Here is a 229,404-nt window from a genome sequence, read left to right on the forward strand (position 1 = left end):
ACGAGCAGAGGCCGACCAGTTCATGAATGCACCGTTCCGCACCGCCGAGGGCGGTCGCGTCGACCGCACCACCACCCACACCTTCGTCTTCAACGACCGGGAGCTGACCGGCCACGCCGGTGACACGCTCGCATCGGCGTTGCTGGCCAACGGCGTTCACCAGGTGACCACCAGCATCAAGCTGGGGCGGCCACGGGGCTTCACCGCCGCGTGGGCCGAGGACACCGGCGGCCTCGTTCAGATGGAGCACCCGTTCCCCGAGCCCATGCTGTTGGCCACTACCGTCGAGTTGTTCGACGGGCTTGCCGCACGGGGCATTCCGGGGCAGGGGCGCCTCGCCGAGATCGCCGACACCGCGAAGTACGACGCGACGCACGTCCACACCGACGTGCTGATCGTCGGAGCGGGTCCGTCCGGCCTGGCCGCCGCACTGACCGCCGCCAGGACAGGAGCGCGGGTCGTACTGCTCGACGAACAGAGCGAAGCGGGCGGCGCACTGCTCGGCAGCACCGACACGATCGACGGCAAGCCCGCGCTGGAGTGGGTCGCCGACGCAGTGTCCGAGCTGGCCACGTTCCCGGACGTCTTGCACCTGCAGCGCACCACCGCATTCGGGCACTACGACGACGGCTTCGTGCTGGCGTTGCAACGGCGTACCGATCACCTGGGCGGCGACGCACCGGTGGCGGTGAGCCGTCAGCGGGTGTGGCGAATCCGGGCTCGCCGGATCGTGGTCGCCACGGGCGCGCACGAGCGTCCGATCGTGTTCACCGACAACGACCGGCCCGGCATCATGTTGGCCAACGGTGCCCGCACCTTCCTGCACCGCTACGGCGTCAAGGTCGGCGAGCAGGCCATGGTGTTCACCACCAACGACAGCGCCTACCTCACCGCGTTCGACCTGCAGGACGCAGGCGTGCGGATCACTGCAGTGGTCGACGCGCGGACGGATCTGTCACCAGATCTGGTCGAGGAGTGCGCGTCTCGCAACATTGCGGTGCACCTCGGTTCGGTGGTCAGCGGCACCCGAGGCGATGCGCGCATCACCCACGCCACCGTCTCGCGTCCGCCAGCAGACGACGCGGCCCCCGTCGTGGTGCCGTGCGACGTGCTCCTGGTGAGCGGCGGCTGGAATCCGGCGGTGCACCTGTACAGCCAGGCCCGCGGGAAGCTGCGCTACGACGAAACGCTCGGCGCCTTCGTGCCAGGCGAAGCCCTCGACGGAGTCGACGTCGCGGGGTCGGCGACTGGCGTCTTCGACCTGCCGGGATGCCTGCGCAGTGGTCGCGAGGCCGTCGAATCAGCCCTGGCGTCAATCGGATTCGACGCTGCGGCCGACACACATCCCGGTGAAGCCGATCCCGTTCGCACCCCGGGTGCGGGCGTGGTGCTGTGGTACGTCCGCGATCCCGCCACCGCGACCCGGCAGTTCGTCGACGTCCAGCGCGACGCCACGGTCGCCGACCTCGTCAGGGCGGTGGGTGCCGGCATGCGCTCGATGGAGCACATCAAGCGCTACACCACCATTGGAACCGCACACGACCAGGGCAAGACCTCCGGTGTCGTCGCCTCCGGCATCACCGCCGACCTGCTCGGCAGCCGGCCAGAGGACATGGGTGTCACCACCTTCCGACCGCCGTACACGCCGGTCGCGTTCGCCGCGCTGGCCGGCCGCAGCCGGGGGCACATGTTCGACCCGGAGCGGGTCACCGCGGTGCACGACTGGCACGTGGCCCGCGGTGCGGTGTTCGAGGACGTCGGGCAATGGAAGCGCCCGCGGTACTACCCCCAGGGCGACGAGGATATGGACACCGCCGTCCTACGCGAATGCGCCGCCACCCGAACGGGAGTCGGAATTCTCGACGGGTCCACCCTCGGCAAGATCGACGTCCAGGGTCCGGATGCCGGCGAGTTCCTCGACATGCTCTACACGAACCTGATGAGCAGCCTGAAGGTCGGGATGATCCGCTACGGCGTCATGTGCGGCGCCGACGGCATGGTCATCGACGACGGCACCGTGATGCGCCTCGCCGACGACCGCTTCCAGGTGTTCACCACCACCGGTGGCGCCGCCCACATCCTCGATTGGATGGAGGAGTGGCTGCAGACCGAATGGCCACACCTGCGGGTTCGGATGACCTCGGTGACCGAGCAGTGGCACACCTTCCCTGTCGTCGGCCCGAAGTCCCGGGACGTCGTCGGCGCGGTGTTCTCCGATCTCGACGTCAGCAATGACGCGTTCCCGTTCATGGCGTGGCGGGACACCACCCTCGGCGGAGCGCACGTCCGGGTCGGTCGGGTCAGCTTCTCCGGAGAGCTCGCCTACGAGGTCAACGTGATGGGTTGGTACGCAACCGCGGTGTGGGAGAAGCTGATCGACGCCGGCGAGCGCCACGGGATCACCCCCTACGGCACCGAGACGATGCACGTGCTCCGCGCCGAAAAGGGTTACCCCATCATCGGCCAGGACACCGACGGCACCATCACCCCGCAGGATCTGGGGATGAATTGGGTGGTGTCGAAGAAGAAGGTCGACTTCATCGGCAAGCGTTCCTTCTCCCGCAGCGAGAACCTCAACCCACTCCGCAAGCAATTCGTCGGGCTGCTGCCCATCGACGCCGAGACGGTGCTGCCCGAGGGTGCGCAGATCATCGAACCCACCGCGAACGGTGAGCTGCCTCCGCCACCCGTGCCGATGCTCGGACACGTCACGTCGAGCTACCGGAGCGCCGAGTTGGGGCGTCCGTTCGCCCTGGCCCTTGTCAAGGGTGGCCATGCCCGCATCGGCGACACCCTGAGTGTCCCGGTCAACGGAACCCTGGTGCCGGTGGAGGTCACCGGTTCCGTCCTCGTCGATCCCGAAGGAGCCCGCCGTGATGGCTAAGGCGAGCGAAGCGACGGGGAATGTCGCTGACAGCCTCACCCGAAGGAGCCCCCTGGAGGGCTTCGCCAGCCGGTTCGCTCAGTTGCCGGATTCCGCTGGTGTGCAAGAGGAACCGTTCGTCGCGATGGTCGACCTGTGGGTCGACCCGGCTGGTGCCGGCGCCGCCGCGGCCGCGGCAGTGCTCGGAGTCGAGGCGTTGCCCACCACCGCGTCGACGACGGCCACGGCACCGGATGTGACGGTGATCTGGTTCGGTCCCGACGAGTGGTTGGTCACCTCGACGGCTCTGGAGCCCGAGGAGTTGGAGTCGCGGTTGCGTGACGCGGTGGTCGAGCACGGCGGAGCGGCGGTCGACGTGTCGGCGCAGCGCACCACGGTTCGGCTTCGCGGAGAACACGCCCGCGACGTCCTCGCGAAGGGCTGCTCGGTCGACCTGCACCCCACGGTGTTCGGCCCCGGTGCCGCCGTCCAGACGATGCTTGGGCAGGCCGCTGTCGTACTGATGCCGTTGAGCGACAACGGGTCCGACTACCGGATCCTGGTGCGGTCGTCGTTCGCACGCTACCTCGCGGAATGGCTGGTCGACGGCGCCGAGGAGTACGGCGTCGACTGGTAACGCGGAACGCGCCGGGTCGTCAGACCCGGCGCGCGAGGTGCCGGTCAGTGCCCCCTGGCGATCCATTCGGCGAGGTGAGGCGCCTCCGCGCCGATGGTGGTGTGGTCCCCGTGGCCGGTGTGGACGCGGGTCTCGTCGGGTAACGTGAACAGGGAGTCGCGGATGGAGTCGACGATGGTGGGAAAGTCGCTGTAGGACCGACCGGTGGCGCCGGGGCCACCGTTGAACAACGTGTCACCGGAGAAGAGCGCGCCCGCCTCGGGAAGATAGAGGCAGACCGATCCCGGCGAGTGACCCGGCGTGTGAAGCACCTGAAGCTCGGTGCCCGCGACTCCGATGCGCTGCCCGGCGTCGAGGTTCCAGTACTTCTCGTCGGGATGTGTTGCCTGCCAGAGCATGTCGTCACCGGGGTGCAGCAGCACCGGAGCGTGCACGGCCTCGGCCAATTGTGGCGCGACGGTCACGTGGTCGTCGTGGCCGTGGGTGACGACGACGGCCACCACGTTGCGCCCCGCGACCGCCGCGACGATCTGGTCCGCGGTGTGCGCGGCGTCGACTATGACCACCTCGTCGTCGTCACCGATGACCCACACGTTGTTGTCGACGTCCCAGGTTCCCCCGTCGAGACTGAACGTCCCCGAGGTGACGACCCTGTCGATCCGCAGGTCGCCGCTCACAGGACGACGACCGACCGGAGTACCGCGCCGGCGTGCATGGTGTGGAAGGCGTCCTCGATCTCGTCGAGCTTGATCCGCTCGGAGACGAAGCGCTCCAGCGGCAGGCGGCCCTGCTGGTAGAGGTCCACCAGCATCGGAAAATCGCGTTCCGGCAGGCAGTCTCCGTACCACGACGACTTCAACGAGCCTCCGCGAGAAAAGAAGTCGACCAGCGGCATCTCGAGTTGCATGTCTGGGGTGGGCACGCCGACCAGGACCACGGTGCCGGCGAGGTCACGGGCATAGAAGGCCTGGCGCCACGTCTCGGGGCGACCGACGGCGTCGATGACGACGTCGGCGCCGAACCCGCCGGTGAGCGCTTGCACGGCCTCGACGGTGTCCTCCTCGGTGGCGTTGACGGTGTGGGTGGCGCCGAGTTCGCGGGCCCACTCGAGCTTGCGGGAGTCGCGGTCGACGGCGATGATCGTGCCGGCTCCCGCGAGGCGTGCGCCCATGATGGCGGCATCTCCGACGCCACCGCATCCGATGACGGCGACCGAGTCACCGCGCGAGACGTTGCCCGTGTTGACCGCGGCACCGAGGCCCGCCATCACGCCGCAGCCAAGCAGACCGACGACGGCCGGATCGGCATCGGGGTCGACCTTGGTGCACTGCCCTTCGTGGACGAGGGTCTTGTCGGCGAATGCGCCGATGCCCAGCGCCGGGGTGAGCTCGGTGCCGTCGTCCAGGGTCATCTTCTGGGCGGCGTTGTGGGTGTTGAAGCAGTACTGCGGGCGACCTCGCTTGCAGGCGCGGCATTGTCCGCAGACCGCGCGCCAGTTCAGGATGACGAAGTCGCCGACGGCGACGGATTCGACTCCGGCGCCGACTTCGTCCACGATTCCGGCGGCCTCGTGGCCGAGCAGGAATGGGAACTCGTCGTTGATGCCGCCCTCGCGGTAGGTCAGGTCGGTGTGGCATACGCCGCAGGCCTGGATCTTCACGACGACCTCGCCGGGTCCGGGGTCGGGGATGGTGATCGTCGTAACTTCGACCGGTGCACCCTTCGAGCGGGCGATCACACCTCGAGCCTGTTGCGGCATGGGGTAGCTCCTTTTTGGCGAGACGGTGGCTGACTAGCGACGATTGTGCTGTATTAGTAAGTTCGTGTCTAGTATATCAATTGCACTCTTGAGTCACGGCCAGGCTGTCCGACCACCCGCAGCCCGACTTTGAGATACTCGGGGACGTGGAAATCCTCTGGCAGCAGAGCCATACCGACCGTCTACGGGCAGTACGAGTGGGCTGGGACGGAGCCGAAGTAGGAGCGCCGTGTTTCCCGCCGGACTGGGAATCCGAACCCGACGACGTCCACCTGTTGCGCATCGCGGCGGAACACGGCACCTGCCCGTCGGGGGCGTATCCGTACCGCAGGCCCCCCGCACACTTCGAGTACTCGTCCTTCGTCGAGACGTTCGACGACGAAGGCACCTTCGACTTCACCGATCGGCATCGACGCTTGCTGGCGAAGACGAACTGGCGACTGTCCGAGCCCTACGACGACGAAGAGATTCCCGGCGCCGACCCCAAACGCCCCTACGGCGACTTCACCTTCTATCAGCTGGAGATGGCACTACACCTCGGCCTGATCCCGGCGAAGAAGCCGGCGGACTATGACCCGATGACGCCGGAGATCGTCGAGGCCATGACCTCTTTGCACGGCGAGATGCAACCGGCGCTGCAGGTGTTCCTCGAGCACTTCGAGATCCCCAACGGACGGCTGTTCACCGGAAACGACTGGGGCGGATGGGAAGCGGCCTAACCAAGCCGTCCCCTTGGCAGGTGTCCGCAAACCTGAAGATGAGCGTTGAGCAGTGGGGCGGAAGCGGCGCCAGAGCCCCAGATTGGACTAGACCGACGTAGGCGCGTCCCTTGCCGACAGCTCCGCGCCAGCACGGCCCTCGACGAGGAGGGGCACGAAGTCGCGGATCGGACTCTCGTCGAAAGATGCGTACGCACTTCGTATTACAGCCAAAATGTCTTCTGCCGCCAGCTCGGAATGTCGACTACTCAGGCGTTCGTGCACGTACAGCAACGCCTCCTGCTCGCTCCCTCCCGGACTGCCAGCCATCCTGACCGACAACGGTCGAAGCTCTCGGTCGGGGAGTGCGAGTGCCCGCCTCTGAGCGAATTGGGGACGGGTCCAATCCTCCTGTGTCACTTCGGTTTCAAGCGTCACAGATCCGGATTTCTTGTCGGCGGGTCGCACTAGTGTTCGAGTATGAGTTCGGATCGGGTCACCGCAGCAGTTGCGGCGTACCAGGCCGCCACGGCCGAACTCCTGGAGCGCTCCTTCGACGAGTTCACCCACCTCGAACTGCTGGAGCTGCTGGGTGAACTGGAAACCGTCACCTGGCAGCTGCCGGCGGTTGGGCATCGGGTGATCGCCCGGTTGCAACGTGAAGCCTCCGCCGTCGAGCTGGGCGCCAAGTCGCTGAAAAGCGTGTTATTGCAGCGGTTGCCGATCTCGGGCAAGGACGCCAAGCGCCGGTTGGCCGACGCCAAGGAGCTGGGGCCGAGGACTGCGCTCAACGGTGAACCGCTGGATCCGCTGCTGGCCCCGACCGCGACGGCACAGGGCAACGGTGCGATCGGTCCGGAGCACGTCACCGAGATCCGGTCCTTCCTGGACAAGCTCCCGGCTCGGGTCGACCCCGAGGTGCGGGAACTCTCGGAGAAGACGTTGGTGGTCGTCGGGTCCAGCACCGGGCCGGACGAGGTGCGCAAGGCCGCGGAGAAGTTGGCCGCCGCGATCGACCAGGACGGACCCGAACCCGACGACCGGGACCGGGCCCGCAAACGGGGCGTGACGATCGGGCCGCAGCAAGCCGACGGGATGAGCCGCATCACCGGACTGCTCGATCCCGAAGCACGGGCCACGCTGGAACCGGGCCTGTCCAAACTGTCCGCCCCCGGGATGTGCAACCCCGACGACTGCGAACCCTGCACCTCGGGGACACCGTCACAGGAGCAGATCGACTCCGACACCCGCAACCACGGGCAACGCACCCATGACGCGCTGATTGCGATTGCCCGTACCGCGTTGAGCTCCGGCGAGTTGGGTCAGCACAACGGCTTGCCGGTCACGGTCATCGTGACCACCACCCTGCAAGACCTGGAAGCCGCCCGCGGCAGTGGTGTCACCGGCGGAGGATCACTGCTCCCGATGGCAGACGTGATCCGGATCGCCTCCCACGCCCACCACTACCTCGCGGTGTTCGACAAGCACACCAACCAAGCCCTCTACCTCGGCCGCACCAAACGCCTCGCCTCAGTCGGTCAGCGGATCTCCACGCCCGCGACCGCGGGTGCACCAAACCCGGGTGCACCGTCCCCGGCTACGGCACCCAGGTGCATCACACCAACGGCTGGGCCAAGAACAACGGACAAACCGACATCGACGAAGTGGTGTTCGCCTGCGGCGGAGACAACCGCCTCGCCGAAGAAGGCTGGACAGTGCAGATCCGCAGTGGCGTCGTCGAATGGATCCCTCCATCACCCATCGACGTCGGCCAAGCCCGCGTCAACTACCTCCACCACCCGGAACGGTTACTCGCCGAACCGGGCCCGTGACGGTGAGGGTTCCGGGTTGGCTGTGCACCAACCACTTTCACGCGCGGTTACGCACCGTGCGGGGTGCAAGGCGGTCAGGTCACCACCGCCCGCAGAGCCCGCCTCAGCCCCCGCGCGCCGTCAACGCCCGCGTCACGGTCTCGACCCAGAAGCGCGGGTCGGTGGTCCAGATATTGTGGTCGGCGCCGGGAAGTTCCTCGAAACTGCCGCCGGGCACCAGCGCGGCGAGTTGCCGCAACGGCCACGACGGGCGAATGTCGTTCTCCGCGGCGATGAACGACATGGGAACGGTGGAGTCGGCGAGGCGCCGGAACAGGTCGGGCTGGTGGATCCACTGCACGAACGAGTCGTTGAGCGCGGCGTGAACCGCTGGCACCCAGTCGATCACGACGTCGTCCTCGAGGTGCCGCGCCGCTTCGTACACCTGCGACCACGTGCGGTCCTTGTGCAATCCATGGCCGGCGATCCCGACCACCAGTTTCACCCGGTCGGGATGATCCAGCGCATACCGCACCGCAAGGTCCGATCCCCAGGAGTGGCCGAGAACGCTCCAATCGTCAACGCCTGCATACCTTCGCACCGCCTCGAGGTCGGTGACGGCCTGTCCGAGGTCGTGCGGCCCACCCTCGGAACGTCCCACTCCCCTTGGCTCCGGGTACCACGCCCGCATCCCACGCGGCGCGAGATCGTCGTCCTCGAGGTAGTGGACACACCCTGGCCCACCGGAGAGGACCACGACGTCCGGGCCGGCTCCGGTGACGCCCACGTGCAACAGGGTTCCGTCGTCGGCCGGGACCGTCGTCGACCGCATCTCACGTGCCTCCGCCCGCCGAGTCGTCCTGCTCCGGTTCGTCGATGGTAGCCAGAGCGGACGGATGCAGCAGCTGCGACTGCAGCGAGGCTCTGCTCGCGTTCGTGAACCGTGGCAGGAAATCCACTCGATCTTCCTGCCAGAGCTCACGAACGCGGAGATGTCGGCGAGACCTACTTCGTGAGGTGGCTAGTCGTAGATGACGTCGAGCCCGCGACGCCTCAGCTCGGCCAGACCGTCGCGCATGGCGTGAAGTTGCTCCTTGGAGTGGCCCTGCCAGTCGGTCAGTTCGCCGACGATTCGCACGGGTTCGCGGGTGCGGTAGGAGAGCGTCGGGTTGCCCGGCAGCTTCTTGTCGGTCACGTTCGGGTCGTCCTCGACTGCGCCTTCGGGTTCCACAAGGTAGACGCGACACCTGCCGTCCCCCTTGGCGAATTCCGCTCCCCACACCGCGGCATCCAGCGTCTTGGTCACGTACACGTGGTTCATGACGCGCCCCTCTTCGTAATTGGAGTACCGCCCCGGAACCAGCAGATCACCGACCTCGAGGTCTGCCCTGGTGCCGTGAAGGAACGCACCAGACTCGTGTCGCTCAAAGGGTTTTGGTGAACTCGGCACGACGACTCCCCGCTCTCGGCTACGTTGCGGCAAGATTGTGCCGCCTCATGGGGGTCTTGCCGCAAGCCCCCTACCCCGCCATATAGTGAAAGGGGCAGGGGCGCTAAGTGATCGTGGCGTTGCCACCATTGCGTTTTGCATCGAACATCGCGCGGTCGGCGGACGCGATGCAGCTGTCGATCAACGCGACGCCATTCGATCCTGGCTCTGTGAAACTGGCAAGGCTGATACTCGTCACCCCCACGCTTGCGGTGATCTCGTGCGGGGCAGGTGCAGCGATGGCCTTCCTGATCCGGTCGAAGTCCCACCGATCCTCGACGCCGCGGTCGGCGAGGTCGACGACGACGAATTCTTCGCCACCCACACGGGCGACCAATGCGCTGCCGCGAACCGCCGACTTGATTCGTCGCGCACTGCGGATCAGGACCTCGTCGCCGACGTGGTGGCCGAAGGTGTCGTTGACGTCCTTGAAGCGGTCCAGGTCGACCACCACAACGACCACCTCGGTGCACCCCGGCGGGGTGTCGCGCAAGAGGTCCTCGACGTGAAGGGACAGCCCACGCCGGTTGAGCAGACCGGTCAGCGGGTCGGTGACCGACTCGTGGGCGTCCTTCCGCATCGCCCAGATTCCCAGTTGGACACCCAGCGGGCTGAAAACCAACGGCGCGATCGCTGCGACCGCACTCAGGGTGAACGACACGGTGGGGAAGGCGGTACTTTCACTGATCTGCATCGCGTACACCGCGGACGACAGAAGCACCCAGAATGCGTGTCCGGCAAGAACCTTTGGTCCGTCGAAGAACATCAGGTACACCGAGATCATCGCGAAAGCGTTGAACCCGAACAGGCCGGCTAGCCAGCTCGCGTCGACCTGCATCATCGCGGCTATCCCGATGTCCGCCGTCACGGCGAAGGCCAGGGACTTCGCGCGCGACGGCCACGCTCGGAAGCACCACGACAGTCCCCAGAAGATCTGCAAGAGCCCGAACAGCGCCACGACGATCTGAGAGGCAAGGGTCCCGACGAACGGCAGGATCAGCGTCAGGGTGACGATGCCGTGCATGCCAGTGCCGAGCCCGATCAGGGTCTGGATGGCACGCGCCATCGAACGCTTGCCGAAGTACTCGACCTGAGCGCAGTAGTCCACCGGCTCGCGCCACCACTGCTGGACAAAACCGTTGAATGCCTCGACGCTCTTCGAATACACCAGCAATCGCATACTCACCATGGCTACCCCCGCGTTGGCCCGTTTCCGGCCGCCCGTCCAGCGGCGCAGCAGTCAGCTAGTCGAGGGTAGTCGGTCAGGCCGATGCGCGAGGCGCCCCGGTGGCAAACGGGACGGGGGCCACACTCCATGTCGTCTCGTTTCGGCCGTCGCGCCTCGGGTATCTGCGCTCGATGAGTCATCTTCGCAACGACCCTCACGGGCGCGGGGTCGAGACCGCAGGTCTCCTGCCGCCGATAGTTCACGACCATCCGCTGCAGGCGACGGGTCGGCGCCTACTGGCCGTCGACCAGCTCGACGAACGGCGGGTCGCCGAGGTGAGCACTCCTGAGCACGGCGTCCTGGCCGTCGGCCTGACCCCGGACGGCGCGCCGTTCGCCCTCAGCAACCTGTGCCGCCACCAATTCGCGAAATTGGGGCGAGGTCGGGTCACCGACGACGGCTGTCTGCAATGCCCCTGGCACCGGGCTGATTACGACGTCACCGACGGCACCATGAGGTCGGGCCCGAAGGGCCGCATCTTCGGATTCAAGCCGTACTCGTGGGCCATCAAGACGTTCGGTAACGTCGCGCCGCTTCGCACGTTCACCGTCGAGGTCCGGGACGGCGCCATTTGGCTCGCGGAAGGCTTTAACTGATGCGCATCGTGATCACAGGAGCGAGCGGCAACGTCGGAACCGCTCTCCTTCGCGCGCTGCCCGCCGAACACGACGTCATCGGCGTGGTGCGTCGGCCGCCGTCGGCTCAGGGCGTCTACCAGCGGGTCGACTGGCGCAGCCTGGACCTCACCGATTCGGACGCAATCTCCAAGTTGCGCAACGTATTCGACGGAGCTGACGTCGTCGTCCACCTGGCCTGGGGTTTCCAGCCCACCCACGACGTCGACTATCTCAACCGCCTCGGCGTCGGAGGGACGTCGGCAGTGCTGCAGGCGGCTCACACCAGCGGCGTCGGTCAACTGGTCCACATGTCGTCGGTCGGCACGTATGCCGGGGGCCGCTACGGCAAGCGGGTCGACGAATCGTGGCGGACCACCGGCATCGACACCTCCCCGTACAGCCGCGACAAGTCGGCGGCCGAGACGATCCTCGACGAGTACGAGGGGCGGCTCGGCAGCGCAGCCATCCCGATCGCACGCATGCGTCCCGGCTTCATCCTCCAGCGCGCCGCCGCCAGTGGCCTCATGCGTTACGGCCTGCCGGGATACGGTCCGATGCAACTGGTTCCGTGGCTGCCGATTCTGCCGCTGGACAGGAAGCTCTGCATCCCTCTGGTCCACGCCGACGACGTCGCGGCCGCCATCGTGCTCGCCGTCGAACGCCGTGCGACGGGACCATTCAACCTGGCAGCTGAACCCCCGATGGGACGGGACGACGTCGCCGCCGTGCTGGGTGCGCGGGCGGTCCACGTTCCGTCCGGCCTGCTCGGCGCCCTGGTGAACCTGACATGGCGGACCCGGCTGCAACACGTCGACCGGGGATGGCTCGATCTGGCGTTCAGCGTCCCGCTGCTCGACTGCTCGCGTGCGCGCACGGAACTCGAATGGGCGCCGAAGTGGACCGCACAGGAGGCGCTGGCCGATCTGCTGGAGGGGATCGCGCAGCGTGCACACACCACCAGCCCATCGCTTCGGCCGCGCTCGCTAATCGACCTCCTGCGTCGCGACCTCACCGAGGGGCTGATCTCGTCGCGCCGGTTGCCTTAGAGCCCAATCGCGATCGGCGACTGAGGCGCACCTCCATGCAGGAGCGACCTCAACAGGTCCGGCAGGGCCCTTGGCGAGAATCGCACTCCGGTACCGTAGGCCGCCTCGATCTCCGACAGGGTCCACCACCGCAGGTCCACGATGCCCTCCCGTTCGGGATGGCCCGCAGCCCCCGCGGCGACGCCGCTTGCCGGCTCGAAGTGGTTGACGTGGATCAGGAAGTAGTGGTTGACGACGCCCTGGTCGCCGTCGGCGCGCATCTCGGGGAACACGGCGGTCTGTATCCAAACCGGCTGCGGGACATGGTCGGAGGTGAGGACCAGCCCGGTCTCCTCGTGCAGTTCACGCGCCAGCGCCTCGAGGCGACCCTCGCCCGCCTCAATCCCTCCGCCTGGGCCGACCCACACGGTGCCCGCGGCCCCAATCCTGTGCTCGGCCAGGAGAATCCGCTCACCGGTCAGCACGAGGCCTCGGCAGGACTGGCGGAACGGCAAGTCGGACATCGACGACGACGTTAGCGGGTCGGGATCCGTCAGCCCCTTGGCCACGCACGCTACCGTCGGCCTCTGACTACGTCTTGGCCGAGGATCGCGGCGATGTCCGCCGAACGCGGAGCGAAGACGTCGAGAAGCCCGACGGCGCGCACCGCCGGCGCCAGGGCCAGAAGCTCGTGTTCGAGCGGTTCGCGGCCGACGTCGTCCTGCTCTAGAAGCGCGAGCTTCTTGGCGTTGGCGACGAACGCGGCCACGGTGCCCTTGCGGACGTCGAGTCCGCCGAACGTCGTCGCCTCCACGCCGTCTGCGAGCACGTCCTCCGGACGGATCGGGGTGGTGTCACTCATGTTGACCTCCTCGTCTATGCGTGCATTTTGCACACATACCAAGTTAGCGTCGATGCGTGCAGAAGTCACGTAACCTTTTGAAGGTGACCGCCTCTTCGCCCGGGGACCGGGTTGCCGACCAGCTGGGCCGACTGTTGCTCCGCAGCACACGGCAGCACCTCTACCAGCGACTCGTTGACGGGGTCGACGGACTGGACGTCACGACGTACCCCGTGTTGTCCGGGCTTGGGCGTCTCGGCCCGACGACCGCCACCCATCTCGCCTCGGTCATCGGGGTGGACCGCTCTGCCACCACCCGCTACGCCAGCAAGCTCGAAGCCAGTGGGCTGGTCCACCGCACGGTCGACCCCGGCGACGCCCGTGCCACGCGGCTCGCGCTGACACCTGCCGGCACGACCGCCCTCGCGGCCACGCGACGTGCGCTGGGTTCGGCGATGGACGACGTCTTGTCCGGGTGGCCAGCCGGGGAGGCGGCGGCCTTCGCGGCAGCACTCGAGCGGTTCACCGACGGTATTGAAGGCAGGTCGGGCGCCGCGGACCGTTAACGTACGCAACACCCGCCCGACACCACGCCCCCGACCGCAGTTGGCCGTCGCGTCGCCCAGACGCCGCATGCTGGCCCGCATGGCCCCTCCCGAGCACCGACAGATTGGCCGTCGTTCCGTCCTGCGCGCCTCGTTGGCCGGGGCACTGCTCGTGCCCGCAACCGCGGCCCTGCAGGCTTGTGGCGCCGCGGGCACCGGCGGGCCGCCGACGAGTACGGGCCTGATCGCCAGTCGGCCGCGACTCACCCACGGTGTCGCCAGCGGTGATCCACGTACTGACGGCGCACTGGTGTGGGCCCGCTCCGACTCCCCTGCCCGCATGATCGTCGAAACCTCTGCCACGGAATCGTTTTCGAATGCCGTCCGCATCGACGGACCTCGGTTGACCCCGGTCTCCGACGGCACCGCGCGCATCCGCGTCACCGGCCTCGAACCGGGGCAGACGGTGCACTACCGGGTGACCCTGGAGGGTGAGGACGGTGCCAGGTCGGAGCCGGCGGTCGGTGTCTTCAAAACCGTTGCCACACAGCCACGCGCCGTCACGTTCGTGTGGTCGGGTGACGTCGTCGGCCAGGGGTGGGGAATCAGCAAGCAGGGCGGCATGGCGATCTTCGACGCCATGGCCGATCGTCGACCGGACTTCTTCATCCATTCCGGTGACGCGATCTATGCCGACGGTCCGGTGCCCGAGACACAGAAGCAGAACGACGGCGGCACGTACGCAAATGTGACGGCGCCGGCCAAGGACCACGTGGCTCAGACGCTCGACGACTTCCGCGGCAATTACGCCTACAACCTCACCGACGAGCACTACCGCCGATTCAACGCCTCAGTCCCCCAACTGATTCAGTGGGACGACCACGAAGTGCTGAACAACTGGTTCCCCGGCGAGTCGCTCGCGGGGCAGAACCGCAAGGGCTACACCACCGTCGACGTGAACGAGCTGGCCGGGTACGCGTCTCAGGCGTGGCGCGAGTGGCAGCCCGTCGAGCCCTCGGAGGCCGTGGACGGTCGACTGCACCGCAAGATCGCCTACGGACCCTTGCTCGACGTCTTCGTCCTGGACATGCGCTCCTACAAGGACCCAAACCCCAACGCGTGGGGACAATCCGACGACGGCGGAATCCTTGGGCGCCAACAGACTCAGTGGTTGATCGACGGGTTGAAGAACTCGACGGCGGCCTGGAAGGTCGTCGCCAACGACTTACCAATCAGCATCGTGGTGCCGGATGCGGCGTCGGACCCCGTCGGCGGTCCGCCGTCCATGGAGGCGGTGGCGCAGGGTGAAAATGGGCGCCCGTTGGGCCGTGAGATCGCGTTCTCGCGGATTCTGTCCGAGACCAAGGAGGTACGCAACGTCGTGTACCTCACGGCCGACGTGCACTACACCGCGGCGATCTCCTATCACCCGAAGCGCGCCGGCTTCACCGACTTCACGCCGTTCTGGGAGTTCGTGTCCGGACCGCTGAACGCGGGTGCGTTTCCGGAGAGCCCGCTCGACGGCACCTTCGGCGCGCGCTACGAGTTCGTCCATGCCCCCAAGGAGAAGAACGCCTCCCCGGCCGAGGGCTACCAACACTTCGGCGAAGTCAGTATCGATTCGGACTCCCGGGCGTTGACGGTCACGCTATGCGACGCAACGGGAAAGTCGTTGTACACCAAGACGTTGCCGTCTGCGTAGCGTCATGCCTGCGCGAGGCGGGTCCGCGTGACGTCGTCCAGCGGTGTGTAGATGACGAGTTGTAGGTCCGGATGGTCTGACGCGCGTAGTTGATGGTGCTCGAGATGCAGGGTTCCGACGGTCGGATGATGGAAGGTGCGCTCGCGCGACACGAATCCGGCAACTGGATGCCCGTCCCATCCCGCACGGAACTCGGGGCTGGCCTCGCGCAGGCGCGTGACGAGATCCTGGATGTGAGAGTCGGTCAGTCGGGACGCCGTCTCGGCGCGGAACTCCGCGAGGAATCGTTGACTGGTGACCTCCCAGTCGTCGAGCAGGTCGCGCACCGCGGGATCGGTGAACACCAACCAGAGGAGGTTGCGCTGGCCGGGTTCGGTGCGAGCCACGTTGGGATAGAGAGCTGCGTAGGCGGCGTTCCACCCGGCGATGGACCAGTCGGCGGAGAGTGCGTAGGCGGGCCTGTCACCGAGTTCGTCGAGCAACCGCTGGATGTGCGGCGGCGTTGGTGCGATGGCGAGCGGCACCGACGGTATGGGCGCGGCGTATCCGGCCAGTCCCAGCAGGTACTCGTGTTCGGCGCCGCTGAGGCGCAGCGTCTGGGCGACGGCATCGAGCACTTGGCGGGATGGCGTGATCGCCCTGCCCTGTTCGAGCCACGTGTACCAGGTGACACTTACGCCGCAAAGGTACGACACCTCCTCGCGGCGAAGGCCGTTCACACGCCCCCGAGGCAGCGGCGGCAGGTTGTGCGCAGCGCGAGGCATTTGTTCACGTCGAGATCGCAGGAACGCGCCCATCTCGGATCGACGCTCGGACTCGCCACTCACGGTGTCGATGCTAGTGCTCTCACTACTAGTAGTAGAGCCGTCTTCTCGAGAAGCCCGTGGTCGGGGAGGGTCGAGACATGCCAGAGCTTCGATCAAGAACCGTCACCCACGGCCGAAACGCCGCTGGCGCTCGCGCGCTGCTCATGGCCGCCGGGGTCGCCCGTGAGGACTTTGGCAAGCCGATAGTGGCCGTCGCCAACAGCTTCACCGAATTCGTCCCCGGCCACACCCACCTGCAGCCGGTGGGGCGCATCGTCTCCGAGGCAGTTCGGGAGGCAGGCGGGATTCCGCGCGAGTTCAACACGATCGCGGTCGACGACGGCATCGCCATGGGACACGCCGGAATGTTCTATTCGTTGCCGTCCCGAGAGCTCATCGCCGATTCGGTCGAGTACATGGTGGAGGCTCATTGCGCCGACGCGTTGGTCTGTATATCCAACTGCGACAAGATAACTCCTGGCATGTTGATGGCGGCGCTACGCCTCGACATTCCGACGGTGTTCGTCTCGGGTGGCCCGATGGAGGGCGGGCGGGCAACCCTGGTCGACGGCACGGTCCGGTCCGGGCTCCACCTCATCGACTCCATGAGCGGCGCCGCGGACACCGCGGTGAGCGACGCCGATCTGGCGCTAATCGAAGACGCGGCCTGCCCAACCTGCGGATCGTGTTCCGGCATGTTCACCGCCAATTCGATGAATTGTTTGGTCGAAGCGCTAGGGCTTGCCCTGCCGGGGAACGGCTCGACGTTGGCCACTCACACTGCGCGGCGCGGTCTCTACGAGCGAACCGGCGCTCTGGTGGTCGAGATCGCGCACCGGTGGTACGACGACGACGACGAACGGGTGCTGCCCCGACGGGTGGCGAGCCGCGCCGCGTTCGCCAATGCGATGGCGATGGACGTCGCAATGGGTGGGTCCACCAACACGGTGCTCCATCTCCTCGCGGCGGCACAGGAGGCCGAGCTCGACTTCACCCTCGACGACGTCGATGCGATTGCCCGCCGCGTGCCGTGCCTGTGCAAGGTCGCGCCCAACGGGGTCCACCTCATGGAGGACGTGCACCGCGCCGGCGGAATCCCGGCACTGCTCGGGGAATTGAGCCGCGGCGGCGTCCTCGACCAGAACGTCCATTCCGTGCATGCACCCAACCTCGTCGAATGGCTCGACAACTGGGACATCCGCGGAGCCGAGCCGTCCGCCGACGCCGTCGAACTGTTCGGCGCCGCGCCGGGTGGTCGACGATCCGCAACGGCGTTCTCACAGTCGAACCGGTGGGAGTCGCTGGACCGCGACAGCCACGGTGGCTGCATCCGCGACGTCGCTCACGCCTACTCGGTCGACGGCGGCCTTGCGGTGCTGCGCGGCAATCTCGCAGAAGACGGCTGCGTGCTAAAGACTGCGGGGATCGACGCGACCATGCAGCACTTCAGAGGGCCTGCGGTGGTCGTCGAGTCTCAGGAGGAAGCGGTCGACGCGATTCTGGGTGGACGCATCATGGCCGGAGACGTCCTGGTGGTGCGCTTCGAGGGGCCTCGAGGCGGTCCCGGAATGCAGGAGATGTTGCACCCGACGTCATTTCTCAAGGGGCGTGGGCTTGGCCGGGTATGCGCACTGGTCACCGATGGTCGCTTCTCTGGTGGGAGCTCGGGCCTCGCGATCGGACACGTGTCACCCGAAGCGGCCGCCGGTGGCGTGATTGCCCTGGTCGAGGACGGCGATGTCATCGAGATCGACGTGGCGGCTCGTCGCATCGAACTGCTGGTGCCCGGTGAGGTCTTGGACGTCCGACGCGAGCGGTGTCTCGACCATGGCGGCTATCGGCCGGCGTCGCGGAATCGCAAGGTGTCCAGCGCTCTTCGGGCCTATGCGGCCATGGCCACGTCTGCCGATCGTGGCGCTGTCAGAGACGTGTCGCGGCTCAGTTGACGCACGGTGCTGGCGCGCGCGGCGCCGGGACCTTGGCGAGGCCGGGTAGCGGACCGAACGCCCTGGCGACGAGCGGACTGACCGCGGACAGGACGGTCATGACGAGCGACACCGCGAGCGCACCGCGCGGGCCGTACGCGTCGGTGGCCACGCCTGCGACGGCGGTGCCGATGGAACCCCCCACGATCGCCGCGCTGCTGAGCCAGCCGAACGCCTCGGTGGCCATGGCCTGACCGACTTCTCGCGACACCATGAGGTACAGGGCAGACATCGCCGGAGCGAATCCGACGCCCGAGATGAACAAGGCCACGAATTGCAGTGGCAGTCCGTCGGCGAAGCCGTAGAGGCCGACTCCGACGCCAACGGTCGACAGCGCCACGACGACACCGGACAGGCCGAGGCGCCGATGCCCGAACACCAAGCCGCCCAACAGCGAACCGACACTTGCCGAGGCGATCGCCGCTCCGGCAGTGAAGCCGTCCTTGCCCAGCGCGGCGATGATGCCCACCTCGAGCGCAGTGAAGGACGCCACCAGGACCAGGCTGGACACCATCGCCACGATCACTGCCCGGTGCAGCAGCACGCGGCCGAACATGGTCTCGTTCACCGCCTTCTCCGGGTGCAGGTGGCGAGAGCCGAGGAGGAACCAGACGGTCCCTACGAGGGTGACCGCCGCACACAGGATCAACGGGAACATCGTGGAAATCGACGACGCCAGAACGGTGGCCGCGACGGGGCCCACGACCCAGATCAATTCCTGCGCCGTGGTGTCGAGCGCGAAGAGAGTGCGCACCTCGTCGTCGGGGACCATCCGGGGGTAGAGGGCCCTCACAACCGGCATCAGCGGGGGCATGGAGGCGCCCGCGACCACGCCGAGCGCCGTCAACGCCCACGCGGACGACCCGGCGAAGGCCAGCCCCAGGGTGCCGACGGCGTTGATCACCGCGGCCGTCATCAGTGTGGGAGCCACCCCGACGCGGCCGGCGAGGCGCGAGGTGAGCGGCATGGCGACGGCTTCGCCCGCGCCGACTGCCACGACCACGATGCCCGCCAGCCCGTAGGAACCGGTCAGTCGGTGCACGTGCATCAGGATCGCCAGGGACAGCATGCCCAACGGCAGGCGCGCGAAGAGCTGCGAGGCCGTCACGTTCACCACGCCGGGCACCCGCAACAGGTTCCGGTAGGTGCCCATCGTCCCGTTCCTCCACTCCGTGCCCATGCCAAGCCATGGGACTACACCGTCCAGACGGTACACTTCGGGACGGTCATCGTAAACTGAGTTCGTGACCTCTTCCCGGGACCGCATCCTGGACGCGTATGCGGACCTCCTCATCACCGGGGGTGAGCGGCAAGCCACGCTTGAAGCGGTGGCCGCCAGGGCAGACGTATCCAAGGGCGGGCTGCTCTATCACTTCCCGTCCAAAGACCAACTCGCCGTTGGGCTCTGCGACCTACTGGCGACTCTGGCGGCCAGGGATGCCGAGGCGATGCGCGCCTCGGACGAGGGTCCCGCCCGCTACTACGTCCGCTCGTCGCAGTACGCGAACACCCCCCTGGACCGCGCCCTGGTGGCGGTCTCCAGGTTGCGCCAGTCCGGTGACGGCCGAGCGCGGGCGGCAATCGAAGCAGCCTCCGACGACTGGCTGGCCATCCTGCACGACGCGCTCGGCGACCTCGACGTCGCACGTGCGGTGAAACTGATCGGCGACGGTCTCTACTACAACGCGCTCAACCGCGCGTTGGGCGGACATCCCCCGACGTCGGAGGCTGACCAGGGACTGCTCGACGTCGTCGACCGCATCACCAAGACGGCCAAGCCGCCCGGGGGCTGACCGGCGGTCAGCTCAGGCGCACTCCGGTCACCCGGTCGAACAGGTGAATCGCGTCGCTGTCGGCGGTGACGTGCACCGTGTCGCCCGTCCCGACGCGTTCGCGGTTGCCGATGCGGGCGATGACGTCGGCGTCACCGCCCTCGAGTCGCGCCGTGCCGTACAGGTATGCGTCGGCACCCAGGGTCTCGACCACCCCGACGGTGACGGGGATGCCGGCGCCGGGGGTCGTCAATCGCCAACCCTCCGGACGCACTCCCACCACGACAGGGCCGTCGTGGCCACCGGAGGGCGCCAACGCCATCGGGTGTCCGCACACCGTCACCGAGGAGCCGTCGACGTCCGCGTCGAAGAACTTCATCGCAGGCGAGCCGATGAATCCGGCCACGAAGACGTTCGCGGGGCGGTCGTAGAGTTCCATGGGAGCGCCAACCTGTTGCAGCACGCCGTCCTTCATGACGCCGACGCGATCACCCATCGTCATCGCCTCGGTCTGGTCGTGGGTGACGTAGACGGTGGTGACGCCAAGGTCGCGTTGCAGTTTGGCGACGTCGGTGCGGGTCTGCACGCGCATCTTCGCGTCCAGGTTGGACAGCGGCTCGTCCATGCAGAAGACCTGGGGGTTGCGCACGATGGCCCGCCCCATCGCCACCCGCTGGCGCTGACCACCCGACAACGCCTTGGGCTTGCGGTCGAGGTAGTCGGTAAGCCCCAACGTCTTCGCGGCCGCAGCCACCCGGCGCTTGCGTTCGTCGCGGGACATGCCGGCGTTCTTGAGGCAAAATTCCATGTTGCCTCCCACGGTCATGTGGGGGTACAGCGCGTAGTTCTGGAACACCATCGCGATGTCGCGGTCCTTGGGCGCCGTCGTCGAGATGTCCCGATCACCAAGGTAAATGGAGCCGGCGGTGAGCTCTTCGAGGCCTGCCAACATCCGCAGCGTCGTCGACTTGCCGCAGCCGGAGGGTCCGACCAGCACCATGAACTCGCCGTCGGCGATGTCCAGGTCCATGCCTGCCACCGCCGCCGTCGGCGCGTTGGGATACCAGTGCTGAGCCTTCTCGAACCGGATGGCGGCCATGGGCGCTCCTGTGAGTGGTGGTGGTGGGGACGCGGTCAGCGCGACGAGATGCCGCCGACCATGCCGTTGATGAAGCGCTTCTGCAGCGCGAAGAACAGCACGGCGATGGGCAGTGCGACCATCACCCCGGCCGCGGCCAGCAATGAGTAGTCGGTCAGGTGTTGGCCCTGGAACAGCGCCAATCCCAGAGGGGCGGTACGCCGACTGTCCGACACCACCATCACCAGGGGCAGAAGGAACTCGTTCCAGGTCCACATCGTGATGACGACGGCCATCGTCATCATGGGCGCCAAGGACGGCGGTACGACGACCCGCCACAGCACCCGTAGGTCACTGCAGCCGTCGAGGCGGGCGGCCTCGATGATCTCGCCGGGAAAGGCGCGAAACTGGTTGCGCATCCAGAATACGGCGAAGGCCAGCGACTGCGCGGTCTGCGGCAGGATCAGCGCCCAGTAGGTGTCGGTGAGTCCAATCGTCCGCAGGTTGAAGTACAGCGGGATGATGAAGGCCTCCGTCGGCAGGGTCAGCCCGATCAGAAGCAGGTAGAACAGCACCGAAGAGCCGCGAAAGCGCATGCGGGCGAACGCAAATCCGGCGAGTGTCGCCAGGACGACGCTCAGGATGACCACGGCGGCGGTGACGAGCACGCTTGACAGCAGGTAGCTGCTGAAGTTGCCACGACTCCACGCCGCACCGTAGTTGCCCAGGTCGACGGAGTCCGGAATCGAGAACCCGCCGGAGTTCTGGCTGGCCGGGGTCACCGACGACAACAGCACCCCCAGCAGCGGAACCACCGCGAACAGCGCGAAGACGGCCAGGATCAGCTGGTTGACGACCCTCTCGGTGCGGGACAGGTTCACTCGGACTCCCGCGGGGCGATGCGGCTGATCGACACCGTCAGCAGCACGATCACGACCGTCAGCACGACGGCGATGGCCGACGCCAGGCCGACCTGACCGGTGTTGAACGCACGGTTGTAGGCCTCGAAGGCCGGAACGGACGTGGCGTTGCCCGGCCCACCGCGGGTGGTGATGAAGACCAGGTCGAAGGTCTTCAGCGCGGACACCACCGTCAGCGTCAACGCGACGGCGATCTGACCTCGCAGCGACGGCAGAGTGATCGCGATGAATTCCCTTGTCCGGCCTGCCCCGTCGAGACGCGCGGCCTCGAAGAGTTCGGGGGCGATGTTGCCGATGCCGGACAGGAAGAGCACCAGGCACAGACCGATGTTGAGCCACGTGCCGACCAAGCCGATCGCGACGAGGGCGAAGGTGTGGTCGCCCAGCCAGACGCGACTGAGGGAGTCGAGTCCGACCAGGCGCAGGGTCTGGTTGAGCAGCCCGTCCTGGGAGTAGATCGAGATCCAGATGGTCGCGATCACCACGGTCGCGATGACCTGCGGCAGGAACAACACCGTCCGGAAGAACGACATGGATCTCATCGCGTGCGCCCGAGAGATCAGCGCACTGAGGAACAGCCCGATGAGAACCGGTGCGGCAGCGTAGAACAGCATCAACACCCCGGCGTGCAGGAAGGAGTCCCGCAGCCGTTCGTTGGTGAACACCGCGACGTAGTTCGACAACCCGGCGGCGGTGGACCTGCCCATGCCGTCCCAGTCGAAGAACGAGTACTGCACGGTCTGCACCACCGGCGCACCCAGGAAGGCGGCGAAGACCAGAAATGCCGGCGCCACATACAGATACGCCTTTGCCGAGCGGCGGGCCGGTCGCCTCCGAGTGGCGGCCACCGCCCCGCCGTCACTCGGTTCGGTGGTCGCCCGCTGCTCGGGTTGGTGCAGCGTCACGGGCTACTTCTTGCCCGCGAGGAAGTCCGCGTAGTCCTTCTGCAGGGTGTCGACGAACTGTTGTGGGTCGGACTGGCCGCCGATGAGTTCCTGCATCCCCGCGGTGACGGTGTCGTAGAAGGTGGGGGTGGAGTAATCCAGGTACGGCACTTCGCCGTTGGCCTTCTGGACGTCGCGGTACTGGGTCGCGATGTCGGCGGCGACGGTGCCCGGCTGTGGCTGATAGTCCGCAGGCAAGACGGTGGGCAGGTTGCCGGTGTCCAGGAGCGTCTGGGCGGCCTTGGCGTTGGTGATGAAGTCGACGTAGGCGGCCGCGACGTCGGGGTGCGCCGACTTCGACGTGATCGCCCACGCCAGTCCCTGACCGCCGGTGGTCGCCGGCTTGCCGTCGGTTGAGGTCAGCGTCGTGAAGCCGGCGTTCGGGCCGAGGTCGTCCTGCATGGTCTGCTGCAACCACGTGCCGGTCAGGGTGAACAGGGCCCCGCCCTTGCCGAATCCCGCGACGGCGTCGTCGCGCGACACCCCGTTGGTGCCAGGGGTCAGGTACCCCTGCTTGCTCCAGTCGGCGATCTGTTGGGCTGCCTTCAACGACGGATCGTCGGTCCACGCACCACCTTGGCCGCTGACCAACTCGTCGACCGCAGGAGCACCGGCCAGTGCAGCCTGCACGACGCCGAACATGTGGATTCCCGGGCTCTTGTCGAGGTTGCCGAAGGCCATCGGCAGAATGCCCTTGGCCTTGGCGGCCGCCATCGCAGAGTTCAGGTCCGACAGCGTCTTTGGCGCCTGCAGCCCCAGGGAGGACAGCAACTGCCGGTTGTAGTAGATGCCCACCACCTCACCGGTCTGGGACACCCCGAACAGCGTGTCGCCCTGCCAGGTCTTCCCGTCGCTACTAAAGCTGTTCTGCTTGAGCAACGCCTCCGGGTAGTAGCCGTCCCAACCGTAGAGCTTGGCGTAGTCGTTCATCGGACGCAGCATCCCGGCGGCGACGAAGGCACCCATGTCGGGATAGCCCTGGTTGGCCTGGACGACGTCGGGCGGGGTGTTGCTCGACAAGGCCAGCTTCAGGGTGGTCTTCAGATCGCTGAACGATTCCACGGTCCGCTTGATGGTGACGTTCGGATACTTCTCGTGAAATTGATTGTTCAGCTGGTCTTGGGCCTTGTTGATGCCGCCGTCGGTGTTCTGGTCCCAGACGGTCAGCGTCACCGGGCCTGCGGACGAGATGTCCTTGGACGCCTCGTTGGTCGGGGACGGGGCCGCCGTGTCACCGGAAGGTCCTGGGGCGCAGGCAGACATGGACAACACCACGCCGGCCGCGGCAACCGCGGCGCCAAGTCGGAACAGTCGGTTCTTCGTCATGACGTCAGTGCTCCTGGGGTTGCGGGGACGGGGTGATCACTGTGTTGTTCTGCCCACTGCCGGACCGAGGTCCAGCCGGGGTCGGAATGGTGGTCGGCGAGCAGGTGCGCGATGTCGACGGGGTGGGGTGCACTGCGTGCTCCGCCGGCGCTGCGCACCGAGCAGGTGGCGCACACGCTGGCCAGCCGCAGCCGATCATGCAGCTCCCAATCCCATGCCGTGGCGGCCATGAAGGCCGCGGCGAAGGCGTCCCCGGCGCCCGTGGGGTCGACGGCGTCCACCGCGATCGCCGGAACGTGCAGCCGGGCGGATCCCTGCGCAGCCACCGCACCGCGTGGGCCGAGGGTCACGACGGCCGTGTCGACCACCCGAGCCAGGACGTCGAGTGCGGCGTCGACGGTGCCCGCTCGGGTGTATTGGACCGCTTCGTGATCGTTGACGATGAGGACGTCGACGCCTTGGAGATGGTCCAGGAGGGTCTCCGACCACTGCCCAGACGGATCCCATCCGACCCCGCCGACGATCGTGGTTCCGTTGGCGCGCAGCCGCGTTGCCTGAGGGTGGACTGGACCGCGGCCGAGGCCGACGTGGGCGACTCGCACCAGGCTGGACGTCGGCCAGGGCGGTAGTTCGCCGGAGTGCTCGTAGGTGACGAACGAGCGCTCGTGGCCGTCGGTGATCGCCACGGAGATCGGCATCTGGAAGTCCGTCCGCTGAACGGCGAAGCGCAGATCCAGGTCGGGCTCGGCGCGCAGACTGCGCGCGACGATGGACCCGATGGGATCGTCCCCCAGCTCGGCGACCAACGCGGTGTGAGCCCCGAGGCGCGCGGAGGCAACTGCGCGGTTGGCGGCACCTCCCGGTGAGATCGCGAATCCGTCGGCGTACACCTCGGCGCCGGGTTCGGGCGCGTGCACTCCGGTGAAGACCAGGTCGGCGAAGACCCGGCCCGCCACTAGGACGTCGATGTCACGATCGGTCACTCCCGGCTACCTCCACCGTCTGACGTAGTTTGACGTTCTATGCGTGCTCATCCTGCGTTCACTGCGTGACGATAGCGTTGCAGCCGCGTCTCCGCCGGATATCCGAGAATTTTCATCCAAAGATGCGCAGAGTCACGCAGAGTCGGTCAGATGGTGGGTACGATTCCCGGCATGTTCCTCGCCGAACGCCATGAACGAATCCTCGCTGCGCTCAGCAGCGGGGGGCAGTCGGTCGTGCAACTTGCCGAGGCGTTGGGCGTCAGCGAATCCACCATCCGCCGCGATCTGGACGTGCTGGCCAAGGGCGGGCAGCTCGAGCGCCTCTACGGCGGAGCCATGCTCACCCAGGGCAGCCGTGCCAACATCACCGACTCCGGCGGCGTCGAGGACCCCTTCGTCTCCGAGACCCGAGCCGACTACGAATTACGCCAGAGGATGGCGGTCGAGGCCGCCCGGCTCGTCGGTGACGGCGACGTCGTCGTGCTCGACATCGGGTCGAGCACTCCGCTGGTCGCACGGGAACTCCGTGGCCGCCCCGTCACCATCATCACGTCCAACCTCGCGGTGCTCGACGAGGTCCGCAGTGACGACGCGGTCGAGCTGGTCCTGTTGGGCGGTGTGCTGCGCCGCAACCAGCAGTCACTGGTGGGGCCACTGGCCGAACAGGTCCTCGGCCAGCTCAGTGCCGACGTGATGTTCCTGAGCTGCACCGGCGTTCGCGGCGGTCGGGTGCTGGACAACATGGCCGTCGAGGCACCCATCAAACACGCGATGATCGCCGCGTCCCACCGCATCGTGCTGCTGGCCAGCGAACTGAAGTTCCCCGGATCGGGGGCGCTACGGCTGTGCTCCCTCGACGAGGTCGACGTGCTCATCACCACCCCCGGCACCCCGGAGGAAGAAATCTCTGAGCGCCGCGAAGGCGGCGGAAAGGTCATCGTCGCATGAAGCTCGTGATCCTCGGTGGCGGCGGATTCCGCACCCCCTACGTCTGGCAAGCCCTCATCCGCGATCAGGGCTCGCCCCGCGTGACGGAGGTAGCCCTCTACGACGTCGACGAGGCTCGGCTGGCCACCATCACCGCCATCCTCGACCAGCTCGCCGACGGGTTCGCCGACGTACCCACCCTGAGCACCCACACCAATCTCGAATCCGCCGTGGAGGGCGCCGACTTCGTGTTCGCCGCCGTCAGGGTCGGCGGCGTCGAACAACGCTGCTGCGACGAGCACGTCGCGCTCGACCTGAACGTGCTCGGCCAGGAGACCACGGGGCCGGGCGGTATCGCCTACGCCCTGCGCACCCTGCCGGTGATGCGCGAGATCGCCGAGACCATCCGCCGGGTTGCCCCGAAGGCGTACTTCCTGAACTTCACCAACCCAGCCGGCATCATCACCGAAGCGCTGCAGAGCGTGCTGGGTGACCGAGCGCTCGGAATCTGCGACACCCCATCGGGTTTGGGTCGACGCGTGGCCGGCGTCCTCGGCTACGACCACACCCGCATCCAGATGGACTACGTAGGCCTCAACCACCTCGGGTGGATGCGGCGGGTCCTGGTCGACGGCGTCGACGTCCTGCCCGCGCTGCTTGCCGACGACCGGCGCCTGGCCCGGATGGAGGAGACCCAGGTGTTCGGCGCCGAGTGGCTCCGCACCCTCGGACTGATTCCCAACGAGTACCTGTACTACTACTACTTCAACCGGGACGCCGTGCGGCGCATTCTCGAATCTCCGCAAACCAGAGGCGATTTCCTGTTGGAGACTCAAGGTCGGTTCTTCGACGACGCCGCCGCCGAACCCCACCTCGCGGCCAAGCTGTGGACTGGTGCGGTCGACGAGCGTGGTGCCAGCTACATGGCGGAGGCCAAGGGCGGCGTCCAGGGCGCGCCCACCGTCGAACGGGATCGCGAAACCGATCCCGCGCACCTGGGTTACGCCGGGGTGGCGCTTGGGGTGATGACGGCGATCAGCCGTGACGAGAGGCGCACGATGATCCTCAACGTGCGCAACCGCGGCACCATCGCCGGCCTGCCGGACGACGCAGTGGTGGAGGTGCCGACCATGGTCGACGCCAACGGCGTGCACCCCCTGACGTTGGAGACCCAGCCGGACCTCCATCAGCTGGGATTGATGCAGCAAGTCAAAGCCGTTGAACGCCATGCCATCTCCGCGGCCGCGACGGGGTCGGCGTCGGAAGCGCTCAAGGCGTTCGCACTGCACCCACTCGTCGACTCGGTCGCCGTCGCGCGCGAACTGCTCGCCGGTTACCTCGCGGCCAATCCGGACCTGGCACGGGCGTTGGCGTAGCGCTCGGCGCCGGAGCCTACCGCGGCCCAGTCAGGTTGTGGGGCTCCAGGATTGTCGCGAGCTCCGAGGCCGTCAGCAGTCCGCGGTCCAATACGAGTGATGCGATGTCGGACCCGGAGCTCAGTGCGTCGGCCGCCAACCGGGACGCCGCCTCGTAGCCGATGTAGGGGTTCAGCGCGGTCACCAAACCGATCGAGTGGTCGACCATGGCCCGCATGTGTGCGACGTTGGCGGTGATGTCCACGATGCAGCGCGTCCGCAAGGTGTCGCATGCGGCCGTCAGATGTGCCAGCGATTCGAACAGGCTGTGCGCGATGATGGGCTCGAAGGCGTTGAGCTGCAACTGACCAGCCTCGGCGGCCATGCTGACCGCGATGTCGTTGCCGATCACCTCGTACGCGACCTGATTCACGACCTCGGGGATCACCGGGTTGACCTTGCCCGGCATGATGCTCGAACCCGCTTGCACGGGCGGCAGATTGATCTCGCCGAGGCCGGCGCGTGGGCCGGACGACAGCAGCCGCAGGTCGTTGCAAATCTTCGACAGCTTGACCGCCGTGCGCTTGAGCACGCCGGACAGTTGGACGAAGGAGCCGACGTCTTGGGTTGCCTCGACCAGGTTCGACGCCGTCACCAACGGTAGTTCGGTGATGGCGCGCAGTTCCTCGCACACCGCCTCGGCATAACCCCGGTGCGAATTCAGTCCGGTGCCGATCGCGGTGCCCCCGAGGTTGATCTCGGAGATCAGCAGTACCGCTTCACCCAACCGGTCGCCGTCCTCGCCGATCATGACGGCGTAGCTGCCGAACTCCTGACCCAGGGTCATCGGCACCGCATCCTGCAGCTGTGTGCGCCCCATCTTCAGGTGCCCACCGAACTCGATTGCCTTGTCCGCGAACGCCGAGACCAGCTCCGTCATCGCCAGTCGCAGCCTGTGCACGGCGAATTGGAGCCCGACCTTGAGCGCCGTCGGGTACACGTCGTTGGTGCTCTGACCCAGGTTGACGTGCTCGAGTGGGTGCAGATGCTGATAGTCGCCGCGCCGATGTCCCAGAAGCTCCAGACCACGGTTGGCGATGACTTCGTTGGCGTTCATGTTGGTCGACGTGCCTGCGCCACCTTGGATCACGTCGACGACGAACTGGTCGTGTAGCTTGCCGGACTTGATCTCGTGACAGGCCGCGACGATCGCGTCGGTACGCTCGGCGCTGAGCAGACCGAGCCGATGATTGGCTTGCGCAGCAGCCAGTTTCACACACGCCAGTGCAACGATCAGTTCGGAGTACCGCGAGATCGGCATACCCGTGATCGGGAAGTTGAGCAGCGCACGCGCGGTGTGCACCCCGTAGTAGGCGGCCGCCGGCACGTCGTAGTCGCCGAGCAGGTCGTGCTCCACCCGCGTTTCGACACTCGTCATGGTCGAACTCCCTCTTCGGCATCGAGAAGTCGCCGACGCGTCTGGGGATCGGACGCCGCGTCGAGCAGGGTCAGGGCCAGCGCACGTGCCCCGTCGACCGCAGCCCGGTCGGCGGCCGGCGAGATCGCCGCGGCGGCGAACTCGGGCTGGTGGTTGACGGCGGGCAACGAGTCGATGCCGATGTAGGGGTGGATCGCGGCGATGCGTTGGGACACGTTGCCCATGTCGGTAGAGGCCCGGTTCATGAGCGAGTCGGCACCCGAGCTGAAGCGCCTGCCAAGCTGCTCGGCACGCCGCACGTACGCGTCGAGTAACCCGTCGTCGTTGCGAAACTCCGCATAGGGCTTGCTCTCCGGGGTCACCGTCAGCTCGCAGCCGGTGGCCCATGCGCCTGCCTCGAAGCAGCGGGTGACCCGTTGCTCGAGGGCGGTCAGTTCGGCGAGCGACCCGGCCCGCACGTACCAGCGTCCCTCGGTGCGCTGCGGGATGGCGTTGGGCGCCTCGCCCCCGTTGGTCATGACTCCGTGGACCCGGACGTCGTGCGGGAACTGTTGACGCAACATCCCGATGGCGACCTGAGCGATGGTGAACGCGTCGGCGGCGTTGATCCCGCGGTCCGGGTAGGCGGCGGCGTGTGCGGACTTGCCGTCGTACTGAATATGACTGTGCGACACGGCATACGGTTCGGCGCGTGCGACGTCGACTGGACCGGGGTGCACCATCACGGCCGCGTGGACCCCTGCGAACCCGCCACGGTCGAGCATTTCGATCTTGCCGCCGCCGCCCTCCTCGGCGGGCGTGCCGAACACCGAGAGCGTGATCCCGAGATCGTCGACGTGTGGCGCTAGGGCCAGCGCGGCACCGGTCGAGATCGCGGAGATGACATTGTGTCCGCACGCATGGCCCATGCCCGGGAGCGCGTCGTACTCGGCGCACACCGCAAGGTGCAGCGGACCGCTTCCACGACGCGCGAGGAAGGCGGTCTCCAGACCGGTGAACCGCTCCTGCACGTCGAACCCGGCGTCGGACAGTTCGCCGGCGACGCGGGCACACGATCGCACTTCCTCCCAGGCGATCTCGGGATGGGCGTGCAAGTCGTGTGACAGCCGGAGCATCCGATCGGTCACCCGGTCGGCCGCCGACAGGACGGCGTCTTCGAGTTCGCCGCTCACAGGTCCCCCGGTACCCCGTATGTCGGTGCGGCAGTGGGGTCCAGCCCTCGAATGCGGTAGTCGGCCTTCTGCGGTTGCCACACCGTCCACAGCCGGTGCAGTTCACCGATCGGGTCGTCGTGCCAGTCGACCCGTAGATCCGTGACGGGCCACGGCACGTCCTCGACCACCTGCAGTCCTGCGGAGTGCACGGGCCCGGCCTCGCCACCGGCGCTCAGTGCTGCGGCGAGACCGTCTAGCAGGCGCTGTTCGGTGGTGGTCGCCCCGGACGTCAGGTAGCCGTCCAGCAGCGCGGTGACGACGGTCTCGTCGGCGAGCATGTTGCCTGCCGCTGCGGCGTTTACGGCGCTGACTTCGTGACGGATGCCCAGCGCCTTGGCGCCCGTGTGGATCGCGGCGCGACCAGATGCGTCGAGGACGATGAGCTGACGGTAGTCGGCATGCGATTCGCCTGCGATCGTCGTCTCGAGCGCTGCGCGCGCGTCCGACCCGCCGGCGAGTGCGTCCAGTGCGAGGGTGCCGAGGTGCGGGTTGGTCACGTTCTGGCTCGCGACGGCGCCCACTCCGGCGCGCAGGTGTACGCAGCGCGACGCGACGGCCGGACTCGACGAGCAGACGACCATCCCGAACGCCGAACCGTCCCGTACGACCAGCGAGAACGTCACGACAATCCCTGGCTGAGCACCGCGGTGGCGTCGATCTCGACAAGCCACTCGGGCCGCGCAAGCGCCTGGACGACGAGGCCGGTGGACACCGGGTAGACGCCCGTGAGCCAGCGCCCCATCACTCGGTACACCGGTTCACGGTAACGAATGTCGACCAGGTAGACGGTCACCTTGACGATGTCGGCGAGGCTGCTGCCGGCCTCCTCGAGCAGCATGGCGATGTTGGCCATGGCCTTCTCGGCCTGAGCCTCGACGTCACCGATTCCCACCGATTCGCGCGTGTCGAGATCCTGACCGATCTGTCCGCGGAGGTAGACGACACCGCCGGCGACCACGGCCTGGCACAGGTCGTTGGCGAGGTTCTGCTCCGGGTAGGTGTCCTTGGTGTTGAAGGGCCGGATTCTGCGATGGGTCGCGCCGGCCGGTGTCTCGTCGGTCGGTGTCTCGTCGATCACGTCGGAACTCCTTTTTGGTTTGGTGGTGTCGTCACCGCTCGGCCAGGGCGGGCGCCTCGTAGGCGAGATAGCTGCGCTGGATTGCGATTTGGTCGGCGAGGTACTTGGCGTCGTGCCAGACACCCCAGATGAAGCTCGATCCTCGGCGGGACTGCCACGGCAGCCCCAGGAAGTAGATTCCCGGTTCGGTCGAGACGCCACGTTGGTGGCGCGGTCTGCCGTTCTCGTCGAAGGCGTCGACCTGCAGCCACCCGTAGTCGAAGGCGAAACCGACGGCCCAGACGATCGACGTGATGCCGGCCGCGGCGAGGTCGACCGATCCGATGGGGTTGGTCATGCACTCGGGATCGGCGCCGAAGACCCGCGCCTGCGGCTCCTCGGGGAGGTCGACGCCGTTGCGGGCGACGTAGGCATCGGCCTCGTCGAGCATCGAAAGGTAGTTGGCGTCACCGTGTTCGATGTTCTCGCGCAGGTCCGGCGCAAAGGTCATCACGCCGTCCCGATACGGGCCCGCCATGCCAAGCAGCGTGATGCCGCTGGCGGCCAGATCGCGGAAGTCGACGGTGTGTCCGCCGCGTGCGCCGCTCACCGCGATGGTGACGTGCTCGGCGCCACGCGGCGGCGCCGCCAAGTCCCACTTACCCAAAACGCCCAGCCACCAACAGAAGTCACGGTCGCGATAGCTGCGCGGCGGACGGTCGTGCGGTCCGACCGCCAGATGGACGTCACGGCCGGCTTGGCGCAGCTCGTCGGCGATCTGCACCCCCGAGGATCCCGCCCCGATGACCAGCACTCCACCCTCGGGCAGCTGCTGCGGGTTGTGGTAGTCGCTGGAGTGAATTTGGTGCAGACCGGCGGTCTCGGGAACCAGGGGTGGAATCACCGGCTTCTGGAACGCCCCGGTGGCGGCGACGACGAAACGCGCGTCGATGCTCCCTTCAGAGGTCTCGACGCGAAAACCCACTCGGCCGTCCATCTTTCGTACCGAGCTCACCTCGACGCCGGTACGTATCGGCGCGTCCACCTTGTCGGCGTACGCGACGAGGTAGTCGGCGACTTCCTCCTTGCCTGCGAAGCCGTCGGGTGCGACGTCGAACTCCAAGCCGGGGAAGCGGTCGTGCCACGCAGGGCCGTTGGCCACCAGCGAATCCCAACGCCACGACCGCCAACGCTCGGCGATGCGATCGCGCTCGACGACGAGGTGCGGAATGCCTTGCGCTCCGAGGTGTTCGCTCATGGCGATCCCCGCTTGACCCGCCCCTACGACGAGAACCTCGACCTCTTGGATCGACAACTTGACCTCCACGAATTCGCTGATCCTGCTTGGTCTCCATGGTTCAGCCCGGCGCCTACATCTGTACAGCGCGTAGATCCGATGTACGGCATCGGAGAAAACGATTCTCGCAGTTCACGGCGCTAACCGCCGGGTGGCCCCGCAAAGAGACTGCGGCAGAGTTCGGCGATGACACTGGCACGCCGGGTCGGCCGGGCGGCGACGGCGTCGAGCAGGACGACCGTGAGGCTCGGCGGGTCACCGCTGAGCGGGACCGCGGCGACGGCGTGGCCGTCGAGCGCGACCGGTACCGCGGCGTGCAGGTTGAGAACGCAGTAGGCCAAACCGCGACCCACCAGCGCGCGACAGGTCTCCACCGTCGTGGACCGATAGCGGATGTTCGGCGTGACACCGGCTGCGGCGAAGACACTTTGGAAGTAGTCGCGACTATGCGGGAGGTCGAGCAGAACCATGGGGTCGTCGGCCAATTCGGCAAGATCGACGCTTTCACGCTTGGCGAAGCGGTGATCCCCGGCCAGCAGGACGTAGGGCGGCAGCATGAACAACGGCCATCGCTTGAGTCGGGTGTCGGCGACGAGGTCGTAACCGATGCCCAGCTCGAACGTACCGTTGGCGACGCCCTCCGCGAGATCGGCGAGATCGACTTCCGTGGTGTTCAGGTGAAGTTTCGGTAGCTTCTCGGCAGCCGCAGCCAAGAGCTCGGGAAGCAGATACGGCGCGACCACCTCGAAGCAACCGATCGACAGCGTGCCACTGAGCGAGGTACCCAAACCCTGTGCCACCGCCCGCAAATCGGCCGCGGATGCCAGGAGTTGGCGACTGGCCACCAGCAGTTCCTTGCCTGCGGGCGTCAGGCTGATTCCCCTGGCGTGGTGGCGCACGAGGAGTTGCACCGACAACGCGTTCTCCAGGTCGGCCAGCGCCGCGGACATCGCCGACTGCGACAGGTGCACCGATGCCGCTGCACGGGTGACGCTGCCCGCCTCTGCGACGGCGACGAAGTATTCGAGTTGTCTCAGCGTGTAGTCGGACACTTCGCGGCCTCCTGCATCAGGTAAACCGATCCTACGGTTCGGAAAGACCGGCTGTACAGCTGTACTGCTTCATTGCAGGGTGGAACCGACAACGCGGCCCTTCGGCTGCGGCGGCGAAGGAGACCATCGGATGACCACTGCACCAGCCCAACCCACGACCCTGGACGAGTGGACTCGCTCGGCAGCAGACGTACGGCCACGCGACGGCATCTTCGTCGACGGCGAGTTCCGGGCCGCCGAATCCGGAGCCACGTTCGACAGCGTCAACCCCGCCACGGGCACCGTCCTCGCCGCCGTGGCGTCTGCTCAGGCCGCGGACGTCGACCTCGCCGTCACCTCGGCCCGTCGCGCCTTCGACGACGGTGGGTGGTCGCGCAGTTCGATCAGCGAGCGCAAGGGCGTCCTGCTGCGCCTCGCGGCGCTGATCGACGAGAACCGGGTCGAACTGGCACTCCTCGACTCCATGGACATGGGCAAGCTGGTCTCCGAGGCCTTCACCGTCGACGTGCCCTCGGCCGCAGGGCTCTTCGCCTACTACGGCGAGGCCCTCGACAAGATCAACGGCGAGATCGCACCCACCGAACCGGGGAACCTCGCGCTCATCACCCGCGAGCCACTCGGTGTCGTCGGCGCGGTGACCCCCTGGAACTTCCCGCTCGACCTCGCCGTGTGGAAGGTTGCACCGGCGCTCGCCGCCGGAAACTCGGTCGTGCTCAAGCCTTCCGAACGCGCGCCGCTGTCCTCGCTGCGGCTGGCGGAACTCGCCGTCGAGGCAGGCCTGCCCAGCGGCGTGTTCAACGTCGTCCCCGGCCTCGGCCAGACCGCGGGCGCCGCGCTCGGCCTGCACCGCGACGTCGACGTCCTGGCCTTCACCGGGTCGACCGCCACTGGCAAGCAGTTCCTGCGCTACGCCGCGGACTCCAACATGAAGCAGGTGTGGCTCGAATGCGGCGGCAAGAGCCCGAATCTGGTGTTCGCCGACGCCGACCTCGACGCGGCCGTCGAAAAGGCGCTCTTCGGCGCGTTCTACAACCAGGGCGCGGTGTGCTCGTCCAATTCCCGACTGCTGGTGCAGAAGTCGATCGCCGACGAGTTCGTCGCCGACCTGATCGCCCGCGCTGCCACGATGTCCCCGGGCAATCCGCTCGATCCGACGGCAGTGCAGGGCGCGATCGTGGACGAAGCCCACACCGACCGCGTCCTCGGATTCGTCGACCGCGCCCGCGCCTATGCCGACGTTCGAGTCGGCGGGCAGCGGGTCGACGACGGTTGCTTCGTCGCACCGACGGTCGTCACGGGCCTCGGCCCGACCGACGAATTGGTCACCGACGAAGTATTCGGTCCGGTGCTCGCCGTGCAGACCTTCGACGACGAGGACCAGGCGATCCGGATGGCGAACGACAGCGCCTACGGCCTGGCCGCTTCGGTGTGGACCACCGACCTGCGCCGCGCACACACCGTCGCCGCCGCGCTTCGAGCGGGCACGGTCTCGGTCAACACCGTCGACGCGCTGAGCGCCCAGACGCCGTTCGGCGGTTTCAAGCAGTCCGGGTTCGGTCGCGATCTGTCCCTGCACGCGTTGGACAAATACACCGGCCTCAAGACCACGTGGATTGCCTTCTAGGACAGGGCGATCAGCCGGCGTCCTCGGCGATCAGGTCGCTGGCCCGCTCGGCGACGGTCATGATCGTCCCGACCGGGTTCACCGAGGGGATGGTCGGGAAGATCGAGGCGTCGACGACGCGCAGACCCGTAATGCCACGCACCCGAAGTCGCGAATCCACCACGGCCATCGGGTCGTTCGCGGCGCCCATGCGGCACGTCCCCGATACGTGATAGACGGTCTGGTGCGTCGCGCGCAGCGGTGCCGAGAGTTCCTCGTCGGTGGTCAGGTGCGCGCCGGGGAAGACCTCCCCACCGATCCAGTCCGACATCGGCGCCTGCGCGCCGATCCGCCGCGCCAGCCTGATGCCGGCGATCAGAGTCGCCTCGTCGACGCCCTCGGGATCGGTGAAGTAGCCGTAGTCGATGCTCGGCGGGGCAGCGGCGTCGTCGGTCGTGATCCACACGCGGCCACGGCTCTTGGGCTTCGCGACGTTGGGAGCGATCGACACGATCCGCTCGGGCAGTTCCGTGCCGTAGGTGACGGCATGGTCGGCGACGGCCTCGACGGGGAAGTGCATCAACACGTCGGGCCGCGCCGGTCCTTCGTCGTGGAAGCGCACGGCTGCGCCCGCGTCCCAGCCGGTGGCGCAGGTGCTCGGGACGTCGCGTCGCGCCTCCCACACGATCAGCCCCTCGGCGTGGTCCATCAGGTTCTCTCCGACGCCGGGGCTGTCGACGAGTACCTCGACCCCGGCGGCGGCGAGAACATTCGCCGGCCCAATTCCGGACAGCTGCAACAACTTCGGCGTGTCGACCGCACCGCAGCACAACACCGTCTCGCGGGCGGCCCGCAGCTCGGATTCCTGACCGTCGGCGTCACGCACCAGGACCCCGACCGCCCGTCCGTTCCCGACGAGCACCTTCACCGCCTGCAGGCCGTGAAGGACGCGCAGGTTGGGCCGGCTGCGGATGGCCTCGTGCAGGTAGTGCACCGACGTCGAGGAACGCAGGTGCGTCTCGGGGGTGTATCCGATCTCGAAGAAGCCAGCACCCCTACCGGTTTCGGCGAAGTCGGGATCGCTGTTCCAGGCGGTGCGCGCCGGCAGGTCGAGGGCGGCCCTCGCCGAGGTGACGACGTCGGCCACGTATGGGTTCTGGTCTGTCGCCGACACCGGCGTGATCGGTGCGGCGATGCGGTCGTAGTACGGATTCAGCGTCGCCGAGTCCCAGCCGTCGGCGCCGAGGGCGACCCATTCGTCGAGGTCGGCGGGCAACGGACGCCACGTGATCATGGTGTTCGCCGTCGAACAGCCGCCGAGGATGCGCATCCTGGCCTGTCGGATGTGCGAGTTGCCGCGCTGCTGGGCGATGCTGCGGTAGTCGAGGTCGTATTCGCCCTCGAGCATCTCAGCCCACCGCCGGATGTCCAGTGCGCGTGGTTCGTCGGCGTCGGTGGGACCCGGTTCGACGACGGTCACCGTCACGCCGGGATCCTCGGACAGTCGAGCGGCGACGATGCACCCGGCGGTGCCACCGCCGACGATCAGGTAGTCGACGTCCGTCACGCCACGGACTCTCGCTGGCGCGCAGCGCTCGCCGTGGTGGCAATGCGGGGCTTCATCAAGACGTAGTAGAGGGGGCAGATGACGGCCAAGCCGACGATCCAGGAGACGTCGACTCCCCCGATCGCGGAGGCGACGAAACCGGTGAACAGAGCCGTGGACAGGAAGGGAATCTGTACCAGGATGCCGGCGAAGTAGCAGCCGATGGCCACCCAGTTGAAGCGGCCGTATCGTCCACCGTCGCGTTCGAACAAGGCGTCGATGTCGTAGTCGCCGTGGCGCAGCAGGTAGTAATCGACGAGGTTGACCGCAGTCCACGGGATCAGGACGCAGAGCAGCAGGGCCAGGAAGCTGGCGTAGTTGGCCAGGAAGTCGTCGGCGCTGACCAATGCCGGAATCAGAGCGATGACGAAGAGCACCATCGAGACCGCCGCACGACTTCCGGCTCCGGGCTGCCACTTCGGAAAGACGTTCTGGCCGACGGTGATCGTGGACAACGTGCCGCAGTAGAGGTTCATGGCGTTCGTCGCGGTGATGCCGATGGCAAAGATCGCGAAGACCCCCGTGCTGACACCGTGGGTCAAGGCGGACAAGCCGTCCATGGTGTCCTCGTCCGGCAGCGCCGCGCCGACCAGCACACCGAGGAGCATGGGGAGGACCGAGCCGAGGACGCAGCCGGAATAGGTGCCCCAGAATGCGGCCCGCTGGCCGGTGTCGCGCGGCATGTACCTGGTGTAGTCGGAAACATAAGGCGCATAGGCAATCTGCCACAGGGCAGCCACCGACAAGGTGGCCATGAAGCCGGCCCACGTGAAGCCGCCGGTGTGCCACGTTCCGTCCGGCACGCCGTTGACTCCGACGATCCAGACGAACGCGACGAGCAGTGCGCCGCCCGCGACGACCGACAGCACCGCGGTGACGCGGTGGATGAGCCGGTAGCCGACCATCGTGGCCACCACGCTGATCAGTCCGATGATCACGATGGACCAATTCGGCGGCAGCCCGGTGACCTTCGCCAGCGCCTGGCCGCCGAGTACGGCGTTGGAGGCGAAGAAGCCCAGGTACATGAAGACGACCAGGACGACGACGAGAAGGCTGCCGTAGGAGCCGAATTGAGCACGGGTCTGCAGCATCTGCGGCACACCCATCTGCGGACCCTGGGCGGCGTGCAGGGCCATCACCACGGCGCCGATGACGTTGCCGAGCACCACCGACAACGCGCCCGCCCACAGAGGCAGACCGAACACGGTGGTGGCGAGCGCTCCGGTGATGATCGTCAACAACATGATGTTGGAGCCGAACCACACGGTGAAGAGGTCACGGGCTCGACCGTGACGCTCGTCCACGGGGATGTGCTCGATCGTCCTGCGCTCGACGGAGTCGGCGCTGGGCACTGGTGCAGTCATGGGTTCCGACTTTCGACGACGGCGGTTTACGGGAGGCGGTGACCTCGATCACCCGAGTATCGATGGCCTGCTAGGACAGGTAAATCTCAAAGAACCGGGCAACTGCATCGCTTTTTAAGATCCAGCAGGTCAGGCGGCCGCCTGCTCCTATTCGACGACCAACACGGACGCCTCGTCCATCAACGGATTCCGATCACCGCGCCGCACGTCGACGCGCAGCGGCTTGGCCGTCAGGTAACCAACCATCCCCAACACCGCCAGCGCCGCGAGGGTGCCGAGGGTGAACAGCTCGAACACCCACATGCTGACTCCCCACGTCTCCTCGAAGTCGTAGTCGAGGCCGAACAGCCGGTCGAGCGTCCCCGGGAACACCGCCACCCAGCTGCCCAACGCCACCCAGGCGAAGCACAGCGCACCCATCGCCCGGAACACGTTGTCCGAGACCGGCACCTTGAACGGCCGGACCACGTCGGGGAACGCCGTACGCAGACGCACCGCGGCGGGAATCGAGATCAGGTAGCTCAGGAGGAACGTCGACACCGAAATGGTCAGCACCACACCGAAGACCGCTGCGGCCGAGCCCTGCACCGCCATCGCGGCCAGCATGAAGATCGTCCCGACCACACCGGACATCAGATTGACGCGCAGCGGCGTCCCCAGCCGCGGATGGAATCTGCCGAAGAACCCGCCGAAGAACGCGCCGTCGGCCGCGGCCATCGCCTGCATGCGGTCGCTGATGATCATCCAGGCGGCACCCTGGGTCATCAACACCAGCGCGAAGACGATCCCGCTCACCGTCATCATCAACGGAGCGGCCGAACCGTAGACGCCGAACACGGTGGCGACCGCCTCCATCAGTCCGCCGATCCCGGTGATCTGGTCAGCAGGCACGACCAGCAGGATCGCCGCGATCGGGAGCAGATAGGCGGCGGCCGCGATCGCCGCAGACCGCGCGATGGCGATCGGCACGTCGCGCGCCGGCTTCTTCATCTCTTCGGCCGCACTGTTTCCCGACTCGAACCCGAGGTAGGAGAACAGCAGCAGCGGCGTCACGCCGAGCAGGCCGGCGAGCGTCGGAGAGAAGTCACCGGCGGTCAGGCCCGCGAACCCGTTGCGCGCGGCGTACACCCCCGCCGTCACGATGAAGATCAACAGGAACAGGATCTTCAGGATGGCGCCCACGTTCGGGATCCACTTGCCATGGCGCAGGCTGACGACCGCAGCGAGCACCGTCATCCAGACGAACACGATCTTGAAGAGGTAGTCGGTCAACGAGCCGTGCTCGAAGTGGACGACGTAGGTACTCACCACCTCTGCCGCGATGAACGTGCACGAGCCGCCCACCCAGACGGGTTGCGTCACCCACGTCAACAGCGAGGCCAACGCGGCCAGCGGTCGACCGAACGCGCGCCGAACCCAGACGTAGACCCCGCCCTCGTCGGTGAAGGTGCTGCCGATCTCGGCGAAGATCAGACCGTAGGGCAGCAGGAAGGTGACGGCGAGCACGAGCGCCCACGTGAACGTCTGCCCGCCGAAGCTCGACACCTGGCCGAGCACCTCGATCGACACCACGGCGGCGACGATGAGGAAGATGATGTCCAGTCGTCCGAGCGACTTCTGGAGGTGCTTGGTCTCGCTGGCGGCCCGAGCGGTGCGCTCGCCCGCCCCTACTTCAATTGAGTTGCCTGAGGCCATCTGTCGCGCCTTTTCTTGATTGGTGTGCGAGCGGTGCCGCTCCTGTGAGGTATGACACTGCGGCCAGCACCGCGATCTGTAAAGGACGCTTTTCCTGACTAGGAGATCGGATATTCCGATACCGTCTGCCGCAGTGAGTCTTTCGCCTCGCGGTGGATCAGAGCTCCAGGTATTTCTCTGTCAGACAGCACGATTCGCCCGCACCCAGGCCGGATGCGGGCGAACGGTCAGTGCAGAATGGCTACAGCACGCGGTCGGCAAGTACCTCCAGGATCCGACCGAGACCGCTTACCAGTTCGTCGATCTCCGCACGGCTGAACACCAATGGGGGCGAGAACTGCACCAGCGGTGTGCCTTCGTGGTCTACCGCAGTGCGGCAAAGGATTCCGGCGTCGAACAACGCCGGCGCCAAGATCGTGTGGACGAAGTCGCTTGCCGTCGTCGCCCCCGACCACGTGCACCGCTCCTTGTCGGTCACCAACTCCACCGAGTAGTGGTAACCGACGCCACGGACGTCGCCGACGAGCCGGTGCTCGAGCAATGTGTCCAGTCGGGCACGGAAGTACGCCTCGTTGCGCTTGACGTTGCCGAGGACGTCTTCGCGCTCCATCACCGCGATGTTGGCCAGCCCCGCGGCACACGCGGCGGGATGGCCGCCAAAGGTCAAGCCGTGCAGATACATACCGTCTGGGCCGTTGTTGACGGTGTCGAGGATCTCGCTCTTGGTGATCATGCCGCCGAGGGGTGCGTGCGCCGAGGAGACGCCCTTGGCGAAGGTGATGATGTCGGGTCGTACGTTGAAACGCGTCGAACCGAACCACTCGCCGAGCCTGCCGAATCCGCAGATGACCTCGTCGGCCACCAGCACGATGCCGTGCCGGTCGCAGATCTCACGAACCCCGTCGTGGAATCCCGCGGGCGGAACCAACGACCCACCGGCGTTCTGCATCGGTTCGAGGAAGATGCCGGCGACGGTATCGGGCCCCTCCTGCACGATCAGCGTTTCGATCTCGCGCAGCAGCGACTCGGTGAACTGCTGTTCGGTCTCCCCCGCCGGGCGCTTGTAGCGCTTGCAGTTGGTGATGTGCCGAGATCCGTACATCAGGGGCTCGAATTGCTTGCGCAGGTTGGTCATACCGTTCAGCGAAAGCGCTCCGAACGAGGTGCCGTGGTATGCCGCACGTCGCGAGATGAACTTGATCCGCGAGTGTTCACCGCGCGCCTGGTGATACTGCCTGATCAGCTTGATGGCCGCTTCGTTGGACTCGCCTCCGCCGGACGTGAAGTACACGCGGTCCAGCCCGGGTGGGGCCAGCTCGGCGATCTTGGCGGCCAGCTTCACCGCGGGGGGATGCGCCACCCCCCAGTTGGTGTAGTAGGGGAGCTCGGCCATCTGGTCGCGCACTGCCTCGCCGATTTCGCCGCCGAAACTGTATCCGACGTTGACGCAGAACAATCCGGCGAGGGCGTCGAGGTATTCGCGCCCCTCGGAATCCCAGAGGCGGCTGCCCTCGCCGCGCACCATGACCGGCGGTGGCGCGTCGGTGTAGGCCGATCCCGGGGTGAAGCTCATGACGAGGTGGCGCTGGGCCAGCCGCCCGAGGTCGCCCGCCGAATCGTCGGTCGGGGCGGACGTTTCTGGACTCTCGATGGTGTCGGTCATGGTGACGCTGTCCTCTCAGTTGGCGGGGGTGCGGCTAGTGCGGAGTTCGCGCGCGATGTCGTCGACGATCGCGGTCTGGTATTCGACGACGCGCGCCGTCGGCTGTTGCGCGACGAAGGTCTCCTCGAAGGGGTCGACGACGTCGGTGCGGATGCCCGAGAGCGTTTCGACTATTGCCAAACCGCAAAAGGGAACGGCGGATTCGGCGTAGCCGCCCTCGTGCACGACGACAAGCCGACCGCCGCACGCTCGGTCGGCGACGTCTTTGACCATGCGGGTCATCTCACGAAAGGAACCGGCGTGCAGCATCTGGCGCGCGAGGGGGTCCACGGCGTTGGCGTCGAGACCACTGGCCACCACGATGAGATCGGGCCGGAAGTCTTCGATGGCCGGAACCACGATCGTCCGCATGGCGTGCAGGTACGTGTCGTGACCGGAGCCCGGCGGCAGGGGCACGTTGAGGTTGAATCCCCTCCCGGGGCCTTCGCCGAGCTCGTCTACCGCGCCGCTGTCGACCGGGAAGCAGTTCTCTTGGTGCAGCGATATCGTCAGCACGTCGTCGCGGTGGTAGTAGATGTGTTGAGTTCCGTTGCCGTGGTGCACGTCCCAGTCGAGGATCGCAACCTTGCCGAGACCGTGACTCGCCTTCGCCGCTTCGATGGCGATGGGGATGTTGGCCAGCAGGCAAAATCCCATCCCACTGTCGGGAAGGCAGTGGTGCCCGGGTGGGCGCGACAGCGAGTACGCGTTGCGCCGGACGCCGTCGAGTACGTCGGCGACGGCCCGCTTGGCCAGCCCGGCCGACAGCGACGCGATGTCGAAACCGCCACGAGAGAAAAGCGCCTCGGGCCCGATCTCACCGCCGCGGCCCGCACTGAGGGTTTGAAAGCGTTCGACGTAGTCGGCGGTGTGCACGCGTAGCAGGTCGTCGACGGTCGCAGGTTCTGCGCTGCTGACCGCGAGTTGGCCGGTCAGGCCCGACACGTCGAGCAGTGCCTTCAGTCGACGCTTGGTCTCAGGCGACTCGGGGTGGCCGCCGCCGGCGAGGGGTTGCAGCCAGCCGCCGACGGGGAGGAACAGAACGGCTTCACCCGTGCTGTGCCATAGACAGAGTTCGTCGTGATAAAAGCCCGTGCCGCCGCCGTCACACGTCATCGGTCCCGTAACTCCGTCCACATTCTCTGCGCTTGAACGCAAAGAATGCCCCTACAACGCGGCGCCGTCAAGAGGAGGCGTGAGACGAGGGGGCCGGCGACGCGGCGAGCGGGGCAGGCTAGATGTCGGCGCGGGTGACCGAACGCGCGTAGGACCGCATCAGGCCGGCGGCCACCGAGGGGTCCAACGACGAGTTGCCGCCGTTGAGGTGCATCCCGTACGCGTCCTCGAGGGCCACGAAGTTCTGCGCGACGGACAGCACCGGTTCGGTCAGCTCGAAGGCGCCCGACGCGTGGCCGGCCTCGAGAACGGCGACGTAGAGCGACACTTCGCGGTCGAACAGCAGGGTCAGCAGCGTCCCGTGCGAAGGGTCACGACCTGCGTTGACGGCTAGTTCGTACAACGCCCGGTTCAGCATGTCGTCGTCACCGGCGGGCAGTCCCGATTCGATGAGGTTGGCCAGCCGATCACGCGGATCGTCGAGCTTGCTGATCGCATCCAGCCGCTGCCAGTAGTACCGGTCCACGGCATTGCGATAGACCTCGTCGATCAGGTCTTCGATCTCCGGGTAGTAATAGGCCACCAGCCTCGGCGAGATGTCCGCGGCGGTGGCGATGTCCTTGACCCGCATGCCGCCGACACCCCGGTTGGCGATGACGTCGATCGCGGCCGAGACGAGTTGGTTGCGACGAGCATCCTGGTTTCGTACCCGCGCCATGACGACCCGCCTCTCCGACCGACCTCCGAGAGTACGGCAACGCCCACCTGGGCCGCCGCCGCAGTCGCGACCGATCTCTTGCGATTCAGCGCAAATAATCGCTCGCGATCACGTCGCCCGGGTCAGTGCCCCGCGGGCCGCCTCGAGACGGCCCGGCTGGATTCGGTACACCCGCCGGGCGGTGCCCGACCATACGTGGTTCGCGTCTTCGACGCCCAGGCCTGAAAGTGCCGACTGCAGTCCGGCGAACACGCGGTCGTAGCCGCCGCTGGCCACCGAGATCGGCCAGTCCCCGCCGTACATGAGCCGCTCCGGGCCGAACACTTCGAGCGCGCGGTCGACGAAGGGACGGATGCCGTCGACGGACCACTGTCCGGAATCCGGGTAGAGCCCCGAGATCTTGGCGCTCACCATCGGGTTCTGCGCCGCCGCGGCGATCAGCGACCACCATGGCTCGACGTCGTCCGCGCCGATCGGAGGCTTCGCCAGGTGGTCGAGGACGATCCGCAGGTCGGGGTGGCGCTCGGAGATGGTGGGCACGTGGTCGAGGTGCCGGGGCAAGGTGGAGACGAAGTCGAACGCCACGTCACCCGCCTCCAGGACCGCGAGCCCCTCGTCGACCGGGGCGCTGATGATCCAATCGGGATCTGCCTTGTGGTGCACCAGATTGCGAACCCCGACCACTCGGTCGTCGCGGCGCAGACGGGACAGGCGCTCGGCGGCCTGCTCGGGCTGATCCAGGGGCAGGTAGGCGACGATCGCCACGACCGTCGGGTGGGCGTCGGCCACCTCGAACATCAGCTCGGTGTCGCCGTCGTCGTCGTCGGACTCCACCAGCACCGTGGCGTCCACCCCGTTCCGCACGAGATGTGGTGCGAGTTCGTCGAATTCGAAGGTGCGATTCCACTCCGGAACGTCCGGACCGAGCCACGGATAGGGCGCCCTGGTCAGATCCCAGACGTGTTGGTGGGCGTCGACGATCATCCGACACCCGCCTCGGACACCACCACCGCGTGGGGATGACGCGTCGACCAGTAGGCACCGTCCGGGTAGGCGTACTCGGCCACCGACGCGGCATACATCTGCGCGCTGTAGCCGGGTTTGGTAGGCAGGACGTAGGCCCCGCTCTCCACGACGCACGGATCGGTGAAGTGTTCGTGCAGGTGGTCGACGAACTCGGTCACCCGGTTCTCGGTCGTGCCCGCCACCGCGACGTAGTCGAACACCGAAAGGTGTTGCACCAGTTCACACAGCCCTACCCCGCCGGCGTGCGGACACACCGGCACGCCAAACTTCTTCGCCATCAGATAGACCGGGATGATCTCGTTGATCGACGCCAGGCGGGCCGCGTCGAGCTGGCAGTAGTCGATGGCCTCGGCCTGGAACAGCTGCTTGAACAGCACGCGGTTCATGCCGTGCTCACCGGTGGCCACGCCGATGGGCACCACCGCCTTTCGCACCGCCGCGTGGCCCAGGACGTCGTCGGGACTGGTCGGCTCTTCGATCCACAACGGCTTGAACTTCGCCAACGCGTTGACCCACTCGATGGCTTCGGGCACGTCCCACACTTGATTGGCGTCGATCATGAGGTGTGCGTCCCAGCCGATCACCTCGCGTGCGATGGTGCACCGCCGGATGTCGTCGGCGAGGTTGGCACCCACCTTGAGCTTGACGTGACGGTAGCCGTCGGCGACCGCCAGGGCAGCCAGTTCTCGCAGCTTGTCGTCGGAGTAGCCGAGCCAGCCCGCCGAGGTGGTGTAACACGGGTATCCCGTGCGATCCATGTCGGCGATGCGTGCGGCGCGGGTGGGCACGGACTCCGCCAGCATGTCGACTGCCTCTTGCCGGGTCAGCACGTCGCTGAGGTAGGTCAAGTCCAGCGTGTCGACGAGGTCTTCGGTGTCCATCTCGGAAAGCAACCGCCACAACGGCTTTCCTGCCACGCGGGCGGCGAGATCCCAGACCGCGTTCATCACGGCGGCCATGGCGAGGTGCTCGACGCCCTTGTCTGGGCCGAGCCAGCGCAATTGAGAGTCGCCGGCCAGGTCGCGATACGTCCCACCGAGGTCGCCGACCATCCCGGCGACGTCACGGCCGACCAGGGGTTCGGCGCGTTGTCGGGCCGCTAACGTGCAGATGTCGTTGCCGCGGCCGATGGTGAAGGTGAAGCCGTACCCCGCAAGCCGCGGGTCGTCGGTGCGCAGCACGACGTAGGTCGCCGAGTAGTCGCCGTCCTTGTTCATGGCGTCGGAGCCATCCATCGACAGGGACGTCGGGAAGCGCACGTCGGTGACGTCCACGGAAGTGATGCGAGTCATGGCAGCTCCTGGGTGTGGGACTGGTGGGAGTTCTCGGAACGCGTCGAAATCAGTCCCGCGGCAGCGAGATCCGACCACAGTGCGGCCGGAATCAGACGTTGACGGCGGTCGACGGCGTCGACGACCTGTTCGGGACTCGCCGCACCCACCACGACCGAGACGACGGCCGGGTGGCGTAGGGGGAAGGCGAGTGCGGCGTCCGGCAGTGTCACGCCGTGGCGTTCGCAGACTGACGCGAGTGCCTCGACGCGCGCGACGACGTGGGCGGGGGCCGGGGCGTAGTCGTACATCGGGTCGGGCCCGGGTCGCGGCGTCGCCAGCAGCCCAGAGTTGTAGACCCCGGCGGCGACCACGCCGACGCCGCGCTCGAAGGCCAGCTCGACCAGATCGTCGGCTTGTTCGAGCAGGGTGTATCTGCCCGCGCACATGACGAGGTCGACTCCACGGTCGTCGCGGATCAGTTCGGTGAGGGGTTCGGCGAAGTTCATCCCGGCGCCGATTGCTCCGACGACGCCCTCGTCCCGCAACTCGACCAACGCCGGAAGTGCCTCGGCAAGCGCCTGTTCCCAATGGTTTTCGGGATCGTGAAGGTAGGCGACGTCCAGTCGGTCCAGCCCGAGACGGTCGAGGCTCTCGTGCACCGAGCGGCGGATGCCGTCGCGGGTGAAGTCCCACCTGCGCCGGGTGGTGGCGGGGACGTCGAAACCCTCGTCGTCCATCCGTCCGTCGGCGTCCGGATCGGTCTCGAGCAGGCGACCCACCTTCGACGACACCACGTACTGGTCCCTTGGCCGCTCCCTCAGCAGGGCACCGAAGCGACGCTCGGAGAGCCCAAGGCCGTAGTGGGGAGCGGTGTCGAAGTAGCGAATGCCGTTGTCCCATGCGGTGTCCACGATGCCGCGCGCATCGTCGTCACTGATCGCGCGGTACAGGTTGCCCAGCTGTGAGCCGCCGAGGCCCAGTTCGGTCAGGGTCGCCCGCCCGCGGGTGCGGGTGGGGATCACGATGTCAGGCATCAGCCCTTGACCGCCCCCACGGTCTCACCGCGGATGAGGTACTTCTGCGCACCGATGAACACGATGAGCAGGGGGAGCATCGAGATGAAGGTGGCCAACGCCAGCTGTGGCATGTAGAGCTTCACGTCGAGACCGGCCGCCACCGTCGGGTTGAACAGCGGGCTGGCTCCGATCAGCTGCTGAATGCCGATCGAAAGGGTGTTGTTGTCCTGGTTGGAGGACAACAACGCCAGTGGCAGAAAGAAGTTCGTCCAGTTGGCGACGAAGGCGAAGAAGCCCACCAGGACCACCGCCTGCTTCGAGATCGGCAGTCCGATTCGCCAGAAGACCGCGACCTCCGACAGCCCGTCGATGCGGGCCGCCTCGACCAGTTCCCGCGGCATCGTGGTCATGAAGTGGATGTAGGAGAGGTAGACGCCGAACGGGAAGAATCCCATGATGATCAGGACGGGCCAGAGCTCCCCCACCGCGCCAATGGCGTTGACCTCGAGGAACAACGGGATGACCAGGACCGTGTTGGGCATGACCATGGTGACCAGGGTGATCACGAGGATGACCCTGCGGAAGCGGAACCGCAGCCGGGCCATGGCGTAGCCCGCGGGGAGCGCGGCGACCAGACCCAACAGGGCCCCACCGCCCGCCACGAACAGAGAGTTCAGAATCCACTGCGTGAACAGTCCGCCGTTCGGCCCGAAACCGTCGACCTGAGACCAGTTGTGGACGACGTTGCCCAAGGAGACGTCGCCCAATCCCAGGAACCCGCCTGCCCCGGTGTCCACCCCGCGCTCGGAGCGGAACGCCATCGCGATGAATCCGACGATCGGAAAGACGAATATCGCCGCGACGAAGAGCATCGTGGCCACTCGAGCGAGGCGGCCAGCGGTCCATTGCCGGCTCATGACGGCTCCTCGGTTCCGAACAGGCCGCTTCGGAAGACGATGAGCAACCCGATGGACAGCGTGATCACCAGCAGGATCAGCGACATCGCCGCTGCCGCGGGAAAGTTGTAGTTGCTGAACGCGAACGCGTAACCCAGCTGGGTCGGCGTCCACTGGTCAGGCAACGCGTTGCCCGCCACCTGGTCGAGCAACTGAGGCTCGAGGAACAGCTGGAAGCCGTAGGCCAGGTTCATCAGGGCGGCGTAGCCGAGCCACGGCCGGATGATTGGGAGCTTCACGTACCAGGCGAGCTGCCAGGCGTTGGCGCCGTCGAGGCTCGCTGCCTCCAACACTTCATCGGAGATGCCGTTGAGACCACCGTTGACCACGATGATCCACGAGCCGACACCCTGGAAGAACATCATCGCGGCGAGGATGAACGGCAGGTGGCTTGGCGTGGCCACCGCCTGCTTGATGGTTTCGATGCCCAGTACGCGCCAGATGCCTTCGATGGGCGATTGGCTTGGGTTGAGCAGGTACACCCACAGCACCAGGTTGGCGACCCCGGCCAGCGCCCCGGGGATGTAGTAGACGAACCGCATCGTGGCTCCGAAGCGGCCCGGGCTTGCGTGCACCAGCAGTGCGAGACCGACGATGCCGATCATCATGATCGGCAACCACACCAGCAGGGTGGCAAAGACATTCGTGAACGTGTCGACGAAGCGGAAGTCGGTAACGACGGTTCGGAAGCTCTCGACGCTGCCGAACTCCGACCGCGGGCGCAGCGGGGTGGTCGGCGTCTCGAGTGCCGTCACCAGCGCATAGCAGACGGGGATGACGCCACCGATCATGAGCAACGCGAGGTACGGGCTGATCAGCAGCCACGCGCCTCGGGTCTCGCTCGACCGCCGCCTTCGCGTGCGCGGCGGTCGACGCGAGGGAGCCGCGACCGGAACGCCCACGACGGGCGCGTCGGTTAGCCCGTTCGTCATTCGGGTCTCCTAGATTCGATGGGGATGGCTGGACCGGTCAGTTGACCGTGTAGCCCATTGCCTTTGCCTGGTTGAGCAATTCGCTCTCGAAGGCGCTCCAGCCGTCGTCGATGCTCTTGCCGTCCACCAGCGCGGGTGCCAGCGTCTCGGTCCACACACTGCCGGTGTTGTAGAGCATGTAGGAGTGGTTCGGCTGGACGAACTGGATGGCGGCCTTCATCGCGGCGAACGTCGTGTCGTTGTCGGCGAAGTAGTTTTCGCGAGACTGCTTGCGAATCCACGCGTCTCGGACGGGTCCGTATGCGGGGAGGCCAGTGGACAGTTCGACTTGCCACGCCGGATCGGTCGCCACGAAGCGGGCGAAGGTCAGGGTGTTCTCGAGTTGCTTGCCGCTGATGTGGTTGGACACACCCCACAGGCCGCCGCCCTCGTCACCGGTGGCCGGTTTGGTCTCGCCCTGCCAGATGCGTGGTTGGGCGGCGGTCATCTCGCCGGCCGGAATCTTCCACGTCTGGTTGAACAGGTAGTCGCCCCACCACGCCGCCCCTGGGCTCATCACCAAGTTGGCGCCCACCTTGGCGGCGTCGGCGTCGAAGATGCCCAACGGAGACAACGCCTTTCCCTTGACCATCGTGGACAAGAGGTCCTTGGCGCGCTGGCACTTTGGATCGGACAGGTCGATGTGTGCCACGGTTTCGGAGACGCGCTGGTTGGTCGGGCAGCCGGAGGCCCATAGGTATCGGTCGGGCGCGTAGGCGTCGCCGGTGAAACCGCTTATCTTGCCGGGGTGCTCCTGGGCGATCTTGACCCCCAGGGTGGCGTACTCCTCCCAGGTGTTCGGGACGGTGTAGCCGTTCTCGTCGAAGAATTTCTTGTTGTACCAGAACACATCCGGCGCGGCGTCGTTGCGCAGGCAGCGCACTCGACCGTCGACGTTGCACGGTTCGTTGACGGCTCCGTCGTAGCCCTTGATCACGTCGGGCGCGAGGTCGGTGAGGTCGGCCGCGTAGTTGATCTGCGCGCCGGTGGCCCAGGCGATGTCGTCGTTGGACGGGAAGAAGATGGCGTCCGGCCACCCCTTGCCCGCCTGGTTGAACTGCGCGAACTGCTGCTGCAGCGTCTTTCCGCCGACCGTGCCGTCGATCTGGTTGACCGTGACGTCGATCTCGGGATGTGCCTTCTTGAAGGCCTCCGCGGCCGGAACGCGGGGCGGGTCTACCCACACGGTGATGGCTCCACCGGAATCGGTGGGTGCCGCCGCCCCGCCTCCGGTGTCGTTGCCACACGCGGCGACCAACAACATGGCCGCCGCCGCGACGATCCCGGCGGCGAACTTCTTGCCCGAACGGGCACTCCTCGACTTCATCAAGAAACTCCTTGGGATTGTCGTGAATGTGCGGCGTGAGGATGACAGGCGCCGCGGCTGCTCAAACGTTAGACCACTTTCGCGGCGGTGGTCAATCGTTTGAGCAAAACGGTTCACCGCGGACTGACGATCGCCACACTCGGCGGCGACCCACTCTCGAAGTCCCTATCGCCGGCGATATCACCGCTCGAGTGATATCGCCGGTGATAGAGACTTCTAGGACGGGTGGTGCCCGACCCCTGGGGTTGAGCCGTCGACGCCGCGGACCGGCACTACCCCCGAGTGAACGGTGCCGACGACTGCCTGATGACGAGCTCGGGAGCCGGGTCGGTGATGACCTCGTCGACGGAGACGCCCGTTTCGATCCGGGCGATCACGGCGTGGACGGCCGTGCGGCCCATCGCATAGAACTGCATCTTGACCGCGGTCAGCGGCGGCCACGTGTTCTCCGCAGTCCACGAATCGTGGACACTGACCACCGAAAGATCCTTTGGAACACGGACATTCATGTCCCTGGCGCCGGCAAGCAGGCCCACCGCGGCGTTGACGTTGGAGACGACCACGGCGCTCGGCGGCTGATCGTGGGACATCAGACATTCGAGCGCAGCGCGCCCGTTCGCCGGTGCATATCCCAATCGCGTCTCATAGCCCTGCGGCACCGAGAGGCCCGCATCCGCCATCGCCGCGTAGTACCCGACCCTCCGGCGCTTGGCGGTGAACGAGCGCGGAAGGCCGTTGGCGAGCGCGATGCGTTCGTGGCCCAGTTCGAGAAGGTGCTCGGTCGCGATCCGCGCGCCGGTCTCGTCGTCCAGCACCACCGAGCCGGGGTGACCGCGGTACGCCGAGTTGATCAGCACGATGGGCGCTCCGGATTCGAGCAGACTGCCGAGGCCAGCCGTCGGCACGCTGTCGCCGACCTGCACCACCATGCCGTCCACCCGGTTCTCGCCGATGAGTCGGCCGATCACCTCGCCGCCGGGGCGGACGTCGTCGGCGCGGCCCAGCAACAGCGTGTAACCGCGCGCGGCCGCCTCGTCCTCGCCGCCGTGCATGAGCTCGGTGAACAGGGCGTTGGTCAGATCCGGCACCACCAGACCGATGACTTGGGTTCGAGCGGACTTCAGAGCCCGGCCCGCGAAGTTCGGCCGGTAGTGCAATTCGCCGGCCGCTTCGACGATCCGCTGCCTGGTGGCCTCGCTGACGCGCGCCGACGGCGCATTGGACAGCACCCGGGAGACGGCCGAGATCGACACGCCCGCCTTGGCCGCAACGTCTCCGAGCGTGGCCGCGTTGCGCTGCCTGGCGTCGGCTGGCCGCGCGACGGGACCGTTCTGCTCCCCTGACATCGTCCCCCGTTTCGTCCGGCCCTTGACACGTGCGCAATCGTTTGATCAATATTAGACCGAGTGACGCGGACCACTGCAACCCGCCCACCCCTGTCAGCAACCCCAGCAATGGCGTGGTTCGGCTTGTCCAGCGAGACAACTCATTCCACAATCCACGCCGAATCATCCGGCACGTGTCTGCCGGTGAAGGGACGTCGTCATGGCTTCCGTGACCTATCAACACGCCGAACGCACCTACCCGGGCGCCGAACACCCGGCGGTCCGCGATCTGAACATCGACATCGGAGACGGTGAGTTCATGGTGTTCGTGGGCCCGTCGGGCTGCGGCAAGTCGACGTCGCTGCGGATGCTCGCCGGACTGGAGGACGTAACCGGCGGGGACATCCTCATCGGGGATCGCTCGGTCGCCCACGTGCCGCCGAAGGACCGCGACATCGCGATGGTGTTCCAGAACTACGCGCTCTACCCGCACATGACCGTCGCGGACAACATGGCATTCGCGTTGAAGGTCGCCGGAGTGGGCAAGGCCGAACGCATCGCCCGCGTCAACGAAGCGGCCGACCTGCTGGACCTCCGCGACTACCTCGAGCGCAAGCCCAAGGCCCTCTCCGGTGGGCAACGCCAGCGGGTGGCGATGGGACGCGCGATCGTCCGGCAGCCGCAGGTGTTCTGCATGGACGAGCCGCTCTCCAATCTCGATGCCAAGCTGCGGGTTTCGACCCGCACCCAGATCGCGGCCCTGCAGCAGCGACTCGGCGTCACCACCGTCTACGTCACCCACGACCAGGTCGAGGCGATGACCATGGGTGACCGTGTCGCCGTCCTCAAGGACGGCGTCCTGCAGCAGGTCGACACCCCGCTTGCGCTGTACCGGTCGCCCGCGAACTTGTTCGTCGCCGGCTTCATCGGATCGCCCGCGATGAACCTGCTCGACGCCGAGATCCACGACGGTCACGCGATCGTCGGCGGACATCGGATGCCGGTGGACCGGGCGGCGTTGGCGAAGGCGACCGGCGCGGTCACCATCGGCGTCCGGCCGGAGTCATTCCGGGTCGTCGACGCCGGGCAGGAGGGCATCCCGGTGACGGTCACGCTGGTCGAGGAACTCGGTGCCGACGCCTACGTATACGGCACGTCCGGCGTCGAGGGGACGCCCAGCAGCATAGTCATTCGCGTCCCCGGCCAAATCAACCACGCCAAGGGCTCGACGATCAGGGTCACCACCGATTCGGCCGCCGTCCACCTGTTCGACACCACCACGGGAATCCGTCTGAGCGCGTGACGGATTCAGCGACAGCCTCGACTCGAGGCGAAAGGAGTGTCCCGTGCTGACCGCGAACTACGTGGGCGCAAGGAACATCGAGATTCACCACCGCGATCCCGAACCGCTGAAGGACGGTCAGGTCCGGATCGAAGTCGCCTATGCCGGAATCTGCGGCACCGATCTCCACATCTTCCACGGCCACATGGACTCCCGCGTGCAGACTCCGGCCGTCATCGGCCACGAGATGAGCGGACGGATAGCCGAGATCGCTGACGGCGTCACCGGTTGGAGGGTGGGAGACCCCGTCACCGTCATGCCGCTGCGCTGGGACGGCACCTGTCCCGGTTGCCTCGCCGGCCATCAGCACATCTGCCAGAATCTCGACTTCGTCGGGATCGACTCTCCCGGTGCACTGCAACGGTTCTGGAACGTCGACGCCGACATCCTGGTTGCGTTGCCGGAAAGCTTGCGTCTCGACCATGCGGCGCTCGTCGAACCCGTGGCGGTGGCCGTCCACGACGTTCGCCGCGGGGAGGTGGCTGCCGGCGATCACGTGGTGGTCCTCGGCGGTGGCCCGATCGGGGTCTTGATTGCCACCGTCGCGCGCCACGCCGGAGCCAAGGTGGCGGTCGTCGAGCTCGACGAGGGCCGCCGCGCGGCCATCGCCAAGCTGGGGTTCGAGGTGCTTGATCCCACCGACACCGACCAGGTCGAGTGGGTGACCGCGTGGACCTCCGGGGCCGGCGCCGACATCGCCTTCGAGGTGTCGGGAGCGGCCTCGGCGATGCTCGCGGCGACCGACCTGGTGAAGGTGCGCGGCACGGTCGTCGTCGTCGCGATCCACCCGCAGCCGCGCCCAGTCAACCTGCAGCGCGTGTTCTGGCGTGAGCTGCGACTGCTCGGCGCCCGGGTCTACGAGCGCACCGACTTCGAGCGCGCGATTGAACTTCTCGACGAGGGCGCCATCCCGGCCGACGCCTTGATCAGCAGCATCCGGCCGATCACCGACACCGCGGAGGCCTTCGCCGACCTGGAGGCGGGCAAGGCCATGAAGGTGCTCATCGATCTCGGCGCCGACGGAGAATCCACGTGACCGGCTCCCCGTTCGACCTCTCCGGCAGGACCGCGGTCGTCACGGGAGCCAAGCGGGGCATCGGCCTGGCGATCGCCGAGGCGCTGGCCAACGCGGGCGCCGACATCATCGGCGTCAGTGCCACTTTGGAGCTCGACGGCAGCGTCGTCCAGAGCCGCGTGGAGGCCGCCGGCCGCGAGTTCACCGCCTACCAGGTGGACTTCGCGGATCGAGACGCCGTCGTCGAGCTTGGCGCCCAACTGGCGGAACGCCGAGTCGACGTCCTGGTCAACAACGCGGGGACGATCGAACGGACCCCCGCCGCCGAGCATCCCCTCGAGATGTGGGATCGCGTGCTGTCGGTGAACCTCGACAGCCAGTTCGTGCTGACCCAGGCCGTCGGGCGGTCGATGATCGCCCGCGGATACGGGAAGGTCATCTTCACCGCCTCGCTGCTGAGCTTTCAGGGCGGGGTCAACGTACCGGGCTACGTGGCGTCCAAGTCCGCCATCGCGGGCCTGACCAAGGCGCTGGCCAACGAGTGGACCTCGCTCGGCGTCAACGTCAACGCGCTGGCACCTGGTTACATCGCGACCGACAACACCCAAGCGCTGCAGGACGATCCGGTGCGCAGCCGCTCCATCCTCGAACGAATCCCAGCCGGCCGGTGGGGTCAGGCCAGCGATCTCGGCGGCGCCGCGGTGTTCCTCGCCAGCCCGGCTTCTGACTACGTCTCCGGAATCACGCTGCCGGTCGACGGTGGCTGGCTCGGTCGGTGACAATCGGCGGACCTACCCCCTTGTCGCCGTGTGCACTTCGAGGGCGACCGGTTCGGTGAACCGTCCGCTCGGTTCGATCGCAAGCAAGGTGGTGGCCACCTCTTGTTCGAAGGCCGATCGCCTGTCGCCGAGCAGTCGGCGAAGTGGCAGCGAGGTTGAGTACAGATATCCGATGATCGCGTCGACCGTCCACTCTCGGGTGAACTCCTGAACCACCCTGTGCACGTTGGGAAACGGTGAGCGAGACAGTATCGACTCGTGCGACTCGTCGGAGGACGCCGGGCCAAGACTGGGGAATGCGTCGGCTGGCAGGTAGCGGGGCTGGAGGGCCTCCACGGCCCGCTGCCATTCCGTGACCGGTCGGACGAGGCAGCTGTCGTTGGCCATCACGACACCGCCGTCGGCCTCGACCATGCCGTCGAGCGCCGAGAGGACTCGTTCACGGTCCATCCAGTGAAACGACCGCCCCATGGTGACCAGCGTGAAGCGGCCGAACTCACCCGGCAGGTCCTCCGAACTCCCCTGCGCCCAGGACACATTCGTGACGCCCAGTTCGCGCGCACGGTTCGCGGCTTCGACGAGCATCTCGGGCTCGGGGTCCACGCCAAGCGCTTCGGTGACGTGCCGTGCGAGCGGGACCGTCAGCTGGCCGGTGCCACAGCCGAGGTCGAGCAGTCGCCCGGTGCCGTCTAGTCGGAATCGTGCGACGACGTCGGCGAAGAACGTCTCCGGATAGCCGGGGCGGTATCGCGCGTAGTGCCAGGCGGTTCCGGCGAACAACCCGTCGCCGGAGCTGCTCGGTGAGTCCGTCACGCCCACCTCCTGTCGGTCGATCTGCTGGCGGTCTCCATGGTGCCCGAGGGCGTCCCTCCTCGCGGCACGACACTCAACCTTGTCGATCGACATTGTCAGGTGACCCAGTCATCTGTACGGTGGGTTCGACTAGCCCAAAACCAATCCCGAGGACGGCCGCGATGACCACTGCCAATGCCCCGTCGCTTCAGGCGATACCCGAGCGCGCCGCCCTGCCCTTCGTCGGCCACGCGCTCGGCATCCCCCCTGGTGCCGACGGTCTGCTGCACCTGATGGCCGAGGCAAAAGACCTCGGACCGCTGTTCAAACTGAGCATCTTCGGCGCCGAGGTCGCCATCGTCTCCGGCCTGGACTTGGTCACCGAACTGTCCGACGAGGACCGCTTCCGAAAGAACGTGCACGCCGACCTCGTGTTCCTGCGCCGAATCGGCGCCGACGGACTGTTCACTGCCTTCAACGACGAGCCCAACTGGGCCAAGGCGCACGACATTCTGATGCCGGCGTTCTCCCTGTCCGCCATGCGCGGCTACCACGCCACGATGCTGCAGGTGGCACGGAGCCTGCTGGCCAAGTGGGACCGCGTCGGCGACCAGTCGGTGGACGTGGCCGCCGACATGACGCGGCTGACATTCGACACCATCGGCCTGTGCGGTTTCGGCCACGACTTCGACTCGTTCGGCCGCGACGAACCGAACCCGTTCGTGGGAGCCATGACGCGCGCGCTGGCGTTCGCTCAGGCCACGGGTGAGTCGATTCCCGGTACCGAGGTGCTCAGGTGGCGACGGGCCCGCCAGTTCGACGAGGACGTCCGTTCGATGAACGCCCTCGTCGACGACGTCGTCACGCGGCGCAGGTCCTCGGGTGACACCACCATGGAGGACCTGCTCGGCCGGATGCTGCACACCCCGGATACCCGAACCGGCGAACCGCTCGACGACGTCAACATCCGCCATCAGGTGATCACCTTTCTCATCGCCGGCCACGAAACCACCAGCGGTGCACTGTCGTTCGCGCTGTACTACCTGGTGAAGAATCCGGCCGCGCTCGCCCGCGCCCGCGCGGAGGTCGACGCCATGTGGGGAAACCAGACAGACCCCGACCCACGTTACGAAGACGTCGGCAAGCTGACCTACATCCGACAAGTGCTCAACGAGAGTCTGCGACTGTGGCCCACGGCACCCTCGTACGCCGTGGAGCCACGGGAGGACACCGTCATCGGCGGCAAGTACGCGGTGCGCGCGGGCGAGACGCTCATGGTGCTCACACCGGCGCTGCACCGCGATGCCGCGTGGGGAGACAACGTCGAGTCGTTCGATCCCGATCGCTTCGCCGCCCACCGCGAAGAGGCGCGGCCGGCCCATCTGTTCAAGCCCTTCGGCACTGGCGAACGCGCCTGCATCGGACGGCAATTCGCCCTCCACGAGGCGACGCTGGTGCTGGGTCTGCTGCTGCACCGCTACCGGCTCAACGACCACGCGAACTACCAACTGAAGCTCAAGCAGACGCTCACCATCAAGCCCGACGGATTCACCCTCGGCATCGCACGCCGTTCCGACGACGAGCGGGCAACACCGAGCGCCGTGGCCGACCCCGCCCGGCAACACCGCGGCGCCGCCCGCCGCCACGCCCCCGGCACGGCCCTGACCGTGTTGCACGGTTCCAACCTCGGTACCTGCGCGGGCATCGCCCACGAGCTCGCCGACGGCGGCACTGACCTTGGCTTCGCCGCCAGCGTCGCACCCCTCGACGACGCGGTGGGAAAGCTCTCTGCCGATGGCGGCGTCGTCGTGATCGTGGCCGCGTCGTACAACGGGCGGCCCACCGACGACGCGGCCACGTTCGTCGACTGGTTGGAGCACCTGACACCCGGCTCGCTACGAGGCGTGCGGTACGCCGTGCTCGGCGTCGGGGACCGCAACTGGGCTGCCACCTATCAGCGCATCCCCACGCTGGTCGACGAGCGCCTGACCGCGGCCGGCGCCGTCCCCGTGGTGGCCCGGGGTGCGGCAGACGCCGCCGCCGACCCGACCGACGCCGTGGACCGCTGGACTGCGGGGCTGTGGGACGCACTGCTCGAACCGCAGGTCGACGACTCCGCATCGGAAACCCCCGTGGCCGAACACCAATCGCTCTACGAGGTCGTGGACGCCGCCGACTCGGCGACCGGGCAACTGGCGGCCCACCACGGGATGCAACCGATGCAGGTGTTGGAGGCGCGCGAATTGGTCGACGTCGCACATCCCCTGGGCAGGTCGAAGCGATTCCTGAAGCTACGCCTGCCCGACGGCGTCGGCTACCGCACCGGTGACCACCTCGCGGTGCTCCCCCGCAATCCCGCCGCCCTCGTCACACGGGTCGCCGACCGGTTCGACCTCGATCTGGACCGCACGGTCGCGATCCGGGCGCGACGCCGCAGCCGCAACGCGTTGCCCGTCGACCGTCCGTTGACCCTGCGCCACCTACTCACCGATTTCGTCGAATTGCAGGACCCCGCAACCCAAGAGCAGGTCGCGAGGCTGGCCGCCAACACACCGTGCCCGCCCGAACGACGCCCGTTGTCCGACTTGGCGTCGGCACCACCGGCGGACTTCGACGAACAGGTGACCCAGCCCCGGCGAAGTGTCCTCGACCTCGTCGAGCACCATCCCGCGTGCGCGCTGCCCTTCGAGGAGTTCCTCGAGATGCTGCCGGTACTGCGACCGCGGCACTACTCCATCTCGTCGTCGTCGGAAACCACGCCCGCCGAGGTGGACCTCGTGGTGGCGTTGCTGACGGCCCCGCATCGCGACGGCAACGGAGAGTTTCACGGGATCGCCTCCCACCACATGCAGACGGTCGACGCCGGTGACGTCGTCCAGGCTCGGGTGCTGCCGTGCCGCGACGCGTTCCGGCTGGCGTCGGACTCCTCAATTCCCGTGATCACGGTCAGCGCCGGCACCGGACTGGCTCCGTTCCGTGGCGCCATCCTCGATCGACTCCACCACGGTGTCCGCGGAACGCTGTTGTGCTACTTCGGATGTGACGCCCCGGACGTCGACTTCCTACACCGGACCGAGCTCGAGGCGGCACACGCGGCCGGTGTCGTCGACCTGCGCCCAACCTTCATGCACGCTCCCAGGGACGGTGTCCGGTTCGTCCAGGACCGCATCGAACGGGAATCCGACGACGTATGGGCGGCCCTGCAGAGCGGCGGGCGCGTCCACGTCTGCGGCGACGGCCGCCGCATGGCGCCCGCGGTCCGCGCCGCCTTCATCTCGGTGTACCGCAAGCACACCGACGCGGGAGTCGAGGAAGCCACCGCCTGGCTCGAGTCGCTCGTCGAGGCGCAGCGGTACGTCGAAGACGTCTGGGCCGGCTAGATCACGGTGAAGACTTCCACCCCCACGTTGACCGTCGGCGTTTCGGCCGCACTGATCGCGGGCGTCACCCTCGGCAACGCGGGAACCAACGTCATGCCCATCTTCGTCGACGACTTCGCCGCCCGCTTCCACATGTCGGAATCTGCTGCGGGGCTGGTGGGTACGGCCCAGCTGATCGCCACCGCCGTGGTGACGATCATGCTGGCCAAGCGCGCCGCGGGGGTTGGCCGAACCACCATGGCCAGATGGGGTGCGGCCGTGGCGGCCGTCGGCCTGGTTGGTGCGGCGGTGGCCACGGATGCGGGCGCGATCATCGCTGCCAACATCGTTCTGGGAGCCGGCCTCGGCGCCGTCTACGCCGCCGCCACCTCCGCACTGGCTGTGTTCGACGACCCGGACAGGGCATCGGCCGTCGCGGTCTCGGGCACGGTGGTGGTGACGGCGTTGCTCATCGTCGGGGTGTCCGCGGCCGACCGTGCGTGGTCGCCGGGCACCGGCTTCGCGGTGCTTGCGCTGTGCTGTGTGCCCACGTGGCTGTTGGTGGGACGGTTGCCCAAGAGCCGCAACGCCATCGGTGGCACCCACCCCGTCGCACCGAAGCGCCCGTCGGTGGTGCTGCTCGCGGGCGCAGTGCTGCTGTGGATGGTGACGCAGGGAGCGTGGTCCTACGCGGCCGTGCTGGGACGAGAACACACCGGCATGTCGCCTGCAGCGGTGTCCGCGGTGTTGGCGGCGTCCAGCGTGGTGGCGCTCGCCGGTGCAGTGGCGGGTCCCGTCGTCGCACGGCGGCTCGGCCGACTGGCCGCGTTGACCAGCTTCGTCGTCGCAGAATCACTCGGCATGGCGTTGCTCGTCGTGACGCATGACCGGACGCTTTTCATCGCCGCCGCCATCGCCTGGCAAGCATGCCAACTGGCCGTCCTGGTTCAGATCCTGGCTGCCGCCGCAGTGGTCGACCCGTCTGGGCGCTGGACGGCATCCCTCGGCGGGGCGGGAGCCCTCGGCAACGGGGTCGGACCACTGGCCGTCGGTCATCTGCTCTCGAGCGCCGGCGCCGGTGTGCTTGCCGTCGTGCTGGCGGCTGGCACGGTCGTCGGAGCGCTGCCGCTGCTCAGGATGACCGTCACCGCGAGGAAGCCCGTCGACGCCGCGGCGGTCGCAGCGTGACCCGATCGTTAGGATCGACCCATGGCACACGTCCCGGTGACCGAGCGTCGTCCCCAATTGATCAGGGCTGCAATCGATCTCATGGCCAGGGAGGGGGTGGCCGCGGCCAGTACCCGTGCCATCGCCGCCGAACTGGGGGTTGCCCAGGCCACCGTGCACTACACGTTCGGCAACAAGGAGGAGCTCTACCACGCGGTCATGCAGCAACTCACCGAGCAGTTGGTCGCCCAGGTCGAGCAGGCCGCCCCACAGGACCCTGACTTCGACCGGGCGCTGGGCACCCTCGCCTCGGCGCTGTGGCAGACGGTCCGCGAACAGCCGACCAGTCATCAGCTCCTCAGCGAGCTCACCATGTACGCACTGCGCACACCTCGCCTCGGCACCGTCGTCCAGGACCACTACACCGGCGTGCTCGCGGTGACGTCGCGGTTGATCGAGGAGGCCGCGGCACGGGCCGACCGCCAACTCGCCCAGCCCGCCGACACCATCGCCCGCTTCTTCCACGCCGGCTTCGACGGTCTCACCGTCCAGCATCTCGTCCATCCCGACGAGGCCGCCGAAAGCTCGTGCCTTCGGGCGTTGGTCGCCGCCACGGCCGCTCTGGCGGCTGGCGAACTGACCGTCCCCGCCGCTACGCCTTGACGTCCGAGGGGTGCGTGGCCAACGGCGTTACGTGAATCTTCATGTACGGGAACAGTGGCAGCGCCGAAAGCAACTGGTGTAGTTCGTCGTTGCTCTCGACGTCGACGATCGAGTAGTTGGCGTACTCGCCGACGACCCGCCAGATGTGCGGCCACTTGCCGCTGCGTTGCAGATCCTGCGAGTACGCCTTCTCGCGACCGACCAGATCGTCCTTGACCTGAGGGTCGACGTCGGCAGGCAGGTTGACCTGCATGTGCACGTGATACAGCAACTCAGCTCCGCTCGGGGTCGAGTGCGAAGTCGTAGGCGACGGACTGCGAACCGTCGACCTCGATCTTCGGGTCGAGAATCAGTTCAGGCTTGACCGCGCTGGCGATGTCGTCGTCGTTGTGCGAGTCACCGGGGAAGTACAGCTGGGCGGTCAGCATTTCGTGCCCGGGCGCCGACACCTTGACGTGCAGGTGGGCCGGACGCCAGGCGTGCCAACCGGCGGCGGAGATCAGCTTGCCGCACGACCCGTCGGTCGGAATCTGGTAGGGCGCAGGGCGAATGGTGGTCATCTCGAACTGGCCGTCCGGTCCCGTCGAGAAGGTGCCCCGCAGGTTCCACTCGGGGATGCCTGGCGCGAACTGGGAGTAGTAGCCGTCGTCGTCGGCGTGCCACAGTTCGATCTTGCCCTGCAGCGGCGCGCCGTTGGTGTCGGTGATGCGTCCGCTCCACACCAGGGGTGTGCCTGCCTCGCCGTCGCGCATCGGGACCGTGCCCGTCGCGCCGAGCTCGGGAGCGTTCGGCACGTAGTACGGGCCTTCGATGCTGCCCTTGTTGCCGGAGCGGTGGTCGGTGGCGACGTCTTCGACGACATGCTCGATCCAGACGTCGAGGAACAGGGGCCACTCGCCGGTCTCGCCGACGTCGATGAGCCACGCCTTCAGCGCGTTGTACTCGGCGTAGGTGACGCGGTGGCGACGAATGGTCTCGTGGAGCGCCTCCAGCACCTCGCGGGCCAGCAGGTCCACCCGCTCGATGGGGGTGTCCTTGACCGCGTCATACGGCGACTTGTCGGCGTGGAACCGCTCGGTGGCCGAGGCACCGGAAGCGGCAGCGCTCGCCACGTCGGAGGGCTGCTCGATTGTGGTCATGTCAACTCTTCTCTCTCTTGTTCCTTCGATTCCGTGGGGCTGCCACGGAGAGGGCTCATCGTCGATCGGTGCGATACCGGTCGAGTTTGTCGGGGTCGACCTCGATGCCAAGACCGACACCGGGCGGCACGGGGAGCACGCCGTCTCGGATGCGCAGCGGTTCGGTGAGGAGGTCGTCGGACATGTCGAGGAAGTTGGAGAGCTCGCCGGCGCGACGCGACGTCGACTCGTATGCCGCACCGAAGGTGACCGCGCACGCGGTGCCGATCTGACCGTCGATCTGGTTGCCCATCAACACTTCCAAGCCCAATCCCTCGGCGAGGTGGTGCACCCGCTGCGAGGTGGTGAACCCCGTCCGCGCGGTCTTGATGCTGATCGCGGTGGCGGACTTGCCGAGCACCTCACGCGTGACGTCGGCGAGGGTGGGCACCGACTCGTCGGCGATGAACGGGACGTCGAGCTTCTCGACCAACCAGCGGCGGCCCAGCACGTCGTCAGCCGGGCAGAGTTCCTCTGCGAACAGCAGGTCGAGGTCGGCCATGTCCTTCATGGCGCGCAACGACTCCGATGCCGTCCACCCGCGGTTGGCGTCGACGTACAACTCGACCGCGTCGCCGAAGTGCTCGCGCAGCGCACGGACCACGGCGGTGTCGAGGGTGACCGGGTGACGGCCGACCTTCACCTTGAAGGTGCTGATGCCGTACAGCTCTCGGATCTTCTCCGCTTCCGCGACCATCGCGGCGGGCTCGTCGAACCCCAGCATGTGGCTGACGCGCATGCGGTCGGTGTAACCACCGAGCAGGCCGGTCACCGGCAATTCGAGCGTGCGTCCCAATGCATCCCACATCGCCATGTCCACCGCGGACTTGGCTGCCGGATTGCCCACGGTGCGCGCCATGCGCCCGCCGGCCACCTCGCGCTCGGTGAGCGTGAGCCCGACGAGTTGGGGCGCGAAGATCTGCTCGACCACCGCGACGATGCTCGCCTGCGTCTCTCCGTAGGTGAAGGGGCGCGGCGGCGCTTCGGCGACGCCGACGACCCCGTCGTCGGTGTGCACGCGCACGAGCACGTGGTTGGCGGTGTGGACCTCGCCCGACGCGAACTTCAGCGGTTTCAGATAGGGAATGGCGAACGGAATCGCCTCGACGGCAGTGATCTTCACGATGGCTCCTCAACGGCGACGGCCGCCAGGGCCGCGGACAGAATGCTGATGGCGGCGTCGACCACCGGATTGTCGGCGCCGCGCCGCCACGCGAGGGCGAGGTCGATGCTGCCGCCGTCGGCCAGGTCACGAAAGACCAAACCCTGCAACGGAAGTGCCCGCACCGAGGCGGGGAGAACGGCGACCCCGAATCCGGCGGCCACCAGGGCCAGCAAGACGGCGGTGCCCGGCGCGGTGTGTTCACGGAGCGGCACGAAGCCGGCGCGCTTGCAGCTCCGCAGTACGGCGTCGTTGACCGCCGAATCGCGACTCGAGTAGGAGACGAACGGCTCGGTGCGCAGATCGGTCATCGAGACGACGGGCTCGGCTGCCAGTCGGTGGTCGGCCGACACGGCCAGAACGAGGGGTTCGGTGTCGATGATCCGCAGTTCGATGTCGTCACCGACCGCAGGGGGACGCAGGACGCCGACGTCCAACGCGCCCGCCCGAAGTTGGTCACACTGCTGCGGGGTCAGCAGGTCCGCCTGGGTTTCCATGGCAACGCCGGGAAGCTCCTGGCGAAGGATGCGGGCGATGCGCGGAAGGTGCGAGAACGCGGCCGTCCCGGTGAGCCCGACGCGCAGCAGTCCACTGCGGCCCGCCGCGATCCGGCGCACGCCGCGTTCGGCGTCGTCGACGGCGGCAAGGATTCGGATGGCTTCGGACTGTAGGAACTCACCGGCGGGGGTGAGGGACACCTGGCGGGTCGTGCGGTTGAACAGGCTGGCGTCCAGTTCGCCTTCGAGTTGGCGAATCGCATAGGACAGTGCCGGCTGCGCGACGAGTAGGTGCTCAGCGGCCTTGCCGAAGTGGCACGTCTCGGCCACCGCGGCGAAATAGCGCAGGTGACGCAGCTCCATGAGACTTCCGTTCGTAGCGGTGTGACGACCGACACGTTCGACGGTAGATGTCCGATCCATAGGAAACAAGGACTCGTTTGCGTCCCATTCATCGATGTGATCGATTAATGGGCGGCGGGTGCAGGACTAGGCAATTGCCTGGTGTGACCGTCGACACGCCCTGCCACTGTGGTCGGAGAGCCCCTGGAGGATGACATGACCACATCGATCGAACCGACGAACCGCGTCGAGACCGTCTTGGCGAATGCCGTCGTGGACGACGCCGAGGCGGGCGTCTACCGCACCAACCGCAAGATCTTCACCGACGAAGAGATCTTCGAGCTGGAGATCAAGCACATCTTCGAGGGCAACTGGATATACCTGGCCCACGAGAGCCAGGTCGCCAACCCGGGCGACTACTTCACCACCTACATCGGCAGACAGCCCGTGGTGATCACCAGGGACAAGAACGGGAACCTGAACTGCCTGATCAACGCGTGCGCGCATCGCGGCGCCATGATCTGCCGCCGCAAGACCGACAACCGGATGACGCTGACGTGCCCCTTCCACGGGTGGACGTTCCGCAACGACGGCGCCCTCCTCAAGGTGAAGGACCCCGAGGGCGCCGGCTACCCGGAGACGTTCAATTCCGGGGGCAGCCACGACATGACGAAGGTCGCGCGGTTCGAGGGGTACCGCGGCTTCCTGTTCGGCAGCCTCAACGACGACGTGCTGCCGCTGGCTGAACACCTCGGCGACGCCACCAAGGTGATCGACATGCTGGTCGACCAGTCACCCGACGGTCTGGAGGTGCTTCGGGGTTCGTCGACCTACACCTACGACGGCAACTGGAAGGTGCAGGCCGAAAACGGCGCCGACGGATATCACGTCACCGCCACGCACTGGAACTACGCCGCCACGACCAGCCGGCGCACCACCGGCGAGTCGACGAACGACACCAAGGCCCTCGACGCCGGCAGCTGGGGAAAGTCCGGCGGCGGCTACTGGTCCTTCCCACACGGCCACCTGTGCCTGTGGACGTGGGCAGGCAATCCGCAGGACCGCCCATTGTGGGACAAGCTCGACGACCTCAAGTCGACGTTCGGCGACGCCAAGGGCGAGTTCATGGTCAAGGGTTCACGCAATCTGTGCGTGTATCCGAACGTGTACGTGATGGATCAGTTCTCAACCCAGATCCGCCACTTCCGACCGATCGCCCCCGACAAGACCGAGGTGACGATCTACTGCATCGCCCCCAAGGGCGAGAGCGACACCGCACGCTCGCACCGCATCCGCCAGTACGAGGACTTCTTCAACGCCTCCGGCATGGCGACCCCCGACGATCTCGAGGAGTTCCGGTCCTGTCAGCTCACCTTCCGCGCGGAGGCTGCGCCGTGGAACGACATGAGCCGGGGCGCCGAGCACTGGTTGACGGGTCCCGACGAGGTGGCCCGCTCCCTCGACATGGACGGCGTCATCTCCTCGGGCGTCAAGAACGAGGACGAGGGCCTCTACCCGGTGCAGCACGGCTATTGGCTGGACACGCTGCGCAACGCGCTGGGGCGCGAGCAGGACAAGGGGATGGGCGCGTGACCACGGTTGAGAGTTCTCAGAAGCTGTTGACCCACAACATGATCGAACAGTTCCTCTATCGCGAGGCCCGCTACCTCGACGACCGGGAGTTCGAGAAGTGGCTTGAGTGCTACGCCGAGGACGTCGTGTACTGGATGCCATCCTGGGACGACGACGACACACTCGTCGAAGACCCGCAGCGCGACGTCTCGTTGATCTACTACGCGAACAAGGGCGGCCTGGAGGATCGGGTGTTCCGCATTCGCACCGAACGCTCGTCGGCGACGTCGCTGCCCGAACCCCGGACCAGTCACAACATCTCCAACGTCGAAGTCATCGAACGCCGTGGCGACCTCGTCGACGTCCGATTCAACTGGCACACCATGTACTTCCGCTACAAGACCGTCGACCCCTATTACGGGACGTCCTTCTACACGATCGACTTCAGCGGCGAGCAGCCCGTGATCCGGCGCAAGACCGTCGTACTGAAGAACGACTACATCCACCACGTGGTGGACGTCTACCACTTCTAGGAGCGGGTCATGACTTCTTCGATCGACATCGAAACACATTCCGTCGCATTGTCCTTCGAGGACGGCGTGACCCGGTTCATCACGTGCCGACCCGATCAGACCGTCGCCGACGCGTCCTACCGGCAGCGGATCAACATCCCCCTGGACTGTCGCGACGGGGCCTGCGGCACGTGCAAGGCGCTGTGCGAGTCCGGCAGCTACGACGGCGGCACCTACATCGACGACGCGTTGCCGCCGGACGAGGCGCAGGCCGGCTACGTACTGCCCTGCAGCATGAAGCCGCGCTCGGACCTGGTGCTGCAAATCGCCAGCACCTCGGACGTCGCCAAGACCCGCGCCGCCACTCACACCGGCACCCTCGTACGCCTCGACCGACTGTCGAACACGACCATGGCCCTGGGGGTGGAGATCCCCAATCGTTCCGAGTTGGCCTTCTTACCAGGCCAATACGTCAACATTGCCGTACCCGGGACCGATCAGACGCGCTCCTACTCGTTCTCCAACTCGCCAGACGACGAGCTCTTGACATTCCTCGTCAAGCTGACCCCGGGCGGCGCCATGTCCGACTACCTGTCGACCCGTGCCGACATCGGTGACGCCATCACGTTCACCGGCCCCAACGGATCCTTCTTCCTCCGCGAGACCGACCGCCCGGTGCTCCTCCTCGCCGGCGGCACGGGGCTGGCACCCGTGCTGTCGATGCTGCGCACCATGCGGGGCGGCTCCCATCGGCGCAAGGCCCACCTGATCTACGGCGTCAGCACCGACGAGGATCTGGTGGCCCTCGACGAGATCGTCTCGCTTGCTTCCGATCTCGACGGATTCACCTGGAGCCACTGCGTGTCGGACCCCAATTCCACTGCACAGCACAAGGGTTACGTGACGCGACTAATCGAACCGAAGCACCTCTACGACGGCGACGTCGCGGTGTACCTCTGCGGGCCACCGCCGATGGTCGAGTCCGTCCGCACCCACGTCGCGCAAGCGGGTATCGAGCCGACCGGTTTCTACTACGAGAAGTTCGCGCTGGCCCACACCGGCGGCGAAGGCAGGCGGGAGACACCGCCCGCCCTTGCTGCGAGCGAGACCCTGCTCGTGTCGCGGGACGCCCGTGCCGTCGCCGGGCAGGTCATGCTTCCGAACTCGACCATCGCGGCGGTCGGCGGGACAACACCCCGCGTGGACGACGATTCGGCGATCCGGTGCATCGCGGGCCAGCAGATGACGCCCTCCCCCTCGACCGGACGTCCGGGACGTCTCGACCCCGACGATGGCGCGCTGATGCCCAGCGGCGCAGGGCATCTCGCCGGTCAAGAGCTCTTCGGTGCCGACGCCGCACCCGCTCCTGGCGTTGCCGCTGCCCCGGTGGTGTCCGAGGACGGCTACCAGATCGGCGAGGAGCATCCCGAGGTGCACGCCTCCGACGCGCTGTTCGAGGCACGGCAAGCGCTGGAACTCGGGGCCCTCGAACTGACGCTGGGCCGCCTGACCTCCGCACAACTGGCGGGGTATCGCCTCCTGGCCGAGTCGACCGTTCCCTACGTGCAGGACGACCACTTCGTCGACGCGGCCCAGTACACCGAAACCAACGCGGCGTTCCACGACTACCTGTTCACCCTCACCGGCAACGACCACCTGTTGCAGGCCTATCAAGCCCTCGGCGTCAAGGGCCGGATGAGCGAGGTGCTGCGGAACGCGACGTGGTGCCATCCGCTGTGCGCCCAGGACCACGTGGACATCGTCGCCGCGTTCACGGCGGGCGACCGCGACGCGGCACGGTCGTTGATCACCGCTCACGCGGGCCGCTCCAAGCAGACCATGCGCCGCGCCATGTCGGATGCGGCCACCGCACGCCGACCGAGGTTCGTCACGCCTGGCCGGTTCACCGGCAAGGTCGTGATCGTCACGGGCGCCGCCCAGGGTATCGGCGAGCAGACGGCACGGCGCATCGACGCCGAGGGCGGCACCCTGGTGCTCGCCGACCGCTCGGAGTTGGTCAAGGAGCTCGCCGACGAGCTGGCCGCGCACGGCGGCACGGCGCTGGCGGTGACCGTCGACCTCGAGCACTGGGACGGTGCCGAATCACTGATCCAACAAACCATCTCGGCATTCGGTCACGTCGACGTGCTCGTCAACAACGTCGGCGGGGCCATCAACTTCAAGCCGTTCATCCAGTTCACCGACGCCGAGATCCGGGCCGAGATCGACCGGTCGTTGATGACCACGCTGTACGCCTGCCGCGCCGTTCTGCCGTCGATGGTCGACCGCGGTCACGGCGTCGTCGTCAACGTGTCCTCCGCCGCGACCAAGGGCATCCACCGCATTCCCTATTCCGCGGCGAAGGGCGCCATCAACGCCGTCACCGCGTCGTTGGCCATGGAGTACGCCGGTGACGGAATCCGCGTCGTCGCCACCGCACCCGGGGGGACCGCGGCCCCGACCCGGCGGATCTCCCGGGGGACTCCCGAACCGCGCACCGACGTCGAGCGCGCGTGGTTCGACGCCCACGTCGAGCAGACGATCGACTCGTCCTTGATGAAGCGCTACGGCACGCTCGACGAGCAGGCGGCGGCCATCTGCTTCCTCGCCTCCGACGAGGCGAGTTACATCACCGGCACCGTGCTTCCCGTTGCGGGCGGCGACGAGGGCTGACGCCACTACGATGTGACGGTGCTCATCGAGCCGACCGGATGCGTCGGGCGCGACGACGAATTGTCCGAACTCGCCGCACGCCTTCATGGCACCGTCACCGACGGCGCCACGGTGGTGGCCGTCGTCGGCGAAGCGGGGTCGGGGAAGACGGCACTCCTGCGCGCGCTTTCAGCCAAGCACTCCAACACGCGGTGGGCCCGGGCCGTTCCCTGGGAGACGGACCTCCCGGGCGGCGTGCTCGCACAAATGCTGCAGGACGAGATTCCCGCCGACCCGGTCGACGCGGCCGCTCACCTCGTCGACCTGCTGCGCACCCCGGATCCGGTGCTTCTGCTCGTCGACGACGCCGACCACGCCGACGCCGAGTCCGTCCAGGCGATCTCGACGCTGGTGCGACATCAGCGCGAACTTCCGGTGCTCGTCGTGCTGGCGATGACCACCCCGTCGTCCATCCTGGCCGATCTTGCCTCCAACCGACTGTCGCTGACCGGGCTGTCGCCTCTCGCCGTCGCCGCCCTGGCCGCCGCCCGCGGCGGCACCCTGCACCCGTCGGTAGTCGGCACCCTCACCGAACACACCGGGGGAAATCCGCGCGACGTGATCGCCCTGCTCGACGAGGTGCCCGCCTCCGTGTGGACGCAGCCCGACGCGGTGTTGCCCGCACCGGGTCACCTTCGGGCGAAGGTCCACGACCAATTGGAGCGGTGCACCGCCGACGGACGAGCGCTCGTCGAGGCGCTGGCGGTCCTCGGTAGGGACGCCTCGCTGGCCGAGGCCACCGCACTCGCGGCGCTGACGGACCCACTTCCTGCGCTCGACTCGGCCATGACCGCAGGCCTGGTCGTCGCCGCCACGCCGTTCGAGCCACGCCTGCGCGACTCGACCACCTACGTCGCGGTGGTGGAGCTGATGGGGGTGCACGCCGTTGCCGAGGCGCACCGGCGAGCCGCCGATGTCGTCGGTGACGACGTCCGGCGCCTTCACCATCTCGTCGCGGCGACCCCGACACCGAATCCGACACTTGCAGAAGAGGTTGCGCGACTCGCGCAGGATCGTGGAGCCGAGGGGGCCTGGGCTCAGGCGGCCACGCTGTACCGCGACGCGGCCCGGCTCACCGCCGACCCGCTCCGCCACGACGAAAGGCTGACCCTCTCCGTCGACGCACTGGTGGCCGCTGGGGACTGCGTCGCGGCGGCGGCAAAGGTGCCCGCCGTGGAGAGCCTTCGAGAGACCCCGTTGCGCAACGCGGTGCTGGCCTATCTGGCGATCCTGCGGGGTCGTGCCGCCGAAGCGGAGTCACGTCTGAGCCGCGCATGGGACATCGTCAACGCCGAGCGCGATCCCGACATCGCCGCGCTGGTGGCGCAACGACACGTCCTCGACGCGTTGATCCGTTGTCGGGGAGACGAATTGGTGACGTGGGCCGACCGCGCGCTTGAACTCGCGGACAGCGACTCGCCCGCCGGAATCGAGTCGGCGGCGATCCGTGGCCTTGGACTGTTGGCGGCCGGTCACCCCCGCCGCGCCACCGAGGCCTACGCCGCACTCGGCGGTCGCGTCCGGCACGGTGCCCAGGCTCAGCGAGTGGTCATGGGGCGGGGGTGGGTCCAGCTCGTCTGTGACGACGTCGACGCGGCCCGCGCCAGCCTGGAGAGCGCCGTGGCCACCGCCGATCTCGGAGGGTCGACGCGAATCACGCTGTGGGCGTTGGCCTGGTTGGCGAGGGTCCACTTCGTCACGGGTGAATGGGACCGCGCGATGACCGCCGTCGACGGCGGGCGTGAGCTGGCGGTCACCAGCGGGATCGTGGTGACGACGCCACTGCTGGAATGGACGGCCGCACAGATCGGCGCGCTTCGGGGCGACTGGTCTGCTGCCGCGTCGGCGGCACGCGCCGCCGACGCCGTCACGGGAGACTACGAAATGATGGTGATTCCGACGGTGCTGGCGCGGGCGCAGATCGCCGAGGCGGAAGCGGACTACGCCAAGGTTCGCCGACTCGCCGCACCGCTGACCCGGATGTCGGCTGGCACGTCTTTGGAGGAGCCGGGCTACTGGCCGTGGCCCGACATATTGGCCAACGCCATGGTGCTCGACGGCGACCTCGACGGTGCGGACGCCTTCCTCAGGCCGCACGAGCGGCGTGCTGAGGCGCGTGGGCATCGGTCGGCTCGGGCCCGCCTTGGCTATGCGCGCGGACGGTGGCACGGCGCCCATGGCGACGTCCACGCCGCGCGGCGGTCGTTCGAGACGTCTCTCGAACTGCTACAAGGGCTTCCGCTGCGCTACGACGCCGCGCGCGTCAACTTCGCCTACGGACAGACGCTGCGGCGCGCCGGCAAGCGGCGACAAGCCGACGCCGTGATCAGCGCGGCCCGCGAACTCTTCCTGTCCCTCGGCGCGAAGACCTATGTCGCACGGTGTGACCGCGAGCTCAAGGCGGGCGGACTGCACCAGGTCCGTGGCACGCGGGACGGGGTGAGTCTGACGCCGCAGGAAGAGGCGGTCACGAACCTCGTCTCCACGGGCCTGTCCAATCGCGAGGTCGCCGCGGAGTTGTTCATTTCGCCAAAGACCGTGCAGTATCACCTCACTCGCGTCTACGCCAAGCTGGGCGTGCGCACGCGCTCGGAGCTGGCGGCATTGCGCCGCTGACCGCCGTCGCCGTTCAGCGGACCGTCTCGAACACCGCCGCCAACCCCTGGCCACCGCCGATGCACATGGTCTCCAGGACGAATCGCGCGTCGCGGCGGCGCGCTTCGAACGCCGCGGTCGCCAGGATGCGGGCGCCGGTGGCTCCGATCGGGTGGCCCAGGGAGATTCCCGAGCCGTTCGGGTTGACGCGCTCGTCGAGCGGGTCGACCTTCCACTCTGACAACACGGCCAATGCTTGGGCGGCGAACGCCTCGTTGAGCTCGATCAGGTCGACGTCGTCGAGGGTGAGCCCGGCCCGGTCCAGCGCAGCGGCCGAGGCACTCACCGGGCCGATGCCCATGACGTCGGGTGCGCAGCCGGTGACCGCCCATGACCGCAACGCCAGCATCGGGGTCAGCCCCCGCTTGTCGGCTTCGGCCCGGGTGGTGACGACACACATTGCGGCGCCGTCGTTTTGGCCGGAGGCGTTTCCGGCGGTCACCGTGGACTGGTCGTCGACCTTGATGCGGATCGGACGCAGCGCGGCCAACCGCTCGACGGTGATGTCGGCTCGCGGATGCTCGTCGCGGTCGACCACGGTGTCGGGTCGGCCCCGCGTGCCAGGAACCGTGACGGGGACCAATTCGTCAGCGAAACGTCCCTCCTCGTGGGCGGCGACGGCGCGGCGGTGCGAGCGCACCGACAGCTCGTCCTGCTCCTCCCTGGTGATGCCGTACTGGCGCCGCAGGTTCTCGGCGGTCTCGATCATCCCGCCGGCGACGGGATGGCTTGCGCCACCGGCTGTTTCACGGGCCCGGTCGAGACGATCCAGCAAGGCGACACCACCCTGGCGCACACCGGTGCGCAGCCCGAGTGCGTAGTGCTCGACGTTGGACATCGATTCGGCACCGCCGGCCACCACGATGCGGGCCGCCCCGGTGGCGACCTGCCCCGCGGCGTACAGCACCGCCTGCAGGCCCGAGCCGCATCGGCGGTCGACTTGCAGACCGGGCACCCCGGTGCCGAGCCCCGCGTCCAGCGCCGCGATTCGACCGATGGCGGGCGCTTCGCCGTTGGGGTAGCCGTTGCCGAGGATTACGTCGTCGACGTCACCCTCCCCCAGGCCGGAGCGGGCGACGAGCGCCTTGAGCGCGATCGTGGCCAGGTCGGCGGCGGACAGCGAGGCGAGGACGCCACCCATCCGGCCGACCGGGGTGCGCAGCGGGTGGCAGATCACAACGTCGGTCATCGCTCCACCGTATGGTCAGGATTAGACGGTGTGAAATACATAGAAGCGGTCGATTGAGACCATTGAGCTCTGGGTTTCCAGCACGCGTCCGGAATAGGGCGGTCACGACCGACGTTGCCGCAACGGGGCTGTCACCAACTCGCGGAGGCGATGCATGAAGATCGGAATCATCGGCGCAGGACAGATTGGCGGCACGCTGACACGCCGCCTGCGCGAACTGGGGCACGAGGTCGCCGTGTCGAATTCACGGTCACCGGAGACACTCGCAGATCTTGCCGCCGAAACCGGCGCGACGGCGGTGTGGGCCAAGGACGCCGCGACCGACGCGGATCTCGTCATCGTCAGCATCCCCCAGAAGAACGTGCCGGACCTCGCCGACAGAATCGTCGACGCCCGGACACCGGGCGCTCCGGTGATCGAGACCAACAACTATTACCCGCAGCAACGCGACGGTGAGATCGCGGCGATCGAGGACGGTCAGGTCGAGAGCGCGTGGGTCGCCGAGCAGATCGGCGCACCGGTCTACAAGGTGTTCAACGGGATTTGGTGGAAGCACCTGCTCGAGAACGGAAAACCCAGCGGTACGGCCAACCGCATCGCACTCCCCGTCGCAGGTGAGGACGGCCCCGGCCGTGAACTGGTGCACGGGATCGTCGACCAACTTGGGTTCGAGCCGGTCGACGCCGGTCCGATCTCCGAGTCCTGGCGCCAGCAGCCCGGAACCCCGGTCTACGGCAAGGACTTCGACGCCGACCGCACCCGCGAGGCACTTCGCGCGGCAACCCCGGAGCGCACGGCCGAGTGGTCCGCGCGCACCGACGGGTCACCCGCCTGATTCGTCACGGCGACTCCGAGGCAACGGTGTCCTCCCAGACCCGCTGCCGACGGGGACGATTGGGGATGTTCAGCGGCCACCAAAACCACCGGCCGAGGATTGCCGCGATGGCAGGCGTCATCAGGGACCGGACGATGAGCGTGTCGAACAGCAGCCCGAGCCCGATCGTCGATCCCGCCTGCCCGACGTGGCGCAGGTTGCTCGACAGCATCGAGGCCATCGTGAAGGCGAACACCAACCCTGCTGCGGTCACCACACTTCCGGTGCTGCCCATGGTCCGGATGATGCCCGTCTTGATTCCTGCCTCGACCTCCTCCTTGAATCGCGATACCAGGAGCAGGTTGTAGTCCGAACCGACGGCCAACAGGACAATCACCGAGAAGGCGAGCACGATCCAGTGCATGTCCATGCCGATGATCCGTTCCCAGATCAGCACCGACAGCCCGAACGACGCACCGAGCGACAGCAGGACGGTGCCGACGATCACCAGTGATGCCACCAAGGCGCGGGTGATCACCAACATGACCAGGAAGATCAGGACGATCGCGGCGAAGGCGGCGATCATCAGGTCGTACTTGGCCCCACTCTGGATGTCTCGGTATGTCGCCGCGGTGCCCGTGAGCGATACCTTGGCGTCGGCCAGTGGGGTCCCCTTGACCGCTTCGTGGGCGGCGATGAGCTCGTCGTCGACCACCGAGATGCCCAGCTCGGTCGCCGGGTCGACGTCGTGGGTGATGACGAAGCGGGCGGCCTTTCCGTCCGGTGACAGGAACAGCTTCAGGCCGCGCTTGAAGTCGTCGTTCTGCAGCACCTCCGGCGGCAGGTAGAAGTAGTCGTCGCTCTTGGACGCGTCGAATGCCTGCCCCATGGCGGCCGCGGTGTCGGTCATCTGCTGCATCTGGTCGAACAACCCGGAGAACGTGGTGTGAATGGCCTGCAGGGTCTGCTGCATGGTGGTGGCGGTGGCGATGATCGGCGGCAACTCCGCGGCCAGCGCAGGGGTGAGCGCGTTGATGTCGCCGAAGTCCTTGATCAGGGCCGTCATGTTGGCACTGAACCCGTCGACTCCGTCGACCGCGTCGAAGGCCGATCGGGCTCCCCAACACACCGGGATGTTGAAACAGTTGGGCTCCCAGTAGAAGTAGTTGCGTAGCGGGCGCACCGCGTCGTCGAAATCGGCCAGATGATCACGCATCTGATCCACCGAGTCCTTCATTGCCGACATGTCGGTGACGGTGCGACCCGTGGCGTCGGAGAACCGCGTCATCATCGTGTGCATGGTCTGCATCGACGTGATCATGGTGCCAAGGTCGGTTGACATCGTGTCCATGTCGTTCATCCGGGTCTTCAGAAACTGGAGGTTCTGCGTGATCGGCACCGATTGCATGCCGACCTGATACGGGATGGAACTGTGGGCGATCGGTGAGCCCAACGGCCGGGTAATGCTCTGCACCATCGCAATGCCGCGAATCCGGAACAGCGCCTTGGCGATTCGGTCCAAGACGATCATGTCGCCGGCATTCCGCATGTCGTGGTCGGATTCGACCATCATGACGTCGGGGTTGAGCCGTGCTGCGCTGAAGTGCTTTTCGGCCGCGTTGTATCCCTCGTTGGACGGCACCGTATCGGGAATGTAGTGGCGGTCCTCGTAGCTGGTCGTGTACCCCGGCACGGCAAGGATGCCAAGAACGGCGATGGCGACTGCCACCGCGAGGACGGGAACGGGCCAGCGGACCGTGGCAGTTCCGATGCGACGCCATCCGCGGGTCTTCAACGCCCGTTTCGGCTCCAAGAGGCCGAACCGGCTTGCGAGGGCGAGGATGGCCGGTCCCACCGTCATGGCGGCGGCGACGACGACGATCACGCCGATGGCCGCGGGCAAGGCCAACGATTTGAAGTAGGTCAGCCGAGTGAGGCGCAGGCACAGCACCGCTCCGGCGATGGTCAGCCCGGACCCCAGGATGACGTGTGCCACGCCACGGAACGCGGTGTAGTAGGCCGTTTCCGGGTCTTCACCGGACTGCCTCGCTTCGTGGTAGCGCCCGATGAGGAAGATGGCGTAGTCGGTACCGGCGGCGATCGCCAACGCGGTCAGCAGGCTCACCGAGAAGGTCGAGAAGTCGAGGAGCTTGGCGTGGCCGAGCAACGCCACCACGCCGCGCGCGGCACCCATCTCGACGCCGACCATGGCGAGGATCAGCAGTACCGTGCTGATCGAGCGGTACACGATCAGCAGCATGATGGTGATGACGACCATCGTGACGGCCATCATCGTCACCATGCTCTTGTCACCGGCGAGCGCGGTGTCGGTGGTGAGCGGCGCGGGCCCCGTCACGTAGGCGCGCACACCCGGCGGTGCCTGCGTGTGGTCGACGATGTCGCGTACCGCCTCGACCGACGCGTTGCCCAGGGTGCTGCCCTGATCGCCGGCGAGGTTGAGTTGCACGTACGCGGCCTTGCCGTCGGCGCTCTGTGCGCCGGCCGCGGTGATCAGGTCTCCCCAGAAGTTCTGGATGTGTTGGACGTGAACGGTGTCCTTCTGCAGCTCGTCGACCAGGGTGTCGTAGTAGCGGTGGGCCGCATCGCCGAGCGGTTGGTCGCCGACCAGGACGACCATGGCCACGCTGTCGGAGGTGAACTCGCCGAACTTCTTACCCATGTCCTTGGCAGCCATGACCGCCGGCGCATCCTGCGGCGACGACGACACCGCATTCTGCTGCCCCACCGCCTCGATCTGTGGCACCAGCAAGTTCAGTGCCGCCGTCACGGCGACCCAGGCGAGAATGATGGGAATGGCAGCCCTCCGCATGATGCGGGCGGCTCGGGACGGTCCTCCGTGGGCGCTCATGCGGCCTTGTCCAAACAGAATGCCTGGGCATCGCGTCCTGATGCGTGGTGTTCGGCGGTGACGGTTCCGTTGACCAGGATGCGACATCCCAGTGTCGAGACATCGGCTTGTGCAACGAGATTGGCGAACACACCGGGATCGGTGGTGGTCACCGACACCGACCACGGCAATTCGGTGAAGTTGGCCTCGCGGGTCTGCCCGTTCACGTCGAGGTAGCTCACCGAACCAGAGGCTCCGCGCGGCCCGACGACCTCATAGGTGACCGTCTTGCGGTTGAACGCCACGATGGCGTCGGTTCCCGCGCCAGCCGCCGACGCCGGGAGATCGGTGCCGAAGAACCCGCGCAGGCGCGACACTACGACCGCTGCGACCACGACGGCCACCACGACGATCAGCACGACCCAGAACCGTTTCGCCGCAGTGGCTATCGATGTCATGTTCACTTTCCATTCCTAGGCGTCTGATGGCGGCCGCACGTCGGACGACCTCGTCGACCGTGGGCCTGATGGCGCCGGATGGCCGCGACTGTCGCCGAGAGACCCACGCTCGGCGGGACCTCCGCCTTCCAGGTATACCCTACGGGGTATGGTATAAATGAAACATGACCACGCAGAGCGGTGACACACCACAGCCCCAGGCGCACGCAACCGCCGACATCGAAGCCACGCTCAACCGCTTGCGTCGAGCGCACGGCCAACTCGCCGGGGTGATCGGGATGGTCGAGCAGGGGCGCAGTTGCAAGGACGTCGTCACCCAACTCGCGGCGGTGTCCAAGGCACTGGATCGCGCAGGTTTCAAGATCATCGCGACCGGTCTCCGAGATTGCCTGGACGCCAAGTCCGACGGCACGCCCGCGCTCTCCATCGACCAGCTGGAGAAGTTGTTCCTCAGCTTGGCTTGACGCCCACTCCGGGCGCGCTACGAAAGGAAGTACGACCATGACTGACTCTCGCGACGGGACGGATTCCCCAACCCCCTCGGTGACGATCTGGTTCGACCCGGTGTGCCCCTTTTCGTGGAACACCGCGCGGTGGCTCGTCAAGGCCGGTGAGGCAACGGGATTCGACGTCGACTGGCAGCTGGCGAACCTGGCGATCCTCAACGAGGGCCGCGAACTTCCGCCGCAGCAGCAGGCACGCATGGTCGACTCGCGCCGCGTCGGCAGGCTCATGGCCGCGATCCGGCGCGACACGGGATCAGCGAGCCTGTCTGCGGCCTACTTCACCTTCGGCGAGCACTACTTCGACCAGTCACCCGGCGTCGTCGATGACGAGCTGATCGCGAAGGTGCTCAGCAGCGCCCATGCCGATGGGGTTTCCGCTGCCGCGCTGACGGACTCGTCCCTCGACGAGCTGGTGGCGAAGTCCCACGCCGCCGGGCAAGCCGCCCTCGGCGAGACCGGCGGCAGCCCCATCGTCTCCGTCGACGGACACGCCTTCTTCGGGCCTGTGCTGACCTCGGTGCCCACCGACGATCAGACGGTGCCGCTGTTCACGGCCCTCGCGACGCTGGCGAGGACTAGCTCGTTCACCCAGTTGCAGCGTCCGCGCCCAGCGCACTAAGGAACCACCATGTGTCATGCCGCGACGTGCCGCACCTGCGGAAAGACCACCTGGTCGGGATGTGGCCAGCACGTGGACGCCGTCAAGCGAGGGGTGCCCGCAGCCCAGTGGTGCGGCGGCCACCCGAAGACCGAGGCTTCGACGCCCCGCCGAAGCCCGTTCTGGAAGAACTGGAAGAAGAGGTAGGAACATGACGACCAAACAGCAGCTAGTGATCCTCGGCGCGGGCATCGGCGGCCTCAGCGTCCTCAAGGAACTCGCCGAGACCGGAGTTTCGATGGACGACCTAGACGTCACCGTCGTCGACGAGGACTTCTCCCACTTCCTCGGCTTCACCCTGCCGTGGGTGATGCGCGGCTGGCGCGACGAGGACAGCGTCCCGATCCGACCCAACCCCCAAGCACTCCAAGGGATTCGCACGGTCACAGGATCGGTGAAGCGCGTCGACCCCGACGCACACACCGTCACCCTGACCGATGCCACCGTCGTCCCGTTCGACGCCCTGGTCATCGCCACCGGGGCGCGCAACGCCGTCGACGCGGTCCCCGGGCTGCAACACGCCATGGACGCTGGCACGGCCGTGCACTACTACAGCGCCGCCGCCGCCGCGGACGCCCACCGCGCACTGACGAACTTCACCGGCGGGAAGCTGATGTTCCTCGTCACCTCAGCGCCGTATCGCTGTCCGGTCGCCCCCTACGAAGGTGCCCTGCTCGCCGCGGACCTGCTGCAGGACAACGACTCCCGCTCGGTCACGACGATCGACGTCTACAGCCCCGAAAAACAGCCGATGCCTTCGGCCGGCCCCTACGCCGGCCAGGAACTCATCACGATGCTGGCGGGCAACGGCATCGAGTTCCACGGCGAGCGCAGTGTCGCCACCGTCGACGGAGACCGACGCCGCGTCCAGTTCGCGGACGGCACGACCGCCGACTTCGACCTCCTCGTCTTCGTGCCCCCGCACGCGCCCGCCGTCACCCTCGACGGAGGCGGGTGGATCACCGTCGACGCGACCACCATGGAGACCGCCCATCCCGGGATCTTCGCCATCGGCGACGCCACGACCGTCACGTCCCCGTCCGGGCGGCCGCTGCCCAAGGCTGCGATCTTCGCCAAGAACGGTGCCGCAGCAGCAGCGCAGAACGCCCTGCACTACCTCGGCAAGAGCGACCACGACAGTCCCATCTCCGGTGAGGGCTACTGCTTCATCGACACCGGCTCGCACACCTCGGCCCAAGGCAAGGGAGACTTCTTCGGCCTCCCCCACCCCGCGATCCACCTCACCGCGCCGTCGACGGCACTCCACCACGACAAGCAGCAGGAAGAAGACGACTGGCGGGCACTCTGGGAGTCGGAGCCCGTCGCCGCGAACTGAACGGCCGAGCACCAGCTACCTTCGTAGTGTGTCAGCACGCTTTCGAGACGGGGCGCGATGAAACGCGCGGACGTTCTGGTGGTCGGTGGCGGGCCTGCGGGCCTGGCACTGGCCGGGGCGTGCAGTCGACTCGGGTTGGCGACCGAGTTGGTGGACCCCTCTCCTGAGCGGCCGTGGACGGCGACCTACGGCATGTGGAGCGGTGAAATTCCCGCCGACTTGCCGACGTCCGTTATCGCGGCGCGCGCCGCCGGGCGTGCGATCGCGGTGTCAGCGCACCAATTGGGTTGGGAATACGCCGTTCTCGACGTGCCTGCGCTGCAGGCGCACCTCAGCGACGGCCTGACCGACGTACGCGTTCACGCCGGGCGAGTGGTCGGGTCCCCCGAGGCTGGCGTCGTCGCCCTGGCGGACGGGTCGCAGCTGCGGGCCTCGGTCGTCGTCGACGCCGGAGGTGGAGCGCGGCCGCTGGATCGGATCAGGCCCCGTCGACCGGCTGCGGCCCAAACCGCCTACGGATTGGTAGTCGACGAGGACGCCGCCGCGCCGCTCGTGAAGCCCGGCGACGCCCTGTTCATGGACTGGCGTGCCGATCACGGCGAGACGGGCTGGCCGACGTTCCTCTACGTCATCCCCCTCGGCGGCGGCGAGGTGCTTGTCGAGGAGACTTCGCTGGCGCGCCGGCCGGGGCTGCCGCTGTCCACCTTGCGCCGGCGGCTGCACGCCCGGCTGGCCCACCACGGTGTCCGGCCACCGAATGACGCTCGCAGCGAACGAGTTTCGTTTCGAGTGGATCACCCTCGACACCGCGGGTCCGGGGTGCTCGGCTTCGGTGCGGCCGCACCGCTCATCCATCCCGCGACGGGGTTCAGCCTGGCCAGCTCCCTGCGACTCGCACCGCAGGTGGCCTCGGCGCTCGCCGCGCACTTGCCGGCCGACCCCGGCGCGGCTCTGGCGGCCGCGCAGAAGACCGTGTGGCCGCTCGACGCCCGCGTGGTGCACCACGTCCGGCGGATCGGCTTGGAGTCGTTGCTGCGAATGCCACCCGCCGACGTCCCGGCCTTCTTCGAGCAGTTCTTCGCGCTTCCCGAGCCGCACCGGTGGACGTACCTCACCGCCCGGGACGACGTTTCCGGCATCGTCGCCGCGATGAACTGTCTCTTCCGGACCTCTGGTGGGCGGCTGCGTCGGCACCTCATCACCTCGGCCCTGCGGCCCGGGGTGACGAGCAACGAGACTGCTACTCGAACATCTTGCCGGGGTTGAGGATTCCCGCCGGGTCCATGGCATCCTTGATGGCCCGGTGCATTCCCATCACCGTCGGCGACAATTCGTTGACCAGACCGCCGCGCTTGAGCAAGCCGACGCCGTGCTCACCGGTGATGGTGCCGCCGAGGTCGAGTGCGGCGTCGAGAATGCCGTCGAACGCGGCGTGAATTCGCCGCCACAGGTCGGCATCGTCATCGGACGGTCCGATGATCAAGGGATGCAGGTTGCCGTCGCCGGCATGCGCGATGTTGGCGATCTGCACGTCGTGCCGAAGTGCCAGCGCCTCGATGCGACCGAGCATCTCCGGGACGTTCTCCTTTGGCACACAGACGTCTTCGGTGATGACCGGCCCCAACCGCTCGAGCGCCGGGTATGCCAGGCGACGGGCCGCGAACAAGGCGTCGCCCTCGGCGGCGTCGGTGGATCGTTCGGCCCAGTTGGCGCCGCTGGCGCGGAAGTGCTCGACGATCTCGTCGGCCAGTGCCGTGCCGGTGGGCTCCGGGTCGTCCACCCTGGCGAGCAACAGCACGTCGCCCGCGTCGGTCAACCCCATCTGCTTCCAATCATCAACGGCGCGTAGGCAATACCGGTCCATTAGCTCCAACGCCGACGGGGTGATGCCCGCCGCGCCGACCGCGCGCACCGCGACGCCTGCGGCAACCAGCGACGGGAAGAAGCCAGCCACCGTGATCGGCGAGCTGGGCAAGCTGCGGAGGCGGACCGTGATCTCGGTGACGATGCCCAGCGTTCCCTCGGACCCGACGAGCAGGCTGACGAGGTCGTAGCCCGCGACTCCCTTGGCGGTTCGGCGCCCGATGCGAACCACCTCCGCCGACCCGGTCACCACCTCGAGTTGGAGGACGTACTCGCGGGTGACGCCGTACTTGACGCAACACAGTCCGCCGGCGTTGGTGGCGACGTTGCCGCCCATCGTCGACCACGGAGAACTCGCGGGATCGGGTGGATACCAGAGTCCGTGCTCTGCCACCGCGGCTCGAAGATCGTCGTTGACCACGCCCGGCTGAACCACCGCCAACCGCTCCAGCGGGTTGATCTCGAGGATTTCCGACATCGCCTCCAAGGACAGCAGCACGCAACCGTCGACGGCGTTGGCGCCACCGGACAGCCCGGTGCCCGCACCGCGTGCCACGACGGGGGTGCGGTGCCGCAGACAGATCTCGACCACCTGGCGCACCTCTTCGGTGCTACGGGCACGTACGACGGCCGCCGGCTCGCCGACCGGGGCCCCCGCCGCCTGATCCCGGCTGAGACTGCGGGCCACGTCGGCGTCGACGACCACTCTGCCGTTCGGGAGCGCGGCCTTGAGGTCTCCGACGAGCGTGTCGGCGGCACTCGTCAGTGGCTGAGCCGGTGGCGTCATGCGGTGACCTCCAGTGCCTCGGGGCGCGTGGTGAAAAGGCTAGTCCCGACGTCAGCGCGGCAGGCTGCGGCCCAGCCGACCACGCGCGCGCAGCGGGTACCCGCGTCGCAATCTGCCCAGCGCCCCGCCGACGGACCGCGCGACCGACGCGCCGACCAACAACCCGACCGCAATCGCGCAGACCACCGTCACCACCCCGAACGCGTTCGCCCCGCCACCGTCGGGGTCGGTGACGAGGGCCGTGGTGGACAGCAGCCCGAGACTGCCGGGGACCAGCAGCCAGAACGCCGGGAGCATCACCACCAGCCGCGGCAGATTCGGACGGACGGCCTCCACCAGCGAGGAGCCCAGGGTGGCGGCGACGGCCCCGAGGAAGCTGCCAATCGCGGCGCCGCCGACGTGCTGCCCGAAGCTCTGGGCGGCGAAGGCGAGGATCAGGACCACCGTGATCCAGGGCAGCAGCCGCACCGGCGGGCTTTCCAAGACCCCGATGCCGACGCTGATCAGGATCAGCCCCACCGGGGCGGCCCACCAGCCAAGTGTCTCGACCCGGAAATTGGTCAATTCGGCTGCCGGCACGGTGATTACGTGACTGGCCGCGACGATGCCGAGGGTGAACAGCAGCAGCTGCACCAACCCGAAGGTCAACCGCGACGTTCCGGCCACCATGTCGCCCGCGGCCAGTTCGGACATCGCCGTGACGATCAACGCGCCAGGCAGCAGTACGGCCAACGGCGGCAGCAGCGTGCGCAGCGGTCCTTCCAACAAGTCGGCGTTGGAGGCGGCGAACACCCCGCACGCCAAGAGGAATGACGCCAGCATCGGCAGAAGCGTGGCGATCAAGGCGAAGCGCTGCCCGAGCCGGAAGAGCGCCACCACCACGACCGCGCCCACGGCAGCGAAGGCGACGTTGGCGCCGCCCGGTTGGAGGATCAACGCGATGCCCGTGGCGATCGCGATCCAGCCGAGGTTCGCCATCCACTCCGGATAGCGCGGTGGGCGGTGGCGGAGATCGCGCAGCTGTTCGGTGGCCTCGGAGACCGTGAGGGTGGACTGCGACAACCGATGCCGGATCGTCCGAACCTCGGCGGCCTGGTCGAGTCGCAACCCGCCCTGGACTGACTCGAACGTGGCGGGAAGACCGCTGGCCAGGTTGAGGAACACCCCGGTCGGCGACGCCGCGATCTGGACGTCGGGGAAGCCGAGCGAGGTGCTCACCTCGGCCAGCTCGTCCTCCACGTCGCTGACCGGCTGCCCCGTGGCGACCATCGCGGCACCCAGATAGGCCAGCAGGGCTCGGACGGCGTCGTCGTCTTCGGACACGCAGTCACTCTGCCAGGTGTGGCAAGCGTCGCCGGCTACGTCAGCACGGCGGTCCGCGCCGCGTTCACCGCCACGGCGTCGGTGATGGTCGGCAAGGACACCTGCAGGCTCGACACCCTCAGCGCCCCGAAGGCGCCGAAGTTCTCGTAGTTCGCCGTCGACGCGACCAGCTGCAGCGTGAGGGTCTGACCGGGCCGCAACGTCTGCGCCACCGGCTCCAGCGAAATGCTGAACGTGCGCGTCTTGCCGTCCAGCGTCACGGGAATCGGCGTCGCCTGATTGCCGAGAACTGCGCCGGTCGAGTCGTCGACGAGTTGCGCGAAGACGTGCCGGCTGGTGCCGGTGCCGGAGTACGTCAGGGTCAGCTGCGGCGCGCCCACCACGTACGTCGTCGTCGTGACCGTGGGAATGGCGACGTTGAAGGCGTTGGCCGCCTTGGTCGCTCCGATCGGAAGGACGCCGAACAACGGCCCGGAACCGAAGATCAGCGGCACCAGCGGCAGCACGCCGGCGTGGCCGCTGGACGCGACGATTGGCGCGCCCGCATTCTTCGGATCGAGGCTCGATGTGTAGTACTGACCGCGTTGGTCGACCCATTCGAACGTCGGCCCGGTCGACACGTCTAGGCCCTTCACGTAGCGCGCCAGCCAGTTCAGCGTCGCGTCGGTGACCACCTGACCGTCGGTGGGGTCGAACAGGTTGTTGGTGCAGAGCCCGTGTCCGCCGCAGAACCACACCATCTTCGTCGGCACGCCGGCGCCGAGTGCGGCCGCGTTGGCCTGCGCCTCCTGCAGCGAGAAGAGGGTGTCGACGGTGCCCTGGATGATCAGGGTCGGCGCGGTCACGCTGCCGAGCAACGCGGCGGGTCCGCGTTCGGCGAGCAGGGCCTGCTGCGCTTTGGTGAGTACCCCTGTCAGAGCGCCCTGGACGGACGCGGGGTAGATCGCGGGATTGGGGCGTGCGCCGGTGAGCAGGAGCGCGGCGGTGAGCAGGGTGCCCCACCCGCTCTTGAACGCGGCGCTCTTGTACAGCGAGGTGTTCAGCGTGTTCCAGGAGATGCTGGGCACGATGGCGTCGACCCGGTGGTCGGTGGCGGCGGTGACCCACTGGATGCCGCCGCCGTAGGACGCGCCGACCATGCCGAACCGCGGATCGCCGGGGGAGTCGAGTTGCGCCTCGGGTTGGGTGGCCAACCAGCTGACGATGGCCGACACGTCCTTGGCCTCGTAGTCCGCCGAGTCGAGTTGAAGGACGCCGCCCGATCGGTACTCACCGCGCGGATCCCAGGTGACCACGTTGTATCCGGCGTGGCGCAGCGTGCCGACGCCCACCGCGCCGAGTGCGTCGGTGAGGATGCCGTCCAGCGGCGTGACCTCGAGGCTCGTCGACCCGGGCATCCCGAGTCCGGGGCCCTGGAGGATGGTCGGCGCGGTCTTCCCGGCCCCCAGTCCGCTCGCGGGCATGAAGTGGACGTAGATCTTCGTGCCGTCGAACGACGTGATCATCACGTCTCGCGACACCGGTGCGCCAGGGGCGCCGGGCTGCACCGGGTAGCCGATGAACGGATGGATGACGTCGCCGACGATCGGGATCATGTGGATGGCGGCCACGATCGGCGTCACGAACACCGGGCCGATCACCGGAATCTGCTGCAACCACGCCAGCGGTGGCGTCTGGATCACGGCCACCGGCGGCGCGGCCGCGGTGACGGCGGCGGCCAGTTTCGCAGTGGTGACGCCGGCATCGGACGACGCGGCGCGCGTCGCCGGCACCAACGTCTCCTTGCGTGCCGCCGCGGCCACCGTCCACGAGACCGGCGAGTCCGGGGGCGAGGCCGGCGACCCGCCGGTGTGGGGGTCGGCCAGGTCGACGACGGCCGCGGGCACGGCGGTGACGGCGTCGTGCGACACCGCGGTCGGGGTCGGCGCGGTCTCAGTCGGCTCGGTCTTGGCCGGCACCGACTCCTTGGCCGGCTCCGTGTCCTTGGCCGGCTGGGTGTCCTTGCCCGGCTGAGTCTCCTTCGTAGGCTCGGCGTCCTTGGCAGGGGCGGTCGCGTTCGAGGAGCTCTCGGTGTCGGGCTTCGCCGTCGTGGCGGCGGAGCCGACGGGCGTCGAGCGGGAACCGCGGTGCGGCTTGCTCGTGATCGTGACGGTGCGCGCCGGCTTCTCCGTTGCGACCTTCGTCGGAGTGTCGGCGTCCTCGTGCGCGCCCACCGAGCTCGTCGACTGACCAGGCGAAGAGTTCGACTCCGACTTCGCCGACTCGGCCGACGATGACGACGACGACGACGAGGAGTCCGACGAGTTGGACTGTCCGGTCGTGTCAGCCGAGGCGACGCCGCACCCCAACCCGATGACCGCGCCAATTCCCAACGCCGCGGCCAAGCCGCCGATCCGACCTACGTGTGCTGATGCCCCCATGCGCCGACTGAACCCCGTTCGCGACCGATGTCGATGAGACGTGCGTCCCGACTGGGACGCTAACCGTCTGCGTCCGTTCGTGAAGCTGCTTCCGCGAAGAAAACCGTCACGGTGAATTGGGCTCTTGGCGAACCGCTTTCACGTCCCCTATCCGACAGCGGACTCACAGCGCGCGATTCGACCGCGGCCGTCTTCGCTAGGCTGCAGACGACGACCAGGTCGTGGCCGTCCCGACGAGGCACCCGCGAGGAATTCCCACATGCAGATCGCCATCCTGCTCTACCCGGGGTTCACCGCGCTCGACGTCATCGGGCCCTACGAGGTGCTGGGACGACTTCCCGGCGCGGAAGTCGTCTTCGTCGCGGAGAACCCCGGTCTCGTGGTCAACGACCTCGGCAGCCTGTCGATCAGCGCCGTCGCCGGCCTCGACGCGGTCACCAAGCCCGACGTCCTGGTCATCGGCGGTGGGCCGGGCCAGGTCCACCAGATGGAGGACGGCACGCTGCACGACTGGCTGCGCACAGTCGACGCGACCACGACGTGGACCATGTCGGTCTGCACCGGTTCGCTGATCCTCGCCGCGGCGGGCCTGCTCGAGGGCCGCCGCGCAACCACCCATTGGCTTGCCCTGGAGCAACTGCGCGAACTCGGCGCAACGCCCACGGATGAGCGCGTCGTCATCGACGGCAAGTACGCCATCGGCGCCGGAGTCTCCGCGGGAATCGACGCAGCCCTCGTCCTGGCCGGCCGCATCGCCGGCGACGACATGGCCCAGGCGGTACAGCTGATCATCGAGTACGACCCACAGCCGCCGTATTCGTCGGGCTCGGCCGCGACGGCTCCGGAGTCGGTGGTCCGCGACGTCAAGGAAATGCTCAAGGGTCGACGCTAGAAGCGTCCTCCGACAAGCTCACATGCGCCCGCCGGAGGCGTCGATCGTGGCCCCGGTGATGTAGGACGCGTCCTCGGAGAGCAAAAAGGCTGCGATGGAGGCGATTTCGCTGGGCTCGGCGCGCCGGCCGAGGGCGTAGACCGCCTTCAGGATGTTCTCCGGTGCCACCAGACCACGCAACGACGGCGGGGTGTAGCTCGACCCGTGCTTGGCTGCCATGTCGGTCGCCGTCCCGCCTGGAGCGATGGCGTTGATCGCGATGCCGCGCTCGGCCAGTTCCGGCGCCAGGTTGAGCACCATTGCGGACACGGCGGCCTTGCTGGCGGCGTAGAGGGTGTGCTGGTACACCGCGATGCGGGCACTCACCGACGAGGTGAGCAGGATTCGCCCGCCGGCTCCCATCGCGGTCGCGGCGGCCTGCGCGGCGAACAGCTGGCCGGCCACGTTGATGCCGAACACCTTGGTGAAGTCGGCCGCGGTGATCGACTCCAGCGCACCGAAGTACTCGACGCCCGCATTGCTCGCCAGGAGGTCGAGGCCACCGAATTCGGCGACCACGCGGGCCACTAGATCCTTGGTCTGCTCCGGGTCGGAGACGTCGGCCTTGAACGCCGCTGCTCGGTGGCCCGCCACGGTCAGTTCGTTCACCAGAGCCTCGGCCGACTCGGCGTCGGCGACGTAGTTGACGGCCACCTCGGCGCCGTCGGCGGCCAACTTTCGCGCGATCGCGGCGCCGATGCCTCGGCCGCCCCCCGTGATCAAGGCCCGCTTGCCTGCCAGTCGTCCTGCTGCGGTCATGGTGGTCGGCCTTCCTATTCGTTCGGATGAAACGTGTTGTGGTGGAACATCGGTCGTCGATGCAAGGATGCGCGTGAGCGCGAGGCGTCGATCTGGGTCGACGGCGGCGGCGATGCCCCCGAGGCGGCTCAGTTGACTCTGATTCAGCCCGCCCGGATCGGCGGCGCGGCCGTCGGCGAACGGCGCCGCGGAACTGCCGAGGTCGGCGGTGGAGGCCGTGTCACGCAGGCCGGCCAACCCGCCCTCGATGCGGGTGCGGGCGGAATCCTCGGCGGCGTTGCCCACCGCGTGCAACAGCAGTGGGCCGGGCACCGCGGTCAACGCCCCGTCCCGGGTGGGTGCGGCGTTGTCCAGGTTGCGCAGTTCGACCATCGCCAGCGACGAGTCCGCTGCTGCGGCGACTCTCAACATCTCACCGGCCGCGCCGAACCCGTCCTGCCCCAGCCACCTGCCCATTCCCAGTGCGGCAACGGGATTGGGCGGGTCGAGGTGAATCTGCGCGAGCCGCGCCGCGTCGGCCGGTGCCCAGCTGCTGTCCACCGCGGGTTGCGGCGCCGCGCGCAGGGCCTCCAACAGTGGACGCGCCGCCTCCGCACCTTCCGGTGATGCGAAGGACAGGTGCACGACCGGAACCCCCCGCAACGCGGGCGGGAACACCGGGGCACCCGGTGGTGTGTGCAACACGCTGAGTGTGGTCGACAGCGCGTCGCCGATCTGCGCCATGGCATTCGCCCACGCCTCGGCGACCGAGTCGAGCGCGTCGACGCTCCACAGCTGATATCCGGCCCAGAGCTCCTGCGGCTCAACCTATTCCATGGTGAGGGTCGTGGCCACACCGACCCCGCCGCCACCCCGAAAAGCCCACAGCGCCTCACGGTCGACGACGTCGTCGGCGTCCTCGGTGGCCCGCCTCGCCTGCCCGTTGCCGTCGACGTAGTCAACCGCCAGCAGTGCCGAACTCGCCATCCCGTGCGGCCGGGTCAGGTATCCCACTCCGCCGCCGAACGTGTAGCCGGCGACGCCGACCGTGGGCGAGGAGCCGGCCAATCCGAGCAGCCCGTCGCGCTCGGCCACCGCGTTCACCGCCGACCACGTCGCACCGGCACCCACGCGGACGACGTGCCCGGCCACGTCCACGTCGACCGAGTCCAATCCGGACGTGTCCACCAATAGGTGATCCGCACCGATCGGCGCCCCGGCGCCGTGCCCGCTGGCCTGAACGGCGACCCGCAGATCGTGCTCAGCGGCCCACCGCACGGCGTCGGCGACCTCGTCTGCACTGCGGGCGTGCGCCACCCTGGCTGGCCGCTGCACCACCGTGGCGTTGTGCGGAGTCGTCGCGGCCCGATAGGCAGAACTGTCGGGTGAGGACAGGAGATCGTCTCGCATGTCGGTCATTCCGTTCCGTGGGTTTCCTAGGTGCTCAGGAGAAGAGGAGGAGCGCCGTGGTGACGAGCATGACAGCGGCGGTGGCGCCGTGGACGCCGTATGCGATCGACTTGGCTCCGCCGCTGCGGAGCACGATGGCGGCGTCGCCGAGCGGGATGATGATCGCCGCCAGGATGATCCATCCGAGGAGGTGGGTGGCACCCGCGATCATCACGACGATCACGAAGAGTCCCGAGGCGATGTCGCGAATGCCCTTGACGCTCAGGTAGGCGCGGGTTCCCGGTTGGTCGACGTCGGCGAGCACGCCGTAGCCGGCGGCCGCGACGCGCGGCGCCACGAGGAAACGGGCACCGAGGAAGATGATCGCGGCGGCGATGAGGCCGGCCAGCACGTAGCCGATGGTGACGGTCATGGCGAACGCTCCTAGGTAAGTCAGTGAACGGGTGAAAACGACGTCGGCTCAAGCAGAGTCGTCTGAACGTCGACGACGTCGGCGTCGGCATCCGGCGGATAGCCGATCAACGCGAAGAGTCGATTTCCTTGGCCACCCGATTCGGTCCACACCCCGTGCGTGGTCACCCCGAACGTGGCGAAGGTGGTGAGGTGACGAACCCAGTGGACCGTCGCGTACTGCGAGAGGGCTTCGGGTGATCGCAGGGTGTAGGTCCTGAGCTGGAGCATGGTCGCCTCCTCTTGAGTGAACCCCGTGGGTGGCGCCCTCAGGTGTTAGCAACGCTAGCGGTCCACCAAACGGCTGTCAATAGCACTGCTATCGGTTCTAGCTGTGATACTTTGGGCCATGGCAATCGAAGATCGTCGAGAGCGGGAGCGGGCCGCCCGCCGCGACCTGATCGTCGCCACGGCCCGCAAGCTGGCCGAGTCCGAAGGCTGGGAAGCCGTGACCACGCGACGTTTGTCCACTGAGATCGAGTACAGCCAGCCCGTTCTGTACAAGCACTTCGCCGGCATGGAGCAGATCGCCGCAGCCGTCGCAATCGACGGTTTCGGCGAGCTCGCCGACGCGCTGCAGGCAGCCAACTCCGGTAGCGGCGCGCTCGGTCGTGTCGCGCAGGCCTATCTCGACTTCAACAGGGATCACCCGGCGGTGTACGACGCGATGTTCTTGCGAGCGACCACCTTGCAGTTCGCGGCCGACGAAACCCCGCCTCAGTTGAGCGCGGCCTTCGCCGCGCTGAGAGAGGCTGTCGGCGACGCCGCGGGCGGACAAGATGCCCAGACGCTCACCGAGGTCTTCTGGGCCGCGTTGCACGGCTTGGCCATCCTCACCCGCACGGGACGGCTGCGCCCCGGCTACGAGTCGGAGCGACTGCAACTACTCGTCGACCGCTTTACCCGAGCATGACGGTGCGCCGATGCCTCGGTGCCGAATCGCGTGGCGGGGGCGCCCGAAACCGTCCTTATAGACTTTGCCGATGACGAGAACCGACCCGGTCGACGAGCACCGCGACACGGGCGATCCCGCGCCGGTCGAGCGTGAGGTTCCCAGCGACACTCCCACCGGCGTGGACCTCGAGAAGGTCATCGCCAAACGGGTTCGTGCGCTTCGCCGTTCGACCGGGCTGTCCGTGGGGGACATGGCCCTCAAGGTCGGCATCTCCAAGGCCATGCTGTCCAAGATCGAGAATGCGCAGACGTCGTGCAGCCTCAACACCCTGGCGCGGTTGGCGGCCGGTCTCGACGTCCCCGTCACGTCGCTGTTCCGTGGGGCCGACACCGAACGTGAAGCCGTGTTCGTCGAATCCGGCCACGGCGCGGTGATCGTCGGACGCGGAACCCGCATCGGGCATCACTACGAACTGCTCGGCGCCCTTCGGGGACAACACAAACGACTCGAGCCGGTCCTGGTGACCTTGACGAATGCAAGCGAGGTCTTCCCGCTCTTCCAGCATGCCGGCACCGAAATGCTCTACATGCTCGAGGGTGTGATGGTCTACGGACACGGCGAGTCCGAGTACACGCTGCGGCCTGGCGATTCACTGCTGCTCGACGGCGAGGGGTTGCACGGTCCACACGAGTTGGTGCGCTTGCCCATCCGATTCCTGGCCATCACCGCCTATCCGGACGACTCGGACTCTTGATCGGCGGGCACGCCCGAACGGTCTTGATCCGACGGTCCGATCGTCGGCGCATTCCCTGGAAGAACGGTGCCGGCGCCACCGAGGTGATCGCCACCGGCGACGGAGATCCACCGGCCTGGCGGGTCAGCGTGGCCGACATCGGGCCGGGGCGCACGGCGTTCTCCTCGTTTCCGGGAGTGAACCGGGTGTTCACCGTGATCGGCGACCACGGAGTGGCTCTCGAGTGGGACTGCCGCACCGTCGATCTCGAGCCGCTCAGCCCATTCGCATTCGACGGCCAGCTCGGTCCGGATTGCATTGCAGCGGGCCCTACGAATGCGTTCAACGTCATGGTCGACGCCGCGACGTCGGCCGCGGACGTCGTGCCCCATCACCTTTCCCGCTCGCGCGTGCTCACCGACCCCGACGCTGAAACGGTGATCTACGTCCACCGCGGGAGTCTCGCCCTAGGCGACCACGTCGCCGTGGCCGGTGACTGCCTCTTCGTCGCGCGGGACTCCGTCGAGGCCGTCGGCACCGCGACGATTCTGGTGGTCGTGATCAAACCGCAGGCGGTCGACCAGCGCGTGTAGTGCCGGGAAACATCCAGTAACCAGGAGATACCAGGCAGCCCCGTGCTGCACTCCCTTCGCCGACGTGCGCACCAGTGTGTCTAATGCTAGATTACGGTGACTCCTACAGGGAAACAGCTGGCTAGGCGTAACCGGCCATCTGAACCAGACGACACCACGAGGATCTTCACGTGCCGGACACCACCAGCTTCCTGATCGTCGGCGGCGGTCTCGAAGGACTTGCCATCGCCTACTCGCTCGCTGAACGCGGTGAAACCAACGTCCTCGTCCTCGAACGCGACACCCTGTGCTCGGGCATGACCGCCAAGTCCAGCGGGGTCGTGCGCTGCCACTACGGCACTCCGTCACTAGCCGCAATGTCCTGGTACGGGATCGACGTATTCACCCGCGCCACAGAGCTCTTCGGCGACGACATGTCGTTTCGCCAGTGCGGCTACGTCGTCGGCGTCGCCGAGAACAACGTCAAGCCGCTCGAGGCGAACATCGCGATGATGCAGGGGCTGGGCATCGCCACCGAGTTCATCGACCACGACACGATGGCCGACCTGTGGCCGGGACTGCACCTCGACGACTTCGCCCTCTTCGCCTACGAGCCACTCGGTGGACGCGGCGAGGCGTACATGTCGGGCATGGCCTACGCGGCGACGGCACGCAAGATGGGCGTCACCATCCGCCAAGGCACGAAGGTCACCGAACTGCTGACCGACAGCCAGGGCTCGGTGTACGGCGTGACGGTGGCCGACGGATCACGGATTCACGCCGACCACGTCATCCTCGCCAACGGCCCCTGGGCACCCACGCTGGCCTCCAGCGTCGGAGTCGACCTGGACGTCAAGGCCCAGCGGGCCCAGCTGGTGCTGGTGGACCAGGGCGTCCCCACCCCCGAAGTGCCGGTCCTGTCCGATCTCGCCGGTCTGCAGTACATCTGCCGCGAGCCGAACGGTGAACTGCTGGTTGGCAATTCGGACCATCAGACCCCGCAGTACGTCGACCCGGACAAGTACGTCAACCGGGCCGACGAGTCGGCGATCGAGAAGAACATCGTCAAGCTCGGCCACCGACTGCCCGACATGCCCGACCCCCGCATCACCAGCTCCTACGTCGGCGCCTACGACGTCACGCCGGACTACAACCCCATCATCGGCCCGTCACCGGTCGACGGATTGTTCCTCGCCACCGGATTCTCCGGCCACGGATTCAAGATCTCCCCCGCGGTCGGCAAGCTCGTCGCCGACCTGCTACTCGACGGCAAGACGTCGTTGCCCAACGTCAACGCCGACGACTTCCGATACTCGCGATTCGCCGAAGGCGACTTGCTGTTCAGCCTCCATCCCTACGAGGGCGCAGGAGAAATGCGATGACCCGATCCGAGATCGACCTCCACGAGATCGAAACGAACAACGTGACAACCACTTTGACACCTCCGGCCGACGACGCCGCACGCGCGCTCACCTTGTCGGAAGTGGCGCACGCCAGTGGCACCACCTTCATCCTGGCCCTCTTCGTCACCCTGTCCGGGAAGCCCTGCGCCAAGCTCGTCCCGATCCAGGCGGTCGAACAGCTCGAAGAGGACGGCGTCGGATTCGCGGGCTACGCCGCGGGCCACATGGGTCAGGAGCCGAAGGACTCCGATCTGGTGGCGCGGGCCGACGTCACGTCGTTCACCCCCATCCCGTTCATCAAGCCGGGCCTGGCGATCGTGCACTGCGACCCGCACGTGGACGGCAAGCCGTGGCCGTTCGCGCCGCGAATCATCCTGCGGGAGCAGCTGCGCAAGGCCGCCGAACTGGGCTTCACGGTCAACGTCGGTGCCGAGATCGAGTACTTCCTGGTCAACCGCGTCGACGGGGAGCTCGTCACCGCCGACCGCAGTGACACCAGCGCCACCCCTTGTTACGACGCGCGGGACGTCACCCGCATGTACGACCACCTCACCGAAATCTCCTCGGCGATGAACGCGCTCGGCTGGGGGAACTACGCCAACGACCACGAAGACGGCAACGGGCAGTTCGAGCAGAACTTCGACTACGCCGACGCCATGACGACCGCGGACCGGGTCATCACGCTGCGGTACCTGCTGTCGGTCGTCGCCGAAAAGCGCGGCATGCAGGCGACGTTCATGCCGAAGCCCTTCACCACCCGCACCGGCAGCGGGCTGCACATGCATCTGTCCCTCTGGGACGACGCGGGCGCCGTCTTCCCGGATTCCGACGACGAGCTCGGGCTGGGGTTGTCCCGGACCGCCTACGCGTTCGTGGCGGGAATTCTCGAGCACGCCTGCGCGCTGCAGGGGATCATCGCACCAACGGTGAACTCCTACAAGCGGACCGGTGCCACGGCAACCACCAGCGGGGCGACCTGGTCGCCGCGGTACGCCACCTACGGCGGCAACGACCGCACGCACTACCTGCGGGTGCCCGACAAGAATCGCGTCGAACTGCGCGGTGGTGACGGATCGGCGAACCCCTACCTTGCCGCCGCGGGCGCCATTGCCGCCGGACTCGACGGGGTGCGCCGCGATCTGCACCCCGGCAAGCCTGGCACCGGTGACTCGCCAAGCGAGATGCTGCCCATGACCCTGCTGCACGCGATGGACGCCTTCGAAGCCGACTCGGTGCTGACCGAGGCTCTGGACGTCGCCGGTCCCGGCGTGGCCGAGTACTTCGCCAAGTGCAAGCGCCAGGAGTTCTTCGACTGGCACAACACGGTGTCCTCCTGGGAGATCGACCGCTACCTGACCTCTTTCTGAACCTCTTTCTGACACCCACTACAACTCTTCGAGGAGGCATTCCATGTGTGGAATCGTCGGTCTTCATCTGCGTGACGCGACGCTCCATCCGCAGCTCGGTGCCCTGCTGTCCGGAATGCTGGACGCGATGTGCGACCGGGGCCCCGACTCGGCAGGCATGGCCGTCTACGGTGACCCCACCTGGTCCCCGGAGGGCGAGTCGACCGTGTCGCTTCTCGACTCCCCCATCCCCGCAACCGAACTCGCGCGACAGCTCGGCACCCTGCTGTCGGCGCCGGTAACCGGACACGACCTGGACCCGACCGTCGTCGTGCACGCCGCCGTCGCGACCGACGTGCTGACCGCCGCCGTGCGCTCCGCGGTTCCCACCGCCCGGATCATCGGCTTCGGCGACCACCTGACGGTGCTCAAGGGGATGGGCAATCCCACCGAGCTCGCGGACCGCTTCGGTCTGCGGTCGGCCAGCGGATGGCAGGGCGTCGCCCACACCCGGATGGCCACCGAATCCGCCGTCACCGCCGAGGGTTCGCACCCGTTCGCCGTCGGTCCGGATCAGTGCCTGGTGCACAACGGGTCGTTCTCCAACCACATGTCGATCAAGCACGAGCTGGAACGCTCGGGTGTGAGCTTCGACAGCGAGAACGACACCGAGGTGGGCGCCCGATACGTCGCCAAGCAGCTCGCCGAGGGGGTCGACCTGGAGAAGGCCCTGCTGATGCTCAACGAGACCTTCGACGGCTTCTACACCCTGCTGGTCTCCACCAGCGACTCCTTCGCCGTGGTTCGCGACGCCATCGCGTGCAAGCCGGCGATCATCGCCGAAACCGACCGCTGGGTCGCGATGGCGTCGGAATACCGCGCCCTGGCGAAACTCCCAGGCATCGACACCGCCCGCATCTTCGAACCCGAGCCAGAAGAGGTCTACGTATGGCACCGACAGTGACGACCAGCACGCCCGCCAACGGAGTGGTCGACCTCCGCGCGTCGAGCACCCGCGAGGTCAACGAGTTGCTCAGCTCGCCGGGTGCCCCGGCGACGCTCACCATCACCCACCCCGAGGGTGCGCACGCGCTCGCGTGCGGTCTCGACGCGGACCTGGACGTCACCATCGACGGTCATGTCGGCTACTACTGCGCGGGCATGAATCAGAAGGCCACCGTCACCATCGCCGGCAATGCGGGCGTCGGTGTCGCGGAGAACATGATGTCCGGACGGGTACACGTCAAGGGTGACGCGTCGCAGTCGGCGGGCGCCACCGCCCACGGCGGTCTGCTCGTCATCGACGGCAACGCGGCGGCGCGCTGCGGCATCTCGATGAAGGGCGTGGACGTCGTCGTCGGCGGCGACATTGGCCACATGAGTGCGTTCATGGGCCAGGCCGGACGGCTCGTCGTGTGCGGCAATGCCGGTGAAGCGCTGGGTGATTCGATCTATGAGGCACGGCTGTACGTCCGCGGGACCGTGGCGTCACTGGGTGCGGACTGCGTCAAGAAGGAGATGCGCGACGAACACCTCGCCGAGCTGAAGGAGTTGCTCGACGCGGCCGGCATGACGCACGACCCCAGCGAGTTCACCCGCTACGGCTCCGCCCGCCAGCTCTACAACTTTCACGTCGACAACGCCAGCGCGTACTAGGAGAACCCGGTCATGACGACACCCATCCACTCGACGCGGCTGCGCGAATCCGCCACCTTCGACCGCGGCGTCATCGCCGAGATTCAACGCGCCGCCGAAACCGGCATCTACGACATCCGCGGGTGGGGCGCCAAGCGTGCCCTCCCGCACTTCGACGACCTCCTGTTCCTCGGGGCGTCCGTGTCGCGCTATCCGCTCGAGGGCTACCGCGAGAAGTGCGACACCGACGTCGTGCTCGGCGACACGCACGCGAAGTTCCCTCTGCACCTGGACATCCCGATCACCATCGCGGGGATGAGCTTCGGCGCACTGTCAGGCCAGGCGAAGGAAGCCCTCGGACGCGGCGCCAGCGAGGTCGGCACCTCCACGACGACCGGTGACGGCGGGATGACGCCCGAGGAGCGCGGGCAGTCCAAGAACCTCGTCTACCAGTACCTGCCGTCGCGGTACGGGATGAACCCCGTCGACCTTCGGAAGGCCGACGCCATCGAGATCGTCCTCGGCCAGGGCGCCAAGCCCGGTGGTGGCGGAATGTTGTTGGGACAGAAGATCACCGAGCGGGTGGCGGGGATGCGGACGCTGCCGATGGGCGTGGACCAGCGCAGCGCCTGCCGCCACCCCGACTGGACCGGCCCCGACGACCTCGCCATCAAGATCCTCGAACTGCGCGAGATCACCAATTGGGAGAAGCCGATCTATGTCAAGGTCGGTGCGACGCGCACCTACTACGACGTCAAACTCGCGGTGAAGGCCGGCGCCGACGTGGTCGTCGTCGACGGCATGCAGGGCGGGACCGCGGCCACCCAGGAAGTGTTCATCGAGCACGTCGGCATCCCGACGCTCGCCGCCATCCCGCAGGCCGTGCAGGCGTTGCAGGAGATGGGCGTGCACCGCTCGGTGCAGTTGATCGTCTCGGGCGGGATCCGCAGCGGTGCTGACGTCGCCAAGGCCATGGCCCTGGGCGCCGATGCCGTCGCGATCGGAACCGCGGCGCTGATCGCCTTGGGCGACAACAGCCCCCGTTATGCCCAGCAGTACGAGGAGCTGGGTTCGGCGGCCGGGTTCTACGACGACTTCCAGGCCGGACGGGACCCGGCCGGGATAACGACCCAGGATCCGGAGCTGGCCAAGAACCTCGACCCCGTCGAAGGTGGCCGCAGGCTGGCCAACTACCTGCGCGTGCTGACGATGGAGGCCCAGACGCTGGCACGGGCATGCGGCAAGTCGCACCTGCGCAACCTCGAACCCGAGGACCTGGTCGCGCTCACCGTCGAGGCGTCGGCGATGGCACGGGTTCCGCTGGCCGGGACCAACTGGATTCCCGGCCGGTACTGACCCGTGAGCTCGTTCGACGGCCTCTGGGCCAGCATCCTCGACGTCGGCCAGCATCATTCGACCCGCGGATATCGCCGATTTGCCTGGGGCGACGCCGATCTGACGCTGCGCGAGTGGTTTCGATCCAGCGCCGCGAGCCGCAGCATGGACGTCGAGGAGGACCGCAACGGCAACCTGTGGGCATGGTGGATGCCCGTCGGCTGGAGCGGTGATCCGAAGGGGGCCTTCGTCACCGGCTCACATCTGGACTCGGTGCCGGACGGCGGTGCGTTCGACGGCCCGCTGGGCGTCGTGTCGGCCTTCGCCGCCGTCGACCTCCTGCGTGAGCGCGGTGTCGAGCCCACGATTCCGATTGCGGTGGCTGCGTTCTCGGACGAGGAGGGCGCGCGGTTCGGCGTCGCCTGCGTCGGGAGCCAGTTGACGACGGGAGCCCTGTCACCGGAACGCGCCCTCGGACTGCGGGACGTCGACGGCGTCGCCCTTTCCGAGGCGATGACGAAGGCGGGTCGCGCACCACAGCACGTCGGCGCCGACACCACCCTCACCGACCGGGTCGGCGTCTACGTCGAGTTGCACGTCGAGCAGGGACGAGCACTCGACCTGGTCGACGCACCGCTGGCGGTCGCGTCGTCCATCTGGCCGCACGGACGGTGGGAGTTCACCTTCACCGGCGAGGCGAATCACGCGGGCGCGACCCGGCTGGTGGACCGTCGAGACCCCATGCTGCCCTTTGCGGCGTCGGTACACAGCGCCCGCTCGGCGGCGGCGTTGCACGATGCCGTCGCCACGTTCGGCAAGGTGCGGGTACTTCCCAACGGCGCCAACGCGATTCCCTCGATGGTGAAGGCCTGGCTCGACGCGCGGGCGGCCGACGAGCAGACGCTGGCCTCACTGGTCGCCCACATCGAGTCCGAAGCCCGGAAGCACTGCGCGACCGACCGCGTCGACCTCGACGTGCTCGTCGAGTCGGTGACGCCCATCGTCGAGTTCCCGGCGGGACCCCGGGAGAGGCTGGTGCGATCCCTGGCTCATCTTGGCGAGATCCCGACGTTGCCCACGGCGGCGGGCCACGATGCGGGGATCCTCTCCGCCAAGGTCCCGACGGCGATGATGTTCGTCCGCAACCCGACAGGCATATCCCACTCCCCCGACGAGTACGCCGAACCGGACGACTGCAACGTCGGCGCCCAGGCTCTCGCCGACGTCATGGCCGACTGGGTGGCTGGCTGAGCAAACACCAGCCGCGCTGCTGCCGTCGGCCTCGCCAGCATGCCGGCCCGCGCAGCCGATTAGGCTGGGGTGACCGGTGGTCGCAGCGTCGCCTCCCTGGTTCAAGATCGGCTCCGAGGAGACCCATGCATTTGCGGCTACCGAAATCGACGACGACGCGAATGGCCGTCCTCTGTGTGGCGGCGCTGCTGGTCAGCAGTTGTGAAGCGCAGGTCTGGGGTTCACCACCGGCCACGCAGAACACCCCTCAGGCGCCGGTCGTGACCCCACAGGCCTCGCTTCCGGCACTCCCCGAAGCGCCACCCGAGCCGCCGACGGCGACGCTTGACGGTCTCGACGTACGCATGCGCCAAGCCACCGCCGACGCCGCCAAGTCGGGTGCCGACATCGAGGCCGTCGTGCTGGACCGCGACACCGGCCAGCTGGTCTCCAACGGGTCCAACCAGCCGTTCCCGATTGCGTCGGTGGTGAAGCTGTTCATCGCCGACGACCTGCTGCTGCAGGAATCGGAGGGCAAGACGACACTGTCGCCCGCCGACCGCAAGTCACTCGAGGTGATGCTGCGCTCCTCGGATGACAGTGCGGCCCAGATGTTTTGGGACCGCAGCGGCCAGAACGCGATCATCGCGCGCGTCAAGGCCCGGTACGGATTGGCCGGCACCACGGCCCCCTACAACGGGCACTGGGACGTCACGCAGAGCACCGCAGCCGATCTCGTCCGCTACTACGACATGCTGCTGAACGGCACCGGTGGGCTGCCACCGGCGCAGGCCAACGTCATCATGACCAACCTCGCGCAATCCACGCCGACGGGCACCGACGGGTACCCACAACGGTTCGGTATCCCCGAGGGGCTGTACGCCGAGGTCGTCGCGGTCAAGCAAGGCTGGTTCTGCTGCTGGAGCGGCGCGAATCAGCTGCACGTCTCCACCGGGGTGATCGGTCCCGACCGCCGCTACGTCATGGCGCTCAGCTCCCTGGACCCCGTCAGCGCCGCTGCCGCCCGCGAAAACATGACCCAAGCCGTCAAGACGATGTTCCCCGGCGGCAAGATCTAGCCGTCCGCGGGCCGCCGCCGACCAAGCACTTTCGAGGATGACCGCGGATCACGATCCCCTGCCGGATGCGGCCGCCGTCGCCGCCCGGCTGAAGCGCTGGCGGTTGTCCCGCAACTACGTCGCGATCGGCAACCTCGGCGAGCACGTCACGGGCCGGCTGCTCGTCGCGCTCGGCTATCAACTGCTTGGCGCGCAAGACGACTTTCTCGGAATGGTCCCCGCCGTCCTCGGATTTCCCTCGACTGCGAAACCCGAGGACTTCGTCGCCGCCGACCCCGACGGTCGGCTGCTGACGGTGAACAGCAAGGCCTCGGTGAGCCCGCGGTCGTGCACGGTGACGACGACGGGCGACCTCTCCAGGCCTCACATCGCCCGTGGTCAACGCGCCGTCGACTACACCACGTTGCGAGCGAGCCTCATCTCCCCGCTGGACGGCGACGCCTACAGCCAGGTGATGAAGGTCGACCTGGTCAACATGAAGGCTCAGGTGTTCGACGTCGGGGACGCGGGGCAACTCCAGCCCGTCGGCCCGCCGCACGACATCGGCGATTCGGTCGCCGCCGTGCTGGCATGTTGGCGGGATATGCCACGGTGCTGTCGCAAATCCGCTTGTACTGGGCGGGTGCCTACGCGAAGACTGATCAGGTGAAACTCGTAGTTCCAGATCGCCTCGCCGCCATCGCGGCCGTCGTCACGGTTCTGTTGTGGGCGTCGTCATTCGTCGTCATCCGCTTCTCCGGCTCCGAATTCAGCCCAGGGACAATGGCCTTCATCCGGCTGAGCGTTGGCACCATCGTCCTGACGGCAGTGGCGGCGATCTATCGGCCACCGCTACCGCGCGGACGTGGCTTGGTGCTCGTCGTGGGCTACGGCCTCTTGTGGTTCGGCCTCTACACCGTCGTCCTGAATTGGGCCGAACAGCATCTCGACGCCGGCACGGCAGCCCTGCTGGTCAACTTCGCGCCGATCCTGGTCGCCGTGTTCGCGGGACTGTTCCTCGGGGAAGGTTTCCCCCGGCCACTGGTGGTGGGCATGGTGATCGCGTTCGGCGGGGTGGTGCTGATTGCGCTCGGCGGCTCCGGCGTCGGCGTGAACGATCGTCTCGGCGTCATGCTGGGCCTGCTGGCCGCGGCGCTCTACGCCGCAGGTGTGCTGCTGCAGAAGGTCGCGCTGCGGACCGTCAACGCCATCGCCGCCACGTGGGTCGGATGCGCGGTCGGCATGGTGGCCACCGCGCCGTTCGCCCTACGGGCCGTCGACGAGATCGGCACCGCTCCTCCGACGGCACTGGCCGGAGTGGTCTTTCTCGGCGTCGGCCCGACGGCCATCGCCTTCCTCACCTGGGCCTACGCGCTGAACCGTACGGACGCAGGCACCATGGCGGCCACCACGCTGGCAGTGCCGGCCATCGCGATCCTGCTGTCGTGGACGTTCCTCGGCGAAGTACCGACGATCCTCGGCTTCGTGGGCGGCGCACTGGCGCTCAGCGGTGTCGTGATCAGCCGTCGCCGAACCTCACGCACCGAATCGCGACCGACGGAACAGGCCACGGGCGTGGCGTCGGGCTAGGCAGGCTGTGTTTCGGATTCGCGTCACCTAGATCGCGGACCGGACACGGCCCAGCCGCGGGTCCCAGGAAATTGGGGTCGACGTTGTTAGCGTCGCCCCGTGCAGGACTCGCCCCACATCACCGACCTGCAGCCGTCACGCCCCGTTTCTCGGCGCGACGCGCTGCGCTATGCCGCCGCCGCGTCGGCGCTGGCCGGGTTCGGTGCCGCCGCGGCAGGTGCCGCCGCACCCGCGGCGTCGGCCGCCGCCCCCACCCTGATCGACTTCGCCATGCGCCAGGTTCCGGCTCAAGACATCCGGGCCGCGGGCCACTCCGGAGTCATCAACTACGTCTCGACGTCGCGGCCCGGCTCGTCGTTCGGGGCCAAGCCCATCACCCTGCCGTACGCCCGGCAACTGACCGCCGCTGGACTGGTCATCGTCAGCAACTACCAATACGGCAAGCCCGGCGGGACCGCACCGTCGGACTTCACCCGCGGGCAGGCCGGCGGCGTCGCCGACGCCCGCACCGCCTGGCAACTGCACACCGCCGCAGGTGGCGGCCAGAGTGCCCCGGTCTTCTTCAGCGTCGACGACGACATCGACCGCGAAACCTGGAACAACCTGGCGCTCCCCTGGTTTCGCGGAATCAACTCGGTCATCGGCGTCCAGCGCACCGGCATCTACGCCGGCATCCGCCCCTGCCAGTGGGCCGCTGCCGACGGCGTGATCGGGCGGTCGCGCTCGCCGGGCTACGTCTGGGCGTGGCAGACGCGGTCGTGGTCGCAGGGGCAGATCTTTCCCGCGGCCGTCCTCTACCAGCGCATCGTGAGCACGGCGTCGAACCCGGGCCCGGTGGTCGGCGGGCTCGAGGTCGACGTCAACGACGTGCTGGCCCAGGATTGCGGCCAGTGGAACATGCATCCGTAAGTCGTAGGGCGACCGCTCACACCACGAACGTCCGCGCTGACTCTGCGTCCACGGCGCGAAAGTGCGAGTGACCCACGCCGTGGACGCAGAGTCGAGCTAGAAGGCCTCGGGCGACAGCACGCCAGTCGGCCCAAAAGCCAAGTGCGCAAAGCGCTCGCCGATCATGCGATGTGTCGTCGCGTCGGGGTGCAGATTGTCGGGAAGTGGGTGCTCTTCCGAGTCTTCCGGACCGTACAAGCTGAGACCGTCGAGGTAGTGCAGGAGGGGATCGGTCGGGGTTCGCTGGGCCACGATGGTCTCGAGTTGATCGCGGATGTGGGTCAGCGTCAGCTTGCCCAAGGGGTTCCCCGGCCGGGCTGCCTCGTCGGGATCACCCGTCGCCTGGAACTTGATCTCGCCGGCTTCGAGGGCAGAGACGTCGAATGCCGCTGGGCCCGGGGTTGTTTCGTGAATCGGGCAGTACAGCGGGCCGACGACGAGAAGTGGCACGTCGGGGTGTCCGTCGCGGATGGTGTCGAGGAAGCCGTGCACGGCAGGCGCGAAGGCTCGGTGGCGTAGGAGGTCGGTGTTCACGAGGTTGATGCCGATCTTCACGCTGATCGCATCGGCCGTTGCGTCCCGAATCGCTCGAGCAGTGAACTGGTCGAGCATCGCGCTGCCGGCCAGGCCGAGGTTGACCGACTCGACTCCGGCCAGGGCGGCGGCGATCGCAGGCCAGGTGGTGCTAGGCCCGGCGGCATTGGAGCCCTGGCTGATCGAGCTGCCGTGGTGGATCCAGACCCGCCGCGCGTCAGGTAGTGGCGGCTGTATCGGGTGATCCGAGCGAAGACCTACAACTTCGGTTCGTTCGGAGTTCGGCAACCAAATCTCGATCTTCTTGTCACCCGCGGGCAGACCACTGAAGCGCGCGGTGCCGATGGCGCCCCGTTCGACCGTCGACTCACCCGACGAGGGGTTGATCCGCACGACGTCACCTGCACTTGTCGCTTTCTGATCTGTCAGCTGGCCGTCGACCACCACGTCGACCCTGCCGTCGGGACGCGCCGGCATCCCGGTGATGGAGACGGTGGTCCGTAGCACGTCCACCTCGACGACCGTCGCCTTCGTGCGAAGAACCAGCCGGACACCCGACGGCTGCGATTCCGCTGCGTGCAGTTGCGCGTCCGAACACTGATCCCGCGCCGACCGCGGCAACCGGTGCGGGAGCCAACCGCGCTCCGTCCGTTCGACTTCCGCGCAGCCACGAAAGAGATCCGGGTTCACGACATGGGTGATGTGGGCAACGGATCGCGACACTACGCCTCCTTCATCGTGCCGTTGTCGCCCGCGCACAGCGCGGTCGAGAACAACAGTGAACCATCGGCGGGCCTCTCGCGACGTTCGTCGGTCACGACGACGAGCCTTCCACGTCCCGGGCGTTGATGGACATCGCCGTGCCCGGTGAGGTCGACGTACCGGGAACATCGATCAACCGGCCCGCGTTGGTGGCTGAGTGAAGGCAATGACCTACACCCAGACCGGCGATTCCTCCGTGCTCGCACTTCGGGACCGCCCACCCGCGGAGCCTGGAACAAGGGAAGTGCTTGTGCAGGTGGTGATTTCGGGCGTGAACCCCACCGACTGGAAGCGCAGGGCGGGCGCTTCCGGTCAGGTGCTCGACTTCTCCGAGGTCGTGCCAAACCAGGACGGCGCCGGTGTCGTAAAGGCGGTAGGACCCGGTGTGCACGACCTTGCCGTGGGCGACCGGGTGTGGATGTACCTGGCTCAGGCGGGTCGCCCGACCGGGACTGCACAGGAGTACGTCGCGCTTCCGGCATCGCGAGTGGTGCCGCTGCCCGACGGTGCGAGCTTCGAGGTGGGCGCGAGCCTGGGGGTGCCCGCGATGACCGCCCACCGCGCGCTGACCGTGTCCGAGGACTGGCCCGACCGGCTGTATCCGGGCGCGTTGACGGGAGCGACGGTCCTCGTCGCCGGGGGTGCGGGAGCGGTCGGGCACGCCGCCATTCAGCTCGCACGTTGGGCGGGGGCAACGGTGATCACCACGGTCAGCGGGCCGGGCGAAGGCTGCCTTGGCGACGGCCGCGGGCGCACACCACGTCGTCAACTACAAGACCGATGACGCGGCCGCGGCCATTAGGGCCATCGTCCCGGGCGGCGTCGACATGGTGGTGGAAGTGGCGCCGGCCCAGAACGCGGCGTTGAATGCCGCCGTGGACTCTCCGCGCGCCTCGATTGCGGTGTATGCCAACGACGGTGGTGACGAGGTGCGTCTCGACCTCATCCCGCAGATGATGGTCAACGCGCGGTACCAGTTCGTCTTGCTCTACACCGTCGGCGAACAGGCGTTGGCCAACGGTCGGGACGACGTGTCGGCGGCCGCGGGGGACGGGGCACTCGCCGTTGGCGAGTCCGCAGGTCTGCCGCTGCATCGATTCCCACTCGCCAAAACCGCCGCCGCCCACGACGCGGTCGAGGGCGGGGCGGTGGGCAAGGTTCTCGTCGACGTGCGGGGCTGAGCCGGCTCAGGGTGCCACGGGCGGCGGCTGCGGCAGGGGATGCGCGCCGTCGGGCCGTAGCCCGTCGAAGATGATCGCAAGATATCGCTGCCACAGCAGAGGTGCTGGGGCGGTGAGGTTTTCGACGATGTGAATGGGTGCGCACATCATCAGGAAGACGTCAGCCTCGGTGATGTCGGCCCGAATGGCGCCCGACGTGCGCGCTCGGTCGACCAACGTTTCCAGGTTCGTGTGCAGGGCGTCACGAACCTCGGTCACCCTGGGGTCGCCGTCGCTGGCTGACTGTAGGAACGTCAGATCGTGCCGTTGGCGTTGGTCGGCGGCGATCGTGAGGAACTCCAACAGGGCCGCGCCCGCGTCGGGCAAGTCGGCGAGCCGCCGGGCGGCCTCCGCGAGCACGGCGATGTGCCCGCTCACGATGGACGCGATCAGGTCCTCCTTCGTCGGGAAGTGCCGGAACACCGTGCCCTTGGCCACCCCCGCCCGACGGGCGATGTCGGCCACCGAGGCTGACGGACCGCGCTCGGCGAACTCGTCCTCCGCGGCAGCCAGCAACGAGGCACGGTTGCGGGCGGCGTCGGCGCGGATTGGCCGGTCGGTGGTCGTCACTCACCCAGGCTACCAAGTTGACCGCTCGGTCATCTTGTGTCAGCCCGGAGAGAGGAACATGACCGCACGGTCATGTTCGTCGCGATCCACGAAAGGTGTTGACGAACAATGAAACTTGACGGTGCCACGGCTCTGGTGACGGGTGCGAACCGGGGAATTGGTCATCAGTTCGCCGTGGAGCTTCTGCGACGCGGGGCCAAGGTCTACGCCACCGCGCGGCGGCCCGAGTTGATCGACGTCCCCGGCGCGGAGGTAGTCGGTCTCGACATCACCGACCAGTCGTCGGTCGACGCCGTCGCCGCATTGGCCGGCGACGTCGACGTTCTGATCAACAACGCGGCCGACACCGCGGGCGGAAACCTGGTCACCGGAGACCTGGCGTCCATCCGCTCGACGATGGATTCGAACTACTACGGCACCCTCGCGATGATCCGTGCGTTCGCACCGATCCTGGCCCGGAACGGCGGCGGGGCCATCCTCAACGTGCTGTCGGCGGCGGCGTGGAACTCGGTCGACGGAAACACCGCGTACGCGGCGGCGAAGTCGGCACAGTGGGGCCTGACCAATGGCGTGCGAATCGAGCTGGCCCACCAGGGAACTCAGGTGGTTGCGCTCGTCCCCGGCCTGATCGGCACCCAGACGCTCTACGACTTCGCCGAACGCCACGGCATCGAATTTGCGGACGGCGCCGTGATGGACCCCGCCGATCTCGTCCGATTGGCGCTCGACGGCCTCGAAGCCGATGAGATCGAGATCCTCGACCCCATTGCCACTGAGGCGAAGGCGAGTATCGCCGGACCTCCCCGCGCCTTTGCGTTGTAGAGCGAGTCGCCGCTCCGGCCCGGCCCGATCCAACCCGATCTCAGGTAGTCAGCTTGCCGACGCCTCGTCGAGCTCGGCGACGTCGGCCTCGGTGAGGTTGACGTCTGCGCTAGCCAGCAGTGCAGGCAACTGCCCTGGAATGCGGGCGCTGGCGATGACCGAGGTGACGGTCGGTTTCGTGAGCAGCCATGCCAGGGCCACGGTGGCCGGCTGCGCGCCGGTGCGCGCCGCCACCGCGTCCAGGGCGGTCAGGATGCGCTCGCCTCGGTCGCCGAGATAGTCCTGCACGTCCTCGGCACGCTGGCTTCCGTTGCCCGAGCGGTCAATCCGGTACTTCCCGGTGAGGAACCCGCTCGCCAACGAGAAGTAGGTGAACACCGAGAGCCCGTGCCGCTCGGCGACGCCGGCCAGGTTCGTCTCGTAGTCGCGGACCACCAGGTTGTACTCGGGCTGAAATGCGACGAAGGGAGCTAGGTTGAGCGACTTCTGGATGCCCACTGCCTCGTCAAGCCGCTCTGCGGAGTAGTTCGACGCACCGAGGTTGCGCACGAGGCCCTCCCGGACGAGCGCGTCGAACGCCTCGAGCGCGTCGACGAGCGGGGTGTCCTGGTCATCTTCGTGTGCGTAGTAGAGATCGATTGCATCGACGCCGAGGCGCTTCAGGGATCCGGTGACCGCGTCCCTGATGTTATCCGGGTGCAGCCCCTGGTGGCCTTGACGCTGACCGACCTTGGTCGCGATCATCAGGCCTTCCGGCCGTCCCCGTGATGCCAGCCATTCGCCGATGATCGTCTCGGACTCGCCTCCGACGTGGCCGTCCTCCCAGTCGGAGTAGGAGTCCGACGTGTCAATCAGGTTGCCTCCGGAGGCGACGTAGGCGTCGATCACGGCGAAGCTCTCGTCACGATCCGCGGTCCACCCGAATACGTTGCCGCCCAAACATAGCGGTGATGCGCCCAGCACGTTGTCCCCTTGTCCTGCATTGAAGTTCAAATCCACCTGCGGATTGGCGCAGCCTAATGACGCGTGTGGGACTTGACAACGATGTTCACGATGCCTCCAGCGCGTCGACGACCGCCGCGCCGAGGACAGAAGTGGTGGCGGTGCCACCCATGTCCGGGGTGAGAGTGTCGCCGCCACGGGCCAGCACCGCTTCGATCGCGGCAAGCACCGCGGCTGCCGCTTCGGGTTCGCCGAGGTGCTCGAGCATCATTGACGCACACCAGATCTGGCCGACAGGGTTGGCGATGCCCTTGCCGGCGATGTCGGGGGCGGACCCGTGCACGGGTTCGAACAGGCTGGGAAACAAGCGTTCTGGGTTGATGTTGGCACTGGGGGCGATGCCGATGGTCCCAGTGCACGCTGGTCCGAGGTCGGACAGTATGTCGCCGAACAGGTTTGAGGCGACGACGACGTCGAACCAGTCGGGGTGCATGACGAAGTTAGCCGTGAGGATGTCGATGTGGTACTTGTCGACGTCGACGCCCGGGTAGTTGGCGGCCATTGCCAGTACGCGTTCGTCCCAGTACGGCATGGAGATGGAGATGCCGTTGCTCTTGGTCGCCGAGGTGAGGTGCTTCTTGGGTCGAGTCGCGGCGAGGTCGAAGGCGAACTTGAGGATTCGGTCGACGCCGGTGCGGGTCATGATCGTTTCCTGCATGACGATCTCGCGGTCGGTGCCCTCGAACATCTTCCCACCGACGCTGGAGTACTCGCCTTCGGTGTTCTCCCGCACGACGTAGAAGTCGACGTCTCCAGGTTCGCGGCCGGCCAGCGGGCTCCGCACTCCCGGCATCAACCGCACCGGTCGAAGGTTGACGTACTGGTCGAAGGCGCGGCGAAACTGCAGCAGGCTGCCCCACAGGGAGACGTGGTCGGGCACCACCTCTGGCCAGCCGACGGCGCCGAAGTAGATGGCGTCGAATCCCTTGAGTTCATCGAACCAGTTGTCGGGCAACATCTTTCCGTACTTGAGGTAGTAGTCCGCGCTGGAGTGGTCGAAGTGCTCGAAGTCGACCTTGAAGTCGAACAATGCAGCGGCCGCGTCGAGGACGCGCAAACCTTCGGGTACGACTTCGGTGCCGATGCCGTCGCCGGGGATGACGGCGATGCGGTGGGTGTTGGTCATGACGAATAGTTTCCCTTCAGTCACGCGGTGCCGACGCCGCGGGGATGGCAGCGTCCACGAGGGTGGTATCTCGTCACCCAGTCTGCACTCCGCCTTCGGCAGCAAGCGTGACCTCTACAACGAGGCCGCCAAACTCCACGCACAATGGCCCGGTACACCGCTCACGCTGGCCGTACCTGATCAAAGCCTTCGGCGCACACTGATTTCGCGCGCAGTGGGTCAGAGGCTCGGTTCTCGACTGTGTGGGCTTTCGTTGAGAAATGCGCAATCGGCCGACGGAAGTCCACACAGTCGGCAATCCGCATCCTCGCCGCGCCGTTGACGAGAACTCCGTGCGCGAATTCGCTATCCTGCGCGGGGAGGGATCGCCGTGCACATGCCCCTGGTGCCAGACGAGCGGCCAGCCATGGGCGCCAGTCGCCACAATTCGGGCCGCTGGTTCCGAGTACCGCTGGCAGGGATCGGGTGCGTCGCGCTCTTGGCCGTCGCCTGCTTGGTACTGGCAGCGCAGCCCGTGTCGGGAACGCCGAGAATGCTCGGCCCCTCGCACGACGACGCCCACTTCCCCACGGTGAACGCGGTTTCCGGCACTCCGGCTGACTGGGTAGCCGCGATCTGCACTCCGTACATTCCCAACCTCAGACCTGAAGTCGATCCCGTTTCCGTGTCGGGGGCGCTGCTGTTGTCCCCAAATGCCGGTCTGGACTTACCCGGTTCCACGTTCAACGCGGCCTGTGCGGCACGGGAGAAGTCAGCTTCGGAGCCATTCATTCTCGTCGCCGAGTATCCGTCCCAAGACCCCATGCAGCACGACCTATTGCTTTGCCGCAACACATGGGCGCCTTTTCGTTGCGGCGACACACGCAACCGAGCAGATCACGGATTCCGGTTGGTCGGTTGCCCCAGTGTCGCTGCCGCTGGCTGACTTCGGGTTCAACATTTACAGCGGACCGGGCCACTAGTCGCACACGTAGCGGCGAAGCCATTCCTACAGAAGGGCTTTGGTGATCCGCGCCCGCAGTCGGTCGACCTGAGACGCTGCCGGCCACGTCGCCGAAGACGGCCGACCCCAGAGCAGCAAGTCCAGCGCCATCGGATCAGAACTGATCCGAGCGTCAGCCGATGCTCCGGCGTGCGTCGGAGTCACGACATGCCTGCCGTCGCCGAGCTCCACCAGCCAGGCGACCTCACCGCATTCCAGCAGCACGCCACCGGCCGAGCCCACCGCGCCATCGACCTCCGCGACGACGTCCGGGTCGCCCGCCATCCACGTCAGCACCTCGTTCACCCCGTCGACCGCAAGTGCGACGGCGACCGGACTGATCGCCATGCCTGCGGTGAGCTCGGCGTCGACGCGGTGCACCAACGCCTCGTGGGCCATCCGCCGAGCCCACGCCCCGACCGTGGACTCACCCGCGCCCTCCATCCACGTCCACGCCGCGTCATCGGGATTCATACCCGCCAACACATCTGCAAGGTCGGCAACCACCTCGTCATGTCGATCGAGTGCCTCTGGATATGGCGCGTCGCCAGCGGCGTCGACCTCATGGCCCGGGACGGCCTTGCCCGCTCGCAGCACCGCCGCCTTGTGGGCGTACACCTGCACGACGTGCCGCACCAGGTCCAGCGCGGTCCAGTCCGGGCAGGAAGGTACAGGGGCATCAAAGGCACTGTCGCGCAACGCCGCTGCGAACGTCGTCGCCTGTTCTTCCAGGGCGTCGACGTATTCCTGGTGGCTGAGCCAGCTCGACTTCTCGGTATTCCGCGATCGCGACACCATGCCCTCCGATGGTAGGCAAGCCCGGTGATCCCCGCTGGCGGTATGCGCGGTTCCGCGTGCGCACAACAGCCCACGGCCTTAGCGTGACGTCGTGGACTGGCAATTCGACGCCGAGGTGTTCCAATGGCGCGGCCCTGCACCGTACTTCTTCGTCGCCACGCCTCCGCACGTCAACGACTTCTTGCACGCTCACCACGGCGAGTTGACCTACGGCTGGGGAGTCATCCCGGCCCGGGCACGCATCGGAGCCACCGAGGTGACGACGTCCCTGATACCCAGGGACGGTGTGTATTTGGTGCCGATCAAGGTTGCGCTACGCCGCGCCGAGGGCGTCGACGACGGCGATCACATACGAGTAGGACTGAACGTCAGCCCGCAAAACGCCAGCGGTTCAGGAGACACTGCCAAACCGACCACCTTCGTCGTCGACGCGCGAGTGGCGGTCGACCTAGCCACAGCAGGCGCGACCATCCCACCGGCACACAGCCTCACGGCTCCTACGCTGCTGCGCTCACAGGTCCTGGCGCTGGTGTACGAATCGGTGCGCCGTGGCGAGATCGATGAACGCGCGGGCCGCAAGATCCTCGACGACATCCGCGGGCTGCGGATCCGGTTCCTCGGTGACCGCTCACTGGAGGACAACGCGTGGCGACTGGCGGTCGAGATGAATTGGCCTGATGTCCACCAGGCCCAGTACATCGCACTTACCCAGCTGCAGGCCGACGCGTTGGTGACCGCAGACGACGAACTCGCCTCCGCAGCAGGGGAATTCGTCACAATCGCATCCCCGGCCGACATCCTAAGGCCCTAGGGTGACCTCAATCCCCAGCTCCTCGTCGAGAGCGGCGTGCACTAGCCGATTGCGCTCAGCGCAAGAACGGCAACGTCGTCGGACGGATTCAGCTTGGGAACCAGCGTGCGAAGGTCCGCCATCAGGGAGCCAAGGTCGACGTTCGCGCGTTCGGCGAGGAAGGCCGCCAGACTTGATTCGTCGAACGCCGCGTCGCCACGCCGAGCCTCGACGATGCCGTCCGTGTACAGCACTAGAGTCTGCCCCGGCCGTAGCCGCACGGAGCAGGTTTGGAATTCCGCTTCCGGAAACGCACCGACGACCATGCCCGACGTCGGCCGCACCGGGTAGGCAGCCATTTCCGACGGGTCGAGCAACAGGGCCGGAAGGTGCCCACCGGTGGCCAGGGTGACCCCGAAGCCCCCGTCGTCGTCGCGCTGCACGGAGCCGAGCAGGACGGTGCACAGGCGGCGGCGCGTGACTTCCCGCATCATGACCGTATTGAGCTCGGTGAGCGCAGCCGTCAGATCGCGGTGGTGTAGCGCCGCGGCACGCAACGTGTACCGAATCAGGGAGGTGACGACCGCCGCCTCAACGCCGTGCCCCTCGACGTCACCGATGAAGAAGGCCCATCGGTCGTCGGAGAGCGCGAAGACGTCGTAGAAGTCGCCGCCGACCTGTCGCGCGGACGCCGGATGGTAGTGCGCCGACACGACCATCCCGTCGATCTGCGGCAGTATCGGCGGCAGCAGAGTGCGCTGCAGAACCGTGGCGTACTGGGCCACTTCGTCTCGGTCGTGTTCGGCGAAGTCTCTGTCGCGTTCCGCATCGTCGCGGTCCTTGAACGCGCGGTCGCGGTCACCCCAGGCGTCGATGCGTTCGAGCTCGGCCTCTCGGTGACCGTACCGCGCGTCGTCGCGATCGCGCCGGGCTTCGTCCCGCGCCTTGACCGCACGGTCGTAGTCCACACGGGCATCCTGACTGGCGTACTCCGCGGCGTCACTGCGGCGCCGCTCCTCCCGCAGGGCCTCGTGACTACTTCTACGGAGCTCGAGTTGCTCCATCATCACCGCGGCCACGTCGTCGAGTCGGCTGAGCTGGTCGCCGGCCGGCGTGCGCACCGCGGTGTCCATGACGGCCACGGTGCCCAGAACGTTTCCCAGAACGTCCCGGATGGGCGCGCAGGCGTAGAACTGGATGTCGTTCTTGCGGACGAATGGGTTGGACGCGGCCCGCGGATCGTCGACGAGGGCGGAGTACACGGCCGGAATCTCCCCATCCACCACGGCGCCGCACAGCCCTTGGTCACGCGGTATGTCACGCACCGGTTCCAGGCCATGTGTGCCGAGAAAGTGGTTTCGTTGATCGTCGACGAGCGACACTGCCGCCATCGACGTCCCGAAGATTGCAGCCGCCAAGGCCGCCATTCTGCTGAAGACTCGACCGTCACCGGCATTGGCGACCAGGTAAGGCTTCACTGCGTCCAGGCGAGCGGCGGCAGCCTCTGCGCCGGCGGCGGGTCTCTGTGAAATTTCGTCACATCCTGCGTCGTATCGGACGACCTCGCCGGCGAATGCCGTCCCGTCATTCGATGATTCCATTGGCCAGCGCCTTCACGCAACGCGCGCAGACCCGAGGCAACCAGTTTCATAGACGCTCGGTAAACGAGCGGTGAATTGCGGCCGCCTCGGGAGTCAATCGCCATTCACCCAGCCAACTGCCAGGCGATATCACGCGACGGCAAACTCGATAATTGACGCCCGGACTCATTACGTCGCGAAATGGATCATGTTTGGCCGAGCGGCAAACCGGGAAATCTTGCGCCGAATTACCGGATAACAGCTGACTACCGACACCCTCGACCATCGACGGCGTTGACGATCGAGGGGGGCACCACGGTGACCACTGCCATGCGGACACGCCCCGAGGAAACCGCGGCGCCGACGCTTCCTGCGTTCGGTGACGGAGTCTTCCTCGACGCCGCGACGCTCGGAGACCGTCACGCATTCGAAGCCTTGGTCGCGCGCTACGGCCCGGCCCTTCACCGATATGCCCGCCGCATGCTCCGCGACTCGGGCGACGTGGAGGAGGTCGTACAGGACACCTTCCTCGCCGCGTGGCGCCGGCTCGATTCGTTCCGAGGCGAATCGTCGGTGCAGACGTGGCTCTTCGCCATCTGCTCGCGCAAGATCGTCGACACTCACAGGGTGAAGCGGGCACGGCCGATCGACGACCGCCTGCTCGAACCGCTGGTCGTCTCGTCGACGAGGGGCGACCCCTTCGTGGCCGCGTCCAACGCGGAATTCATCGTGGCGCTCGAGGCGGCCCTGGCCGAACTCCCGGCGCGTCAACGGGCGGTATGGGTCTTGCGAGAGATCGAATCGATGTCGTTCGTCGACATCGGAACCGTCTTGGTGCTGAGCCCGGACGCCACCCGTGGCCACTACCGCAGGGCCCGAACGACGCTCAGTGAACGACTGGTGAGGTGGCGATGAGAGCCGACCCGTCCCATCCCGGAAGCCGGTAGGTCCTCGGGGTGGGCCGGCGTGACGACCTGCGGGACCGTTACCGACACCTGGTGCGACGGGAGTTACCCGCGCTTGGCAAAGCCGGTGAGTGGGTCGTGGTCGAGGACCACTGTTTCGGACGGATCCTTCTCGATCACGCCGTGGGCCGTTGCTGGTACGAGGTGCTCGACCGGCGTCGTTCGCCAGCATTCGATCAGCTGGACGACGAACAGCTCGCAAATGCCGTTGCGCTGGCTGAACGCATCGCGACCGAGGGTGATCCCTTGCTACGGCGGCTCAACGCCCAGAGTCTGCTCTGGCGGGGCAAGTAACCCCATCTGCCCACTTGTCGCCGAGCCTCGAGACCCGGTCGACGCCGGCAACCACCGGGGTGAGCGTGGTCGAGTCGGTGTCAACGCAAGGAACCCGGGGGCTTCATCTGAATACGATGTGCCCGCGGCGCGTTCCCACAGATGTGGACCGAATGAAGGGCAGCATCTCGTGATTCGTCGCATCTCCGCAGCACTCGCATGCGCGGTACTGGGTATCTCCGACCCCTGCACGGCCACCGCCGGCGCGCAGCCATCGGATGGCTCCTCCGTCGTCCGAGACATCTTGCAGACGACACCCATCGAGTCCGACGGCCCGCAGGAGGCGGTGACCGGTGTGGTCGTCTTTCCGCCGGGATCGTCGGCCGGACACCACATTCACCACGGTGTCGAGAGCGGTTACGTGTTGAGCGGCGAGGTGGAGATCGTCTCCGACGGCGAACCCGGCCGGATCTACCGGGCCGGTGAGACTTTCGTGACGGCGAGGGATCATCCGCACGTCTCGCAGAATCCGGGAGACGTCGAGGCGCGGGCCGTCGTGACGTGGATCGTCGACGCCGGCCTACCCCTGACGACGCCGGTGCCCTAGCAAGTCACTGCGAATACGTCACGGCGAGGAAGCGTTTCAGCCAGCATGGAAATGAAACTGGAAGTGGTCGTCCTGCCGGTGTCCGACGTGAATCGCGCCAAGGCGTTCTATGAGTCGTTGGGTTGGCGCCTCGACGCCGACTTCAGCACGAGCGAGACGTTCCGCGTCGTACAGTTCACGCCGCCAGGATCCGGAGCGTCGATCATCTTCGGGACCGGCCTGACGGATGCCGCCCCTGGATCATTCGACGGCCTGCATCTCGCCGTGATGGATGTAGTGGCGGCGCGGGACATGCTGGCGGACAAAGGGATTGAAATCAGTGAGGTCTTCCACGATGCGGGCGGTGTCTTCCACCACCCCGGAGTCTCCGATCGTGTGACGGGACCGCAGCCCGGCCGTCTCAGTTACTCGTCGTTCGCCTCATTCAGCGATCCCGACGGCAACGGCTGGGTGCTCCAGGAGATCACCGAGCGGCTTCCCGGCCGCTGACTCAGTCGCGTCCCCGCCTCGATTGACAGGACATCGACAGCCTTTCGGCCAATGTGGTGACAACCGCCGGATCTACCGTGCGGACAGCGCGCGACGCGGCACGCATCAAGGCAGACGGGACTTTCGATGACGCAAGTGACCACGCGACCAGGCGGCGGCGACGAGACCGACGTCTGGGCTACCCCAGAGCACCCTGCACCACCCAAGACCCGCTGGCAGCGCCTCGAAGACGAATGGACACGACGACTGCAACCCGGCGAGAGATCCACGCTCATCGCCTGGGCCTCCTTCACTGCGACCTTTGCCGGGGTGCGCGCCCTGACGCACTGGATCCACGACGGGCACGGTCCGGCTGGGGGCGGAATGTCATTGGGCGGCCATCACTTTCACCACTACAACCTCGGGATTGCGGGCCTCGCCGGCATCGGCGCGGTGTCGCTGCGCGGCCGCGAGCGACATCGGCGTCACCCGCTGACCGCGGTCACCTACGGTTCGGCCGTGGCGCTGATCGTCGACGAGCTTGCCCTGCTCATCGACCTGGAGGACGTCTACTGGTCCCGTCAGGGCCGCACCAGCGTCGACGCCGCCGTCACCCTGACCGCCGCGGGCGCCACCTTCGCCGTCGGGCTGCCGTTCTGGCCGCATGCCCGCCGCGCACTGCGACGCCGCTGAGCGGGGTTACGTGCCGGTGGCCGATCGGCGCTCGGCGTCGTCGACGAACGCCTGTGCCAGGGCGCGGGCCACGGCGGACGCGCGTTGTGGTCCGGCCGTCGCCAGGTGCACGTTCCACGTGACGGCCGGTTCGAGCGGAAGCACGCGCAGATCGTCTAGTCGTGCGGCTTCCGTCGCCGGCATCAGCGTGACGCCCAACCGGTGTCGCACCAGGCCTGCCGCGGTGCGGTAGTCGCTGACCTCGTAGGGCGCGGCTGGGTCGACCCCCGCGTCGGCGAAGGCCTCGTCGGTCAGTCGCCGAACTCCCCAGCCTCTTGGGTAGCGGACGACGGTCTCCGCGGCGAGATCCGCCGGGACGACGTGGTCGCCGTCGGCCAGCCGATGGCCAGGCCAGCAGACGAACAGCAGCGGCTCACTGTTCAGCACGCGGGTCGTCACTCCGTTCGGGGCTCGGCCGGTCAGCGCGACGAGCGCGAGATCCATCGACCCGTCGGCGACGGCTGCCAGGTGATCCGACGATCCGCCGACGCTCTGGCGCAACCGCACCGACACCAGGGGGTGGGTGTCGTGGAACCAGCTGAGCACCGCGGGCACGTCGATGCTGCCCGTGGACTGCAGGGTGCCAAGGTCGACGGTGCCGCTGAGCTGTCCGTCGAACGACGCCGCAGTCTCGCGGGCGCGCCGCGCGGCGTCGAGGGTCGCACGGGCCTCGACGAGGAAGGCCGCACCCGGCGCCGTCAGTGTGATGCGTAGCCGCGACCGGTCGATGAGGGTGACGCCGAGGTCGCGTTCCAGCTTGGCAATGGCACTCGACACTGCCGATTGCACCACGTGAACCCGGGCCGCACCGCGGGAGAAGCTCAGCTCGTCGGCGACGGCCACGAAGTACTCGAGCTGACGCATCTCCACGACTGATTCCCCCTCGCAAACATGTTCACGGTGTGAAACAGATCATCGTCCCGATCCGTTCGCTTTCGTCCGCGGCTGCCGACTACACCTTTGCCAAGACAGCTGCACGCAGCCTTCCCACCCTAGAAAAGGGGATCCACCATGACCAGCACCACCACGAATCGTCCGCGAGTCGGGTTTACCGCCAAGTTCGCGCTCGTCGTCGCCACTTTGCTCGCCATCGCCCTGGTGATCTTCGTCCTGCAGAACACGATTCACACCAAGATCAACTTCGTCGCGTGGAACTTCGATCTGGCACAGGGCATTGCGCTGCTCGGTGCGGCAGTCGTCGGCGCGGTCATCGCACTCGTCGTCAGTGCTGCGATTCGCCTGCGCCGCGCAGTCCGCTGACACGCTCACGACGACCACCGGCCGGGGGCCGTGAACCCACTTCGGGTCCGCGGCCCTTTGCGCATGCGGCGAGTACATATCTTCATATGCGATGAAGCATATCGATTTTGTTCGTTGGACGTGATGATGTAAACGGGCGATGCTTGGAGTACCTCTCCATAGGAAGGGCCCACACCATGCGCGCCTTGCACTTCGACCACTTCGGCACACCCGAGGTCTTGACGGTCCGCCACGCCGCCGATCCCGTCGCCACCGACGACCAGGCCGTGATCGCCGTCAAGGCGGCGTCGATCAACCCGTCCGACGTCAAGAACGTAGGCGGGGCGTTTCCGTCGACCGTGCTGCCCCGCGTTCCTGGCCGGGACTTCGCCGGCGTCGTCGTCGACGGGCCCACCGATTGGGTTGGCGTCGAAGTGTGGGGCACTGGCGGCGACATCGGATTTTCCAGAGACGGATCACATGCCGAGCTTCTCGCGGTGCCCGTCGACGCCCTGGTGCGCATGCCCGCCGGGCTGAGTTTCGACGAAGCCGCCACTGCCGGCGTCCATTTCGTCACTGCGTGGCTTGGCGCCATCCAGACCGCAGAGCTGGCCACAGACGAGACCATCGCAGTGTTCGGAGTGTCCGGAGGGGTCGGCGGCGCGGTCGCCCAGATTGCCGCTGCCCGCGGCGCCCGAGTGATCGGCGTCGGCCGCACTCCCCCGCGCGCCGACAGCCCAGCCGCCAAGTACGTCGACGCGTTCGTCTCACTCGAGGGCCCCGACGACGTCGCCACGCGCATCCGGGAGGAAACCGGAGGCCGCGGCGCGGACGTGGTGTACGACGCCATCGGTGGCGTCACCACCGCCGCGGCACTGGCCAGCGTCGCGCCCCGCGGCCGAATGGTCGCGATCAGTGCCGTCGGTGGCCGGGCCGTCACCCTCGACCTGATCGACTTCTACCGCAACGAAACCCGGCTGCTGGGCGTCGACAGCACCAAGCTCGGCGTCGTCGCCGCGGGTGCGCTGCTGTCCGAGCTGACCCCGTACTTCGAATCGGGGGCGTTCCGACCACTGCCGGTCGCGCGTACCTACGGTCTCGACGACGCACCGCTGGCCTATCAGGCGGTGGCTGCGGGCACGTCCGGCCGCATCGTCCTGCACCCCTGACGTCCGAGGGCTGACCGTGATCGCGCTCGACACCTCATCGGAGACCACCACCCGTCGGCTCGCCGTCTTCGCGTTGGCACTGGGCGGGTTCGGCATCGGCACAGCCGAATTCGCCTCGATGGGGTTGCTGCCCGAGATCGCCTCCGGCTTCGGTATTTCCGAACCGACTGCGGGACATGCCATCTCGGCCTACGCTCTCGGCGTCGTCGTCGGCGCTCCCGTCCTGACCGCGCTCTCCGCCCGCGTCCCGCGCAAGACGCTGCTCGTCGCGCTGATGACCGTGTTCACCGTCGGCAACTTCGCCACCGTCCTGGCCCCGTCGTACCCCCTACTGGTGGTCGCGCGCCTCGTCAGCGGCCTGCCGCACGGCGCCTTCTTCGGCGTGGCCGCACTCGTCGCGGCGCACCTCATGGGACCGGGCCAGCAGGCCAAGGCGGTCGCCAACGTGATGGCCGGACAGACGGTGGCCACGGTGGTCGGTGTTCCGGTTGCCTCCTGGCTCGGGCAGACGTGGGGTTGGCGCTGCGCATTCGCCTTGGTGGTGGCCGTGGGGGTGGCAACGCTCACCGCAATCTGGCGATGGATGCCGGACCTGCGTTCGATGCAGATCACCAGCGTGCTCACCGAGCTCGGCGCGCTCAAGCGCGTGCAGGTCTGGCTGGCGCTCGTCGTCGGAATGGTCGGCTTCGGTGGCATGTTCGCCGTCTACACCTACATCAGCACGACACTCACCGACGTCGCCGGATTGCCAAGGACTTTGGTGCCGGTGGCGCTCGTCGTCTTCGGCGTCGGCATGGTCGTCGGCAACCTGGTCGGCGGCCAACTCGCCCACCGGTCGGTGATGCGCGCGCTCTACCTGTCGATGGGCGCCCAAGCCGTCGTGCTCGCGATCTTCATCGCCGCGTCGCACCGGACGTACACGGCGCTGCCGGTGCTGTTCCTCATCGGAGCGACCAGCGCCGCCTTCACCCCGGCACTCCAGACCCGGTTGATGGACGTCGCCGCCGACGCCCGGACGCTCGCCGGCGCGCTCACCCACTGCGCTCTCAACATCGGCAACGCCGCGGGCGCCTGGCTTGGCGGTCTGGTGATCGCCGCCGGCTACGGCTACACCGCGCCCGCGGCCGTGGGAGCCATGCTGGCCACGGCATCGCTAATCGTGCTCACCGCTTCGGTTTTCGTGCCGCGCCAACGGTAAACACCGGCTGGTAGCGCTACCCCGTTCTCGACCCGTTGACGTGCTCGGGGTAGATCATCGACTCTGGCGGGTTGCTGGTACGCCGAGCCACTGGGTAGTAGATCGCGGCCGTGACGACCAAACCCACGATCCAGGAAACGTCGGCGCCGCCAAGCATCCCGGTGACGGGCCCGGTGTACAGCGCCTGGGCGAGAAACGGAATCTGCGCCACGATGCCGAACACGTAGCAGCCCAACGCCGTTGCGTTCCATCGCCCGTATCGGCCTCCGGGGTTGTAGAGCGCGGGGACGTCGACGCGTTCCCGGGAGACCAGGTAGTAGTCGATGAGGTTGATCGCGCTCCACGGGGTGAAGACCATCAGCAACGTGAGGATGAAGTTCTTGAAGTTGGCCAGGAAATCGGCGCTGGCCGCGAGCGCGATCAGCACCGAGACGGCGGTGAATCCCACGATGTAGGCGGCGCGGGCGGCCGAGGAGACGCGGGTCTGACCGTTGAATGCGGTCACCGCGGTGAGGATCGACATGAACCCGCCGTAGGCGTTCAAGCAGTTGATCGTCAACTTGCCGATCACGATGACGAGGTAGATCAGAACCGCGACGAAGGAAGGACCGGCCAGACCACCGACGAACCCGACCTGGTCGTCGAGGAAGGCGTCACCGGCGACAGCGGCAATCAGCGCACCGAACGCCATGGACCACGAGGACCCGATGACGGTGCCGGCAAGCGTGGACCAAAAGGTGGCGCGACCACTGGTCGTGCGGGGCAGATAGCGGGAGTAGTCCGCGACGTACGGCCCGAAGGTCAGCTGCCACCCCGCCCCGAGTGAAATGGCGAGCAGGAAGGTGGCGAAGTCGAACGGCTTCACACCCATGACCGACGCGACGTCGTAGTCGGTGAACAGCCGGATCGCCAGGTAGGTGAAACCGATGATCCCGACGACGGAGGCCACCCGTCCGACGGTGTGAATCAGCCGGTATCCGGTCACCGCCACCACGGCGGTGAGCACGCCGAATACGACGATGCCGACCGCCACGTTGTCGGAGTGCAGGATGTGTCCGATTGCCTGACCGGCCAGGACGGTGCCGGTTGCGGCGAAGCCCAGATACATCAGGACGACCAGTAGCAGTGGCACGACGGCGCCGTACACGCCGAATTGCGCGCGGCTGGAGATCATTTGCGGCAGTCCGAGTCGCGGGCCCTGGGCCGAGTGCAAAGCCATCACGATTCCGCCCAGCACGTTGCCGATGAGCAACCCGACGATGGCCCAGATCGCGTCTGCGCCGAACACGACGGCCAGTGCACCGTCGACGATGGCGGTGATCTGCATGTTGGCGCCAAACCACAGGGTGAACTGGTTGAGCGGCGTCCCGTGGCGCTCGTCGTCGGGGATGACCTCGATCGTGCGGCGTTCCATCGCGAGAGCGGAATCCGTTGCGAGACGGTCTTTCATGAACGCTCCTCCTCCGTGAAGTCACGATTAGGGTCGCACGGGTCAGTCCGAGGACAGGTTGAATACTTCCCGAAAAGTCCTCACCGCGCCGGGATCACCCTCGAAGGTCACCCGTCGCAGGGCCGATTTGCGCTTCGCCGCCTGGGTGGCGGTGCGTGCGGTGATCAGGTCCACTGCCGTGGCGTGGACGGTCACGGTTTTCGCGTCGTCAGCGGCCCCCATGCCACCGTGGCGCAGGGCGAAGTCGAAGGCACGCCCGTCGACGACGAGGCGGTACGTCGCATCCACGTCACCGCCCTTGCTCGGCTGAAAGCCAAGCGCCACCGCGGCGAGGAATCCGTTCAACGGAGTGTCGACGTGATCCGCCAGATCCATCAGCCCAAGCCCGAAGTTGGCCATGGCCAGGATGACCGGAGGAACCGTTCGCCATCCCTCGCGACTGAGTGAGTACACGGTGCGAGCAACGGGCGCAGGTAGCTCGCGGCGTTCCACCAGGCCTGCGTTCTCCAACCCACGCAGTCGCTCGGCCAGCAGATTCGTGGCAATGCCGGGCAACTCGCTGCGCAGATCGCTGTAGCGCCGCGGGCCGCCGAGCAGCTCGCGCAGGATCAGCAAGGTCCACCGCTCGCCGAGCACGTCCAGACCCATGGCCACCGGACAGTTCTGGTTATAGGACTTCCGCACCGACACGGCCCCACGTTAACCCTGGTGCACTATTTCGTCCATTTACTACTTTTAGTCGTTGTGTTGCTTTATTTTCTAGTCTAGCGTGAGAGCCGGTGCTCGAGGTTGTCCGTCGGACCAGACGACGGCGCCGTGAAACGAACACTGGAGGAGCCTTCCCGTGTCCAGCCACCACACCTCGACCATCTTCGTCATCGGCGGTACCGGCGCGCAGGGGCTGCCCATCGTGCGCGACCTGGTGGCAGACCAGAAGTACTCCGTGCGAGTCCTGACTCGCGACGCGACGTCACCGCGAGCGCAGTCACTGCTTTCCCTCGGAAACGTCGAACTCGTCGAGGGGTCGTTCGCCGACGACGACACGCTGCACGAGGGTTTTCGCGGATGCGACGGCGCGTACGTCAACATCGACGGCTTCAACACTGGCGAGAAGACCGAGATGTACTGGGCTGCCCGCAGTTACGAGATCGCCATCGAGGAGGGCGTCAAGTTCTACGTCTACGGCAATCTCGACTATGCACTCAAGAAGTCAGGGTACGACTCGGCCTTTCGGACCGGTCACTACGACGGCAAGGGCCGCATGGCCGAGTGGGTCCGATTCCAAAATCAGGCCAACGGCGAGCGCATGGGTGCGGCCATCTTCACATCGGGCCCGTACATCGAAATGGCCATCTCGCCGCTGACACCCATGACCCCTTCGGTGGAGGACGGTGTCGTCACGTGGCGCGTACCCCTCGGCGGGGGCGCCATTCCTCATGTGGCGCTGGACGATTGTGGTTTCTACGTTCGGTGGCTCTTCGACCATCCGGACACGGCCAACGGCATGGACTTGGAAGTCGCCATCGCGGACATCACCTACGACGAGCTGGCGGCGGCGTTCCAGGCCGTGAGCGGACATCCCGCGCAGTACGTCGGCGTTGGCCTCGACGAGTATTGGAACGGCCCGATGGCGGGGTTCGCCGATCAGCCGGCTGGCTACAACGCCGACCCTGCCGACAAGAGCACCATGAGCTTCGGAGACAACTTCAACGGCTTCTGGAACCTGTGGAAGAACCGCAAGATCACGCGAAACTACGCTCTCCTCGATCAAATCCACCCCACCAGGATCAAGACCGCCGCGGAATGGTTCCAGCGCGAAGACCTCGAGGGACGACGGCTCGGCAAGGGCGGCCTGTGGGAGCGGGTCCAGGCCGAGAACTGGACGCTCGAGTCCGCGGTCCTCAAGAGTAGCGCCGACCTGCGGACCGGTCGGCTGTGACGACGGCGTAGCAGCCTGCCTTCGTCCCCCGACTCCGAATTCGGTCGCGTTTCCATCCGGTTAACAGGCCCGACAGCCCTTGTTCTATTTCGGACGTCCGTCTACTGTTCCGAAGAAGCGTGCGATCCAGGTCATCGACGAACCGGAACGCACGAGGCCAATCCGGCATGAAGCCCTGCGAGATCCCTTGGGAGAGCTCGAATGTCAGCACACGCACCGGACGCTGCCGACACGGCGTCCACAGACACCCAATCCACCGGCGGGCCGACTCAGTTCAAGGCGAACCTCGGCACGGGGCGGGTTGCACTGCTCGTCATCGCCTGCGCCGCACCACTGGGATCGGTCATCGGCAACACGCCGATCGGCTTCACGCTAGGCAACGGCGCAGGTCTGCCCATCATCTTCCTGGTGGCAGGACTGGTCCTGGCCTGCTTCGCGGCCGGATACGTCGCCATCAACCGAGCCGTCCCCGGCGGCGGGGGCTTCGCCCGCTACGTGCACGCCGGATTCGGACCCGGTGCCGGCCTCGGCGCGGCCTACGCAACCACCCTTGCGTACGGGTCGGGAACCATCGCCATCACCGCCGCCGCCGGGTACTTCGCCGACGTGATCGCCGCAGGGCACGGACTGCACTTGCCCTGGTGGCTGTATTCGATCGTCGCCATGGTCATCGTCGGGACGATCGGTCGCTACGCCGCCGACCTGAGCGCGAAGGTGCTGCTGGTCATGATCGTCGCGGAGTTCGCGATGCTGATCGTGCTCGACATCCTGATCCTTTCCCACAGTGGACTGTCGGCCCTTCCCCTGGACGTCTTCTCCCCCAAGCAGGTGTTCTCCGGCAGCGTCGGGCCCGCCCTGATGATCGCCTTCACCTCCTTCATCGGCATCGAATCCGCGGTCATCTACGCCAACGAGGCACGCAACCCCGGCAAGACCGTGCCACGCGCGATCTATCTCTGCGTCGGCGTCATCTCGGTGTTCTACTTCCTCACGGTGTGGCTCATCGTCGGCTCCGTCGGCGTCGACCAGATCGTGCCCGTCACGGAGAAGGCGCAGGGCGACCTGCTGTTCACCCTGTCGGGCGAGCAGGGCGGAACCGTGCTGACCACCCTGATGCAGATCTTCTTCCTCACCAGCGTCCTGGCGTCGCTGGTGGCCCTGCACAACGCGACGACGCGCTACCTGCAGACCATGGGCACGCAGGGCACGATGCCGAGATTCCTTGGGGCACTGCATTCCAAGTACCAGGGACCGGCCCGCGCCAGCGAGGCCCTTTCGGTCCTGACCGCCGTGCTGGTCGCCGCCTTCGTGATCCTCGGAGCTGACCCCTACCTCGGCGTCTACACCAGCCTGGGCGGCCTGTTCACCGTCGGCATCGTCGCGATGCAGGGTGCCGTTGCCGTCACGGTCGTGGTGTTCTTCCGCAAGCGCAAGGACCGCCGGCTCTGGAAGACGTTGATAGCGCCGGCCATTGGCGCGGTCGGGCTGCTGACGGCCACCGGTTTGATCATCGCCAACTACTCCGTGCTGACCGGCACCGAGGACACCGTGCCCAACCTGTTGCCCTGGACCATTCCGTTGGCATTCGTGATCGGCCTCGTCGTGTACCACCGCCGCCGCGACCTCGTCGTCGACTTCGACCCCGCACCGGCGCCCACGGATCGAGCCCAGCCGTGAGCACAGTCGCCGTCATCGGACCACATCTCGTCGACGTCCTGGGCCGTCCGGTGTCGGAGATACCGCCGGGCCAGGGCAGCGTCGTCCTCGACGAGATCCGAGTCACCGTGGCCGGAACTGGCGGCGGCGCAGCCGTCGACCTGGCGAAGCTCGGCGTCGCGGTGTCCTCCTTCGGCGCCATCGGCGACGACGTCCTCGGCCGGCTCCTGATCACCCAGCTCCAGGAACACGGGATCGACACCGCGGGGCTGGTGACGCGTCGCGGGGAGAAGACGGCGGCCACCATTCTTCCGATCCGGCCGAACGGCGAACGCCCCGCGCTACACGTCCCGGGCACCATGGCTTCCCTGCACGCTGCCGACGTCGACGGTGCGGCCCTGCTCGACGCCGACGCCGTGCTCTTCGGAGGCCCCGAAACGACTCCGTCACTTATGAATTCGGACGGCATCGCGCTCCTCGGAGGAGTACATGCCGCCGGGATACCGATCTTCGTCGACCTGCTCTATCCAGGACGACCCGAGACGCTCGAACTGCTGACCCCGCTGTTGCCGCTGGTCGACTGGTTCATGCCCAACGATCAGCAGCTGCGCGGGCTGACCGGAATCGACGACCTCGTCGACGCCGCCCGGGTCCTGTTCGACCGCGGGGTCGATGCCGTCGCCGTCACTGTCGGTGAAGACGGCGCCCTCCTGCTACGTCCCGACGCCGAACCCGTGTCGGTACCCGCGCTGCCCACGACCGTCGTCGACACCACCGGGTGCGGAGACTCGTTCAACGCGGGCATGATCACCGGCGTGCTGTCGGGATGTACCTTCGAGGACGCCGCTCTCATCGGCTCGGCTTGTGGCGCACTCGTCGCTTCAGGGCTCGGTTCCGACGCCGGCATCGTCGACCTCGCCGGCGTACTGGCACTGATCTCGGACTTCAACCCCGAGGCCGGCCGCCGCATCGAGGGCCTCGTCGCGGACCGAACGACCATCGCGCTCGACGCGTAGACCAGATCGATTGTCTTAGAGGAGATATCGTGACCACGAACGTCGACGTCACCACCGATCAGCGCCAGCGCAGCGCCGACACCGAGCTGCGCCGCCGCGCCAGGGCCGTCGTACCCAACGGCATGTACGGCCACCAAAACATGAACGTGTTGCCGGCGATCCCGCAGTACATCGCGCGGTCGAAAGGAGCACGCCTGTGGGACGTCGACGGCAACGAGTACGTCGACCTCATGTGCAGCTGGGGTCCGGTGATACTCGGCCATGGTGACCCGGTAGTCGAGGAGGCGGCGGAACGGCAACGCCGACAGGGTGATTGCCTCAACGGCCCCGCTCCGGTCATGGTGGAGCTGGCCGAGGCCATGGTCGCCGCCGTCGCGGACGCCGACTGGGCGATGTTCGCCAAGAACGGCACCGATGCGACCACGATGTGCTGCACGATCGCGCGCGCCGCGACCGGCCGCACGATGATCCTGGTCGCCGAGGGCGCCTACCACGGCGCCGCGCCCTGGTGCACCCCGTTCCCGGCGGGCGTCACGGCCGCGGACCGCGCCAACCTGCTGCAGTTCCAGTTCAACGACATTGAGTCGATCCGCGCCGCCGTCGGCGAGCACGCCGACGACGTCGCCGCGGTCATCGTCAGCCCCTTCCGGCATGACGCCGGGTTCGACCAGGAGCTCGTCGACCCGACCTTCGCCAGGGACGTCCGGGCCTATTGCGACGAGATCGGTGCGGCGCTCATCCTCGACGACGTGCGCGCCGGCTTCCGGATCCATCACGGTGGCAGCTGGGAACCCCTTGGCGTGCAGGTGGATCTGACGCCGTGGAGCAAGTCGATCGCCAACGGGTACGCCCTCGCCGCGGTCACCGGCACCGACCGCTACCGCGACGCGGCGGGCGGCATCTTCGTCACCGGCTCGTTCTGGATGGGAGCCGTCGACATGGCCGCCGGCTTGGCCACCATCACCGAACTCGCCAGTCGTGGCGCAGTGTCCCGGATGCGCGACCTCGGCCAGCAGTTGCGCACCGGCATCGTTGAGAGCGCCTCGAGGTGGGGCTTCGACGTGCACTACACCGGACCCGCCCAGATGCCGAACCTGTTGTTCGCCAACGATTCCGACTACGAATTGTCCGTCGCATTCAGCGCCGAAGCACAGGCACGCGGGGTGTACGTCCACCCCAAGCACAACTGGTTCGTCTCCGCCGCGATGACCGACGCCGACCTGGACATGGCGCTCACCGGTCTCGACGGCGCGTTCGGTGCGCTTCGAGCCCGGTACCCGCAGCCGTGACCGACCTGCAGGCGTTACGCGTCGACGTGGCGCAACGGTGCCGCGAATTGGCCGCTCACGGTGTCGCGTTGGCCGGCGCGGGCAACGTGAGCGTGCGGTCCGGTGACCACGTCCTGATCACCCGTGGCGGAATGCGTTTCGAGACCGCGGAGGCCGACGACGTCACCGTCGTCACCCTCGCCGGGGACGTCGTCGACGGTGCTCAGCCGTCCTCGGAGACGGGCCTGCACCTCGGGATCTACCAACGCTCGGATGCCGAGGCCGTCGTCCACACCCACGGCCGCAGCTCGGTCGCGGTCGGCCTGGTGTGCGACGAGATGCCGCTGGTGCACTACAACCTGCTCCGGCTGGGCGGCCGCATCCCGACCATCCCGTATCTGCTGTTCGGGTCCCACGAGCTGGCCGAGGCAGTGGGCACGGCGGTCGCCCGCGGTCATGGCACCGTCCTGATGCGCAACCACGGCGCGGTCAGCAGCGCACGAACTCTGGCCGAGGCCGTCGAGCACGCCTGCCTCACCGAATGGGTCTGCGACGTCTACCTGTCTGCCCGAAGCCTCGGCACGCCGGCGTTGCTCACCGACGGCGACCTCGACGCGGTGGCCGAGCAAAGCAGTCGGCTGGCCTACGGTCACTGACCGAGCTCCGGGCCGGGTCCTACACTCGTTCACAGCCGGAGAGCCGAGGGGACCTGATGCCGAAGATCGTCGATCACGACGAGCGCCGCGAAGAGATTCTGCAGGCTGCCATCCGGGTGATCGACAACGTCGGTCTCGACCACACCACCACGCGAGCCATCGCGCTCGAGTCGGGGTACTCCAACGGTGTTCTCAGCCACTACTTCCAGGACAAGGACGACATCCTGCAGTCGATCCTGGTGAAGACCCACCGGGAGTTCCTGGACCGGGTCGAGCAGAACATGCGCGGCAAGGACGAGTTTGGCCGCCTGTGGGTGATGCTGATGCAGAACCTCCCACTCGACCACGAACGCCGGGTCGAGACCCTGATGGAGATGACCTTCTGGCCGCGCGCAGTCTCCAGCCCCACCTCCCGTGAGTTTCAGCGCGACGCCGCCAGCGACCTGCTGAGCCGGTTGCGCATCCTGATCACCGACGTCCGCGGGGCGGGCCGGCTCGACAGCGACCTCACCGACGCCGACGTCGCCGAATTGCTCATCGCCGTCATCGACGGATTGTCGGTGCACGCCGAGCTGTATCCCAAGCGTCTGCCCGCCGCGTATCAGAAGAAGTTGATGCGAGCGCAGTTGGAAGCGGTCGGTTTCCGGATCGACGAGAAGGCGGTCGACGCCGAGCGGTGACGAACGCGGCGTTCACGAGCCGTCGTCGCGTAGTCCGACCTCGGCGGGAGTCAACGCCCGCGCGACCGCTGACTTCCAGCCCGCTGCCTCACGCCTGCGGGTCCGGGCGTCCATGTTCGGGTACCACGCCGCCGCGATGTGTCGATTCGCCCGCAGCGCAGCACGATCGGGCCAGTAGCCGACGGCGAGACCGGCCGAGTACGCCGCGCCCAACGACACCGTCTCCGAGACGAACGGACGCACCACCGGGACGTTGAGGACGTCGGCGTTGTACTGCATCATCAGGTGGTTCGAGGTCATCCCGCCGTCGACGGCCAGCCTCGCCAGGGGCACTCCTGACTCGAGCATCATGGCGTTGACCACCTCCCACGTCTGCCAAACGGTGGCCTCCAGAACTGCCCGCGCCAGGTGACCCTTGGTGATGTAGGACGTCAACCCGACGACGATTCCCCGTGCCGCCGAATCCCAATGTGGGGCAAGCAGTCCGGAGAAGGCGGGCACGATGTAGCAGCCACCGTTGTCGTCGACTGTCCGTGCCAGCGTCTCGATCTGAGGCGCGGTGTCGATCACGCCCAGCTGATCGCGGAACCACTGCACCAGCGAGCCGGCCACGGCGATGGGGCCCTCCAGGGCATACATCGGCTCCGCTCCCGGGGCGGCATACGCGACGGTCGAGAGCAGGCCGTTGCTGGATTCGACGATCTGGGTACCGACGTTCATGAGAAGGAAGGCGCCCGTCCCGTACGTGCACTTGGCATCGCTGGGCTCGAAGCACATTTGACCGAAGAGGGCCGCCTGCTGGTCACCGAGCGCCGCGGCGATCGGCACGCCAGGCAGCACCGTGGCGCAGTTGGCGTACACCTCGCAGTTGGACACGATGCGCGGCATCATCGCTTCCGGAATGTCCAGTATCGCCATGAGTTTCGGACTCCACTCCAGTGTGTGCAGGTCCATCAGGAGGGTTCTGCTGGCGTTGGTGACGTCGGTGACGTGGATGCCTCCCTTGGGACCGCCGGTGAGGTTCCAGATCAGCCACGACTCGAGGGTGCCGAACAGCACCTCGCCCTTGTGGGCGCGGGAATCCAGGCGGCGGACGTTGTCCAGCAGCCACCGCAGGCGAGGCGCGGCGAAGTAGGACGCCGGGTCGAGGCCCGCAATGCGACGGAAGTCGTCGGCGTGGGGCTCGAGCTGGTCGACCACCGGTCCGGTTCTGGTGTCTTGCCACGTGATCGCCGGAGCCACCGGCACGCCCGTCCTGCGGTCCCACACCACCGTCGTCTCCCGCTGATTGGCAATGCCAAGAACGACGACATTGGACGTGTCCAACCCCGCCGCCTTTAGCGCCTCGGGCACGACCCGGCGCACGTTGCGCCACAGCTCGGCGGCATCCTGCTCGACCCACCCTGGCTGTGGGAAGGATTGCCGCTGTTCGCGCTGCGCGATCGACAGCATCCGACCCCCGTGGTCGAACACCATGCACCGCGCGGACGTCGTGCCCAGGTCGATCGTCGCCACCACGCGTTGGTTGCTCACCGGGCGGGCTCGAGTGCGTGCATCACCGATACGGCGGCGAGCCGAAGAGCGGCTAACGGCTCCGGACGAGGCGTGCCGTCGCGCGCCAGCAGACCTTCCGGCGGACCGTGCAACGCCAGTGCCGCCACGCTGGAGCGACTGCCGCCGTGCACCGCAACTGCCACGTCGGCCACGTCGGGATCGAACTCGCCGTCGCCGGTCGCGACTCCAGCAACTCGAATCTGCTCGATGACGGCGGCCAACCGACTTCGATTGGTCGACGTTCTACGCGTGTAGCGATCCAACGGCAGATTGCGCAGAAGTCGTTCGCGCAGAGGCGAATACGCCAGGATCAATTTGCCGCAGCCGGTGGCGTGCAGAGGAAGCAGTTCTCCGACCCGCAGGGTTTGGGGCTTGTCGTCGGGACGGAACACATGGTGAACGACTTCGGCCTCCTGATCGTGCACGATCGTCATCAGGACTTCGAAGCCCGTGTCCGAGGCCAGCCCGTCAGCCCACGGCATGGCCGCAGAGCGCAGGTCGTTGCCGTCGAGTTCGACGACGTCATGCGAGGACATCCGCGGCCCCAGTGAATAGGCGCCCGTGTCCGGGTCCTGGTCCAGGTACTCCAAGGCGGTCAGGGTCTGGAGGATGCCGTGGACGGTCGTCTTCGACAGGTCCAACTCCTGGGCGATCTCGCGCAACTGCATCGGCCTGTCGCTTCGCTCGACGAGGTCGAGGATCACCGTGGCGCGCTCGATCGCCTGTATTGGGCCTGGCATGGAAGCTCCTCACTCTGGCAGTCAGCTGTGACGCCGATCGCATCGCCCCGTTCGACATTGTCGAACAACGTCGATTGATCTGGGTCACATTCCCTTCGTAGGTTCACAGCAGGTCACAACGAGCGCTACAAGCCCAGGCGCAGCGAAAGGAAGCGACATGAAGAAGCCCCACCCACTCATCGGAGAGCTGTCCGGTGAACTACTCGGCACGGCAATCCTCGTCATGTTCGGTTGCGGAGTCGTCGCCCAGGTCGTGACGGGCGGATTCCCGAAGTCCCTCGCATCGGGCGACCACAACTCGATCGCCTTCGGTTGGGGGCTCGGCGTCACGATGGCAGTCTTCGTCGCCGGACGGATCAGCGGCGCCCACCTCAACCCCGCGGTGACGATCGCCCTCGCGGCGTTCCGAGGATTCGACCGGCGCAAGATCGTGCCGTTCATCGGTGCACAGTTCGTCGGCGCCCTCGTCGGCGCGCTCATCGTCCGGTTCGTCTACGCCGACCAGATCGCCAACGTCGACCCGACCCACACCAAGGCAACCCAGGGCATCTTCTCGACGTCGCCGGGTGAGGGCGTGTCGATCATGACCGCCTTCGCCGACCAGATAGTGGGTACCGCCCTGCTGGTGATGGTGATATTCGCCCTTACCAGCGCCGTGAACGATCCCCCGCTGGCGAACACCGCGCCACTGATCATCGGCCTGCTGGTAGTCGCCATCGGCATGGCGTGGGGCACCAACGCCGGCTACGCGATCAACCCGGCGCGCGACTTCGGTCCCCGCGTGGCGTCGTGGATCACGGGCTACCAGGACGCGATGTTCTCGGCCAACGGACCCGAGCTGTACTTCTGGCTCCCGATCGTCGCGCCCATCGTCGGCGGGCTGATCGGCGGTGCCCTCTTCGTCTTTGGCATCGAACGATTCCTGCCCGCTGCGGAGGCACTTCCGCACGAGGTCGGCGTCGCCGAAGCCCGCTGAGCGTCGAACCTTCCCCACACCAAGGAGACTCACCATGCCCGACTTCATTGGATCCGTCGACCAGGGAACCACCAGCACTCGTTTCATGGTCTTCGACCACGGAGGCAACGTCGTCGCCCAACATCAGCTCGAACACGAGCAACTCCTGCCCCAGGCCGGCTGGGTTGAACACAATCCCGTCGAGATCTGGGAGCGCACGTCCTCAGTCATCCAGACCGCGCTCGGAAAGGCCGGCCTGAACAGCAGCGACCTGGCCGCGATGGGCATCACCAACCAGCGCGAGACCACCGTGGTCTGGAACAGGCGGACCGGGCGGCCGTACTACAACGCGATCGTCTGGCAGGACACCCGCACCGACCGAATCGCCAGCAGGCTCGAGGCTGCAGGCCATGGAGACACGCTGCGCCACAAGGCCGGTCTGCCACCGGCGACGTACTTTTCCGGCGGCAAGATCCAGTGGATTCTGGAGAACGTCGACGGCGTGCGCGCCGCCGCCGAGAGCGGTGACGCCGTGTTCGGCAACACCGACAGCTGGCTGCTGTGGCACCTGACGGGAGGCGTCCGCGGCGGCGTTCACGTCACCGACGTGACCAACGCCAGCCGGACCATGTTGATGAACCTGGAAACACTGGACTGGGACGACGAGTTGTTGGCGCTGTTCGACATTCCCCGCCAGATGCTGCCGACGATCGTGCCCTCGTCGTCGCCGGAGCCCTACGGGCTGACGCTCGCCGACGGCCCGCTCGGCGGGGAGGTGCCACTCACCGGTGCGCTCGGCGATCAGCAGGCCGCGACCGTCGGGCAGGTGTGCTTCGCCCCCGGCGAGGCCAAGAACACCTACGGCACGGGCAACTTCATGTTGCTCAACACCGGTACCGAACTGGTGCGGTCCAAGGCGGGCCTGCTCAGCACCGTCGCCTACAAGTTCGGCGACGCCGAGGCGGTGTACGCACTCGAGGGTTCCATCGCCGTCACCGGATCGGCAGTGCAGTGGCTACGCGACCAGCTCGGAATCATCAGCGGCGCAGCCCAATCCGAGGTTCTCGCGCGCCAGGTGGAAGACAACGGCGGGGTCTACTTCGTCCCGGCCTTCTCGGGATTGTTTGCGCCACACTGGCGGTCGGATGCGCGCGGCGCCATCGTCGGCCTGTCGCGGTTCAACACCAACGCCCACGTGGCCCGGGCGACGCTGGAGGCGATCTGCTACCAGAGCCGTGACGTCGTCGAGGCGATGGAGGCCGATTCCGGTGTCCACCTCGAAGTGCTCAAGGTCGACGGCGGGATCACGGCCAACGCGTTGTGCATGCAGATCCAGGCGGACGTCCTCGGCGTCGACGTGGTCAAGCCGGTGGTTGCCGAGACCACGGCCCTCGGCGCGGCGTACGCGGCCGGCCTCGCGGTTGGGTTCTGGAAGGACACCGACGAGTTGCGCAAGAACTGGCTGGAGGACAAGCGCTGGCAGCCGACCTGGTCGGACGAACAGCGCGCGACCGGCCATGCCCAGTGGACCAAGGCCGTCCAGCGCACGTTGGACTGGGTCGACGTCAGCTGATGTCCGCCACGCCCATGTCAGTTCATTTGTACGACAACGACTTTCAACATAGAAAGATCAGGTAGCCGGCCATGGAGGCATTTCCGCTCTCACCAGCCAACCGCGAAGCCGCCTTGGCGGACATGGCGGCCCAACCCCTGGACATCCTGATCATCGGCGGTGGCGTCGTCGGCGCCGGTGCGGCACTCGACGCCGCCACCCGCGGACTGCGGGTCGGACTGGTCGAAGCACGCGACCTCGCATCCGGCACGTCGAGCCGCTCCAGCAAGCTGATCCACGGAGGCTTGCGCTACCTGGAGATGCTGGACTTCGGCCTGGTGGCCGAGGCCTTGTCCGAACGTGGGCTCATGCTGGAGAAACTGGCCCCGCATCTGGTCAAGCCGGTGAAGTTTCTCTACCCACTCAAGCATCGGGGTTGGGAGCGTTGGTATCTCGGCGCTGGGCTCGCGCTGTATGACGCGATGTCGAAGGCCTCCGGGCACGGGGCCGGGATTCCACTGCACCGCCATCTGACCCGGCGGGGCGCACTGCGTACGGCGCCGTCGCTGAGCAAGGACTCCCTGGTGGGGGCGGTTCAGTACTACGACGCGGTGGTAGACGACGCCCGGCACACCATGACCATCGCCCGTACCGCCGCGACCTACGGCGCCCGGATCGCGACGCGCACCCGCGTGGTCGACCTGATCCGCGAGGGCGAGCGCGTCACAGGCGCGCGGGTGGTCGACCTCGAAGCCGACCGCACCTACACCGTGCGAGCACGACAGGTCGTCAACGCCACCGGGGTGTGGACCGACGACACCCAGGGCCTGGCCAACGAGCGTGGCCAGTTCCACGTGCGGTCGAGCAAGGGCATTCACCTCGTCGTCCCGCGCGACCGGATCCGGTCTTCGTCGGGGATCATCCTGCGGACCGAGAAGTCGGTGCTGTTCGTCATCCCCTGGGGGCGGCACTGGATCATCGGCACCACGGACACGGACTGGTCCCTCGACAAGGCGCACCCCGCAGCGAGCGAAAAGGACATCCGCTATCTGCTCGACGAGGTGAATTCGGTACTGCGGGTTCCGCTCACCGAGGCCGACGTCGAGGGCGTGTATGCGGGTCTGCGGCCACTGCTGGCCGGCGAAAGCGCCGACACGTCTGCGCTGTCCCGCGAACATGCTGTCGCACATAGCGTTCCGGGCCTGGTGGTGATCGCGGGCGGCAAGTACACGACCTATCGGGTGATGGCCAAGGACGCCGTCGACGAGGCGGTCCACGGCCTCGGCGAGAACTTCGACCGTCGAGTCCCGCCGTCCATCACCGAAGACGTGCCGCTGTTGGGCGCCGAGGGCTATCGCGCGATGTGGAACGCACGAAGTCAACTCGCCGCCGAATCCGGACTCGACGAGGTCCGCATCACCCACCTGTTGAACCGGTACGGGTCGATGGTGGGCGACGTCCTGGCGCTCATCCGCGACGACCCGACGCTGGGCGTTCCGCTGGCAGCCGCCGACGACTACCTGCGCGCCGAGGTGGTGTTCGGCGCCACCCACGAGGGTGCGCTGCATCTGGACGACCTGCTGTGCCGCCGCACCCGGATCTCGATTGAGACGTTCGACCGTGGCACCGACTCGGCCGAGGAAGTCGCCGACCTCGTGGCGCCCCTACTCGGATGGTCTCCCGAGCAACGGGAACGCGAGGTCGCGCACTACCTGGCGCGGGTTGCCGCGGAGCGGGAGAGCCAGACGATGCCCGACGACGAGACCGCCGACGGTGCGCGACTCGGAGCCGCCGACATCGTGCCGGTCAGCTGAGGCCTACTGAGGATCGTGCGCCAGCCGTAGCCACACCGTCTCGCACGTCCGCTTGGCGAAGTCCAGGTCGTTGACCGGGTCGGTGGACGCTCGATAGAAGCTGCGCTCGATCATCCAGCACAGTGCACGCCCCAGCGCCGCTGCATCACCGGGTCCTTCGCCGGCCGGAACGCCGCCGCGGACGAGGACGGCGGCGATGGCATCCCCGAACACGTCGGCCGCGCCCGTCCACAATCGGTCGATCTCGGGCACGGTGGACCCGAGATCGACTGCCGCGCGCATCACCAGTCCGTGCTCGCGCCACAACTGAGCGGTCCGTTCCAATGCGGTGGCGATGACCTCCTGGATGGGGGCGGTGTCGGCTGCGGCGGCCCCCGACTTCTCTTGCAGGAACTGGACGGTCCGCGTCACCAACGCGATGAGCACGTCCTGCTTGGAGGCGAAGTAGAAGTACAACGCCCCACGGGTCATCCCGGCCGCTTCGGCGATGTCCCCGACCGTCATGTCCGCATAGCCGCGCGTCGCCAACAGCTTCTCCGCAGCGTCCAGGATTTCACGCTCACGAAGGTCGCCCTTGCGTTCGGCCGGCGCCGTGCGCCGCGACGCCCAAGACTTGGTCACCGTCGCCATCCTAATTCAGCATGCCTAGTTCGCCGCCAACTGCGCACCCTCCGCGAAATCAGTGCTGCGCGAGAGTGTTTCCCAGCGACGGATGTCATCGTCCACCGCCGCCCGCGCGGTCCCGATGAACCTCAGCGCATCCGACCCCAGGACCAGGTGTGCCGGGGGTTCTGTTTCCGCCACGATGGCCAAGACCGCTTCGGCCGCCTTGGCCGGGTTGCCGAGTTGATTGCCGCTGGCCCTCACGCGAGCAGCGCGAATGGGATCGAACAGCTCGTCGTAGTCGGCGATGGTGCGCTCGGCACGTGTCATCGAGCGGCCGGCCCAGTCGGTGCGGAACGAACCCGGTTCGATGGCCGTGACGTGGATGCCGAATGACGCGACTTCCTTGCCCAAACTCTCCAGCAGACCCTCCACGGCAAACTTGCTTGCGCAATAGGCCGACATCCCGGGAACTGCCATCAAGCCTCCCATCGACGTCACCGCCATGAGATGCCCCGCGCGGCGCTGCCGCATGTAGGGCAACGCCGCCTGCAAGGTCGCGGCGACCCCAAAGACGTTGGTGGCGAACTGTGCTCGCACCTCCGACAACGGCGTCTCTTCGAATGTGCCCTCCACGCCGTAGCCCGCGTTTGCGATCACCACGTCGACGGGCCCGACGGTCGACTCGACGTCGGCCACCGCGCGGACGACTGCGGCGTCGTCGGTCACGTCGAGGATGCGGCCATGGGCTCGGCCCGGCGACAGGGATTCGAACACCGCGACGTCCTCGGACTTGCGCACAGTGCCCACCACCCGATGCCCCGCTTCCAGCGCGCCGACGGCAAATGCGCGACCCAAACCGCTACTGACACCGGTGATCAGAAACGTCTTCATGGATGCCTCCAAAGTCTGTTGGCTCTCGCCAGCCAAAGTCGCTACTCGACACAGTGTCAAATAACATTCGACGTCGTGTCAAGTATTCCGTCGTGCGGCTTACCGGTAACGCCGAGGCACGGCCCACGGCCGCCCGAACACCTCGTTGAACGACTCGGGGTCGAATGGGCTGTCACCCCCGGCGGGGAAGCTGGTCAACTCACCGAACACGATGCGCCCGTCGACGTCGTACAGGTCGACGCGGACGAAGTCGGTGGCGGCGCCGAGCCGTTCGGCGAGGGTGATCATCTCTGCCAGGCACGCGGGCATCGCCGGTTCTGGGTCCGCCCATGGCGGTCCGGCGCGAAGCGGCAGGTGTTGCCAATCGGGCCGAAAGAAGTCCTGCGTGCGCAGACCGAACCGCCCCGAATCCACCTGCACGAAGGCGCACTTCCCACCGAAGACGAAGAACTTGTAGTCGTCGGGGATCGAACCGTCGGCGGCGGCCAGCATCTCTTCGACGATGATCCGCCGCGGTATCCGCCCGTACACCCACTCCCGGTTCGGCCCCTGGCCGTAGAGCTGGTCAACCCAACCCCGAGCGAGCCGGACGACGTCGGCTCGGGGCGCGAACTCGGCCGCAACGTGCGCGTACGCCCAACTCCCCTCCTCCGACGGCAGCCGCGCTTCGCGGGGAGCTCGGCTGGAGACGACGACGGCCGCCCCGCTGCCGTGCGTCGGCTTGACGACGTAGCTGTTGGGCAGATCCACGCCGAACAGGGCCGCGGGGTCGTCGACGATCGCGTAGGCACGCGGAAGGTACTGCTGCCCAACCACTTCGGCGACGTAGTCGCGGACTGCCGCCTTGTCGGCGAACGTCACGACGAGGTCGCGATGGTCGCGCAGCATCTTGTACCGAACCTTGTCGCGGAAGGTGTGCGGGTTCCGCGTACGCCAGAGCCGCACCGCGCGCACGAGTCGGCTCCGCTCGCGCCAGCGGACGCCGTCTCCCATGTGCCCAGACTAGATCCGCTCCGTCGCGCGTCAGCTCTCCGGCAGCGCGGCGAAGCGCTTCTTGACGTCGTTGTACCAGCCCAGTGACTTCACCGGGTGGCGCCAGCGGCCCTTCATGTCCTCGCGGGCAGGCACGTGGGCGTCGTCTCCCGCCTTCACCAGTTCCTTCAGGTGTCGGTCCTGGGCGTTGATGACGTCATCAGCGCTGTCGCCGCGGTGCGCGAGGTTGCAGGGGCCACCGAGATCCTGGCACGTCATGGTCTTCACGGAGGTTCCTTCCGGGTTGGTCACACCGGGCGATTCCGGTGCGTCAGAGTGGTGACGCATCCGACGACGAAAGTGTGACCGCCATGGTGAGCGACGACCAATTGCGCGAGGGCTTCCAGGCCGAGCGGCCTCGTCTGGAACGCATCGCCGCGCGAATCTTGGGCGACGTCCACGCGGCCGAAGACACCGTGCAGCAGGCGTGGCTCAGACTGAACGCCACCGGCGAGACCATCGACAACCTCCCGGGCTGGCTGACCACGGTCACCTCGCGACTGTGCCTGGACCGGCTGCGGGTACGGACGCCGGAGCCGACGGAGTCGATCGAGGTCACGGCAACCGAACCCGACCCCGCCGACGACGTGGTGCTCGCCGACACGGTCGGCATCGCGCTGCAGGTGGTGCTCGACCGGCTCACCCCCGCCGAGCGGGTGGCGTTCGTGCTGCACGACAGCTTCGCCGTCGACTTCGAGGTCATCGCCTCGATGCTCGACACGACTCCGGTCGCGGCGCGCAAGCTTGCCTCCCGGGCGCGCGCCAAGGTGCGCCCAGCGCCACCAGAGGACGCTCTGGCCGACTGGGAAATCGTGGACGCCTTCATGGCCGCGGCACGCGAAGGCGACTTCGCCCGACTGCTGGAGCTGCTGGCTCCCGACGTGGTGGTGTCCGCCGACGCGGCCGCCAGCGCGCTCGGCACCCCGACGCACATGCGGGGCTCCGACGAGGTGGCCACCTTCTTCAACGGCGCTGCGGCGGCGGCCTTTCCGGTGTTCGTCGACGGTCGCCCCGGAGCGGCATGGATCAATCGCGGCGAGGTCAAGGTCGCCTTCGACTTCACCGTCGAGAACGGTCAGGTGCGGCGGCTTCGATTCCGTGCCGACGATGACGCGCTGGCCGGCGTACGACGCCGCGAGGGCGCAACTGAGCGACGATGATCACGCGTCGTCGTCGACGTCATGACGACCCCGGTCGGACGCGACACGGCACACCGTTGACAACGTGCGTACTGCTGGGAACGTCCACGACGCCAACGGGATTGAGCACGTTGGCGTTGACACCGGGGTGCGCGTTGGCCACCGCAAGCATGGTTCCGGGCCTCCCGTGTCCCCAGCCGTGGGGCAGGGAAACCACTCCGGGCATCATCTCGGCGCTTACCTGCACCACCACGTCCACCGACCCGGTATCGGTCTCCACCGTCGCCATCCCCGCGTCGGAAAGACCCGTTGCGCGTGCGTCGTCGGGGTGCACGAGCAACGTGCACCGTTCCCTGCCGCGCATGAGGGCAGGCACGTTGTGCATCCAGGAGTTGTTAGATCGCAAGTGCCGTCTGCTGGTGAGCACGAGCGACGGCGATTCCCGATCCAAACGCGCTGCGAGCCTGGGAATGTCGTCGATGATCTGCGGATGAATCAACTCGATGCAACCCGACGGTGTCGTCACGACGTCGTCGAGGCGTCCCTCCTCCAAGTCGGCCAGGAACAGACCATTGGGATGCCGTTTGACCTCGGCGAGGGTCAGCCCGCCGGGTCGGGATCCCAAGTCGTCACCCCACGGCCCTAGCCGAATACCCAAGTCGACCAGGCGTTCCGGGCCCCTTCCCTCGAGACTGGCAAAGGCGGCCGCGGCGTCGCGGCCGGTCAGTGGGGTTCCCTCGGTGGCGCACGCAGTGGCGACCAGACCCTGTACGTAGAGGTCGTCCATGGCGTCGACGTCGACCTCGGGTACGGGCGTCCCCAGTGCGGCGCCTGCCAAACGCAGCAGCAGCTCCCACTCCCCCGGCCGATCCGGCCCGTCGTCGAACACCGGCTCAGACCATTTCACGCACGACGCGGTGGCGTACATCCAATAGAGATCATCGGAATGCGGCCGTTCCAGCGGTGAGAGGCCGGGCAGGATCACGTCGGCGTGCCGGGTCGTCTCGTTGAGCCAGTTGTCAACGCAGATCATGGCATCCAGTCGGGGAAGTGCCTCGTCCAACCGCCGCGACCCAGGCGCCGACACGACGGGATTGCCCGCTACGCAGATCAGCGCACGGATCTGTCCGTCGCCGGGCGTGTCGATCTCCTCGGCCAAGCAGCCGACCGGAAACTGACCGAGCACCTCCGGCGCTCCACTCACTCGGCTGAAGAAACGACCGAACTCCCACCGATCCGTCGTCTGGTCGGGTGGCTTCATGAACATCGCAGACCACACGGCGGGCTTGGTGAAGAGCGCCCCTCCGAGGCGGTCAACCGAGCCCAGCGCGACGTTCAACACGAAGACGAGCCACGTCGCCAGTGTCCCAAACTCCTGTGTGCACAATCCAATCCGGCTGTACAGGACCGGTCGGTCGGCAGCTGCCAGTTCTGCGGCGAGGCGTCGGATGGCCCCCGCGTCGACGCCGGTGGCCGCGCTGACCCGCTCAGGACTGAAGGGCTCGGAAAGCGCGATGGCCTCCGCGAGTCCCAGCACCTTGCCCTTCAGGTGTGGTGCCTCGGATACCGCCCCGTCCTCGACAAGGGTCCGGAGCAGCGCGAACAACAGCAACGCGTCCGTGCCCGGACGGATCGGGACCCACGCCGACGCGCGCGCCGCCGTCTCGGTGCGTCGCGGATCTACCACGACGACCTTGCCTCCGCGGCGCCCAATGGCGGCCAAACTGCCAACCACGTCTGGAGAGGACAGCATCGAACCCTGGGAGACAGCCGGGTTCGCCCCCAGCACCATCAGATAGTCAGTCCGGCTCAAATCCGGTATCGGGGCGTTCCACATCCCGCCGAACAGCAGGGTACTGACCACGTTGAGCGGCCACTGGTCGACCGTTCCTGGCGAATAGTAGGACGGCATTCCGGCGGCCCCGGCCATGCCGACGAGCGCGCCGATGTAGGTGGCGAGGCCGAGGTTGTGCGCCACCGGGTTGCCGACGTAGACGGTCAGTGCGCGTGCCCCGTGTTCTGCGAGGACCGGGCGGAGGACACGCTCCACTTCCTCGTAGGCCTCTGGCCAGTCGACCTCGCGGAACGTTCCGTCGGCCGTCCGCACCATGGGCTTTCGGAGGCGGTCCGGGTCGTCGTGCAGGTGACCGATCGTCGCGCCCTTCGGGCAGATGTGCCCGCGCGACCAGACGTCCTCGGCGTTTCCGCGGACGTCGACGGCGGTGCCGTCCTCGACCCGGATCCGAAGACCGCACATGGCCTCGCACAGGGGACAGGTCAGCGTGTGTTCGGAGGATCCGTCGGCATCAACGCTGGACACGTGTCCAGGCTAGCCGTGAAGCGCTGGCGCCGAGGCTGATTCGTCAATCTTCTCCAGCCGCACCGCGACGCCGTTCAGCACCGACATACCCGCCAGCCGTTCGAGATCCTCGCTGCGGCTCGACGTCAGGTCGTTGACGTTCGCACCCCCGGCGGCGTTGGCGCGCAACCATCCCCCGTCGTGACCCCAACCGTGCGGAACGGCGACGGTGCCAGGGCCCACCTCGTCGGTGACGCGGACCTCGGTGTCGATGGTTCCCGACGGCGACACGATGCGGACCCTGCCTCCGTCGACGAGTCCGGCGTCGGCAGCGTCCGTCGGGTTGATCCTGGCTCGGTGGCGCCGCGGCGTCGCGCCTCTCATCAGGGTCTCGCTGTTGTGCATCCACGAGTTGTGCGACCGGAGTTCGCGCAGCCCGATCATCAGCAGCGGGAAGGCCGCATCGTCGGGATGTCGATCGCCGAGGCGAGCGATCTCGGCGAGAATCTCGTTGGGTGCCAAATGCACTCGCTTGTCCGGATGCTGGACTATCTCGCCCAAAATCCCGGTGGGTGCATGTTCGGCGAGCACCACACCATGCGGCCGGGCGCGCAACCGCCGTGCGTTGAGCCCTCCGCGGCGCAACCCGAACCGATCACCATAGGGGCCGAGACGCAGGAGCATTTCGAAGATGGCGCGGGGTGTCAGACGCGCCGGCGAGACGCGTTCGAGGAACACGAAGATCGAGTTGAACCGGCCCAGCGGCCCTTGCGCCAGCAGCGACATGCCCATCAAGCGGGCGACGTGGTCGTAGACCCGCCATTCCTCGCGCGCCTGACCATAGGGTGCGACGACCGCTTCGGTCGACTGCATGTAGACCGTCGGTGACGCCGCGGCGAAACCCCATTGCAAGTCCCGTCTTTCGAGGAACGTCGTCGCCGGGAGGACGTAGTCCGCGTGCCGATTCGTCTCGTTGACGTAGAGGTCCATGGAGACGAAGAGGTCCAACGTCGGCAGCGCGTCAGCCAGTGCCTTGCCGTTGGGAACCGACAGGACGGGGTTGCCCGCCGTGCTGATCAGGGCCCGGATCTGACCGAGCCCCGCCGTGGTCATTTCCTCGGCCATGATCGCCGCGGGAAAGGTGCCCATGACGTCGGGATGACCGCCGACGCGGGAGCGGACCTGGTCGTAGCTCAGGGCCCCCGCACGTTCGCCGAACTCCTCGAGCGGGACGACGCCTCGGCCGAAAAGGGTCCCACCGGCGCGGTCGAGGTTTCCGGTGACCACCGACAGCGCGTCGAGCAGGAAACAGACCAGGGTGGCGTGTCGCCCCAAGCACGCGCCGGTGCGGCCATACGCGGCAGCCGACGGCGCCGAGGCGAAGTCCCGCGCCAGGCCGCGGACGACGCCGGCAGCCACACCCGTCCGTTCAACCGTGCGCTCCGGTGGGAATCCTGCTGCCGCAGCGCGCAACTGGGTCACTCCGGTCGTCTGCCGTGCGATCGCGACGTCGTCGGTCAAGCGCTCCTCGAAGAGGACGTTCAACATCGACAGCAGCAGCCAGGCGTCGGCGTCTGGCCGCACGGCGACGTGCTCGTAGCTACGCGCGGTCTCGGTGCGTCGGGGGTCGACCACCACCACCCGTCCGCCGCGCGTGACGATGCCCGCGAGGTCGTCCTTGATGCGCGGACTTCGCAACGCGCTGGCGTGCGAGACGAGTGGATTGGCCCCCAGCATCAGCAGGAAGTCGGTCCGGGGCAGGTCGGGGAAGGGCAGCTGGCTGATGGCGCCGTAGAGCAACCTGCTCGCGACGAACCGGCTGTTGATGTCTTGGGAGCCAGGCGAATACTGGTGTGGCGAGTTCAGCCGCTTCATGAACAACCCGTGCCACAGACTGGTCGCATACCCGAACGCCGCGGGGTTGCCGAGGTAGTGGGCGACGGCGCCGCCGCCGTGTTGATCCACGATGCGACGAAGCCGCGCAGAGATGTCGGCCAGCGCGGTGTCCCAATCGACTTCGTCGAACCCTCCGTCCGGGCGCCGGCGTAGCGGGGTCAGCACTCGGTCGGGGTCGTTCTGGACGTCGACCATGGCGATGCCCTTGGGGCAGACGCGACCGCGCGACAACGGGTTGTCGTCGTCGGGCCGCAACTTCACCAGCCGCCCGTCCTCCACGGTGGCGATGACGCCACACAGGGCCTCACAGATCCGGCAGTACGTCACGTGCTGTTCGGCCGTCGTCGACGAATCCCCTGTTGCCACCCACTGAAGGTAAGGCTTCGGCACCGTCGCCGAGAGGGAATGCGATGGAGCTAGGCGGGCAAGAATCCCCTCACCGCTCGTCGAAGCCTTCCTCCAGACGGCGGGCCGCCGCTGCGCTCACGGCGATCGCCTCATGCGCCGCGGGGCTGAGCCGTCGCTCGGCGAGATGGGCAATGAGGATGCGCCGTTGCGGCGGACGCGTCGCCAGCTTGATCGTGCGCACGTCGGGTCGCGGATTCAGCACTGCCAAACGTGGCGCGATCGCCACCCCGAGTTCGACGGCGACCATGGCCTGCACCTCGCCGTAGTCGTGGGCGAACACGCTGGTACGCGGCGCGAATCCGCCCTGCTGACAAAGTTTTTCGAGTGTTTGGGCCACCGGATGATCGTCGGCGCGCACCACCCACGCCTCGTCTCGCAGTTCGCCGATGCTGATCGAGTCCCGGTCGGCGAGGCGGTGATGCTCGGAGACCAGCAGCATCGTCGGGTCGTTCATCAGGTGGTGGTAGGTCAACGTCGGATCGTCGATCCTGTTCCACTCGTAGTCCCACAGCAGCGACAACTCGGTTTCCCGTCGGCGCAACGCGTCGACCAACCGGGAGAACCGGCCGCTCAGCACGGTCAGGTCCACCCCGGGATGCCGCGTCTTGAACTCCTTGATGACCAGCGGCAGCAGCGAGGAGCCAGCCGTCGGGAACGTGCCGATGGCAAGCACGCCGGCACGCAAGCCCCGAATTTCCGCGAGTTCGGCGTCCGCGGCCTGCAATTCGACCAGGATGCGCTCGGCGTGGCGCACCACGGCCCGGCCCGCCTCGGTCAGCACCACACCCCTGGCGTGCCGCTCGAGCAACGGCTGAGCGGCTTCCTTCTCCAGCTTCGCGATCTGCTGCGATATCGCCGACGTCGTGTAGCCCAGGGCTTCGGCCGCGGCGGTGATGGAGCCGTGGGCGGCGACCTCCCGCAGAGTGAACATGCGGTTGGTGTCCATACGACCGTCCTCGCCAGCGTTAAGCAAAAGTTAATTGCACTGTATCAACTCGACATTGTCGTTAAGTCCGGTCATTCCTACTGTGATCTAGGTAATCATCAATACAGCGTGTGACACCGAGCACGACGCCGTTTTCGCCTGGCGACACGGCCGCTCGCCTGGATGCGCCACCGTCTCGGGAACTGAGAGCACATCATGACCTCTGTCGAAGTACTACCCCTGATAGCGCTGGTGGCGATGTTCGTCATCGCCACCTTCTTCCCGATCAACATCGGGATCCTCGGCTTCATCGGCGCGTTCGGCGTCGGCGCCTTCATGCTCGGATACGACGACAAGGAAATCCTTGCCGCGTTCCCCAGCTCGATCGTGCTGACGATCATCGGCGTCACCTACTTCTTCGGCATGGCCAAGAAGAACGGCACGATCGACCTGATGGTCAACGCCTGCATCCGAGCAGTCCGCGGCCGCGTGACGGTAGTGCCGTGGGTGTTCTTCTTCTGCGCCTCCGTGCTGACCGCACTGGGAACGTTCAGCCCCGCCGCGGTCGCCCTCATCTCCCCGGCCGCCATGTCGTTCGCCGCGCGGACCAAGATGAGTCCGCTGGTCATGGGCATCATGACGATCAACGGCGCGCACGCCGGTGCGTTCTCCCCCATCTCGGTGTCCGGCGTGCTGGTGTGCGACATCGTCGAGTCCAGCGGCCTCAGCATCAACCCCTGGACCCTGTTCTTCGCCAGCTACGGCATCAACCTGCTGCTGTCGATCCTCACGGTCGTCGGCTACGCCACCCTGGCCCGCACCCGCCACCTCGAGTTCAGCGCCACCGGCTCGGCCGTCGCCGACGAACCCGTCGAGACCGGCGGCGTGGGTTCCTCACCCGTCCGTCACACACCCACAGGTGGCGGCACCGGCCTGCTCACCCGTCCGGTCCAGACCGACGTCCTCCTCGACGCCGCGCCCACACCGGTGACCCGCGTGCAGAAGCTCACCCTGGCCCTCATCGGCATCGTCCTGGTGCTGGTCCTGGTCTTCCACCTGCCGATCAGCTTCATCGCGATCGCCGCCGGAGCGGTCCTGGCGTTCACCGACCTGTCCAAGCAGAACGAAGCCATCGCCGGCATCAGCTGGTCGACGGTGCTGCTCGTCGCCGGCATGGTCACCTACATCTCCGTACTTCAAGAGATTGGCACCATCGACCACCTCGCCACCATGGCGATCACGATCGGCGCACCGCTCCTGGTGGCCGCCGTTCTCTGCTACGTCATCGGCGTGACCTCGGCGTTCGCCTCCTCCACCGCACTGCTGGCCGCCATCATCCCGATGGCCCTGCCACTGCTGCACACCGGCGCGCTGCCGATAGTTGGAGTCGTTGCCGCACTGGCCATCTCGGCCACCGTCGTCGACGTCTCCCCCTTCTCGACCAACGGCGCACTGGTGCTGGCCAACGCCCAGGGCATCGCCCGGCCGCGGTTCTACCGCCAGCTGCTGGTCAACGCCGGCATCGTGGTCGCGATTGCGCCCGCCCTGTGCTGGCTGATCCTGGTCGTCGTCCCCACGGTGCTCTGACCGTCAACGGGGCTTAAGCGACGCTTAAGCCCCGTCACCAATCTCTCGATTGTCCTTCACCCGTATCACGGCCACAGTGGAATCACGTCCCCATCCGCCGTGCAGAAAGGTAAGACCTGACATGCTCACACTTCGCGCAACCTGGATGCGGGGCGGCACCAGCAAGTGCTGGCTGTTCAACGCCGTCGACGTCGACCCGCTCGTCACGCAGGCCGGGGGCGTCGACGCCCTGCTCATCTCGGCATTCGGCTCGGGAGATCCCCGCCAGCTCGACGGCGTCGGTGGCGGCAGTTCGACCACCTCGAAGGCCGCCATCGTGCGACGCTCGGCCGCCTCGGGGATCGACGTCGACTACCTCTTCGCCCAGGTCGCGATCGGCGACCGCCGCGTGGAGTGGGGCAGCAACTGCGGCAACTGCGCCACTGCCATCGGCCTCTACGCCTTGCAGTCCGGGCTGGTCGCCGTCGACTACGCCGTGACCACGGTGCGCATGCGCAACCAGAACACCGGCGCCGTCCTCACCGCCGAGATCGCGACACCGGGCGGCGCCATCCCCACCGAGGGCAATGCCCCGGTCCCCGGCACCAACGCCCTCGGGGTACCCGTCGGCCTGAGCTTCACGGGGCTGTCCACCGGCACGCTCTTGCCGACGGGCAACGCCGTCGACCACGTCACCGCGGCAGGTCAGTCCCACGCGGCCACCATGGTCATCGCCGGCGCCCCCGCCGCACTGTTCGACGCGGCCGACCTCGGGCTCACCGGAGCGGAGGACAACGGTGTCATCGCCGAGCACCTTCCGCTCCTGGTGACCCTGCGGCAGGAGTCCTCACTGCGGATGGGATTGTCCAAGCCTGGCGACCCCCTCAGCCACGCCATCCCCAAGGTGGGCATCGTCGGCGCGCCGCGCGACTATCGCACCACCGCCGGGGACATCGTCGACGGCGACGATTACGACGTCTCCGTGCGAATGCTGTCCATGCTCGCCCCGCATCCGGCCATTGGGCTGACCTCAGCGGTCGCCGTGGCCGCAGCATCGACGATTACCGACGGCGTCGTCGCCCGTGCGCTTCGCGGGTCGACGTCGAGCCTGCTGCGACTGGGAACACCGGCTGGCGTCCTGCACGTGGACCTGAGCCGCGCGGCCGACGGCACGCTCCAATCGGCCACCCTGCACCGCGCGGCCCGAAGGATCGCCATCGCCGAATTGTTCGTCACCGCACCGGCATTGGTCGTTACCGGAGCCTGACGGGGCTCACAGAAGTTCGCGTCGGCATCTCGACAACAGAGCACCAGTCGGTAGAGTCGGGAATTACCATGGCAACGAAGCGCGGTGTTCGAGGGATGGCGCTGATGCTCGTCGACTTGGTGGTGAGCACCGTCCTGGGTTCGGCGACGGCGATGGCGGCCGAACTGAGTGACTACCGGTGGGAGAGCCGCCCCCTGCTGGTGTTCGCGCCGAAGCAGAACGATCCACGGCTCGCCGAGACGCTGAGCCGAGTCGAGGCCACTCGATGCGACTTCACCGGTCGTGACATGGTGCTCGGAGTAGTGGTCGCCGAGGGCAACAGCACCCTCGACGGTCACGCCCTCGACGCCGACCAATCGCGGCCGCTGATGGATCAGTTTGCGATTGGCGACAACGCGTTCACCGTCGTGTTGATCGGCAAGGACGGCGGCGAGAAGTTCCGCGTCAACGGAGTTCCGGATCTTCGGACGGTCTACGCCGTGGTCGACGGCATGCCCATGAGAAGCCGTGAGATGGGTGCCGATCCGAGTTCGTGTTGACGTCGGTGGCGACTACGTTGCCGGCGCCATTTACATTCATCTCGTGAATAGCCATCGGGTACAGCGCGGTCTGACCGGCATGGTGTTCGCCTGCTCGGTACTTCTCTTCGTCTCTTGCGGAACCGCCGATGCCGACGGATCAGACGTCGCCATCGTCGACCTCGACGATGCCGGCGAGGTGGCCGCCTGGACGACGGTCAACGACCCCGTCATGGGCGGCGCCTCCACCTCGAGGATCACGTTCGGCGACGGACTCGTCTTCTCCGGCACCATCTCGCTGGAGAACAACGGCGGGTTCGCCTCGGCCCGTAGTCCGCAGGACCCCGACATCGGGCGCAAGGCATCGGGTGCGAAATCGCTCCGCGTGCGCGCCCTGGGCGACGGCAAGACCTACCTGCTGAAGGTGGGCATCGCCGGGCAGCCGTGGTCCTACGTCCAGCGTTTCCCCACCGAGGCCGCCGTCCAACGGACCTACGAACTGCCCGTCGAGGGCTTCCAGCCAGTGGGCATGCGCCTCGATCCGGAACCCGACGCGCCACAGAACCTGGACCCGTCGAGCATCGACCAGGTGGCGGTCTACATTCTCGACAAGCAGCAGGGCCCCTTCGAAATCACCGTCAGCGCAATCGAAGCCACGATCTGAGGGCGCCTCTGAGCGACAGGACTACGCCTGCGCCAGATCGGCCTCGCGCGGCGCCGACACGTCGTCCCAGCCGCCGCGCTGAAAGCGCAGCCGGGCAAGGAGGTCGACGAAGCGCTCGAAGCGCAGCGCCTCGTCGAGCGGACGACCTAGATCGTCGACGGCGAGGACGGCGGGGTCGTCGTCCGGACGGTCTCGGTAGTCCAGCAGGACAGCCCGTTCGTGATCCGCCTCCAGCACGACGAGCCTGTCCGACCCCGGATGCAACCGCTCCCAAGGTGTCTCGTTGGGCGCGAAATCCACTCGGTCCGACAGCACGTCCAGCGTGACCACGTATTCGAGCGGCACCGGACGCCGCATGACCTCCACGTCGCGCACGGCGGCGCCCTCGGTGAACCGCACGAATCGGGTGGCGACCCCGCCGCCGTTGCGCTCCCGCCATAGCGCGACGAGGCTCGCGGGGAGTTCGAGCCCGAGCCGGTCCTGGATCGCCGCCACCAGGGCACCGTCGGCGGCCAGCCGGGGTTCCGTGCCGTCCTCACGCTGGATCGCATTGCGGTAGAACGGGTGTGGGTTGGACGTACCCCAGAAGCGGCCCGCCCACTGGTCTTCGGGTACCTCATCCATGGGTGCGCCGAGATCCCGCGTGGGTGTCTCGGTGCGCAGGCGGTCCCGTTCGCCACGCAGTGCCGCGAAGAATTCGTCGAAGTCGTCGAACGCGAGGTCCACCGGGTCCTGGCCGAGAGCCTTGTCGTAGTCGACGATCAGCACGCGGGGCCTGGGCCCGACGGAGTAGTCGAGCAGCGTCATGTCGCCGTATCGCGCCTGCAGCACGATGAGGCGGTCTGCGTTCGGGGGCAAGTCGTCGGGGTCGTGGGTGAAGTCCGAGTAGTGTTCTGCCACCGTCCGCAGCTTGTCGAGGGATGCCAACGACGAGTAGTCGATCGAGAACGCGCCGCGCCAATCATCGTAGACCGGGCCGGGATTCGGTACCAGCGGCACGTACAGCCACCCGACGTAACCGCCGTTCAGCTTGCGATAGAGCGCGCGCAACGTGTCGGGCAGGCGTACTCCCAGTCTCGTCTCCGCCGCCGCGATCATGTCGTCGTCGGCGGTCAACGGCGGTTTCCGGACCGGGCCCGACCGCTCTTCGAGTGCCTCGCGTGCGGCGTTGGTACGCCAGTGCTCCGGCGAGACGAAGAACGTGTCAAGCGTCAGCGGCGTCGGATCGACGTCGAGTTCGATCTCGGGCTCGACGGTTGCCCCGCCATCGGCGGGCAGGCCTTCCGGCGTCGGCGCGATGCCAGCTGCAGCGGGCGCCGCGCTCTCCAGCCGGATGACGACGGAGCTGACTACCATACCGGCGGCGAGCAGCACTGCCATGGTGACGACGTCCGTCGCCGCCAGCGGCGCCAGGGTGCGATTGCCGGCGACGAGCCGGCCCAGACCCACCCCGAGGACGTAAAAGACCCCTGCCACGACCGCCTGGATGGGGAACGTCACCAGCACCGAGAGAGCAATCTGCGGTCCGCCACCGTTGCGCCAGGCCAACTTCCACGAATTCCACTTGCCAAGCGCGTACAGGACCGTGAATACGGGGGCGGCCAGTAGGACGACCCATGGCGATCGCTGTACCCATCCGACGGCGACCATGGTGAGTACCACGAGCAGGGCAGCGGCGAGGCGCAGTCCGAGCGCCAGCCTCGTCGTCATCAGAACCACTCCCGTCGTCTCGGCGTTGGGTCGGCGTCTACCCTTTCATGCGCGGAGACCGAACGCAGTCGCACCCCGGACCCAATTGCTAGATGGTGCAGGCGAACGCATGCAGCTGATCGACCACGGCCGGCGCACCCTTTACGTCAAGTACCGACAGTGGCGCTCGGCCGGCCAGCCAACGTACGAGATCGGCTGTGGAGCCTGATAATTCGACAGTACCGAGGTCGCTGCCGTCAGGACCGAACGTCCACTGGTACCCGTTGGTCGTGCGGACGACGAACCGGGCCGAAGGCAGAAGCGCGGCGTGGTAGCGCATCAGCGGAGGAATTGCCAAGGCGAGACGCTCTGGCGCGCCGTGGTCGAGGCCGTTGGCGGTGGCCAGGTCGTCGTGATGGGTCCACACCTCGAACAACGTCAAGGCTGCGACCGCTGAAGTCAGCAGCAAGCGTGGGGTCCGCCTGCGGAGGTGAGCGAGCAGTGCGGCATATCCCCCACGACGTTCCCTGTTGATGGCATATGAGAGCAACTGGGCCTTTGGGCGGAATTGGACGCCCCTCGCGGCGATCACCCGGATGCAGAACGTGATCGTCCCGGCCGCCCGGTCCGCACCGACGATGTGTGCCGCCAGGTCGAATGCCGTCCACGTGCCACATCCGGCAGAGGCGGAGGGGCCGACGGCCTCCAACGTGTCAGCCAGCGTCGCTCTTTCGGCTTCTACGTCGTCTGCAACCGTCACGAAGCCCCTCCCGATTCTCCAGTTGACCTCGATGGTGCACGAGGTTCTAGCCTTTGTGGGTCGAATGAGTTCGAGGAGGCCGGCATGTTGATCTGCGCCACCTGCGCCGTGGAGTACGACGAACCCACGCCGAAGGATTGTCCGATCTGTTCGGATGACCGGCAGTACCTGCCGGCCACGGGTCAGCGGTGGACGTCATTGGGCGACCTGGCCGCGGCCGGCCAGCAGCTGACGTGGATCGACAACGAACCGGGTTTGACCGGGGTGGGCACCCATCCATCGGTCGGCATTGGCCAGACGATGCAAGTACTGACAACGCCCGCGGGGTCGATCATTTGGGACCCGGTCGGATATGTGGACGACGCGGCCTGTGCCCGGGTTCTCGCCCGCGGCGCGGTCTTGGCGATCGCGTCCAGTCACCCGCACATGTTCGGCGTGCAAGTGGAATGGTCCCGCCGGCTCGGGAATCCCCCGGTGCTCGTCGCTGAAGCAGACCGAGAATGGCTGGGCCGGGAAGATCCGATGGTCGAATTCTGGAGCGGATCCCGCGAAATCACCAAAGGTGTGACACTGCACCAGGTTGGTGGCCACTTCCGAGGGAGCAGCGTTCTGCACTGGGACGCCGGGGCCGACGGAAACGGGGTCCTACTCACCGGGGACAGTGTCTTCCCAAACCCCGATCATCGGTCAGTCGGCTTCATGCGCAGCTATCCCAACCACATCCCGCTTTCGGGCGCCGTGGTCGAGCGAATCGTCTCCCAGCTCGAACCACTGCAATACGACCGGATCTACGGAAACTTCAACAACTCCGTGAACGCCGATGCGAAGGCGATACTCAGAGCATCTGCGGACCGGCACATCGCCTGGGCCCGCGGGGACTTCGACCACTTGACCTGACCACAGTCGCCAGCCAGCGAGTCCCACGACCTCCTCAACTCATCGGATCACCCGAACCGTCCCGCCGTCGGGCCAGGAGCGGATTCCAGATCTGGTTGATCGAGGGATGCGGCGCCACGACGTGACGCAGCGTCTCGATCGGCACTTTGGCGACGACGGCGAGGGTGGCCGCCTGGGCGAGTTCGGCGAACTCGGGTCCGACGAAGGTTGCGCCGAGCAGGGTGTCCGTATCGGCATCGACGACCAGTTTCGCCCAGGCGTCGAACCCGTCGCGGAAGATGGCGAGGTCGGGGACGGCGTCCGGGTAGCGCGCGGTGGTCGTCGTGACCGTGAATCCGTCTGCGCGCGCCTGGCTTTCGGTTCGTCCCACTTCGACGACCTGCGGGTCGGTGTACACGACCTGGGGAAGGTTGTGCGGGTCACGGGCGACGAGTTCGTCGGCGTCGAGCTGACGGCCTCGGGCGCGGGCGGCGATGACGTCGGCGACCACGACTGCGTGATACTGCGACAGATGCGACAAGAGCGCGCGCCCGGTGGTGTCGCCCATCGCGTACAGCCAGGTGCCGTCCACTCCGAGTGCCTGCAGATGGTCGTCGACGGCAACGAACTCTCCGGCACGCAGCCCGACGGTTTCCAGGCCGAGGGAATCGGTGTTGACCGTCCGTCCCGCGGCGACGACGACTTCGTCCACCTCGATGGTCTCGTCGTCGACGGTGACGCTGACGGCGCCGCCCGCGACCGGTCGGACCACGCCAGCTGGGTGAGCGTGAAAGCGAAGGTCTACTCCCTTGCGCCGCAACGACTCCGTCACCATCTCGCTGGCGACGGTCTCGGAGTTGCGCAGCAGGGTGCCGCCGCGGGCGACCAGTGTGACCTTAGAACCCAGGCCGGCCAGGATGGTGGCGAACTCGACGCCGACGACGCCGCCACCGACGATCAGGCTTCGTGGTGGCACGTGCGTCATGGTCGCGAGGTCCCGGTTGGTCCAGGGATTCGCCTCGGCCAGCCCGGGTACGTCGGGGATGGTCGGACGGGTGCCGGTGGCGAGCACGACCGCGTGCCGCGCTCGAACGGTCTCCTCGCGGCCGTCGGGGTGGGTGACGGTGACCTCGCGGGGGCCGGCGAGGCGGCCATGGGCGTGGATGACCGTCAGCCCGCTCTGCTGCATCTCGGCGGTGGCGCCGTCGTCGTTGAGGTGGTCGACGATGGTGTCCCGTTTCGCGAAGACGGCTGCGACGTCGAGCTGGCCCGGCCCCACCGCTTCTCGGACGCCGGGAACGGCCTTCGCCAGGGCCAGCACCTCGATCGGGCGCAGTAGTGCCTTCGTCGGATTGCATGCCCAGTAGTGGCATTCACCGCCGATCAGGCGTTCCTCCACCAGCGCCACCTCGAGCCCATCGGCGATGAGGTACTCCGCCGCTGAGGCGCCGCCGGGGCCTCCGCCGACGACGACGACGTCGAAGTCCGAATCTTGATTCATATCAGCCTATTTCATGGTCTGTTGGTGCTTCAACGGTGTGGATGGACACTTCGGAACGGAGGGTGCGATGCACCGGGCATCGGTCGGCGATCTCGAGCAGCTTGGCGCGTTGGTCGGCGTCGAGCGGGCCGACGAGGGTGATGTCGCGTTCGATCCGGTCGACCATCCCCGCGGCGGTCTCGCATTCGGCGCAATCCTTGGCGTGGATGCGGAAGTGGCGTGAATCGACGACGACGCGTTCGAGCGGCCACTGCTTCCGATCGGCGTACATCCGCAGCGTCATGGACGTACAGGCGCCGAGCGCGGCCAAGAGCAAGTCGTACGGCGTCGGGCCGGCGTCGTCACCCACGGGGCGAGGTTCGTCCGCGGTCAGCCGATGCCGGCGCGCACTGATCTGCTGGGTGAGTCTGCCGGGACCGCTCTCGGCGACCCGGACAGCACCCTCGGCCGGATCGTCGGTAATCGGTTCGGCAGTAGTCGTGGGGGCCGTTACGTACTTGCTCGCCCATGCGGCGAGGACGTTTGCCGCGTACTCGGCATCGGCTCGATCACTGAGAAGATGGTCGGCGCCGTCGAGAGCGACGAACGACTTCGGATGACGGGCAAGGTCGAAGATGATTCGCGCGTTGGCGACCGACACGATCTGGTCTGCTGGGGCATGCATGACGAGCAGCGCGGCGTCGAGGGTGGAAATGCGCTCGGACTGCGGTTGCATAGCGATGTCGTCGAGGAATTGACGACGCACCCGAAACGGTCGCCCCCCGATGGACACCGTGGCTTCGCCGGCTTCCACGGCGGGTAGCGCGTCGCCCAGCAGCCCGGTGACGTGGGAGGGGTCAGCCGGTGCACCGATGGTGACGACAGCGCGGACCTCGGGGATGCGCAGCGCGGCCGCCACAACGGCCGCCCCGCCCAATGAATGCCCGATCAGCACGGCCGGGGCACTGAACTGGTCGCGGAGATGATTTGCGGCGCAGACCAAGTCTTCGACGTTGGAACTGAAGCCGGTCGCGGCGAAGTCACCGTCGGACTCCCCCAGGCCGGTGAAGTCGAACCGCAGTACCGCGACACCCTGACTCGCCAGCGCTCGCGAGATCCGGCCCGCTGCAACGTTGTCCTTGCCGCAGGTGAAGCAGTGCGCGAACAGGGCCCAGGCTTTTGGGGTGCCACTCGGCATCTCCAGCTTGCCGGCCAACTCGCCACTACTGCCGCGGAAGACCGTTTTAGTCGAGGGATTCACGTGCCCGGCCGTCATCGGCTCAGCGGTTCCGAGCGCAGAGTCCGCACGGCGTCACCCAGCGTCCAGAGCGCCACTGCGAGCAGGACGACGTCCTTCACCAAGAACCCGCCCACGAGAGACAACACCGGGAACCCGCCGGCCTCGGGAGCCACCACACCGGGAGTGGTCAACATGAAGCTGAGCGTCGCGACGAACATTACGACGGCCGTCAGACTACCGACGATGGATACTCTTGGTGCCCAGGGCTTTACGGCGATCAGCGCGGCTGCAGTCAGCTCGACCACACCCAGCACAGCCGAGAAGGTCGTCACCGGCACGACGTCGTACACCCAGCCCATCAGAGGGCTGTTCGCGACCAGCGGCTGAATGAGGTTGGCCTCATAGTCGGTGAACTTTAGTGCGCCCATCCACGCGATGACCAACACGAGTGCGTACCGCACCGCGACTTCTCCTACCGGGGCCACCCGAGAGGCGATGGGTGAGCGATACAGGCGAGACGTGAGAGTGTCCAATGACATTGGCATTCCTTTTAACGACGGGTTATCCGCTTACGTAAAAGGAGTGCTTCCGGTGGGGCGTGGCGTTACACGACGCCGTCGACCGGTCGGCCTTTGCGCTGTGGGGAACGCAATTCGGCCCAGTCGCGTAACGGATGCGACATAGGCGAGCAGCTACAGCGCGAACCGTCCCGCGAAGCCCCGCAGTGGCAGGTCGGCGCTGGTGACGATGCCGGGCGCCGCGGCGACGACGGACTTGATCGCGTGGAGCGCAGGCATCCCGGTGACGGTCATCCCGATGGAGGCGAAGTTGTCGGGGTTGGACAGGTCGACGCCGGGCTTGGGGAAGATCATGTGCTTGTTGTAGATGCAGGGGTCACCCTTGATCTGAGTGATGTAGCAGCCCTTGATGTCCCAACCGGGATCGGTGTGCGGGGTCATCTGCCACTCGAGGTGGGTCTCCACCCGCGGGACGCCGTCGACGATGCCCTGGTACTTGATGTAGTTGCCGCCGAGTGATCCCTTGGGCAGCGTGTACCAGCCCAGGTCGACGTCCTTGGTGCAGGCACCGAGCTCGGCGCTGAACTTCACCTCGTCCAATGTCAGGCCGAAGCAGTCGGCCATCATGTACACGCTGTCGGCGAACACCCGGGTGTACTTCTCCAATTTGGACGGGATCGACGGGTCTTCCACGGGCAACCCGTATCCGACCTCGATCCAGGTGTCCTTGCTGTGATGACAGGACACGTCGACGGATTCGATGGTGGTGACGTTCTCGATCTCGGCGACGTCGGCGGAACAGACAACGCCAAGGATCTGGTTCAAGCCCGGGTTCATGCCGGTGCCGTAGAACGTGGAACCGCCCTTCTCGCAAGCTTCTTGGAGCAGTTGGCTGACCGGCTTACCCGAGGCATGCGGGTGGTTGCGGTCGCGGTGCCAGCCGGTGATCCAGTCGGCCGTGGTGACGACGTTGATGCCGGCTTCGAGGACCGTGACGTAGAGGTCCTCGTCGGGGAACACGCCGTGGAAGGTCAGCACGTCGGGCTTGGCGGCGATGATCTCCTCGACCGTGCCGGTGGCAATCACACCATTGGGCGCCAGGCCGGCCAGCTCACCGGCATCCTTGCCGATCTTCTCCGGCGAATAGCAATGCACGCCAATGAGTTCGAGATCCGGCTGATCGGCGATGCGCTTGATCATCTCGGAGCCGACGTTGCCGGTCGCGACCTGGAAAACCTTGATGGTCATGGACAGCCCTTCTGAAGAGAACGTGGTCGGTCAGGGGGTGGAGCGGGCGGCAAGATCCGCGGCGCTGCCGCCCTTGCCGTCGGGATAGAACTTCAACGCCCACTTGCGGATTGCGGTGAAACCTTCGAGCTCCGAGCTCGCCAGGGCCGGCGGATCGGAGTAGCGCTGGTGAGCCCAGATGTGGACGTCCTGGCTGAACTGCCGGATCACCTCGGCGCCGAATTCGCTCGCCTTGCGTTCGGCACGCACCGGGTCCTTGGCGGAGTCCGCGGGTGGGCGGCCGATGTAGACCATGAATCTCACGTCTGAGGTGGCGTCGTCGACGGGTGTAATCGCGGAGATGGTGCGGTTGTCGATCATCCCCCAGCTCTTGGTGACCGCGATCCCAAGCCCGCCGTTGATGGCTTCGACGCCGCTGTTGACGTCCTCGATCTTCTGACCGTCGTCGCCTTCGAAGGTGATCGTGAAGTCGACGTAGGACACCGGGTCGTCGAAGTCGTGGCGTGTGAACACGGGCACGATCGGGGTCTGGTGCACGTACTTGAAGTGAGCGAAGTCCACGCCGTTCTCCAGCACGTACTGCGGGTGCATCTCCAGGCCCTGCTGGAACAGCCGTTGCTGCGGGTAGTAGTTCGCCTCGCTGCTCCCGTCACCGAAATCGGCGAAGATGTCCGGTGCTTCGAAGAACGGCTCGCGGTTCTCGACGTCGTGCCAGATGTAGACCGAGCCGTTGCGCTCGGTCACCGGGAATGTCTTGATGCGGCGACCCCGGTTGGGCCGGTCCTCGTAGGGGATACATACGTTGCGCCCCTGTTGATTCCACTGCCAGCCGTGGAAGGGGCACTGCAAGATCTCGCCGTGGACGGTGCCGCCGAATCCGAGGTGCGCGCCGAGGTGCTCACAGTAGGCGTTCATCACGGTGACCTGACCGGACTCGGAACGCCAGGCGATCATTTCCTGGTCGAAGTACTTCATCGTGTGGACGTCGCCGATACCGACCTCGTCGGACCAGGCGACCTGGAACCAGCCCGTCGGCTTCATGGAAAGGGGCGGCTTGGCCATGCGGCGAAGCATAGAGCAGTCAATGAAACATTCATAGTGGTTTCGACGAAAAGCGTTCCCGACGGGTTACCCTCGCAGAATGACCGATGTAGCCGACGCTTCGTCGCCGGCCCGGCGCCCCAATCGGCGAGGCCAGGCCACTCGCGAGAACATGCTGGAGGCCGCGCTGAAGTCGCTGGCCTCGGGCGACCCAGGATCGGTGTCGGCCAACCGGATCGCCAAGGACATCGGCGCCACGTGGGGCGCGGTGCAGTACCAATTCGGCGACACCGACGGCTTCTGGGCCGCCGTGCTGCATCGGACCGCCGAGCGTCGCGCGGAGGTGTTCGCCGCCGTCGGCGGAGACGACCCCCTGGGCGACAGGGTCGCCAGCATCGTCGACACCCTGTACGAGGGTCTGGCCGCCCCGGATTCTCGAGCCATCGAGAATCTGCGTGCCGCATTGCCCCGCGACCATTCCGAACTGGAGCGGCTGTACCCGCAGACCGCGGCGGAACTGTATTCCTGGGGACAATCGTGGTTGGCCATCTGCCGCAACGCATTTGCCGATCTGGACGTCGACCCGGAACGCGTCCGCGAGGTGGCCACGCTGATCCCCGGCGCCATGCGGGGCCTCGTGTCGGAGCGCCAGCTTGGCTCCTACGCCGACCTCGACGTCGCGCGCCGGGGTTTGACCAATGCGCTGGTCGCCTACCTGCAGGCGCCTCCGTAGGGCCTAACGCGCGCGTTTGACGCGGGCCTCGTCCCAGACGGGTTCGGTGGTCTCGCGGACGCTACCGTCGGCGCCGAAGACCAGGAAGCGATCGAAGGTGCGGGCGAACCAGCGGTCGTGGGTGACCGCCAACACCGTGCCCTGGTAGAGCTCGAGGCCTTCCTGCAACGCCTCGGCGGACTCCAAGTCGAGGTTGTCGGTGGGCTCGTCGAGCAGCAACGCGGTCGCACCTTGAAGCTCCAGCAGCAGGATCTGGAAGCGGGCCTGCTGGCCGCCCGAGAGCTTGCCGAAGGGCTGGTCGCCCCGCTGTTCCAACTCGTAACGGCGCAGCGCACCCATCGCCGCACCTCGACCCTTGGCGTGCACCTCCCACAGGATGTCGACCAAGGTCCGCTTCTCCAGCTCGGGGTGGGCGTGTGTCTGGGCGAAGAAACCGGGGACGACGCGCGCGCCGAGCTTCCACGTGCCGGTGTGGGCGACGTCCTCGCCGGCCAGCAGCCGCAGGAAATGCGACTTTCCCGAACCGTTGGAGCCCAGCACCGCGACCCGCTCACCGTAGAAGACCTCCAAGCTGAACGGGTCCATCAACCCCGTCAGCCCCAAGTCCTGGCAGGTGACGGCGCGCAGTCCGGTGCGACCGCCGCGCAGCCGCATCTTGATGTCCTGCTTGCGGGGTGGCTCCGGCGGCGGACCGGCCTCCTCGAACATCCGCAGCCGGGTCTGGGCCGCGGCGTACCGGGACGCCATCGCATCGCTGCGCCCGGCGTACCCGCGCATGTCCAGGACCAGCTTCTTCAGCTGCGCGTGCTTCTCGTCCCAGCGCCTTCGCAGTTCGTCGAACCGCTCGAACCGTCGCTCCCGCGCCTCGTGGAAGGACGCGAACCCGCCGCCGTGCACCCACACGTCCGAACCGCTGGGCGTCGGCTCGACGCTGACGATCGCGTCGGCAGCCACCGACAGCAGCTCACGGTCGTGCGAGACGAAGAGCACCGTCTTGGTGGTCCTCTTCAGCTCCTCCTCCAACCAGCGCTTGCCCGGTACGTCCAGGTAGTTGTCCGGCTCGTCGAGCAGCAACACCTCGTCGGGGCCGCGAAGAAGCGCCTCGAGGACGAGGCGCTTCTGCTCGCCGCCGGACAGGGTTCCCACCTGCCGCCACTGGCACTTGTCGTAGGGCATGCCGAGGGCCGCCACCGTGCACACGTCCCAGAGGTTCTCCGAGTCGTAACCGCCGGCATCGCCCCAATCGCTCAGCGCCTGTGCGTACGCCATCTGCGCGGCCTCGTCGTCGCGTGTCATGATCGCCAACTCCGCGGCGTCGACCGCTTTCGCCGCCGCCACGATCGACGGGCGAGCCACCGCGACGAGCAGGTCGCGGACCGTCCGGTCGTCACGCACCGAACCGATGAACTGGGGCATCACCCCGAGGCCGCCGCTGGTGGTGATCGTGCCCTCGTCGGGCTGCAGCTCCCCGGCGACCAGACGCATCAGCGTGGACTTGCCAGCCCCGTTCGGGCCCACCAGGGCCATGGTCGCGCCCTGCTCGACCCGGAAACTGGCGTCCGCCAACAACAGCCGCCCGTCAGGCAGGTAGTAGTCAACGTGCGCGACCTCCAGGTGACCCATTGCCCCATCGTTGCCTATGCGCTTGTCTGACGAACAGCGGCCTCACCGAGGCGAGGCGGCGTCGCGTAACACTGCTCCGCGGCAACACATTTCGCGATGCATCCGTGACGTGACTGGAGTCGCTCAGCGCTCCTCGACGATGTCCCGGCGGAAGCGTCGCGCGGCAAGCGCGTAACAGCCGATCGCCACCAGCTGCATGGTCGGCACCAGGATCAGCAGGGCACGGCCCAGCGCCTGGGGGCCCAGCTCTGCGGTCAGTGAATCGCTGATCACACCGGTCAGGAACGGCCCGACCGCGCCGAGCGTCGCGTTGAAGAACAAGAAGATGGCCGACGCCGTCGCGCGCTGCTCGGGAAGCACCAGACGCTGGATCGCCGCAATGGACGGCGCCAGATATGCGGTGCCGATGACGTAGGCCAGTGCCAGCAGCCACACGCACAACGTGCGACTCTCGACGATGAACGCCAGTACCGAAGCCGGCAGCAGGGCCGCGATCAGGATGACCACGATCCACAGCAGCCAACGCGGGTCGCGGGTGGCCAACCTGTCGGCGATGCGTCCGACGATCAGCAGCCCCAGAACTCCGAGAAAACCTGTGGCCAGGCCGTATTCGATGCCGACCTCGCCGAGCGACATCCCTCGGGTGCGCATCAGGAAGGCGGGCGCGAAGGTGGTCAGCGAGTAGCCGGCCGCCGACACCAGCGCAGTGCCGCCCACCATGGCCAGGAAGCTGGGTTTGCGCAGCAGATCCCACCAGTTCAGTGCCGCAGAGCGTTCCCGCGGCGGCGGGGTGGGAAGGGTCTGGCGACTGCCAACCACCCACAGCACCAGGGGTGCGAGCAGCACGCTGATTCCGCCCATTACGACGAAAGCCGCACGCCAGCCCAAGCTCTGGGCCAGCAGACCGCCGCCGAGCAGGCTGGCGGCACTGGCCAGCGGGATGGACATGGTGATGACCGCCAGCGGTGCCGACCGCTTCTCCGGGACGAAGTTGCGCGCCACGTAGGCGTGCGCCGCCGGTGTGCTGCCCGCCTCGCCGACGGCCACGCCGACGCGGGTCAGAGCGAGCTGTAGGCCGGACTGGACCGCTCCGCCCAGCATGGTCATCGCACCCCACAACGTCAGGCAGCCGGCGATGACGGCGCCGAAGATCCCCCGGTCGGCCACGCGGGCGATCACGATGCCCAGCACGGCGTAGACGATGAGGAACCCGAACCCGTTGATGACGCCAATTGCGGTGTCGGACAACGCCAACTCGCGCTTGATGGGCTCGGCCAGCACACCCGGCAGGAAGCGGTCGACGTAGTTGAGGGTGCCGACGAGTGAGAGCACCGCGACGGCGGCCCACGCACGAGTCGGCCCATGGGTGGACAGGGGCTCAATCGCAGCGGTGTCCCGCGGTGTCGACATCGTTCTCCTCCGTGATTCGATGCCGAGCAGCTTGACAGACGGCCTCGAGCTTTGGCGACGGCCCTGCGTGAGGGTCTCGAGTAGCTCAGTGCACGAGCTTGAGCCCGACCACGCCGCCGATGATCATCACCAAGAACGCCGCCTTGAGAAGCGACGCCGGCTCGTCCCCCGTCGCCATCGCATAGACAACGGTGAGGACTGCCCCGATGCCCACCCAGACGGCGTACGCCGTGCCGACCGGCAGGTCCCGCATCGCGTAGGCCAAGCCAGCCATGCTGGCGACGAGCGCCATCCCGAACACCACGCTCGGCGACAGCTTGCTCAACCCCGCGGACTTGCCGAGGGCAGTTGCCCACACGGCTTCCAAGACACCCGACATGACCAGAACCATCCAGGACACGAGAAACTCCCTGGGCCGTCTTTTCGCTCGCCGGGTACGGCACCCCTCGTCCGGAAGCCTTCATTGAGGCTCTTCTTCGAACATGTCACATCCGCACCCGGGTGGCAACGAGCCGACAGCGCCACCATGGCAGCCGGACTAGACGCCATGCCGATTTGGTGAATCAGTCTATTTCGCAGGTCCATCCGGCACGGTTGAAAGACGCGGGCTGCGCCCGCATTCGGCGGCGCTTCACTTGGCGGGCCTGCCGGTCATCGGGGTCAGGCCCAGGTGAGCGCGGAGCGCCCTCGTGGTGTCGTCGACCTCGGTGAGCTGAGCGTCCGTGAACGCGTCGATGAAGAAGGCCTTGACCGCCTGCGCGTGCGGGCTCAAGCTCGCACGGAAGGCGCGCGACCCGTCGTCGGTGAGGACGACCTGCCAACCCCTGGCGTCGTCGGCGCATGGCTCTCGCCGGATGAGCCCTCGCTTCTCCATGCGCCCAAGGTGGCCTGACAACCTGCTGCGCTCCCACTCGATGTGTGCGGCGAGTTCTGAGGAGCGCATCGACTTCTGCTCGGTCTCGCTGAGCGCGAGCAGCACCTTGTAGTCACCGTCCGAAAGTCCAGAGTCCGCTTGCAGTTTGGCTTGCACTCGGGAGCGAAGGATTTCGACCGTTTGGATGTAGGCCCGCCACACTGCGAACTCTTCGCTGGTGGGCAGACCACTGCGCCTTGATGCGCCCATCGTTCCCTAACTAGTTGACATGTGAATTATTTCTGTGATGATTGACATGTCAATTACACCACTACCGTCGCCTGCTGAGCAGTGAACGAACGACTCGCGGAGAACCCCGGACGTGGTTCTCAAGAGGAGCACAATGACGGACGCTTCAGAGATCACATTCGGCATCGACAGCTTCGGCGATCTGCCCCGCGACGACCGGGGCGAGATCGTGTCCCACGCGCGGGCGATCCGGGCCGTCGTCGCCGAGGCGGTGCTGGCCGACGAGATCGGCATCGACGCCATCACCGTCGGCGAGCATCACCGTCCGGACTACGCGATTTCCAGCCCAGATACCGTGCTCGCCGGCATCGCCACGGTGACCAAACGCATCCAACTCGGGTCTGGCGTCACCGTACTGTCGTCAGACGACCCTGTCCGGGTGTTCCAGCGCTTCGCGACGGTCGACGCGCTCTCCAACGGTCGGGCGGAAGTGATCCTCGGGCGGGGCTCCTTCACCGAATCGTTCCCGCTGTTCGGATACGACCTGGACGACTACGAGCTGCTTTTCGAGGAGAAGATCGAGCTGTTCCACCGCCTCCTCGACGAAACGCCCGTCACGTGGCAGGGCACCACCCGCGCGGCGCTGCACGATGCCGACGTGTACCCCAAGACGGAGTCGGGACGCCTGAAAACCTGGGTGGGAGTTGGCGGTTCGCCGGAGTCGGTACTCAGAACCGCCCACTACGGCTTCGGACTCATGCTCGCAATCATCGGAGGGCCACCGGATCGGTTCGTGCCGTACGTCGACCTGTACCGGAAGGCGACCGAGCAACTCGGCACGACGGCCCAGCCCGTCGGAATGCACTCCCCCGGCTTCGTCGCGGCGACCGACGACGAGGCGAAGGAGTTGTTCTACCCCGGCTACCGCGTGATCCGCGACAAAATCGGCGCGCAGCGCGGATGGCCACCGTTGCGGCACAGCGACTTCGACGCCGACGTCGCCAGCGGCTCGCTGTACGTCGGATCGGTCGAGACCGTGGCGGCCAAGATAGCCCGAACCATTCGCACCCTCGACGTCGGCCGCTTCGACATGGTCTACTCCGCCGCGGGCACGGTGTCCGCTTCGGCGAGGCTGCGCTCGGTCGAGCTCTATGGAACCCAGGTCATCCCCCGCGTTCGAGAGCTGCTTGCCGAGCGCCGAGTGCCCGAGGCCGTGAGATGACAACGAGGAGGCATGGATGACAAATGTTCGAGCGGGTAATGGCTGGCCCGCGCTACGCATCGACGAGTGGGAACCGACGCGACGATCACTGCACATGTGGACCCAGATCGTGGGCAAGGTGCGACTTGCGCACGCGCCCCTGCTCAACCACTGGTGGCAGGTACCGCTCTACGTGTCACCGCGTGGGTTGACGACGTCGGCGATCCCCTTTGGCACCAACTCATTCGACATGGAGTTCGACTTCGTCGACCACGCACTCAAGGTACGGGTGAGCGACGGTGGCGCGGCCGCGGTCGACCTTCGGGACACCTCAGTAGCCCAGTTCCACGAAGCAGTGTTGAGCACCCTCGGCGGTCTCGGCGTCGACACCCGAATCTCCAACGGCCCCAACGAGGTACATCCTGCCGTCCCATTCGCCGAAGACACGCACGTCGGCTACGACCCCGACGCCGCCAGCGCATTTTGGCGGCAGCTGGTGCAGGCCGACCGGGTGGTCAACGAGTTCCGCACCCGGTTCGTCGGCAAGGTCAGCCCGGTGCACTTCTTCTGGGGCTCTTTCGACTTGGCCTGCACCCGGTTCTCCGGCCGCCTCGCGCCCCGGCATCCCGGGGGTGCGCCGAACTGCGGCGACTGGGTGATGGAGGAGGGGTACTCCCACGAGCTGAGCAGTTGCGGGTTCTGGCCCGGCGGGGGTGAGGAGGGGGCGTTCTACTCCTACGCCTATCCCGAACCGGCCGGGTTCGCCGACGCCGCAGGCCTTCCCGACGGCGCCTTCTACGACGCCGGGCTGCGGCAGTACCTGTTGCCCTATGAGGTTGCCCGCCAAGCGAAGGACCCGGACCAGGCGGTGATGGACTTCCTCGAATTCACCTACGGCGCGGCCGCCGACTTGCTGGGATGGGATCGGAGCGCCCTCGAGACCGACCCCAATCGCTGGACCCACAAAGCTCGGCCCTCGTGACCTACGATCCGGGAAGTCGCTGAGGCCGACGGCTGGCTAGGCGACGTCGACTACTTCGTCGAAGTGCTGTCGCCGGTTGACGGCGCCGGTGAGTCGCGTCGTGGCGACGCGTGGCAGCACACGGCCAAGCCACGTGACGGCGCGGTACTGTCGACCGCCGGGGTATGACGCCACCCGACCCTTGGCGAAGTCGTCCAGCGTCCGAACCGCAATCCGTTGTGGCGTATCGGCATTGGATTGCATGGTGGCCGTGGTGCCGTCGAAGAAGCCGGTGTCGATCGGGCCGGGGTGCGACGCCATGACGCGCACGCCACTGCCGCGCAGCTCCTCGGCCAACGACTCGCTGAAGGACAACACGAACGCCTTGCTCGCCGCGTAGGTCGCCTGGAAGGGCATCGGCTGAAACGCCGCGGCCGACGAGACGTTGATGATGCCGCCGGAGCCACGGGCGACGAGTTCGCCGCCGATGGCGTGGGTGAGCACGAGCAGACCGTTGACGTTGAGTTCGACACTGCGAAGTTGGCCGTCGAGTGGACGGCGCAGGAATGCGCCCGCCCCACCGGCGCCGGCATTGTTGACCAACAGGTCGACGGCTAGGCCGCGGTCTCGGAGTTCGGCGAGGATCCGTTGCGGACCACCTGGCGCAGTCAGGTCACCGACGATCACCTCGGTGTCCCCATTGCCGAACCGCTGCCGGATCTCGGTCGCGACCTCGCCCAACTGCGCACCCGATCGGGCCACCAGGATCAGTCGTGCTCCGCGTCGCGCCAACTCCAGCGCAAGCGCCTGGCCCAGACCCTTGGATGCGCCCGTGACGAGTGCGGTGACGCCGCGGTAGTCAGATGCCATCCGATCCTCCATTTTGTTTCGAGACTTGAAGTATCGACCGTAACAGATGCTTCGACTCTCGAAAGATCGGTAGGCTGACGCAATGGTCGCATCCGAACTCCCGGCGGTGGTCGCGGCAATCCACCTCATCTGGATGCGCACCAATCACCTGCTCAGCGAGGCACTGGCCGAGCACGGTCTCACGACGGCGACCTTCCAGGCGCTGTGGGCGCTGGACCCCGACGCTCCCCCGCCGTCGATGAAGGTGATGGCCGAGCGCATCTACTGCAACGCACCCAATCTGTCGTTCATCACCAATCAGCTTGCCGCGCGGGGGTTTGTCGAGCGTTCCGTCGATCCCGCCGACCGCCGCTCCCGCGTTGTCGTCTTGACCGCCAAGGGTCGTCGGGCGCGGGCGGACCTGGTGCGCGCGGCGACGGAGAACACCCCGCTGGGGGTGCTCAGCGACGACGAGTTGCGGCAACTACTGGAACTGCTGCACCGCGCCGTTCCGACCCCGCCTGACTGACCCGCCTGTTCACCATGCGCAGCCAGGTGGCCAACCGAAATAGCCGGATGGCCCATGGCGGGGAGCGGTCCACTCAAGTCATCATGAACGGGGAGTGCGGGCCGAGAAGCCCGACAATGAGCCGCTCACACAAAGGAATCGACGAGATGAAGCTCGGCAGAATCGGACGTTACGCCATCGTCCTACCCGTCGTGGCCGCCGTCGCGGCGGCCATTACCGTGACCACCGTGACGAATCCGGCCGTGGCGAACGCGGAGAATCCCCAGCAGATGATCGTGGTGAGCACGCCCTCGGCGTCGTCCCAGACCGGGAGCCTCACCGCGTACGAGCGCGACGGCGACGGCTGGAAGGCCGTAATCGGGCCGACGCCGGCGATGCTCGGCGAACTGGGCGTCGGAGCACCGGAAGACGACGTATTCCGCACGCCCACAGGCACGTTCCCGCTCGGCCAGTCCTTCGGCCGCGAACCGAATCCCGGAACCCGCATGCCGTACTTTCAAGCGACTGACGAGGATTGGTGGGACGAGGACGTGGATTCCCCGACCTACAACACCCACGTCCACGCGGCCGAGATCGACTCCGACGACGCGGAGAATCTCTACGACTCCGGCGAAATGTATGACTACGCGGTGCTCATCGACCACAACCCGGAGCGCATCCCCGGCCACTCGGCGGGCATCTTCCTCCACGTCAACGACGGAAACCCCACGTGGGGATGTGTGGCAATTGCGCGGGAGCAGATGCGGTCGGTACTCGAATGGCTAGATCCGACCGCCCACCCGCAGATAACCATCGGCATCGGCTTGGACGGGCCGCCTTCCGCATAGGCGAGACACGTCCTCGGCTGCGCCCCTCCGACCCTCACCCGGCCAGGTGTCCCCACGCGCTCGCCAGTTCGGCTCACTTCTCGGGTTCTGAGAGAGTGGACCCATGTTCACCGTGGTGCCGACTACTCTGGCGATCGACGATTCCGAGATCCGCTTTCCGGTCCGCCGGGTGTATTGCGTCGGGCGCAACTACGCCGACCATGCCCGGGAGATGGGATCCGATCCCGACCGCGAGCCACCGTTCTATTTCACGAAGCCGGCCGACGCCGTGTTCACGGTGGCCGAGGGATATCGCGGCGGCAGGCCAGGCGTCGTCCCCTATCCGCCCGCCACCGGCAACCTGCATCACGAGATCGAGCTCGTCGTGGCCATCGGCTCGACCGTCGCCAACGAGCCGGCGACCTCAGTGATGCAACATGTTTGGGGTTATGCGGTCGGGGTCGATCTCACCCGTCGCGACATGCAAGACGAGGCGAAGGCCACCAGGCGGCCCTGGGATCTCTCGAAGGGTTTCGACGCCTCCGGCCCACTCTCGCCGTTGGTGCCAGCCAGCGGCGACAGGGGGAAGGCCGGCAGGATCTGGCTCACCGTGGACGACGAGCTCCGTCAGGAGGGTGACCTCGCCGACCAAATCTGGCCCGTCGCCGACGTCGTGGCGCAACTGTCCGCCTCGGTCGTGTTGCAGCCAGGCGACCTCATCATGACGGGTACACCGTCGGGTGTCGGTCCCATCGCGCGTGGACAGACGGTCGCCGGCGGCGTCGACGGCATTGGTGAACTCACCTTCACCGTGGAGTGACCGAGCTAAGCCTGGTCTGGCGTTGAACTCGAGTAGTCCCACGACGACGTCTTGACCGGTGTCACGCGGATGTAGGTGGCACCCGGTCTGGGTTCGGTGGGCCATTCGGACTCTGGCACGCCCCGCCTCCGGGCACCTTCCCTCGCGAGCTCGACTGCTTCGTCCCGGTCGCGAACGATGCGGGCGTGACCTTGGATCATCACTCCCCGGATGTCGGCCATGCTCGAGCCGTCTTCCAGCATGATGCTCACGTTCGGGTTGCTCTCGACGTTGGCCACCTTGCGGGTCCCATCCCGCACGCCCATGACGACGTCGCGGCCAAGGCGAAAGTAGCCCAGGGGCACCGTGTGCGGGAATCCGTCGTCGTCGACGGTGCTCAATGCCGCCCACCCCGGGCGGCTGTCGAGAAACGCCTCAATGTCTTCGTCACTCATTCTTCGTGGCATGAGTGAGGTTAACAACAGCCTCCTTGGGCTGATCGTTCCTCCGATCGGGGGACACAACGATTCCTCTGCCTTCTCCACCGATCACCGGGCATACCCGTCGCCACGAATGCGGCAGGCTCAAATCACTGCCGGAGACGTCAGGCGGCACGGAAGTCACGCCGTCCATACCGAACCGGATGATCCGCGAAAACCAACGATGAATGGGAAATCTGCAATGACCACCACCACGCGCCGAGTCGCACACGCAGCAGTCCTGGCCGCCGCCTCGGCACTGATCGCCTTGGCCGCCCCCGCCGTCGGCCACGCCGACCCGGGCCTCACCGCCGGCCCCGCAATGGGATGCGAAACCATCCACTGGGGAGCCTTCGGCATGGAGCGCCGCAAGGTCTGCGACGGCCCCCAGCAGCCCGACGGCACCTGGCAGCGCACCCGCACCATCTGGACACCGGCTTTCTACAGCTCGAAGCCGTGCCTGCAAAGCTCCTACTCCGACGCCGGCGACGGCCTCTCGGACAACCGCATAGTCGACTGCGACGGCCACTGGACTCCCGAGTCCGTCTCTAATCAGGAGTCCTACCCGGTGACGCCCGCCACCGTGCTGCCCGACGAGCCCGGCTGGCTGCCGCCGTACACCGAAAACATCCTCTAACAGTCTGTGAGACAACGCCTTACGGGACTGCCGCCCTCCCGGACGCCAGGGGTCATCCCATCGGTGGCGGAGATCCCAACGGCGGACACACTAGGTGGCTACGGAGACGTGGTGCCGGGGCGTCTCCGCCGGTCCTGCGGGCGCTGGCCGATCACCCGGTTGCGTCGGCCGCAGAACTCGCCCGGCTGTGCTTCGTCACCCGACAATCGCTGGGCGACGTACTGACGGTGTTACGCACCGCGGGCCTCGTCGAGACGGCCGACGTACCTCCGCTCGACGCAACCATGACCGAAGGTCTTCTCGGACCGACCGGCGGCATCTCACCGCGATGCTCACGCGATGCGCAGAGAATCCCGAAAGCCCCTGACGTGAGGCCCAATCCGTCACGGACTGCTGTTAGAGCGCCGCCAGGCGCCGGACCCGGTTGTCGAGCGCTTGACGCGACACGGATAGGTCGGCGGCCACTACCTCGAAGCCGTGCGGACAGCCAGGGAAGACGTGCAGTTCCGTTGGCACGCCCGCCGCGAGCAGGCTGCGGGCGTAGTCGATGTCCTCGTCGCGGAAGATGTCCAGGTCACCGACGTCGATGTAGGCCGGGGGCAGACCGGTGAGGTCCGCAGCTCGTGCCGGCGCGGCGTACGGGGAGACGTCGGCGCCTCCGAAAGCGGCGCCGAGCAACGCTTCCCACCCTGTCACGTTGTCGTCGTAGTTCCAGACCAGGAACTCGGACGGGAGCTGCGGATCGGGAACCACGGTGCGGTCGTCGAGCATGGGGTAGATCAACAGCTGCAAGGCGAGCGGGGGGCCGCTGCGGTCGCGGGCTAGCAGTGCGACACCGGCCGCCAGGCCACCGCCCGCGCTGTCGCCACCGACGGCCAGACGCGTGGGGTCGACGTTCAGCTCGGCGGCGTGGGCTTCCAGCCATTGCAGCGCGGCATAGCAGTCCTCCACCGGGGTGGGATGGGGATGCTCGGGCGCGACGCGGTAATCGACGACCAGGGCTGGCACGCTCGACTGCGAAACATATTGCCGCACAACGACGTCGTACACCGGAGCCGTCTGTTCGAGGCTCGCTATCATGCCTCCGCCGTGGAGGTAGAGCATCGCCGCGCTCGCGGTCCGAGCTTCAGCGGTCGGCTCGTACCATGTCAGCGGTAGCACCGCGCCGTCGGAGGCGGTGAGGTCATAACGCCTGACCTCGACGTCGGTGGGGACCTCCATCGTCGACGCCAGTGCGGTGAACATCGCCGCCGTATTCCTCCGACGCGTGGCCACGTCCCCTACGGCGGGTCCAGGACCAGAATCGGGAGGCGGTGCCGCCGCCTGCAGGACGGTGGCGATCTCAGGAAGCGGACTCAGGGGCACGCCACGACACTATCGCCTGGGCGCTCGGCCGAGGCGGACCGAATCAAGCGGTCGCGCTGGCATCGTCTTGTCGTCGACTTGGCTCGGCGTCAAGGAGCGACTGGGTAGTGACTCGAGATGGCAATTCGATTCCAGCCGTTCACCGCGACGGCCAACCACGTCACGGCTGCGACCTGCTGGTCGGACAACGTTGCGGCGACGTCGATTTCGGGCGAGGGAGAAGTGTGCTCGTCGCCTATGCGGGTGATCCTTTCGGCCAGCACCAGCGCGGCCCGCTCTTCGTCGGTGAAGTACTGCGACTCCCACCAGGCGGGTAGCACGGCCAGGCGGTCCGGCGTCTCGCCGGCGGCGACGGCATCACGGGTGTGCAACCGTAGGCAAAACGCACACCCGTTCAGCTGCGACACGCGAATCTTGACGAGTTCGGCAAGGACCGGCGGCAAGCCCGCCGCGGCCGCGGCCTGGGCAACGTGTTTGTCCACGTCGACGTAGCTCTTGTAAGCGTCGGGAAACTGCTTGCTGATGTTGACGTTCGGCAGCATGGGTGGAGTCCTCTTCTCTTTGGGGTCTGTCGTTAGTGGGGGTCGTCGACCTTGAGCTTGTCGCCGGTGCTGGAGATGAAGACGACCAGCAACCGTGCGGGCTCGGTGCTACTTACGTTCTCGGTGAGGACGTGGTGTGCGCCGGGTTGTTCGACCCAGTTCTCTCCTTGGCGAAAGGTGCGGGCGGGTTCGTCGTCGAGCTTGCTGCTGACGTCCCCTTCGAGCACATATGCGTAGACGAATGCATCGCCATGCCGATGTGGCTCCGCTCGCGCGCTGGGCGGGAAGTCCACGATTGCGGATGTGAACGTCTTGTCGGGCACATTCGGCAGGGCCTGTTCGAGTAGCGGCGTCAGCGTTTCAGCCGGGGCCGGTACGGCCGTCGTCACTGCAGGGCTTGGGGCGGCGGTTGACGGTGGGATGGCGGTGCAGGCCGGCGTTGCGGCCAACACGGCAACTGTCAAGACACCACCTGCGACGTGTGATCGGATCACGTGGTTCTCCTGGAGCGACTTGGGTGTTCACGGGTGGTGCCGGGCATGTCTCCTACAGTGCGCCGATGGTCATGGCCTGCGCTTCGGTCAAATGACTTCACCGCGATGACTGCATCGGCAGACGTGAGGTCCGCTCGTGCAGTACAACCAGAGGGTGCGTGCGGGGATCGGCCTCATAGGCCGAGACGATGAGATCGACACGTTGACCCGGTTCCTGGACGGAGGGGGCCGGGGTGCCCTGGTCGTCCGTGGCGAGGCTGGGGTCGGCAAGACCGCCCTGGTGGAGGAGATCGTCGGCCGAGCCGCTGCCACGGGCTGGCGAGTCGTAAGGGCAACCGGGGTCGAAGCCGAGACGTCCTTCGCACTCAGCGGCCTCAATCAGATCGTGTTCGCACTCCGCGAGGAGCTCGCCCAACTCGGGTCCGACGACCAAGCCGTGTTGGCACCGGCGCTGGGTGCCGACGCGACGTCCGCGCCGGTGCCGATGCCGCTCGCGATGGCGTTGTTGTCGCTTCTGACGCAGGCGACTCGACATCACCCGCTCTTGCTCGTCGTCGAAGACGTGCACTGGTTCGACGATGTCAGCGCGAGCGTGCTCAACGCGGCGGGGCGCCGACTGTCCGACCCACGGCTGAGATTCCTGGCGACCGCCCGCCCCGTCCCTGGCGATCACTCCGGCGAAGGATGGGAGGAGTTGATTCTGTGCCCCCTCACCGCCGGCGATGCCGCGCGTCTGGTGGACCTCACCGCATTGTCGTTGAGCGCGTCGACGCGCCGGATGATTCTCGACGTCGCAGCCGGCAACCCGCTGGCGCTGCAGGAGTTGCCCCGCAATGCCGGGCACATGGACACGCTGACGTCGGCGATGCCGTTGACGGATCGTCTCGTCACGGTGTTCGGTAGCAGACTGCGGGGCCTCGACGAGAGTGTCCGCACGGAGTTGCTGCGCGCCGCACTCGACGGCACTCCGGCGTCGACCGCCGCCGACGCCGCGGGCCGTTACGTCCTGTCCGACGTCGACGCGGCGGTCACCCAAGGATTGCTGGTCCACAATCCGTCAGGTGACGTGGTGTTTCGTCACCCCTTGGTGCGGGCGGCCGTCATCCATCAGGCCAGTGCATCGCAGCGCCGCGAGGCACATGCCCATCTGGCACAGCTTTACGACGACGAGTTGATGCGGCGGGCAACACATTTGAGCGCCGCGGCTATTGGGCCGGATCAGGTGGTGGCAGACCTACTCGACCGCGCCGCGCACCTGTCCATCCGACTCGGCGGCTCGGCCATCGCCGTGGACTGGTTGCGGCGCGCGGCGGAGTTGTGCACCGACCCCGAGCGGCGCGAACGGCTGCGGGCCGACGCAGCATTCGTGGCGTCGCAGGCCAGCCGATTCGACGACGCACGACGCCTGGCAGACGATCCGCTCACCGAGACGGAGAGCGCCGCATCGGTGCTCACCGCCGCGTACGTTGCGCTATACCGCGACGGCGACGTGCTCACCACCCATCGCCAACTCCTCGTCGCCCTACAAGATGCCGACGCCCTCGACGACGCCATCGTCACACGGCTGGTGAAACTGCTTCTCGCGGTAACCCTGTACCGCGGCGACCCCGAACGATGGCAGCAGACCGACGACGTGATCGACCGCCTCGCAGGGCGTCTCGACACCGACGCAGTGCTCTTCCGAGATTCCTGGGGGGACGTCTGCCGTCGCGGGCATACCGTCCGGCGACGACTCGACGAGCAGCTCACACAGCTCGGGCGCCGAGAACCGTGGGACGTCATGCGGCTGGGCGTCGCCGCCTACTACGTGGACGGACTCGCCGACTTCCGGGCCACCCTTGCGACGCTGTTTCGCCGAGAGTCCGACCGAGGCGCGGTCACCAACGCGATGACGATGCTGCACCTGATCTTGCTCGACCAACTCGCGAGGGGCGATTGGGAGCAGGCCCAGCAGTCGACGCGACTGGGCCGAGAGCTGACCGAACTCCACCACAACGATCTGTTCCACTATCAATTCATCGCCTACGACGGACTACACGCCGCCGCCACGGGCGACTTCGACACTGCCCGCCGATGCGTCACCGCAGTCCAGAACTGGTCCATTTCAAGGAAACTCGGCCTCTTGGCGACGATCGTCCGGCGCACCGAGGCGCTCATGGCGCTCGGCGACGGCGACTACACCGCGGCCCACGACGTGACGACGAAAGAGCTTGTTGGGCAGAAGTTTCCGCCCTACTCGAAGCAGCCAACCGAGGAGCTCCTCGACGTCGTCGAGGCCGCCGTGGGCGCCGGGCATCTCGATCGCGCTCGGGCCTACGTCGACCAGGCAATCGATCTCCGCATCGCCGACATCTCACCTCGGCTCGCCGCGCTCACCGTCGCCGTGCAAGCAATGACTGCCGCAGACGAGTCGGCGGGGCAACTCTTCGACCAGGCTCTGGCTCACCCGGGCCTGGTGCACAACGCGTTTGAAGCCAACCGGATTCGACTCGCATACGGCATGTGGTTACGGCGACGACGCAGAACCGCCGAAGCCCGCGAGCAGCTCACGAGGGCAGCCGACGGGTTCCGCGCTCTGTCTGCGCACCCCTGGGAACGACGTGCCACCGGGGAGCTACGCGCCTCCGGCGCAGCGGTCCAGCGAGCGTCCGGCGGCTCGGTCGCTCTGAGCGCCCAGGAACGTACGATCGCAGAAATGGCGGCGGCGGGACAGTCCAACAAGGACATCGCCGCCCGCCTTCATCTGTCTCCCAGGACCGTTGGCGCTCACCTGTACCGCATCTTTCCCAAACTGGGCGTCACCAGCCGTGCCGCACTCGGTCAAGCGTTGAGGGATCTCGACGGTCCCTGAACGAGCAGCCGGTTAGGCCGGCAGCTCGACCTGCCATGGGTCGTACCGGTAGACGGACTCCGTGCTGAGGCCGGAGTGTTGTTCGCGCAGAAAGTCGTTGGCCCGGGAGCCGCCCTGAATAGCACTGGTACGTGGAATGCGGACGCTTGCATAGCGGGCAAGGGCTTCCTCGACGCCGTCGGCTGTCACACCGTGCAGGCAGCGGGCCAAGATTGCGGCGTCCTCGAGTGCCGTGCCAGCGCCCTGCGCCATGAACGGGAGCATCGGATGACTTGCGTCGCCGAGCAACGTCACGCGTCCTCTACTCCAGGCGGACAGCGGATCACGGTCGTATAGCGCGGACCGCATGGGGGTCGAGGCGGCACCGGCGACGTGTCGGGCAGGTTCGGCGAATCCGTCGAGTGCATCCAGCAGGTCAGTGGTCTTGCCTTCGGCGGCCCAACTCTCTTCATTCCATGACGGTTCCGGCACGGCGGCAACGAAGTTCAGTTCCCTGCCCGCGGACACCCAGTAATGGACCAGATGGCGGTCGTCGCCCCACCACTTGGCGGCGACGGGCGGAACGTCGGGCACTCGGTCACGCGGTGCGATACCGCGGTAGGCCACGAGGCCGGAGAACGTGGCTTCCGTTGCGCCGAAGAGCGTCTCGCGCACCGCGGAGTGGACACCGTCGGCTCCGATCACCACGTCGGCGGTAGCCGTGTCGCCTCCAGCGAAGGTAACCACCGTACGTCCCCGGTGCTCGTCGACGCCGACCACGCGGTGGTTCAACTCGATCTCACCGACCGCTCCCATGAGGACGTCGTGCAAATCACCCCGGTGAACGTGCAGGTAGGGCGCGCCGAATTCGCGTTCGATGTCGTCACCGAGCGGTATGCGTAAGTCGAGCGCACCGTCGAATGCGTTGTAACTGCACCAGGCGGTCGGCCGAAATGCGATCACACGAACTCGATCAAGCAAGCCCAGCCCGCGCAGCGTCGCGGTGGCGTTGGGGGCGAGTTGCAAACCAGCGCCGACTCTGGCCAGCCTGCGGGCTTGCTCGTGGACCTCGACGTTCGCCCCGATGGCGCGAAGCGCAACTGTCGCGGCGAGGCCGCCGATACCGGCGCCGACGACGATGACGTTCAGTGGGGCATGGTCCGAGGCGCTCATGGCGTCTCCCTTCTCCTGCGCTCGCCAGCATGCGAGGTGTTGGGTTGTGTAGAGGTCTGCGGTCAACGACGGCTTCGCACGTCAGTCGTCGACGAAGGTGACGTTGGCGTCGATGGGGTTGCGTGGGACGTCGAGGGAGTTGGCGGGAAAGGTGGTGTCGGGGTAGCCGATTGCGATCCCGCAGAGGATGCGGTACTCGTCTCCGATGTGTAGTTGTTGGCGCAGGATGTCGGGGTACCCCGCGACGGACACCTGAACGCAGGTGCCGAGGCCGCGGGCGGTGAGGGCGAGCACGAAGGTCTGCAGGAACATGCCGACCGCGACGGCGTCGACGTAGTCGAGGTCTTCGTGCATGCTGATGACGCCGGCCAGCGGTGCGCGGAAGAACTCCCAGTTGCGCAGTACTGCGAGGCGTCGCGCCTCGGTGTCGTGGCGCGCGACGCCCATGGTGCCGTAGACGAGGGAACCGAGGTCACGTCGGTAGTGGGCGAACTGTTCGGGTAGCGGCGGCACGGTGGGGCTGGCGATGTCGGCTTGGGTGAGCAGCGCCTCGACGAGCCGGTCACGGGCGCCGCCGGAGGCGAACACCACTTGCCACGGTTGGATGTTGGAGTTCGAGGGGGCCCGGGTGGCCAGCTCCAGCGCTTCGGTCACGAGCTCACGCGGAACCGGCTTGTCGCGCAGGAAGAGTCGGGTGGAGTGGCGGTTGGCGATGGTGTCTTCGAGGTCGTACATCAGTTCTTCTGCTTCTCTAGGTGCGGATGGTGAGAACGGTCTTGCCTGGCCGCCGGCCGGATTCGCGGCCGCTTTCGAAGGCGGCGCGGCCGTCGGCGAGGGCGTAGGTGCGTGCGATCGCGACGTGCAACGTGGCCTCGTCGACGTACAGCGCGAGCTTTCTGAGGGCAGCCTGGTCGGGTTCGACGATGAAGAACGTGGCGTCGATCTCGAAGGCATCTGCCTTGCCTGGCGGTGGAGGCGCCGAGAGTGTGACGAGCTTGCCCCCGGAACAGACGATTTCGAAGGAGCGGTCGAGGGTGTCCCCGCCAACGGTGTCGATGACGACGTCGTAGCAGGCGTCGGGTGCGTCGAAAGCCTGGCCCCGGGTGTCGACGACGTGACTGGCTCCGAGCGTGGAGGCGAAGTCGCGGGCCGCGTCGCTGCGCACGGTGGTGCTGACGTCGGCTCCGAGCAGCACGGCAAGCTGCACGGTCAGCGCGCCGACACCGCCGGCGCCGCCGTGGACGAGGACTCGTTGCCCGGGTCGGACGGCAGCGTGGTCGACGAGGGCCTGCCACGCTGTCAGCCCCGCCAGCGGCAGAGCGGCGGCTTCGGCATGGGACACCGACGTGGGCCGGAGGGCCAAATCGGCGGCGGGTGCGGTGACGTACTCGGCGGCCGCGCCGTCGCGGTCGAAGCGAAGGAGTCCGAAGACCTCGTCGCCAACCCCCCACTCGGTGACGTCGTCTGCCGTGGCGGCGACGACGCCGGACACCTCGTGCGACGGAATGATCGGAGTGCGGTCCCGTCCGCCGCGTTCCCACGTCTCCGGCCACGTCAGCTCGTCGAAGGTGATCGCCGCGGCATGGACTTCGATGAGGACTTCGCCAGGGCCCGGCACCGGGATCGGCGCACGCTCGGTGACCAGGACCTCGGGTCCGCCGCGGTGGTGTGCGCGAAGGGCAGCCATGTCGGCCATGTCAGAATCCCTTCTTCTCGAGCCATGCCAGCGTGACGTCGGCAACGTCACGCCAGCCGTCGTCGATGGTCAGCGAGTGTCCCCGTCCCTCGAATTCGTGGAATTCGGTGTCGGAGTCGCCCTTCCCGTAGAGGCCGTAGACCTCCCTGGTGACCTTCAGTGGCACGGTGTGGTCCTCGGTGCCCGAGGTGAGCAGGAGCGGTCCACGATCGGCCAAGTGGGTGTCCACCGCTGCGGGTGAGTGTCGGACGAAGTTGGCGGCGGCGTCTTCGAACAGCGGTCGGCCGGGACCGGGGATGGTCCAGCGGGCATGGAGGGCATCGGATTCCGTTTCGCTGAGGGCGTTTCCGAATGCGTACTGGAATTGCTTGGGGGTGAGGGAGACGGTGCGGTGACGGTTGGCGGGGTTTCCCAGCACCGGGAATGCGGAGCGCAGTTGGGCCAGGGGTAGGGACTTGACGCCCTTGATGGGGGCCGGATCGATCGCCACGGCGGCTGCGGCGTATCCACCGGCCAGTAGTTCCTGGGCGATGAGGCCGCCGAAGGAATGCCCGACGATGACGGGCTTGGTCTCGTGCTTGCCGCCTGCGGCGATCAGTTGGGCGTAGTGCTCGACGACCTGACCGATTCCGATGTCGTCGAGGGCGTCGGCGTTCTCCCGGGTTGCGGCGACGGTCTCGGAGTCACCGGGCCAGCCCGGCGCCGAGACGTCGTAGCCGCTGGCGGTGAAGAGGTCCATCCAGGGCTGCCAGGCGCTGGCATGGATCCACAGGCCGTGAATGAAGATGACGGGGTTCGGCTTGGTGCTCATCGGGATGTCCTCCGGGACGTCGTGGTGAGGTGGTCTGGGTGTCAGTGGGTGGTGCCGGGCATGTCTCCACAATGCGCCGACGGTCACGGCCCGTGCTTCGGTCAAATGACTTCACCTCGATGACTGCGTGGGCAGAGGTTCGGTCTGCTCGTGGAGCGGAATCCGGCTGCGAGCGCGGCGGCCTGAAGCGGCCTGACTGCTCGGGGAACACCACCCGGGTGGACACTATGACGTGGCCCTTTCTGCAACAGTGTTCAAAGTCGAACTCGGCGTCTCCGACGTCGACCACGGCTACTACGCCGATCACACGCTGACCGTGGCCCGCCATCCCAGTGAGACCGATGAGCGGATGGTGGTGCGGTTGTTGGCCTTTGGGCTGCGAGCACACCGGCTCGGCGACGTCGACGGTGAGTTGGCGTTCGGGGCTGGCCTGTCCACCCCTGGCGTGCCGGACTTGCGGCTCGCCGACTACACGGGCCGGATTCTGGAGTGGATCAACGTCGGCCAGCCCGATGAACGGGCCTTGGGAAAGGCAGCCAGCCAGGCCGACCAGGTGCTGCTGTTCCCGTTCGCCGCCGGAGTGGCCACCTGGTGGCGCACCGTCGGCCCCAAAGTGGCGAAGCTGCCGAACCTGTCTGTGCTGCAGATACCGCACGAGCCGGTACAGCACCTAGCCCAGAGTGTCGATCGGCGGGTCGCCGCGCAGGTGATGCTGATGGAAGGTCAGGTGACGATGACCGTGGGCGACATCGACGTCACCTTCACCCCCGAGCCCTTGGAGTGAACGCCTGACACCCTGGCCTCACCACCGTCCACCGCGTCAGTGGCGCATTAGCTCATGTTGTAGAGCGTCTTGACGTTCTCGTGCAGTTTCTGGACGAGCGGGGGCACTTCGTAGGTTCCGGTCACGACCTCGATGTAGGCGGCGCGGGTGCCCTCGGCGGCAGTCGCGAGTGCGGCGTCGAGTTCGGCGCACGTACTCACCCGCGGGGTGAACCAGTCCTCGCATCCCAGTGCATGCGGAAGCTCGGTGTAGTTCCACGGCGCGACGTCGTTGTAGGCGATGTCGGGGTCGGTGCACAACATTCGCTCGATGAGGTACCCGTTGTTGTTGAGCACGAAGATGATCGGCTTCAATCCGAGACGGTGGAACTGCCCGATCTCCTGTGCCGTCAGCTGGTGGGAGCCTTCCCCGGTGAACAAGACCAGCCGCCGGTTCGGCGCGGCGACGGCCGCCCCCACCGCTGCCGGGGTGGCCCATCCGATGGCGCCCCATAGGGTCTGGTTGTGGAACCGTGCACCGTGTGGGAGCTGCGCGAACGCCAAACCCATGGAGGACGTCCCGGTTTCGGCGACGACGATGTCGTCGGGCCGCAAGAACTCAGCCCAGCGCGGGTACAGCGCTTCTGCGGTGATCGGATCGGCACCGGACCCGGACACGGGACCCAGTTGCTCTGGCCGTGGACCACCCCGTTGACGGGTGCTCCACGACCGCTCGGCCAGCGCGCGGAGAAGGTCGGCCATCTCCACGCCCTGGTAGACGGTCGCGCCCACACTGGTGCTGTGCAGGTCGACCTTGACGATCTTGTCGGGGTCCAGGTTGGAGGTGAAGGCGCCGGTGTTGAAGTCCGTCGCCATCGTGCCGAACGCCACGACGACGTCGCACGTTTCGACGAACTCGCGGACCGCGGGGTCCATGAGTTGGCCGTCGTACATGCCGATGTAGTTGGGGTGGTCCTCTTCGAGAACGGACTTGTCGGCGAACATGGTCGCGAACGGAAGGTCCGCCGCCTCGACGAACTGGTGAGCCGTGTCGCGCAGACCCAACCTGTCGAGAAGAATCCCGGGCAGGACGCATGCCGTCGACGCGGCCTCCAACGCACCGGCCACGGCGTCGGTCGCGGCTGCCAATGCCGTCGAATCGCTGACCGGCAGGGCCAGGGGCTCTGATCGAGCGACGATTGGTTTGTCGACGACGTCGGAGGGCAGGGCCATGTAGACGGGGCGCCGGTTGTAGAGGGCTTCGGCGATCAGCCGTTCGGTCTCGGCGACTGCGTTGGCCGGGGTGATGATCGCGCTGGCTCCGGTGACGGTGTCGGCCATCGACCGGAACAAGTCGAATTGTCCGTTGCCGAGGGTGTGATGCACCAGTGACCGGTTGGCTTGAGTGGCCAGGGTGGGCATACCCACGAGGTGGAAGACCGGCAGGTTCTCGGCGTAGGAGCCGGCGACCGCGCTGATCGCGCTGAGTTCCCCTACCCCGTAGGTCGTGGTGACCGCGCCCACGCCCTGGACACGGGCGTACCCGTCGGCGGCATACGCGGCGTTGAGTTCGTTGCAGCAGCCGACCCAGTTGACGTCGGGGTGCGCGACGATGGCATCGTGCAGGGGGAACGCGTAATCCCCTGGTACGCCGAAGATGTCGTTGACACCGACGTCGTGGAGCCTGCGAAGAATGTACTCGATTACGGTGACGGTCATCTAAATCTTCCTTCTCTCGTCTACCGACGCATGCCGATCTTCTGGGGTCGTGCGGTCAGGATGGTCGAATCATTTCGAACATGGAGTCGGGGCTGATCTCGGCGTAGCTCGCTGGTCCGCCGGCGCGCAGGATGGGGTGGGGTCTGGCGGTGTCGTAGACACCGTCTGTCAGCAGGGCGCGGTCGATGTGAACGGCGACCACTTCGCCCAGCACGAGCCACGTGTCCACAGCCGTACCGTCGGCTCGTTTCAGTTGTGTGAGTTGCGTCAGTTTGCATTCGAAGTTGACCGGGCTTTCCAGCACGCGCGGTGCCGAGACGACCGTCGACGGCACGGGCGTTAGGCCCGCGTCTTCGAACTCGTCTCGTTCCGCCGGCAAGGACGCAGCAGTCTCGTTCATCTGCGTTGCCAACGACCGGGTGGCAAGGTTCCACACGAACTCGCCAGTGGCGTCGACGTTGGCGACGGTGTCCTTCCACCCGATCGAAGAGAACCCGACGATCGGCGGGCCGTAGTTGAATCCGTTGAAGAAGCTGTAAGGAGCCAGGTTTCGTACCCCGTGGCGATCCGCACTGGAGATCCATCCGATGGGCCGCGGTCCGACGATGGCGTTGAACGGGTCATGCGGCAGTCCGGTGCCCTCGGCCGGTCGATAGAAGTGGGCATCACTCCCGGCCATCTCAGATCGAACCCTCAGCCGTACGCGTCATGTCGGCGGTCACGACGTGAATCCCCAGCGTTCCCAGTTGTCGAGCACTCTTTGCTTGACCGGCGTCGGATAGTTCTTGTCGAAGGACATGACCCGCTTCTCTGGACGGCCCACTCTGTCAGCGTTTTCCAGGCATGCGTAGACGACGAGCGAGGTGCCTCTGTTCTCGGCGAGTTCGCGAGCGACGTGGTAGGACTCGATGCCGTCACCGAACGCCTGCAGTTCCGGAAAGAAGTACGTGGTGAACGTGGGATGGTTGCGTGAAGCGAAGGCCCACACCACCTGCTGGACGTCGGAGGGGTCGATGTCCTCGCCCACCACCAAGATCTTGGTCACGGTGTCACCCACGTGCTGAGTCCAGAACGTGTTGCCGAGGCGTTTCATGAAATCGTCGAGTGTCCAGCCGGTGCGCTCGTGCCAGTCGGTGGGGACTCGGATCACGAACCACAAGATGGCGGCTTCGAAGAGGTACATCCCGTCGATCACGGGTAGCCCGGCCTTCTTCAGTGCCACCACGGAATCCGAGGAAATGAAGAATCCCATGGTGACGTGGCAGTTGTCGATGGGCACACCGGGGATCGACATGGGCAGCACCGGGTTGTCGCGGAAAGTGACGCACGTGACCTTCTGCCGCGGAAACGGCGTCGTCTCGTCGGGCAGATAGCCCGGATACTCCCCGAAGGGACCTTCCGGTTCAGTGCTGCCGTACTCGACGACCCCTTCGATGATGATCTCTGCGTCCGCCGGTACGAGGATGTCGCTGGTCTCGCATTTCACCATGTCCAATGGTTCGTCGAGCAGCGCGCTGGCCATGTCGTACTCGTCCACCCACGCCGGTATGCGCGACGCGGCTTGCGTTGAGGCGACCGGGCTTACGCCCAAAGCGCACGCCCAGGGCATGTCCCGCTTCTGTTCGCGCCACATCCCCCAGATCATCCCGTTGTGCTGTTTGGGCCACCACTGCCCGGTCATGGTCTGGGCGTCGATGATGACGGCGCGGTTGGTCGACCAGTTGGTCCACCGCCCATCCGGAGTCTTGAGGATGTTCAAGCCTGCCGTCTGCAGGTACCGGCCGCCGTCGCCGTCGTGGGCCAGGGGTGCGGGGATCTTGTTCAGGTCGATCTGGTCGCCCACCCAGGTGTTCTGCTTGCAGGGCGCATCGGCCGCGTCGAGGATGCGTGGTGGATGAGCTTGGCCGTTCTCCTTGGCCTCGATGTAGGCGGCCTGAATGTCCATCAACGGGGTTTCGGGGGGCAGGCCCATCATGGCCGCCAGGCGGCGCCACGGTTGCCCGGGGTAGGAACTCTTTCCCATTCCCCAGTCGGCGGCGCGAAATCCGGGCGCAGCGTCCTTCACGTGGTTGAAAACCGGCATGGGAGCTAGCGTTTCGGCAGCATGACGGAAGATGGCCCCCATTTCGAGGTTCCAGTCGACTTCGTCGTCGATCTCGACGAGTTCGCCCATGTCCTTCATCAGGGAGAGGTACTCGCGGTAGCTGCGGGGAATCTTGTTGCGGTCGACGTGTGCAGACATGTGGTGTGTGCTCCTAAAGCGTCGGGATGGTGGTCAGCGGACGGGACGAAGAAGCCCGGGCTCTTGGCGCAGATCGGGTGTCGGTGGTCGAACGCCGGTCCAGCGCGGGAAGAGGTCTCGGCGCAGCTCGACGTCGGCGAGGTCTAGGACGCGGTTGACGGTTTGGTCGATCAGGTCGTCGATGGTTTCGGGCCGTTGGTAGAAGGCCGGCGCCGCGGGCATGATGATCGCGCCGATTTCGGCGAGCTGGGTGAGGATGCGCAGGTGTCCGAGGTGCAGCGGTGTCTCGCGCACCAGCAGAACCAGGCGGCGTCGCTCTTTGAGCATGACATCGGCGGCGCGCAGCAGCAGGTTGTCGGAGTAGGAGGTTGCGATACCGGCCGCGGTCTTCATCGAGCAGGGTGCGACGACCATGGCGTGGGCGCGAAACGACCCTGAGGCGATCGAGGCGCCGATGTCGTTGGGTTTGTGCACGACATCCGCGCGATCTTCGATCTCGCCGACAGTCATGTCAAGTTCGTAATGCATTGTCCGGCGGGCAGATTGGGACATAACCAGATGCGTTTCGACATCGGGTTCCCCCTGCAAGACCTCCAGGAGGCGCACGCCGTACGCCGTGCCGCTGGCCCCGGATATTCCTACGATCACGCGAGTGGTCATGTCAGTCCTCCTCGGTTGTGCCGGCCGAATGTCATGCCTTGACCCAACTCCGATCGTGCGTTGGTCGACAGCCCGGTGGCGGTAGTCATCCTTTCCGGCTAGCGGGTAGAGGCGTCGCGAGCAGAAGTCACGGAACTAGGTTCGAAGTCTCGTGTACCGGATGCGCCGGCGTCCAATAGGAATCGTCACGGGCGCCCATCGGCTCCGCCGATGGTGACATGCATCGGTTCCGCCTATGACCGCATCGCCAATCACGATTGGACGCCGACGAATTGGCCCGTCACCATGAGCGTTCACTCGTCGTTCATCGGAGCGTGTCCGTGATGCCCACCCCGACAGTCGTTCTCGTGCACGGAGCATTCACCGATGCCTCGTCCTACCAGCCGGTCACCAAGGGACTTCTGGACTCCGGCATCCCGGTGGTTGCCGTCGCCGTACCGAACCGCAGTCTGATCGGAGACGCTGCGTTGGTCCGCGCCTTCGTCGAGACGATCGCGGGGTCCGTGCTGTTGGTCGGCCATTCCTATGGTGGAGCGGTCATCACCGAAGCCGGCACCGCGTCCAACGTCGCGGCGCTGCTCTACCTCGCCGGATACGCGTTGGCGGAGGGTGAAAGCGTCGCGCAGCTGCAAGGCCAGTTCCCTGACTCCGACCTTCCCGACGCACTGATTCAGACGCCGTTCCCGGCCACCGAGCATTCCGCCGCCGGGATGGACGTGTCGGTCGACCCCGCAAAGTTCGCCGCGGTGCTGGCCGCCGACGTCGATCCCGGCGTCGCGTCGGTGCTCGCCGTGTCACAGCGGCCCGTGGCCGCCGCCGCGTTCGCCGAGCCGGCCACGACCGCGGCCTGGCGGACCCGCCCGACCTGGGCGGTCATGTGTACCGCCGATCACGGGATTCTCCCGCAGGTACAGCGCTTCGGCTACGAGCGTGCCGGCGCCACGATCCGCGAAGTCGACTCCTCAAATCTGGTGATGCTGTCTCAGCCCGCGTTCGTCATCGACACCATCCGGGAAATCGTGGGAGCCCTCGGCTGACACGTCGGCAATCCTCCCGACACACCACAGTCGTTGGCTACCAGGAATCTTTTCCAGGTAAGTAGCCACCAGCCAAGATCATCGGGCATCGTGTCGATTCATGGAGCTGAGAACGCTGGAATACTTCGTCGCGGTTGCCGACGAAGGCTCGTTCACCCGAGCCGCCCAGAAGTGCTTCATCACGCAACCCTCGATCAGCGCGCAGATCCAAGGGCTGGAACGCGAGCTAGGCGAGGCACTGTTCGACCGGACTCAGCGCACCACCGCGCTCACAGACGCCGGTCAGGTCCTGCTTCCCTACGCACGACTGTGCATCCAGGCCGCCAACGACGCCAAGGCAGAGTTCTCCGCGCGTGCTGGCCTGCTGCGCGGCGAGTTCCGGATCGGGACCGGAGGCGGGGTGGAACACACCACCACCCCGGTGCTTCTTGGCGCGCTTCGGCAGGAGTATCCAGGCATCGACATCGTCGTCTCCGAAGCCACCAGTAAGCCACTGTTGGACATGGTCCTGCAGAACCAGCTGCACGCGGCCGTGATCGCCCGACCCGTCGATGCATTGCCGGCTTCGATCAGCACCTCACCGCTGTTCGTCGACCAGATCGTCGCGGTGTTCGACCCCGGCGTGTACCCGCTCGGCGACAATGACCCACTCGCACTCAGTGAGCTGGCCTGCTACCCGATCATCACCTACCCGCGCACTAGCGCGTTGCGGGCCAGTATCGACCGCGTAGCGGCAGCGACCGGCACCGAAGTCCTGGTCAACTGTGCTGCCAACGACGTTCGCCTGCAGGTCTCCTTCGCCCAGCAAGGACTCGGAGTGGCTCTGAGCTCCCGATGCGATCCCGCCCTCATCGGTTGCGGCCTCACCGTCCGGCAGATCACCCCGCAGATCGACTTCGAGAAGATACTGATCTGGCGCAACGACATTCCCGCTTCAGCGCCCCTGCGGGCGTTCCTCGCACTGTGGAACACCACGGTGAACGAGGAAGAGACGACGTCGGGCCAAGCGTGTAGGTGATCCACACCGCCGAGACGCGGTGACGCCGGTCATGCTGCCTAACAACGGGTTCGGACGCATAGGTCACGCCTATGGAGTGGCCGTGAAGAACCAATTGGACGCATCGGCACCGTCCACGGAAGGCTGCAGTCGACTCGCCCCCGCACCCCGACTTCGCTCGACGAAGGACCACACATGACCAGCGACGGCTCCACCCGCAGCGCCCAGCGCATCGTAGACGTGCTCACCGCCTACGAGGTGCCCTACGTATTCGGCGTGCCGGGTGCCAAGATCGACGCAGTCTATGACGCCCTGGTCGACGGTGGCCCTGAACTCGTCGTCTGCCGCCACGAACAGAACGCCGCGTTCATGGCCGGCGCCATCGGCCGACTCACCGGCACACCAGGTGTCGTGCTGGTCACCTCCGGACCAGGCACCACCAACCTGGCGACCGGACTGCTCACCGCCAACACCGAGCAGGACCCCGTCGTCGCCCTGTGCGGCGCCGTGGGCCGAGCCGACCGACTCAAACGCACCCATCAGTCGATGGATGCCGCCGCATTCCTCACGACGGTCACCAAACACACCGGCGAGGTCAACGACCCCGACAACGCCGCCGAGGCCACCGTGGGAGCGTTTCGCGCCGCGCTCACCGAACCGCAGGGGGCCGCCGCACTCGTGCTCCCCGCCGACGTGCTCAGTTCCCCCACTGCAGCGGCCATCACCACCCGACACCCCCTACCCGCACTGGCCGGCGCGCCCGTCTCTGCGATCCGCGCGGCCGCCGACATCATCGCGGCCGCGAAACGCCCCGTCCTACTGGTCGGCGTCCGAGGGGCGGCACCCGACAGCTGTAAAGCGTTGCGCGAACTCGTTTCCGCCACCAAGTTGCCCGTGGTCGAGACATTCCAGGGCGCCGGCGTGATCTCCCGCGAGCTCGAATCGCACTACCTGGGACGCGTCGGACTTTTCCGCAATCAGCCCGGTGACATCCTCGTCTCGGAAGCCGACGTCCTGATCACCGTCGGGTATGACGCAGTCGAGTACGACCCGGGCCTGTGGAACGACGACCCGGCCCGCACCGTCATCCACATCGACTCCCTGCCCGCTGGGATCGACAATCACTACCAGCCCGTCAGCGAACTGCGCGGCAACATCGCCGACTCACTGGTCGAGCTCACCCAGCTGCTCTCCGGTATGACACTCGCCGACACCTACGTCGACGACATCACTCGCCAACGTCAGGCGCTGGCCGACATCGACACCACCGAGCGTGCAATACCGCCTGCCGCAACGGGACTCAACCCCACCGCGGTGGTGCTGGCATTGCGGGAGCACCTAGACGATGACGCGACGATCGCCTGCGACGTCGGCTCGGTGTACATCTACATGGCCCGACACTTCCGGGTCTACGAACCCCGACGGCTGCTGTTCTCCAACGGACAACAAACCCTCGGCGTCGCGCTGCCCTGGGCCATGGCGGCCGCGCTGGTGCGCCCCGGCACTCACATCGTGTCCATTTCCGGAGACGGTGGGTTCCTGTTCTCCGCCCAAGAACTCGAAACAGCTGCGCGCCTGGGACTCAATCTCACCCACGTCATCCTGCGCGACAACACTTACGACATGGTCGGATTCCAGGAAGTCCTCAAGTACGGCCGCAAGTCCGGTGTGCAACTGGGTGATTACGACATCACCAACTACGCCGCAGCTTTCGGTGCCCGCGGATACCGCGTCGACTCCCTCGATGCATTCGCAGCCACGCTGGCGCAGGCTCTCGGCGAAGACGGACCGTCGGTGATCGACGTTGCCGTCGACTACAGCAGGAACACCGACTTGGCCGCGCACCTGCACGACGATGTCTTCGAGTGATGTCGGCGCCATGACATCAGGACACAGCAGCACCCTTGATCAGTTCGCCACGTGGGCGCGCCGGATGCTCGCCCACCACAACGCGACGGCCACCGGTGATTCACGCAGCGCCGAAGTCTTCCAAACCTCGACCATGAGCGCGCTGCTCGACGGCGTGTACGACGGCGACGTCACCATCGAGGAGCTGTTGCGCCACGGCGACTTCGGCCTGGGCACCTTCAACCGCCTTGACGGCGAAATGATCGTCCTCGACGGCGTGTGCCATCACCTGCACGCCGACGGCAGCGCCACCGTAGCCGACTCCGCAGACCGCACACCGTTCGCGGCGGTCACCCACTTCACACCCAGCACCACCCTCACCGTCGACGCCCCCACCAGCCGGGCCGACGTCCTCGCCCTGATCGACCAGACGGTTGAGAGCCCCAACCTGATCTACGCGATCCGCGTCACCGGCACGTTCTCGACTGTCCACACCCGCACCGTCAAGGCCCAGACACCGCCCTACCCGCCGCTGACCGAGGCCAGCGACGGACAAGCGGTCAAGACATTCGAACGAGTGGACGGAGGGCTCGTCGGCTTCCGCACGCCGGATTTCGAACAGGGCATTTCGGTGGCCGGCTATCACCTGCACTTCCTCGACGCCGCCCGCACCAGCGGCGGTCATGTCCTCGACTTCACCTTGGACTCCGGGCATGTCGCGATCAGCACCGCCTCCGAGCTACACCTGCGCCTGCCGACATCCGGAGCGTTCCTGCACGCCGATCTCACCGGCGAGGATGTGTCCGCGCAAATTCACCACGCAGAGGGAGGTGACTGAACACCCCACCGCCCAAGTCCGAGTCCCACCACCATCGTCTTCGGTCGCACCAAAGGAGCACCTCATCCCCGACATCAACTCATCGCCGCGCGGCGCGGCTCGACGATTCACCCCGGAGCTCGCCGATCTCGTCGATTCCCCTCTGTACGAACAGATTTGGTCAGATGAACGGCTAAGCCCCCGCGATCGCAGTATCGCCACCTTGAGCGCACTCATCGCGCTGTACCGTCCCGACGAGCTACGAGCGCACCTGCGGCGCGGCATCGACAACGGGCTCACCACCGACGAAATATCCGCGTTGATAACCCATATCGCCTTCTACGCCGGGTTCCCCGCGGCGATCTCCGCCTCGGTGATCGCAGCGGACACGTTGCTCTGACAGGACGGATGTCAGCGAGGATTAGGCCCATCGGTGCGCCGACGGTCTCCGCGGCGGTGGATGAGGGTGCCGAAGAGCACGGCAAGTGCACATCCGATCACGACGGCGCCGATCGGTGACTTCGCGGGTGTGGGGGTCACCACGGCGCCTACGAGATGGAGGTCGATTGACTGGTGTGGACGTCTCGCATTGCGTAGTCGGTGTATCCGTGTGGCCCCGGTGTGTAGTAGGTGGTGTGGTCCGGAGGGGTGAGTGCTGCGCCATCGGCGAACCGCTGCGGAAGGTCGGGGTTGGAGATGAACGCTTGACCGAAGGCGACCAAGTCTGCGACGCCACTTCCGATTAGATGGTTGCCCCGCGCCTGAGTCATGTCGACGTTGACCATCACGGTGCCGGAGAACTCAGACCGAAAGTGCGAGAACATGCCGTCACCGCCGAGTCCGTGTAGCGGGGTGGTACTGAGATCTGCCATCGCGCCCATGAGCATCCAGTGCGAGATCGGATAGGCGCTGAGTCTGTCGGCGACGTATTCGGCTGTGGCGAGAGTGTCGTCGGTCGAGCGAAATCGCCCAGACTCCGCCCAGGCGGGTCCGGCCTTGACGCCGACCCGGCCGATGTCCATGCGGGTTCCGACGGCGTCGAGGATGTCGAACAGGAGGCGGGCGCGGTTGGCGATGCTACCGCCGTAAGCGTCCGTGCGGTCGTTGGTGGCCGGGTTGAGGAATTGGCTGATCAGGTAGCTGAAGCCGGCCTGTAGTTGTACGCCGTCGAAGCCCGCCCGGACGGCATTGGCTGCGGCAGTGGCGAAATCGTTGACAGTGCCGGCAATGTCGCGCGTGGTCATGGCACGTGGCGTGGTGGTGGGCTTGACTCCCGTCGGCGTCGGGGCTCGCATCTCCGGGTTGATCGCCGAGGGCGCAAGCGGCGGTGCTCCGTCGAAGAAGTCGGGATGAGAAATGGAACCGGCATGCCATAACTGGGCGAAGATGGTTCCGCCTCGCTGGTGCACCGCGTCGGTCGCCACCGCCCAACCGCGCACCTGTTCATCGGTGAATAGCCCTGGTACGTCACGCCATCCGACGGCATCCCGGCTGACCCAGATGCCCTCCGTGACGATCAAGCCAGCCGACGCGCGCTGCGCATAGTACTCGGCGTGCAGTTCGGTCGGAACGAAGTCCGGGTTGGTCGCGCGACACCGCGTCAACGGCGCCATCACCACTCGATTGGCCAACTCGAGATCACCCATTCGGTAGGGCGTGAGGAGGGGTTGGACGGGATTCGCCGCGGTGGTCATCTGGTCGACGGTAACCCATCGAGTGGAATTAATGCAATTATCTTTGCGTTAATGCCATCACCACGACGAGAGGATCACCCACATGATCACTGATGCACCCTATGAACCGAGCCCCCTAGCCCGCGAGCGCGCGCAGTCGCGTTGTACGAAGCCACCGACGGAACCATGGGCGACACCTTGGAGGGCCGACCGGTGGTCATCCTGACCCACCTCGGCGCCAAGTCCGGATCGGTGCGCAAGTCGCCCTTGATGCGCATCGAGCACGACGGCAGCTACGCCGTCATCGCCTCGAACGGCGGTGCCGCGCGAGATCCCTTGTGGGCGGGCAACATCGACGTCAACCCTGCGGTACGCATCCAGGACGGTGCGACCGTCCACGATCTACGCGCACGTCGGGTGTTCGATGAGGAACAGGAGCAGTGGTGGCTTCGGGCGTACGAGACATTCGCGCCGTTCGCCGGATACCGCGAGGCAGCAGGTCGTGACGTGCCGTTGTACGTCCTCGAACCGGCATGACGTCGCCCCGGCGAGGCCGCCTCGTTTACAGTCGCTTCATGAGTACGCATCGACCGGTCAAGCGACCCGGCGGACGTACTGCAGCGGTCACGAACGCGATCCGCTCGGCGGTCGAGGACCTTGTGACAGAGAAGGGCCGCGACAAGGTGACCATCCCCATGGTCGCCGAACGCGCCGGAGTCAACGCCACCACCGTCTACCGCCGCTGGCCCGACGCGGGCACGATGATCAACGACATCGCGACCTACCAGCTCGACCCGTCGCGGCCCCTGCCCGACACCGGCGACCTACGATCGGACGTCGCGGCCTGGGCCACGGAGGTCTTGCTGCACTACCGCAAACCGGTCAACGCCGCTCTTCTGCGAGCGGGATCGGCGAACGCCGGCGAGTCTCAATCCGACTGCCTTCGTGGCCTTCTCGACGAGGTCAGCGCCCTCGTCGCGCGAGCGGGGGACGACGCTCCGGTGACCGCACAGGAGGTGGTCGACGGGGTGCTCGCCCCAGTGATGTACCGGATCATCTTCATCCCGTCGAGCCTCACCGACGACTACGCCGAACGGCTCACCGACAAGCTGTTCGGGTGAACGAATTGGCCAACGCGGAAATGGCCTTCGAAGTTCTGGAACGCGCGCTGAGTTCCGTCGACGACGGACAACTGGGAAATGCGACGCCATGCCGCGACTACGACGTCGCCGACCTCGCCGGACACCTCGTCGACAGCGTCACCCGCATCAGCGGCGCAGCGGGCGTCGCCGTCACTGCACCGACCGGCGGCGCGATCACGGGACTGCTGGACGCGGGACGTGACGCCGTCGCGGGCTGGCGACGGCGGGGACTCGACGGCGACGTGCCCTTCGCCGGCCGCATGATGTCCGCCCGGGATCTTCTGGGTGTCATCGGCCTCGAATTCCTGGTGCACGGTTGGGATTTCGCCACCGCGATCGGTGACACCCTCGACGTGCCCGACGGGCTGGCCGACGACGTGCTGCGCATCGGCCTCAGCACGGTGACCCCGCAGAGCCGGCGCAACGCCGGGTTCGACGAACCAGTCACGATCGGCGCCGACGCGAGTGCGCTCGACCGACTGCTTGCCTTCACCGGCCGGGATCCCGCGGCGGGGATCCCCTTGCGCTGACGGCATCCGTCGCCTAGCTTGACCTAAAGCAAATACATTTGCATTAGGTCTGCGGTTCGTCGCAGCCATCCCCCCTGTCGAGAGAAGCTCAATGAGCACCACCACCCCGACCGTCGTGCTCGTGCACGGAGCCTTCGCCGACGCCTCCGGGTACGCCGGCGTCATCCTCGAACTCCACGCCGCGGGAATTACCGTCGTCGCGCCACCAAACCCGTTGCGCGGACTCACCTTCGACGCGGTCTCCGTGCGTGCCTTCGTCGGCGCCGTCCGCGGTCCCGTCGTATTGGTCGGCCATTCCTACGGCGGAGCGGTCATCACCCAGGCCGCCGTAGGGCTGGACAACGTCAAGGCCCTCGTCTACTTGGCAGCGTTCGCACTCGACGAGGGCCAAAGCGCGGGTAGCGTCCAGGCGCCGTTCGCCGAACCTCTGCTCGCCAGCAACGCACGTCCGACCAGCTACCCGGCCGGTGCCGGCGCCGCCGAAGGGCCAGACTTGTTCATCGACGCCGAGGGCTTCCGGGAAACCTTCTGCGCCGACGTCCCCGTCGATGTCGCCACTGTTCTCGCCGCCACCCAACGACCAGTCGCTGCAGCAACTTTAGGTGAGTTGTGTACCGGCGCAGCGTGGAAGACCGTTCCGTCGTGGTATCTGGTGTCAGCCCACGACAACGCCATCAATCCCGACGCGCAACGCGCCATGTCCGAGCACATCGGCGCCACCACGGAGACGATCGACGGTTCGCACACCGCATTCATCGCCCAACCGGTCGCCGCAGCCGCATTCATCCTCACGGCCGTCGACCACGTACGCGGTGACGACCGTGTCTGACCTGCTGGGGCTTGCCATCAAGGCCCACGGCGGTTTGCGGCGCTGGGATGAGCTGACCTCGGCAACGGGTCGCTTCGCCATCGGTGGGGCGATCTGGGGATTCAAGGGCGTGCCCGGTGTACTGGCCGACATCACCGTCGACCTGGAACTACGCTCCGAGCGGGTCACCCTCAAACCGGTCGGCGGTGTCGACACCCACACTGCCTTCACCGACGGTCGGCTGGAACTACGGTCGACGTCTGGGAACTTGGTCGCCGCGGTCGACGACCCCAAGGATGCAATGGCGCGCCTACCCTACGACGCGCCATGGACAGCGATGGACGCCGCCTACTTCGCCAGCGAGGCGTGGTGGACCTACCTGACGGCGCCGTTCCTGTTCACATACAACGGGTTCGAGGTGGAGGAAGTGCAACCGTTCGTCGAGGCCGGCGTCAGTTACCGAACGCTGAAAGTCGCCTTCCCGGGACGAAATCGACAGCCACACCGCCGAACAGTTCTTTCACTTCCACGAGACCGGCCTGCTATTCCGACACACGTACACCGTCGACGTCCTCGACGGAGCCACCGGCGCGAACTACCCCAGTGAGTGGAAGATCATCGACGGCATCGCCGTACCCACGGTTCGGCGCATCTACGGTTACGACGCCGATCGTCGGCGCATCCCAGAACCCGTCCTGGTGTCACTCGACATCAGCGAGCTTCGATTCCAGTGACGACTCATGAAAGGTTGGCAGACCGATCCAATCTGCCGCCCACTCGGAAGGGAGAACCTCACATAACCGACTCACAGGCGAACAAGGCGCTCGTCATCTCGGCCTTCGACACTCTCTTCAACCAACGCGACTACGTTGCAGCCGAAGCATTTTGGTCACCGGAGTACGTCCAACACAGCGCGCACATCGGTCCCGGTCGCGACGGCCTGTTCGACCTCATCAAATCCGCCCCAAGCACCCTCCGGTACGAGCACCAGCTCGTCGTCGCCGACGGGAACTTCGTCGTCCTGCACGGCAGATTCTCCGGTCGCGGCGATCTACCCAGCTGGATAGCGGCCGACGTCGTGCGGCTGGACGGCGGCCTGCTGGTCGAACACTGGGATGTACTGCAGGACGAGGCCACCCAAGCTCAGTCCCTCAGCGGGTCGCCCATGTTCGGCGGCACCTTTCCGACGCACTGACAACGAAATGGACGTCCACGGCGGGGCGGTGGCCATCGCCCCGCCAACACTGTGACGTCTCCCGCGCCCTGACCGTCAGCGACCGCGCACAACCTGGTCAGAATTTCGACTCCCATGATCCGTCTCCCAATGTGCCGAATCGCATCGAGGCAGACCTGCTGCAGCACCAGAATGAGTGCGGGAAGTCTCATCGATCGAAGGAGGACATCATGCAGTATTTCGTCCAGTTCGACATCCACCAGCCCGTCGACATGAGCCGTGAAGAACTGTTCGCGATCTGGCTCGAGGAAGCCCGCGCGGCGCAGGGTGCAGTCGATGCCGGGGTCGTGACCAACCTGTGGAAAGTCGTCGGCCAGCGCACCATCTTCGCCGTGCTCGACGTACCCGATCACACTTCGCTCGACAGGGCGCTCGAGTCCCTGCCGATCATCCAGAAGCTCGGCGGCTCGGTGGACACCCGCACTTACGCGATCCGGCCTTACAGCGAATTTGCCGAAGAAGTCCGCGTCGCGGTCGAGGGCGGGTAGCGGCCGAGCACCTCGAGTCGCGAAGAAACGGGGCACGCGGCGAGATATCGTCGTTTCAAGCCACGAACGCACTCGGAACTGGAGGTAGGCGGGATGCTCAGTGACCCCGCCGAGGACGACGACGTGTCGAACGACCTTGCCGAGGAATTGTTGAGTCGCTCGCTCGGCGACGGCGCCAACGTGGGTCTGTGGCCCGGCATGACGATATACCGGTACGTCGTGCCAACGGTGCCGAAATGGGATGAGATTCAATCACTCTCGGTGTGCATCGTCGCCCAGGGCCGCAAGGCCGTCACCGCCGATGGACACCATTACGTCTACGACAAATACCAATATCTGGTGCTCAGAAGCAACTTGCATTTTCAGTCGCAGATCCTGGACGCAACGCCAGACAAACCGTTCCTCGCCTTCGTGCTGCAGATCGACCCGGCGGTGGTCCGTAAGGTCTCGGCGGAGATGGTCGGTCGACGCGGGGTTGCAGACCACCCGACGGCGCCGGCCGAAAGTCGAGACCAGAGCGTCGTGTCGGAACTCGACGACGAGCTCATGAGCGCCGTCCTTCGCTTCATGAGGTCCCTCACGGCGGACTCTGACCGGCGGGTACTTGCTCCGCTGTACCTGCAGGAACTGGTGTACCGCATCTTGCAGCGTGACCGGTTCTCCAAACTGCTCTTGATCGCCGGCCAGCAGGACGACGGTAATTCCGTTGCGGCAGCGTTGAATTACATCCACGCGCACCTGTCCGAGCCGCTGACGGTCGAGATCCTTGCCGAGCAGGTGAACCTCAGTTCGTCAGCGTTCTCGCGCCGGTTTCGCGAACTGACCGGCAAGTCGCCTTATCAGTTCGTCAAGGAGACCCGGCTGGAGCGGGCTCGCGAACTGCTGCTCGAACGCCGACTGGGGGTCGGAGACATATCCGCCGCCGTCGGATACGCGAGCCAGTCACACTTCACGAAGGAGTTTCGTACGCGTTTCGGGACCACCCCAGGCGAGTACGCCGACGCAGACGGACTGAGCCGCGATCTGCGTGCCACCCGCTGACGGAGTCGGAATGGGCATGGGTCGAGCGGAAACCAGCTAGCTCGCCGCCATCGCGCGGGGTTGACTGCAGGGGTACGGAAAGTTCCGGATCGTCAGCCTCGTCAGGAGTCTTCAATGCCGCTAGCTCGTATCGACCTCATCGAAGGAAAATCAGCGGAGTACCGCCGTACCATCGCCGATGTCGTCTACGACAAGATGATCGAATGCCTTGGCGTGCCAGAGGATCGGTTCCAAACCATCAGTGAACACAAGGCGGAGAACTTCCTCTTCGATGCCGACTATCTCGGCATCCACCGATCCGAGAACTGCATCTTCATCCAACTCATCTTCCTCGACGTCGCAACCCCGGAGCAGAAGGGCGCGTTCTACGAGGCCGCGGTGGCCGAGTTGGAGGAGAGGCTGCAGGTGCGACCCGAGGACGTCTTCTTCAACCTCATGACGGTTCAGCCCGCGGACTGGTCCATGGGCCTCGGAGTGGCGACCTACGTCAGGGGCGTGCCGACCGACCGTCTCGACCCAAACTCCATCCCGCACTGACAAATTCAGGCTTGGGTCAACACATCCCCTTGATGGCGCCGACAGTCGAACGGCGCTGTCCCCACCCCGAAAGGACGCCGTCATGGCAACCCCAGCAACGACATTGAAGAAGGTGCTCATCACCGGAGCCGGAACCGGCTTCGGATACGAGGTGGCGATGCGACTGGCCGAGAAGGGCTTCGACGTGGTCGCCGCCGTCGAGATCTACGGCCAGGTGCAAACCCTGAAACGACAAGCCGCCGAGCGTGGCGTGACCCTGCAGGTCGAGAAGCTCGACGTCACCGATGACGGCGACCGCCGCAAGGCCCTCGACTGGGGGATCGAGATTCTCGTCAACAACGCCGGCGTCGGTGAAGGCGGTTCCACGGTCGACATTCCGGGAGACAACATCCGCCACCAGTTCGAGGTCAACGTCACCGGACCGCTGCTGCTGACCCAACCCATCGCCAAGCAGATGGCCAAGCGTGGATCGGGACGCATCATCTGGGTGTCCTCGCGCGAGGGGCTCAACGTCAACCCCTTCACCGGCATCTACTCCGCCTCCAAGCACGCCGTCGAGGCCATTGCCGAGAGCATGAAGGACGAGCTGCAGGAGTTTTGCGTGGAAGTGGCGACGATGAACCCCGGCCCGTTCTTGACCGGTTTCAACGACCGCATCTTCCAGACGTGGGAGAGCTGGGAGGACGACCCGGCGCAGCGGTTGTTCGACTACTCCAAACTCGCCTTTCCGCGGGCGCAGTTCAACCCCGAACCCGTCTACGCGACGCTGACGGCGCTGGCTGCCGGTGAAATCGACAGCTACCGCAACCTGGAGCCCAAGTCGATGCTCGAGGAGACCAAGAAGCTCATCGAGGCGCCGTGGGGCAAGAAGACCACCGACGGTCTCGGCACCCGCAACGACGGCATCCAGAAGTCCTTCGACATGACACCAGAACAACTGCGCGACGACCAAGACCCGATCCCCGCACCTTGAGCACCGCACGCCGCCATGCCGCCCTCACCCATAGGATCGTGGAGTGGGCCGACGCGCCACGGGCGAGGAGCACGAGTTGAGTCAGGGATTGCGGACGGGTTCGCACGTCGGAATCGATCGCATGGTGGTGACCAATCACCGGATCGACGTACCACTCGACTGGAGCGATCCCTCGGGACGCCAAATCAGTGTGCACGCAAGGGAAGTCGTCGCCGCCGAGCACGTCGGCGATCCGAGTCGGCCACCCATCGTGTGGTTTCAAGGCGGTCCGGGTCATGAAGTCGCGTTTCCCGACCATCGCGGGAGCTGGCTCGAACAACTACTGACGCGATACAGAGTGGTGTTGCTCGACCAACGCGGCACGGGCCTGAGCACCCCGCTCGACGCGCGCGCCCTTCCGATCGCGGACCCGACCCGCCTTGGCGACTACCTTCGCCACTTTCGACAGGATTCGATCGTGCGCGACGCGGATCGCTTGCGCGCCACGCTCTACGGTCCGGACACGGACTGGTACGTCTTCGGCCAGAGCTTCGGCGGCTTCTGTTCACTGACCTACCTCTCGTATCTACCCGAACACCTACGCGGTGTGATCATCACCGGCGGTTTCGCGCCCGTGCTGCGCGAGACCGACGAGATCTGTGCTCGGCTCTTCAAGCAGGTGGCGAGCCGCAACGCCGACTACTACGCGCGGTTCCCCGAGGATGCGCCGCGCGTGCGACGGATCGTCGACCATCTCGAGACGGCCGACGACGTCGACGGCCACGGTCAGCGACTCAGCGCCCGCCGTTTCCTGACCCTCGGCAACACGCTCGGCCTGCAGCATGGGGCCGCCGAGTTGCACGGCGTCGTCGAGCGCGCCGCCAACGATCTCGAGCAGCTCGGCATGCTCAGCGGAGCCGTCCACGAGCGCGTCGCGTCGATGATGTCGCCCGCCACGAACCCCATCTACACGGTGCTTCACGAGGCCATCTACTCCAGCGGCCCCGCGACTCGCTGGGCTGCCGAGCGCGCACGCCAGGCTGACGTGCGCTTCGCGCTGGATGCGCAGCCCGCGCCCTATTTCACGGGCGAGGCGGTATTCCCCTGGATGCTCGACGAGCTGCCCGAGCTCACCCCGCTGCGGGACGTCGCGAATGTGCTTGCCAAGCAGGAGAATTGGCCGCAGCTGTACGACATCGCACGGCTGGAGGCCAATACCGTCCCCGTCGTCGGCACCGTGTACTGGGACGACGCATACGTCGAGCGAACCATGGCGCTCGAAACGGTCTCGATGCTCGGAAACTGCAGCCCCTGGATCACCAACGAGTTCGAGCACGGGGCTTACCGGCACGAACCACAGCGAGTTGCCGACCGCTTGTTCGCGTTGCTGGACGACCTGACCGCCCGCGGATGAGACGGATCTCCCCGTAACCTCCAGACAGTCTCCAAGCAACCGGTCTAGGGAATTCGCAAGCTGTTCCCATGACACGAATCGCACACAAGGGCCCGATCCTCACCCTGGTCGCGACCGCCGTGCTGGGCATCGGAGTGTTCTCCGTCAACCTTGCCCAGGACGGCCCCTCGGCCGCACCACAACCGCCGGCGGCCTCGGGTGGCTCGTCGACGATCGAGCCGACCCCGCCACCCCCGCCCGTCGCACCGGCCGCGCCAGCGCCCGTCCCATTCCCCGCCAAGGTCGCCTTTCACGCGAACATCCCCACTCGCGCCGGCACTCTGACCCTGGACATCAAGGTCAACGCCACCAAGGCCACCGCCTACGCCTGCGACAACCAAGGCATCGAGGAATGGTTCTCAGGAACCGCCGTTGACGGCGTGGTCTCGATGAGCAGCAGCGACGGCACCAGCCGACTGGACGGCCGCCACCAGGCGAACGACACCGTCGAGGGCAACCTGTCCATCGGGGACAAGCAATGGAACTACACGGCGGTCGAGGTCAAGGGCAGCAATGTTTGACGCCACCGCTTCCCACACCGATTCCACCGTTGCCGCGCCTGTCTCCGTACCCGCTCCGACGAATTCAGCCGGCGGGATGGCCGTGCTGGTCACCGTTCTCGTCGGCGCACTGGTTGCAGTCGCACTCGGGGCATTTGGAGCGCTGCACGAACCGCGGTTCTTTGCGGTGAACGTCGCCGGATTCTCCAGCGGAACCGCCGCCAAGGCGTGGCTCGCGACACTCGTGGTCACACTGGCGCTGTTCCAGTTGGGGTCGGCGTTCGCCATGTATCGGTTGATCCCGAGCGGTCGGGTGCCGTCCTGGATGACCACCGCCCATGTGTGGTCGGGGCGGATGGCGGTACTGCTCAGCATCCCGGTCACCGTCCATTGCCTCTACGCACTGGGCTTTCAGCACTCCAACACCCGGGTGTTGTTCCATTCGCTGTTCGGCTGCCTGTTCTACGGCGTGTTCGTGACCAAGATGCTCCTGTTGACTCGGAAGGGATTGCCGGGCTGGCTAATTCCCATCGCGGGCGGACTGCTGTTCTTCGTCCTCGTATACGTCTGGTTGACCTCGGCGTTGTGGTTCTTCCTCACCAGTGGCTTGACGTTCTAAAGGAGAAATGCACGTGAACGAACAAGAATTCGTCGTCTCACGCAAGACAGCCATCGTCAGCGGCGGGGTCGTCCTGGCTGCGGCCGCCCTCAGCGCCTGCACGACCTACGGGAAGGCACCGGCACCCGCGAGCGGGCCGCCGTCAGAGGGTGCGACGGCGCCAGGGCCGCCGAGTGCCGCCGCCCTCGCCACGACCGCCGACGTACCCGTCGGATCCGGGTTGATTCTCGACGACGTCGTGCTCACCCAACCCTCGGCGGGAGTCTTCAAGGCATTCTCGACGGTCTGCACTCATGCGGGGTGCGCCGTGTCCAAGATCGCCGACGGCACCATCGACTGCCCCTGCCACGGCAGCAAGTTCAACCTCGACGGCACCGTGGCGAAAGGACCGGCGTCCAGGCCATTGGAACCGAAAGCAATTGCCGTCGAGGGTACTTCGATCGTCCGGGCCTGACTCGTCACAGATTCTGTACGGGCACGGGTGCGATGTGCTCGGCGTCGGGAAGCTCGAAACCGAATATCTGCGCGTAGAAGGACAACTCGGAGTCCAGCGCACGGCGGATGTTGGCCGCTTGCCGGAATCCGTGCTGCTCACCCTCGAACGCCACGTACGCCACCGGCACTCCCTTGGTGCGCAGCGCGTCGACGATCATCTCGGCTTGGTTCGGTGGCACCACCTCGTCTTCGAGACCCTGCAGCACGATCAGCGGTCGGTCGAAGCCGTCGACGTGGTGGATCGGCGACCGTTCTACATAGAGATCGCGACGGGCGGGGTACGGGCCGATCAGCCCGTCGAGATAGCGGCTCTCGAACTTGTGAGTCTCGGTGGCGAGCGCCTCGAGGTCGGCCACACCGTAGTGGCTCGCCCCGGCGGCGAAGGTGTCCCGGAAGGCAAGGGCTGCCAGCGTCGTATAACCGCCTGCGGAGCCGCCCCGGATGCAGAGCTTGGTCGGGTCGACGCGCCCCTGCTCGCCGAGCCACCGGGCCGCCGCCTCACAGTCGTCGACGTCGACGACTCCCCACTGGCCGCGGAGCTGGTTCCGATACGCCCGGCCATAGCCGGCGGAGCCGCCGTAGTTGACGTCCACCACGGCGAAGCCCCGGCTGGTCCAGTACTGCGCGCCCAGTTGCAACATTCCCCGAGCAGCGCTGGTGGGTCCGCCATGGATGAACACGAGGAGCGGCGGGAGCTCGCCAGGCTCGGAGGTTACGTCGGGGTTGGTGGGTGGATAGAAGAGAGCGTGGGCGGTGCGTCCGCCGCTCGTCGGGAACGAGATCGGTTCGGGCCGAGAGAACCACTCCGTTGAGAGATCGAGATCGCGTGGTGCACGGAGGATCTCGCTCGCGGTGACCGAGCCTTCGGCGTCGACGGTCACCGACACCACGGCCGGTTCGGTGACAGCGGATGCGCCGACGAACACCACGCGGTCGCCTTCAGCCTGGATCGAGGCAAACGACGTGTAGGGCACGTCGAGGTCGACCACGCTCCCATCGGCGAGGCGGATCGCCAGGAATCCGAGGCCGTCGCGTGCCGAGGCGAAGACGGTGCGCCCGTGCGACAGGAAGGCGTAACTGGACTGACCGAAAACCCATTGCGGCCCGCCGATTTCGGCGTCTGCCGTCACGACGCTCTCGGCACCGTCGACCCCGGGCACCCACCGGTAGAGGTTCCACCAGTTCGACCGGTCGGAGATGAACCACAGCGAACCGTCGTCGGCCCACCGGGGTTCGCTCACCGACTCGCCGGCGCCCGTACCGCCTGGCCCCGCGTCGGGGCGGCCCGCCACCACCGCGGCGCCGGTCACCAGCGGACCGGTGTCGGTGGACTGCAGATCCGCGACGCACAGCTCGGTGCCGTCCCACGGCATGTCGGGGTGCGACCACTGCAGCCAGCACAGTCGCGCGCCGTTGGGCGAGATGCGCGGATCGGAGACGAAGTCCGGCCCGGACACCAGCACCCTGGGGGCGAGCTGCCCCGTGGCGTCGAGCACGACGATCTCGTTCACCACCTGGGCCGGGCCGCCGCCGGCGGGATGGTGTTCGCGCACGACCAGCGCCCACCGACCGTCCGTCGTGACGCATCCGTCGGCCCAGCGATCACCGCGGGGCACCTCAGGCTCGGGGGTGAGCGGTTCGGGTGCTGCCGGCCCGGTCACCGTGTAGAGGCGTTGGTCCGCCCAGTCGGCGAACCACACGGTGTTGTCCGTGACCCACCACGCACCGCCGCCGTACTCGTGGGCGGCCGTTCGGGCGTTGACCCCGGTGGGCAACACGTCGACGGCTGGTCCCTCACCCGCGCGTTGGACCAGCTGGGTGCGGCCGCCCTCCTCGGGCCGTTGCTCGGCCCAGGTCACGGTGTCACCGTGCAGGCTGACCGCGCCCAGTCCCGCCGCGGCACGCACGACGAGCTCGGAGGTGATGGGGGTGGTCCACGAGCCAAAGGTCGCCATGACGATCCAGCCTAGGACTCACGCGCACAGCGGCGCCGATCTGGCCATCGCAGGCAGCGGAATTCACTCGCGACGACTTGCCCGCCAGCCGGACCACACGGCGAGGACGGTAAGCACCGCGAGCAGCGGGTAGATGACGAGCAGGTCGATGCGGATGTTGGCGTCGAGCCGATCCTCGGACACCGTGATCTCCCACGCGGTATAGGCAACCCACAGGACCGCGGCGACGAGGGCGGTGCGCGAACGGCACGATCTCCACACGAGCGCGAGGGCGGTCGCTACGAGCAGCGCAAGCCACGGGTGATCGATGAGGAGGGTGGTCCAACGCATGGCGTCTGCAGCGTACCGGGAGCAAAGCGACTCGAGTGGCCGCCGCAACGTGCTGACCGTCGGTCGGCTTGGCACCAATCGATCACAGGTAGCACGCCCTCAACCTGTGGGCACTCCCTTGAAATTCGGCTCCCACCCCAGCTCCGGGGCCACGTAGCGGGCGAACGACTCGAGGATGTGGAGATTCAGCTCCACCCCGAGCTGGCTAGGGATCGTGAGCATCAGCGTGTCGGCCGACTGGACCGCGGCATCCGCCTTCAGCTGCTCGATGAGGACGTCGGGTTCTGCGGCATAGGTCTTGCCGAAGGTCGACCGGAATCCGTCGATGACGCCGACCTGGTCTGCCGAATCGTCTCCCCGCGGGCCGAAGTAGCGCCGGTCCAGATCGTTCACCAGCGGGAAGATGCTGCGACTCACCGAGACTCGCGGAGTTCGCGGATGACCTGCGTCCACCCATGCCGCGCGGAACTGGTCGATCTGCTCAGCCTGCAGGTCTGCGAAGGCGTCCCCGGTGGCCTCGGTCAGCAGCGTCGAACTCATCAGGTTGACGCCCGCCGTACCCGCCCATCTCGCGGTCTCCCGCGATGCGGCGCCCCACCAAATCCGATCGGCCAGCGTGGGCGAGTGCGGCTCGATGCGCAACTTCCCGACTCGGCCAAATTGTTGGGGATCGGCGTCGGCGACGCCTTCACCGCGGACGGCACGCAGGAACAAGTCGAACTTGTCCCGGGCGATGTCGGCGCCCCGCGGATCCGTGGAACCGGTGTAACCGAAGGCCTCCCACCCGCGTAGCGCCGGCTCGGGCGACCCGCGACTGACTCCAAGTGCCACCCGCCCCTCGGAGAGCAGGTCGAGCGCAGCCGCCTCCTCAGCGAGGTGCAGCGGGTTCTCGTACCGCATGTCGATGACACCGGTGCCGACCTCGATCCGCTGAGTACGGGCGGCGATCGCAGCAAGCAGCGGCATGGGTGCAGCGGACTGCCGGGCGAAGTGGTGAACGCGAAAGTATGCGCCGTTGACGCCTAGTTCGTCGGCACCCGTCGCGATGTCGACTGCGTCGCGCAGCATGTCGCCGGCGTCAGGCCCGCCGGAGCCGCCAGTTGACGCGTAGTGCCCGAAGCTCAGAAATCCAAAAGCCTTCATGGCACCGCAAACCTCATTCTTCGTTCAGGTATTCCCAGGGCCTGGCGCCCGGCAGCCGACGCCCACCGCAACCGGTTCGGCAATCTTTGCAAGACTGCTACCCATGGCCGACGCTCAGGACCTCCCACTGGCTGCACCGGGACAGACCCCGCGTCGAGTCATGACCATCGCCGGTTCCGATTCAGGCGGCAGCGCTGGCCTGCAGGCTGACATGCGAACGTTCGCCATGTTGGGTGTACACGGGTGCGCCGCACTGACGGCCGTCACGGTCCAAAACTCGTTGGGCGTGAAAGCCTTTCACGAAGTTCCAACTGACGTCGTCGCAGGGCAGATCAGCGCGGTGGCGTCCGACATCGGCATCGAGGCCGCCAAGACCGGCATGCTTGCGTCCAGCGCGATCATCAGGACCATCGTGGCTACGTGGAAGGCCGAAGGGCTCGACGGCACTGTCCCGCTGGTGGTCGATCCCGTGTGTGCGTCCAACGTCGGTGAGCCACTACTGCACCCCAATGCGCTGGACGACATGCGCGACGAACTGATCCCACTCGCCACGCTTGTGACGCCGAACCTCGACGAAGTGCGACTGTTGGTCGGCATCGACGTCGTCGACGACACGACCCAACGCGAGGCAGCCCGGGCTCTACACGCACTAGGGCCGCAATGGGCGCTCGTGAAAGGTGGCCACCTGCGCACCTCACAGCGCAGCTCCGACTTGCTCTTCGACGGCGTCGAGTTCCACCAGTTCGCTGCGAACCGCGTGAACACCCCGCACGATCACGGCGCCGGCGACACTCTTGCCGCGGCGATCACCGCCGCGCTCGCTCACGGCTACCCGGTTCCCGAGGCGGTCGGTTTCGCCAAGCTCTGGGTTACCGAGTGCATCCGCGCCGCCTATCCGCTCGGCCGGGGCCACGGCCCAGTCAACGGTATGGCCAGATTGTTCCGCTGAGTCGCACGCCGTCGGATCGATCGTCGTGCAGCTGGCGAGACCCGCCGTTCCGAGCATGAGAACAGCCCGCGCGCGGATCAAGTCCATAGAGGGGCCGAACCGCTCACCAACCGCCAACTCCAGGGGTACGGACCGTGCCCTCAAAGCGGCGTTGCCGTTGTTTCCTTGGATCTAAGTTCGGCTGTCGCCTCGGCGGCGGTCATGGGCTTGCCAAGCAGAAAGCCTTGAGCGAGGTCGCATCCACATGCCCTCAGGGCGTCGAGCTGCGCGAAGGTCTCCACACCTTCGCCGACGACAATGAGGCCAAAGGCGCGGGCCAGCATCACGATCGCGTTGACGATGGCAGTGGGGCGGGCGGCGGGAAGATCCTCGATGTAGGACTTGTCGATCTTGAAGCACGCGAAGACCGGGAAGCGGTTGAGGTAGGCGATGGAACTGTATCCACTGCCGAGGTCGTCGAGGGAGATCGTGACGCCCATCGCGTGCAGTGCGGCGAGATTGGCGGCGACACAAGCGGTGTCCGAGACCCAGGCGGTCTCGGTTATCTCCAAACCCAACGCCGGCGCGTCGAGTTTGGTGGCAGCAAGCACGGCGGTGACCTTGGCGACGAACCCGGGGTCACGCAGTTGCAGAGCGCTGACGTTGACGCGGATGCCGATGTCGAATTCGTTGCGCCACAAGCTCGTTTGGGCGCATGCGGTGTGCAAGGCCCATTCGCCTAGCTCGCCCACCAAACCGGTGCGTTCGGCGACGGCGACGAACTCACCCGGGTTGATCACCCCGAGGTCGGGATGACGCCATCGGGCGAGGGCTTCCATCGCCACTGGCCGGCCGGTGGCGATGTCGACGATGGGTTGATACAGCAGATTGAGCTCTCCATCGCCGAGTGCGGCGCGCAAATCCACCGACAGGCGTCGGGTCCGCTCGGCGTCGTAGAGGTCGTCGCGATCGAAGACGGCGCTGCCTCCGGTCCCGTTGTCCTTGACCCGGTACATCGCCAGATCGGCGTGGTGGACGAGGTCTCGCGGGGTGGAATGGGTGTCGGAGACGGCGATGCCGATGCTGGCGCTCAGCGGTGTCGGTTCAGTCCCGGGCGGGTGCGGCGCGCCGATGGCGTCGGTCAGTGCCTGCGCAATACGTCGTGCGTCGTCGATCCCGCAGACACGTTCGGCGAGAACGAGAAACTCGTCGCCGCCGACGCGGGCGACGAGGTCCCCGGGTCGCGCGGCAGCAGCGAGGCGGTGTGCGAATCGTATGAGCGCCCGATCACCGGCCTCGTGGCCAAGGCTGTCGTTGATGATCTTGAAGTCGTCGACGTCGACGAGCATCACCGCGGTCAGCGTGCCGTCCTGCAGACCTTCCGCGAGAGCGCGGTCGATGCGCTCGAACGCGGCCGCACGGTTGGGCAATCCCGTCAGCGGATCCTGCATGCTGCGGTCGAGCAGTTGGCGGTCCAAGTCCACCCGTCGAATCGCCGCAGAGAGAACGCCCACGACCGTCTGCAGGAACGACACTTCCCGTTGGCCGTAGCACCGGTCATTATTGCTGTGCACCGACAACGCGCCCCATGGGCCGCCGTCACCCGGAATGGGGACGCAGACACCGCTGCGGAAACCGTAGGAGGCCATTCCCGCGGTCGTGAAACGTGTCTCGGTGTCCCGGTTCTCAACCACCACCACGTCGTTGGTCAGCAACGTGAAGCCCATCAGGGACTGGTGCCCCGCGGGCAGGGTGACCGGCCGCGGGGGTATGCCGGTGAACGCGACGACCGCGATTTCGTCATCACCGTCGACCGGGCGGGTGATCATCGACCGGTTCACCCCCATGAGCTGAGAGGCCGCGTTGGTCGCCGCCTCCAACAACTCCTCGAGGGCACCGTCGAGGGCCAGTCTGCTCAGTTCCGCCACGGCCTGCTGCTCGGCAGCCAGGTAGGTCGACGCCTCAGCCGCGGCCCGCCACCGGTCGCTGCCCATCGCCACGCCCTGACGGGCGACGATCGCCACCACCACGCTTGGCTCACCGCGGGCCCGGTCGACCAGGAAGGTGGTCATCTGAACAGGAATGCGTACACCGCCGGCCGCGCGCGTCAAGACCGACGAACCGCGCCACGTCCTGGTCGTGTCCCACGGAGCCCGCCACGGCTCGCCAGGCGGGTCATCGCCAGAAATGACAAACAACTCGTTCATCGTCATCGGTTCCAATGGCGACAGCTCGGTGAGCCCGAGCGACACCAAACCGGCGGGGTTGACGTAGACCACCCGACCGCCGACCTCCGCGATCGTGACCATGTCGGGCGAGTCGTCGAGCATCGCATGAAAAACGGCGATGTCGTCGACGGCATCAGTCATGACGTCCTCGTGTCACGCAGCAAGCAAGGGTCGACGACGGTGGGCCTCCAGCGCGGGAGTTGCACGTCATGTCACCGACCATCGAGCACCTCGACTGGTTCTATTAATTTGCTGGGCCGAGGGCAGCGTAGCAAGTTAAAAGCGCATAAGGTTAGCAGCTGATGTTGCTCAATCCAGAGACGTTGTAGTGGTACAAATCTGGGCCTCGCATCGCCAGCCTTGCGACGCTGAAGGCGCGACGAACGCTGAACGTTGCGACCGGACTGCGGGGCTGAGATGGGAACGGCGACATCGCTGTCGGCGCCTGCCGTGGACCGTGGCGGCTTTGCTTGACGACGGCACCGGCGACTCCGATGGCACCCAGGGCGCGCTGGACCACTGCGGTGGACCGCACCCAGCAGCGCGTTCTGCCCCAACGATCGGTTGGCGCACAACCGTTTTCGCCAAGTGACGTGGCTTGCGTCGCAGAGTATCCCTCAAGTACCTGTTCAACTGCAAAGGATTTCGACGATGCGCGGCAATGAACAATCGTCATCCGCCCTCGCCGCGCCCTTCGCGATGGCAGCCGTCGGTCCACCGATTACCACCCAGATCGTCTAATAGACCAAGTCTTCGAGTGGAGGCTCGTATTCGATACGGGGCGCATCACCCAGTGCAGGACTGAGCCATGCTCCGTATGTGCCGAACCGCTCGTGTGTCTCGTTCATCGCGGTGCGGTGGTGCCGAAGATCGGCCAGCAGATCTCGGTTGCGGTGAACCGGAACGGATCTACGGGAGTACCGCCGAGGTAGTGCTCACGGATGGGCCCCTGGCTGCTGATCAGATGCTCGTTGACGTAGATGCCAAGGGCCGCGTAACTGCGGTCGATGCCGTCGTGACCGCCCGCGTGGGTGAGCACCGCGAATTCGGCCCTGGGTAAGACCTCGGCGCGGATACCCTCGGGGGGATCTGCGGATGGTGGTGCGTCGACGAACATGGTTGCGCTGCCGCGCTGTTCGAGAAACAGCGCGCGGTCGTAGAGGCCGCCCGGCACCACCGCGGTCGGCGCGCCTGCTGCCACGGCGACGGCCCGGTGCAGTGTCCGCAGTGACGCCGTAAACCAGTCGTCTATCCCGGAGGTGTCGACGGTGGCGCTCACGGACCACACGGCGAGCGCAGGTTCGTGGCGCGATGTGACGTCGGTGGGAGTACGCACCGGGGAGAGCAGTTCGCGTAGCGCACCCACGGTGTCACGGGTCTGCTGCAGCTGAGCCTCCATCTGTTCGAGATGAGTGGTGATGATGTCGGTGCGGGCCCCGGCGTCGTCGGTGCTCAGTAGCGCCTTGATGTCGGGAATGGACATGCCCAGTGATCGGAACCGGCGGATGATGTGGGCGTGATCGACCTGGCTGGTGTCGTAGAAGCGGTAGCCGGTGTAGGGGTCGACGTGGGCGGGTTCGAGAATGCCGATGTCGTGGTAGTGCCGTAGCGCCTTCCTACTCAGACTGGTCATCACCGCGAAGTCTCCAATCGAGACCTGTGCGCCCATGGCGTCCTCCTCTGCGTTTGCATCGCCCACGTGATGGGACACGGCCATCTTCAGGCCTCCCCCTGGGGCAAGGTCAACTGCACGGCGCGAGCCGAACCGGGGGTTGACCTTCCCCTTGGGGCAACTTTCATGGTGGTGTCATGACCAACACCACAGACTGGGATGCACTCCCAAAGACCGTCAGAACGTTCATGACTGCGCTCGATGCCCGTGAGGTGGACCACGCGCTGGCCACACTCACCACCGATGCCGTGGTGACCGACGAAGGCCACGACTACGAGGGACACGACGAGATCGGGGCCTGGGTGGCCAAGGCGGCCGCCGAGTACACCTACACCACCGCATTCACCGGCGCGATCACGACCGAAGCAGGGGTCGACGTCGGGCAGCACCTGGAGGGCGACTTCCCAGGCGGGGTCGCCGACCTGCACTACCGCTTCACACTGGACGGCGCGCTGATCAGCCGGGTGGTGATCGAGCCATGACGCGGCGTTGGTTCATCACCGGCGGCACCCCCGGCAACTTCGGGATGGCGTTCGCCGAGGCGGCACTCGAGACCGGCGACCGCGTTGTCCTCACCTCCCGGCGTCCGCAGGAGCTGGCGTCGTGGGCCGAGCAGTACGGCGACCGCGTTCTCGTCGTGCCACTGGAACTCACCGACGCGGCGCAGGTGCAGCGTGCGGTGCGCGCCGCCGAGGAGCACTTCGGTGGTATCGACGTGCTGGTCAACAACGCCGGCCGCGGCTGGTACGGGTCGATCGAGGGAATGGACGAGTCCGCGTTGCGGGCGATGTTCGAGCTGAACTTCTTCGCAGTGCTGTCCGTGACGCGTGCGGTGCTGCCCGGGATGCGCGCCCGCGGTAACGGGTGGATCGTCAACGTGTCCTCGGTAGCCGGGCTCGTGTCAGCGCCTGGATTCGGCTTCTACAGTGCGACGAAGTTCGCCATCGAGGCCATCACCGACGCGCTGCACGATGAGGTCGCTCCACACGGCATCTCGGTGTTGACCGTCGAACCGGGAGCGTTCCGCACCAACGCCTACACCGGATTCGCCGACGAACCCGTCGACGAGCCGATCCCGGACTACCACGACATGCTCGCAGAGGTCCGTGCCACCTTCGTCGGGATGGACGGTGTGCAGCCCGGCGATCCGCGTCGCGGCGCCCGTGCGGTGATCGCGGCGATGGCTCAGGACCCACCGCCCCGTCGGCTGATCCTGGGCAACAGCGGATACGACGCCGTGATCGACACGCTGGAGAAGAGTCTGGCCAACGTCCGGGCGAACGAAACACTCTCTCGCAGCGCTGATTTCCCCACCTGAGAGGACGACCGACCGAGACGAGCACGACCGTCGACTGCCCCGTCGATTTTGGGGACAACTAGTAGTCCGGCGGACTAGCCGGTGAAACCCTCCCCGGCCGTCGAGCGGTCGTGGTGGCTGAAGGTCAGCGGTATGTGCTTGCCGCGGGCGATTTTGCCCAACATGGCAATCCGCTCGCGTGTGGCTGCGCCGCTCTTCTTCCTGCTCTCACGGATGGGGTTGGAAAAGGGCAGTCGGTCGCCCACCATGGCGATGCCGACATTGAGCTTGGTGAGGTTGGTGAAGATGCGCACGCGGCGTTCGAAGTCGTAGCCCAACGGCTCAAAGAGCGTGCCCGCCAACATCGCCTCGATCTGCTGGTATCCGAACACGACGCCTGCGGGCGCCAGGGCGACGCTGGCCGTGATCTGGTTGGCGTACCTCGCGACCACCTTCTTCACCAAGCTCGGAAGCGCGTCCGTCAGGGTGGTCAGGTGCACGGGACCGGCGATGGCATCGACGAGTTGGGCCCGCCACGGTGATGGGTTGCCGCCCCGGGCGAGAACGTAATTCAGCGATTTGATCAGCTCAAGGCCGTCGGCCGAGTGGAGCGCTGCAGGGGCTCCCCACAGCCGCCCGGAGAACGACGAATACTCGGTGAGATCTTCGAGCTGTTGCTTGGTGAGCTTGCGGCCGAAGGCATGGTCGACGAGGCGCCCGAGCAACATGCCACTGCCGAACCCCAGCAACGACGTCACCGGAATGGGTTCACCGAACTTGAGATAGACGTCGTCGCCCCACTTTTGGCGTAAGCCCTTACTCGCCAGAGCGTGCATCAACCGAACTCGCACCACGTCCTGGAACGCGTCCGATTGCCGATCGAAGATGTCGGGCAGTGTGAATTCGGCGAAGACCCGGGCGGTCTCGATGAATCGGCGCGGACCGTCGTCGGCGAATCGCCCCGTGGCTCCGGTGGCTGCGGAGATGTCGCCTGTCATCGCGGTCTCGTAGAACGCCCACCCGCGGATGATCGTCGTGGCGGCCCACGTGCTCGACATCGCCAGCATCCGGCCCCGTTCAGCGGCAACGAGATCGAACTGGGCGGGCAGCTGGTCGAGGTGGTCGAAGAGCTCGACGAATTCCTGCGGCGGGTCCCCGAGCGTGTCGATGCCCTGGGTCAGCGCCTGCTCGAAGAGCGCCCGGCCCTGCTCGTGGCCGAGGCGCTCGAACGCCTCGACCACGCCGATCATGAGTTCGTCGCGCTGCCAGAAATAGTCGTCTCGCAGGCGCGTGAGGTCACTGGGTTGGAGCTCCCCATCTACGTCGATCCACTCACCGAAGATGAACTCGCGCATGAGACGCCACTGGTCGGCGAAGTGGTCACGACCGGGCGGTATAGGACGCAACGGCCGGTCGGGATGGTCACGTCGATTGAAGTCGACGTCATCCAGGAGTACCTCCGGACGTTCACCAATCACCGTCATGGGGCGACGTTATCGCGGGCGCAACGATCTGGCAACGCCCGTTGTCAGTTGGTGCGGAGTCGGCCGCTCTGCCCTGCACCGCCAGACACCGCCGGAACAGCTGCATCGGTCTCGCCACCGGATGGGTGACGTGGACGGGCTCCGAAGGGAGATAGCTGCGACGGCCGCCGGGCACGTACAACGCGGCGGCCAGCTCAAGTGCCAGGCGCGGGTTGGAACTGCGGTCCTCGGTTTCATTGATCGCATCCTGGTCGCCGTGGGAGTAAACGGGCGGTCCGGTGTCAGGTCTCTTCGGCGCGGGCTCCATTCCGCCCGCCTCTCGAAAGCGCGCCACCGGCGCGATGCAGTAGGACGACCCTGAGTGCACGGGAGCGAGCCGCGGTGTCGAACTCGGATACGCTGAATTCGACCGCGGACGTCGGCGGCGGGAGCCGGCAACCTTCGGCGATGACCTAGGCAGGAGTGCAAGTCATGAAGGCGAGGCCTCAATCGGCGACGGCTTCTGCCTCCGAGGTCGACCCTGGGGCACTCCAGGACGTTCTGCAGGCGCTCGCAGATCCGGTGCGCCGCAGCATTATTCGGCAACTTGCCGAGTCGAGCGCGCCGATTAGTTGCGGTTCCTTCGACCTGTGGGTCGCGAAGTCGACACTCACGTATCACTTCAACATGTTGCGAAGTGCGGGAATCATCCACCAGTTCGAGCAGGGCACGTCGAAGATGAACCTGCTCAGGAAAGACGATGTGGACGCCGCCTACCCCGGCCTCCTCGATTCAGTGCTCGCCGCCACCGCCTCAGAGAGTCACTCCTGACCCCGGATCCCTAGCAGGCAGGTGTTACTCACCGCATTGTTCGACGATCATCGAAGTTTGACAATCATCGAACAAGGGCGTTTCATGGAAATCGTTCTGCTGCGCCGGGGCCGTGCCCACCATCGGTCTGATCGTGCGTGCTCGGTGTAGCTCACGGCTGTCGTGGCCTTCGCCGCGTCCTTGAATCAGGGAGAGAAGTTGAGTCGGGTCGTTCGTTTCCACACCACCGGCGGGCCTGAGGTTCTTACCCTCGATGACGTCGATGTCGCGGAGCCGGGTCCGGGCGAGGTGCGGATCGAAACACGCGCGCTGGGCCTCAACCGTGCAGAGGTGATGTTCCGCACCGGCCAGTACGTGGTCGATCCGGTCTTCCCGTCCCTGATCGGTTACGAAGCCGCCGGTGTGATCGACGCCGTCGGCCCCCAAGTGAGCGGCCTTGAGGTCGGCGACGCCGTAAGCGTCGTACCTGCCTTCGCAATGACGGACTACGGTATGCACGGCGAGGTCGTTTTGGCACCGGCACGTGCAGTGGTCAAACATGCAGCCGAGTTGTCGTGGGAAGCCGCCGCCGCTGCGTGGATGCAGTTCATCACTGCTTATGGGGGTCTGGTCGATCTCGCCGCCGTCGGTCAGGGTGACGTCGTATTGATCAATGCCGCGTCCTCCAGCGTCGGCTTGGCTGCCATCCAGGTCACCAAGATGATGGGTGGCCGTCCGATCGCATTGACTCGCACCAGTGCCAAGCGAGACAAGCTCCTGGAGTACGGAGCTGAGCGGGTGCTAGCCACCAGTGAGGACGACGTCGTGGCCGAAGTCGCCGAACTGACCAGCGGCGCCGGCGCACGTGTGATCTTCGACCCGGTCGGTGGACCCGATTTCGCGACCCTCACCGCAGCTGCCGCGAGCCAAGGGATCATCCTCCTCTACGGCGCCTTGAACTCTGATCCAACTCCCTTGCCGGTGATGGATGTCCTAGGCAAGCATCTGACCGTTCGAGGTTACGAATTGTTCGAAATCACCAACGACGACGAGAAGCTCACGCGCGCGGTTGATTTCGTCAACGCTGGACTGGCCTCGGGTGAACTGTCGCCGGTCATCGACGCCCGCTTCGTCCTTGACGACATCGTGCAGGCATATCGGTATCTCGAGGCAGGCGGGCAAGTGGGCAAAGTGGTAGTCACCGTTACCCAGTAGCGACGTCGTCCAAAACTTCGTCACTGACTGCGCGGGGTTTCACGGCGTCCCACAGACGGTGCTCGGCGCGTATGCCGACGTCGTCCGCAGCGAACTGGACGTCCTTGATGACGACAAAGTGCTTTTCGGCATCTCCTTCGGCATTACCGACCCGGATGCGCGGGGAGACCGCGTTTGCATGCTCCCAAGGCACCAGATCCATCCGGTGGGATCTGCGGGACCGCAGATCCCACCATCGTCCTCAAACACGAAGTACGAGAAGGAGTTTCACATGAGAGTCGGCATCGTAGGCGTCGGCCACATCGGTAAGACACTCACCCTGAAGTTGAGCGCGGCCTGGCCACGAGGTCAAAGTGGCCAACTCACGCGGGCCGGAAACCATCGACGCCGATGTGCTCTCCACCGGCGCACAAGCGGTGGCCGCCGAGGAGGCCGTCCAGGACGTCGATGTCATCATTCTCTCCATTCCGCTGAATCGGGTGCCCGATTTCGCAGGCGTCCTGGCCGCAGCACCTGCTGACGCAGTCATCGTCGACACGTCGAACTACTACCTTGCGCGCGACGATCGCGTCGCTGCCATCGACTCGGGACAAGTCGAAAGCCACTGGGTTGCAGAGACAATCGGCCGACCCGTCGTGAAGGCCTGGAACAGCATCGGATCTGACTCGCTGGTCAGGAAGGGCGCGCCAGCCGGAACCCCGGGCCGCATTGCACTCCCCGTCGCCGCCGACGATGATGCCGCCCGCGCACTGGCTATGACCCTGGTCGAGGACACCGGCTTCGACGGATTCGACGCCGGACCCCTCGAAAAATCCTGGCGCCAGCAACCAGGTGCGCCGTGCTACGGCACCGATCTCACCCGCGACGAATTGCCGGCCGCATTGGCCGCAGCCGAGGCCGCGCGCCTACCGGTGAGACGCGACCTGGCCGTGGCTGCCATCGCCGAACGAGTCGGTGACGGCAGCACCAATCCCGATGCCGACTACGGCGTCCGCCTCAGTCGTGCCCTCTACATGTAGTACGACGAGCCACGGCGCAACGATCCCGACCAGAGAGTCGCTTATGCACCATCCGCTGTCGCCGGGCGGGCCGCTGGGTTTGCGGCGTTCCTGAAAGGTCTAGCGTGGGCGCAATGGGTTTGTTCAGCCACGAGGAGTTCCGCGACCCGGACGAGGGCGTTGCTGGCGGCGCTGGTGGTGGGTCCCTTGAGAGGGCTCGCGGTGCCGAGGTTGACGAATTCGGGTCAGATCATCCGGTGGTCGTTGGTCCGGGGTTACCGCCCGAGGATGGTTCTTGCGGTCAGTTCGCCGTCCAGTTTCACGTGTCGACGTCAATGCTCGTCGGGCTGAAGCGTATTGCCGATGTGCGCGGGGTCAGCGTGCCGGAGGTGTGCCGGCAGGTCGTCGGTGTGTTCGTCGCCCAGCAGGAAGGCGAATTGGGTGCGTTGCTCGCTGCTGAGGCCGAAGTGGCGGACTACCGGCCGAGTTTGGGTGGGGCCTAGGCGCACCCTGCTCGGGGTGGATCACTCGGACAGTGTCGTCGGCCGCCACTCAGGTCGGCGTGGCTCCGAAACGCGCGGCACGCAGCTTCCACGGGAGTGGTCGTCGACTACGTCGACGGGGTCCGCGGGCCACCCTTCGGACGGCGCCGATTGACGCTCGGGCCAATTTCCATGAACATCGGCGTACATCTTTCTAATTGTGATCGCAACATGTTTACTGTGTCCACGACCTGTGGGGTGTTCAGCTGGTAGCGCTCGAACTCAGGCGAGTTCGGGATCTACCCTCGAGGGGTTTCAGTGGGCGCGCGACGGCACGGATCGGCAGTTGTGGCAGAACGGACTTCGAGCAGAAGGGCTGCCAGTCGCAAATTCGTGGCGACGTCCGCGGGTCGGGTGGCCATCGCCGCTGCGTTCTCAGCCGGGATGTTGTCCACCGGGATCGGTGTCGGACTGGCGTTTGCCACACCTGACCCGTCCGGTGACGTGAGCGCGCAATGCGTGGGGGTGTGGTGCCCGGCGACGATCGCCGTTCCCACCAGCAGTCTGATCGGGGGCGGCGCGACCCCGACGGCGCTGCTCGCCGCTCGGCCGACACCGATCGTCAACCTCGTGTCCGTCTTCATCGGCAACGGCGCCGACGCCCCGGCTGACTGCGTCGGCAGCGCCTGCAACGGCGGGAGGGCCGGCATCTTCTTCGGCAACGGCGGCGCCGGCGCCAACGGCGGACGCGGCGGTGACGCCGGGCTGTTCGGCAACGGCGGCCGCGGCGGCAACGCGGAGACGTCCGGGCGCAACGGGGGCGACGGCGGACGTGGCGGCGTCTTCATCGGCAGCGGCGGGGACGGCGGACGCGGTGCCGCGGGTGCACTCGGAACCACGGCCGAACTCGCAGGCAGCGGCGGCGGCGGCGGTGGCACGGGCAGCTCGGGTGGTCGGGGCGGCGCCGCGGGACTGTTTCTGGGCAACGGCGGCGCCGGCGGCAGTGGCGGCTCGGGTGGCGTAGGCGGCAACGGGGCCGACGGCATCGAGGGTCAGGACGCGACGACTGCGGGAACGGACGGAACGGCGGCACAGCGCGGCGGCAACGGTGGTGCTGGAGGTGCCGGAGGATCGGGCGGCTCGGGCGGCTCGTCCGGGCTGTTCGGTTCGGCGGGCCTGTCCGGAGCCCTGGGCGCCGGCGGGGCGGGTGGCAACGGCGGCCAGGGCGGCCAGGGCGGCAGCGGCGTCGGTGGTGTCGACGGCACTGCCGTCACCGCGGTCGGCGCGAGTGGCAACGACGGTCAGGCGGGCGGCCGGGGTGGCGCGGGCGGCGCGGGCGGCAACGCCGGGGCCGGCGGCACGGGCGGGAGCGTCGGGCTCGCCGGGATCAACGGCAATGGCGGCGATGGTGGCAACGGGTCCAACGGCGGCGAGGGCGGCGACGGCGCCGACGGTGCCGACGGCGACCCCGGCGAACCAGGCGTCGCAGCCGGGGAGAACGGACGAACAGGCGGCGCCGGACAGAACGGCGGCAAGGGCGGCGCCGGTGGCGCAGCGGGACTGGCCGGGGCCGGCGGAGCGAAGGGCACGGGCGGCAGGGGCGGCTCCGACGGCACGGCAGGCGCGGTGAACGGAGTCCGCGGCGCTGGTGGCGACGGTGGCAATGGCGGCACCGGTGGCGTGGGCGGCACCGGCGCCCAAGGCGCGACGGGGACGACGGGATCCACGGGCACGACACTCGCTCCGTCGGGCACCGGCGGCACCGGTCTGACCGGAGGCATGGGCGGCATGGGCGGTGCAGGCGGCAACGCCGGTGCAGCGGGCGAGGGGCTCACACCGGGAACGGCGGGCTCCAACGGCAACGGTGGAAGGGGTGGGAACGGCGGCACCGGAGGCACCGGCGGTGTCGGTGGCGCCGGCGCCAACGGTGATAGTGGGGATACCGACGGCGACGTGGACGGACTCAACGGGATCGAAGGCGGCCAGGGCGGTACCGGGGGCACCGGAGGCGCTGCGGGTGTGGGCGGATTGACCGGCACCGGTGGGTCTGGTGGTGTCGTCGGCCTGGGTGGCAGTCAGGGTGTCGGTGGCACGGGCGGTCGCGGCGGCACCGGCGGAACGGGTGGCGCCGGCGCTAGTAGCTTCATCCGGCCGGGCGACGGCGGCGACGGCGCCAACGGCGGACTGGGTGGTCAGGGCGGTGCAGGTCTGACCACCGGTGGTGCGGGCGCCAGTGGCGCTGACGGCAACGGCGGAGCAGGGGCGGACGGGTACGTCGTCTTTTCGGTCGATCCCAACGCGACGGGCGGTCCCGGTGGCAACGGTGGCTCGAGCCGAGGCGGAGTAGGCGGCGCCGGCGGATCCGGCGGCAGGGTCTCTAGCAGCGGAGGTAACGCCGTGGGGGGAGCCGGCGGGAGTGGCGGGTTCAGCGTCAACGGCGTTGGCGGTGTCGGCGGTATCGGCGGTGAATCAGTCGTCACCGGCGGGACGGGCAGTTCGACCGGCGGAATGGGCGGCACCGGCGGTGGCAGCGCTGCCGGCACCGGCGGCACGGGCGGCGCTGGCGGTGAGTCGTTCAACTATGGCGGGTTGGGCACGTCCAACGGCGGTAAGGGCGGTACCGGCGGCGCGAGCACCACTGGCGACGGGGGCGCCGGTGGTAGAGGCGGCGAAGCGAACATCAGCTCCTCATCCATCGGCCCAGCTACGGGCGGCACGGGCGGCGCGGGCGGAAACAGCGTGAACGGAAAGGGTGGCGTCGGCGGCGGCGGCGGCAATGCCCTGGACACCAGTCTGAGTTCCCCGGCACCACTCACGGGTGGCAAGGGCGGCGCGGGCGGCAACAGCCAGACCGGCACCGGTGGCAACGGGGGCAACGGCGGCTTCGCCGCCGGAGGGAACGGCAGCAAGAAGACCGGCGGCGCCGGTGGACTGGGCGGGACCCCAGGCGGACAGACCGGGGTGGACGGCTGAGAGCAGGGACCAACGAATTATTTGCAACCTCACCCCGTGCCGTGTCTCGTTTGTAGACATTCGAGACGTCTCACGTCCTGTCTCACACCGTGGGATCGGTTCGGCGCTTCTAGGGCCGCAGCTGCGACTGTGCGGGGACTACTCAGCGGCCGTCGGTGCTGCAATGAACTCGAGTGTTCCGCCGTGCTGGTCGGACAGGTAGATGAAGGCCGTCCCGGCACGAGGACCATGGGTCGCGACCACTGGCGGTCCCGCGGGAACCCAGCCCGCCAAGGAGGCTGCTTCGATGGCCGCGTCCATGTCGATCACGTTGAGCGCGAGGTGGACCGAACCAACGTCGCAGGGTTCGGGACGGACGATCATACGGTTCGGCGGCGAGAGATACTGCAGCAGTTCAACGGATTGCTCCCCGAGGCTGACTACCGCCACGTCGATGGTTGCCGAGTTGACTCCGGTGACTCCTTCCGCGAGTTCGCCGTCGAGGTGGAACCGACGCTCAAGCGCGAAACCCAGCACGCCGACCCAGAAGGCCAGTGCGTCGTCCAGGTTGCGGACGGTGATACCGGTATGCGCGATACCCGTGAAGTTCTGTTCCATGGATCTCAGCCTGCCATGCACGCGTACACGACATCGGGCACGATCGGGACGCTCACTTTACTGGCGTAGTGACCGAGCGCTGCCGCAGTGTGTTTGCGGCTGCAGGAGATCTGCTCGGCATACGAGCCGGACTGCGGCTGCTGTCGGTGTGCGCTGATGTTTCTCCCTTCGAGGTGCGGCGTCGATGCCGCCTTGAACCGCTTGTTGGACACGAGCATCGGCTATGGCGTCAGCGGCCCCCGGTGACGAATCCCGGAGTGAAGTCTTTGCAAGAGCTTCCGAGTGCGACCCGTCTCGGTCGTGGTGTCGACTTTCGTCGACGATCAGGTCGGGGACCCGCCACAGCGGTCGCATTCAGCGCAGAACAGTCAGGCTCTGTGAAATTTGCACAACACGTGCACTGTCTCGTTTGTAGAGAAAAGACACAGCCCTTGGTTAGCCACTCCCCCGCCGCCGAACCCCAGGTCGCGGTGTCTCATATCTTGTCTCACGTTGCCCGCTGCGCATCCCGCTTCCCCGATCGAAGTGACGGCACACTGCGGACGCGCTGCCGGGCGAAAACCTCACTGAAATGTCCAATTGGACATCGTGTGGACATTTGAGTTGAGAATTGGACATCAAACTTGAGGCCACAAATCATGTACGTTCTCAAACTCTGCGGCCACTCGCGGACCGCTGAACTGCGATGACGCAGCCTGTCTCACAGCGTGTCCACCGCGTTTATCTCAAGTTCATGTCCAATGCGCAGCCGGTGTGAGCTGGGGGCGCGCCAGCGCCTCTGCATCTCCCAAATTGCACCCTCGCCAAACCAGAGCCATACGTCACGTGACGCCGCAAGCGAACACCCGCGACCGCCGCAGCCAACTCGCCCAACTCGTCGTGCCACACGACCGCAGCGCGCTAAGCGCAAGAGTCACATAGCCGGCGCGGCTGGCACGCCCCAGCCACAGCGACATGTCAAGCGGGCGGCGGGCGATAGCCCCCGGCAGAGCTTCGCAGCTGCGGAATGTCAGCAGGGCACAGGATGCCGACCGCATAGGACACCACGTAGTTGGCCGCCTGCTCGTCGTTAGGCAGGACGTCACGTTTGACATCACTCATCAACTGGCCATATCCCACACCATGATTGAGTTTTTCACAGATCCCGAAGCCGTAGCCGATGGCATCGTTGTTCGGAAAGTCGAAGTGGCGCCGCACGATGACGTTGTACGTGTACTCCACCTCGGGGCCTGGAACGGCGGATGCTGGCGGTGCCGTCGCAGCAGACGCCGCAACGAGGCCGAGGCAGATCGCCGCGATGAGAGACCTGCGCAGTGCAGATACGCTTCCGGGAACTTGAGGCGACATGACGGCACGTTCTCCTCTCGCTGACAAATCCACGGGGCTTTTCGCACAATGACATCCGCTGATCTGAAGGCCGCTCGGAGCTGTCACCTGGTTCACCGGATCGCGGCGCTGAGGTCGCCCGACATCGCGGCGAGCTGCGGCCCCCAGCTGCCCCAATCGTGACGTCCAGCTGATCCGATGTCGAAGTGCGCGTTGGTCCCGAGCACGCGGCGGTAGTCCTGGTAGAAGGTGCGATTGCTGCCCTGCGCCTGGTCGCAGTATCCGATCATGGCTGCGGGGTCACTGCAGTCGAGTGCGCCTGGGCTGTACACCCATAGCCGAGTGTTGTTGTCCACCAATAGCTTGATGTGGGTTCCGGGGTCGTGCCATTTCCAGCGTCCAAGCTGGGCCGCGCCCCACATCGCCTGAGTGTTGACATTGCCAAACTGGCTCATGCCTGCCGTGATGGCACCGTTCATCGCCGTGCTGGACGGGGCTAGGAAGCCCGAGAGGGAGCCGGCATAGCGAAAGCGGTCGGGGTGGAACTCGGCCAGCGTCAGTGCCGCGGTCCCACCCTGTGCGGCACCGACGATTGCGTGCCCGCTCGGAGCCAAACCCTTGTTGGCCGAGAGCCAGTTTGGGAGCTCCTCGGCGAGGAACGTCTCCCACTGTTTGCTTCCGTCCATCTCCCAATTGGTGTACAAGCTCCATGCCCCACCCGCGGGAGCAGCGACCGATATGCCCTTGTTGGCAAGAGAGTTAAAGGCGCCGACCCCCACCCAGTTGCTTATCTCTGGGTTGGCGTTGAACGCGTCGAGCAGTACCACCGCATGCACTCCGCCGCCTTGGAATGCCACAGGAATGTCGCGGCCCATTGATGCCGAAGGCACCATGAGGTACTCGATGCCGCTGGCGTGAGCCGAAGATATTGGCGCGACCAACGTTACGAGTGCGGCGACGAAGCCAACGCGCAGCACCACGCCAAGTCGGATTGTGGATTCCAACAGCGCCATACGAAGCGCCATGAGCCTGGCGCTCGGTTGTGCAGACCGACAGTGGACGGCGTGCGTCACCATGCGCCCGTCGGTTGCCCGTGTCCGGTGGAATCCAGCGAGAATCGGCTTTCGTTCTGCCATGTCGCTGACCTCCACTTGCACAGGGGAATTGGTTGACGAGACCTGTAACCACAGCATGGTCGGCGTGCCAGCCGATGAAGTGACTGGGGCGACTTTACACGTATATCTGAACCATCTGGCCGGAACGATGAAGACTTCGAAATCGCTCCGCCCAGAACACTCGGGTGCTATACACGTATAGCCTGATGATCCAGACTTGTCGCTACTGCCGGAGGACGACGACGTTGAAGCTGTATGCGCAACCGCGCCTCGTACGACGGTGGGCGGTCCGCGTGGGCGTACTCGTCTCCGCATGCTCCCTGGCGGCAACGGTGACGTCCGGACAAGCGGCGGCGGATAACCGACGCCTCAACCAGAGCCTCTACAGCAACATTTACACTGCTCAACAACGCAATGGCTGCACGACGGAGCCGAAGGTCGACTCGCGTCTCGTGGAGGCGGCGCGGCGTCACACCTTCGACGTTCGTGACCACCGTGAAGTCAACGGCGACATCGGTTCTGACGGTAGTACCGTGGCGGATCGCGCTGTCGCCGCGGGCTTCGCTGGCCCCGTCGCAGAGACCGTAGCGATCAATCCTGCACTGGCGATCAGTGGCGTCGAGATTCTGAATCAGTGGTGGTATGACCCAGCCTCGCGGGCGATCATGCAGGACTGCAGTCACAATGCCGTGGGCGTTTGGTCGGAGAACAGCTTCGATCGCACCGTCGTGGTTGCCGTCTACGGAACGGTGACCTAGGTTCTCCTTCGGTCCAGCACCGTCAATGTCGTTGTCCAAGAACGGCTCACACGGGGTCGAAGCCGGATACCAACCACGCTCCGTCAACCTTGTCCAGGGTGACGCGGACGCTTGACATCGTGCTGCTCGGAGCATCGTTTCCGACGATCACGGCCTGGTTGACGTACACCAGAACCACCGCGTGACTTCCGGTCGCCGACACGGACGCAGCGGCGGGAACGCTTGCCTCCGCCGAGACTTGTTTTTGCTTGGCGCCTGGAATGACGACGTCTCTCGTCAGCGACGCGTAAGAGTCCCGAAACGAGCCGGTGAGTTTCGATTGAGCAGCTGCGAGGTCTTGTTCTACGGTGTCGGGCCGGTAGGACAGTATTGCGGTGGTGGCGTCGCGCGCTGCTTGGACCGACGCCGCGCGAGCGGCGTCGGCCGTACCGAGTGTCTCCTTCTCGTAGCGAAGATAGGCCACCGCTGCTGTGGCGATTAGGACCACGATGGGCAGCACCAGGAACACCAGTCGTCGTTTCCATGGCGAGAGCGTCGGTTTGGATGAGGTTTCCACACGGATGGCATCGTCGTCCTTCGACTGCTGCTCGTCCTGTGCATCACCTACCACCTCGCGGTTCGAGGGCTCGTTGGTTGAGAGCGCACCAGTGGACGCAGCGCTCGGTTCGGCTTGCGGCGTCTCGCTGGTTGGGTGACGGCGGGGCAGGAGTCGGATGCTCATGGGTGGTCTCCAAATAGAGGTTCGGCGGACGGGGTCGGCGTCTCCGCGCGGTTACGGGACGAATTGCACGTCGGACACCTTGGCGTCCTCTCCGGGTGGCTGGGTAACCGCAATGCGCATCCGCCAGGCCCGCGGCTGGGGTTCGTCGACACCGGCCGTCGACGTCTTGACGGCGACGGCGACCAAGACCTGCGCGGTGTCCCCGTCCTGCGACTCGACGCCGGCCTCCGTCACGGTTCCCTCCGACTTCGACTGCGCCGCGGTCACCGCTTGCACGAAGGGGGTCGAACGCTGCTGAAAGTCGTCGTGGAAGGTGCCCGTCGACGAGTCGAGGATGCGTTCGATGTTCGCCTGAACGTTCGTGTAGTCGATGGTGGTCAGGTTGATCGCAGCTTGCCGACCGACGCCGAGCAACATCTGACGGTGTTCGTCGGCGTGACGTTCTTGCGACGTCTGATAGAACGACCAGACACCAACGCCCGTGAGCGCGGCGAGAACTACGACCAACACGGCGACGGCAGCCCGCACGGGCGAATGAACTCGAGGCGGCGCCGTTCCTGCGGCATCCTCTTTGGCACGCACGTCGCCGTCGTCACCGGGCTCGGACGGGGATCCGTCGATTTCGGCGATTTCTGGTTCGGACGACTCTTCTACGGCGATGTCGGGGGTGTCAGCATTGTCTGCCACGTCTTGTCCTTCGATGTCGTCTGGGCCAAATCGGCTTGGGTGTAGAGCTTTCCGTCTGGTGCGATGTAGCTGCCGGTGGCTGGGTCATATTCGGCGATCGCGATGGGTGGCGGCGCGACAGGAGCGGCGACGGCCGGGATGAGTGGCGTGTTCTCGGGGAGCTGTGGGACGCCCTGGCCAGTCAGGGTTTGGTTCGGATCGCCCTTCCAGTTGTAGCCATCGTTTAGCGGGGTGTACTGCTGATCGCTCTCGCACATCTTCACCGTGGGTGCTCGCTTTCCGGGAACGGTGAGGCACGGGAGATTGCGTGCACCGCGGACGTTGCGCTGCGAGTCTTGTGGGATGCGGCAGTAAATGTCACCCGCGGGACGTGGGGGGGCGTCTTGCATGGCGGCGACCCGTTGCTGCTGAGCGGGTAGGAAACCGGTGTTGCATGTCGTGGGGTTGTTGAGGTTGAGGTTGAAGCTCAAGAATGCGCCCTTGTAGGCCTGTTTGGTCCCAAGGTTGGCCACCACGCCGGCTTGGAGCTCGGCGACCCCTTGCGGAACCAGGACGAGCAGTTGCTCGATCGCGGGTTGGTACGCGACGGCGATGTTGCCCAGGCTGACCAGGTTGGCGAGCAGCACCGGGAGTGTGGGCTGAAGACGGTCGACGAGTTGGCGGGCCTCATCGGCAGCCGGGCCACCGTTGGCCAAGATGCCCGAGACTGCACTGTCGTGCGTGCGTAGTTGCTCGGTGACACTGGCAACGTGAGACGCCCACGCGCCGATGGAATCTGAAGTGTCCGCTTGGGAGTCGAGCACCGGCTGCGCCTGGTCGATGAGCGCCGTGAGTGGGTCCAGATTCGCGCGAGCATCGATCGCCAGGCTGGTCGATCCACGCACGAAGCGGGCAATGTCGGGCCCGAGTCCGCCCACGGCGGTGTACGCCTCGTCGATGGCCGTCTTCAAGTTGTCGCGCGGGATGGCCTGCAGGCCGCGGTTGGTGGCGTCGAGAAGGGAGTTGATGTCGGGCGGGATCGAGGTGTCGGCCGTCGGGATGTTAGCTCCGTCGGCCAACGTCGATCCATGTCCACCGCGCGGAATCAAGGCGACGTACTGTTCACCGACCGCGGACTGGCTGTGTATCTCCGCCTTGACATCGGCGGGAATCTTGACGTCCGACTTGAGCGCAAGAGTCGCCTCAACGCCGGCCGGGGTCAATTCGACCTTCTCGACTTGGCCGACCTCGGTTCCGCGGTAGGTCACGTTGGAATTCTTGTAGAGACCACCTGTTTCAGGAAGCTGCAAAGTCACGGTGTACCTGCCGATGCCGAACAGATGCGCGGGAAGTTTCATGTAACCGAACACCATGATCGTTGCGAAAACCATTGCTACGACGATGAACACGGTGAGCTGGAGTCGTACTCGGCGATCCAAGCGCATGGCTTACGGCCCCTGATCGAGGTGGTAGGGAGCGGTCAAGGGATTCGCCGCGGAGTAGGGGCTCGGGATCTGCCCAACGGTGCGACCCCACTGCAGTTCCAATTCGGTGAGTTCGCCTTCGAAGCGCGTGCCGGTGAGGAACGAGTTGTCCAAGCGGCTCAGGGTCAAGTCGATGATCGCGGTGAGATTGGCGGTATCGCCGCGAACCCAATTCTCGATCGTTTCGTTGGGGAAGGGATAGGTGGTCAGCAGGCTCAACGACCGCGTCATGGCGGGGCCTGCGTCCGCTAGAGACTGCAGCACCGGGCCCAGGTTCTTGAGGTTCTGTACCAGTGCATCCTTGGTTTGATGCACCGAATCTGCCGCGATCGCAGTGAATTTGCCAATCTGGTCGAGGGCTTCAACCAGGTTGTCACGCTGTGCGTTGACGACGGATAACGCGTCGGGGATGGTGCGTAAGGCGGTATCGATGACGGGTTTGTTGTCCGCGAGGGTGCCGACGAGCCCGTTGAGACTCTGAGTGGCGGCGATGATGTCGTCGGTTTGGGCGTTGGTATTGGCGATGAAGGTGTCTAGCTGCCCGATCAGACTCCGCAGATCCTGCTCTCTACCGGCAAATGCTGTGGCGAATGCCGTGGTGATGTCCTCTATTTGGCCGATTCCGCCGCCGTTGAGCAGCATCGAAACCGTGGCGAGGGTTTGTTCGGTGGTCGGGTACGCCCCGGCATTGTCCAACGGGATGAGTGAGCCGTCATGCAGTTTGCCTTCTGGGGTGGCGTCGATGGGGGGGCTCAATTCGATGTGCAGCGAACCCAACAGGCTGGTCTGCCCCACCTTGGCGGTCGCGTTGGAGGGAAGGTGTACGTCTCCGTCGAGACGCATGGTGACCAGAGCATGCCAGCCTTGCGTTTCAATCTTGGTGACGCTTCCCACGGTGACGTCACCCACCCGCACCCGTGAGTTGCGCTGGATGTTGGTGATGTCTGGCAGCTGCGCTTGGACGGTGAACGATCCTGGGCCCCCTCCTTCGGTGCCGGGCAGAGGCAAGCTGTTCACACCCCGCCACCCGCAGCTTGCGAGGCAGAACGCCGCCACCACTATCGCGATGACCACCCGGCATTGCCGCGTCTTCATGAGCCGCCGCCGGGAGGGAGCATCAGACCCGGCAGCCCCGCGGTCGGGTCGGTGGCGATCGGATCAGTTTGCGCTGCTTGGTCGATGGGCGCCTCGGCAGGAAGCGGCGTTACGACGGCAGCTCCGTCGGGTGGGGACATCTGCGTCGGTTCCGCAATGGGTGGAGGCACGAAGTCTGGGCGCATCCAATTTTCGCTGTAGGTGACTTCGTTGGGCCGAGTTTGTGCGCCCACGATCGGGTTCAACCCCACGAAGGGAAAGTTGTACTGGCGATTCTTGAGGATGGGCGACAAGTACTGCACGCACAGCTTGGAGGATTGTTCGGCGTTGAGCCGCGATGCGGCTTGAATGGCGCCGCACAAGAACGACACTGGGTTGGAGAAGTTCTGTGCGGCCAGTACACCGGTGAAGGTGGCCTGTGCGGGCTGGTAGATGTTTACGAAGTTGCTGATCGAGGTGGGCGCTACGTGCAACGTCTGTTTGAGGTCTTCGCGGCTGTCGTTGAGCGCCTGGCTGATGGACGCGAGTTTGTCGAAGGTCGTTCCGACGTTCTCACGGTTGTCGGCTACGAAACTGCTGACTTGCGAGATGGCGGTGTTGAGGTCCTCTGCTGCGGTCGCGACTTCGCCGGGATCGTTGGAGAGGAGTCCTGTGACCGAGGCCAGGTTACCGTTCAGCTGACGCATCAAATCTGTGCTGCCCTGCAGCGCGGACACTAACGTCGACAGGTTCTTGATGGTCGAGAAGATGTCGGTGCTGTGGTCGCCAAGAGCGGAGAATGCCTGTGCCAGTTTGATGATCGTGTCGCGGATGTTCGCCCCTTCACCGCGCAGGTTGTCAGCTGCGGTGTTGACGAAGGCCCCCAAGGTGCTGACGCCGCCGGGTTGGGTCGGTTGAAGCGTTTGGGTGAGGCGTTGTAGTTGTACGCGAAAGTCGTCGAATTCAACCGGTACGGCGGTGCGCGCCAGTGGGATGACCGCGCCTCGATTCAACGACGGTCCGCCGGTGTAGGCCGGTGTTAGCTCGATGGCACGCGAGGTCACCAAAGACGGGGACAGGATGACGGCTTTGGCGTCGGCGGGCACCCTGTACTTGTCTTCGACCCAGAACGTGATCCTGACGTTGTCGGGAGCAGGCTCGATCTTGTCTATCTTTCCGACCGGTACGCCGAGAATTCGAACCTCGTCGCCGGTGTAGATACCGTTGCTGTTGGCGAAATACGCCGTGAACGTGGTTCGGTCGAGACGCCCGGTGACACCCGTTGCGTACAGCACGGCACCAGTGAGAATCGCCACCAGCGCGACGGCTACTGCCGACCGCAGTCGTTTTTTGGAGGTCACGGTCAGTTTCCTGCCTGGGTTGGGGGTTCACCGGGCGCTGGGACGTAGATGGGTTCCTGCGCAGGAACATCGGCTGCGCCGGGCGATGGCGGCCCGGGTGGCGGCCCACCTGGCGGCGGCGCCGGCACCGGCTCGCGGTAGGGATAGCAACCCGGGCCCGGTGACGGGGACGCCGGGTTCCCACAGGACGAATCGCCGGGATTGCCGGTAATCGCGTCGGGGACGGTGAGGCGTGGCTCGCCTCCTTGCCCTGTCCGCGGGAAGGGTACGGGGAGGGCGGGCGTTCCCGGCTGACCGGTCTGGGGATCGGTCAGTTCAGAGGGCAACTTGACGTTGGGATCCAACCCTAGATCCGAGAATGCCGCGTCGACGAAGGGTTGCACGAACTGTCCAGGGAGGAGGTTGGAGATGTAGGCGTTGAAGAACGGTCCTGAGGACACCGATTCACCCAGTGCCAGCGAGTAGGCGTTGACACCCTTGATCGACTCCTGCACCTTGCCCTTGCGATCGTCGATGATCGTCAACACCCCGTTCAGCTTCTCCAGGGCCGGCTTGAGCTGCTGATGGTTGTCGTCGATGAATCCGCTCAGTTGTCGGCTCGCGGCAGAGATGTTGCGCGAGATCGCATCTAGCGAAGCGCTCTGCGTGCGGAGTTCGGCCAAGAGGGCGTTCGTGGCTGAGACCAGGGTGACGATTTGGTCGGTTCGCTCAGCAAGGACGGTGGTGGCCTTGCGTGCGTTTTCGAGCAACGAACGTAGTTGGGCGTCACGCTTGTTCAGGGTCTCGGCGAAGCGCGCTGCCCCCTGCACCGCGATCTTGAGATCGGGTGGTGTCTGCGAAAAGGTTTGGGCAAGGGTGTCGAGGGACTGGGACACCTGGTCAGTGTTCAGCCCGCTGATCGTCTCCGTCAGATCCCCTAGCGCGTCAGGAAGTTGATAGGGCGAGGTGGTGTGGTCCAGCGGTATGGATCCGGACAGTGTGTGGTCGCCGCGCGGAATGACCTCCAAGACTTTGGAACCCAGCAGCGTCTTGGTCTTGATGGCTGCTTCGGTGCGGTCGCCCAAGGGAATGGAGTCGTCGACGGTGAAGCTGACGACGACCTTGGCGCCGTCGAGCTCGATGCCGGTGACGTCACCGACGCGGTAACCCCCGACTTGCACTGCGGCGCCGGTCGTCAGACCCCCGGCTTGCGCGAAGTCCGCGCTGTATGCCGCGCCGGAATTGATGAAGGGCAGCTTTTTGTAGCTCAATGCAGCCACCACCATCACGGAGAGCACCACCACGCCGACTGCGCCGATGATGAACGGGTTGCGTTCGGAGAAGCGCTTCACCTTGGAGCACACCGCCCCGAGGCTTGGCTGGCGGCCTTGACGTACACCGGTTGACCACCCTTGCCGTTGATCTTCAGAATGACGTCGCAGAGGTAGAAGCTGAAGAAGTCTCCGTAGAGGCCCTGCCGACCGAGTGCCCGATACTTGTCGGGGAGCGTGTCTATCAACCGTTCGAGGTACTCGTGATCACTCAGAGCCCGCGCTCCCACTCGGTCGGTCTGGGCGACAACCGTTTTGAAGGGTGGGCGGGCGTGGCTGAGCAGGTCGGCAACGGTCCCCGCGGCGTCGTTGGCGTGAGCGATGCTGTTGGTGATGTCTCCGCGGCGGTCTGCCAGCGCCTTCACAAGTTCTGACAACGACTGCACTCCTTTGTCGAACTGCGCGTCTTGGTCCCCCAGCGACCCCAGCACCGTGTTGAGGTTCGTGATGACGTCCCCGATGAGCTGATCGCGGTCCGCCAATGTGTTGGTCAAAGAAGAGGTTTGAGCCAAGAACGAGTTGATGGTGGCGCCCTGGCCCTGCAGCGCCTGGATGAGCTGGCCGCTCAGCGCGTTCACTTGTTCCGGATTGAGCGCGCGAAACAGAGGGCGGAAACCACCGATCAACGCGTCGAGGTCGAGCGCGGAATCGGTGCGTGAGAGGGGGATGGTCTGGCCGGGGCGCAGCGGCTGCACATCACCGGCTCCCTCCTCGATGGCGAGAAACCGGTCTCCGATGAGGTTGTCGTAGCGTATCGCGGCCCGGGTGCCTTGCGTCATGCTGACCGCGCCGGAATCCACGGTGAAGTCGACCAGGACGACCGCATTGGGTTGAACGGCAATGTGTTCCACCTGGCCGACTTCCACGCCGGCCATGCGTACGAAGTCACCGTTCTTGAGTCCGGAGACGTTGGTGAACTCGGCGTGGTAGCCGCCTTTGTCTTCGAACCGGAGTTGGGCGAACACCGCCAACAACGCGAACAGTCCTAGGAGGCACACCGATACGAAGGCGGTCAGGCGCCAGATGGCGCCGGAGAGGTTGTCCTTCATCGATCTTCCTCACGAGCGGGGGTCGTCGAAGTCACGGAATCGGCACCCCGTTGAGGGAGTTGCCCGGAGGAGGGGGTGCCGGTGCGGATGCCGATGGCGCCTCACCTGGTGACACGACCGGAGCGGCCTCCACTGGCGCATCGGGTGGCGGCGGAGGCGCCGCCGGTATTCCAGGCCACAGCGGCACTCCGCCAGGGCCGTAGAGCGCGGCTCCATAGGGGGGTGCGCCGGGGTAGGGGACGGGGCCGATGGCCGGGCCTGGCAGACACTGTCGAATGCTGGGCGGTTTGGGTACCGCCCGGGTCACCGGTAGGTAGTTGCCGTAGCAAGGACTTCCGATCCCGAGGTTGGGGCGGACGTCGACGCCGGTCCCCCACCCCGTGTTGGTGATCAGCTGGCGTACCGGGAAGTTCTTGCTGGCATCGGGCAGCGAGCCGCAGCCCGGTCGTCCGCCAGGTCCGCCCTTGGCAGCCACCACGGGAAGGTTGTCCGGATAGCGGTAGGGGTCCTTGCCCCAGAGCAGAGCGGCATCGGCGACATCGGAGTAGCCGTTACCGCCAACCGCGGCGAAGCCGCCGTTGTCCAGCCACCACTTGGATCCCACGAGCAAGCAGGTGTACTCCGGGTTGTACTTCATCAACAGATCCGTCGTCGGTTGCAGCACGTTCACGGCGTCGATCAAGTTCTTCTGGTTGGGCGCAAGCAGATTGACCGCCGACTGGGAAAATCCGATAACGCTCAGCAAAAGCGAATCCAGGTCAGCGGCCTGCTTCGTAATCGTCGCACTCGTGGTCGACGCCGCGTCGAGAATGCGTACCAAATCCGGTGCGGCCGCGGCATACGCGTCACTAAATCCCTTGAGTGAGCGGAAATCCCCGCCAATGGTGTCCGCGCGGTCGTTGAGCGCTGCGAGAACTTCGTTGGCGGCTGAGGTCGCTTCGCCGATGCGTGGGCCTTGCCCGCGCACGCCGTCGGCGAACGCGGTCAGCACAGCGTTGAGCTTGTCGGGCTGGACTTGTTTCAACACGCCGGTGAGGTTCTCGAAGACGGTGTTGACCTCGGTGCTGACGTTGCGCGACTGCAACACTGCTCCGGAGGACAGGTGTCGCGAACTCGGATCGTCGGGCATGACGAGGTCGACGTACTTGGCACCGAACGCGGTGGTTGCCCGTATCTGCGCCTGTACGTTGGCGGGAATGCGGTCGACCTGATCGGGGTCGAGGTTCAACGTCAGCCGTACCTGATCTCCCCCACCGCTGATGGTTCCCACCTTGCCGATTTGCACGCCGCGCAGCTTGACCTTGGCGCCGGTCTCCATCACCAGCCCGGCGCGGTCGGAGGTCAGCGTGATCGGCACCGTCGAGGCGAACGTGCCCGCGAAGAGCAGCGAGCACGCGACGACGGCGGAAACGACCACGAGTACCAACACCGCGGCGGCCCATTGGGGGCGAAGCCGCGATTGCCTGAACATGTCTTCCATCTGCTATCCCGAGAGGTTGAAGTTGCCGGACTGGCCGTAGATGGCCAGTGACAGGAACAGGGTTACCAGGACGACGCAGATCAGGGACGTGCGCACAGCACGTCCTACGGCCTCGCCTACGCCGGCGGGGCCGCCCGAGGCAGTGAAGCCGTAGTAGGTGTGAACGAGCATCACCACCAGCGCCATCAGGATGGCCTGCAGGAACGACCACACCAGGTCGGTCCAATTCAGGAACGTGCCGAAGTAGTGGTCATAGACACCCGTCGACTGGCCGTAGATGGCTGTCGTGGCAAACCGCGCGGAGACGAAGGACATGACGACGGCTACGCAGTACAGGGGGATGACGACGATGATCCCGGCGATCAGGCGGGTCGACGCGAGGTAGGCGATTGACTTGATGCCCATGACCTCCAGCGCATCGATCTCGTCGTTGATGCGCATTGCCCCTAGCTGCGCTGTCGCGCCGGCCCCGATCGTTGCGGCGAGGCCGATGCCGGCCACCAACGGTGCAGCAATACGGACGTTGACGTAGGCGGAGATGAACCCGGTCAACGCCTCGACGCCGATGCCGGACAGCGAGTTGTATCCCTGCACCGCCAGCACCGCACCTGCCGACAGTGTCAAGAACCCGATGATGACGACCGCGCCGCCGACCACGGCCAATGCCCCGCTGCCGAGGCTCATCGACGCGACCAGCCGTAGCAACTCTGTGCGGTACCTGGTGAATACGTCGGTGACCGATGTCAGCGTCTTGCCGTAGAACAACGTCTGGAAGCCGACGCGGCGCCAACCGTTGGACCAGCGGCGCATACGGAGGCGAAGCCGTGGAAATGACTGTGAGGCAGCAGTACTCATGCGCCAGCCTGCACGCCGACAGCGGTGGTGATGACGTTGATGAAGAACAAGGCCATGAAGGAGAACACGACCGTCTCGTTGACGGCGTTGCCTACGCCGGCTGGTCCACCGCCGACGTGGATCCCCTTGTAGCAAGCGATGAGGCTCGCGGCGAACCCGAACAGTGCCGCCTTCACCACGGCGGTGATGACCTCAGGCAATCCCACCAACAACGTCAGGCCTGCCGCGAAGGCGCCGGGGGTCACGTGCTGGATGAAGACCGAGAAGACGAACCCTCCAGTCAGGCCGATGAGGGTCACGATTGACGAAAGCAGCAGCGCCACCAAGGTTGCTGCCACAACCCGCGGCACCACCAATGCTTGGATCGGGTCGATGCCCATCACCCGCAAGGCGTCCAACTCGTCGCGAATAGTGCGAGCACCAAGATCCGCACACATGGCCGTGGCGCCGGCGCCTGCGACGACGAGAACGGTTACCACAGGCCCGATTTGGGTGACGGCACCCAACGCAGCACCCGTTCCCGAGGCGTCGGCAGCGCCGATCTCTACGAGCAGGATGTTCAGGATGAAGACCGTGAGGACGGTGAAGGGGATGGACAACATCATCGTCGGCACCAGCGAGACGCGGGCGACAAACCATGCCTGCAAAAGGAATTCGCGCCAAGCGAACGGTGGCTTGAAGATCAGTACCACCGTGTCGAGAGACATCGCGAAGAACTGCCCCAGTGCGCGCGCTGGCCCTGACAGCGCACCGAGAGGGACCGACGTCATGTCTTGCTCCTCGCCCGTCGAATGTTCGATTCAGCCGCCACACCACAGCGCAGCTATACGTGTAAGGCAGGACTATACACGCCGAATCTTGTGACTCAAGCCACATGCGAAAGTCGTCATCCGGAGCCTCCCGGCAAAGCGCGAAAGCACAGCCCGGAAAGCAGTCAGGTCGTTGATGCATCGGGTTCGGCAACGACTACGGCGGTCGACCTTGGGGAGCCGCGAAGCCCCACGAAGCAGGCATGAGCGCGCCATCGAACCAGCTGAGAACGCAGGCTC

At 66.6% G+C, this 229,404-nt stretch carries 217 protein-coding genes, 2 pseudogenes and 1 riboswitch (1 of these 220 cut by a window edge); of the genes and pseudogenes, 107 read left to right on the forward strand and 112 right to left on the reverse strand.

Features of this window, described 5'->3' with window-relative positions; genetic code table 11:
• The 3 genes in view from ASD37_RS11700 to ASD37_RS11710 are tightly spaced (each overlapping or abutting the next) and all read left to right on the forward strand, a layout consistent with a single transcriptional unit that may run on beyond the window.
• On the forward strand, positions 1–26 hold the end of the coding sequence (locus ASD37_RS11700) for a sarcosine oxidase subunit delta (protein WP_056551168.1). 253 nt of this gene lie to the left of the window's left edge; the window shows 26 of its 279 coding nt (coding positions 254–279); the start codon falls outside the window, past its left edge; the stop codon is at positions 24–26.
• Complete coding sequence (locus ASD37_RS11705; protein ID WP_056551169.1) at positions 23–2,884, forward strand: glycine cleavage T C-terminal barrel domain-containing protein; 2,862 nt, start codon at positions 23–25, stop codon at positions 2,882–2,884. The genes ASD37_RS11700 and ASD37_RS11705 overlap by 4 nt, the downstream gene beginning before the upstream one ends.
• Positions 2,877–3,500: a sarcosine oxidase subunit gamma gene (locus ASD37_RS11710; RefSeq protein WP_056551170.1), complete on the forward strand. Its 624-nt coding sequence runs from the start codon at positions 2,877–2,879 to the stop codon at positions 3,498–3,500. Before ASD37_RS11705 ends, ASD37_RS11710 begins: the two co-directional genes overlap by 8 nt.
• A gap of 44 nt (positions 3,501–3,544) precedes the next feature.
• On the opposite strand, the gene ASD37_RS11715 is transcribed toward ASD37_RS11710, so the two are convergent.
• Positions 3,545–4,177, reverse strand: a complete 633-nt coding sequence (locus ASD37_RS11715; RefSeq protein ID WP_056551171.1) for an MBL fold metallo-hydrolase — start codon at positions 4,175–4,177, stop codon at positions 3,545–3,547.
• Positions 4,174–5,259, reverse strand: coding sequence for an S-(hydroxymethyl)mycothiol dehydrogenase (locus tag ASD37_RS11720; RefSeq protein ID WP_056551172.1), 1,086 nt, complete (start codon positions 5,257–5,259; stop codon positions 4,174–4,176). The genes ASD37_RS11715 and ASD37_RS11720 overlap by 4 nt, the downstream gene beginning before the upstream one ends.
• Positions 5,260–5,405: 146 nt before the next feature.
• Here ASD37_RS11720 and ASD37_RS11725 point away from each other — a divergent pair, with 146 nt between their 5' ends.
• A complete protein-coding gene (locus tag ASD37_RS11725) occupies positions 5,406–5,978 on the forward strand; it encodes a hypothetical protein (protein WP_056551173.1) in 573 nt (190 codons plus the stop codon).
• Positions 5,979–6,065: 87 nt separating this feature from the next.
• Here ASD37_RS11725 and ASD37_RS32700 read toward each other — a convergent pair whose 3' ends face one another.
• The gene (locus ASD37_RS32700; protein WP_056551174.1) at positions 6,066–6,287 is read right to left on the reverse strand and encodes a three-helix bundle dimerization domain-containing protein; all 222 of its coding nucleotides are present in this window, start codon (positions 6,285–6,287) and stop codon (positions 6,066–6,068) included.
• Between the two features lie 150 nt (positions 6,288–6,437).
• Between ASD37_RS32700 and ASD37_RS11735 the strand changes: the two are divergent.
• Positions 6,438–7,789 (forward strand): annotated as a pseudogene (locus ASD37_RS11735) (HNH endonuclease signature motif containing protein).
• A gap of 103 nt (positions 7,790–7,892) precedes the next feature.
• Here the strand turns inward: ASD37_RS11735 and ASD37_RS11740 are convergent.
• The 3 genes from ASD37_RS11740 to ASD37_RS11750 all read right to left on the reverse strand — a co-directional run bounded on the left by ASD37_RS11740 (position 7,893) and on the right by ASD37_RS11750 (position 10,437).
• Complete coding sequence (locus ASD37_RS11740; RefSeq protein ID WP_056551175.1) at positions 7,893–8,600, reverse strand: alpha/beta fold hydrolase; 708 nt, start codon at positions 8,598–8,600, stop codon at positions 7,893–7,895.
• 189 nt (positions 8,601–8,789) lie between these two features.
• Positions 8,790–9,218, reverse strand: a complete 429-nt coding sequence (gene arr / locus ASD37_RS11745; RefSeq protein ID WP_056551176.1) for an NAD(+)--rifampin ADP-ribosyltransferase — start codon at positions 9,216–9,218, stop codon at positions 8,790–8,792.
• Between the two features lie 103 nt (positions 9,219–9,321).
• Positions 9,322–10,437, reverse strand: coding sequence for a GGDEF domain-containing protein (locus ASD37_RS11750; RefSeq protein ID WP_056551177.1), 1,116 nt, complete (start codon positions 10,435–10,437; stop codon positions 9,322–9,324).
• 179 nt (positions 10,438–10,616) lie between these two features.
• On the opposite strand from ASD37_RS11750, the gene ASD37_RS11755 reads away from it, so the two are divergent.
• The gene (locus tag ASD37_RS11755) at positions 10,617–11,081 is read left to right on the forward strand and encodes a Rieske 2Fe-2S domain-containing protein (protein ID WP_056551178.1); all 465 of its coding nucleotides are present in this window, start codon (positions 10,617–10,619) and stop codon (positions 11,079–11,081) included.
• Positions 11,081–12,148, forward strand: coding sequence for an NAD-dependent epimerase/dehydratase family protein (locus tag ASD37_RS11760; protein WP_056551179.1), 1,068 nt, complete (start codon positions 11,081–11,083; stop codon positions 12,146–12,148). Before ASD37_RS11755 ends, ASD37_RS11760 begins: the two co-directional genes overlap by 1 nt.
• On the opposite strand, the gene ASD37_RS11765 is transcribed toward ASD37_RS11760, so the two are convergent.
• Together ASD37_RS11765 and ASD37_RS11770 are read right to left on the reverse strand one after the other, a co-directional pair.
• Positions 12,145–12,651, reverse strand: coding sequence for an NUDIX domain-containing protein (locus tag ASD37_RS11765; protein ID WP_056553058.1), 507 nt, complete (start codon positions 12,649–12,651; stop codon positions 12,145–12,147). The genes ASD37_RS11760 and ASD37_RS11765 overlap by 4 nt on opposite strands.
• Positions 12,652–12,701: 50 nt before the next feature.
• Complete coding sequence (locus ASD37_RS11770; protein WP_056553061.1) at positions 12,702–12,989, reverse strand: hypothetical protein; 288 nt, start codon at positions 12,987–12,989, stop codon at positions 12,702–12,704.
• A gap of 83 nt (positions 12,990–13,072) precedes the next feature.
• Here ASD37_RS11770 and ASD37_RS11775 point away from each other — a divergent pair, with 83 nt between their 5' ends.
• Positions 13,073–13,534 (forward strand): MarR family winged helix-turn-helix transcriptional regulator, encoded by a 462-nt coding sequence (locus ASD37_RS11775; RefSeq protein WP_056553062.1) that lies wholly within the window; start codon positions 13,073–13,075, stop codon positions 13,532–13,534.
• A 79-nt stretch (positions 13,535–13,613) separates the two neighbouring features.
• Entirely contained in the window at positions 13,614–15,215 is a 1,602-nt protein-coding gene (locus ASD37_RS11780) for an alkaline phosphatase (protein WP_056553066.1), read from the forward strand.
• A gap of 2 nt (positions 15,216–15,217) precedes the next feature.
• Here the strand turns inward: ASD37_RS11780 and ASD37_RS11785 are convergent, their stop codons facing one another.
• Positions 15,218–16,042: a helix-turn-helix transcriptional regulator gene (locus ASD37_RS11785; protein ID WP_056551180.1), complete on the reverse strand. Its 825-nt coding sequence runs from the start codon at positions 16,040–16,042 to the stop codon at positions 15,218–15,220.
• A gap of 77 nt (positions 16,043–16,119) precedes the next feature.
• On the opposite strand from ASD37_RS11785, the gene ilvD reads away from it, so the two are divergent.
• Positions 16,120–17,967: a dihydroxy-acid dehydratase gene (gene ilvD / locus ASD37_RS11790; protein ID WP_056551181.1), complete on the forward strand. Its 1,848-nt coding sequence runs from the start codon at positions 16,120–16,122 to the stop codon at positions 17,965–17,967.
• Here the strand turns inward: ilvD and ASD37_RS11795 are convergent.
• Positions 17,960–19,159, reverse strand: a complete 1,200-nt coding sequence (locus ASD37_RS11795) for an MFS transporter (protein WP_056551182.1) — start codon at positions 19,157–19,159, stop codon at positions 17,960–17,962. The two genes, ilvD and ASD37_RS11795, sit on opposite strands and share 8 nt — an antisense overlap.
• 91 nt (positions 19,160–19,250) lie before the next feature.
• Between ASD37_RS11795 and ASD37_RS32605 the strand changes: the two genes are divergently transcribed.
• The gene (locus ASD37_RS32605; RefSeq protein WP_056551183.1) at positions 19,251–19,799 is read left to right on the forward strand and encodes a TetR/AcrR family transcriptional regulator; all 549 of its coding nucleotides are present in this window, start codon (positions 19,251–19,253) and stop codon (positions 19,797–19,799) included.
• Between the two features lie 7 nt (positions 19,800–19,806).
• On the opposite strand, the gene ASD37_RS11805 is transcribed toward ASD37_RS32605, so the two are convergent.
• From ASD37_RS11805 to ASD37_RS11825, 5 genes are read right to left on the reverse strand one after another with little or no spacing between them, the layout of a single operon-like run.
• The gene (locus ASD37_RS11805; protein ID WP_056551184.1) at positions 19,807–20,877 is read right to left on the reverse strand and encodes an ABC transporter ATP-binding protein; all 1,071 of its coding nucleotides are present in this window, start codon (positions 20,875–20,877) and stop codon (positions 19,807–19,809) included.
• A 35-nt stretch (positions 20,878–20,912) separates the two neighbouring features.
• Complete coding sequence (locus ASD37_RS11810; protein WP_056551185.1) at positions 20,913–21,737, reverse strand: carbohydrate ABC transporter permease; 825 nt, start codon at positions 21,735–21,737, stop codon at positions 20,913–20,915.
• The gene (locus tag ASD37_RS11815) at positions 21,734–22,681 is read right to left on the reverse strand and encodes a carbohydrate ABC transporter permease (protein WP_235568096.1); all 948 of its coding nucleotides are present in this window, start codon (positions 22,679–22,681) and stop codon (positions 21,734–21,736) included. Before ASD37_RS11815 ends, ASD37_RS11810 begins: the two co-directional genes overlap by 4 nt.
• A 3-nt stretch (positions 22,682–22,684) precedes the next feature.
• Complete coding sequence (locus tag ASD37_RS11820; protein WP_056551186.1) at positions 22,685–24,046, reverse strand: extracellular solute-binding protein; 1,362 nt, start codon at positions 24,044–24,046, stop codon at positions 22,685–22,687.
• Positions 24,043–25,029 (reverse strand): carbohydrate kinase family protein, encoded by a 987-nt coding sequence (locus tag ASD37_RS11825; protein WP_056551187.1) that lies wholly within the window; start codon positions 25,027–25,029, stop codon positions 24,043–24,045. Before ASD37_RS11825 ends, ASD37_RS11820 begins: the two co-directional genes overlap by 4 nt.
• A 150-nt stretch (positions 25,030–25,179) precedes the next feature.
• Here ASD37_RS11825 and ASD37_RS11830 point away from each other — a divergent pair, with 150 nt between their 5' ends.
• Positions 25,180–25,977 (forward strand): DeoR/GlpR family DNA-binding transcription regulator, encoded by a 798-nt coding sequence (locus ASD37_RS11830; protein ID WP_235568098.1) that lies wholly within the window; start codon positions 25,180–25,182, stop codon positions 25,975–25,977.
• The gene (locus ASD37_RS11835) at positions 25,974–27,332 is read left to right on the forward strand and encodes a 6-phospho-beta-glucosidase (protein ID WP_056551188.1); all 1,359 of its coding nucleotides are present in this window, start codon (positions 25,974–25,976) and stop codon (positions 27,330–27,332) included. The genes ASD37_RS11830 and ASD37_RS11835 overlap by 4 nt, the downstream gene beginning before the upstream one ends.
• A gap of 16 nt (positions 27,333–27,348) precedes the next feature.
• Here ASD37_RS11835 and ASD37_RS11840 read toward each other — a convergent pair whose 3' ends face one another.
• The 6 genes from ASD37_RS11840 to ASD37_RS11865 all read right to left on the reverse strand — a co-directional run bounded on the left by ASD37_RS11840 (position 27,349) and on the right by ASD37_RS11865 (position 33,369).
• Positions 27,349–28,749 (reverse strand): aspartate ammonia-lyase, encoded by a 1,401-nt coding sequence (locus ASD37_RS11840; RefSeq protein ID WP_056551189.1) that lies wholly within the window; start codon positions 28,747–28,749, stop codon positions 27,349–27,351.
• Complete coding sequence (locus ASD37_RS11845; RefSeq protein ID WP_056553073.1) at positions 28,746–29,864, reverse strand: M20 family metallopeptidase; 1,119 nt, start codon at positions 29,862–29,864, stop codon at positions 28,746–28,748. Before ASD37_RS11845 ends, ASD37_RS11840 begins: the two co-directional genes overlap by 4 nt.
• A gap of 53 nt (positions 29,865–29,917) precedes the next feature.
• Entirely contained in the window at positions 29,918–30,586 is a 669-nt protein-coding gene (locus ASD37_RS11850; protein WP_056551190.1) for a DUF1028 domain-containing protein, read from the reverse strand.
• The gene (locus ASD37_RS11855; protein ID WP_056553076.1) at positions 30,583–31,038 is read right to left on the reverse strand and encodes a RidA family protein; all 456 of its coding nucleotides are present in this window, start codon (positions 31,036–31,038) and stop codon (positions 30,583–30,585) included. The genes ASD37_RS11850 and ASD37_RS11855 overlap by 4 nt, the downstream gene beginning before the upstream one ends.
• A 34-nt stretch (positions 31,039–31,072) precedes the next feature.
• Positions 31,073–32,335 carry an NAD(P)/FAD-dependent oxidoreductase gene (locus tag ASD37_RS11860; RefSeq protein ID WP_056553079.1) on the reverse strand — a complete coding sequence of 421 codons (1,263 nt, stop codon included), beginning with the start codon at positions 32,333–32,335 and terminating at the stop codon, positions 31,073–31,075.
• Positions 32,336–32,457: 122 nt separating this feature from the next.
• Complete coding sequence (locus tag ASD37_RS11865) at positions 32,458–33,369, reverse strand: LysR family transcriptional regulator (RefSeq protein ID WP_056551191.1); 912 nt, start codon at positions 33,367–33,369, stop codon at positions 32,458–32,460.
• A gap of 130 nt (positions 33,370–33,499) precedes the next feature.
• On the opposite strand from ASD37_RS11865, the gene ASD37_RS11870 reads away from it, so the two are divergent.
• Positions 33,500–34,993, forward strand: a complete 1,494-nt coding sequence (locus tag ASD37_RS11870) for an aldehyde dehydrogenase (RefSeq protein WP_056551192.1) — start codon at positions 33,500–33,502, stop codon at positions 34,991–34,993.
• Between the two features lie 10 nt (positions 34,994–35,003).
• On the opposite strand, the gene ASD37_RS11875 is transcribed toward ASD37_RS11870, so the two are convergent.
• The 13 genes from ASD37_RS11875 to ASD37_RS11935 all read right to left on the reverse strand — a co-directional run bounded on the left by ASD37_RS11875 (position 35,004) and on the right by ASD37_RS11935 (position 51,089).
• Positions 35,004–36,539 (reverse strand): GMC family oxidoreductase, encoded by a 1,536-nt coding sequence (locus tag ASD37_RS11875; RefSeq protein WP_056551193.1) that lies wholly within the window; start codon positions 36,537–36,539, stop codon positions 35,004–35,006.
• Positions 36,536–37,942, reverse strand: a complete 1,407-nt coding sequence (locus tag ASD37_RS11880) for a cytosine permease (RefSeq protein WP_056551194.1) — start codon at positions 37,940–37,942, stop codon at positions 36,536–36,538. The genes ASD37_RS11875 and ASD37_RS11880 overlap by 4 nt, the downstream gene beginning before the upstream one ends.
• A gap of 147 nt (positions 37,943–38,089) precedes the next feature.
• Positions 38,090–39,637 (reverse strand): APC family permease, encoded by a 1,548-nt coding sequence (locus ASD37_RS11885; RefSeq protein ID WP_056551195.1) that lies wholly within the window; start codon positions 39,635–39,637, stop codon positions 38,090–38,092.
• Positions 39,638–39,878: 241 nt separating this feature from the next.
• On the reverse strand, positions 39,879–41,300 hold the full coding sequence (locus ASD37_RS11890; protein ID WP_056551196.1) for an aspartate aminotransferase family protein: 1,422 nt from the start codon (positions 41,298–41,300) through the stop codon (positions 39,879–39,881).
• A gap of 15 nt (positions 41,301–41,315) precedes the next feature.
• Positions 41,316–42,455, reverse strand: coding sequence for a class II histone deacetylase (locus tag ASD37_RS11895; RefSeq protein WP_056551197.1), 1,140 nt, complete (start codon positions 42,453–42,455; stop codon positions 41,316–41,318).
• 118 nt (positions 42,456–42,573) lie between these two features.
• Entirely contained in the window at positions 42,574–43,173 is a 600-nt protein-coding gene (locus ASD37_RS11900; protein ID WP_056551198.1) for a TetR/AcrR family transcriptional regulator, read from the reverse strand.
• Positions 43,174–43,281: 108 nt separating this feature from the next.
• Positions 43,282–44,157, reverse strand: coding sequence for an amidohydrolase (locus tag ASD37_RS11905; protein ID WP_056551199.1), 876 nt, complete (start codon positions 44,155–44,157; stop codon positions 43,282–43,284).
• A complete protein-coding gene (locus ASD37_RS11910; RefSeq protein WP_056551200.1) occupies positions 44,154–45,491 on the reverse strand; it encodes an L-fuconate dehydratase in 1,338 nt (445 codons plus the stop codon). Before ASD37_RS11910 ends, ASD37_RS11905 begins: the two co-directional genes overlap by 4 nt.
• The gene (locus tag ASD37_RS11915; protein ID WP_156720859.1) at positions 45,488–46,507 is read right to left on the reverse strand and encodes an aldo/keto reductase; all 1,020 of its coding nucleotides are present in this window, start codon (positions 46,505–46,507) and stop codon (positions 45,488–45,490) included. Before ASD37_RS11915 ends, ASD37_RS11910 begins: the two co-directional genes overlap by 4 nt.
• Complete coding sequence (locus ASD37_RS11920; protein WP_056551201.1) at positions 46,507–47,406, reverse strand: carbohydrate ABC transporter permease; 900 nt, start codon at positions 47,404–47,406, stop codon at positions 46,507–46,509. The genes ASD37_RS11915 and ASD37_RS11920 overlap by 1 nt, the downstream gene beginning before the upstream one ends.
• A complete protein-coding gene (locus tag ASD37_RS11925; protein ID WP_056551202.1) occupies positions 47,403–48,377 on the reverse strand; it encodes a carbohydrate ABC transporter permease in 975 nt (324 codons plus the stop codon). The genes ASD37_RS11920 and ASD37_RS11925 overlap by 4 nt, the downstream gene beginning before the upstream one ends.
• Before the next feature lie 37 nt (positions 48,378–48,414).
• On the reverse strand, positions 48,415–49,743 hold the full coding sequence (locus tag ASD37_RS11930; RefSeq protein ID WP_056551203.1) for an ABC transporter substrate-binding protein: 1,329 nt from the start codon (positions 49,741–49,743) through the stop codon (positions 48,415–48,417).
• Positions 49,744–50,015: 272 nt separating this feature from the next.
• The gene (locus ASD37_RS11935; RefSeq protein ID WP_056551204.1) at positions 50,016–51,089 is read right to left on the reverse strand and encodes a LacI family DNA-binding transcriptional regulator; all 1,074 of its coding nucleotides are present in this window, start codon (positions 51,087–51,089) and stop codon (positions 50,016–50,018) included.
• Positions 51,090–51,288: 199 nt separating this feature from the next.
• Here ASD37_RS11935 and ASD37_RS11940 point away from each other — a divergent pair, with 199 nt between their 5' ends.
• The 3 genes from ASD37_RS11940 to ASD37_RS11950 are packed head-to-tail and all read left to right on the forward strand — an operon-like array spanning position 51,289 to position 54,204.
• A complete protein-coding gene (locus tag ASD37_RS11940) occupies positions 51,289–52,371 on the forward strand; it encodes an ABC transporter ATP-binding protein (RefSeq protein WP_056551205.1) in 1,083 nt (360 codons plus the stop codon).
• A 43-nt stretch (positions 52,372–52,414) separates the two neighbouring features.
• On the forward strand, positions 52,415–53,446 hold the full coding sequence (locus ASD37_RS11945; protein ID WP_056551206.1) for a zinc-binding dehydrogenase: 1,032 nt from the start codon (positions 52,415–52,417) through the stop codon (positions 53,444–53,446).
• Complete coding sequence (locus ASD37_RS11950) at positions 53,443–54,204, forward strand: SDR family oxidoreductase (RefSeq protein WP_056551207.1); 762 nt, start codon at positions 53,443–53,445, stop codon at positions 54,202–54,204. Before ASD37_RS11945 ends, ASD37_RS11950 begins: the two co-directional genes overlap by 4 nt.
• Before the next feature lie 12 nt (positions 54,205–54,216).
• On the opposite strand, the gene ASD37_RS11955 is transcribed toward ASD37_RS11950, so the two are convergent.
• Positions 54,217–55,017, reverse strand: coding sequence for a class I SAM-dependent methyltransferase (locus tag ASD37_RS11955; protein WP_056553085.1), 801 nt, complete (start codon positions 55,015–55,017; stop codon positions 54,217–54,219).
• A gap of 161 nt (positions 55,018–55,178) precedes the next feature.
• On the opposite strand from ASD37_RS11955, the gene ASD37_RS11960 reads away from it, so the two are divergent.
• Genes ASD37_RS11960 through ASD37_RS11970 form a run of 3 tightly spaced genes read left to right on the forward strand, consistent with a single transcriptional unit; the run spans position 55,179 to position 60,185 of the window.
• Complete coding sequence (locus tag ASD37_RS11960; protein WP_056551208.1) at positions 55,179–58,376, forward strand: cytochrome P450; 3,198 nt, start codon at positions 55,179–55,181, stop codon at positions 58,374–58,376.
• Between the two features lie 6 nt (positions 58,377–58,382).
• Positions 58,383–59,543 carry an MFS transporter gene (locus tag ASD37_RS11965; RefSeq protein WP_200959882.1) on the forward strand — a complete coding sequence of 387 codons (1,161 nt, stop codon included), beginning with the start codon at positions 58,383–58,385 and terminating at the stop codon, positions 59,541–59,543.
• Between the two features lie 21 nt (positions 59,544–59,564).
• The gene (locus tag ASD37_RS11970) at positions 59,565–60,185 is read left to right on the forward strand and encodes a TetR/AcrR family transcriptional regulator (RefSeq protein WP_056551210.1); all 621 of its coding nucleotides are present in this window, start codon (positions 59,565–59,567) and stop codon (positions 60,183–60,185) included.
• Here the strand turns inward: ASD37_RS11970 and catC are convergent.
• From catC to ASD37_RS11990, 4 genes are read right to left on the reverse strand one after another with little or no spacing between them, the layout of a single operon-like run.
• Complete coding sequence (gene catC, locus ASD37_RS11975) at positions 60,175–60,456, reverse strand: muconolactone Delta-isomerase (RefSeq protein ID WP_056551211.1); 282 nt, start codon at positions 60,454–60,456, stop codon at positions 60,175–60,177. The two genes, ASD37_RS11970 and catC, sit on opposite strands and share 11 nt — an antisense overlap.
• 1 nt (position 60,457) lies before the next feature.
• Positions 60,458–61,324: a catechol 1,2-dioxygenase gene (catA, locus tag ASD37_RS11980; RefSeq protein WP_056551212.1), complete on the reverse strand. Its 867-nt coding sequence runs from the start codon at positions 61,322–61,324 to the stop codon at positions 60,458–60,460.
• Positions 61,325–61,379: 55 nt separating this feature from the next.
• Positions 61,380–62,486, reverse strand: a complete 1,107-nt coding sequence (locus ASD37_RS11985; RefSeq protein WP_056551213.1) for a mandelate racemase/muconate lactonizing enzyme family protein — start codon at positions 62,484–62,486, stop codon at positions 61,380–61,382.
• Positions 62,483–63,385: a LysR family transcriptional regulator gene (locus ASD37_RS11990; RefSeq protein ID WP_056551214.1), complete on the reverse strand. Its 903-nt coding sequence runs from the start codon at positions 63,383–63,385 to the stop codon at positions 62,483–62,485. Before ASD37_RS11990 ends, ASD37_RS11985 begins: the two co-directional genes overlap by 4 nt.
• 195 nt (positions 63,386–63,580) lie before the next feature.
• Between ASD37_RS11990 and benA the strand changes: the two genes are divergently transcribed.
• The 4 genes from benA to ASD37_RS12010 are packed head-to-tail and all read left to right on the forward strand — an operon-like array spanning position 63,581 to position 70,776.
• Positions 63,581–64,957 carry a benzoate 1,2-dioxygenase large subunit gene (gene benA, locus ASD37_RS11995; protein ID WP_056553088.1) on the forward strand — a complete coding sequence of 459 codons (1,377 nt, stop codon included), beginning with the start codon at positions 63,581–63,583 and terminating at the stop codon, positions 64,955–64,957.
• Between the two features lie 38 nt (positions 64,958–64,995).
• Positions 64,996–65,469, forward strand: coding sequence for a benzoate 1,2-dioxygenase small subunit (benB, locus tag ASD37_RS12000; RefSeq protein ID WP_235568362.1), 474 nt, complete (start codon positions 64,996–64,998; stop codon positions 65,467–65,469).
• Between the two features lie 9 nt (positions 65,470–65,478).
• On the forward strand, positions 65,479–68,121 hold the full coding sequence (benC, locus tag ASD37_RS12005) for a benzoate 1,2-dioxygenase electron transfer component BenC (RefSeq protein WP_056551216.1): 2,643 nt from the start codon (positions 65,479–65,481) through the stop codon (positions 68,119–68,121).
• A gap of 24 nt (positions 68,122–68,145) precedes the next feature.
• Positions 68,146–70,776: a LuxR family transcriptional regulator gene (locus ASD37_RS12010; RefSeq protein WP_056553091.1), complete on the forward strand. Its 2,631-nt coding sequence runs from the start codon at positions 68,146–68,148 to the stop codon at positions 70,774–70,776.
• 13 nt (positions 70,777–70,789) lie between these two features.
• On the opposite strand, the gene ASD37_RS12015 is transcribed toward ASD37_RS12010, so the two are convergent.
• A complete protein-coding gene (locus tag ASD37_RS12015; RefSeq protein WP_056551217.1) occupies positions 70,790–72,004 on the reverse strand; it encodes an acetyl-CoA C-acetyltransferase in 1,215 nt (404 codons plus the stop codon).
• A gap of 151 nt (positions 72,005–72,155) precedes the next feature.
• Here ASD37_RS12015 and ASD37_RS12020 point away from each other — a divergent pair.
• Positions 72,156–72,839, forward strand: a pseudogene (locus ASD37_RS12020) (NADPH-dependent F420 reductase); the annotation flags it as partial.
• Between the two features lie 4 nt (positions 72,840–72,843).
• Here ASD37_RS12020 and ASD37_RS12025 read toward each other — a convergent pair.
• On the reverse strand, positions 72,844–75,687 hold the full coding sequence (locus ASD37_RS12025) for an RND family transporter (protein WP_056551219.1): 2,844 nt from the start codon (positions 75,685–75,687) through the stop codon (positions 72,844–72,846).
• Positions 75,684–76,124: an MmpS family transport accessory protein gene (locus ASD37_RS12030; RefSeq protein ID WP_156720860.1), complete on the reverse strand. Its 441-nt coding sequence runs from the start codon at positions 76,122–76,124 to the stop codon at positions 75,684–75,686. Before ASD37_RS12030 ends, ASD37_RS12025 begins: the two co-directional genes overlap by 4 nt.
• A gap of 164 nt (positions 76,125–76,288) precedes the next feature.
• Between ASD37_RS12030 and ASD37_RS12035 the strand changes: the two genes are divergently transcribed.
• From ASD37_RS12035 to ASD37_RS12050, 4 genes are all read left to right on the forward strand, one after another.
• Entirely contained in the window at positions 76,289–76,588 is a 300-nt protein-coding gene (locus tag ASD37_RS12035; protein ID WP_082570101.1) for a metal-sensitive transcriptional regulator, read from the forward strand.
• Positions 76,589–76,625: 37 nt separating this feature from the next.
• On the forward strand, positions 76,626–77,249 hold the full coding sequence (locus ASD37_RS12040) for a hypothetical protein (RefSeq protein ID WP_056551220.1): 624 nt from the start codon (positions 76,626–76,628) through the stop codon (positions 77,247–77,249).
• A gap of 190 nt (positions 77,250–77,439) precedes the next feature.
• Positions 77,440–78,624, forward strand: a complete 1,185-nt coding sequence (locus tag ASD37_RS12045; RefSeq protein ID WP_056551221.1) for an NAD(P)/FAD-dependent oxidoreductase — start codon at positions 77,440–77,442, stop codon at positions 78,622–78,624.
• Between the two features lie 57 nt (positions 78,625–78,681).
• Entirely contained in the window at positions 78,682–79,890 is a 1,209-nt protein-coding gene (locus ASD37_RS12050; RefSeq protein ID WP_056551222.1) for a lycopene cyclase family protein, read from the forward strand.
• On the opposite strand, the gene ASD37_RS12055 is transcribed toward ASD37_RS12050, so the two are convergent.
• From ASD37_RS12055 to ASD37_RS12065, 3 genes are read right to left on the reverse strand one after another with little or no spacing between them, the layout of a single operon-like run.
• Positions 79,865–81,274 (reverse strand): FAD-binding oxidoreductase, encoded by a 1,410-nt coding sequence (locus ASD37_RS12055; RefSeq protein ID WP_056551223.1) that lies wholly within the window; start codon positions 81,272–81,274, stop codon positions 79,865–79,867. The two genes, ASD37_RS12050 and ASD37_RS12055, sit on opposite strands and share 26 nt — an antisense overlap.
• A 51-nt stretch (positions 81,275–81,325) precedes the next feature.
• Positions 81,326–82,597, reverse strand: coding sequence for a threonine/serine exporter ThrE family protein (locus tag ASD37_RS12060; RefSeq protein ID WP_056551224.1), 1,272 nt, complete (start codon positions 82,595–82,597; stop codon positions 81,326–81,328).
• Between the two features lie 35 nt (positions 82,598–82,632).
• The gene (locus tag ASD37_RS12065; protein ID WP_082570102.1) at positions 82,633–85,017 is read right to left on the reverse strand and encodes a CocE/NonD family hydrolase; all 2,385 of its coding nucleotides are present in this window, start codon (positions 85,015–85,017) and stop codon (positions 82,633–82,635) included.
• Positions 85,018–85,276: 259 nt separating this feature from the next.
• Here ASD37_RS12065 and ASD37_RS12070 point away from each other — a divergent pair, with 259 nt between their 5' ends.
• Positions 85,277–85,909: a DJ-1/PfpI family protein gene (locus ASD37_RS12070; RefSeq protein WP_056551225.1), complete on the forward strand. Its 633-nt coding sequence runs from the start codon at positions 85,277–85,279 to the stop codon at positions 85,907–85,909.
• An 18-nt stretch (positions 85,910–85,927) separates the two neighbouring features.
• Here the strand turns inward: ASD37_RS12070 and ASD37_RS32210 are convergent, their stop codons facing one another.
• From ASD37_RS32210 to ASD37_RS12090, 4 genes are all read right to left on the reverse strand, one after another.
• Positions 85,928–87,430: an SDR family NAD(P)-dependent oxidoreductase gene (locus ASD37_RS32210; RefSeq protein ID WP_235568100.1), complete on the reverse strand. Its 1,503-nt coding sequence runs from the start codon at positions 87,428–87,430 to the stop codon at positions 85,928–85,930.
• Between the two features lie 84 nt (positions 87,431–87,514).
• A complete protein-coding gene (locus tag ASD37_RS12080) occupies positions 87,515–88,105 on the reverse strand; it encodes an FAD-dependent oxidoreductase (RefSeq protein ID WP_056551226.1) in 591 nt (196 codons plus the stop codon).
• A gap of 25 nt (positions 88,106–88,130) precedes the next feature.
• Positions 88,131–88,508, reverse strand: a complete 378-nt coding sequence (locus ASD37_RS12085; RefSeq protein WP_056551227.1) for a DUF4267 domain-containing protein — start codon at positions 88,506–88,508, stop codon at positions 88,131–88,133.
• A gap of 20 nt (positions 88,509–88,528) precedes the next feature.
• Positions 88,529–88,777, reverse strand: a complete 249-nt coding sequence (locus tag ASD37_RS12090) for an NIPSNAP family protein (protein ID WP_056551228.1) — start codon at positions 88,775–88,777, stop codon at positions 88,529–88,531.
• 118 nt (positions 88,778–88,895) lie between these two features.
• Here ASD37_RS12090 and ASD37_RS12095 point away from each other — a divergent pair, with 118 nt between their 5' ends.
• The 13 genes from ASD37_RS12095 to ASD37_RS12155 all read left to right on the forward strand — a co-directional run bounded on the left by ASD37_RS12095 (position 88,896) and on the right by ASD37_RS12155 (position 101,252).
• On the forward strand, positions 88,896–89,459 hold the full coding sequence (locus ASD37_RS12095; RefSeq protein ID WP_056551229.1) for a TetR/AcrR family transcriptional regulator: 564 nt from the start codon (positions 88,896–88,898) through the stop codon (positions 89,457–89,459).
• 70 nt (positions 89,460–89,529) lie between these two features.
• Positions 89,530–90,195 (forward strand): XRE family transcriptional regulator, encoded by a 666-nt coding sequence (locus ASD37_RS12100; RefSeq protein ID WP_056551230.1) that lies wholly within the window; start codon positions 89,530–89,532, stop codon positions 90,193–90,195.
• A 23-nt stretch (positions 90,196–90,218) separates the two neighbouring features.
• Positions 90,219–90,767: a HutD family protein gene (locus ASD37_RS12105; RefSeq protein ID WP_162253258.1), complete on the forward strand. Its 549-nt coding sequence runs from the start codon at positions 90,219–90,221 to the stop codon at positions 90,765–90,767.
• 170 nt (positions 90,768–90,937) lie between these two features.
• Positions 90,938–92,128, forward strand: coding sequence for an FAD-binding oxidoreductase (locus ASD37_RS12110; RefSeq protein ID WP_056551232.1), 1,191 nt, complete (start codon positions 90,938–90,940; stop codon positions 92,126–92,128).
• Positions 92,125–93,516: a type III glutamate--ammonia ligase gene (gene glnT, locus ASD37_RS12115; protein WP_082570104.1), complete on the forward strand. Its 1,392-nt coding sequence runs from the start codon at positions 92,125–92,127 to the stop codon at positions 93,514–93,516. Before ASD37_RS12110 ends, glnT begins: the two co-directional genes overlap by 4 nt.
• A gap of 43 nt (positions 93,517–93,559) precedes the next feature.
• A complete protein-coding gene (locus tag ASD37_RS12120; RefSeq protein ID WP_056551233.1) occupies positions 93,560–94,459 on the forward strand; it encodes a glutamine amidotransferase family protein in 900 nt (299 codons plus the stop codon).
• Positions 94,444–95,151, forward strand: coding sequence for a protein glxC (locus ASD37_RS12125; protein WP_056551234.1), 708 nt, complete (start codon positions 94,444–94,446; stop codon positions 95,149–95,151). Before ASD37_RS12120 ends, ASD37_RS12125 begins: the two co-directional genes overlap by 16 nt.
• Positions 95,152–95,163: 12 nt before the next feature.
• Positions 95,164–96,486: an FMN-binding glutamate synthase family protein gene (locus tag ASD37_RS12130; protein WP_056551235.1), complete on the forward strand. Its 1,323-nt coding sequence runs from the start codon at positions 95,164–95,166 to the stop codon at positions 96,484–96,486.
• A gap of 3 nt (positions 96,487–96,489) precedes the next feature.
• Complete coding sequence (locus tag ASD37_RS12135; RefSeq protein WP_056551236.1) at positions 96,490–97,716, forward strand: allantoate amidohydrolase; 1,227 nt, start codon at positions 96,490–96,492, stop codon at positions 97,714–97,716.
• A gap of 125 nt (positions 97,717–97,841) precedes the next feature.
• Entirely contained in the window at positions 97,842–98,774 is a 933-nt protein-coding gene (locus ASD37_RS12140; RefSeq protein ID WP_056551237.1) for a serine hydrolase, read from the forward strand.
• A 37-nt stretch (positions 98,775–98,811) separates the two neighbouring features.
• Positions 98,812–99,423 carry a hypothetical protein gene (locus tag ASD37_RS12145; RefSeq protein ID WP_056551238.1) on the forward strand — a complete coding sequence of 204 codons (612 nt, stop codon included), beginning with the start codon at positions 98,812–98,814 and terminating at the stop codon, positions 99,421–99,423.
• Complete coding sequence (locus ASD37_RS12150) at positions 99,420–100,343, forward strand: DMT family transporter (protein WP_235568103.1); 924 nt, start codon at positions 99,420–99,422, stop codon at positions 100,341–100,343. The genes ASD37_RS12145 and ASD37_RS12150 overlap by 4 nt, the downstream gene beginning before the upstream one ends.
• A gap of 99 nt (positions 100,344–100,442) precedes the next feature.
• Positions 100,443–101,252, forward strand: coding sequence for a DUF1906 domain-containing protein (locus tag ASD37_RS12155; protein ID WP_056551239.1), 810 nt, complete (start codon positions 100,443–100,445; stop codon positions 101,250–101,252).
• Between the two features lie 96 nt (positions 101,253–101,348).
• Here the strand turns inward: ASD37_RS12155 and ASD37_RS12160 are convergent, their stop codons facing one another.
• Complete coding sequence (locus ASD37_RS12160) at positions 101,349–102,548, reverse strand: SGNH/GDSL hydrolase family protein (RefSeq protein WP_056551240.1); 1,200 nt, start codon at positions 102,546–102,548, stop codon at positions 101,349–101,351.
• A gap of 205 nt (positions 102,549–102,753) precedes the next feature.
• Here ASD37_RS12160 and ASD37_RS32215 point away from each other — a divergent pair, with 205 nt between their 5' ends.
• Both ASD37_RS32215 and ASD37_RS32220 read left to right on the forward strand, forming a co-directional pair.
• Positions 102,754–103,371 (forward strand): alcohol dehydrogenase catalytic domain-containing protein, encoded by a 618-nt coding sequence (locus tag ASD37_RS32215; RefSeq protein ID WP_235568378.1) that lies wholly within the window; start codon positions 102,754–102,756, stop codon positions 103,369–103,371.
• On the forward strand, positions 103,322–103,768 hold the full coding sequence (locus ASD37_RS32220; RefSeq protein WP_235568105.1) for a zinc-binding dehydrogenase: 447 nt from the start codon (positions 103,322–103,324) through the stop codon (positions 103,766–103,768). The genes ASD37_RS32215 and ASD37_RS32220 overlap by 50 nt, the downstream gene beginning before the upstream one ends.
• Positions 103,769–103,774: 6 nt before the next feature.
• Here ASD37_RS32220 and ASD37_RS12170 read toward each other — a convergent pair whose 3' ends face one another.
• Positions 103,775–104,377 carry a TetR/AcrR family transcriptional regulator gene (locus ASD37_RS12170; protein ID WP_056551241.1) on the reverse strand — a complete coding sequence of 201 codons (603 nt, stop codon included), beginning with the start codon at positions 104,375–104,377 and terminating at the stop codon, positions 103,775–103,777.
• A 108-nt stretch (positions 104,378–104,485) separates the two neighbouring features.
• On the opposite strand from ASD37_RS12170, the gene ASD37_RS12175 reads away from it, so the two are divergent.
• Positions 104,486–105,199: an SDR family NAD(P)-dependent oxidoreductase gene (locus ASD37_RS12175; protein ID WP_056551242.1), complete on the forward strand. Its 714-nt coding sequence runs from the start codon at positions 104,486–104,488 to the stop codon at positions 105,197–105,199.
• A 48-nt stretch (positions 105,200–105,247) separates the two neighbouring features.
• On the opposite strand, the gene ASD37_RS12180 is transcribed toward ASD37_RS12175, so the two are convergent.
• The 3 genes from ASD37_RS12180 to ASD37_RS12195 all read right to left on the reverse strand — a co-directional run bounded on the left by ASD37_RS12180 (position 105,248) and on the right by ASD37_RS12195 (position 109,107).
• The gene (locus tag ASD37_RS12180; RefSeq protein WP_235568107.1) at positions 105,248–106,162 is read right to left on the reverse strand and encodes an aldo/keto reductase; all 915 of its coding nucleotides are present in this window, start codon (positions 106,160–106,162) and stop codon (positions 105,248–105,250) included.
• An 85-nt stretch (positions 106,163–106,247) separates the two neighbouring features.
• Positions 106,248–107,327 carry a tartrate dehydrogenase gene (locus ASD37_RS12185; protein WP_056551244.1) on the reverse strand — a complete coding sequence of 360 codons (1,080 nt, stop codon included), beginning with the start codon at positions 107,325–107,327 and terminating at the stop codon, positions 106,248–106,250.
• A gap of 988 nt (positions 107,328–108,315) precedes the next feature.
• Complete coding sequence (locus tag ASD37_RS12195) at positions 108,316–109,107, reverse strand: maleylpyruvate isomerase N-terminal domain-containing protein (protein ID WP_056551246.1); 792 nt, start codon at positions 109,105–109,107, stop codon at positions 108,316–108,318.
• A 91-nt stretch (positions 109,108–109,198) separates the two neighbouring features.
• Between ASD37_RS12195 and ASD37_RS12200 the strand changes: the two genes are divergently transcribed.
• Entirely contained in the window at positions 109,199–109,918 is a 720-nt protein-coding gene (locus ASD37_RS12200) for a DUF1905 domain-containing protein (protein WP_056551247.1), read from the forward strand.
• A 41-nt stretch (positions 109,919–109,959) separates the two neighbouring features.
• On the opposite strand, the gene ASD37_RS12205 is transcribed toward ASD37_RS12200, so the two are convergent.
• Positions 109,960–111,375, reverse strand: a complete 1,416-nt coding sequence (locus ASD37_RS12205) for a PP2C family protein-serine/threonine phosphatase (RefSeq protein WP_235568109.1) — start codon at positions 111,373–111,375, stop codon at positions 109,960–109,962.
• 396 nt (positions 111,376–111,771) lie between these two features.
• Between ASD37_RS12205 and ASD37_RS12210 the strand changes: the two genes are divergently transcribed.
• The 5 genes from ASD37_RS12210 to ASD37_RS12230 all read left to right on the forward strand — a co-directional run bounded on the left by ASD37_RS12210 (position 111,772) and on the right by ASD37_RS12230 (position 114,483).
• Complete coding sequence (locus ASD37_RS12210) at positions 111,772–112,392, forward strand: RNA polymerase sigma factor (RefSeq protein ID WP_235568111.1); 621 nt, start codon at positions 111,772–111,774, stop codon at positions 112,390–112,392.
• A gap of 41 nt (positions 112,393–112,433) precedes the next feature.
• A complete protein-coding gene (locus ASD37_RS12215) occupies positions 112,434–112,736 on the forward strand; it encodes a hypothetical protein (protein ID WP_056551248.1) in 303 nt (100 codons plus the stop codon).
• A 169-nt stretch (positions 112,737–112,905) separates the two neighbouring features.
• Complete coding sequence (locus tag ASD37_RS31830) at positions 112,906–113,322, forward strand: cupin domain-containing protein (protein ID WP_056551249.1); 417 nt, start codon at positions 112,906–112,908, stop codon at positions 113,320–113,322.
• A gap of 63 nt (positions 113,323–113,385) precedes the next feature.
• Positions 113,386–113,811 carry a VOC family protein gene (locus ASD37_RS12225; protein ID WP_235568120.1) on the forward strand — a complete coding sequence of 142 codons (426 nt, stop codon included), beginning with the start codon at positions 113,386–113,388 and terminating at the stop codon, positions 113,809–113,811.
• A 135-nt stretch (positions 113,812–113,946) separates the two neighbouring features.
• A complete protein-coding gene (locus ASD37_RS12230) occupies positions 113,947–114,483 on the forward strand; it encodes a hypothetical protein (RefSeq protein WP_235568122.1) in 537 nt (178 codons plus the stop codon).
• A 6-nt stretch (positions 114,484–114,489) separates the two neighbouring features.
• Here ASD37_RS12230 and ASD37_RS12235 read toward each other — a convergent pair whose 3' ends face one another.
• The gene (locus tag ASD37_RS12235; protein WP_235568383.1) at positions 114,490–115,386 is read right to left on the reverse strand and encodes a LysR family transcriptional regulator; all 897 of its coding nucleotides are present in this window, start codon (positions 115,384–115,386) and stop codon (positions 114,490–114,492) included.
• Between the two features lie 147 nt (positions 115,387–115,533).
• Here ASD37_RS12235 and ASD37_RS12240 point away from each other — a divergent pair, with 147 nt between their 5' ends.
• The 3 genes from ASD37_RS12240 to ASD37_RS12250 all read left to right on the forward strand — a co-directional run bounded on the left by ASD37_RS12240 (position 115,534) and on the right by ASD37_RS12250 (position 118,128).
• Positions 115,534–115,782: a lipopolysaccharide assembly protein LapA domain-containing protein gene (locus tag ASD37_RS12240; RefSeq protein WP_056551252.1), complete on the forward strand. Its 249-nt coding sequence runs from the start codon at positions 115,534–115,536 to the stop codon at positions 115,780–115,782.
• Between the two features lie 176 nt (positions 115,783–115,958).
• Positions 115,959–116,930, forward strand: a complete 972-nt coding sequence (locus tag ASD37_RS12245; RefSeq protein ID WP_056551253.1) for a zinc-binding alcohol dehydrogenase family protein — start codon at positions 115,959–115,961, stop codon at positions 116,928–116,930.
• A 10-nt stretch (positions 116,931–116,940) separates the two neighbouring features.
• Positions 116,941–118,128, forward strand: a complete 1,188-nt coding sequence (locus ASD37_RS12250; protein WP_056551254.1) for an MFS transporter — start codon at positions 116,941–116,943, stop codon at positions 118,126–118,128.
• Positions 118,129–118,144: 16 nt separating this feature from the next.
• Here the strand turns inward: ASD37_RS12250 and ASD37_RS12255 are convergent, their stop codons facing one another.
• Both ASD37_RS12255 and ASD37_RS12260 read right to left on the reverse strand, forming a co-directional pair.
• A complete protein-coding gene (locus tag ASD37_RS12255) occupies positions 118,145–119,578 on the reverse strand; it encodes a cytosine permease (protein WP_056551255.1) in 1,434 nt (477 codons plus the stop codon).
• A gap of 42 nt (positions 119,579–119,620) precedes the next feature.
• The gene (locus tag ASD37_RS12260; RefSeq protein WP_156720911.1) at positions 119,621–120,226 is read right to left on the reverse strand and encodes a helix-turn-helix domain-containing protein; all 606 of its coding nucleotides are present in this window, start codon (positions 120,224–120,226) and stop codon (positions 119,621–119,623) included.
• Between the two features lie 196 nt (positions 120,227–120,422).
• On the opposite strand from ASD37_RS12260, the gene ASD37_RS12265 reads away from it, so the two are divergent.
• From ASD37_RS12265 to ASD37_RS12290, 6 genes are all read left to right on the forward strand, one after another.
• Complete coding sequence (locus ASD37_RS12265) at positions 120,423–121,517, forward strand: NmrA family NAD(P)-binding protein (RefSeq protein WP_056551257.1); 1,095 nt, start codon at positions 120,423–120,425, stop codon at positions 121,515–121,517.
• A gap of 201 nt (positions 121,518–121,718) precedes the next feature.
• Positions 121,719–123,194: an APC family permease gene (locus ASD37_RS12270; RefSeq protein ID WP_056551258.1), complete on the forward strand. Its 1,476-nt coding sequence runs from the start codon at positions 121,719–121,721 to the stop codon at positions 123,192–123,194.
• Complete coding sequence (locus tag ASD37_RS12275; protein ID WP_056551259.1) at positions 123,191–124,189, forward strand: carbohydrate kinase family protein; 999 nt, start codon at positions 123,191–123,193, stop codon at positions 124,187–124,189. The genes ASD37_RS12270 and ASD37_RS12275 overlap by 4 nt, the downstream gene beginning before the upstream one ends.
• 29 nt (positions 124,190–124,218) lie before the next feature.
• Entirely contained in the window at positions 124,219–125,478 is a 1,260-nt protein-coding gene (locus tag ASD37_RS12280; RefSeq protein WP_235568128.1) for an aminotransferase class III-fold pyridoxal phosphate-dependent enzyme, read from the forward strand.
• A complete protein-coding gene (locus tag ASD37_RS12285) occupies positions 125,475–126,113 on the forward strand; it encodes a class II aldolase/adducin family protein (protein ID WP_200959884.1) in 639 nt (212 codons plus the stop codon). The genes ASD37_RS12280 and ASD37_RS12285 overlap by 4 nt, the downstream gene beginning before the upstream one ends.
• A 56-nt stretch (positions 126,114–126,169) precedes the next feature.
• Positions 126,170–126,793: a TetR/AcrR family transcriptional regulator gene (locus ASD37_RS12290; protein ID WP_056551260.1), complete on the forward strand. Its 624-nt coding sequence runs from the start codon at positions 126,170–126,172 to the stop codon at positions 126,791–126,793.
• 12 nt (positions 126,794–126,805) lie between these two features.
• On the opposite strand, the gene glpK (ASD37_RS12295) is transcribed toward ASD37_RS12290, so the two are convergent.
• Both glpK (ASD37_RS12295) and ASD37_RS12300 read right to left on the reverse strand, forming a co-directional pair.
• The gene (gene glpK, locus ASD37_RS12295; RefSeq protein WP_082570109.1) at positions 126,806–128,326 is read right to left on the reverse strand and encodes a glycerol kinase GlpK; all 1,521 of its coding nucleotides are present in this window, start codon (positions 128,324–128,326) and stop codon (positions 126,806–126,808) included.
• Positions 128,323–129,087: an IclR family transcriptional regulator gene (locus ASD37_RS12300; protein WP_056551261.1), complete on the reverse strand. Its 765-nt coding sequence runs from the start codon at positions 129,085–129,087 to the stop codon at positions 128,323–128,325. The genes glpK (ASD37_RS12295) and ASD37_RS12300 overlap by 4 nt, the downstream gene beginning before the upstream one ends.
• 157 nt (positions 129,088–129,244) lie before the next feature.
• On the opposite strand from ASD37_RS12300, the gene ASD37_RS12305 reads away from it, so the two are divergent.
• The 3 genes from ASD37_RS12305 (at position 129,245) to ASD37_RS12315 (ending at position 133,408) form a co-directional block, all read left to right on the forward strand.
• Positions 129,245–130,063, forward strand: coding sequence for an MIP/aquaporin family protein (locus ASD37_RS12305; protein WP_056551262.1), 819 nt, complete (start codon positions 129,245–129,247; stop codon positions 130,061–130,063).
• A 34-nt stretch (positions 130,064–130,097) separates the two neighbouring features.
• Positions 130,098–131,615, forward strand: a complete 1,518-nt coding sequence (gene glpK, locus ASD37_RS12310) for a glycerol kinase GlpK (protein ID WP_056551263.1) — start codon at positions 130,098–130,100, stop codon at positions 131,613–131,615.
• Positions 131,616–131,686: 71 nt separating this feature from the next.
• Positions 131,687–133,408 (forward strand): glycerol-3-phosphate dehydrogenase/oxidase, encoded by a 1,722-nt coding sequence (locus ASD37_RS12315; RefSeq protein ID WP_056551264.1) that lies wholly within the window; start codon positions 131,687–131,689, stop codon positions 133,406–133,408.
• Between the two features lie 3 nt (positions 133,409–133,411).
• Here ASD37_RS12315 and ASD37_RS12320 read toward each other — a convergent pair whose 3' ends face one another.
• From ASD37_RS12320 to ASD37_RS12335, 4 genes are all read right to left on the reverse strand, one after another.
• A complete protein-coding gene (locus tag ASD37_RS12320; protein WP_056553128.1) occupies positions 133,412–134,029 on the reverse strand; it encodes a TetR/AcrR family transcriptional regulator in 618 nt (205 codons plus the stop codon).
• Between the two features lie 24 nt (positions 134,030–134,053).
• Complete coding sequence (locus tag ASD37_RS12325; protein ID WP_056551265.1) at positions 134,054–134,905, reverse strand: oxidoreductase; 852 nt, start codon at positions 134,903–134,905, stop codon at positions 134,054–134,056.
• 99 nt (positions 134,906–135,004) lie between these two features.
• Complete coding sequence (locus tag ASD37_RS12330; protein WP_082570110.1) at positions 135,005–135,898, reverse strand: ATP-grasp fold amidoligase family protein; 894 nt, start codon at positions 135,896–135,898, stop codon at positions 135,005–135,007.
• A gap of 30 nt (positions 135,899–135,928) precedes the next feature.
• Positions 135,929–136,156, reverse strand: coding sequence for a hypothetical protein (locus tag ASD37_RS12335; protein WP_235568387.1), 228 nt, complete (start codon positions 136,154–136,156; stop codon positions 135,929–135,931).
• 92 nt (positions 136,157–136,248) lie between these two features.
• On the opposite strand from ASD37_RS12335, the gene ASD37_RS12340 reads away from it, so the two are divergent.
• Positions 136,249–137,097 (forward strand): sigma factor, encoded by an 849-nt coding sequence (locus ASD37_RS12340; RefSeq protein ID WP_056553139.1) that lies wholly within the window; start codon positions 136,249–136,251, stop codon positions 137,095–137,097.
• A 19-nt stretch (positions 137,098–137,116) separates the two neighbouring features.
• Here the strand turns inward: ASD37_RS12340 and ASD37_RS12345 are convergent, their stop codons facing one another.
• The 3 genes from ASD37_RS12345 to ASD37_RS12355 form a co-directional block, all read right to left on the reverse strand.
• Positions 137,117–139,396, reverse strand: a complete 2,280-nt coding sequence (locus ASD37_RS12345; RefSeq protein ID WP_082570111.1) for a molybdopterin-dependent oxidoreductase — start codon at positions 139,394–139,396, stop codon at positions 137,117–137,119.
• Positions 139,397–139,405: 9 nt separating this feature from the next.
• Positions 139,406–141,637: a molybdopterin-dependent oxidoreductase gene (locus ASD37_RS12350; RefSeq protein WP_082570112.1), complete on the reverse strand. Its 2,232-nt coding sequence runs from the start codon at positions 141,635–141,637 to the stop codon at positions 139,406–139,408.
• A 70-nt stretch (positions 141,638–141,707) separates the two neighbouring features.
• The gene (locus ASD37_RS12355; RefSeq protein ID WP_056551266.1) at positions 141,708–142,625 is read right to left on the reverse strand and encodes a LysR family transcriptional regulator; all 918 of its coding nucleotides are present in this window, start codon (positions 142,623–142,625) and stop codon (positions 141,708–141,710) included.
• 195 nt (positions 142,626–142,820) lie between these two features.
• On the opposite strand from ASD37_RS12355, the gene ASD37_RS12360 reads away from it, so the two are divergent.
• The 4 genes from ASD37_RS12360 (at position 142,821) to ASD37_RS12375 (ending at position 146,619) form a co-directional block, all read left to right on the forward strand.
• Entirely contained in the window at positions 142,821–144,191 is a 1,371-nt protein-coding gene (locus ASD37_RS12360; protein WP_056551267.1) for an SLC13 family permease, read from the forward strand.
• Between the two features lie 121 nt (positions 144,192–144,312).
• Positions 144,313–145,437 carry a PrpF domain-containing protein gene (locus tag ASD37_RS12365; protein ID WP_056551268.1) on the forward strand — a complete coding sequence of 375 codons (1,125 nt, stop codon included), beginning with the start codon at positions 144,313–144,315 and terminating at the stop codon, positions 145,435–145,437.
• Between the two features lie 68 nt (positions 145,438–145,505).
• Positions 145,506–145,976, forward strand: coding sequence for a DUF4174 domain-containing protein (locus ASD37_RS12370; protein WP_056551269.1), 471 nt, complete (start codon positions 145,506–145,508; stop codon positions 145,974–145,976).
• A gap of 43 nt (positions 145,977–146,019) precedes the next feature.
• On the forward strand, positions 146,020–146,619 hold the full coding sequence (locus ASD37_RS12375) for a CIA30 family protein (RefSeq protein WP_235568130.1): 600 nt from the start codon (positions 146,020–146,022) through the stop codon (positions 146,617–146,619).
• Positions 146,620–146,640: 21 nt separating this feature from the next.
• On the opposite strand, the gene ASD37_RS12380 is transcribed toward ASD37_RS12375, so the two are convergent.
• Both ASD37_RS12380 and ASD37_RS12385 read right to left on the reverse strand, forming a co-directional pair.
• Positions 146,641–148,329, reverse strand: a complete 1,689-nt coding sequence (locus tag ASD37_RS12380; protein WP_156720862.1) for an SMI1/KNR4 family protein — start codon at positions 148,327–148,329, stop codon at positions 146,641–146,643.
• 88 nt (positions 148,330–148,417) lie between these two features.
• A complete protein-coding gene (locus ASD37_RS12385; protein ID WP_162253259.1) occupies positions 148,418–149,068 on the reverse strand; it encodes a maleylpyruvate isomerase family mycothiol-dependent enzyme in 651 nt (216 codons plus the stop codon).
• An 84-nt stretch (positions 149,069–149,152) separates the two neighbouring features.
• Between ASD37_RS12385 and ASD37_RS12390 the strand changes: the two genes are divergently transcribed.
• The gene (locus ASD37_RS12390; RefSeq protein ID WP_056551272.1) at positions 149,153–149,965 is read left to right on the forward strand and encodes a hypothetical protein; all 813 of its coding nucleotides are present in this window, start codon (positions 149,153–149,155) and stop codon (positions 149,963–149,965) included.
• A 34-nt stretch (positions 149,966–149,999) separates the two neighbouring features.
• On the opposite strand, the gene ASD37_RS12395 is transcribed toward ASD37_RS12390, so the two are convergent.
• The 5 genes from ASD37_RS12395 to ASD37_RS12415 form a co-directional block, all read right to left on the reverse strand.
• A complete protein-coding gene (locus tag ASD37_RS12395) occupies positions 150,000–151,445 on the reverse strand; it encodes an NAD(P)/FAD-dependent oxidoreductase (protein ID WP_056551273.1) in 1,446 nt (481 codons plus the stop codon).
• A 1-nt stretch (position 151,446) separates the two neighbouring features.
• The gene (locus tag ASD37_RS12400; protein ID WP_056551274.1) at positions 151,447–152,700 is read right to left on the reverse strand and encodes a bifunctional alpha/beta hydrolase/OsmC family protein; all 1,254 of its coding nucleotides are present in this window, start codon (positions 152,698–152,700) and stop codon (positions 151,447–151,449) included.
• A complete protein-coding gene (locus ASD37_RS12405; protein WP_082570114.1) occupies positions 152,697–153,203 on the reverse strand; it encodes a YkgB family protein in 507 nt (168 codons plus the stop codon). Before ASD37_RS12405 ends, ASD37_RS12400 begins: the two co-directional genes overlap by 4 nt.
• 153 nt (positions 153,204–153,356) lie before the next feature.
• Positions 153,357–154,430 carry a dihydrodipicolinate reductase gene (locus ASD37_RS12410; RefSeq protein ID WP_056551275.1) on the reverse strand — a complete coding sequence of 358 codons (1,074 nt, stop codon included), beginning with the start codon at positions 154,428–154,430 and terminating at the stop codon, positions 153,357–153,359.
• Positions 154,431–154,460: 30 nt separating this feature from the next.
• The gene (locus tag ASD37_RS12415; RefSeq protein WP_056553153.1) at positions 154,461–155,492 is read right to left on the reverse strand and encodes a Rieske 2Fe-2S domain-containing protein; all 1,032 of its coding nucleotides are present in this window, start codon (positions 155,490–155,492) and stop codon (positions 154,461–154,463) included.
• Between the two features lie 79 nt (positions 155,493–155,571).
• Between ASD37_RS12415 and ASD37_RS12420 the strand changes: the two genes are divergently transcribed.
• A complete protein-coding gene (locus ASD37_RS12420; RefSeq protein ID WP_056551276.1) occupies positions 155,572–156,204 on the forward strand; it encodes a TetR/AcrR family transcriptional regulator in 633 nt (210 codons plus the stop codon).
• 3 nt (positions 156,205–156,207) lie between these two features.
• On the opposite strand, the gene ASD37_RS12425 is transcribed toward ASD37_RS12420, so the two are convergent.
• The 4 genes from ASD37_RS12425 to ASD37_RS12440 all read right to left on the reverse strand — a co-directional run bounded on the left by ASD37_RS12425 (position 156,208) and on the right by ASD37_RS12440 (position 160,360).
• Positions 156,208–157,827 (reverse strand): ABC-F family ATP-binding cassette domain-containing protein, encoded by a 1,620-nt coding sequence (locus ASD37_RS12425; protein WP_056551277.1) that lies wholly within the window; start codon positions 157,825–157,827, stop codon positions 156,208–156,210.
• A gap of 123 nt (positions 157,828–157,950) precedes the next feature.
• Positions 157,951–159,237 (reverse strand): MFS transporter, encoded by a 1,287-nt coding sequence (locus tag ASD37_RS12430; RefSeq protein WP_056551278.1) that lies wholly within the window; start codon positions 159,235–159,237, stop codon positions 157,951–157,953.
• Positions 159,238–159,322: 85 nt separating this feature from the next.
• Complete coding sequence (locus ASD37_RS12435; RefSeq protein WP_056551279.1) at positions 159,323–159,637, reverse strand: multidrug efflux SMR transporter; 315 nt, start codon at positions 159,635–159,637, stop codon at positions 159,323–159,325.
• A 9-nt stretch (positions 159,638–159,646) separates the two neighbouring features.
• Positions 159,647–159,712, reverse strand: a riboswitch (guanidine-III (ykkC-III) riboswitch).
• A gap of 156 nt (positions 159,713–159,868) precedes the next feature.
• Entirely contained in the window at positions 159,869–160,360 is a 492-nt protein-coding gene (locus tag ASD37_RS12440) for a MarR family winged helix-turn-helix transcriptional regulator (RefSeq protein ID WP_056551280.1), read from the reverse strand.
• Between the two features lie 133 nt (positions 160,361–160,493).
• Between ASD37_RS12440 and ASD37_RS12445 the strand changes: the two genes are divergently transcribed.
• Both ASD37_RS12445 and ASD37_RS12450 read left to right on the forward strand, forming a co-directional pair.
• Positions 160,494–161,561, forward strand: coding sequence for an LLM class flavin-dependent oxidoreductase (locus tag ASD37_RS12445; RefSeq protein ID WP_056553156.1), 1,068 nt, complete (start codon positions 160,494–160,496; stop codon positions 161,559–161,561).
• Between the two features lie 16 nt (positions 161,562–161,577).
• Positions 161,578–162,522, forward strand: coding sequence for a DUF5996 family protein (locus ASD37_RS12450; protein WP_056551281.1), 945 nt, complete (start codon positions 161,578–161,580; stop codon positions 162,520–162,522).
• 36 nt (positions 162,523–162,558) lie between these two features.
• Here the strand turns inward: ASD37_RS12450 and ASD37_RS12455 are convergent, their stop codons facing one another.
• The gene (locus ASD37_RS12455) at positions 162,559–163,371 is read right to left on the reverse strand and encodes an SDR family oxidoreductase (protein ID WP_056553159.1); all 813 of its coding nucleotides are present in this window, start codon (positions 163,369–163,371) and stop codon (positions 162,559–162,561) included.
• Between the two features lie 82 nt (positions 163,372–163,453).
• Between ASD37_RS12455 and ASD37_RS12460 the strand changes: the two genes are divergently transcribed.
• The 3 genes from ASD37_RS12460 (at position 163,454) to ASD37_RS12470 (ending at position 165,505) form a co-directional block, all read left to right on the forward strand.
• Positions 163,454–163,879 carry a MarR family winged helix-turn-helix transcriptional regulator gene (locus ASD37_RS12460; RefSeq protein WP_056551282.1) on the forward strand — a complete coding sequence of 142 codons (426 nt, stop codon included), beginning with the start codon at positions 163,454–163,456 and terminating at the stop codon, positions 163,877–163,879.
• A 146-nt stretch (positions 163,880–164,025) separates the two neighbouring features.
• Positions 164,026–164,706 (forward strand): L,D-transpeptidase, encoded by a 681-nt coding sequence (locus tag ASD37_RS12465; RefSeq protein WP_056551283.1) that lies wholly within the window; start codon positions 164,026–164,028, stop codon positions 164,704–164,706.
• 103 nt (positions 164,707–164,809) lie between these two features.
• Positions 164,810–165,505 (forward strand): fumarylacetoacetate hydrolase family protein, encoded by a 696-nt coding sequence (locus tag ASD37_RS12470; RefSeq protein ID WP_056551284.1) that lies wholly within the window; start codon positions 164,810–164,812, stop codon positions 165,503–165,505.
• 5 nt (positions 165,506–165,510) lie between these two features.
• Here ASD37_RS12470 and ASD37_RS12475 read toward each other — a convergent pair whose 3' ends face one another.
• Positions 165,511–165,939, reverse strand: a complete 429-nt coding sequence (locus ASD37_RS12475; protein WP_056551285.1) for a pyridoxamine 5'-phosphate oxidase family protein — start codon at positions 165,937–165,939, stop codon at positions 165,511–165,513.
• A 226-nt stretch (positions 165,940–166,165) separates the two neighbouring features.
• On the opposite strand from ASD37_RS12475, the gene ASD37_RS12480 reads away from it, so the two are divergent.
• A complete protein-coding gene (locus tag ASD37_RS12480) occupies positions 166,166–166,600 on the forward strand; it encodes a hypothetical protein (RefSeq protein ID WP_056551286.1) in 435 nt (144 codons plus the stop codon).
• A 396-nt stretch (positions 166,601–166,996) separates the two neighbouring features.
• Here ASD37_RS12480 and ASD37_RS12485 read toward each other — a convergent pair whose 3' ends face one another.
• The 3 genes from ASD37_RS12485 to ASD37_RS12495 all read right to left on the reverse strand — a co-directional run bounded on the left by ASD37_RS12485 (position 166,997) and on the right by ASD37_RS12495 (position 168,971).
• Complete coding sequence (locus tag ASD37_RS12485; protein ID WP_056551287.1) at positions 166,997–167,965, reverse strand: alpha/beta hydrolase; 969 nt, start codon at positions 167,963–167,965, stop codon at positions 166,997–166,999.
• Positions 167,966–168,054: 89 nt separating this feature from the next.
• Positions 168,055–168,504: a carboxymuconolactone decarboxylase family protein gene (locus tag ASD37_RS12490; RefSeq protein ID WP_056553162.1), complete on the reverse strand. Its 450-nt coding sequence runs from the start codon at positions 168,502–168,504 to the stop codon at positions 168,055–168,057.
• Between the two features lie 35 nt (positions 168,505–168,539).
• Positions 168,540–168,971 (reverse strand): cupin domain-containing protein, encoded by a 432-nt coding sequence (locus ASD37_RS12495; protein ID WP_235568132.1) that lies wholly within the window; start codon positions 168,969–168,971, stop codon positions 168,540–168,542.
• Between the two features lie 166 nt (positions 168,972–169,137).
• Between ASD37_RS12495 and ASD37_RS12500 the strand changes: the two genes are divergently transcribed.
• The gene (locus ASD37_RS12500) at positions 169,138–171,852 is read left to right on the forward strand and encodes an AAA family ATPase (protein ID WP_056551289.1); all 2,715 of its coding nucleotides are present in this window, start codon (positions 169,138–169,140) and stop codon (positions 171,850–171,852) included.
• 12 nt (positions 171,853–171,864) lie between these two features.
• Here the strand turns inward: ASD37_RS12500 and ASD37_RS12505 are convergent, their stop codons facing one another.
• The 4 genes from ASD37_RS12505 to ASD37_RS12520 all read right to left on the reverse strand — a co-directional run bounded on the left by ASD37_RS12505 (position 171,865) and on the right by ASD37_RS12520 (position 175,511).
• A complete protein-coding gene (locus ASD37_RS12505; RefSeq protein WP_056553166.1) occupies positions 171,865–173,004 on the reverse strand; it encodes an FAD-dependent monooxygenase in 1,140 nt (379 codons plus the stop codon).
• Between the two features lie 81 nt (positions 173,005–173,085).
• Positions 173,086–173,739, reverse strand: a complete 654-nt coding sequence (locus ASD37_RS12510) for a nitroreductase (protein ID WP_056551290.1) — start codon at positions 173,737–173,739, stop codon at positions 173,086–173,088.
• A gap of 16 nt (positions 173,740–173,755) precedes the next feature.
• A complete protein-coding gene (locus ASD37_RS12515; RefSeq protein ID WP_056553169.1) occupies positions 173,756–174,691 on the reverse strand; it encodes an NADP-dependent oxidoreductase in 936 nt (311 codons plus the stop codon).
• A gap of 10 nt (positions 174,692–174,701) precedes the next feature.
• Positions 174,702–175,511, reverse strand: coding sequence for an alpha/beta hydrolase (locus ASD37_RS12520; RefSeq protein ID WP_056551291.1), 810 nt, complete (start codon positions 175,509–175,511; stop codon positions 174,702–174,704).
• A 232-nt stretch (positions 175,512–175,743) separates the two neighbouring features.
• Between ASD37_RS12520 and ASD37_RS12525 the strand changes: the two genes are divergently transcribed.
• Entirely contained in the window at positions 175,744–176,295 is a 552-nt protein-coding gene (locus ASD37_RS12525) for a YaeQ family protein (protein ID WP_056551292.1), read from the forward strand.
• 47 nt (positions 176,296–176,342) lie between these two features.
• Here ASD37_RS12525 and ASD37_RS12530 read toward each other — a convergent pair whose 3' ends face one another.
• Genes ASD37_RS12530 through ASD37_RS12545 form a run of 4 tightly spaced genes read right to left on the reverse strand, consistent with a single transcriptional unit; the run spans position 176,343 to position 180,894 of the window.
• Positions 176,343–177,992 carry an alpha-keto acid decarboxylase family protein gene (locus tag ASD37_RS12530; RefSeq protein WP_056551293.1) on the reverse strand — a complete coding sequence of 550 codons (1,650 nt, stop codon included), beginning with the start codon at positions 177,990–177,992 and terminating at the stop codon, positions 176,343–176,345.
• A 55-nt stretch (positions 177,993–178,047) separates the two neighbouring features.
• Positions 178,048–178,671: a flavin reductase family protein gene (locus tag ASD37_RS12535; protein WP_056551294.1), complete on the reverse strand. Its 624-nt coding sequence runs from the start codon at positions 178,669–178,671 to the stop codon at positions 178,048–178,050.
• Between the two features lie 39 nt (positions 178,672–178,710).
• Entirely contained in the window at positions 178,711–180,234 is a 1,524-nt protein-coding gene (locus ASD37_RS12540; protein WP_056551295.1) for a UbiD family decarboxylase, read from the reverse strand.
• 33 nt (positions 180,235–180,267) lie between these two features.
• Positions 180,268–180,894 (reverse strand): UbiX family flavin prenyltransferase, encoded by a 627-nt coding sequence (locus tag ASD37_RS12545; RefSeq protein ID WP_056551296.1) that lies wholly within the window; start codon positions 180,892–180,894, stop codon positions 180,268–180,270.
• Positions 180,895–181,217: 323 nt separating this feature from the next.
• Between ASD37_RS12545 and ASD37_RS12550 the strand changes: the two genes are divergently transcribed.
• From ASD37_RS12550 to ASD37_RS32525, 5 genes are all read left to right on the forward strand, one after another.
• The gene (locus tag ASD37_RS12550) at positions 181,218–181,931 is read left to right on the forward strand and encodes an alpha/beta hydrolase (protein ID WP_056551297.1); all 714 of its coding nucleotides are present in this window, start codon (positions 181,218–181,220) and stop codon (positions 181,929–181,931) included.
• 100 nt (positions 181,932–182,031) lie between these two features.
• Positions 182,032–182,949, forward strand: coding sequence for a LysR family transcriptional regulator (locus ASD37_RS12555; protein ID WP_056551298.1), 918 nt, complete (start codon positions 182,032–182,034; stop codon positions 182,947–182,949).
• A gap of 174 nt (positions 182,950–183,123) precedes the next feature.
• On the forward strand, positions 183,124–184,797 hold the full coding sequence (gene alsS, locus ASD37_RS12560; protein ID WP_056551299.1) for an acetolactate synthase AlsS: 1,674 nt from the start codon (positions 183,124–183,126) through the stop codon (positions 184,795–184,797).
• 64 nt (positions 184,798–184,861) lie between these two features.
• Positions 184,862–185,614 (forward strand): acetolactate decarboxylase, encoded by a 753-nt coding sequence (gene budA / locus ASD37_RS12565; protein WP_056551300.1) that lies wholly within the window; start codon positions 184,862–184,864, stop codon positions 185,612–185,614.
• On the forward strand, positions 185,574–185,993 hold the full coding sequence (locus tag ASD37_RS32525) for a carboxymuconolactone decarboxylase family protein (protein ID WP_082570117.1): 420 nt from the start codon (positions 185,574–185,576) through the stop codon (positions 185,991–185,993). The genes budA and ASD37_RS32525 overlap by 41 nt, the downstream gene beginning before the upstream one ends.
• Positions 185,994–186,141: 148 nt before the next feature.
• On the opposite strand, the gene ASD37_RS12575 is transcribed toward ASD37_RS32525, so the two are convergent.
• Positions 186,142–187,287, reverse strand: a complete 1,146-nt coding sequence (locus ASD37_RS12575) for an alkene reductase (RefSeq protein WP_056551301.1) — start codon at positions 187,285–187,287, stop codon at positions 186,142–186,144.
• Positions 187,288–187,452: 165 nt separating this feature from the next.
• On the opposite strand from ASD37_RS12575, the gene ASD37_RS12580 reads away from it, so the two are divergent.
• From ASD37_RS12580 to ASD37_RS12645, 14 genes are all read left to right on the forward strand, one after another.
• The gene (locus ASD37_RS12580; protein ID WP_235568144.1) at positions 187,453–187,803 is read left to right on the forward strand and encodes a nitroreductase/quinone reductase family protein; all 351 of its coding nucleotides are present in this window, start codon (positions 187,453–187,455) and stop codon (positions 187,801–187,803) included.
• Positions 187,804–187,841: 38 nt separating this feature from the next.
• Positions 187,842–188,387, forward strand: coding sequence for a TetR/AcrR family transcriptional regulator (locus ASD37_RS12585; protein WP_056551302.1), 546 nt, complete (start codon positions 187,842–187,844; stop codon positions 188,385–188,387).
• Entirely contained in the window at positions 188,384–188,938 is a 555-nt protein-coding gene (locus ASD37_RS12590; protein ID WP_056551303.1) for a TIGR03086 family metal-binding protein, read from the forward strand. The genes ASD37_RS12585 and ASD37_RS12590 overlap by 4 nt, the downstream gene beginning before the upstream one ends.
• Positions 188,939–189,029: 91 nt before the next feature.
• Positions 189,030–189,767: an alpha/beta fold hydrolase gene (locus ASD37_RS12595; protein ID WP_056551304.1), complete on the forward strand. Its 738-nt coding sequence runs from the start codon at positions 189,030–189,032 to the stop codon at positions 189,765–189,767.
• Positions 189,760–190,353, forward strand: coding sequence for a hypothetical protein (locus ASD37_RS12600; RefSeq protein WP_156720864.1), 594 nt, complete (start codon positions 189,760–189,762; stop codon positions 190,351–190,353). The genes ASD37_RS12595 and ASD37_RS12600 overlap by 8 nt, the downstream gene beginning before the upstream one ends.
• Positions 190,354–190,494: 141 nt before the next feature.
• On the forward strand, positions 190,495–190,941 hold the full coding sequence (locus tag ASD37_RS12605; protein WP_235568146.1) for a nuclear transport factor 2 family protein: 447 nt from the start codon (positions 190,495–190,497) through the stop codon (positions 190,939–190,941).
• 209 nt (positions 190,942–191,150) lie between these two features.
• Positions 191,151–191,468, forward strand: coding sequence for a muconolactone Delta-isomerase family protein (locus ASD37_RS12610; protein ID WP_156720865.1), 318 nt, complete (start codon positions 191,151–191,153; stop codon positions 191,466–191,468).
• Between the two features lie 93 nt (positions 191,469–191,561).
• Positions 191,562–192,509 (forward strand): AraC family transcriptional regulator, encoded by a 948-nt coding sequence (locus ASD37_RS12615; RefSeq protein WP_056551307.1) that lies wholly within the window; start codon positions 191,562–191,564, stop codon positions 192,507–192,509.
• A gap of 114 nt (positions 192,510–192,623) precedes the next feature.
• On the forward strand, positions 192,624–193,046 hold the full coding sequence (locus ASD37_RS12620; protein ID WP_056551308.1) for a tautomerase family protein: 423 nt from the start codon (positions 192,624–192,626) through the stop codon (positions 193,044–193,046).
• A gap of 82 nt (positions 193,047–193,128) precedes the next feature.
• Positions 193,129–194,019, forward strand: coding sequence for an SDR family oxidoreductase (locus tag ASD37_RS12625; protein WP_056551309.1), 891 nt, complete (start codon positions 193,129–193,131; stop codon positions 194,017–194,019).
• 43 nt (positions 194,020–194,062) lie between these two features.
• Positions 194,063–195,412 (forward strand): alpha/beta fold hydrolase, encoded by a 1,350-nt coding sequence (locus ASD37_RS12630; protein WP_056551310.1) that lies wholly within the window; start codon positions 194,063–194,065, stop codon positions 195,410–195,412.
• A 68-nt stretch (positions 195,413–195,480) separates the two neighbouring features.
• Entirely contained in the window at positions 195,481–195,972 is a 492-nt protein-coding gene (locus ASD37_RS12635; protein WP_056551311.1) for a hypothetical protein, read from the forward strand.
• Positions 195,973–196,048: 76 nt separating this feature from the next.
• Positions 196,049–196,570: a DUF6529 family protein gene (locus tag ASD37_RS12640; protein ID WP_156720914.1), complete on the forward strand. Its 522-nt coding sequence runs from the start codon at positions 196,049–196,051 to the stop codon at positions 196,568–196,570.
• A gap of 7 nt (positions 196,571–196,577) precedes the next feature.
• Entirely contained in the window at positions 196,578–197,024 is a 447-nt protein-coding gene (locus tag ASD37_RS12645) for a ubiquinol-cytochrome c reductase iron-sulfur subunit (RefSeq protein WP_056551313.1), read from the forward strand.
• A 4-nt stretch (positions 197,025–197,028) separates the two neighbouring features.
• Here the strand turns inward: ASD37_RS12645 and ASD37_RS12650 are convergent, their stop codons facing one another.
• The 3 genes from ASD37_RS12650 to ASD37_RS12660 all read right to left on the reverse strand — a co-directional run bounded on the left by ASD37_RS12650 (position 197,029) and on the right by ASD37_RS12660 (position 200,493).
• Positions 197,029–199,020 (reverse strand): S9 family peptidase, encoded by a 1,992-nt coding sequence (locus ASD37_RS12650; RefSeq protein WP_056551314.1) that lies wholly within the window; start codon positions 199,018–199,020, stop codon positions 197,029–197,031.
• 63 nt (positions 199,021–199,083) lie between these two features.
• Entirely contained in the window at positions 199,084–199,350 is a 267-nt protein-coding gene (locus ASD37_RS12655) for a hypothetical protein (RefSeq protein ID WP_056551315.1), read from the reverse strand.
• Positions 199,351–199,449: 99 nt separating this feature from the next.
• Entirely contained in the window at positions 199,450–200,493 is a 1,044-nt protein-coding gene (locus ASD37_RS12660; protein WP_056551316.1) for an LLM class flavin-dependent oxidoreductase, read from the reverse strand.
• Between the two features lie 103 nt (positions 200,494–200,596).
• On the opposite strand from ASD37_RS12660, the gene thiD reads away from it, so the two are divergent.
• Positions 200,597–201,442, forward strand: coding sequence for a bifunctional hydroxymethylpyrimidine kinase/phosphomethylpyrimidine kinase (gene thiD, locus ASD37_RS12665; protein WP_056551317.1), 846 nt, complete (start codon positions 200,597–200,599; stop codon positions 201,440–201,442).
• Between the two features lie 140 nt (positions 201,443–201,582).
• On the opposite strand, the gene ASD37_RS12670 is transcribed toward thiD, so the two are convergent.
• Positions 201,583–203,790 (reverse strand): bifunctional diguanylate cyclase/phosphodiesterase, encoded by a 2,208-nt coding sequence (locus ASD37_RS12670; RefSeq protein ID WP_056551318.1) that lies wholly within the window; start codon positions 203,788–203,790, stop codon positions 201,583–201,585.
• A gap of 703 nt (positions 203,791–204,493) precedes the next feature.
• On the reverse strand, positions 204,494–205,318 hold the full coding sequence (locus ASD37_RS12680; protein WP_056553180.1) for a MerR family transcriptional regulator: 825 nt from the start codon (positions 205,316–205,318) through the stop codon (positions 204,494–204,496).
• Positions 205,319–205,458: 140 nt separating this feature from the next.
• On the opposite strand from ASD37_RS12680, the gene ASD37_RS12685 reads away from it, so the two are divergent.
• On the forward strand, positions 205,459–205,803 hold the full coding sequence (locus tag ASD37_RS12685; RefSeq protein ID WP_056551320.1) for a nuclear transport factor 2 family protein: 345 nt from the start codon (positions 205,459–205,461) through the stop codon (positions 205,801–205,803).
• Positions 205,800–206,639, forward strand: a complete 840-nt coding sequence (locus ASD37_RS12690; RefSeq protein WP_056551321.1) for an SDR family NAD(P)-dependent oxidoreductase — start codon at positions 205,800–205,802, stop codon at positions 206,637–206,639. Before ASD37_RS12685 ends, ASD37_RS12690 begins: the two co-directional genes overlap by 4 nt.
• A gap of 74 nt (positions 206,640–206,713) precedes the next feature.
• Here ASD37_RS12690 and ASD37_RS12695 read toward each other — a convergent pair whose 3' ends face one another.
• Positions 206,714–208,102 (reverse strand): oxygenase MpaB family protein, encoded by a 1,389-nt coding sequence (locus ASD37_RS12695; RefSeq protein ID WP_056551322.1) that lies wholly within the window; start codon positions 208,100–208,102, stop codon positions 206,714–206,716.
• 471 nt (positions 208,103–208,573) lie between these two features.
• Between ASD37_RS12695 and ASD37_RS12700 the strand changes: the two genes are divergently transcribed.
• The 5 genes from ASD37_RS12700 (at position 208,574) to ASD37_RS32530 (ending at position 214,559) form a co-directional block, all read left to right on the forward strand.
• Positions 208,574–208,912 carry a helix-turn-helix transcriptional regulator gene (locus tag ASD37_RS12700; protein ID WP_056553183.1) on the forward strand — a complete coding sequence of 113 codons (339 nt, stop codon included), beginning with the start codon at positions 208,574–208,576 and terminating at the stop codon, positions 208,910–208,912.
• 162 nt (positions 208,913–209,074) lie between these two features.
• Positions 209,075–210,106, forward strand: a complete 1,032-nt coding sequence (locus ASD37_RS12705; RefSeq protein WP_200959885.1) for a zinc-dependent alcohol dehydrogenase family protein — start codon at positions 209,075–209,077, stop codon at positions 210,104–210,106.
• A gap of 353 nt (positions 210,107–210,459) precedes the next feature.
• Positions 210,460–211,125: an NADPH-dependent F420 reductase gene (locus ASD37_RS12715; protein WP_235568149.1), complete on the forward strand. Its 666-nt coding sequence runs from the start codon at positions 210,460–210,462 to the stop codon at positions 211,123–211,125.
• Positions 211,126–211,238: 113 nt separating this feature from the next.
• Positions 211,239–211,607 carry a hypothetical protein gene (locus ASD37_RS12720; protein WP_056551324.1) on the forward strand — a complete coding sequence of 123 codons (369 nt, stop codon included), beginning with the start codon at positions 211,239–211,241 and terminating at the stop codon, positions 211,605–211,607.
• 372 nt (positions 211,608–211,979) lie between these two features.
• Positions 211,980–214,559: a hypothetical protein gene (locus ASD37_RS32530; RefSeq protein ID WP_056551325.1), complete on the forward strand. Its 2,580-nt coding sequence runs from the start codon at positions 211,980–211,982 to the stop codon at positions 214,557–214,559.
• Positions 214,560–214,697: 138 nt separating this feature from the next.
• Here ASD37_RS32530 and ASD37_RS12730 read toward each other — a convergent pair whose 3' ends face one another.
• The 4 genes from ASD37_RS12730 to ASD37_RS12745 all read right to left on the reverse strand — a co-directional run bounded on the left by ASD37_RS12730 (position 214,698) and on the right by ASD37_RS12745 (position 217,495).
• The gene (locus ASD37_RS12730) at positions 214,698–215,156 is read right to left on the reverse strand and encodes a VOC family protein (RefSeq protein ID WP_056551326.1); all 459 of its coding nucleotides are present in this window, start codon (positions 215,154–215,156) and stop codon (positions 214,698–214,700) included.
• Positions 215,157–215,161: 5 nt separating this feature from the next.
• Positions 215,162–215,368, reverse strand: coding sequence for a hypothetical protein (locus ASD37_RS12735; RefSeq protein ID WP_156720866.1), 207 nt, complete (start codon positions 215,366–215,368; stop codon positions 215,162–215,164).
• Between the two features lie 745 nt (positions 215,369–216,113).
• Positions 216,114–216,503, reverse strand: a complete 390-nt coding sequence (locus ASD37_RS12740) for a DUF732 domain-containing protein (protein WP_056551328.1) — start codon at positions 216,501–216,503, stop codon at positions 216,114–216,116.
• Between the two features lie 92 nt (positions 216,504–216,595).
• Positions 216,596–217,495 (reverse strand): alpha/beta hydrolase family protein, encoded by a 900-nt coding sequence (locus tag ASD37_RS12745; protein ID WP_082570181.1) that lies wholly within the window; start codon positions 217,493–217,495, stop codon positions 216,596–216,598.
• Between the two features lie 395 nt (positions 217,496–217,890).
• Between ASD37_RS12745 and ASD37_RS12750 the strand changes: the two genes are divergently transcribed.
• Positions 217,891–218,355 (forward strand): CAP domain-containing protein, encoded by a 465-nt coding sequence (locus tag ASD37_RS12750; RefSeq protein ID WP_156720867.1) that lies wholly within the window; start codon positions 217,891–217,893, stop codon positions 218,353–218,355.
• Between the two features lie 46 nt (positions 218,356–218,401).
• On the opposite strand, the gene ASD37_RS12755 is transcribed toward ASD37_RS12750, so the two are convergent.
• The 10 genes from ASD37_RS12755 to ASD37_RS12800 are packed head-to-tail and all read right to left on the reverse strand — an operon-like array spanning position 218,402 to position 229,125.
• Entirely contained in the window at positions 218,402–219,076 is a 675-nt protein-coding gene (locus ASD37_RS12755; protein ID WP_082570119.1) for a hypothetical protein, read from the reverse strand.
• Positions 219,077–219,127: 51 nt separating this feature from the next.
• Entirely contained in the window at positions 219,128–219,763 is a 636-nt protein-coding gene (locus ASD37_RS12760) for a hypothetical protein (RefSeq protein ID WP_056551329.1), read from the reverse strand.
• On the reverse strand, positions 219,727–221,187 hold the full coding sequence (locus tag ASD37_RS12765) for an MCE family protein (RefSeq protein ID WP_056551330.1): 1,461 nt from the start codon (positions 221,185–221,187) through the stop codon (positions 219,727–219,729). The genes ASD37_RS12760 and ASD37_RS12765 overlap by 37 nt, the downstream gene beginning before the upstream one ends.
• Before the next feature lie 3 nt (positions 221,188–221,190).
• Positions 221,191–222,321: a virulence factor Mce family protein gene (locus ASD37_RS12770; protein ID WP_056551331.1), complete on the reverse strand. Its 1,131-nt coding sequence runs from the start codon at positions 222,319–222,321 to the stop codon at positions 221,191–221,193.
• Positions 222,318–223,661: an MCE family protein gene (locus ASD37_RS12775; RefSeq protein WP_056551332.1), complete on the reverse strand. Its 1,344-nt coding sequence runs from the start codon at positions 223,659–223,661 to the stop codon at positions 222,318–222,320. The genes ASD37_RS12770 and ASD37_RS12775 overlap by 4 nt, the downstream gene beginning before the upstream one ends.
• 2 nt (positions 223,662–223,663) lie before the next feature.
• The gene (locus ASD37_RS12780; protein ID WP_056553198.1) at positions 223,664–224,992 is read right to left on the reverse strand and encodes an MCE family protein; all 1,329 of its coding nucleotides are present in this window, start codon (positions 224,990–224,992) and stop codon (positions 223,664–223,666) included.
• Positions 224,989–226,020, reverse strand: a complete 1,032-nt coding sequence (locus ASD37_RS12785; protein ID WP_056551333.1) for an MCE family protein — start codon at positions 226,018–226,020, stop codon at positions 224,989–224,991. Before ASD37_RS12785 ends, ASD37_RS12780 begins: the two co-directional genes overlap by 4 nt.
• A 31-nt stretch (positions 226,021–226,051) precedes the next feature.
• Entirely contained in the window at positions 226,052–227,500 is a 1,449-nt protein-coding gene (locus ASD37_RS12790; RefSeq protein WP_056551334.1) for an MCE family protein, read from the reverse strand.
• Between the two features lie 3 nt (positions 227,501–227,503).
• The gene (locus ASD37_RS12795) at positions 227,504–228,310 is read right to left on the reverse strand and encodes an ABC transporter permease (RefSeq protein ID WP_235568164.1); all 807 of its coding nucleotides are present in this window, start codon (positions 228,308–228,310) and stop codon (positions 227,504–227,506) included.
• A 41-nt stretch (positions 228,311–228,351) separates the two neighbouring features.
• A complete protein-coding gene (locus tag ASD37_RS12800; RefSeq protein WP_056551336.1) occupies positions 228,352–229,125 on the reverse strand; it encodes an ABC transporter permease in 774 nt (257 codons plus the stop codon).
• Between the last annotated feature and the right edge of the window lie 279 nt (positions 229,126–229,404).

The organism is Mycobacterium sp. Root135 (assembly GCF_001426545.1).
Lineage (GTDB): Bacteria > Actinomycetota > Actinomycetes > Mycobacteriales > Mycobacteriaceae > Mycobacterium.

What these genes read in the sequence shown, in the direction of transcription:
- ASD37_RS12065 (WP_082570102.1), bottom strand. Translation starts at nt 85,017, where the DNA reads ATGGGGGCATCAGCACACGTAGGTCGGATCGGCGGCTTGGCCGCGGCG.
- ASD37_RS12625 (WP_056551309.1), top strand. Translation starts at nt 193,129, where the DNA reads ATGGCAACCCCAGCAACGACATTGAAGAAGGTGCTCATCACCGGAGCC.
- thiD (WP_056551317.1), top strand. Translation starts at nt 200,597, where the DNA reads ATGGCCGACGCTCAGGACCTCCCACTGGCTGCACCGGGACAGACCCCG.
- benB (WP_235568362.1), top strand. Translation starts at nt 64,996, where the DNA reads ATGATCGAACAGTTCCTCTATCGCGAGGCCCGCTACCTCGACGACCGG.
- ASD37_RS11795 (WP_056551182.1), bottom strand. Translation starts at nt 19,159, where the DNA reads ATGGGCACCTACCGGAACCTGTTGCGGGTGCCCGGCGTGGTGAACGTG.
- ASD37_RS12540 (WP_056551295.1), bottom strand. Translation starts at nt 180,234, where the DNA reads ATGTCTGCACACGTCGACCGCAACAAGATTCCCCGCAGCTACCGCGAG.
- ASD37_RS12670 (WP_056551318.1), bottom strand. Translation starts at nt 203,790, where the DNA reads ATGACTGATGCCGTCGACGACATCGCCGTTTTTCATGCGATGCTCGAC.
- ASD37_RS12380 (WP_156720862.1), bottom strand. Translation starts at nt 148,329, where the DNA reads ATGACGACGAGGCTGGCGCTCGGACTGCGCCTCGCCGCTGCCCTGCTC.
- ASD37_RS12550 (WP_056551297.1), top strand. Translation starts at nt 181,218, where the DNA reads ATGCCCACCCCGACAGTCGTTCTCGTGCACGGAGCATTCACCGATGCC.
- ASD37_RS12095 (WP_056551229.1), top strand. Translation starts at nt 88,896, where the DNA reads ATGGCAATCGAAGATCGTCGAGAGCGGGAGCGGGCCGCCCGCCGCGAC.
- ASD37_RS11830 (WP_235568098.1), top strand. Translation starts at nt 25,180, where the DNA reads ATGGTGGGTACGATTCCCGGCATGTTCCTCGCCGAACGCCATGAACGA.
- ASD37_RS12790 (WP_056551334.1), bottom strand. Translation starts at nt 227,500, where the DNA reads ATGGAAGACATGTTCAGGCAATCGCGGCTTCGCCCCCAATGGGCCGCC.
- ASD37_RS12455 (WP_056553159.1), bottom strand. Translation starts at nt 163,371, where the DNA reads ATGGCATCTGACTACCGCGGCGTCACCGCACTCGTCACGGGCGCATCC.
- ASD37_RS12120 (WP_056551233.1), top strand. Translation starts at nt 93,560, where the DNA reads ATGTGTGGAATCGTCGGTCTTCATCTGCGTGACGCGACGCTCCATCCG.
- ASD37_RS11940 (WP_056551205.1), top strand. Translation starts at nt 51,289, where the DNA reads ATGGCTTCCGTGACCTATCAACACGCCGAACGCACCTACCCGGGCGCC.
- ASD37_RS12620 (WP_056551308.1), top strand. Translation starts at nt 192,624, where the DNA reads ATGCCGCTAGCTCGTATCGACCTCATCGAAGGAAAATCAGCGGAGTAC.
- ASD37_RS12300 (WP_056551261.1), bottom strand. Translation starts at nt 129,087, where the DNA reads ATGCCAGGCCCAATACAGGCGATCGAGCGCGCCACGGTGATCCTCGAC.
- ASD37_RS12650 (WP_056551314.1), bottom strand. Translation starts at nt 199,020, where the DNA reads ATGGCGACCTTTGGCTCGTGGACCACCCCCATCACCTCCGAGCTCGTC.
- ASD37_RS12025 (WP_056551219.1), bottom strand. Translation starts at nt 75,687, where the DNA reads ATGAGCGCCCACGGAGGACCGTCCCGAGCCGCCCGCATCATGCGGAGG.
- ASD37_RS12475 (WP_056551285.1), bottom strand. Translation starts at nt 165,939, where the DNA reads ATGAGTGACGAAGACATTGAGGCGTTTCTCGACAGCCGCCCGGGGTGG.
- ASD37_RS12315 (WP_056551264.1), top strand. Translation starts at nt 131,687, where the DNA reads ATGGAGGCATTTCCGCTCTCACCAGCCAACCGCGAAGCCGCCTTGGCG.
- ASD37_RS12585 (WP_056551302.1), top strand. Translation starts at nt 187,842, where the DNA reads ATGAGTACGCATCGACCGGTCAAGCGACCCGGCGGACGTACTGCAGCG.
- ASD37_RS11755 (WP_056551178.1), top strand. Translation starts at nt 10,617, where the DNA reads ATGAGTCATCTTCGCAACGACCCTCACGGGCGCGGGGTCGAGACCGCA.
- ASD37_RS32215 (WP_235568378.1), top strand. Translation starts at nt 102,754, where the DNA reads ATGACCTACACCCAGACCGGCGATTCCTCCGTGCTCGCACTTCGGGAC.
- ASD37_RS12100 (WP_056551230.1), top strand. Translation starts at nt 89,530, where the DNA reads ATGACGAGAACCGACCCGGTCGACGAGCACCGCGACACGGGCGATCCC.
- ASD37_RS12465 (WP_056551283.1), top strand. Translation starts at nt 164,026, where the DNA reads ATGAAGCTCGGCAGAATCGGACGTTACGCCATCGTCCTACCCGTCGTG.
- ASD37_RS11890 (WP_056551196.1), bottom strand. Translation starts at nt 41,300, where the DNA reads ATGACCGACACCATCGAGAGTCCAGAAACGTCCGCCCCGACCGACGAT.
- ASD37_RS11765 (WP_056553058.1), bottom strand. Translation starts at nt 12,651, where the DNA reads ATGTCCGACTTGCCGTTCCGCCAGTCCTGCCGAGGCCTCGTGCTGACC.
- ASD37_RS12395 (WP_056551273.1), bottom strand. Translation starts at nt 151,445, where the DNA reads ATGAATCAAGATTCGGACTTCGACGTCGTCGTCGTCGGCGGAGGCCCC.
- ASD37_RS12030 (WP_156720860.1), bottom strand. Translation starts at nt 76,124, where the DNA reads ATGACATCGATAGCCACTGCGGCGAAACGGTTCTGGGTCGTGCTGATC.
- ASD37_RS12655 (WP_056551315.1), bottom strand. Translation starts at nt 199,350, where the DNA reads ATGCGTTGGACCACCCTCCTCATCGATCACCCGTGGCTTGCGCTGCTC.
- ASD37_RS12400 (WP_056551274.1), bottom strand. Translation starts at nt 152,700, where the DNA reads ATGACGGCCGGGCACGTGAATCCCTCGACTAAAACGGTCTTCCGCGGC.
- ASD37_RS12405 (WP_082570114.1), bottom strand. Translation starts at nt 153,203, where the DNA reads ATGTCATTGGACACTCTCACGTCTCGCCTGTATCGCTCACCCATCGCC.
- benA (WP_056553088.1), top strand. Translation starts at nt 63,581, where the DNA reads ATGACCACATCGATCGAACCGACGAACCGCGTCGAGACCGTCTTGGCG.
- ASD37_RS11870 (WP_056551192.1), top strand. Translation starts at nt 33,500, where the DNA reads ATGACCACTGCACCAGCCCAACCCACGACCCTGGACGAGTGGACTCGC.
- ASD37_RS12430 (WP_056551278.1), bottom strand. Translation starts at nt 159,237, where the DNA reads ATGTCGACACCGCGGGACACCGCTGCGATTGAGCCCCTGTCCACCCAT.
- ASD37_RS12305 (WP_056551262.1), top strand. Translation starts at nt 129,245, where the DNA reads ATGAAGAAGCCCCACCCACTCATCGGAGAGCTGTCCGGTGAACTACTC.
- ASD37_RS12700 (WP_056553183.1), top strand. Translation starts at nt 208,574, where the DNA reads ATGAAGGCGAGGCCTCAATCGGCGACGGCTTCTGCCTCCGAGGTCGAC.
- ASD37_RS11915 (WP_156720859.1), bottom strand. Translation starts at nt 46,507, where the DNA reads ATGCCTGACATCGTGATCCCCACCCGCACCCGCGGGCGGGCGACCCTG.
- ASD37_RS12235 (WP_235568383.1), bottom strand. Translation starts at nt 115,386, where the DNA reads ATGCGTCAGCTCGAGTACTTCGTGGCCGTCGCCGACGAGCTGAGCTTC.
- ASD37_RS12055 (WP_056551223.1), bottom strand. Translation starts at nt 81,274, where the DNA reads ATGACGCCACCGGCTCAGCCACTGACGAGTGCCGCCGACACGCTCGTC.
- ASD37_RS12185 (WP_056551244.1), bottom strand. Translation starts at nt 107,327, where the DNA reads ATGACCAACACCCACCGCATCGCCGTCATCCCCGGCGACGGCATCGGC.
- ASD37_RS12770 (WP_056551331.1), bottom strand. Translation starts at nt 222,321, where the DNA reads ATGAAGACGCGGCAATGCCGGGTGGTCATCGCGATAGTGGTGGCGGCG.
- ASD37_RS12640 (WP_156720914.1), top strand. Translation starts at nt 196,049, where the DNA reads ATGGCCGTGCTGGTCACCGTTCTCGTCGGCGCACTGGTTGCAGTCGCA.
- ASD37_RS12335 (WP_235568387.1), bottom strand. Translation starts at nt 136,156, where the DNA reads ATGACGTGCCAGGATCTCGGTGGCCCCTGCAACCTCGCGCACCGCGGC.
- ASD37_RS12360 (WP_056551267.1), top strand. Translation starts at nt 142,821, where the DNA reads ATGACCTCTGTCGAAGTACTACCCCTGATAGCGCTGGTGGCGATGTTC.
- catA (WP_056551212.1), bottom strand. Translation starts at nt 61,324, where the DNA reads ATGACCACAATCGAGCAGCCCTCCGACGTGGCGAGCGCTGCCGCTTCC.
- ASD37_RS12040 (WP_056551220.1), top strand. Translation starts at nt 76,626, where the DNA reads ATGACTGACTCTCGCGACGGGACGGATTCCCCAACCCCCTCGGTGACG.
- ASD37_RS12440 (WP_056551280.1), bottom strand. Translation starts at nt 160,360, where the DNA reads ATGGGCGCATCAAGGCGCAGTGGTCTGCCCACCAGCGAAGAGTTCGCA.
- ASD37_RS11705 (WP_056551169.1), top strand. Translation starts at nt 23, where the DNA reads ATGAATGCACCGTTCCGCACCGCCGAGGGCGGTCGCGTCGACCGCACC.
- ASD37_RS11920 (WP_056551201.1), bottom strand. Translation starts at nt 47,406, where the DNA reads ATGAGCCGGCAATGGACCGCTGGCCGCCTCGCTCGAGTGGCCACGATG.
- ASD37_RS12370 (WP_056551269.1), top strand. Translation starts at nt 145,506, where the DNA reads ATGGCAACGAAGCGCGGTGTTCGAGGGATGGCGCTGATGCTCGTCGAC.
- ASD37_RS12045 (WP_056551221.1), top strand. Translation starts at nt 77,440, where the DNA reads ATGACGACCAAACAGCAGCTAGTGATCCTCGGCGCGGGCATCGGCGGC.
- ASD37_RS12470 (WP_056551284.1), top strand. Translation starts at nt 164,810, where the DNA reads ATGTTCACCGTGGTGCCGACTACTCTGGCGATCGACGATTCCGAGATC.
- ASD37_RS12245 (WP_056551253.1), top strand. Translation starts at nt 115,959, where the DNA reads ATGCGCGCCTTGCACTTCGACCACTTCGGCACACCCGAGGTCTTGACG.
- ASD37_RS12695 (WP_056551322.1), bottom strand. Translation starts at nt 208,102, where the DNA reads ATGACGGTGATTGGTGAACGTCCGGAGGTACTCCTGGATGACGTCGAC.
- ASD37_RS12800 (WP_056551336.1), bottom strand. Translation starts at nt 229,125, where the DNA reads ATGACGTCGGTCCCTCTCGGTGCGCTGTCAGGGCCAGCGCGCGCACTG.
- ASD37_RS12080 (WP_056551226.1), bottom strand. Translation starts at nt 88,105, where the DNA reads ATGACCGACATGCGAGACGATCTCCTGTCCTCACCCGACAGTTCTGCC.
- ASD37_RS11840 (WP_056551189.1), bottom strand. Translation starts at nt 28,749, where the DNA reads ATGACGAGTGTCGAAACGCGGGTGGAGCACGACCTGCTCGGCGACTAC.
- ASD37_RS12480 (WP_056551286.1), top strand. Translation starts at nt 166,166, where the DNA reads ATGACCACCACCACGCGCCGAGTCGCACACGCAGCAGTCCTGGCCGCC.
- ASD37_RS12450 (WP_056551281.1), top strand. Translation starts at nt 161,578, where the DNA reads ATGACAAATGTTCGAGCGGGTAATGGCTGGCCCGCGCTACGCATCGAC.
- ASD37_RS12545 (WP_056551296.1), bottom strand. Translation starts at nt 180,894, where the DNA reads ATGACCACTCGCGTGATCGTAGGAATATCCGGGGCCAGCGGCACGGCG.
- ASD37_RS12645 (WP_056551313.1), top strand. Translation starts at nt 196,578, where the DNA reads ATGCACGTGAACGAACAAGAATTCGTCGTCTCACGCAAGACAGCCATC.
- ASD37_RS11720 (WP_056551172.1), bottom strand. Translation starts at nt 5,259, where the DNA reads ATGCCGCAACAGGCTCGAGGTGTGATCGCCCGCTCGAAGGGTGCACCG.
- ASD37_RS12460 (WP_056551282.1), top strand. Translation starts at nt 163,454, where the DNA reads ATGGTCGCATCCGAACTCCCGGCGGTGGTCGCGGCAATCCACCTCATC.
- ASD37_RS11900 (WP_056551198.1), bottom strand. Translation starts at nt 43,173, where the DNA reads ATGGCGCGGGTACGAAACCAGGATGCTCGTCGCAACCAACTCGTCTCG.
- ASD37_RS11930 (WP_056551203.1), bottom strand. Translation starts at nt 49,743, where the DNA reads ATGAAGTCGAGGAGTGCCCGTTCGGGCAAGAAGTTCGCCGCCGGGATC.
- benC (WP_056551216.1), top strand. Translation starts at nt 65,479, where the DNA reads ATGACTTCTTCGATCGACATCGAAACACATTCCGTCGCATTGTCCTTC.
- ASD37_RS12330 (WP_082570110.1), bottom strand. Translation starts at nt 135,898, where the DNA reads ATGGGAGACGGCGTCCGCTGGCGCGAGCGGAGCCGACTCGTGCGCGCG.
- ASD37_RS12085 (WP_056551227.1), bottom strand. Translation starts at nt 88,508, where the DNA reads ATGACCGTCACCATCGGCTACGTGCTGGCCGGCCTCATCGCCGCCGCG.
- ASD37_RS12740 (WP_056551328.1), bottom strand. Translation starts at nt 216,503, where the DNA reads ATGTCGCCTCAAGTTCCCGGAAGCGTATCTGCACTGCGCAGGTCTCTC.
- ASD37_RS11910 (WP_056551200.1), bottom strand. Translation starts at nt 45,491, where the DNA reads ATGACTCGCATCACTTCCGTGGACGTCACCGACGTGCGCTTCCCGACG.
- budA (WP_056551300.1), top strand. Translation starts at nt 184,862, where the DNA reads ATGCTCGCCCACCACAACGCGACGGCCACCGGTGATTCACGCAGCGCC.
- ASD37_RS12680 (WP_056553180.1), bottom strand. Translation starts at nt 205,318, where the DNA reads ATGGGCGCACAGGTCTCGATTGGAGACTTCGCGGTGATGACCAGTCTG.
- ASD37_RS12690 (WP_056551321.1), top strand. Translation starts at nt 205,800, where the DNA reads ATGACGCGGCGTTGGTTCATCACCGGCGGCACCCCCGGCAACTTCGGG.
- ASD37_RS11820 (WP_056551186.1), bottom strand. Translation starts at nt 24,046, where the DNA reads ATGACGAAGAACCGACTGTTCCGACTTGGCGCCGCGGTTGCCGCGGCC.
- ASD37_RS12260 (WP_156720911.1), bottom strand. Translation starts at nt 120,226, where the DNA reads ATGGGTCTGGACGTGCTCGGCGAGCGGTGGACCTTGCTGATCCTGCGC.
- ASD37_RS12515 (WP_056553169.1), bottom strand. Translation starts at nt 174,691, where the DNA reads ATGGCTGCCCTTCGCGCACACCACCGCGGCGGACCCGAGGTCCTGGTC.
- ASD37_RS12410 (WP_056551275.1), bottom strand. Translation starts at nt 154,430, where the DNA reads ATGACCATCAAGGTTTTCCAGGTCGCGACCGGCAACGTCGGCTCCGAG.
- ASD37_RS12355 (WP_056551266.1), bottom strand. Translation starts at nt 142,625, where the DNA reads ATGGACACCAACCGCATGTTCACTCTGCGGGAGGTCGCCGCCCACGGC.
- ASD37_RS12145 (WP_056551238.1), top strand. Translation starts at nt 98,812, where the DNA reads ATGACCGCGGATCACGATCCCCTGCCGGATGCGGCCGCCGTCGCCGCC.
- ASD37_RS12140 (WP_056551237.1), top strand. Translation starts at nt 97,842, where the DNA reads ATGCATTTGCGGCTACCGAAATCGACGACGACGCGAATGGCCGTCCTC.
- ASD37_RS12415 (WP_056553153.1), bottom strand. Translation starts at nt 155,492, where the DNA reads ATGGCCAAGCCGCCCCTTTCCATGAAGCCGACGGGCTGGTTCCAGGTC.
- ASD37_RS12070 (WP_056551225.1), top strand. Translation starts at nt 85,277, where the DNA reads ATGCAGATCGCCATCCTGCTCTACCCGGGGTTCACCGCGCTCGACGTC.
- ASD37_RS11935 (WP_056551204.1), bottom strand. Translation starts at nt 51,089, where the DNA reads ATGTCAGGGGAGCAGAACGGTCCCGTCGCGCGGCCAGCCGACGCCAGG.
- ASD37_RS12240 (WP_056551252.1), top strand. Translation starts at nt 115,534, where the DNA reads ATGACCAGCACCACCACGAATCGTCCGCGAGTCGGGTTTACCGCCAAG.
- ASD37_RS12660 (WP_056551316.1), bottom strand. Translation starts at nt 200,493, where the DNA reads ATGAAGGCTTTTGGATTTCTGAGCTTCGGGCACTACGCGTCAACTGGC.
- ASD37_RS12270 (WP_056551258.1), top strand. Translation starts at nt 121,719, where the DNA reads ATGTCAGCACACGCACCGGACGCTGCCGACACGGCGTCCACAGACACC.
- ASD37_RS12420 (WP_056551276.1), top strand. Translation starts at nt 155,572, where the DNA reads ATGACCGATGTAGCCGACGCTTCGTCGCCGGCCCGGCGCCCCAATCGG.
- ASD37_RS12090 (WP_056551228.1), bottom strand. Translation starts at nt 88,777, where the DNA reads ATGCTCCAGCTCAGGACCTACACCCTGCGATCACCCGAAGCCCTCTCG.
- ASD37_RS11770 (WP_056553061.1), bottom strand. Translation starts at nt 12,989, where the DNA reads ATGAGTGACACCACCCCGATCCGTCCGGAGGACGTGCTCGCAGACGGC.
- ASD37_RS12445 (WP_056553156.1), top strand. Translation starts at nt 160,494, where the DNA reads ATGACGGACGCTTCAGAGATCACATTCGGCATCGACAGCTTCGGCGAT.
- ASD37_RS12530 (WP_056551293.1), bottom strand. Translation starts at nt 177,992, where the DNA reads ATGACCGTCACCGTAATCGAGTACATTCTTCGCAGGCTCCACGACGTC.
- ASD37_RS12765 (WP_056551330.1), bottom strand. Translation starts at nt 221,187, where the DNA reads ATGCGCTTGGATCGCCGAGTACGACTCCAGCTCACCGTGTTCATCGTC.
- ASD37_RS11710 (WP_056551170.1), top strand. Translation starts at nt 2,877, where the DNA reads ATGGCTAAGGCGAGCGAAGCGACGGGGAATGTCGCTGACAGCCTCACC.
- glnT (WP_082570104.1), top strand. Translation starts at nt 92,125, where the DNA reads ATGACCCGATCCGAGATCGACCTCCACGAGATCGAAACGAACAACGTG.
- ASD37_RS12290 (WP_056551260.1), top strand. Translation starts at nt 126,170, where the DNA reads ATGCCGAAGATCGTCGATCACGACGAGCGCCGCGAAGAGATTCTGCAG.
- ASD37_RS11925 (WP_056551202.1), bottom strand. Translation starts at nt 48,377, where the DNA reads ATGACGAACGGGCTAACCGACGCGCCCGTCGTGGGCGTTCCGGTCGCG.
- ASD37_RS12755 (WP_082570119.1), bottom strand. Translation starts at nt 219,076, where the DNA reads ATGAGCATCCGACTCCTGCCCCGCCGTCACCCAACCAGCGAGACGCCG.
- ASD37_RS12255 (WP_056551255.1), bottom strand. Translation starts at nt 119,578, where the DNA reads ATGAAAGACCGTCTCGCAACGGATTCCGCTCTCGCGATGGAACGCCGC.
- ASD37_RS11970 (WP_056551210.1), top strand. Translation starts at nt 59,565, where the DNA reads ATGGCACACGTCCCGGTGACCGAGCGTCGTCCCCAATTGATCAGGGCT.
- ASD37_RS12015 (WP_056551217.1), bottom strand. Translation starts at nt 72,004, where the DNA reads ATGACCGACGTTGTGATCTGCCACCCGCTGCGCACCCCGGTCGGCCGG.
- ASD37_RS12130 (WP_056551235.1), top strand. Translation starts at nt 95,164, where the DNA reads ATGACGACACCCATCCACTCGACGCGGCTGCGCGAATCCGCCACCTTC.
- ASD37_RS12050 (WP_056551222.1), top strand. Translation starts at nt 78,682, where the DNA reads ATGAAACGCGCGGACGTTCTGGTGGTCGGTGGCGGGCCTGCGGGCCTG.
- ASD37_RS11905 (WP_056551199.1), bottom strand. Translation starts at nt 44,157, where the DNA reads ATGATCGTCGACGCCCACCAACACGTCTGGGATCTGACCAGGGCGCCC.
- ASD37_RS11740 (WP_056551175.1), bottom strand. Translation starts at nt 8,600, where the DNA reads ATGCGGTCGACGACGGTCCCGGCCGACGACGGAACCCTGTTGCACGTG.
- ASD37_RS12635 (WP_056551311.1), top strand. Translation starts at nt 195,481, where the DNA reads ATGACACGAATCGCACACAAGGGCCCGATCCTCACCCTGGTCGCGACC.
- ASD37_RS32700 (WP_056551174.1), bottom strand. Translation starts at nt 6,287, where the DNA reads ATGGCTGGCAGTCCGGGAGGGAGCGAGCAGGAGGCGTTGCTGTACGTG.
- ASD37_RS11960 (WP_056551208.1), top strand. Translation starts at nt 55,179, where the DNA reads ATGACCACTGCCAATGCCCCGTCGCTTCAGGCGATACCCGAGCGCGCC.
- ASD37_RS11780 (WP_056553066.1), top strand. Translation starts at nt 13,614, where the DNA reads ATGGCCCCTCCCGAGCACCGACAGATTGGCCGTCGTTCCGTCCTGCGC.
- ASD37_RS12425 (WP_056551277.1), bottom strand. Translation starts at nt 157,827, where the DNA reads ATGGGTCACCTGGAGGTCGCGCACGTTGACTACTACCTGCCTGACGGG.
- ilvD (WP_056551181.1), top strand. Translation starts at nt 16,120, where the DNA reads ATGCCAGAGCTTCGATCAAGAACCGTCACCCACGGCCGAAACGCCGCT.
- ASD37_RS12555 (WP_056551298.1), top strand. Translation starts at nt 182,032, where the DNA reads ATGGAGCTGAGAACGCTGGAATACTTCGTCGCGGTTGCCGACGAAGGC.
- ASD37_RS12730 (WP_056551326.1), bottom strand. Translation starts at nt 215,156, where the DNA reads ATGGAACAGAACTTCACGGGTATCGCGCATACCGGTATCACCGTCCGC.
- ASD37_RS12510 (WP_056551290.1), bottom strand. Translation starts at nt 173,739, where the DNA reads ATGTACGACCTCGAAGACACCATCGCCAACCGCCACTCCACCCGACTC.
- ASD37_RS12535 (WP_056551294.1), bottom strand. Translation starts at nt 178,671, where the DNA reads ATGGCCGGGAGTGATGCCCACTTCTATCGACCGGCCGAGGGCACCGGA.
- ASD37_RS11880 (WP_056551194.1), bottom strand. Translation starts at nt 37,942, where the DNA reads ATGACTGCACCAGTGCCCAGCGCCGACTCCGTCGAGCGCAGGACGATC.
- ASD37_RS12365 (WP_056551268.1), top strand. Translation starts at nt 144,313, where the DNA reads ATGCTCACACTTCGCGCAACCTGGATGCGGGGCGGCACCAGCAAGTGC.
- ASD37_RS12175 (WP_056551242.1), top strand. Translation starts at nt 104,486, where the DNA reads ATGAAACTTGACGGTGCCACGGCTCTGGTGACGGGTGCGAACCGGGGA.
- ASD37_RS12035 (WP_082570101.1), top strand. Translation starts at nt 76,289, where the DNA reads ATGACCACGCAGAGCGGTGACACACCACAGCCCCAGGCGCACGCAACC.
- ASD37_RS12595 (WP_056551304.1), top strand. Translation starts at nt 189,030, where the DNA reads ATGAGCACCACCACCCCGACCGTCGTGCTCGTGCACGGAGCCTTCGCC.
- ASD37_RS12795 (WP_235568164.1), bottom strand. Translation starts at nt 228,310, where the DNA reads ATGCGCCGCTGGTCCAACGGTTGGCGCCGCGTCGGCTTCCAGACGTTG.
- ASD37_RS12505 (WP_056553166.1), bottom strand. Translation starts at nt 173,004, where the DNA reads ATGAGCGCCTCGGACCATGCCCCACTGAACGTCATCGTCGTCGGCGCC.
- ASD37_RS12325 (WP_056551265.1), bottom strand. Translation starts at nt 134,905, where the DNA reads ATGAAGACGTTTCTGATCACCGGTGTCAGTAGCGGTTTGGGTCGCGCA.
- ASD37_RS11845 (WP_056553073.1), bottom strand. Translation starts at nt 29,864, where the DNA reads ATGCTCCGGCTGTCACACGACTTGCACGCCCATCCCGAGATCGCCTGG.
- ASD37_RS12340 (WP_056553139.1), top strand. Translation starts at nt 136,249, where the DNA reads ATGGTGAGCGACGACCAATTGCGCGAGGGCTTCCAGGCCGAGCGGCCT.
- ASD37_RS12615 (WP_056551307.1), top strand. Translation starts at nt 191,562, where the DNA reads ATGCTCAGTGACCCCGCCGAGGACGACGACGTGTCGAACGACCTTGCC.
- ASD37_RS12720 (WP_056551324.1), top strand. Translation starts at nt 211,239, where the DNA reads ATGGGTTTGTTCAGCCACGAGGAGTTCCGCGACCCGGACGAGGGCGTT.
- alsS (WP_056551299.1), top strand. Translation starts at nt 183,124, where the DNA reads ATGACCAGCGACGGCTCCACCCGCAGCGCCCAGCGCATCGTAGACGTG.
- ASD37_RS12575 (WP_056551301.1), bottom strand. Translation starts at nt 187,287, where the DNA reads ATGACCACCGCGGCGAATCCCGTCCAACCCCTCCTCACGCCCTACCGA.
- ASD37_RS32210 (WP_235568100.1), bottom strand. Translation starts at nt 87,430, where the DNA reads ATGGCGCAGATCGGCGACGCGCTGTCGACCACACTCAGCGTGTTGCAC.
- ASD37_RS11760 (WP_056551179.1), top strand. Translation starts at nt 11,081, where the DNA reads ATGCGCATCGTGATCACAGGAGCGAGCGGCAACGTCGGAACCGCTCTC.
- ASD37_RS11750 (WP_056551177.1), bottom strand. Translation starts at nt 10,437, where the DNA reads ATGCGATTGCTGGTGTATTCGAAGAGCGTCGAGGCATTCAACGGTTTT.
- ASD37_RS11990 (WP_056551214.1), bottom strand. Translation starts at nt 63,385, where the DNA reads ATGGAGCTGCGTCACCTGCGCTATTTCGCCGCGGTGGCCGAGACGTGC.
- ASD37_RS11805 (WP_056551184.1), bottom strand. Translation starts at nt 20,877, where the DNA reads ATGGCCGCCATCCGGTTCGAGAAGGCTCAGCACTGGTATCCCAACGCG.
- ASD37_RS32525 (WP_082570117.1), top strand. Translation starts at nt 185,574, where the DNA reads ATGTGTCCGCGCAAATTCACCACGCAGAGGGAGGTGACTGAACACCCC.
- ASD37_RS11895 (WP_056551197.1), bottom strand. Translation starts at nt 42,455, where the DNA reads ATGACGTGTGACGGCGGCGGCACGGGCTTTTATCACGACGAACTCTGT.
- ASD37_RS12685 (WP_056551320.1), top strand. Translation starts at nt 205,459, where the DNA reads ATGACCAACACCACAGACTGGGATGCACTCCCAAAGACCGTCAGAACG.
- ASD37_RS12390 (WP_056551272.1), top strand. Translation starts at nt 149,153, where the DNA reads ATGTTGATCTGCGCCACCTGCGCCGTGGAGTACGACGAACCCACGCCG.
- ASD37_RS12785 (WP_056551333.1), bottom strand. Translation starts at nt 226,020, where the DNA reads ATGAAGGACAACCTCTCCGGCGCCATCTGGCGCCTGACCGCCTTCGTA.
- ASD37_RS11835 (WP_056551188.1), top strand. Translation starts at nt 25,974, where the DNA reads ATGAAGCTCGTGATCCTCGGTGGCGGCGGATTCCGCACCCCCTACGTC.
- ASD37_RS12125 (WP_056551234.1), top strand. Translation starts at nt 94,444, where the DNA reads ATGGCACCGACAGTGACGACCAGCACGCCCGCCAACGGAGTGGTCGAC.
- ASD37_RS12610 (WP_156720865.1), top strand. Translation starts at nt 191,151, where the DNA reads ATGCAGTATTTCGTCCAGTTCGACATCCACCAGCCCGTCGACATGAGC.
- ASD37_RS12580 (WP_235568144.1), top strand. Translation starts at nt 187,453, where the DNA reads ATGGGCGACACCTTGGAGGGCCGACCGGTGGTCATCCTGACCCACCTC.
- ASD37_RS12745 (WP_082570181.1), bottom strand. Translation starts at nt 217,495, where the DNA reads ATGGCGCTGTTGGAATCCACAATCCGACTTGGCGTGGTGCTGCGCGTT.
- glpK (WP_056551263.1), top strand. Translation starts at nt 130,098, where the DNA reads ATGCCCGACTTCATTGGATCCGTCGACCAGGGAACCACCAGCACTCGT.
- ASD37_RS12520 (WP_056551291.1), bottom strand. Translation starts at nt 175,511, where the DNA reads ATGAGCACCAAGCCGAACCCCGTCATCTTCATTCACGGCCTGTGGATC.
- ASD37_RS12195 (WP_056551246.1), bottom strand. Translation starts at nt 109,107, where the DNA reads ATGGTGTCGCGATCGCGGAATACCGAGAAGTCGAGCTGGCTCAGCCAC.
- ASD37_RS11885 (WP_056551195.1), bottom strand. Translation starts at nt 39,637, where the DNA reads ATGGCCTCAGGCAACTCAATTGAAGTAGGGGCGGGCGAGCGCACCGCT.